225 protein-coding genes, 1 tRNA gene, 1 riboswitch and 7 other annotated features (2 of these 234 cut by a window edge) are annotated in these 230,686 nt (G+C 39.1%); of the genes, 193 read left to right on the plus strand and 33 right to left on the minus strand.

Features of this window, described 5'->3' with window-relative positions; translation table 11 throughout:
- The 3 genes from pfkA to CEQ21_RS17815 all read left to right on the plus strand — a co-directional run.
- A protein-coding gene (gene pfkA / locus CEQ21_RS17805; RefSeq protein WP_127737897.1) for a 6-phosphofructokinase crosses the window boundary here: on the plus strand, positions 1-425 show its 3' end. 535 nt of this gene lie to the left of the window's left edge; the window shows 425 of its 960 coding nt (coding positions 536-960); its start codon lies off the left edge, out of view; its stop codon occupies positions 423-425.
- 103 nt (positions 426-528) lie between these two features.
- A complete protein-coding gene (gene pyk, locus CEQ21_RS17810; RefSeq protein ID WP_185765672.1) occupies positions 529-2,289 on the plus strand; it encodes a pyruvate kinase in 1,761 nt (586 codons plus the stop codon).
- A gap of 161 nt (positions 2,290-2,450) precedes the next feature.
- Positions 2,451-2,840 carry an FxsA family protein gene (locus tag CEQ21_RS17815; protein WP_185765673.1) on the plus strand — a complete coding sequence of 130 codons (390 nt, stop codon included), beginning with the start codon at positions 2,451-2,453 and terminating at the stop codon, positions 2,838-2,840.
- 51 nt (positions 2,841-2,891) lie between these two features.
- Here the strand turns inward: CEQ21_RS17815 and ytvI are convergent, their stop codons facing one another.
- Positions 2,892-4,001, minus strand: a complete 1,110-nt coding sequence (gene ytvI, locus CEQ21_RS17820; RefSeq protein ID WP_419181623.1) for a sporulation integral membrane protein YtvI — start codon at positions 3,999-4,001, stop codon at positions 2,892-2,894.
- A 206-nt stretch (positions 4,002-4,207) separates the two neighbouring features.
- On the opposite strand from ytvI, the gene CEQ21_RS17825 reads away from it, so the two are divergent.
- From CEQ21_RS17825 to ggt, 3 genes are all read left to right on the plus strand, one after another.
- Positions 4,208-4,669: a DUF441 domain-containing protein gene (locus CEQ21_RS17825; RefSeq protein ID WP_185765675.1), complete on the plus strand. Its 462-nt coding sequence runs from the start codon at positions 4,208-4,210 to the stop codon at positions 4,667-4,669.
- Positions 4,670-4,960: 291 nt separating this feature from the next.
- Positions 4,961-6,199 (plus strand): MFS transporter, encoded by a 1,239-nt coding sequence (locus tag CEQ21_RS17830; RefSeq protein WP_185765676.1) that lies wholly within the window; start codon positions 4,961-4,963, stop codon positions 6,197-6,199.
- A complete protein-coding gene (gene ggt, locus CEQ21_RS17835; RefSeq protein ID WP_185765677.1) occupies positions 6,196-7,776 on the plus strand; it encodes a gamma-glutamyltransferase in 1,581 nt (526 codons plus the stop codon). The genes CEQ21_RS17830 and ggt overlap by 4 nt, the downstream gene beginning before the upstream one ends.
- A gap of 123 nt (positions 7,777-7,899) precedes the next feature.
- Here the strand turns inward: ggt and CEQ21_RS17840 are convergent, their stop codons facing one another.
- Positions 7,900-8,841 (minus strand): IS3 family transposase, encoded by a 942-nt coding sequence (locus CEQ21_RS17840; protein WP_185767319.1) that lies wholly within the window; start codon positions 8,839-8,841, stop codon positions 7,900-7,902.
- Positions 8,727-9,290: a transposase gene (locus CEQ21_RS17845; protein WP_185765678.1), complete on the minus strand. Its 564-nt coding sequence runs from the start codon at positions 9,288-9,290 to the stop codon at positions 8,727-8,729. The genes CEQ21_RS17840 and CEQ21_RS17845 overlap by 115 nt, the downstream gene beginning before the upstream one ends.
- Positions 9,291-9,947: 657 nt before the next feature.
- Between CEQ21_RS17845 and citZ the strand changes: the two genes are divergently transcribed.
- From citZ to CEQ21_RS17940, 19 genes are all read left to right on the plus strand, one after another.
- Positions 9,948-11,063: a citrate synthase gene (gene citZ / locus CEQ21_RS17850; protein WP_185765679.1), complete on the plus strand. Its 1,116-nt coding sequence runs from the start codon at positions 9,948-9,950 to the stop codon at positions 11,061-11,063.
- 205 nt (positions 11,064-11,268) lie between these two features.
- The gene (gene icd / locus CEQ21_RS17855; protein WP_185765680.1) at positions 11,269-12,537 is read left to right on the plus strand and encodes an NADP-dependent isocitrate dehydrogenase; all 1,269 of its coding nucleotides are present in this window, start codon (positions 11,269-11,271) and stop codon (positions 12,535-12,537) included.
- 146 nt (positions 12,538-12,683) lie between these two features.
- Positions 12,684-13,619, plus strand: a complete 936-nt coding sequence (mdh, locus tag CEQ21_RS17860; protein ID WP_185765681.1) for a malate dehydrogenase — start codon at positions 12,684-12,686, stop codon at positions 13,617-13,619.
- Positions 13,620-13,810: 191 nt separating this feature from the next.
- Positions 13,811-14,521: a response regulator transcription factor gene (locus tag CEQ21_RS17865; protein ID WP_185765682.1), complete on the plus strand. Its 711-nt coding sequence runs from the start codon at positions 13,811-13,813 to the stop codon at positions 14,519-14,521.
- The gene (pnpS, locus tag CEQ21_RS17870; RefSeq protein WP_185765683.1) at positions 14,522-16,279 is read left to right on the plus strand and encodes a two-component system histidine kinase PnpS; all 1,758 of its coding nucleotides are present in this window, start codon (positions 14,522-14,524) and stop codon (positions 16,277-16,279) included.
- 614 nt (positions 16,280-16,893) lie between these two features.
- Positions 16,894-19,518 (plus strand): DNA polymerase I, encoded by a 2,625-nt coding sequence (gene polA / locus CEQ21_RS17875; RefSeq protein WP_185765684.1) that lies wholly within the window; start codon positions 16,894-16,896, stop codon positions 19,516-19,518.
- Positions 19,519-19,536: 18 nt separating this feature from the next.
- Complete coding sequence (gene mutM / locus CEQ21_RS17880) at positions 19,537-20,361, plus strand: DNA-formamidopyrimidine glycosylase (RefSeq protein ID WP_185765685.1); 825 nt, start codon at positions 19,537-19,539, stop codon at positions 20,359-20,361.
- A 79-nt stretch (positions 20,362-20,440) separates the two neighbouring features.
- Positions 20,441-21,076: a sporulation membrane protein YtaF gene (gene ytaF / locus CEQ21_RS17885; protein ID WP_185765686.1), complete on the plus strand. Its 636-nt coding sequence runs from the start codon at positions 20,441-20,443 to the stop codon at positions 21,074-21,076.
- Positions 21,077-21,120: 44 nt separating this feature from the next.
- Positions 21,121-21,720 (plus strand): dephospho-CoA kinase, encoded by a 600-nt coding sequence (coaE, locus tag CEQ21_RS17890; RefSeq protein WP_185765687.1) that lies wholly within the window; start codon positions 21,121-21,123, stop codon positions 21,718-21,720.
- 202 nt (positions 21,721-21,922) lie between these two features.
- Complete coding sequence (gene nrdR, locus CEQ21_RS17895; RefSeq protein ID WP_127737077.1) at positions 21,923-22,378, plus strand: transcriptional regulator NrdR; 456 nt, start codon at positions 21,923-21,925, stop codon at positions 22,376-22,378.
- Between the two features lie 165 nt (positions 22,379-22,543).
- Complete coding sequence (locus tag CEQ21_RS17900; protein ID WP_185765688.1) at positions 22,544-23,956, plus strand: replication initiation and membrane attachment family protein; 1,413 nt, start codon at positions 22,544-22,546, stop codon at positions 23,954-23,956.
- 12 nt (positions 23,957-23,968) lie between these two features.
- On the plus strand, positions 23,969-24,898 hold the full coding sequence (gene dnaI / locus CEQ21_RS17905) for a primosomal protein DnaI (RefSeq protein ID WP_185765689.1): 930 nt from the start codon (positions 23,969-23,971) through the stop codon (positions 24,896-24,898).
- A 128-nt stretch (positions 24,899-25,026) separates the two neighbouring features.
- A complete protein-coding gene (locus CEQ21_RS17910) occupies positions 25,027-25,881 on the plus strand; it encodes a putative sporulation protein YtxC (protein ID WP_185765690.1) in 855 nt (284 codons plus the stop codon).
- 414 nt (positions 25,882-26,295) lie between these two features.
- Complete coding sequence (thrS, locus tag CEQ21_RS17915) at positions 26,296-28,227, plus strand: threonine--tRNA ligase (RefSeq protein WP_185765691.1); 1,932 nt, start codon at positions 26,296-26,298, stop codon at positions 28,225-28,227.
- 168 nt (positions 28,228-28,395) lie between these two features.
- Positions 28,396-28,536: a sequence feature (ribosomal protein L20 leader region), on the plus strand.
- Between the two features lie 153 nt (positions 28,537-28,689).
- Positions 28,690-29,193 (plus strand): translation initiation factor IF-3, encoded by a 504-nt coding sequence (gene infC, locus CEQ21_RS17920; RefSeq protein WP_127737087.1) that lies wholly within the window; start codon positions 28,690-28,692, stop codon positions 29,191-29,193.
- A 17-nt stretch (positions 29,194-29,210) separates the two neighbouring features.
- Entirely contained in the window at positions 29,211-29,411 is a 201-nt protein-coding gene (rpmI, locus tag CEQ21_RS17925; protein WP_127737089.1) for a 50S ribosomal protein L35, read from the plus strand.
- Between the two features lie 25 nt (positions 29,412-29,436).
- Positions 29,437-29,793 carry a 50S ribosomal protein L20 gene (gene rplT / locus CEQ21_RS17930; RefSeq protein WP_185765692.1) on the plus strand — a complete coding sequence of 119 codons (357 nt, stop codon included), beginning with the start codon at positions 29,437-29,439 and terminating at the stop codon, positions 29,791-29,793.
- A gap of 77 nt (positions 29,794-29,870) precedes the next feature.
- Positions 29,871-30,146, plus strand: a complete 276-nt coding sequence (locus CEQ21_RS17935) for a DUF1294 domain-containing protein (protein ID WP_185765693.1) — start codon at positions 29,871-29,873, stop codon at positions 30,144-30,146.
- Between the two features lie 62 nt (positions 30,147-30,208).
- Complete coding sequence (locus CEQ21_RS17940; protein WP_185765694.1) at positions 30,209-30,808, plus strand: TVP38/TMEM64 family protein; 600 nt, start codon at positions 30,209-30,211, stop codon at positions 30,806-30,808.
- A gap of 14 nt (positions 30,809-30,822) precedes the next feature.
- Here the strand turns inward: CEQ21_RS17940 and CEQ21_RS17945 are convergent, their stop codons facing one another.
- Complete coding sequence (locus tag CEQ21_RS17945; RefSeq protein ID WP_185765695.1) at positions 30,823-31,176, minus strand: sigma-w pathway protein ysdB; 354 nt, start codon at positions 31,174-31,176, stop codon at positions 30,823-30,825.
- Positions 31,177-31,416: 240 nt separating this feature from the next.
- Between CEQ21_RS17945 and CEQ21_RS17950 the strand changes: the two genes are divergently transcribed.
- The gene (locus CEQ21_RS17950) at positions 31,417-32,499 is read left to right on the plus strand and encodes a M42 family metallopeptidase (protein ID WP_185765696.1); all 1,083 of its coding nucleotides are present in this window, start codon (positions 31,417-31,419) and stop codon (positions 32,497-32,499) included.
- Between the two features lie 103 nt (positions 32,500-32,602).
- Here the strand turns inward: CEQ21_RS17950 and CEQ21_RS17955 are convergent, their stop codons facing one another.
- Positions 32,603-33,730 carry an AI-2E family transporter gene (locus tag CEQ21_RS17955; protein ID WP_185765697.1) on the minus strand — a complete coding sequence of 376 codons (1,128 nt, stop codon included), beginning with the start codon at positions 33,728-33,730 and terminating at the stop codon, positions 32,603-32,605.
- A gap of 330 nt (positions 33,731-34,060) precedes the next feature.
- Entirely contained in the window at positions 34,061-34,267 is a 207-nt protein-coding gene (gene sspI, locus CEQ21_RS17960) for a small acid-soluble spore protein SspI (protein WP_127737103.1), read from the minus strand.
- Between the two features lie 135 nt (positions 34,268-34,402).
- Here sspI and CEQ21_RS17965 point away from each other — a divergent pair, with 135 nt between their 5' ends.
- From CEQ21_RS17965 to CEQ21_RS18030, 14 genes are all read left to right on the plus strand, one after another.
- The gene (locus CEQ21_RS17965; protein WP_185765698.1) at positions 34,403-35,149 is read left to right on the plus strand and encodes a TrmH family RNA methyltransferase; all 747 of its coding nucleotides are present in this window, start codon (positions 34,403-34,405) and stop codon (positions 35,147-35,149) included.
- A gap of 71 nt (positions 35,150-35,220) precedes the next feature.
- Positions 35,221-35,469 (plus strand) — a binding site (T-box leader).
- A 90-nt stretch (positions 35,470-35,559) separates the two neighbouring features.
- Entirely contained in the window at positions 35,560-36,600 is a 1,041-nt protein-coding gene (pheS, locus tag CEQ21_RS17970; RefSeq protein WP_185765699.1) for a phenylalanine--tRNA ligase subunit alpha, read from the plus strand.
- A gap of 18 nt (positions 36,601-36,618) precedes the next feature.
- Positions 36,619-39,033 (plus strand): phenylalanine--tRNA ligase subunit beta, encoded by a 2,415-nt coding sequence (pheT, locus tag CEQ21_RS17975; protein ID WP_185765700.1) that lies wholly within the window; start codon positions 36,619-36,621, stop codon positions 39,031-39,033.
- A gap of 209 nt (positions 39,034-39,242) precedes the next feature.
- Positions 39,243-39,503 (plus strand): cell division protein ZapA, encoded by a 261-nt coding sequence (gene zapA / locus CEQ21_RS17980; RefSeq protein WP_127737111.1) that lies wholly within the window; start codon positions 39,243-39,245, stop codon positions 39,501-39,503.
- A 9-nt stretch (positions 39,504-39,512) separates the two neighbouring features.
- On the plus strand, positions 39,513-40,055 hold the full coding sequence (locus tag CEQ21_RS17985) for a CvpA family protein (RefSeq protein ID WP_185765701.1): 543 nt from the start codon (positions 39,513-39,515) through the stop codon (positions 40,053-40,055).
- Between the two features lie 164 nt (positions 40,056-40,219).
- Positions 40,220-41,938 (plus strand): DNA polymerase/3'-5' exonuclease PolX, encoded by a 1,719-nt coding sequence (gene polX / locus CEQ21_RS17990; RefSeq protein ID WP_419181597.1) that lies wholly within the window; start codon positions 40,220-40,222, stop codon positions 41,936-41,938.
- Between the two features lie 63 nt (positions 41,939-42,001).
- Positions 42,002-44,350 carry an endonuclease MutS2 gene (locus CEQ21_RS17995; RefSeq protein ID WP_185765702.1) on the plus strand — a complete coding sequence of 783 codons (2,349 nt, stop codon included), beginning with the start codon at positions 42,002-42,004 and terminating at the stop codon, positions 44,348-44,350.
- A gap of 31 nt (positions 44,351-44,381) precedes the next feature.
- Positions 44,382-44,789, plus strand: a complete 408-nt coding sequence (locus CEQ21_RS18000) for a DUF350 domain-containing protein (RefSeq protein WP_144456522.1) — start codon at positions 44,382-44,384, stop codon at positions 44,787-44,789.
- Positions 44,790-44,942: 153 nt separating this feature from the next.
- Positions 44,943-46,607 carry a long-chain-fatty-acid--CoA ligase gene (locus tag CEQ21_RS18005; protein WP_185765703.1) on the plus strand — a complete coding sequence of 555 codons (1,665 nt, stop codon included), beginning with the start codon at positions 44,943-44,945 and terminating at the stop codon, positions 46,605-46,607.
- 34 nt (positions 46,608-46,641) lie between these two features.
- A complete protein-coding gene (locus CEQ21_RS18010; RefSeq protein WP_185765704.1) occupies positions 46,642-47,382 on the plus strand; it encodes an electron transfer flavoprotein subunit beta/FixA family protein in 741 nt (246 codons plus the stop codon).
- 16 nt (positions 47,383-47,398) lie between these two features.
- Positions 47,399-48,361, plus strand: a complete 963-nt coding sequence (locus tag CEQ21_RS18015; RefSeq protein ID WP_185765705.1) for an electron transfer flavoprotein subunit alpha/FixB family protein — start codon at positions 47,399-47,401, stop codon at positions 48,359-48,361.
- A 149-nt stretch (positions 48,362-48,510) separates the two neighbouring features.
- On the plus strand, positions 48,511-48,825 hold the full coding sequence (gene trxA, locus CEQ21_RS18020; RefSeq protein WP_127737126.1) for a thioredoxin: 315 nt from the start codon (positions 48,511-48,513) through the stop codon (positions 48,823-48,825).
- Positions 48,826-49,011: 186 nt separating this feature from the next.
- Positions 49,012-50,784: an excinuclease ABC subunit UvrC gene (gene uvrC / locus CEQ21_RS18025; RefSeq protein WP_185765706.1), complete on the plus strand. Its 1,773-nt coding sequence runs from the start codon at positions 49,012-49,014 to the stop codon at positions 50,782-50,784.
- A gap of 84 nt (positions 50,785-50,868) precedes the next feature.
- Positions 50,869-51,049: riboswitch (Lysine riboswitch) on the plus strand.
- A gap of 122 nt (positions 51,050-51,171) precedes the next feature.
- Positions 51,172-52,404, plus strand: coding sequence for an aspartate kinase (locus tag CEQ21_RS18030; protein WP_185765707.1), 1,233 nt, complete (start codon positions 51,172-51,174; stop codon positions 52,402-52,404).
- Positions 52,405-52,787: 383 nt separating this feature from the next.
- Here CEQ21_RS18030 and CEQ21_RS18035 read toward each other — a convergent pair whose 3' ends face one another.
- Together CEQ21_RS18035 and CEQ21_RS18040 are read right to left on the minus strand one after the other, a co-directional pair.
- Complete coding sequence (locus CEQ21_RS18035) at positions 52,788-53,150, minus strand: DUF4288 domain-containing protein (protein WP_185765708.1); 363 nt, start codon at positions 53,148-53,150, stop codon at positions 52,788-52,790.
- Positions 53,151-53,309: 159 nt separating this feature from the next.
- Positions 53,310-53,765 (minus strand): YslB family protein, encoded by a 456-nt coding sequence (locus CEQ21_RS18040; protein WP_185765709.1) that lies wholly within the window; start codon positions 53,763-53,765, stop codon positions 53,310-53,312.
- A 502-nt stretch (positions 53,766-54,267) separates the two neighbouring features.
- Here CEQ21_RS18040 and CEQ21_RS18045 point away from each other — a divergent pair.
- Genes CEQ21_RS18045 through sdhB form a run of 3 tightly spaced genes read left to right on the plus strand, consistent with a single transcriptional unit; the run spans position 54,268 to position 57,446 of the window.
- Positions 54,268-54,876: a succinate dehydrogenase cytochrome b558 subunit gene (locus CEQ21_RS18045; RefSeq protein WP_185765710.1), complete on the plus strand. Its 609-nt coding sequence runs from the start codon at positions 54,268-54,270 to the stop codon at positions 54,874-54,876.
- Between the two features lie 43 nt (positions 54,877-54,919).
- Complete coding sequence (gene sdhA, locus CEQ21_RS18050; protein WP_185765711.1) at positions 54,920-56,683, plus strand: succinate dehydrogenase flavoprotein subunit; 1,764 nt, start codon at positions 54,920-54,922, stop codon at positions 56,681-56,683.
- Position 56,684: 1 nt separating this feature from the next.
- Complete coding sequence (sdhB, locus tag CEQ21_RS18055) at positions 56,685-57,446, plus strand: succinate dehydrogenase iron-sulfur subunit (RefSeq protein ID WP_185765712.1); 762 nt, start codon at positions 56,685-56,687, stop codon at positions 57,444-57,446.
- A gap of 51 nt (positions 57,447-57,497) precedes the next feature.
- Here the strand turns inward: sdhB and CEQ21_RS18060 are convergent, their stop codons facing one another.
- Positions 57,498-58,097 carry a hypothetical protein gene (locus CEQ21_RS18060; protein ID WP_185765713.1) on the minus strand — a complete coding sequence of 200 codons (600 nt, stop codon included), beginning with the start codon at positions 58,095-58,097 and terminating at the stop codon, positions 57,498-57,500.
- Positions 58,098-58,484: 387 nt separating this feature from the next.
- On the opposite strand from CEQ21_RS18060, the gene CEQ21_RS18065 reads away from it, so the two are divergent.
- The 11 genes from CEQ21_RS18065 to CEQ21_RS18115 all read left to right on the plus strand — a co-directional run bounded on the left by CEQ21_RS18065 (position 58,485) and on the right by CEQ21_RS18115 (position 66,489).
- Positions 58,485-59,117: a cupin domain-containing protein gene (locus CEQ21_RS18065; RefSeq protein ID WP_185765714.1), complete on the plus strand. Its 633-nt coding sequence runs from the start codon at positions 58,485-58,487 to the stop codon at positions 59,115-59,117.
- A gap of 210 nt (positions 59,118-59,327) precedes the next feature.
- Positions 59,328-59,552 carry a spore germination transcription factor GerE gene (gene gerE / locus CEQ21_RS18070; RefSeq protein ID WP_016201768.1) on the plus strand — a complete coding sequence of 75 codons (225 nt, stop codon included), beginning with the start codon at positions 59,328-59,330 and terminating at the stop codon, positions 59,550-59,552.
- Between the two features lie 273 nt (positions 59,553-59,825).
- The gene (locus CEQ21_RS18075; protein WP_127737155.1) at positions 59,826-60,284 is read left to right on the plus strand and encodes a MarR family winged helix-turn-helix transcriptional regulator; all 459 of its coding nucleotides are present in this window, start codon (positions 59,826-59,828) and stop codon (positions 60,282-60,284) included.
- Between the two features lie 10 nt (positions 60,285-60,294).
- Entirely contained in the window at positions 60,295-61,092 is a 798-nt protein-coding gene (gene racE / locus CEQ21_RS18080) for a glutamate racemase (protein WP_185765715.1), read from the plus strand.
- A gap of 132 nt (positions 61,093-61,224) precedes the next feature.
- Positions 61,225-62,280 (plus strand): GerMN domain-containing protein, encoded by a 1,056-nt coding sequence (locus CEQ21_RS18085; protein WP_185767321.1) that lies wholly within the window; start codon positions 61,225-61,227, stop codon positions 62,278-62,280.
- 152 nt (positions 62,281-62,432) lie between these two features.
- The gene (locus CEQ21_RS18090) at positions 62,433-63,026 is read left to right on the plus strand and encodes an XTP/dITP diphosphatase (RefSeq protein ID WP_185765716.1); all 594 of its coding nucleotides are present in this window, start codon (positions 62,433-62,435) and stop codon (positions 63,024-63,026) included.
- A 15-nt stretch (positions 63,027-63,041) separates the two neighbouring features.
- A complete protein-coding gene (locus CEQ21_RS18095; RefSeq protein ID WP_185765717.1) occupies positions 63,042-63,551 on the plus strand; it encodes a metallophosphoesterase family protein in 510 nt (169 codons plus the stop codon).
- Between the two features lie 131 nt (positions 63,552-63,682).
- A tRNA-Arg gene (locus tag CEQ21_RS18100) sits at positions 63,683-63,756 on the plus strand.
- Between the two features lie 1,196 nt (positions 63,757-64,952).
- Positions 64,953-65,276 carry a DUF4879 domain-containing protein gene (locus tag CEQ21_RS27490; RefSeq protein WP_185765718.1) on the plus strand — a complete coding sequence of 108 codons (324 nt, stop codon included), beginning with the start codon at positions 64,953-64,955 and terminating at the stop codon, positions 65,274-65,276.
- The gene (locus CEQ21_RS18110) at positions 65,273-65,698 is read left to right on the plus strand and encodes a hypothetical protein (protein ID WP_185765719.1); all 426 of its coding nucleotides are present in this window, start codon (positions 65,273-65,275) and stop codon (positions 65,696-65,698) included. The genes CEQ21_RS27490 and CEQ21_RS18110 overlap by 4 nt, the downstream gene beginning before the upstream one ends.
- A gap of 593 nt (positions 65,699-66,291) precedes the next feature.
- Positions 66,292-66,489, plus strand: a complete 198-nt coding sequence (locus CEQ21_RS18115) for a hypothetical protein (protein ID WP_185765720.1) — start codon at positions 66,292-66,294, stop codon at positions 66,487-66,489.
- A gap of 124 nt (positions 66,490-66,613) precedes the next feature.
- Here the strand turns inward: CEQ21_RS18115 and CEQ21_RS18120 are convergent, their stop codons facing one another.
- Both CEQ21_RS18120 and CEQ21_RS18125 read right to left on the minus strand, forming a co-directional pair.
- Positions 66,614-67,045, minus strand: a complete 432-nt coding sequence (locus tag CEQ21_RS18120) for a ferritin family protein (RefSeq protein WP_185765721.1) — start codon at positions 67,043-67,045, stop codon at positions 66,614-66,616.
- 119 nt (positions 67,046-67,164) lie between these two features.
- Complete coding sequence (locus tag CEQ21_RS18125; RefSeq protein ID WP_185765722.1) at positions 67,165-67,407, minus strand: hypothetical protein; 243 nt, start codon at positions 67,405-67,407, stop codon at positions 67,165-67,167.
- Positions 67,408-67,608: 201 nt separating this feature from the next.
- On the opposite strand from CEQ21_RS18125, the gene CEQ21_RS18130 reads away from it, so the two are divergent.
- Positions 67,609-68,130, plus strand: coding sequence for a GNAT family N-acetyltransferase (locus CEQ21_RS18130; protein ID WP_185765723.1), 522 nt, complete (start codon positions 67,609-67,611; stop codon positions 68,128-68,130).
- Between the two features lie 88 nt (positions 68,131-68,218).
- Here CEQ21_RS18130 and CEQ21_RS18135 read toward each other — a convergent pair whose 3' ends face one another.
- Together CEQ21_RS18135 and CEQ21_RS18140 are read right to left on the minus strand one after the other, a co-directional pair.
- Positions 68,219-68,578 (minus strand): YhjD family protein, encoded by a 360-nt coding sequence (locus CEQ21_RS18135; RefSeq protein ID WP_185765724.1) that lies wholly within the window; start codon positions 68,576-68,578, stop codon positions 68,219-68,221.
- 13 nt (positions 68,579-68,591) lie between these two features.
- Complete coding sequence (locus CEQ21_RS18140; protein ID WP_185765725.1) at positions 68,592-68,900, minus strand: YolD-like family protein; 309 nt, start codon at positions 68,898-68,900, stop codon at positions 68,592-68,594.
- 112 nt (positions 68,901-69,012) lie between these two features.
- Between CEQ21_RS18140 and CEQ21_RS18145 the strand changes: the two genes are divergently transcribed.
- Positions 69,013-69,231: a WYL domain-containing protein gene (locus CEQ21_RS18145; protein ID WP_185765726.1), complete on the plus strand. Its 219-nt coding sequence runs from the start codon at positions 69,013-69,015 to the stop codon at positions 69,229-69,231.
- A 15-nt stretch (positions 69,232-69,246) separates the two neighbouring features.
- On the opposite strand, the gene CEQ21_RS18150 is transcribed toward CEQ21_RS18145, so the two are convergent.
- Positions 69,247-69,657 (minus strand): GNAT family N-acetyltransferase, encoded by a 411-nt coding sequence (locus CEQ21_RS18150; protein WP_185765727.1) that lies wholly within the window; start codon positions 69,655-69,657, stop codon positions 69,247-69,249.
- Between the two features lie 412 nt (positions 69,658-70,069).
- On the opposite strand from CEQ21_RS18150, the gene CEQ21_RS18155 reads away from it, so the two are divergent.
- The 14 genes from CEQ21_RS18155 (at position 70,070) to CEQ21_RS18220 (ending at position 89,110) form a co-directional block, all read left to right on the plus strand.
- The gene (locus CEQ21_RS18155) at positions 70,070-70,303 is read left to right on the plus strand and encodes a YolD-like family protein (protein ID WP_268878995.1); all 234 of its coding nucleotides are present in this window, start codon (positions 70,070-70,072) and stop codon (positions 70,301-70,303) included.
- 432 nt (positions 70,304-70,735) lie between these two features.
- Positions 70,736-70,998: a binding site (T-box leader), on the plus strand.
- A gap of 118 nt (positions 70,999-71,116) precedes the next feature.
- A complete protein-coding gene (ilvB, locus tag CEQ21_RS18160; RefSeq protein WP_185765728.1) occupies positions 71,117-72,832 on the plus strand; it encodes an acetolactate synthase large subunit in 1,716 nt (571 codons plus the stop codon).
- Positions 72,829-73,347: an acetolactate synthase small subunit gene (ilvN, locus tag CEQ21_RS18165; protein WP_185765729.1), complete on the plus strand. Its 519-nt coding sequence runs from the start codon at positions 72,829-72,831 to the stop codon at positions 73,345-73,347. Before ilvB ends, ilvN begins: the two co-directional genes overlap by 4 nt.
- Positions 73,348-73,393: 46 nt before the next feature.
- Positions 73,394-74,416 carry a ketol-acid reductoisomerase gene (gene ilvC, locus CEQ21_RS18170; RefSeq protein ID WP_127737187.1) on the plus strand — a complete coding sequence of 341 codons (1,023 nt, stop codon included), beginning with the start codon at positions 73,394-73,396 and terminating at the stop codon, positions 74,414-74,416.
- A gap of 127 nt (positions 74,417-74,543) precedes the next feature.
- Positions 74,544-75,641, plus strand: coding sequence for a 3-isopropylmalate dehydrogenase (leuB, locus tag CEQ21_RS18175; RefSeq protein WP_185765730.1), 1,098 nt, complete (start codon positions 74,544-74,546; stop codon positions 75,639-75,641).
- A gap of 89 nt (positions 75,642-75,730) precedes the next feature.
- Entirely contained in the window at positions 75,731-77,137 is a 1,407-nt protein-coding gene (gene leuC / locus CEQ21_RS18180) for a 3-isopropylmalate dehydratase large subunit (protein ID WP_185765731.1), read from the plus strand.
- Positions 77,138-77,154: 17 nt separating this feature from the next.
- On the plus strand, positions 77,155-77,757 hold the full coding sequence (leuD, locus tag CEQ21_RS18185) for a 3-isopropylmalate dehydratase small subunit (RefSeq protein ID WP_185765732.1): 603 nt from the start codon (positions 77,155-77,157) through the stop codon (positions 77,755-77,757).
- Positions 77,758-77,932: 175 nt separating this feature from the next.
- Positions 77,933-78,958, plus strand: coding sequence for a tetratricopeptide repeat protein (locus CEQ21_RS18190; protein WP_185765733.1), 1,026 nt, complete (start codon positions 77,933-77,935; stop codon positions 78,956-78,958).
- A gap of 225 nt (positions 78,959-79,183) precedes the next feature.
- Positions 79,184-80,470, plus strand: coding sequence for a trigger factor (gene tig, locus CEQ21_RS18195; RefSeq protein ID WP_185765734.1), 1,287 nt, complete (start codon positions 79,184-79,186; stop codon positions 80,468-80,470).
- Positions 80,471-80,838: 368 nt separating this feature from the next.
- Complete coding sequence (clpX, locus tag CEQ21_RS18200; RefSeq protein ID WP_185765735.1) at positions 80,839-82,104, plus strand: ATP-dependent protease ATP-binding subunit ClpX; 1,266 nt, start codon at positions 80,839-80,841, stop codon at positions 82,102-82,104.
- 187 nt (positions 82,105-82,291) lie between these two features.
- On the plus strand, positions 82,292-83,965 hold the full coding sequence (gene lonB, locus CEQ21_RS18205) for an ATP-dependent protease LonB (protein ID WP_185765736.1): 1,674 nt from the start codon (positions 82,292-82,294) through the stop codon (positions 83,963-83,965).
- A gap of 441 nt (positions 83,966-84,406) precedes the next feature.
- A complete protein-coding gene (lon, locus tag CEQ21_RS18210) occupies positions 84,407-86,734 on the plus strand; it encodes an endopeptidase La (RefSeq protein ID WP_185765737.1) in 2,328 nt (775 codons plus the stop codon).
- The gene (gene yihA, locus CEQ21_RS18215) at positions 86,731-87,318 is read left to right on the plus strand and encodes a ribosome biogenesis GTP-binding protein YihA/YsxC (protein ID WP_185765738.1); all 588 of its coding nucleotides are present in this window, start codon (positions 86,731-86,733) and stop codon (positions 87,316-87,318) included. Before lon ends, yihA begins: the two co-directional genes overlap by 4 nt.
- Positions 87,319-87,502: 184 nt before the next feature.
- Positions 87,503-89,110, plus strand: coding sequence for a ribonuclease J (locus CEQ21_RS18220; protein WP_235907398.1), 1,608 nt, complete (start codon positions 87,503-87,505; stop codon positions 89,108-89,110).
- Positions 89,111-89,175: 65 nt separating this feature from the next.
- On the opposite strand, the gene CEQ21_RS18225 is transcribed toward CEQ21_RS18220, so the two are convergent.
- Positions 89,176-89,661, minus strand: coding sequence for a LiaI-LiaF-like domain-containing protein (locus tag CEQ21_RS18225; protein ID WP_185765740.1), 486 nt, complete (start codon positions 89,659-89,661; stop codon positions 89,176-89,178).
- A 365-nt stretch (positions 89,662-90,026) separates the two neighbouring features.
- Here CEQ21_RS18225 and hemA point away from each other — a divergent pair, with 365 nt between their 5' ends.
- The 8 genes from hemA to ysxE all read left to right on the plus strand — a co-directional run bounded on the left by hemA (position 90,027) and on the right by ysxE (position 99,027).
- Positions 90,027-91,367 (plus strand): glutamyl-tRNA reductase, encoded by a 1,341-nt coding sequence (gene hemA, locus CEQ21_RS18230; protein ID WP_185765741.1) that lies wholly within the window; start codon positions 90,027-90,029, stop codon positions 91,365-91,367.
- Between the two features lie 103 nt (positions 91,368-91,470).
- Positions 91,471-92,295, plus strand: coding sequence for a cytochrome C assembly family protein (locus CEQ21_RS18235; protein WP_185765742.1), 825 nt, complete (start codon positions 91,471-91,473; stop codon positions 92,293-92,295).
- Between the two features lie 53 nt (positions 92,296-92,348).
- On the plus strand, positions 92,349-93,287 hold the full coding sequence (hemC, locus tag CEQ21_RS18240) for a hydroxymethylbilane synthase (RefSeq protein WP_185765743.1): 939 nt from the start codon (positions 92,349-92,351) through the stop codon (positions 93,285-93,287).
- Positions 93,280-94,041 (plus strand): uroporphyrinogen-III synthase, encoded by a 762-nt coding sequence (locus CEQ21_RS18245; RefSeq protein WP_235907400.1) that lies wholly within the window; start codon positions 93,280-93,282, stop codon positions 94,039-94,041. The genes hemC and CEQ21_RS18245 overlap by 8 nt, the downstream gene beginning before the upstream one ends.
- Before the next feature lie 11 nt (positions 94,042-94,052).
- Positions 94,053-95,030 carry a porphobilinogen synthase gene (gene hemB, locus CEQ21_RS18250; protein WP_185765745.1) on the plus strand — a complete coding sequence of 326 codons (978 nt, stop codon included), beginning with the start codon at positions 94,053-94,055 and terminating at the stop codon, positions 95,028-95,030.
- 15 nt (positions 95,031-95,045) lie between these two features.
- Positions 95,046-96,332, plus strand: a complete 1,287-nt coding sequence (gene hemL / locus CEQ21_RS18255; protein ID WP_185765746.1) for a glutamate-1-semialdehyde 2,1-aminomutase — start codon at positions 95,046-95,048, stop codon at positions 96,330-96,332.
- Between the two features lie 175 nt (positions 96,333-96,507).
- Positions 96,508-97,878, plus strand: coding sequence for a LysM peptidoglycan-binding domain-containing protein (locus tag CEQ21_RS18260; protein ID WP_185765747.1), 1,371 nt, complete (start codon positions 96,508-96,510; stop codon positions 97,876-97,878).
- 102 nt (positions 97,879-97,980) lie between these two features.
- Positions 97,981-99,027 (plus strand): spore coat protein YsxE, encoded by a 1,047-nt coding sequence (ysxE, locus tag CEQ21_RS18265; RefSeq protein WP_185765748.1) that lies wholly within the window; start codon positions 97,981-97,983, stop codon positions 99,025-99,027.
- A gap of 11 nt (positions 99,028-99,038) precedes the next feature.
- Here the strand turns inward: ysxE and CEQ21_RS18270 are convergent, their stop codons facing one another.
- Complete coding sequence (locus tag CEQ21_RS18270) at positions 99,039-99,230, minus strand: hypothetical protein (RefSeq protein ID WP_127737227.1); 192 nt, start codon at positions 99,228-99,230, stop codon at positions 99,039-99,041.
- Positions 99,231-99,429: 199 nt separating this feature from the next.
- Positions 99,430-99,659: a binding site (T-box leader), on the plus strand.
- Between the two features lie 72 nt (positions 99,660-99,731).
- On the opposite strand from CEQ21_RS18270, the gene CEQ21_RS18275 reads away from it, so the two are divergent.
- The 4 genes from CEQ21_RS18275 (at position 99,732) to CEQ21_RS18290 (ending at position 108,700) form a co-directional block, all read left to right on the plus strand.
- The gene (locus tag CEQ21_RS18275; RefSeq protein WP_185765749.1) at positions 99,732-102,383 is read left to right on the plus strand and encodes a valine--tRNA ligase; all 2,652 of its coding nucleotides are present in this window, start codon (positions 99,732-99,734) and stop codon (positions 102,381-102,383) included.
- A gap of 83 nt (positions 102,384-102,466) precedes the next feature.
- A complete protein-coding gene (locus CEQ21_RS18280; RefSeq protein WP_185765750.1) occupies positions 102,467-103,774 on the plus strand; it encodes a bifunctional folylpolyglutamate synthase/dihydrofolate synthase in 1,308 nt (435 codons plus the stop codon).
- 140 nt (positions 103,775-103,914) lie between these two features.
- Positions 103,915-105,639 (plus strand): sensor domain-containing diguanylate cyclase, encoded by a 1,725-nt coding sequence (locus tag CEQ21_RS18285; RefSeq protein ID WP_235907282.1) that lies wholly within the window; start codon positions 103,915-103,917, stop codon positions 105,637-105,639.
- Between the two features lie 220 nt (positions 105,640-105,859).
- Positions 105,860-108,700 carry a vWA domain-containing protein gene (locus CEQ21_RS18290; RefSeq protein ID WP_185765751.1) on the plus strand — a complete coding sequence of 947 codons (2,841 nt, stop codon included), beginning with the start codon at positions 105,860-105,862 and terminating at the stop codon, positions 108,698-108,700.
- A gap of 372 nt (positions 108,701-109,072) precedes the next feature.
- Here CEQ21_RS18290 and CEQ21_RS18295 read toward each other — a convergent pair.
- The 4 genes from CEQ21_RS18295 to CEQ21_RS18310 form a co-directional block, all read right to left on the minus strand.
- Positions 109,073-110,631, minus strand: a protein-coding gene (locus tag CEQ21_RS18295) for an IS3 family transposase (RefSeq protein WP_235907135.1) whose coding sequence is annotated in 2 segments (ribosomal slippage) — positions 109,073-109,980 and positions 109,980-110,631 — 1,560 coding nt in all. Because the reading frame shifts where the segments join, the coding sequence is not laid out codon by codon here.
- 130 nt (positions 110,632-110,761) lie between these two features.
- Positions 110,762-112,810: a hypothetical protein gene (locus CEQ21_RS18300; protein WP_185765752.1), complete on the minus strand. Its 2,049-nt coding sequence runs from the start codon at positions 112,808-112,810 to the stop codon at positions 110,762-110,764.
- Positions 112,811-112,821: 11 nt separating this feature from the next.
- The gene (locus CEQ21_RS18305) at positions 112,822-113,394 is read right to left on the minus strand and encodes a PulJ/GspJ family protein (RefSeq protein WP_127737237.1); all 573 of its coding nucleotides are present in this window, start codon (positions 113,392-113,394) and stop codon (positions 112,822-112,824) included.
- A complete protein-coding gene (locus CEQ21_RS18310; protein ID WP_127737239.1) occupies positions 113,378-113,875 on the minus strand; it encodes a type IV pilus modification PilV family protein in 498 nt (165 codons plus the stop codon). The genes CEQ21_RS18305 and CEQ21_RS18310 overlap by 17 nt, the downstream gene beginning before the upstream one ends.
- 155 nt (positions 113,876-114,030) lie before the next feature.
- Here CEQ21_RS18310 and CEQ21_RS18315 point away from each other — a divergent pair, with 155 nt between their 5' ends.
- The 20 genes from CEQ21_RS18315 (at position 114,031) to minD (ending at position 132,743) form a co-directional block, all read left to right on the plus strand.
- A complete protein-coding gene (locus CEQ21_RS18315; RefSeq protein WP_185765753.1) occupies positions 114,031-115,377 on the plus strand; it encodes a hypothetical protein in 1,347 nt (448 codons plus the stop codon).
- 24 nt (positions 115,378-115,401) lie between these two features.
- On the plus strand, positions 115,402-116,178 hold the full coding sequence (locus CEQ21_RS18320) for a PRC-barrel domain-containing protein (protein ID WP_185765754.1): 777 nt from the start codon (positions 115,402-115,404) through the stop codon (positions 116,176-116,178).
- A 21-nt stretch (positions 116,179-116,199) separates the two neighbouring features.
- Positions 116,200-117,573, plus strand: a complete 1,374-nt coding sequence (locus tag CEQ21_RS18325; protein WP_185765755.1) for a G5 domain-containing protein — start codon at positions 116,200-116,202, stop codon at positions 117,571-117,573.
- Between the two features lie 20 nt (positions 117,574-117,593).
- Complete coding sequence (locus CEQ21_RS18330) at positions 117,594-119,255, plus strand: GspE/PulE family protein (protein WP_185765756.1); 1,662 nt, start codon at positions 117,594-117,596, stop codon at positions 119,253-119,255.
- A gap of 11 nt (positions 119,256-119,266) precedes the next feature.
- Positions 119,267-120,319, plus strand: a complete 1,053-nt coding sequence (locus CEQ21_RS18335; protein ID WP_185765757.1) for a type IV pilus twitching motility protein PilT — start codon at positions 119,267-119,269, stop codon at positions 120,317-120,319.
- Positions 120,306-121,511: a type II secretion system F family protein gene (locus CEQ21_RS18340; protein ID WP_185765758.1), complete on the plus strand. Its 1,206-nt coding sequence runs from the start codon at positions 120,306-120,308 to the stop codon at positions 121,509-121,511. Before CEQ21_RS18335 ends, CEQ21_RS18340 begins: the two co-directional genes overlap by 14 nt.
- A gap of 115 nt (positions 121,512-121,626) precedes the next feature.
- A complete protein-coding gene (locus tag CEQ21_RS18345; protein ID WP_185765759.1) occupies positions 121,627-122,049 on the plus strand; it encodes a prepilin-type N-terminal cleavage/methylation domain-containing protein in 423 nt (140 codons plus the stop codon).
- A 14-nt stretch (positions 122,050-122,063) separates the two neighbouring features.
- Positions 122,064-122,816 carry a prepilin peptidase gene (locus CEQ21_RS18350; protein WP_185765760.1) on the plus strand — a complete coding sequence of 251 codons (753 nt, stop codon included), beginning with the start codon at positions 122,064-122,066 and terminating at the stop codon, positions 122,814-122,816.
- A gap of 12 nt (positions 122,817-122,828) precedes the next feature.
- On the plus strand, positions 122,829-123,809 hold the full coding sequence (pilM, locus tag CEQ21_RS18355; RefSeq protein ID WP_185765761.1) for a type IV pilus biogenesis protein PilM: 981 nt from the start codon (positions 122,829-122,831) through the stop codon (positions 123,807-123,809).
- A gap of 2 nt (positions 123,810-123,811) precedes the next feature.
- Positions 123,812-124,447, plus strand: a complete 636-nt coding sequence (locus CEQ21_RS18360) for a fimbrial assembly protein (RefSeq protein WP_185765762.1) — start codon at positions 123,812-123,814, stop codon at positions 124,445-124,447.
- Positions 124,444-125,205, plus strand: a complete 762-nt coding sequence (locus CEQ21_RS18365) for a kinetochore Spc7 family protein (RefSeq protein WP_185765763.1) — start codon at positions 124,444-124,446, stop codon at positions 125,203-125,205. The genes CEQ21_RS18360 and CEQ21_RS18365 overlap by 4 nt, the downstream gene beginning before the upstream one ends.
- On the plus strand, positions 125,195-125,653 hold the full coding sequence (locus CEQ21_RS18370; protein ID WP_185765764.1) for a prepilin-type N-terminal cleavage/methylation domain-containing protein: 459 nt from the start codon (positions 125,195-125,197) through the stop codon (positions 125,651-125,653). Before CEQ21_RS18365 ends, CEQ21_RS18370 begins: the two co-directional genes overlap by 11 nt.
- 105 nt (positions 125,654-125,758) lie before the next feature.
- Positions 125,759-126,850 carry a hypothetical protein gene (locus tag CEQ21_RS18375; protein ID WP_185765765.1) on the plus strand — a complete coding sequence of 364 codons (1,092 nt, stop codon included), beginning with the start codon at positions 125,759-125,761 and terminating at the stop codon, positions 126,848-126,850.
- 278 nt (positions 126,851-127,128) lie between these two features.
- Positions 127,129-127,710: a Maf family protein gene (locus tag CEQ21_RS18380; RefSeq protein ID WP_185765766.1), complete on the plus strand. Its 582-nt coding sequence runs from the start codon at positions 127,129-127,131 to the stop codon at positions 127,708-127,710.
- Positions 127,711-127,770: 60 nt separating this feature from the next.
- A complete protein-coding gene (radC, locus tag CEQ21_RS18385; protein WP_185765767.1) occupies positions 127,771-128,454 on the plus strand; it encodes a RadC family protein in 684 nt (227 codons plus the stop codon).
- Positions 128,455-128,608: 154 nt separating this feature from the next.
- A complete protein-coding gene (locus CEQ21_RS18390) occupies positions 128,609-129,631 on the plus strand; it encodes a rod shape-determining protein (protein WP_127737271.1) in 1,023 nt (340 codons plus the stop codon).
- Between the two features lie 21 nt (positions 129,632-129,652).
- Complete coding sequence (gene mreC / locus CEQ21_RS18395) at positions 129,653-130,531, plus strand: rod shape-determining protein MreC (protein ID WP_185765768.1); 879 nt, start codon at positions 129,653-129,655, stop codon at positions 130,529-130,531.
- On the plus strand, positions 130,528-131,040 hold the full coding sequence (gene mreD, locus CEQ21_RS18400; RefSeq protein ID WP_185765769.1) for a rod shape-determining protein MreD: 513 nt from the start codon (positions 130,528-130,530) through the stop codon (positions 131,038-131,040). Before mreC ends, mreD begins: the two co-directional genes overlap by 4 nt.
- 220 nt (positions 131,041-131,260) lie before the next feature.
- Positions 131,261-131,947, plus strand: a complete 687-nt coding sequence (gene minC, locus CEQ21_RS18405) for a septum site-determining protein MinC (protein ID WP_185765770.1) — start codon at positions 131,261-131,263, stop codon at positions 131,945-131,947.
- Positions 131,940-132,743, plus strand: a complete 804-nt coding sequence (gene minD / locus CEQ21_RS18410; RefSeq protein ID WP_127737279.1) for a septum site-determining protein MinD — start codon at positions 131,940-131,942, stop codon at positions 132,741-132,743. The genes minC and minD overlap by 8 nt, the downstream gene beginning before the upstream one ends.
- 39 nt (positions 132,744-132,782) lie before the next feature.
- On the opposite strand, the gene CEQ21_RS18415 is transcribed toward minD, so the two are convergent.
- A complete protein-coding gene (locus tag CEQ21_RS18415; RefSeq protein WP_185765771.1) occupies positions 132,783-133,154 on the minus strand; it encodes an iron chaperone in 372 nt (123 codons plus the stop codon).
- A 66-nt stretch (positions 133,155-133,220) separates the two neighbouring features.
- Positions 133,221-133,832, minus strand: a complete 612-nt coding sequence (locus CEQ21_RS18420) for a DedA family protein (protein ID WP_185765772.1) — start codon at positions 133,830-133,832, stop codon at positions 133,221-133,223.
- A gap of 225 nt (positions 133,833-134,057) precedes the next feature.
- Between CEQ21_RS18420 and CEQ21_RS18425 the strand changes: the two genes are divergently transcribed.
- The 10 genes from CEQ21_RS18425 to pheA all read left to right on the plus strand — a co-directional run bounded on the left by CEQ21_RS18425 (position 134,058) and on the right by pheA (position 141,984).
- A complete protein-coding gene (locus tag CEQ21_RS18425) occupies positions 134,058-134,834 on the plus strand; it encodes a M23 family metallopeptidase (protein ID WP_185765773.1) in 777 nt (258 codons plus the stop codon).
- Positions 134,827-135,687, plus strand: coding sequence for a M50 family metallopeptidase (locus CEQ21_RS18430; RefSeq protein WP_185765774.1), 861 nt, complete (start codon positions 134,827-134,829; stop codon positions 135,685-135,687). The genes CEQ21_RS18425 and CEQ21_RS18430 overlap by 8 nt, the downstream gene beginning before the upstream one ends.
- Before the next feature lie 115 nt (positions 135,688-135,802).
- A complete protein-coding gene (locus CEQ21_RS18435) occupies positions 135,803-137,239 on the plus strand; it encodes an Rne/Rng family ribonuclease (protein WP_235907401.1) in 1,437 nt (478 codons plus the stop codon).
- 75 nt (positions 137,240-137,314) lie between these two features.
- Positions 137,315-137,394: a sequence feature (ribosomal protein L21 leader region), on the plus strand.
- A gap of 15 nt (positions 137,395-137,409) precedes the next feature.
- On the plus strand, positions 137,410-137,718 hold the full coding sequence (gene rplU / locus CEQ21_RS18440) for a 50S ribosomal protein L21 (protein WP_127737291.1): 309 nt from the start codon (positions 137,410-137,412) through the stop codon (positions 137,716-137,718).
- 9 nt (positions 137,719-137,727) lie between these two features.
- Complete coding sequence (locus CEQ21_RS18445; protein ID WP_185765776.1) at positions 137,728-138,063, plus strand: ribosomal-processing cysteine protease Prp; 336 nt, start codon at positions 137,728-137,730, stop codon at positions 138,061-138,063.
- 16 nt (positions 138,064-138,079) lie between these two features.
- Positions 138,080-138,370 carry a 50S ribosomal protein L27 gene (gene rpmA, locus CEQ21_RS18450; RefSeq protein ID WP_016201696.1) on the plus strand — a complete coding sequence of 97 codons (291 nt, stop codon included), beginning with the start codon at positions 138,080-138,082 and terminating at the stop codon, positions 138,368-138,370.
- A gap of 211 nt (positions 138,371-138,581) precedes the next feature.
- Positions 138,582-139,133 (plus strand): Spo0B C-terminal domain-containing protein, encoded by a 552-nt coding sequence (locus CEQ21_RS18455; protein ID WP_185765777.1) that lies wholly within the window; start codon positions 138,582-138,584, stop codon positions 139,131-139,133.
- A 55-nt stretch (positions 139,134-139,188) separates the two neighbouring features.
- On the plus strand, positions 139,189-140,478 hold the full coding sequence (gene obgE / locus CEQ21_RS18460) for a GTPase ObgE (protein WP_185765778.1): 1,290 nt from the start codon (positions 139,189-139,191) through the stop codon (positions 140,476-140,478).
- 123 nt (positions 140,479-140,601) lie between these two features.
- Positions 140,602-141,057: an ACT domain-containing protein gene (locus tag CEQ21_RS18465; RefSeq protein WP_127737300.1), complete on the plus strand. Its 456-nt coding sequence runs from the start codon at positions 140,602-140,604 to the stop codon at positions 141,055-141,057.
- A gap of 72 nt (positions 141,058-141,129) precedes the next feature.
- Complete coding sequence (pheA, locus tag CEQ21_RS18470; RefSeq protein ID WP_185765779.1) at positions 141,130-141,984, plus strand: prephenate dehydratase; 855 nt, start codon at positions 141,130-141,132, stop codon at positions 141,982-141,984.
- A gap of 63 nt (positions 141,985-142,047) precedes the next feature.
- On the opposite strand, the gene CEQ21_RS18475 is transcribed toward pheA, so the two are convergent.
- Positions 142,048-142,587, minus strand: coding sequence for a transcription repressor NadR (locus CEQ21_RS18475; RefSeq protein ID WP_185765780.1), 540 nt, complete (start codon positions 142,585-142,587; stop codon positions 142,048-142,050).
- A gap of 291 nt (positions 142,588-142,878) precedes the next feature.
- On the opposite strand from CEQ21_RS18475, the gene safA reads away from it, so the two are divergent.
- The 10 genes from safA (at position 142,879) to yajC (ending at position 152,763) form a co-directional block, all read left to right on the plus strand.
- Positions 142,879-144,669: a SafA/ExsA family spore coat assembly protein gene (safA, locus tag CEQ21_RS18480; RefSeq protein WP_185765781.1), complete on the plus strand. Its 1,791-nt coding sequence runs from the start codon at positions 142,879-142,881 to the stop codon at positions 144,667-144,669.
- Positions 144,659-145,630: a phosphotransferase gene (locus tag CEQ21_RS18485; protein ID WP_185765782.1), complete on the plus strand. Its 972-nt coding sequence runs from the start codon at positions 144,659-144,661 to the stop codon at positions 145,628-145,630. Before safA ends, CEQ21_RS18485 begins: the two co-directional genes overlap by 11 nt.
- 111 nt (positions 145,631-145,741) lie before the next feature.
- The gene (locus CEQ21_RS18490) at positions 145,742-146,374 is read left to right on the plus strand and encodes a YhcN/YlaJ family sporulation lipoprotein (protein WP_185765783.1); all 633 of its coding nucleotides are present in this window, start codon (positions 145,742-145,744) and stop codon (positions 146,372-146,374) included.
- Between the two features lie 405 nt (positions 146,375-146,779).
- Positions 146,780-147,688, plus strand: a complete 909-nt coding sequence (locus CEQ21_RS18495; RefSeq protein ID WP_185765784.1) for an NAD-dependent epimerase/dehydratase family protein — start codon at positions 146,780-146,782, stop codon at positions 147,686-147,688.
- Between the two features lie 102 nt (positions 147,689-147,790).
- On the plus strand, positions 147,791-148,297 hold the full coding sequence (locus CEQ21_RS18500) for an intercompartmental signaling factor BofC (protein WP_185765785.1): 507 nt from the start codon (positions 147,791-147,793) through the stop codon (positions 148,295-148,297).
- Positions 148,298-148,506: 209 nt separating this feature from the next.
- Positions 148,507-149,115: a Holliday junction branch migration protein RuvA gene (gene ruvA, locus CEQ21_RS18505; protein ID WP_185765786.1), complete on the plus strand. Its 609-nt coding sequence runs from the start codon at positions 148,507-148,509 to the stop codon at positions 149,113-149,115.
- Positions 149,116-149,150: 35 nt separating this feature from the next.
- Positions 149,151-150,149 carry a Holliday junction branch migration DNA helicase RuvB gene (ruvB, locus tag CEQ21_RS18510; protein WP_185767323.1) on the plus strand — a complete coding sequence of 333 codons (999 nt, stop codon included), beginning with the start codon at positions 149,151-149,153 and terminating at the stop codon, positions 150,147-150,149.
- 81 nt (positions 150,150-150,230) lie between these two features.
- Positions 150,231-151,259, plus strand: coding sequence for a tRNA preQ1(34) S-adenosylmethionine ribosyltransferase-isomerase QueA (gene queA, locus CEQ21_RS18515; protein WP_185765787.1), 1,029 nt, complete (start codon positions 150,231-150,233; stop codon positions 151,257-151,259).
- A 47-nt stretch (positions 151,260-151,306) separates the two neighbouring features.
- Complete coding sequence (gene tgt / locus CEQ21_RS18520; protein WP_150908595.1) at positions 151,307-152,446, plus strand: tRNA guanosine(34) transglycosylase Tgt; 1,140 nt, start codon at positions 151,307-151,309, stop codon at positions 152,444-152,446.
- A 29-nt stretch (positions 152,447-152,475) separates the two neighbouring features.
- Positions 152,476-152,763: a preprotein translocase subunit YajC gene (yajC, locus tag CEQ21_RS18525; RefSeq protein ID WP_144456350.1), complete on the plus strand. Its 288-nt coding sequence runs from the start codon at positions 152,476-152,478 to the stop codon at positions 152,761-152,763.
- 50 nt (positions 152,764-152,813) lie between these two features.
- Here the strand turns inward: yajC and CEQ21_RS18530 are convergent, their stop codons facing one another.
- Positions 152,814-153,149, minus strand: coding sequence for a TIGR04086 family membrane protein (locus tag CEQ21_RS18530; RefSeq protein WP_235907402.1), 336 nt, complete (start codon positions 153,147-153,149; stop codon positions 152,814-152,816).
- Here CEQ21_RS18530 and CEQ21_RS27285 point away from each other — a divergent pair.
- On the plus strand, positions 153,100-153,234 hold the full coding sequence (locus CEQ21_RS27285) for a hypothetical protein (protein WP_268878996.1): 135 nt from the start codon (positions 153,100-153,102) through the stop codon (positions 153,232-153,234). The genes CEQ21_RS18530 and CEQ21_RS27285 overlap by 50 nt on opposite strands.
- Positions 153,235-153,375: 141 nt before the next feature.
- Positions 153,376-154,020 carry a DUF421 domain-containing protein gene (locus CEQ21_RS18535; RefSeq protein ID WP_185765788.1) on the plus strand — a complete coding sequence of 215 codons (645 nt, stop codon included), beginning with the start codon at positions 153,376-153,378 and terminating at the stop codon, positions 154,018-154,020.
- 20 nt (positions 154,021-154,040) lie between these two features.
- Here CEQ21_RS18535 and spoVB read toward each other — a convergent pair whose 3' ends face one another.
- Positions 154,041-155,591: a stage V sporulation protein B gene (gene spoVB, locus CEQ21_RS18540; RefSeq protein ID WP_185765789.1), complete on the minus strand. Its 1,551-nt coding sequence runs from the start codon at positions 155,589-155,591 to the stop codon at positions 154,041-154,043.
- 208 nt (positions 155,592-155,799) lie between these two features.
- On the opposite strand from spoVB, the gene CEQ21_RS18545 reads away from it, so the two are divergent.
- The 7 genes from CEQ21_RS18545 (at position 155,800) to dtd (ending at position 165,015) form a co-directional block, all read left to right on the plus strand.
- Positions 155,800-156,099, plus strand: a complete 300-nt coding sequence (locus CEQ21_RS18545) for a post-transcriptional regulator (protein WP_185765790.1) — start codon at positions 155,800-155,802, stop codon at positions 156,097-156,099.
- 258 nt (positions 156,100-156,357) lie between these two features.
- Entirely contained in the window at positions 156,358-158,610 is a 2,253-nt protein-coding gene (gene secDF / locus CEQ21_RS18550) for a protein translocase subunit SecDF (RefSeq protein ID WP_185765791.1), read from the plus strand.
- A 127-nt stretch (positions 158,611-158,737) separates the two neighbouring features.
- A complete protein-coding gene (locus tag CEQ21_RS18555; RefSeq protein ID WP_185765792.1) occupies positions 158,738-159,061 on the plus strand; it encodes a LapA family protein in 324 nt (107 codons plus the stop codon).
- Between the two features lie 139 nt (positions 159,062-159,200).
- A complete protein-coding gene (gene recJ / locus CEQ21_RS18560; protein ID WP_185767325.1) occupies positions 159,201-161,564 on the plus strand; it encodes a single-stranded-DNA-specific exonuclease RecJ in 2,364 nt (787 codons plus the stop codon).
- Complete coding sequence (locus tag CEQ21_RS18565) at positions 161,555-162,067, plus strand: adenine phosphoribosyltransferase (protein WP_127737330.1); 513 nt, start codon at positions 161,555-161,557, stop codon at positions 162,065-162,067. The genes recJ and CEQ21_RS18565 overlap by 10 nt, the downstream gene beginning before the upstream one ends.
- A 300-nt stretch (positions 162,068-162,367) precedes the next feature.
- On the plus strand, positions 162,368-164,563 hold the full coding sequence (locus CEQ21_RS18570; RefSeq protein ID WP_144456338.1) for a RelA/SpoT family protein: 2,196 nt from the start codon (positions 162,368-162,370) through the stop codon (positions 164,561-164,563).
- Between the two features lie 11 nt (positions 164,564-164,574).
- Positions 164,575-165,015 carry a D-aminoacyl-tRNA deacylase gene (dtd, locus tag CEQ21_RS18575; RefSeq protein ID WP_185765793.1) on the plus strand — a complete coding sequence of 147 codons (441 nt, stop codon included), beginning with the start codon at positions 164,575-164,577 and terminating at the stop codon, positions 165,013-165,015.
- 35 nt (positions 165,016-165,050) lie between these two features.
- Here the strand turns inward: dtd and CEQ21_RS18580 are convergent, their stop codons facing one another.
- Positions 165,051-166,589: an N-acetylmuramoyl-L-alanine amidase gene (locus CEQ21_RS18580; protein WP_185765794.1), complete on the minus strand. Its 1,539-nt coding sequence runs from the start codon at positions 166,587-166,589 to the stop codon at positions 165,051-165,053.
- Between the two features lie 198 nt (positions 166,590-166,787).
- Here CEQ21_RS18580 and CEQ21_RS18585 point away from each other — a divergent pair, with 198 nt between their 5' ends.
- The 32 genes from CEQ21_RS18585 to CEQ21_RS18740 all read left to right on the plus strand — a co-directional run bounded on the left by CEQ21_RS18585 (position 166,788) and on the right by CEQ21_RS18740 (position 200,580).
- Entirely contained in the window at positions 166,788-166,964 is a 177-nt protein-coding gene (locus CEQ21_RS18585) for a hypothetical protein (RefSeq protein WP_185765795.1), read from the plus strand.
- Between the two features lie 76 nt (positions 166,965-167,040).
- Positions 167,041-167,293: a binding site (T-box leader), on the plus strand.
- 102 nt (positions 167,294-167,395) lie between these two features.
- Positions 167,396-168,670, plus strand: a complete 1,275-nt coding sequence (gene hisS, locus CEQ21_RS18590) for a histidine--tRNA ligase (RefSeq protein WP_185765796.1) — start codon at positions 167,396-167,398, stop codon at positions 168,668-168,670.
- A gap of 30 nt (positions 168,671-168,700) precedes the next feature.
- Positions 168,701-170,479, plus strand: coding sequence for an aspartate--tRNA ligase (gene aspS / locus CEQ21_RS18595; protein WP_185765797.1), 1,779 nt, complete (start codon positions 168,701-168,703; stop codon positions 170,477-170,479).
- Between the two features lie 406 nt (positions 170,480-170,885).
- Positions 170,886-171,647, plus strand: a complete 762-nt coding sequence (locus tag CEQ21_RS18600) for a tRNA threonylcarbamoyladenosine dehydratase (protein WP_185765798.1) — start codon at positions 170,886-170,888, stop codon at positions 171,645-171,647.
- Between the two features lie 145 nt (positions 171,648-171,792).
- Positions 171,793-172,557 carry a hypothetical protein gene (locus CEQ21_RS18605; RefSeq protein WP_185765799.1) on the plus strand — a complete coding sequence of 255 codons (765 nt, stop codon included), beginning with the start codon at positions 171,793-171,795 and terminating at the stop codon, positions 172,555-172,557.
- 5 nt (positions 172,558-172,562) lie between these two features.
- Positions 172,563-172,943 (plus strand): GntR family transcriptional regulator, encoded by a 381-nt coding sequence (locus CEQ21_RS18610; RefSeq protein ID WP_185765800.1) that lies wholly within the window; start codon positions 172,563-172,565, stop codon positions 172,941-172,943.
- A complete protein-coding gene (locus tag CEQ21_RS18615) occupies positions 172,940-173,635 on the plus strand; it encodes an ABC transporter ATP-binding protein (RefSeq protein ID WP_185765801.1) in 696 nt (231 codons plus the stop codon). The genes CEQ21_RS18610 and CEQ21_RS18615 overlap by 4 nt, the downstream gene beginning before the upstream one ends.
- 14 nt (positions 173,636-173,649) lie before the next feature.
- Positions 173,650-174,567, plus strand: a complete 918-nt coding sequence (locus CEQ21_RS18620) for an ABC transporter ATP-binding protein (RefSeq protein ID WP_185765802.1) — start codon at positions 173,650-173,652, stop codon at positions 174,565-174,567.
- Positions 174,567-175,520 (plus strand): ABC transporter permease, encoded by a 954-nt coding sequence (locus tag CEQ21_RS18625; RefSeq protein WP_185765803.1) that lies wholly within the window; start codon positions 174,567-174,569, stop codon positions 175,518-175,520. Before CEQ21_RS18620 ends, CEQ21_RS18625 begins: the two co-directional genes overlap by 1 nt.
- A 123-nt stretch (positions 175,521-175,643) precedes the next feature.
- Complete coding sequence (locus CEQ21_RS18630; protein ID WP_185765804.1) at positions 175,644-176,939, plus strand: replication-associated recombination protein A; 1,296 nt, start codon at positions 175,644-175,646, stop codon at positions 176,937-176,939.
- Between the two features lie 16 nt (positions 176,940-176,955).
- Entirely contained in the window at positions 176,956-178,074 is a 1,119-nt protein-coding gene (gene menC / locus CEQ21_RS18635; RefSeq protein WP_185765805.1) for an o-succinylbenzoate synthase, read from the plus strand.
- Positions 178,075-178,188: 114 nt separating this feature from the next.
- On the plus strand, positions 178,189-179,331 hold the full coding sequence (locus CEQ21_RS18640; RefSeq protein WP_185765806.1) for a M20 peptidase aminoacylase family protein: 1,143 nt from the start codon (positions 178,189-178,191) through the stop codon (positions 179,329-179,331).
- 256 nt (positions 179,332-179,587) lie between these two features.
- Positions 179,588-180,274 carry a YczE/YyaS/YitT family protein gene (locus tag CEQ21_RS18645; protein WP_185765807.1) on the plus strand — a complete coding sequence of 229 codons (687 nt, stop codon included), beginning with the start codon at positions 179,588-179,590 and terminating at the stop codon, positions 180,272-180,274.
- Positions 180,271-180,690: a cysteine metabolism transcriptional regulator CymR gene (gene cymR, locus CEQ21_RS18650; protein WP_185765808.1), complete on the plus strand. Its 420-nt coding sequence runs from the start codon at positions 180,271-180,273 to the stop codon at positions 180,688-180,690. Before CEQ21_RS18645 ends, cymR begins: the two co-directional genes overlap by 4 nt.
- A gap of 97 nt (positions 180,691-180,787) precedes the next feature.
- Complete coding sequence (locus CEQ21_RS18655; RefSeq protein WP_185767326.1) at positions 180,788-181,933, plus strand: cysteine desulfurase family protein; 1,146 nt, start codon at positions 180,788-180,790, stop codon at positions 181,931-181,933.
- Between the two features lie 62 nt (positions 181,934-181,995).
- Positions 181,996-183,111 carry a tRNA 2-thiouridine(34) synthase MnmA gene (gene mnmA / locus CEQ21_RS18660; protein WP_185765809.1) on the plus strand — a complete coding sequence of 372 codons (1,116 nt, stop codon included), beginning with the start codon at positions 181,996-181,998 and terminating at the stop codon, positions 183,109-183,111.
- A 156-nt stretch (positions 183,112-183,267) separates the two neighbouring features.
- A complete protein-coding gene (locus CEQ21_RS18665; RefSeq protein WP_419181598.1) occupies positions 183,268-183,918 on the plus strand; it encodes a tetratricopeptide repeat protein in 651 nt (216 codons plus the stop codon).
- A 33-nt stretch (positions 183,919-183,951) separates the two neighbouring features.
- Positions 183,952-186,369 carry an SF1B family DNA helicase RecD2 gene (locus CEQ21_RS18670; protein WP_185765810.1) on the plus strand — a complete coding sequence of 806 codons (2,418 nt, stop codon included), beginning with the start codon at positions 183,952-183,954 and terminating at the stop codon, positions 186,367-186,369.
- 223 nt (positions 186,370-186,592) lie between these two features.
- A complete protein-coding gene (locus tag CEQ21_RS18675) occupies positions 186,593-186,781 on the plus strand; it encodes a hypothetical protein (RefSeq protein ID WP_127737350.1) in 189 nt (62 codons plus the stop codon).
- 98 nt (positions 186,782-186,879) lie between these two features.
- Positions 186,880-187,959: an AI-2E family transporter gene (locus tag CEQ21_RS18680; protein ID WP_185765811.1), complete on the plus strand. Its 1,080-nt coding sequence runs from the start codon at positions 186,880-186,882 to the stop codon at positions 187,957-187,959.
- 55 nt (positions 187,960-188,014) lie between these two features.
- Positions 188,015-188,236: a binding site (T-box leader), on the plus strand.
- Between the two features lie 82 nt (positions 188,237-188,318).
- The gene (gene alaS, locus CEQ21_RS18685) at positions 188,319-190,952 is read left to right on the plus strand and encodes an alanine--tRNA ligase (protein ID WP_185765812.1); all 2,634 of its coding nucleotides are present in this window, start codon (positions 188,319-188,321) and stop codon (positions 190,950-190,952) included.
- Between the two features lie 70 nt (positions 190,953-191,022).
- Positions 191,023-191,289 carry an IreB family regulatory phosphoprotein gene (locus tag CEQ21_RS18690; protein WP_127737353.1) on the plus strand — a complete coding sequence of 89 codons (267 nt, stop codon included), beginning with the start codon at positions 191,023-191,025 and terminating at the stop codon, positions 191,287-191,289.
- Between the two features lie 5 nt (positions 191,290-191,294).
- The gene (ruvX, locus tag CEQ21_RS18695) at positions 191,295-191,711 is read left to right on the plus strand and encodes a Holliday junction resolvase RuvX (RefSeq protein WP_185765813.1); all 417 of its coding nucleotides are present in this window, start codon (positions 191,295-191,297) and stop codon (positions 191,709-191,711) included.
- Positions 191,712-191,724: 13 nt separating this feature from the next.
- Positions 191,725-192,018, plus strand: a complete 294-nt coding sequence (locus tag CEQ21_RS18700; RefSeq protein WP_127737355.1) for a DUF1292 domain-containing protein — start codon at positions 191,725-191,727, stop codon at positions 192,016-192,018.
- A gap of 347 nt (positions 192,019-192,365) precedes the next feature.
- Positions 192,366-193,451 carry an endolytic transglycosylase MltG gene (gene mltG / locus CEQ21_RS18705; RefSeq protein WP_185767328.1) on the plus strand — a complete coding sequence of 362 codons (1,086 nt, stop codon included), beginning with the start codon at positions 192,366-192,368 and terminating at the stop codon, positions 193,449-193,451.
- 237 nt (positions 193,452-193,688) lie between these two features.
- A complete protein-coding gene (locus CEQ21_RS18710; RefSeq protein ID WP_328593485.1) occupies positions 193,689-194,333 on the plus strand; it encodes an O-methyltransferase in 645 nt (214 codons plus the stop codon).
- A gap of 3 nt (positions 194,334-194,336) precedes the next feature.
- Positions 194,337-195,266, plus strand: a complete 930-nt coding sequence (locus CEQ21_RS18715) for a peptidase U32 family protein (protein WP_185765814.1) — start codon at positions 194,337-194,339, stop codon at positions 195,264-195,266.
- A 21-nt stretch (positions 195,267-195,287) separates the two neighbouring features.
- Positions 195,288-196,556: a peptidase U32 family protein gene (locus CEQ21_RS18720; protein WP_185765815.1), complete on the plus strand. Its 1,269-nt coding sequence runs from the start codon at positions 195,288-195,290 to the stop codon at positions 196,554-196,556.
- A gap of 3 nt (positions 196,557-196,559) precedes the next feature.
- Positions 196,560-197,195, plus strand: coding sequence for a uridine kinase (gene udk, locus CEQ21_RS18725; protein WP_185765816.1), 636 nt, complete (start codon positions 196,560-196,562; stop codon positions 197,193-197,195).
- 301 nt (positions 197,196-197,496) lie between these two features.
- Positions 197,497-197,973: a transcription elongation factor GreA gene (gene greA / locus CEQ21_RS18730; RefSeq protein ID WP_185765817.1), complete on the plus strand. Its 477-nt coding sequence runs from the start codon at positions 197,497-197,499 to the stop codon at positions 197,971-197,973.
- Positions 197,974-198,037: 64 nt separating this feature from the next.
- Positions 198,038-199,807: a peptidoglycan D,D-transpeptidase FtsI family protein gene (locus tag CEQ21_RS18735; protein ID WP_185765818.1), complete on the plus strand. Its 1,770-nt coding sequence runs from the start codon at positions 198,038-198,040 to the stop codon at positions 199,805-199,807.
- 131 nt (positions 199,808-199,938) lie between these two features.
- Positions 199,939-200,580, plus strand: a complete 642-nt coding sequence (locus CEQ21_RS18740) for a YrrS family protein (RefSeq protein ID WP_185765819.1) — start codon at positions 199,939-199,941, stop codon at positions 200,578-200,580.
- Positions 200,581-200,629: 49 nt separating this feature from the next.
- Here CEQ21_RS18740 and CEQ21_RS18745 read toward each other — a convergent pair whose 3' ends face one another.
- Positions 200,630-200,836, minus strand: coding sequence for a DUF2536 family protein (locus CEQ21_RS18745; protein ID WP_127737363.1), 207 nt, complete (start codon positions 200,834-200,836; stop codon positions 200,630-200,632).
- A 183-nt stretch (positions 200,837-201,019) separates the two neighbouring features.
- Between CEQ21_RS18745 and CEQ21_RS18750 the strand changes: the two genes are divergently transcribed.
- From CEQ21_RS18750 to CEQ21_RS18780, 7 genes are all read left to right on the plus strand, one after another.
- The gene (locus tag CEQ21_RS18750; RefSeq protein WP_185765820.1) at positions 201,020-201,658 is read left to right on the plus strand and encodes a class I SAM-dependent DNA methyltransferase; all 639 of its coding nucleotides are present in this window, start codon (positions 201,020-201,022) and stop codon (positions 201,656-201,658) included.
- Between the two features lie 16 nt (positions 201,659-201,674).
- Entirely contained in the window at positions 201,675-202,370 is a 696-nt protein-coding gene (gene mtnN, locus CEQ21_RS18755) for a 5'-methylthioadenosine/S-adenosylhomocysteine nucleosidase (RefSeq protein WP_185765821.1), read from the plus strand.
- A gap of 154 nt (positions 202,371-202,524) precedes the next feature.
- On the plus strand, positions 202,525-203,448 hold the full coding sequence (locus tag CEQ21_RS18760; protein WP_185767330.1) for a PLP-dependent cysteine synthase family protein: 924 nt from the start codon (positions 202,525-202,527) through the stop codon (positions 203,446-203,448).
- Positions 203,449-204,582: a bifunctional cystathionine gamma-lyase/homocysteine desulfhydrase gene (locus tag CEQ21_RS18765; protein WP_185765822.1), complete on the plus strand. Its 1,134-nt coding sequence runs from the start codon at positions 203,449-203,451 to the stop codon at positions 204,580-204,582.
- Between the two features lie 340 nt (positions 204,583-204,922).
- Positions 204,923-205,168 (plus strand): YrhC family protein, encoded by a 246-nt coding sequence (locus CEQ21_RS18770; protein ID WP_185765823.1) that lies wholly within the window; start codon positions 204,923-204,925, stop codon positions 205,166-205,168.
- 457 nt (positions 205,169-205,625) lie between these two features.
- Positions 205,626-205,778: a YrzI family small protein gene (locus CEQ21_RS18775; protein ID WP_185765824.1), complete on the plus strand. Its 153-nt coding sequence runs from the start codon at positions 205,626-205,628 to the stop codon at positions 205,776-205,778.
- A 37-nt stretch (positions 205,779-205,815) separates the two neighbouring features.
- The gene (locus CEQ21_RS18780) at positions 205,816-205,956 is read left to right on the plus strand and encodes a YrzI family small protein (RefSeq protein ID WP_185765825.1); all 141 of its coding nucleotides are present in this window, start codon (positions 205,816-205,818) and stop codon (positions 205,954-205,956) included.
- A gap of 242 nt (positions 205,957-206,198) precedes the next feature.
- Here CEQ21_RS18780 and CEQ21_RS18785 read toward each other — a convergent pair whose 3' ends face one another.
- Positions 206,199-208,136 (minus strand): fructose-1,6-bisphosphatase, encoded by a 1,938-nt coding sequence (locus CEQ21_RS18785; RefSeq protein WP_185765826.1) that lies wholly within the window; start codon positions 208,134-208,136, stop codon positions 206,199-206,201.
- A 297-nt stretch (positions 208,137-208,433) separates the two neighbouring features.
- Between CEQ21_RS18785 and sigK the strand changes: the two genes are divergently transcribed.
- Positions 208,434-209,156 (plus strand): RNA polymerase sporulation sigma factor SigK, encoded by a 723-nt coding sequence (gene sigK / locus CEQ21_RS18790; RefSeq protein ID WP_185765827.1) that lies wholly within the window; start codon positions 208,434-208,436, stop codon positions 209,154-209,156.
- A gap of 58 nt (positions 209,157-209,214) precedes the next feature.
- Here sigK and CEQ21_RS18795 read toward each other — a convergent pair whose 3' ends face one another.
- Positions 209,215-209,526 (minus strand): hypothetical protein, encoded by a 312-nt coding sequence (locus CEQ21_RS18795; protein ID WP_150908672.1) that lies wholly within the window; start codon positions 209,524-209,526, stop codon positions 209,215-209,217.
- A 277-nt stretch (positions 209,527-209,803) separates the two neighbouring features.
- Here CEQ21_RS18795 and CEQ21_RS18800 point away from each other — a divergent pair, with 277 nt between their 5' ends.
- The 4 genes from CEQ21_RS18800 to CEQ21_RS18815 all read left to right on the plus strand — a co-directional run bounded on the left by CEQ21_RS18800 (position 209,804) and on the right by CEQ21_RS18815 (position 213,427).
- Positions 209,804-210,262: a hypothetical protein gene (locus tag CEQ21_RS18800; RefSeq protein ID WP_185765828.1), complete on the plus strand. Its 459-nt coding sequence runs from the start codon at positions 209,804-209,806 to the stop codon at positions 210,260-210,262.
- A gap of 75 nt (positions 210,263-210,337) precedes the next feature.
- Positions 210,338-211,114, plus strand: coding sequence for an N-acetylmuramoyl-L-alanine amidase (locus tag CEQ21_RS18805; RefSeq protein ID WP_185765829.1), 777 nt, complete (start codon positions 210,338-210,340; stop codon positions 211,112-211,114).
- 168 nt (positions 211,115-211,282) lie between these two features.
- Entirely contained in the window at positions 211,283-211,477 is a 195-nt protein-coding gene (locus CEQ21_RS18810; protein ID WP_185765830.1) for a hypothetical protein, read from the plus strand.
- 156 nt (positions 211,478-211,633) lie between these two features.
- The gene (locus tag CEQ21_RS18815) at positions 211,634-213,427 is read left to right on the plus strand and encodes a M3 family oligoendopeptidase (RefSeq protein WP_185765831.1); all 1,794 of its coding nucleotides are present in this window, start codon (positions 211,634-211,636) and stop codon (positions 213,425-213,427) included.
- A gap of 38 nt (positions 213,428-213,465) precedes the next feature.
- On the opposite strand, the gene pssA is transcribed toward CEQ21_RS18815, so the two are convergent.
- Positions 213,466-214,005, minus strand: coding sequence for a CDP-diacylglycerol--serine O-phosphatidyltransferase (gene pssA, locus CEQ21_RS18820; protein WP_185765832.1), 540 nt, complete (start codon positions 214,003-214,005; stop codon positions 213,466-213,468).
- Positions 214,006-214,128: 123 nt separating this feature from the next.
- On the opposite strand from pssA, the gene CEQ21_RS18825 reads away from it, so the two are divergent.
- Entirely contained in the window at positions 214,129-214,914 is a 786-nt protein-coding gene (locus CEQ21_RS18825) for a phosphatidylserine decarboxylase (RefSeq protein WP_185765833.1), read from the plus strand.
- Positions 214,915-214,954: 40 nt separating this feature from the next.
- On the opposite strand, the gene CEQ21_RS18830 is transcribed toward CEQ21_RS18825, so the two are convergent.
- Positions 214,955-215,095, minus strand: coding sequence for a sporulation histidine kinase inhibitor Sda (locus CEQ21_RS18830; RefSeq protein WP_127737378.1), 141 nt, complete (start codon positions 215,093-215,095; stop codon positions 214,955-214,957).
- 424 nt (positions 215,096-215,519) lie between these two features.
- Between CEQ21_RS18830 and CEQ21_RS18835 the strand changes: the two genes are divergently transcribed.
- The 8 genes from CEQ21_RS18835 to CEQ21_RS18870 are packed head-to-tail and all read left to right on the plus strand — an operon-like array spanning position 215,520 to position 220,551.
- On the plus strand, positions 215,520-216,035 hold the full coding sequence (locus CEQ21_RS18835; protein ID WP_144452582.1) for a YqeG family HAD IIIA-type phosphatase: 516 nt from the start codon (positions 215,520-215,522) through the stop codon (positions 216,033-216,035).
- A 3-nt stretch (positions 216,036-216,038) separates the two neighbouring features.
- Positions 216,039-217,142 (plus strand): ribosome biogenesis GTPase YqeH, encoded by a 1,104-nt coding sequence (gene yqeH, locus CEQ21_RS18840; RefSeq protein WP_185765834.1) that lies wholly within the window; start codon positions 216,039-216,041, stop codon positions 217,140-217,142.
- 28 nt (positions 217,143-217,170) lie between these two features.
- Positions 217,171-218,001 (plus strand): shikimate dehydrogenase, encoded by an 831-nt coding sequence (aroE, locus tag CEQ21_RS18845; RefSeq protein WP_185765835.1) that lies wholly within the window; start codon positions 217,171-217,173, stop codon positions 217,999-218,001.
- Positions 218,002-218,295 carry a ribosome assembly RNA-binding protein YhbY gene (yhbY, locus tag CEQ21_RS18850; protein WP_127737382.1) on the plus strand — a complete coding sequence of 98 codons (294 nt, stop codon included), beginning with the start codon at positions 218,002-218,004 and terminating at the stop codon, positions 218,293-218,295.
- A 27-nt stretch (positions 218,296-218,322) separates the two neighbouring features.
- Positions 218,323-218,895: a nicotinate-nucleotide adenylyltransferase gene (locus CEQ21_RS18855; protein ID WP_185765836.1), complete on the plus strand. Its 573-nt coding sequence runs from the start codon at positions 218,323-218,325 to the stop codon at positions 218,893-218,895.
- Positions 218,885-219,454, plus strand: a complete 570-nt coding sequence (gene yqeK / locus CEQ21_RS18860; RefSeq protein ID WP_185765837.1) for a bis(5'-nucleosyl)-tetraphosphatase (symmetrical) YqeK — start codon at positions 218,885-218,887, stop codon at positions 219,452-219,454. Before CEQ21_RS18855 ends, yqeK begins: the two co-directional genes overlap by 11 nt.
- Positions 219,455-219,811: a ribosome silencing factor gene (rsfS, locus tag CEQ21_RS18865; RefSeq protein ID WP_144452587.1), complete on the plus strand. Its 357-nt coding sequence runs from the start codon at positions 219,455-219,457 to the stop codon at positions 219,809-219,811.
- Positions 219,808-220,551 carry a class I SAM-dependent DNA methyltransferase gene (locus CEQ21_RS18870; RefSeq protein ID WP_185765838.1) on the plus strand — a complete coding sequence of 248 codons (744 nt, stop codon included), beginning with the start codon at positions 219,808-219,810 and terminating at the stop codon, positions 220,549-220,551. Before rsfS ends, CEQ21_RS18870 begins: the two co-directional genes overlap by 4 nt.
- Positions 220,552-220,685: 134 nt before the next feature.
- Here the strand turns inward: CEQ21_RS18870 and comER are convergent, their stop codons facing one another.
- Positions 220,686-221,519: a late competence protein ComER gene (gene comER / locus CEQ21_RS18875; RefSeq protein WP_185765839.1), complete on the minus strand. Its 834-nt coding sequence runs from the start codon at positions 221,517-221,519 to the stop codon at positions 220,686-220,688.
- A gap of 88 nt (positions 221,520-221,607) precedes the next feature.
- Here comER and CEQ21_RS18880 point away from each other — a divergent pair, with 88 nt between their 5' ends.
- From CEQ21_RS18880 to holA, 5 genes are all read left to right on the plus strand, one after another.
- Complete coding sequence (locus tag CEQ21_RS18880; RefSeq protein ID WP_185765840.1) at positions 221,608-222,198, plus strand: helix-hairpin-helix domain-containing protein; 591 nt, start codon at positions 221,608-221,610, stop codon at positions 222,196-222,198.
- Positions 222,199-222,287: 89 nt separating this feature from the next.
- Positions 222,288-222,875: a ComE operon protein 2 gene (locus CEQ21_RS18885; protein ID WP_185765841.1), complete on the plus strand. Its 588-nt coding sequence runs from the start codon at positions 222,288-222,290 to the stop codon at positions 222,873-222,875.
- 24 nt (positions 222,876-222,899) lie between these two features.
- Positions 222,900-223,301, plus strand: a complete 402-nt coding sequence (locus CEQ21_RS18890; protein WP_185765842.1) for a hypothetical protein — start codon at positions 222,900-222,902, stop codon at positions 223,299-223,301.
- Positions 223,302-223,325: 24 nt separating this feature from the next.
- Positions 223,326-225,233, plus strand: a complete 1,908-nt coding sequence (locus CEQ21_RS18895) for a DNA internalization-related competence protein ComEC/Rec2 (protein ID WP_268879006.1) — start codon at positions 223,326-223,328, stop codon at positions 225,231-225,233.
- 431 nt (positions 225,234-225,664) lie between these two features.
- Complete coding sequence (holA, locus tag CEQ21_RS18900; RefSeq protein ID WP_185765844.1) at positions 225,665-226,696, plus strand: DNA polymerase III subunit delta; 1,032 nt, start codon at positions 225,665-225,667, stop codon at positions 226,694-226,696.
- An 85-nt stretch (positions 226,697-226,781) separates the two neighbouring features.
- Here holA and rpsT read toward each other — a convergent pair whose 3' ends face one another.
- Positions 226,782-227,048, minus strand: coding sequence for a 30S ribosomal protein S20 (rpsT, locus tag CEQ21_RS18905; protein ID WP_185765845.1), 267 nt, complete (start codon positions 227,046-227,048; stop codon positions 226,782-226,784).
- 263 nt (positions 227,049-227,311) lie between these two features.
- On the opposite strand from rpsT, the gene gpr reads away from it, so the two are divergent.
- The 4 genes from gpr to lepA all read left to right on the plus strand — a co-directional run.
- Positions 227,312-228,433 carry a GPR endopeptidase gene (gene gpr, locus CEQ21_RS18910; protein ID WP_185765846.1) on the plus strand — a complete coding sequence of 374 codons (1,122 nt, stop codon included), beginning with the start codon at positions 227,312-227,314 and terminating at the stop codon, positions 228,431-228,433.
- A gap of 104 nt (positions 228,434-228,537) precedes the next feature.
- A complete protein-coding gene (gene spoIIP, locus CEQ21_RS18915) occupies positions 228,538-229,719 on the plus strand; it encodes a stage II sporulation protein P (RefSeq protein ID WP_185765847.1) in 1,182 nt (393 codons plus the stop codon).
- A gap of 33 nt (positions 229,720-229,752) precedes the next feature.
- Positions 229,753-230,115, plus strand: a complete 363-nt coding sequence (locus tag CEQ21_RS18920; RefSeq protein ID WP_185765848.1) for a DUF3679 domain-containing protein — start codon at positions 229,753-229,755, stop codon at positions 230,113-230,115.
- 142 nt (positions 230,116-230,257) lie between these two features.
- Positions 230,258-230,686 carry the beginning of a translation elongation factor 4 gene (gene lepA, locus CEQ21_RS18925; RefSeq protein WP_185765849.1) on the plus strand. The gene runs 1,410 nt beyond the window's last position, so the window shows 429 of its 1,839 coding nt (coding positions 1-429); it begins with the start codon at positions 230,258-230,260; its stop codon lies off the right edge, out of view.

Here is a 230,686-nt window from a genome sequence, read left to right on the forward strand (position 1 = left end):
GGTCAGGTTTAGCTGGCGGTGCGGAAACAATCCTAATTCCAGAAGAAGGCTTCCATATTGATGAAGTAGTGGACCGTCTGAAAAAAGGAAGCGAGCGCGGCAAAAAACACAGTATTATCATTGTTGCTGAAGGTGTATGCTCAGGCGTCGAAATCGGCAGACAAATCGAAGAACACACTGGCTTTGACACTCGTGTATCTGTATTAGGACATATGCAGCGCGGAGGATCTCCAACTGCAGCAGACCGTGTGCTTGCAAGCAGACTTGGGGCTTACGCTGTTGAGCTTCTTGTTGAAGGAAAAGGCGGACGAGCAGTCGGTATCGAAAAGAACCAATTAGTAGATTATGATATAATTGAGGCTTTATCACGCAAACATACAATTGACAAGAACTTATATCGCCTATCAAAAGAACTATCCATCTGATGATAGAAAAGGAGACTCGAATTAGATTTATTCTACTTGGAGTCTCTGCCATGAATATAAAGAGATAATTAGTAAAAAAATTATTATAACGGAGGCATATATAATGCGTAAGACAAAAATAGTATGTACAATCGGTCCTGCTAGTGAAAGTATTGAAAAGCTTACACAACTTATGGAAGCTGGTATGAACGTTGCAAGATTAAACTTCTCACATGGTGACTTTGACGAGCATGGCGCACGTATCAAGAACATTCGTGAAGCGTCTGAAATCACAGGTAAAAACGTTGCTATTTTACTTGATACTAAAGGCCCTGAAATCCGTACAAACAACATGAAAGACGGAGCAGTTGAGCTTGTAGCAGGAAATAACATTATCGTGTCTATGACAGAAGTAGAAGGAAATGCTGATAAGTTTTCCATCACTTACGAAGGACTTATCGATGATGTGGAAGAAGGAAGCAAAATCCTTTTAGATGACGGTCTTATCGGACTTGAAGTAACAAGCATTGACAAAGCAGCTGGAGAAATACATACAAAAATCCTAAACACAGGCACACTTAAAAACAAAAAAGGTGTTAACGTGCCAGGAGTTTCTGTTAAGCTTCCAGGTATCACAGAAAAAGATACGAACGACATTCTTTTCGGTGTGGAGCAAGGCGTTGATTTCATCGCAGCATCTTTCGTGCGTCGTGCATCTGATGTACTTGAAATCAAGCAGTTGTTAAAAGACAATAACGCTTCTCATGTTCATATCATTCCTAAAATCGAAAACCAAGAAGGTGTTGATAACATCGATGAAATCTTGGAAGTTTCTGATGGCTTAATGGTTGCTCGTGGTGACTTAGGTGTGGAAATACCTGCAGAAGAAGTGCCATTGGTACAAAAATTATTGATCAAAAAATGTAATATTCTTGGGAAACCAGTTATCACTGCTACGCAAATGCTTGACAGCATGCAACGCAACCCACGCCCAACAAGAGCAGAAGCAAGTGACGTTGCAAACGCGATTTTCGATGGTACAGATGCTATCATGCTTTCAGGTGAAACTGCTGCTGGAACATACCCAATTGAAGCTGTTCAAACAATGAACAACATTGCTTCAAGAGCAGAAACTGCACTTAACTATAAAGAGATTCTTTCGAAGAGAAGCAGAGATGTTGAACCTAATATCACTGATTCAATCGGACAATCAGTTGCTCACACTGCGTTGAACCTTGATGTAAAAGCAGTTATCACACCAACAGCAAGCGGACAAACAGCAAGAATGATTTCTAAATATCGTCCAGAAGCTCCAATTGTAGCTGTAACATATGATGCACCTATTTTGAGACAGCTTGCATTAGTATGGGGTGTATACCCGCGTCTAAGCACAAGAAGTGAGTCTACAGATGAAATGCTTGATGTTGCAATCCAAGAAAGTGTTAACAGCTCTATCGTTACACATGGTGATACTGTTGTTATTACTGCTGGCTTGCCTGTTGGCGAAACAGGAACAACAAACATTATGAAAATCCATGTTGTTGGTGATATTTTGGCAAAAGGTCAAGGAATCGGCCGTAAAACAGCTTATGGTAAAGCAATCATTGCTACAAACGCAAAGGATGCTCTTGATAAAGTAACGCAAGGATCTGTTTTGGTTACAACAGGAACAGATCGTGACATGGTCCCTGCACTTGAAAAATGCAGTGCATTAATAACAGAAGAGGGCGGTTTAACAAGCCATGCTGCTGTTGTTGGACTTAACCTTGGTATACCTGTTATTGTTGGAGTGGAAAATGCAACTGAGATCTTCACTGATGGTCAAGAAATCACAGTTGATTCTCGCATTGGAACAATCTACAGCGGACATGCAAGCGTACTTTAATATTTAAGTAAACGCCGAAAAAAGCTCACCTTGTTTTTTAGAAACAAGGATGTGCCTTTCGGTGTTTTTTTTTCTGGGAATAAATGCTTGGTACTAATATTTTTATAATTGTAAAGAAAAAGCTATAATGGAGAAAAGAAGTATTAAAGGAGGAGCGTCATTTGCGTAATCTCTTTATTGCATTATTGATTCTGCCGCTTGTCGAATTAGCTGCATTCCTGTTATCAGGGAAGTTAATCGGCATTCCGGAGACGTTAATATTAGTAGTAGTAACTAGCTTGCTGGGAGCTTTTATTTTGAAGAAGGAAGGCGTTAAAGCAATCAGAAATGTTCAGGAACAGCTTAGTCTTGGAATTCTGCCTGGTGACGCCATTTTGAATGGCTTTTGCGTATTAATTGGTGGAATCTTTATGCTGTTGCCAGGATTTCTGTCTGATATTGTTGGTGCTTTGCTGCTGCTTCCGCCAACTAGAAAGCTCTGCAAAAAGCTGTTGCTTCATTATATGCAGAAAAAACTGCTGCAAAAGAACAGGATTATTATCCAGCAATAGACGGTTTAAAAAAAACAGCGGCATGGATTTTCCAAGCCGCTGTTTTTTTTGTTATTTTTCTGCTCCTTTAATAAAGCTCCATAGATCGGCGAAAACACCTGCCTTATTTAACGTGCTAATGATTACAAGTGTTACTGGACCGACAATTAATCCTAGAAATCCAATGAGCTTAAAGCCGACAAATAAGGCGACTAAGGTTGCAAGGGGATCAAGCCCGATGCTGGATGATAGTATTTTTGGCTCCATAATTTGCCTTTGGACAAGAACTACTATATACAATACAGTCAGTCCAATAGCTAGAGGCATTTGACCTATGATCACTTCGTAAATAATCCAAGGAACAAATACGAGACCTGTCCCTAAATACGGAATGATATCAACAATTCCAGTGACTAACGCTATCGTAATGGCATAATCAACACGGAGGATGATTAACCCGATAAGAATGATAACAGTTGTTATGGATACTAATGTAAGCTGTGCTTTTAAAAAGCCGAGCAAAGCTCTTTTTAAATCGACAAACACTGACTTTCCGCTTTTGCTGAAGCGGGGAGGCAGCAGGTTTGTTAATTTCCGAATTAGACGGTTCCAATCTTTGCTTATAAAGAAAGTTGCCAATAAAGAAAAAATAATCACTGTAGCAGCATTGGGAAACCAAGATAAGATAATGGGGATGTTCTGAAAGAATGTTTGGATAAACGTTCCGACACTTGACCCAATTTGTTCGCCAACATTTTTAATATTAGTAATAATCGTATTTTGCTGGCTTGTGCCTAAATTATTAAATGTGCTTGCAAGTTGGTTATATAACGGAATAATTTGCGCTGTAAAAAAGTCTTCGATGTATTCAATAAGAAGATTAATATGCTCTGGTACCACATTCGCTAAATAAGCGGCACCTGTTACAATCTCTGCAACCAGCAAGGTGATAAGTCCTGCAAATAAAGATAAGATAATAATAATGCTTAAGATTACTGCAAAAGCTCTAGGTAATTTGCACTTGAATTGTAGAAAGTTAACAAGGGGGTTCATAAGAAAAGCAATCAAAAAGCCTATAATAAAGGGATAGGTTATTTTTGATAAATAAAAAAATCCAACAAATACTAGTATCGTCACTGCAATGACAAACAGCAGACGAAGTGAACGGTGAATCAAAGTCATATTCAAACAATTGTCCTCCCATTCTCGCTTAAAAATACATATTAGTTTGTTTAATCTTTGTTATTCATATGTATACTAATCAAAAATAACCATATAAAATAATGTGAATCACTATGGCTCATCCATGTTATATCATTGATTATAGAGGAAAAGAAATGGATGGGTCAATTAATGGTCAATTAGTTTTCGCAAAGGAGTAATCAACTATGTTCAGTCAATCTTATCTATTTTTGTATTTACTAATTGCTATAGCCCTTATTGCAAAAAATACGTCTCTATTAATTGCAGTTGGAGCCTTATTACTTTTGAAGGTGATTGGGCTTGATGCTAAATCCTTCTCCTTCATTCAGTCGAAGGGTATTAATTGGGGAGTGACCATCATTACAATTGCAGTACTTGCACCAATTGCAACAGGTGAAATCGGCTTCCGGGACTTATCAGCCGCTTTTAAATCACCATTTGCATGGATTGCACTATTATCTGGTATAGCAGTTGCATTGCTGGCAAAAGGCGGTGTTAATTTATTGTCATCAGATCCACAAATCACCACTGCTCTTGTGCTAGGGACAATATTAGCAGTTTCTTTGTTTAAAGGAGTTGCAGTTGGTCCGCTTATAGGTGCAGGCATTGCTTATATGGCAATGCGTGCAATGGAATGGTTTAAATAACTTTTGGGAATCAGCAGCGCTGATTCCCTTTTTTTATTCCACTATTATAAGCTTTGTCCTTTTTTTATTTAATTTCGGGTACTTCTACATAGTGTAAGAAAATCTTTCGTGAAAATGCTACCAACATTCGTTTTGGAATTAAAAAAGCTATAATAATTACATTTTGAAATTATATAAAGATAATTGTTTTCTAAACGAAAAAACCATGTCAGAAAATCTGACAGAATACAATCCCTTTTGTTTTTATCATGATACTATTATGTCAACATTTTAGTTAAAGGAGACATGTACATGAAAAAAACACGTCCTGCACTCACTATCTTTTTATTCTTTTTAGGCTGGGTATTTATGTATGCTGACAGGAATATTTTATCACCTGTTATGGGAAGTATCGGGGAGGAATGGAGTTTAAATCAAACACAGCTAGGCTTAATGTCGACTGTTTTCTTTGCTGCATATGCACTCATGCAAATCCCAACAGGAATTTTGGCTGATAAATTCGGCCGTGTGAAAGTTCTTGTAATCGGCTTTATCGTTTTTGGTATCGGAACATATTTGAGCGGTGCATCTGCAACATTCGGCATATTTTTAATGATGCGTGCACTAACGGGATTAGGAGAAGGCACCTATTACGGGTCCCAATACGGAATTTCCTCCACAATAACACCGAAAAAGTATCGAGGACTTGTTTCTGCCATCATAAATAGCGGTATGGCGTTTGGTATCTCGCTAGGATTTATGTCATCAAGCTATTTTACTTATACATTGAACAAAGGATGGCAATTCCCCTTTTATGTATTTGCGATTCCAACCATTATCGTTGGTATCTTAATTGCTGTTTTTGTTCGTGACAACTCGCATAAAGAGAAAAAACAGAATGTTCAAGCAACAGAAAAAGTGGAGTGGAAAAAAATCTTCACAAAAAACCATATATTCGTTTATATTTTGATTTTCTGCTCTTTATATGGATTTTTCGGAATGCTTACATGGCTTCCATATTACTTGCAAACAGCTAGAGATATTGAAGCATCACAAACTGGAATTATTTCTTCTTTAGTACCATGGGCTTCCATCCCTGGAGCAATTCTTTTCGGTTTCTTATCTGATCGAATTAAAAGCAGAAAACCGCTTATTATCGGCCTTGCATTAGCAGGTGCATTATGTCAATTTATTATCCCGTATACAGAAAATTATTCCTTTTTGATTGTCGGCTTATGCTTGTACGGTTTACTTGGAAAATTGGCGTTAGATCCAGTTTTGATTTCCTATATGGCTGACATCACTCCACAGTCGATGTATTCAAGAGTGTATGGGTTCTTTAACTTCAGCGGAATGCTTTCCTCTATTTTCGCACCATATATTACAGGGTATTTTGCTGACAAAACAGGAAGTCTTGAATTTGGGTTTTATTTAGCAGGAGGGTTGTTAATAATCGGTGCTGTGTTATTTTTATTCACGACTGATAAAAATCAAGCTAGTTCCAGTTCCATTCAACCTGTCAGCTTAAAAAGGGAGGAGAAGCTAGTTTGAATAAAGTGATTGTTGGTACAAAAACGATGGTTGTAAGTCCACATTATTTAGCATCACAGGCTGGTGAAAGGATACTGGATAATGGTGGTAACGCCTTTGACGCAGCTGTGGCTGTCAGTGCTTGCCTTGCTGTCGTTTATCCTCATATGACAGGGCTCGGCGGGGATTCTTTTTGGCTTACTTATGAGGCAAAGGACAAGAAAATTCGCTCCTATAATGGCAGCGGCAAATCCGGCGCTGCAGCAACAAGGGATAAATATAAAGGAAAAGATTCCATCCCTTTTAGAGGCATTGAAAGTGTTATAACAGTGCCGGGGATGGTGGACAGCTGGGATGCCATATTGAATGAATATGGAAGTATGTCGCTTCAAGATGTACTAGCGCCTGCGATTGAATATGCAAAGTATGGCTTCCCCTTATCGAATGATCAATATGAAAATACAGTAAAGAATGTGGAGCTGCTTAAGAAAGATAAAGATACGGAAGCTATCTTCCTGCCGGACGGGGAAACTCCTCGTGCTTTTCAAAAGTTTGTGCAAACGAATCTGGGACACTCATTATCCCAATTGGCAGAAAAGGGAAGAGATGATTTTTATAAAGGTGATTTGGCAAACAAAATCATAACGAGTCTACAGAAAAAAGGTAGCTTTTTAACAGAAGCTGATTTTGCAGATCATCAGGGAGAGTGGGGAGACCCGCTTTCGAGTACTTATCGTGACTATACTATATTTCAAGTACCACCTAATTCACAAGGATTTGTGGGCTTGATGATCCTTAATATTTTGGAAAATTTCGATCTATCTAAGATACCTCATGGTTCTTATCAATATTATCACTTATTGGTGGAGTCAATAAAAGCAAGCTTCTATGACCGAAACAAGCACTTAACAGATCCGAATTGGCATGATATTCCTTTAGATAGGCTCTTAAGCAAGGAATACGCTAAGGAGCTTGCAAATTCCATATCAATTGAAGAAACAAGTAATATATCAACACAGCCTGTTGGCAGCGATACAGCACATGCTGCAGTTGTAGATAGTGATGGCAATGCAGTTTCCTTTATTCAAAGTCTTTATTTCGAGTTTGGCTCTGGAATTGTTGCTGGAGATACAGGGATAACTATGCAAAATAGAGGCTCCTTCTTTTCATTAGATGAACAACATATTAATGCATTGGAACCACAAAAAAGAACTTTTCATACATTGATGCCTGCAATGGCTTTTAAAAACGATAAACCATATGTATTATATGGAACGCAAGGAGGCGAGGGACAGCCGCAAACGCAAACTGTCATGATTACGAGAATGTTTGATTATGGCATGAATCCACAAGAAGCTATCAGTGGACCAAGATTTGTATGGGGCAGAACATGGGGGGAAAAGACTGAGGAATTGAAGATGGAAAGTCGTGTTTCAACAGACGTATTAGAAAAGCTGCAAAAGGCCGGTCACTTGGTAAACAGGGTAGAAGCTTTTGACGGAATAATGGGCCATGCTAATGCAATCCTTATTGATGATCAAGGATATCTTTATGGTGGAGTCGATCCAAGAAGTGATGGGGCCGCAATTGGAAAATAATAAGAGAATTCGGCACAGCCTCAATGAAGCTGTGCCCACTTTGGATGCAATATTATTGTGCCATATTCATTTTTATAAAAAAGTTTACTACTCGGTAGTGACCCCTTAAAGTTAGAGTTTTTATTATGCAGCTAATTGGCTGGCATGAGTTCGGAATTTTACCGGACTCATGCCGGCCAGTTTTTGTTTAATTCGATCGTTGTTATAGTAATGGATGTACTTCTCAATCTTCATATTCAATGTTTCGTAAGAAATTAATTGTTCTCCGTAATACATTTCCTGCTTCAGTAAGCCAAAGAAGTTCTCCATTGCTGCATTGTCTGCACATGTTGCTTTGCGAGACATGCTTTGGTACATCTTATTTTCTTTCAATGTTTGTACCCATTTGTAGTGCTGATAGTGCCAGCCTTGATCGGAGTGAATGGTTGTTCGATATTTGGCACGCTCTTGAATAATAGGAAGCACCTGTTTTAATGAATCCATCACAAATTCCAGCGTTGGACTTTTAGACATACTAAACCCAATAATTTCCCCGTTATATAAATCCATGATAGGGCTTAAATACAACTTCTCATCATTTGTACATTTGAATTCCGTTACGTCGGTCACAACTTTTTGAAGGGTATGTGGTGTGTGGAAACGACGGTTCAAACGATTTTTCGCCACTTTCCCAACCGTACCTTTATACGATTTGTAGCGTGATTTACGCACGAATTTTTCGCATTTCAAACCTAGCTTCTTCATGATACGTTGTACTTTCTTATGGTTAACGGGGTAACCTTGCATTTTCAATTCCGCATGAATACGACGGTAACCATATCTGCCTTTATGCTTCTCAAACGTCTCTAAAATCAACGTTTCCCACGTTTCATTTGGATCCTTTTGTTTCATCTGTTTGATTTGATAATGATACGTTGCCTCTGGAATTTCCACTTGTGTTAAGACATCTTTTAATCGGAATCCTTCTTCTTTAAGTTCGAAGGCGATGGCTGCTTGTGCTTTTCGAGGAAGGCATCCGGATTCTCTCGAAAAGCCTTCAACTTTTTTAAATAGGCAACCTCTAATCGAAGCATTTCATTTTCACGTTCTAACTGTTCCTCACGTGACATTGGTTTATTCTGTTTATTCGCTGTTGTTTTTGGTTTTTTAGACATAGACGGGCGCCCCTTTGCTTTTTGTTGCAGGCCCTCTATTCCTTCTTTTTCTAATTTACTGTTCCATTTGGCGATTAAACTCGGATTATTTATCCTAAATTGAATCGCTGTCTCTTGAAAAGAAGCACCTGTTTGTTTCCTAAAGTGTAATACATCCAATTTGAATTGAACAGGGTATTCCTCATTAGCTATTTTCCGTTGTAACCCTTTTTCGCCAAAAGCTTTATAAGCACTTACCCAATTCTTAATTGGTGAAGAAGATGGAATACTGTATTTTTGCGCCAATCGGTCATAACTTAAAGCACTTTTCAAATACTCTTGAACAATTTTTAGTTTGAAATTCCCACTATATTTAGCCATAAAAAAACCCCCCAAAAGTTAGATTTCAACTCTAACTTTTGGGGTGCAGCACCCTCCCCATTTGTTCTGTCAGGTTCTTTCATGAAAATTCCGGAATATAAGTGCTGTGAAAAGAATATATTTTACAAGCGAGATAGTAACTATGTAATATTTTTTACTATATTGATAGTTTATAGGTGTAAAATATGAGACATTTTGATAATTATTAGGTATAATAAAAATGTAGTTACGGAAAACCCGTATTTTCAAAAAGGAATCACTTATTTTTTTTGATGAAAAATGTAAGCATTTACAAATCCTTATTATGACAAAAATGGCAAAGTGACTTACAATTAAAAAGTTAAAAAAAGTCCCTCAATATCTGACCTTAAAAATCCGCACTATAATTTTTTATTGATTTTTAGGTACATAATCAGTTAATCTTACAAAATAGTGAACTTTTTTCACGGCAGTTTTCTAGCCCGTCACTAAAACTTTATTAAATGGCTCCAACCAAGCTTAATTAACTTCATTCAGAATAATCGAAAAATTCAATGTAGAGGCAAGATTCATTTAAAAAATTTTTAAATATATTCGTAACTACATTCATGAATAATATGGGTATTTAATTTATTGCGATGTATTGGAGAGAAGTAAGGAGAAAAGGAGAGATAGTTTATGGCAGTAACAAGAGGTCTTGAAGGAATAATTGCAACAACTTCTTCTATTAGCTCTATCATTGATGATTCATTATCCTATGTTGGTTATGATATTGATGTGTTGGCAGAGAACTCCAGTTTTGAAGAAGTAGTTTTTTTGCTGTGGAACAGAAGGTTGCCGACAGAAGCAGAATTGAATGAGTTAAAGCAAGAATTAGCAGACAATGCAGAGCTGCCTGCGCCGCTGCTTGAACAGCTGAAGCTAATGCCGCTTAATAACGTGCATCCAATGGCTGTTCTTCGTTCTGCAGTATCCCTTCTTGGTGTGTATGACAAGGATGCTGACTTTATGGATGAAAGCACAAACTACCAAAAGGCATTGCGATTACAAGCCAAAATCCCTACTATCGTTACAGCCTTTTCTAGATTAAGAAAAGGGCTTGATCCGATTGCACCTAGGAAAAATTTAAGCTTTGCAGCTAATTTTTTATATATGCTGACAGGGGAAGAACCTGAGAGCATTGCGGTAGAGGCATTTAATAAAGCATTAGTGCTTCATGCAGACCATGAGCTGAACGCCTCCACTTTTACAGCAAGGGTATGTGTGGCAACATTGTCTGATGTTTATTCAGGCATTACATCTGCTATAGGTGCATTAAAGGGACCATTGCACGGCGGTGCTAACGAAGCTGTTATGAAAATGCTGACAGAAATCGGCGGTGTCGATAATGTTGATGCATATATTTCTGGGAAAATGGAAAAGAAAGAGAAAATCATGGGCTTCGGTCACCGTGTTTACCGTAAAGGTGACCCTCGCGCTAAGCACTTGAAGGAAATGGCAAGCAAGCTGACAGAATTGACTGGACAATCAGAGCTTTTTGATATGAGCATAAAAATCGAAGAGCTGTTAAAGGAGAAGAAGAATCTTGTTCCTAATGTGGATTTCTTTTCTGCTTCTGTTTATCACAGCTTGGAAATCGATCATGATTTGTTCACGCCAATCTTTGCAGTTAGCAGGGTTTCCGGCTGGCTTGCCCATATTTTGGAGCAATACGAAAACAATCGCTTAATCAGACCAAGAGCTGATTATACAGGACCTGAAAGAGCGGTTTATATTCCTGTTCATGAACGCTAAGTTAAAGCGTCTATGATATACTAAATCTAGCATAGAACAAGCAGAGTCCAACCTTCCTTTTTTAAGGAATGGTGGGAAGACCGGCATACTTTGCCAAACACCCTTCTTAGACGAAGCCAATATGCTCGAGAACTTACTTTAGCCATTTCTGCAAAAGGAGGAAAGTTCCTTTTGCAGGAAATACTTTTTTAACGGAGGGATACATATGAAAGGTGAAAAAATTTCAGTAGTTGATGGTGTATTAAATGTACCAGCTAATCCAATCGTACCATTTATCGAAGGTGACGGAATCGGTCCTGACATCTGGGCTTCTGCTTCAAGAGTGCTTGATGCTGCCGTAGAAAAAGCATATAGCGGCGAGCGTAAGATTGTGTGGAAAGAAGTGTTAGCTGGAGAAAAAGCATTCAACGAAACAGGAGAATGGCTGCCATCTGAGACATTGGAAGAAATAAGAGAATACTTGATTGCTATAAAAGGTCCATTGACAACTCCTGTTGGCGGCGGTATTCGTTCATTGAACGTTGCACTTCGTCAAGAGCTTGATCTTTATGTATGTTTACGTCCTGTCAGATGGTTTGAAGGCGTGCCTTCTCCTATAAAACGTCCACAGGATACTGACATGGTTATCTTCCGTGAAAATACAGAGGATATTTATGCAGGAATCGAGTATGAAAAAGGTTCTGAAGGCGTGGCGAAATTATTGAAATTCCTTCAAGATGAAATGGGTGTTAACAAAATCAGATTCCCTGAAACTTCCGGTTTAGGAATCAAGCCAGTTTCTGAAGAAGGAACAAGCCGTTTAGTGCGAGCAGCCATCAATTATGCTATTAAAGAAGGCAGAAAGTCTGTGACTCTTGTACATAAAGGCAATATCATGAAATTCACTGAAGGTGCCTTCAAAAACTGGGGTTATGAATTAGCCGAGAAGGAATTCGGGGACAAGGTGTTCACATGGGCACAATATGACCGCATTCAAGAAGAGCAAGGCTCTGATGCTGCAAATAAAGCACAGGCAGAAGCTGAAGCTGCTGGGAAAATCATTGTGAAAGATTCTATTGCTGATATCTTCTTGCAACAAATTTTAACTCGCCCAACAGAGTTCGATGTAGTTGCTACAATGAACTTGAATGGAGACTATATTTCCGATGCACTTGCGGCTCAAGTAGGCGGAATCGGGATTGCTCCAGGAGCGAATATCAACTATGAAACAGGGCACGCTATTTTCGAAGCGACACATGGTACTGCACCGAAATATGCTGGTCAGGATAAAGTGAATCCTTCTTCCGTTCTTTTGTCAGGCGTCTTATTGCTTGAGCATTTAGGCTGGAATGAAGCGGCACAGTTAATCGTTGCTTCTGTTGAAAAGACAATCGCTTCAAAAGTGGTCACTTACGATTTCGCACGCCTAATGGACGGAGCGACAGAAGTGAAATGCTCTGAATTCGGTGATGAATTAATTAAAAATATGGACTAAAGATTTTTGTTTGTATGAGTTTGACTGGTGTTCCTTAGCAAGGAATCCTTGTTAATATTGTGCGGCTTAGTCTGTTTGAGGGAAGAGTGTGAGGGGCCTCTTCCCTCTTTTATTGGAGTTAATTAATGAAAAAGGAGGAAAAGCAAATGGGTTTACGTAAAAAAATTTCCATTATTGGCAGCGGGTTTACTGGAGCTACAACAGCATTTCTATTAGCGCAAAAGGAGCTTAGCGATATTGTGCTGCTTGATATTCCACAGATGGAGAATCCAACTAAGGGGAAAGCACTTGATATGTTTGAGGCAAGCCCTATTCAAGGATTTGATGCTAATATTAAAGGCACATCTGATTATAAGGATACAGAAGGATCTAATATTGTAGTTATCACTGCCGGAATTGCAAGAAAGCCGGGAATGAGCAGAGATGATTTAGTTCAGACAAATCAAAGTATCATGAAGTCGGTCACGAAGGAAGTAGTCAAATACTCTCCTGATTGCATTATTATTGTTCTTTCAAACCCAGTCGATGCTATGACTTACACTGTGTTCAAGGAATCAGGCTTTGCAAAAACAAGAGTAATTGGTCAATCAGGCGTGCTAGATACTGCTCGATTTAGAAGCTTTGTGGCAATGGAATTAAACCTTTCTGTTAAGGATATTACCGGTTTTGTTCTCGGTGGCCATGGCGATGATATGGTGCCTTTAATCCGCTACTCCTATGCTGGAGGTATACCGCTTGAGACATTAATACCGAAGCACCGCTTGGAAGAAATTATTGAAAGAACAAGAAATGGTGGTGCTGAAATTGTTAATCTTCTTGGAAATGGAAGCGCTTATTATGCACCTGCTGCTTCACTTGCTGACATGTGTGAAGCGATTATTAAAGACCAAAGAAGAGTATTGCCGGCGGTTGCTTATCTTGATGGGGAATATGGTTATTCGGATATTTACCTGGGTGTTCCGACGATTCTCGGGGGAAATGGCATTGAACAAGTGATTGAGCTTGAATTGACGGAGGCAGAAAAAACGGCATTAGACAAATCTGTACGTTCTGTGAAAAATGTACTAAAGGTTCTTACATAATATGTTGAAACTATGACCCATCGTTATGATGGGTCTTTTTTCGTATAAAAAGTACAGTTGTTATAATATATGTAGAAAGTAGGATGGATAGGAGAAGCTTAGCTTGTTGTTCATCACGTGCTGATTTATACTATAATAGATATGTAATATTTGGGGGACTTAGGGGAAACTTTTAAACTTGGAGGCACATAATGAAGAAGAAAGTTCTTGTAGTTGATGATGAGCAGTCTATCGTAACACTGCTAAAATATAACCTGCAGCAGGCGGGCTATGATGTAATTACGGCAATGGATGGAGAGGAAGGGCTTAACCTAGCCGTAACGTCGAATCCTGATGTCATCCTTCTTGATTTGATGCTTCCGAAAATGGATGGAATGGATGTATGTAAGAATCTACGGCAGCAAAGAATATTTACGCCGATTCTTATGCTGACAGCAAAGGACGATGAGTTTGATAAGGTGCTTGGGTTAGAGCTTGGTGCAGACGATTATATGACAAAACCATTCAGCCCAAGGGAAGTCATTGCCCGTATTAAAGCTGTTCTGAGAAGATCACAGCTGCAGTCGGAATCCTCTGAGCAAGAAAAGGAAGAGAAAGACACATTAAAAATCGGGGATCTTAAAGTCATGCCTAATCACTATGAAGCATATTTTAAGGACGAGCTTCTGGAACTGACTCCAAAAGAGTTCGAACTGCTTCTTTATTTGGCTAGAAACAAAGGTCGTGTGCTTACAAGAGATCAGCTCTTAAGTGCTGTTTGGAACTATGATTTTGTTGGGGATACAAGAATAGTAGATGTTCATATAAGCCATTTGCGCGAAAAGATGGAGCATAACACGAAAAAACCGATTTATATTAAAACAATCCGTGGATTAGGATATAAGCTAGAGGAACCAAAATAAATGATAACATTTAAATCCAGGCTGCTTGCCAGTTTGCTTTTGATCGTCGCCATTGTTTTTTTGGTGCTTGGTCTGTTTATTTATCAGCTTAATAAGTCTTCTTACATAAACTCATCTAACATCAGGCTGGAGAGGGAAAGCACCTTGCTTGCAGCAAAGATGGCCGAGCTTAACAGCATGGATGAAATAGATACAAATGAGATCAAGGAATACAGCGAGCTGCTTGATTTGCAAATAACGATAACTGATACAAAAGGAAAAATTCTCATTGATGAGGGCGATAAATCACATGAAGAATTTTTGGAAAGCATAAGTACTGTTGTCAGTAAAGTATCGAGCCAGCCACAAAACGAGTATACAGGTGGAGATACAGATTTCCATTATTACTGGAAAGAGTTGAACTTTAATGGTGAGAAGCAAGGCTATTTGTTTTTAGGTATTGATTTATCCTCACAAGAAGATGCCTATCAAAAGATGAATACATATGTCCTTGCAGCATTGCTTATCGCTTTTGTGCTAATTTTTGTAATTGGTTTGACACTAGTATTCCGTTATATGAGACCAATTGAATCAGCAGCAAAGGTGGCTGTCGATCTCGCAAAAGGAAATTATCATGCACGTACATATGAAGATAATATGGATGAAACAGGAATTCTGAGTTCCTCCTTAAATAAGCTGGCGAAAAACCTGCAGGAGATGGTCAAGGCTCAGGAAATTCAACAGGACCGTCTTGGTACGCTTATTGAGAACATTGGCAGTGGATTACTGTTAATAGACAGTAGAGGCTATATCAATCTTGTAAATAGAGCTTACAAGGATTTATTTATGGTTAATTCATCTGAATATTTGTACAAGCTTTATTATCACGTTATTGAGCATAGGGAAATATCTGATTTGGTCGAGGAAATTTTCATGACAGAGCATAAGGTCGTTAAGCAATTGCAGCTTAATATCCACTTTGAGAAAAAAAGTTTTCAAGTGTATGGTGTGCCGATTATCGGTACAAATGATATGTGGATGGGAATTTTGCTTGTATTTCATGACATTACAGAGCTAAAAAAACTCGAACAAATCAGGAAGGACTTTGTTGCAAATGTGTCCCATGAACTGAAGACACCTATTACCTCTATAAAAGGGTTTTCGGAAACGCTGTTAGATGGAGCAATGGATAATAAAGAGGCGTTGGTTGAGTTTCTACAAATTATCTTAAAAGAAAGTGACAGACTGCAATCGCTCATTCAGGATTTGCTTGATTTGACAAAGCTGGAGCAGCACAATTTTTCATTGGTGAAAGAACCTATTAATATTGTGGATATCTTAGAAGAGGTCCGCAAGCTGCTTTCGAATAAAGCAGAGGCTAAAGGAATACAGCTTGAATTTGAACGGCTTGGTAACGAGGTTTGGATGGAAGGGGACAGAGCCCGACTTATTCAGGTGTTTATGAATTTAATATCAAACGCCATTTCTTACACAGTAAACGGAGGTACAGTTACGGTTTCTGTTGAGGAAAAAGAAAAAAATATTTCCGTGTCAGTTGCAGATACTGGTATAGGGATTGAAAGAGGAGAAATTCCAAGGATTTTTGAGCGTTTTTACAGGGTGGATAAGGCGCGAAGCAGAAATTCTGGTGGAACTGGCCTTGGACTTGCCATCGTGAAGCATCTTGTGGAACTCCATAAAGGAGTTATAAAGGTAGACAGCGAGGTAGGTAAAGGAACAGTTTTTACCATTTTATTGCATAAAAGATTCCCATATTAATTGTACAAGTTTACATTACTTTTACATAGGGTTTGCAAAGCGTTTACAAGGGTTTGCTACAATACTAGTGAAGACCCCCCTTATCCATTAGGTTAAGAGTGAAGCCGAAAGCCACCCCGCTTTCGGCTTCTTACATTTATATGAGAAAAGATAGAGATTAATTTGAAGAAAACGATTATTGAAGATTGTCCTAATATATACATAGTAAAATTTAATATGACTTTCGTCCTCGCGCTTTTTAGCGGGCAGGTATGGATTAGCCTTCTCGGTTGCGCCTGTTTGGTCCATTCCCCTTAGTATTCAAGGAGCCTTCGCTCTATTCCACTAAAATGTTTAATTATCGTAATTAATTAAACCGAAAGACACCACAACAAGAAAAAAACGAACGATATACTATTCGCCCTTAAGGATGGTATAAATTTTGTCTTATTCCTTTTTTGTTTTTTTTTAAGTCCCAAACCCATTTCTTTCAGCTCTTTAACAAGGGCAATTTCTTACATTCTATAATTACTCATGGTAAAATATAAAGGATTAGACCATAATAGTACTACTTATTTTGCTGTTAAAGCCACAAGGCTGATATAGAGGGAAATTATGAATGGAGGAAATAAAATTTGAAGAAAAAACTGATCCTAATTGACGGGAACAGCATCGCATACAGAGCATTTTTTGCCTTGCCGCTGCTGAACAATGACAAAGGTGTACATACAAATGCTGTTTACGGATTTACAATGATGCTCATGAAAATATTAGAAGACGAAAAGCCGACACATTTGCTCGTTGCTTTTGATGCAGGCAAAACAACGTTCCGCCATAAAACATTCAGTGAGTATAAGGGTGGCCGGCAGAAGACACCGCCTGAACTATCAGAACAATTTCCATATATAAGAGAATTATTGCAGTCATATGGAATTAAACATTATGAGCTTGAAAACTATGAAGCGGATGATATTATCGGAACACTTTCTCTGCAAGGAGAAAAAGATGGGTATGAGGTTATTGTCATTTCAGGAGACAAGGACTTGACACAGCTTAGCTCGGATAAAACGACTGTTTACATTACAAGAAAAGGGATTACAGATATCGAATCATATACACCGGAGCATATTCAAGAGAAATACGGCTTGACTCCTGATCGAATCATCGACATGAAAGGGCTTATGGGAGATGCATCTGATAATATCCCAGGAGTTCCGGGAGTCGGAGAAAAAACGGCCATTAAGCTTCTGAAGGAATTCGAAACACTAGAAAACCTGTTGGTATCCATCGACAAGGTCAGTGGGAAGAAGCTAAAAGAAAAGCTGGAAGAATTTAAGGACCAAGCATTAATGAGCAAGGAGCTTGCCACCATAACAAGAGAGGCACCGCTAACTGTTGGTTTGGGTGAATTAGAATTTCCAGGTATGAACGAAGAAAAGCTGCGCCCATTTTTCAAAGAGCTTGGCTTTAATTCTCTTTTGGACAAGCTCGGAGATGCACCTGTTGAAGAAGAAGAAGAACTCGAAGCGATTGAATATGAGCCAGTGAAGGAAATTACGAAGGAGATTTTTGCAGATAAAAATACCCTTTATGTTGAAGTGCTTGAGGACAATTACCACTATGCACCTATAATCGGTATCTCGTTAGTTAATGAGAACGGCGCATTTTATTTGCCTATTGAAGCAGCTCTCGAATCCGAAGCATTTAAGGAATGGGCAGAAGATGAAACAAAGCAGAAGACTGTATATGATGCGAAAAGGTCAGAGGTTGCCCTCCGTCATAAAGGAATCCATTTGAAGGGAATCACATTTGATTGTTTGATTGCAGCATATCTTGCAGATCCGTCCGCATCGATTGACGACGTAGCATCTGTTGCAAAAAAATACGGCTTTACGAACATTCAATCAGACGAAGTATTTTATGGAAAAGGAGCAAAACGCAAGGTGCCTGAGGAGGAAATGCTAGCAGATCATCTTGTTCGCAAAACGTTTGCTCTTGCGGCTATTCAGGAAAAAATGGAGGAAGAGCTTAAAGCAAATGGACAAGAGGAGCTGTTCCATCAACTTGAAATGCCGCTTAGCCTTGTGCTTGCAGATATGGAATCAACAGGAGTTCAGGTTGATGTGGAGCGCCTGCAAAAAATGGGTGCAGAAATCAATGATAGGCTAAAGAGTATTGAAAATCGCATCTACGATTTGGCAGGAGAAACATTTAACATTAATTCACCTAAGCAATTAGGCGTTATTTTGTTTGAAAAGCTTGGACTGCCTGTAGTTAAAAAAACGAAGACTGGTTACTCCACTTCTGCTGATGTATTAGAGCAGTTGGCAAGCTCCCATGATGTTATTAAGGAGATTCTTGAATTCAGACAGCTTGGCAAGCTTCAATCAACTTATATTGAAGGTCTTCAAAAAGTAGTTCACGATAACAAGATTCATACACGCTTTAATCAGGTGCTGACACAAACAGGACGTTTGAGCTCCATTGATCCTAACTTGCAAAACATTCCAATCAGATTAGAGGAAGGCAGAAAAATTAGACAAGCTTTTGTTCCTTCTGAAAAGGATTGGATCATATTCGCGGCAGATTACAGTCAAATTGAGCTTCGTGTGCTTGCACATATTGCAAATGATGAAAAGCTAATTGAAGCATTCAGAGAAGATCATGATATTCATACGGAAACGGCCATGTCTGTATTCCATGTCGAAGCAGATGAAGTTACATCCAATATGAGAAGACATGCTAAAGCGGTCAACTTCGGAATTGTTTACGGTATAAGCGATTACGGCTTATCCCAAAGCTTGAATATAACGAGGAAGGAAGCTGGGAAATTTATTGAAAGATATTTGGAAAGCTATCCTGGCGTTAAGACATATATGGACGAAATAGTGGCAGATGCTAAACAGCAAGGCTATGTCTCCACATTGCTTCATAGAAGAAGATATTTGCCTGATATTACAAGCAGAAACTTTAACTTACGCAGTTTCGCTGAGCGGACAGCAATGAACACTCCGATACAAGGAAGTGCGGCAGACATCATTAAAAAAGCAATGATTGAAATGGCGAACCGCCTTGAAACAGAAGGCTTACAAGCGAAGCTGCTTCTTCAAGTGCATGATGAATTGATTTTTGAAGCTCCAAAAGATGAAATTGAAAAGCTGAAGGAAATTGTGCCTGATGTGATGGAAAACGCCGTGGAATTAAGTGTACCGCTGAAGGTAGATTATTCGTATGGCGATACATGGTTTGATGCTAAGTAATAGAAAAGAGGAAATAAAGTGCCTGAATTACCAGAAGTAGAAACGGTCAGACGTACTCTTAAAGAGCTCACACACAAAAAGGTCATTAAAGAAGTAGTTGTTTCGTGGGCGAAGATGATAAAAAGACCGGAAAATGTCGAAGAATTTTCTGATGCTCTTGTTGGTCAAAGAATAGAAGATATTAAGCGGAGAGGTAAGTTTCTTCTTATTGAAACGAGTGATTTTACAATCGTTTCCCATTTGCGGATGGAAGGAAGATATGGTTTATTTTCCAAGGATGATCCTGTAGATAAACATACCCATGTGATTTTTTATTTTGAAGACGGCACAGAGCTGCGTTATAAGGATGTCCGGAAATTTGGAACGATGCATCTGTTTAAAAAAGGGGAGGAGCATCAAACATTGCCTCTTTCCCAGCTTGGACCAGAGCCTTTCGATTCGTCCTTTACAATTGGAAACTTCAAGGAAAGATTGGCGAAAACGACAAGAAGTATTAAAACCGCTTTGCTGGATCAAAAGATTGTCGTTGGATTAGGTAATATTTATGTTGACGAAGCATTGTTTCGCAGCGGTATCCATCCTGAAAGAATCGCAAATACGATTAATGAAAATGAAGCTGACACGCTATATAGAGAAATTATTGCGACACTTTCAGAGGCTGTTGAAAAAGGTGGAAGCACTATACGCTCTTATGTCAATACACAAGGACAGATCGGAATGTTCCAGCTTGAATTATTCGTGTATGGGCGGAAAGGCGAAGCCTGCAAAAACTGCGGGACCGAATTAGAAAGAATTATTGTTGGAGGCAGAGGGACTGTATTTTGTCCACACTGCCAGAAATAAGCTTTATATATTGGATTAACATTGGATGGGCTCCTTCCATATAGTATATTACTATCCGTTAGGAAGGAGCTTTTTTACGATGTCACAAATACTTTCTCTTTTCCTCTTAGCCTTGGCTGTCAGCATTGATAATTTTAGTGTCGGATTCACTTATGGCTTGCGAAAGATGAAGATTCCCTTTAAATCGATCTTCATCATCGCCTGCTGCTCAGGACTGACACTTTTAGTTTCCATGCTGGTGGGGCATGTGATTGCACAAGTATTCTCTTCTGATTTTGCCGAAAGTATTGGCGGCGGTATTCTCATTATTTTAGGATTATGGATATTGTATCAATTTTTTCAGCCGGATAAAGAAAAAGAGATTATCACAAAAGAAAAAAATTTGGTGAATTTCGAAATAAAATCGTTGGGAATCGTTATTAATATTTTAAAGAAACCAATGTCAGCGGATTTTGACAATTCTGGAACGATTACAGGAGTTGAAGCGATTGTCCTTGGCTTTGCCCTTTCATTAGATGCGTTTGGGGCAGGAATTGGGGCTTCCATGCTTGGGTACTCCCCGCTCTTTTTGACGATTGCAGTCATTGTTATGAGCACGTCCTTTGTATCGTTAGGTATGGTTGGAGGCGTGCTCCTTTCTAAAAAAAGCTATATGGAGAAATTTTCGTTTATTCCAGGTATCATCTTAATCATCATAGGCATATTTAAGCTTTAGACATAGTTTTAAAGAAACCATTGACCAAAGGCAGGAAAAAGCAAATGACTTTAATTATAGGCTTAACAGGCGGCATTGCAAGCGGGAAAAGCACCATTTCTAATTATTTGAGATCTCTCGGCTTAACGATTATAGATGCAGACGTGGAAGCGCGTTTGGCTGTTGAAAAAGGGGAGCCTGGGTACAGTAAAATTGTGGAGCATTTTGGCACTATGATTTTGCTGGAGGATGGAGGCCTGAATCGAGCAAAGCTTGGCGAAATAGTGTTTCGCGATGAAAAGCAAAGAGCTGTGCTGAATGGTATCGTCCATCCAGAGGTGAGAAACAGGATGAACAAAAAGCAAAATGAAGCCATCGCAAAAGGGCATATGGCAGTCATTTTGGATATCCCTTTACTGTTTGAAAACAAGCTGGACAGCACTGTCGACAAGACAATCCTTGTCTATGTTGATACAGAGACTCAAATAAACCGTTTGATGGGCAGGAACAAATTGTCTCTTGAGCAAGCGAAATTAAGAATCGAAGCACAAATGCCTTTGCAGGAGAAAAAAGCGCTGGCAGACAAGATAATCGACAATAATGGAACAGTCGAAGCCTCTAAAGACCAGGCGCTTAAGATACTTCAGGACTGGAAGGTCCTTTAAAATGTGCTGCCTCATCGATTCGATGGGGCAGTTTTTTAGGAAGAAATTTTTGCGTTTTTCATTGTTTCATCAAGAAATGGACATAATAAGGCTACATAAGTGAATTAATTTATTCTATCACTTGTACAAACTAGCACTTTTCTATAAGATATTATTAATGGGAATCAATACATTGCGAACAATGAATTCGGAGCTGATATAGATGAGATGTCCTTCATGTCAACATAATAATAACCGTGTTCTTGATTCACGACCTGTTGATGACAGCCGCTCTATTCGCAGGAGAAGAGAATGCGAGGAGTGCGGTTACCGCTTTACTACTTTCGAAAAAGTAGAAGAAATACCGTTGATCGTTGTGAAAAAGGAAGGTACCCGTGAAGAATTCAGTCGTGATAAAATCCTGCGTGGTCTTATAAGGGCTTGTGAAAAAAGACCAGTTGCCTTAAAGCAACTCGAGGAAATAACGGCTGAAATCGAAAAGGAACTTAGAAGCAACGCCGTTTCGGAGATTAATAGTGAAGATATCGGTGAAATGGTCATGGATCGATTGGCGAAAGTAGACGAGGTGGCATATGTCCGCTTTGCATCTGTTTATCGTCAATTTAAAGATATAAATGTTTTTATAGAAGAACTGAAAGAGCTGATTAAAAAGGGGTAAAACAGCGGTGTTTTTGTGCTGTTATTAGAAATGCAGATGCATTCAACAAATGTTAAAATAAAAGGAGCTGAAGGATTCTTTGGCTCTTTTTTGACTTGTATAATCGCTAAAAAATCATGCATTACAGCTAAGTCGAGCAATAATAGCAAAGGAGTGACTTAGTTTATGTCACAGCATTGGCAGGACTTGCTTCCAATAGATAGATATCAAGTTTCGACAAACGGACTGATAAGTGAGTATGATCGCAAGGTAATTACCTTTTTATATCAGCCGCTTATCGGTTCCGCCTGTTTTGGATTATATATGACGTTATGGGGTGAGGTGGAGGAAAACAGACTTTGGTCTGCTGACCATTCGCATCACAGCCTGATGAATTTTATGGATTGTGGCTTAAAAGAAATTTATCAGGCACGATGTAAGCTTGAGGGAATCGGGCTGCTTAAAACGTATATGAAAAAAGAAGGGGAAAACCGCTCGTTCATCTATGAATTACAGCCGCCATTGACACCAGAGCAATTCTTTCTTGACGGCATACTTAATGTTTACCTTTACCGAAAAATAGGAAAAGCACAATATAATCGGCTGAAGAAATTCTTTGCTGAAGAGCGCAAAGCAGATGTGAAAGAGTTTAGACAAGTTACGAAGGCGTTCCAGGATGTGTTTATGTCAGATCATTCAAGTGTTGTCCGCTCCACCTATGAGTTAGAAGGCGAAGAAGCACTTGAACAAGATGTTGTGTTGATTGGCAAAAAAGAACAGACGAACATGAAAATTGAAAATGCCGATTTTGATTTTGACCTGCTTCTTGCAGGACTGAACGAATCATTCCTGTCTAAAAAGGCGTTGACAACCAAAGTGAAAGAAGCCATTCAGACATTATCTTTCTTGTATGGAATTAATCCGATTGAAATGAAAAATATTGTGATGAGTGCGATAAATCCTAACGAGGAAATTGATCTGGAGGAGCTGCGCATAGCGGCAAGAGACTGGTATCAATTCCAACATGCCGGCAAGCTGCCGTTATTAGTAGACAGGACACAGCCACTACAGCTTCAGTCACAAATAGAGACACCGAAAACAAAAGAAGAGGAGCTTCTTTATTATTTAGACACTACTTCACCAAGGCAGCTATTAAGAGATATAGGAGGCGGAGCAGAGCCGTCGAAGGCTGATCTCCAAATAATAGAAGAAGTTATGTTTGCCCAGAAGCTCCCTTCTGGCGTTATTAATGTACTAATTCAATATGTTATGCTTAAGACAGATATGAAGCTGACGAAGGGCTATGTGGAGAAAATTGCAGGACAATGGGTAAGAAAAAGGATTCAAACAGTCAAGGATGCCATGGATTTAGCTAAAAAGGAACATCAGCAGTATCTTGATTGGGCAAATGGCAAAAATACGCCGAGCTCTAATAAAGGTTCGAAAAAAGTCATCCGTAAGGAGAAAATTCCAGAATGGTTTGGACAGGACAAGCCGTCTAATACTGGTGAAAGTAAGCTAGATGAGGCAAATGCCGATGATGTGAATAATGACTTCCTTAAAGAGTTAGAAGAGGAAATAAAAAACTTAAGAAAATAGGTGGTGAGTAGTATGGAAAGCATTAACGATACACTTCGCAAGCTTGGCGCAAACGGTGGATTTCAAGAACGGTATAAAGCGATGAAGGAACAGGTGCTTAACCATCCAGATGTGAAAACCTTCCTTCGAGAAAATGAGGAGGAAATCAATCCGCGTATGCTAGAAACAGGCATGATGAAGCTGTATGAATACGCAAACCAGAGTAAAGAGTGTCAAAAATGTCCGAGCCTTGGTCAGTGCATCAATATGATGCAAGGATATCATCCGAAATTGGTGATCAACAGGGGAGCGATTGACATTCAATACGATGTCTGCCCTCGCAAAATGATGGATGACAGCCAAAAGAAAAAGGAAAAACTTATACGGAGCCTGCATGTGCCGAAGGATATCCTGAAGGCTTCCTTCAATACTTTGGACATTGGCCAGGACCGTGCGCAAGCGGTGAGAGCAGCGATAAATTTCGTGAAGCAATACGAGCCAGGTCAAAGGCAAAAGGGCTTGTATTTCTTTGGTGAATTTGGTGTGGGAAAATCATATATGCTTGGAGCGATTGCAAATGAGCTGTCGCAAATGCAGGTTTCCTCGATGATTGTTTATGTGCCGGAATTATTCAGGGAAATGAAAAGCTCTATTGCCGACAATACATTGAATGACAAGATTGAGAGTATTAAAAGAGAGCCTGTTCTTATGCTTGATGATATTGGTGCTGAAACCATGTCAAGCTGGATAAGGGATGAAGTTCTTGGACCGATTCTTCAATTCAGAATGCTGGAAAATTTACCGACATTGTTCAGCTCCAACTTTGATTTTAATGGTTTAGAATACCATCTCACATACTCGCAGCGTGGCGAAGAGGAAAAAATGAAGGCGATGCGGGTAATGGAAAGAATTAGATATTTGGCAGAGCCAATTCATATAAAAGGTGAAAATAAAAGAAAATGATGTTATCTAGGGCAGCCCTATTATTGGGCTGTCTTTTTATTTGCGAAGATTCCTGTCGTGACTTCTATTTTTTGGTGTATCCCCATATACATGCTAACAAGGATTTTTTTCATAAAGGGGGGTTACGATTGATTGAAGTCATTTTTCAGAAAAAAGGCGATGGCGAAAAATTGCTAAGACTAATCAATCTTAAATATAAACATACAGACTGGGCTATTAGCTCCATTCAAGAAGAGCATGAGTTTCGCTTAAAGTTCAGTTGGGAAACTGGGCAAAACAGTTTGTTTATGCAAACTTTGAAAATGGTATTAGCAGAGTTTATTCTTCATTACAAATCAGAAGAATGGGCAAGGCAAGTATTGCTTGACAGGTATTACTATGAAGATGAAGCAGAGCAGCGCCTTATACTTGAAATCTTGCACAGCCTGCTTGAGAAGGAAAGAAGAGACCTTGCAAGCCTTCTTGGCAAAATCCATTTGCATGAATGTCTTGATAAGGCGCTTGGTGATTTGTTAAAGGATAATTTCTCTTTCTCCTTCGACAGCTTTGTTACCTTTAGGTTGCAGAATTACACACAAAAGCTGAACAGCTATGTCGAAATTTCTATTGATGAATATAAAATGGAACAGGAATATCAAGTCTTTATTCATACTTTACGGGACTTCTTGGGAAATCGCAGCCCAAAAATCCAGGCGATACATGTGCTTGTAGATTTAGAAATTCAGTTCTACGATTCGGAATACAGGGAATTGTCTCAACAAGACTTAATGAAAATACTGGACAGAAAGATGTTCACATACCAATCTGTTTATATAGATCCATTTTCAATTGGACCGCTGCTTTCTCTCGCCCCGAAAAATATTTATTTGTATACAGAAGACAGAGAGCAGCCAATCGTTCGCACAATCATGAATATTTTTGAAGAGCGGGTCAATATTATGGAGAAAGATGCGTTCTTCCATGGGACACCACATACTTTCTAATTGCTTTTTTAAAAATATTGTTGGCTACTTGCTTTTATGGTCCATAAAGCATATAATAACGTACATAAAATACCTATATCGAATACATGTTATGATAAGGACAATAGTTTTCTTATACGGTTTTAAGAGAGGGAAGCAAATGCTGGGAGCTTCCTAACACGATGAGGAATGCTTACCACCTTTAAACTTTAGCCAGGAACAGGGCATGCCCCTTACTATTGACTAACGGAGGCAGCCGTTATCTGTTTTTCTAAAGCCGTTTTTTACCTTACCTTTGAAAGGGAAAAAGCGGGAATTAGGGTGGAACCACGTGATTATTTCATATAAACTCGTCCCTTTCTACAGGGACGGGTTTTTTTGCGTTTTGGTCCTTTAGCATGAAGAGATAAACAAGCATTTAAGGAGGAAATAGTTATGTCAGAAATGATAAAAATTACATTTCCGGATGGAGCGGTTAAGGAGTTTTCTGCAGGTACAACTACAGAAGAAATTGCCGGATCAATTAGTCCTGGATTAAAGAAAAAAGCCCTTGCAGGTAAAGTAAATGGTGAATTATTTGACTTAAGAAGACCTATTGATGAAGATGCTTCTTTTGAAATCATTACACCTGAAAGAGAAGAGGCATTGGAAATTCTTCGCCACAGTACTGCTCACTTAATGGCACAAGCTATTAAAAGGCTGCATGGAAATGTAAAGCTTGGAGTAGGTCCTGTTATTGAAGGCGGTTTTTACTATGATATTGATTTGGAGAAATCACTTACTCCAGAAGATCTGCCAATAATTGAAAAGGAAATGGCAAAAATCATCAATGAAAACTTGGAAATCATTCGTAAAGAAGTAAGCCGTGATGATGCGGTTAAGCTATTTACGGAGATGGATGATGAATACAAGCTTGAGCTGATTGAAGCAATTCCGGCAAATGAGACAGTAACATTATATGAGCAAGGCGAATTTATTGACCTGTGCCGCGGTGTGCATGTGCCTTCTACAGGTAAATTGAAGGAATTCAAACTATTGAATATTGCAGGAGCATACTGGAGAGGTAATAGTGACAATAAAATGCTGCAGCGTATTTATGGAACTGCCTTCTTCAAAAAAGCAGATCTTAATGAGCATCTTCGTTTATTGGAAGAAGCAAAAGAAAGAGATCACCGTAAAATCGGTAAAGAGCTTGATTTGTTTATGACATCTCAAAAAGTCGGACAAGGTCTTCCATTGTGGCTGCCAAAAGGTGCAACAGTCAGACGAATTTTGGAAAGATACATTGTTGATAAAGAAGAAAGATTAGGCTATCAGCATGTATACACACCAATCATGGGTAGTGTTGATCTTTACAAGACTTCTGGTCACTGGGATCATTACCAAGAGGATATGTTCCCTGTAATGGACATGGACAATGAGCAGCTTGTTCTTCGTCCGATGAACTGTCCGCACCATATGGTTGTGTACAAAAATGACATTCATAGCTACAGAGAGCTTCCAATTCGTATTGCAGAGCTTGGAACAATGCACCGCTACGAAATGTCTGGTGCCCTATCTGGACTTCAGCGTGTTCGCGGGATGACTTTAAATGACGCTCATATCTTTGTTCGTCCTGATCAAATTAAGGATGAGTTCAAACGTGTTGTTAACCTTGTGCTGGATGTTTACAAGGACTTTAACCTGACAGATTATTCATTCCGTTTGTCTTACCGTGATCCGCAAGATACAGAGAAATATTTCGATGATGATGACATGTGGAACAAAGCACAAAGCATGCTGAAAGAGGCAATGGATGACCTTGGCTTAGATTACTACGAAGCTGAAGGAGAAGCAGCATTCTATGGTCCAAAGCTTGATGTTCAAGTTAAAACTGCCCTTGGCAAAGATGAAACTTTGTCTACTGTTCAGCTTGACTTCTTATTGCCGGAGCGCTTTGATCTGACATATGTTGGCGAAGACGGCAAGCAACACCGTCCTGTTGTTATCCACAGAGGTGTTGTATCAACAATGGAAAGATTCATCGCCTTCTTGATTGAAGAATATAAAGGTGCGTTCCCAACATGGCTGGCACCTGTTCAAGTCCAAGTGATTCCGGTATCACCATCTGTTCATTTTGATTATGCGAAAAAGGTACAAGAGCAGCTTCAAAATCAAGGGTTCCGTGTAGAGCTTGATGAGCGGGACGAGAAAATAGGCTACAAAATTAGAGAAGCACAAATGCAAAAAATCCCTTACATGCTTGTTGTGGGTGATAAAGAAGTGGAAGAGAATGCTGTCAATGTGCGTAAATACGGAGAGCAAAAGTCCGAAACAATTCCTTTCGACGCCTTCCTTCAAGGCCTTTTGGCTGAAGTAAAAAGATAAAAACTCCTTCCAAAATACGGAGTTAGATCGAAAAAACAGGAAATTATGCAAAAGGTATTGCAATAACGTAAGAATTTTGATAAAATTTTTTTCGTAGTGATAATTCTTTCGTTGACTTATCCATTTCGACTGTGATATAGTTACTAAGGTAAATTGAATATAAAGTTTGAGGAAAAGAAGAAGCACCCGCTTCTCACCTGATTGACGCGAATTCCAAGTAGTTAACAGGTATTACGTAAACAATTTAGGTCTTACTATGGTTATCGTAAGTGTGGGTGATTTTTGAATCATCCACACTTTTTATTTTGGATGCAAATCCAAATGTGCGATTTCAACTGGGGAGTCAAGTGTCAATTGGTACTTAGCACTGAAAAAGGATCGCGAAGCTTTTCTTGTTAAGTTCTTGACCCGAACGTTGTATTCGTCAATTAACCTTGGAGGTGTTTAACTATTAGCAAAGATATGATTTTAAATGAAGGTATTCGTGCTAGAGAAGTTCGTCTTATTGACCAAAACGGTGAACAGCTTGGCATTAAAACGAAGTTTGAAGCTCTAGAAATTGCAACACGTGTAAATCTTGATGTAGTTCTTGTTGCTCCAAACGCTAAACCACCAGTAGCTCGTATCATGGACTACGGTAAATATAAGTTTGAACAGCAAAAGAAAGATAAAGAAGCACGTAAAAATCAAAAAATCATTAATATCAAAGAGGTTCGCCTTAGTCCGACTATTGATGAGCATGACTTTAATACAAAGCTTCGCAATGCAATCAAGTTCTTGGAAAAAGGCGATAAAGTTAAGGCATCCATCCGTTTTAAAGGACGTGCCATTACACATAAAGAAATTGGTCAACGTGTACTAGTTCGCTTTGCAGAAGCTTGTACAGAAGTTGCCACAGTGGAATCACACCCGAAAATGGACGGCCGAAGCATGTTCATGACTTTAGCGCCTAAAAACGACAAGTAAACGAGGAGGAATACGAAATGCCAAAAATGAAAACTCACCGTGGAGCAGCTAAGCGTTTCAAAAAGACTGGCTCTGGTAAACTAAAACGTTCACATGCTTACACAAGCCATTTATTCGCTAACAAATCTACAAAACAAAAACGTAAGCTTCGTAAAGGTGCTATTGTATCTTCAGGAGATTACAAACGCATCCGTAATTTATTAGTAAACATTAAGTAATTTTTCCAAATAGGAGGGAAATAATATGCCACGTGTTAAAGGCGGTACAGTTACACGCAAACGTCGTAAAAAAGTTCTTAAATTAGCTAAAGGTTATTTCGGTTCAAAACATACATTATACAAAGTTGCTAACCAACAAGTTATGAAATCCCTAATGTATGCATACCGCGATCGTCGTCAGAAAAAACGCGACTTCCGCAAACTTTGGATTGCTCGTATCAACGCAGCTGCACGCATCAACGGTCTTTCTTACAGCCGTTTAATGCACGGTTTGAAAGTTGCTGGTATCGAAGTAAACCGCAAAATGCTTGCTGAGCTTGCTGTAAGCGACGAAAAAGCATTTGCTGAATTAGCAACTGTAGCAAAACAAAACATTAAATAAGCTTTTTAAGCTTAAAACAAGAAGGCATATATAATGCCTTCTTTTTGTTTTATAGAAAAAAGATTAGGAGGAAGAAAATGACTATCCCAATCATTTGTATATATTGGCTTCTTATTAATCTGCTCGGATATTTTGTTATGAAAATAGATAAGGATCGGGCTAGAAGGCATGCTTATCGGATCAGCGAAAACCAATTATGGACTGTCGCCTTTTTGTTCGGAGCTTTAGGCATGACGCTTGGAATGAAGCAATTTCGCCATAAAACGAAGCATACAGCCTTTAAAGTTGGCCTTCCAATGCTAGCAATAGTGGAGACGATTGCACTTCTATATATATTAAATGAATTAGCATAAATTCGAAGGTTTGGCTATACACTTAAGTAACAGCATGATTCTCACAAACTGAAGGTGATAGAATGGAAGATCAATTATCCATGCTTTTTGTTATGGTAGAAATAGGCGGGGTCCTTGCACCGATAGCGTTTATTCTCTTCCATACATTAAGGCAAGTATTGTTCATCCCGCCAATGCTAGTTTGTATAGCCGGTGGAGTGCTTTTTGGTGTAACATTCGGAACCATCTATTCGGTCATAGGTCTGACAATAAACTGTCTATTTTTCTATATTGTCATTCATCGAATGCCTAAAACTCATCAAAAGCTAAGTGTTTTGAAGAAAAGGTGGTTCGGTGAATACCGCAATCTTACAACAGGCCAAGTAGCTGTTTTGAGGCTAATCCCTTTTATCCATTATCATCTCTTAAACTTTTGCCTTCTGGAGCGGACAAAAACTTTTAAAAATTATTTAAAATCCTCTTTTGTCACAAATATACCGCTCGCCTTTTTTTATACTATTTTTGGGCAGTTTATCAGCCAATTTTCACCGACGATGATTATTGTTATTCTATTTGCATTAGCTGTATTAGTGTATATTTTGCGAGAAAAAATGACCATTATTAAATGGCATGAGTTTTTTAAAGAGGATAAGCAAGAAAAAAAAGCTAAACACTCCGTTTAGCTTTTTGTTTTTTATTAGGATTTTTTCCAGTCTATTTTTGAATTAGGATAAACAGCTTTTAACGATTCCTCCAAAAAGCGGACATCAGCATCCATAAGCTTCGTGTCATAAGGTTCAGTCGGCCATAATAAAATCCTGCTTACCGTTTTATTGTCGATTGGGTGTACATATTTCTCCCCTTCAAATAAAAAGCCTTTATATGTGACAAGGAGATTCATTCGGACATTTTTCCGGTCATCAATCAGATAAAACCTATTGCCTCTTTTAGCAAATTCAAGCCTTCGTACAGGGCTTGCAGCAAATGAAATGATACGATAAACAATAAAGATGATAAGAGCCAATAACAGCAAACGCAAGAGCAACATCATAAATAAAGCCTCCAAATTTTTTGATAAAACTTTAGCTAATTCTATACGTGTAAAAACAAATAAGGTTTCAACTTTTAGAAAATATTTTTTTAAAAATACAAAAGAGACTTTTAAATCAGCGAATTTAAAGCATAATATTAATGATTACATCACTATCTCAGCATAATACTAGGAAGATTTTTAATTTATTAGTATAATAAGAATGATTTGAATGATTAATATTAAGGGAGTCGAAGTAAAATGAAGCTAGATGAAACATTATCAATGCTGAAAGATTTAACAGACGCTAAAGGCATACCAGGCAATGAAAGAGAACCAAGAGAAGTTATGAAAAAATACATATCACCATATGCGGATGAAGTGACGACAGATAATTTAGGCAGTCTTATTGCCAAAAAAACAGGTAAAGAAGACGGTCCGAAAATCATGGTGGCTGGCCACTTAGATGAAGTGGGCTTTATGATCACAAGAATTGACGATAAAGGATTTCTATACTTTCAGACAGTTGGAGGCTGGTGGTCACAAGTAATGCTGGCACAGCGTGTTACGATTGTAACAAGCAAGGGAGATATCACTGGTGTTATCGGTTCAAAACCGCCGCATATTCTGTCTCCAGAAGCCCGTAAAAAGCCAGTTGAAATTAAAGATATGTTTATCGATATCGGTGCTGCTTCAAAAGAAGAAGCAAATGAATGGGGAGTTAAGCCTGGAGATATGGTCGTACCATATTTTGAGTTCACTGTTATGAACAACGAAAAAATGCTGCTTGCTAAAGCATGGGATAACCGTATTGGCTGTGCGATTGCCATTGATGTCCTTAAAGGCTTAAAGGGCACTGAACATCCTAATACTGTTTATGGTGTCGGAACAGTTCAGGAAGAGGTCGGCTTGCGTGGTGCAAGAACAGCTGCTCAGAAAATTCAGCCTGACATTGCATTCGGCGTGGATGTAGGTATCGCTGGTGATACACCTGGCGTCACAGAAAAAGAAGCGTTAAGTAAAATGGGTAAAGGCCCGCAAATTATTTTGTATGATGCTAGCATGGTTTCTCATAAAGGCTTAAGAGACTTAGTGACAGATACAGCAGATGCTCAAAATATACCGTATCAATTCGACAGTGTACCTGGCGGCGGAACAGATTCTGGTGCCATCCACTTAACACATAACGGTGTACCAGCATTGTCCATTACAATTGCAACACGCTATATCCACTCACATGCAGCAATGCTTCATCGTGATGATTACGAAAATGCAGTTAAGCTTATTATCGAGGTTATTAAAAAGCTCGACAGTGAGACAGTGAAAGAACTGACATTTAAATAATTGATAAAGAGACCAGAAAAAGTAAACTGGTCTCTTTTTTTATTTAGTGAATGATAAGCAAAAACAAAAACGGTTTGCCCAATGACAGGACAAACCGTTTATTTTAACTTAAATCAATTGGCGGCGGTGGTGGCGGAGTATTGTTTAATATTGCCGCTTTTCGTGCCTTTAGGAATCGATTGATGTTCAAAACAATTGTTTTTGCTACAGCATATGTTGGAACTGCTAGTATCATTCCAAGTATACCTGCTAAGTTCCCTGCGACAAGCAACAGAACAATAATAGTAGCAGGATGGGTATCTAGCCTTTTACCTAAAATAAGTGGTGAAAGGATATTACCTTCGATTTGCTGAGCAATCGTAATGACGAGAATTACTAAAAGTGCCTGTGTCGGTGAAGTGAATAATGCGATAATAACAGCAGGCGCTCCGCCGATAAGTGGTCCAACATATGGGATAATGTTAGTAACAGCAACAATCAGTGCCATTACTAAAGCATAATCGAGACCAATAATCCAGTAACCAATTAAAGCAAGTGTACCAACAAATAGGGCAACCATAACTTGTCCCTGAATATAAGCAGCTAAAGTTTCGCCAGTATCTTTTAGAATTTTTGTAGCTTCCTTGCGATAAGAAACAGGGAAAAACTTCGATAATGCAGAAGGAAACTTACTGCCGTCCTTGAAGCTGTAAAAGAGCAAGAAAGGAACAGTAACAATTGTTATCGTAATGTTTGTCATTGTACTGATAATGGCACTGATGCTGTTTGTTATGCTGCTTGGAATTGTTTGAGCATAGTCATTCAGCTTCTCGGTAATGTCGCCCATTGTGACATATTCCTGATTAAGGAGCCATTTGTATTGCTTTGTATCATTTAAAGTATTAAAGAATTTAATAGCTTGATCCGCATAGTTTGGAATATTGCTGAAAAGCTCTGTGATCTGCTTGCTGATTAGCGGAATGACACTGCCGACCGCTAAAATAATTAATCCTATTACTACTACATAAATAATAATAATAGCTAATGTTTTCGGCACTTTATATTTTTGCAAAAAAGTTACGATCGGGTTGAGCAGGAAATACAAAAAGCCTGTGATGATTATGGGGAAAAACAAAGTAGTGAACAATACAGCTACAGGCTGGAATAAAAAAGATATTTTTGTGCAAACATAGATGATTGCTACAATCAACAATACTTGCAAAAGCCAATAATGGAACTTCTTTTTCGTCAAGTTATCTTCACCTTTTTTCTTTAATTATTACATTGCATCTATGTAAAAATATATGTAACGTAGTATAGCATAAAAATCTATTAGAATTATACCCTGATATACCAAGATTATAACATTACAAATGGATGCTAATAAGGAAATACGATTGACTAATAAATAAGTTTCATAATTAAGTAAGAAAAATTTTCAAAAAAAATAGGAGGAATACCTTCTCCTCCTAAACGGTCATAACAGTTAATACGTTTTAAGTGTAGAAATCCTTGTTTTGGCTGAAAAGCCAAGTTGCTAAATATCTTTATCTTAAGTGTGGGAGAACTAAATCCCCCAGATTTATTTTAATCCAGTTTCTAGTGTCTGCAGCATTTCTGTTTTATCTTGATCGGAAGAATTTTGCCAGATTACTTCAAACAGCACACCAAGACCTGGCAGCATTTTCTCTTCGCCATTTTGGATAGCGTCAACAATTGTTGCTTTTAACTCGTCCTGTGAATTACCTGATACGTTATGGATAATCGCGTTTCGTAAGTTTAAACTCATGGATAGCACTCCTTTTTCCTATTATAAGAAAGCCCACACTATATCATTTCTCATTTGACGTTTATTATGTATATTCTTTACGCTATAATAAAAAAATAGGAAACAATGGTTAGTTTAAGTGAGGAGACATGCAATTTGAAACATATACTTTCTGCGAAAAACCCTCAAGTGAAAGAGTGGAAAAAATGCCTGACTAAAAAAGAAAGAGACAAAACAGGGACCTTTCTTGTCGAAGGATTTCATTTAGTGGAAGAGGCTCTTAAAGCAAATGCGATAAAGCAATTGATTATTTCTGAGGAAATAGAAATGCCTGCTTGGGATTACAGCGATATTCCCGTTACAATCGTAACCCAAGAAATTATTTTACAGCTAACTGACACAGAAACACCGCAAGGGATTGTGGCTCTGTGTGAACAATATAAAGATGAACAAGCACTACTAACAGGTAGGTCCTTTATTGCCCTCGATCAGGTGCAGGATCCAGGGAATCTTGGGACAATAATTCGAACAGCAGATGCTGCAGGAATTGATGCAGTAATCGTTGGGGACGGCACTGTCGATATATACAATCCAAAAGTAGTCCGCTCTGCACAAGGAAGCCATTTTCACCTGCCAATCATTAAGCAGAACCTGCCGCAATTCATAGAAGGCTTGAAGGAAAAGGGAGTTTCTGTTTATGGAACAAGCTTGGAAAACGGCGTTAATTACCGCGAAGTATCCCCTGCAGCATCCTTTTGCTTGATTGTCGGCAATGAAGGTAACGGGGTAAGTAAAGAGGTGCTGTCAGCAACCGATAAAAATTTATATATTCCGATTCATGGTAAAAGTGAATCATTGAATGTGGCCGTTGCTGCAGGAATTTTAATGTATCATTTCGTTTGAGTCTTGACTAAATATAAAATGGGTTTGAAATGCGCTTTAAAATATACTATAATAATGGCAAATTGCATGATGAATAAACGTTGATGGAGAAAAGTAGTTTATAGCCCTGCTGATAAAGGGAGAAAATGCCTTGACTGAAAGCATTTTTATCTGGCAGCATGAATGAAGTTCACCTCCTGAGTTGGCATCGGGACCAATTTCTTTAGGGAAATTGTAAAGATGTTCCGGCATTTATGCCGTTATCTAAATGAAGTGAACTTGAATGCTGAAATTCAGGTTAATTAGGGTGGTACCGCGAATACATAAACCTCGTCCCTTTTATAGGGATGGGGTTTTTTTGTGTTCTAATTCAAAGTAAAGCGAATCAAAGCTTATGCAATTCATGCAAAATTACAAGGAGGAAACGAACAGTGGAAGCGAAATTAAAGGAACTGCAAGAAGAAGCTTTAAAAGCAATAGCAGCCAGTGAAAGCGTAAAAGAGTTAAATGACATAAGAGTAGCTTATCTTGGCAAAAAAGGTCCCATTACAGAAGTATTAAAAGGAATGGGAAAATTATCTGCAGAAGAACGTCCGAAAATGGGTGCTTTAGTCAATGTCATTCGTGATGAGATTACAAGCCATATTGAAAAGAAGCAAACGATGTTAGAAGAAGCAGAGGTTCAAAAGAAAATCGCTTCGGAAACAATCGACATTACACTTCCAGGGCGTCCAGTTGCTGTTGGGAATCACCATTCTTTAACAAGAGTGATTGAGGAAGTAGAGGATTTATTTATTGGAATGGGCTATACGGTAGAAGAAGGTCCAGAGGTTGAAGTCGATTACTATAATTTCGAAGCATTGAACCTGCCGAAAAACCACCCAGCAAGAGATATGCAGGATTCCTTCTATATCACAGAAGAACTGCTTTTAAGAACACATACTTCACCAGTTCAAGCACGTACAATGGAGAAGCATAAAGGAAAAGGACCTGTTAAAATTATCTGTCCAGGTAAAGTGTATCGCCGTGATAATGATGACGCGACACATTCCCATCAATTTATGCAAATTGAAGGACTTGTTATTGATGAAAATATTCGTATGAGCGACCTTAAAGGTACGCTTGAAGTATTCGCGAAAAAAATGTTCGGAAATGACAGAGAAATCCGTCTGCGTCCAAGCTTCTTCCCATTCACAGAGCCTTCTGTTGAAGTCGATATTTCTTGCAGTATTTGTAAGGGAGCAGGCTGCAGTGTATGTAAAGGCACTGGCTGGATTGAAGTACTTGGAGCAGGGATGGTTCATCCGAATGTACTGGAAATGGCAGGATTTGACTCGAAGAAATATTCTGGGTTTGCCTTTGGAATCGGTGCAGAACGTATCGCAATGCTGAAGTATGGAGTTGACGATATTCGCCACTTCTATACAAATGATATCCGTTTCTTAAAACAATTTTCAGTGCCAGAATATTAAGGTTGGAGGAGAAAGCAAATGTTAGTTTCTTATAAATGGTTGCAGGAATATATAGATCTAAATGATATAACACCAGAAGAATTAGCCGATCGCATCACAAGAAGCGGTATCGAGGTTGAAGGTGTTGAAGTATTGAATGAAGGCATGAAAAATATCGTCATCGGACATGTGCTTGAGCGTGAGCAGCATCCAAATGCAGATAAATTAAATAAATGTTTAGTGGATGTCGGTGATGGTGAGCCAGTACAAATCGTTTGTGGCGCACCAAATGTCGATGCTGGTCAAAAAGTGGCTGTCGCTAAAGTTGGAGCAGTCCTGCCAGGCAACTTCAAAATTAAAAAGGCGAAGCTGCGCGGTGAGGAATCAAATGGAATGATTTGTTCCCTTACTGAGCTTGGCATTGAATCAAAGCTTGTTGCAAAGGATTTCTCAGAAGGTATTTTCGTGTTCCCAAGTGATGTGGAAGTAGGAAGAGATGCACTTGAGTATTTGCAGCGTGATGATGCAGTTCTTGAATTAGGACTGACACCAAACCGTTCTGATTGCTTAAGCATGATTGGAGTTGCCTATGAAGTTGCAGCAGTGTTAAGCAAGGATGTTAAGCTTCCTGCTGTTGAATATCCGCAAGCAGCAGAAAAAGCATCTGATTATATTAGTGTTAGAGTGGAAAACAGTGAAGATGCTCCATTATACACTGCTAAAATTATTAAAAACGTTAAGGTTGCGCCATCGCCACTATGGATGCAAGGAAGACTGATGGCTGCTGGTATCCGTCCGCATAATAATGTTGTCGATATCACGAACTATATTCTGCTTGAATACGGTCAGCCTCTTCATGCATTTGATTATGATCGTCTTGGCTCAAAGGAGATTCTTGTGAGAAGAGCAAAAGCAGGCGAAACAATTACTACTTTGGATGATGCAAAGAGAACATTATCTGAGGATAATCTGCTGATTACAAATGGTGAAACTGGTGTGGCTGTCGCTGGTGTTATGGGTGGAGCAAACTCAGAGGTTCAAAATGATACAACGACTGTTCTTCTTGAATCTGCTTATTTTGAAGCTGGAGTTATCCGTAAATCTTCCAAAACATTAGGATTAAGAAGTGAAGCAAGTGCAAGATATGAAAAAGGGATTGATCCAAATCGTGTCCGTCAAGCTGCAGACAGAGCAGCACAATTGCTACAGCTTTATGCTGGCGGTGATGTGTTGGAAGGTGAGGCAACAGTTGATGCACTTAAAGCTGAGCCGAAGGTTGTATCCATCACACTTGAGAAGCTGAACAATGTTTTAGGAACTTCTTTAACTGACAATGAAGTTACTGATATATTCAAAAGACTGCAATTCGAGACGTCTGTGGAAAACGGCAGCTTTACAGTGACAGTTCCGACAAGAAGAAATGACATTACTATTCCAGAAGACTTAACAGAAGAAGTGGCAAGACTTTTCGGCTATGATGAAATTCCGACAACTCTGCCAATTGGTGCTTCTATCCCTGGAGCATTAACAGAGTATCAGAAGAAACGTCGTTCTGTTCGCAAATACTTAGAAGGTGCTGGCTTGTATCAAGCTATCACATATGCATTAACAAGTGACAAGAAGGTACAGCAGTTTGCACTTGAAAAAAGAAACCCAGTTCGTTTGGCAATGCCAATGAGTGAAGAAAGAGCGTTGTTAAGACAAAGCATTATTCCGCAACTGCTTGAGGTAGTTAAGTATAATGCAGCACGTCAAAATGACAGTCTTGCCGTGTATGAAACTGGTGTAGTGTTCTTAGAAACCGAACAAAATCAGCTTCCAGAGGAAAGAGAGCATGTTGCCGGAGCAATCACTGGTTCTTGGGTAAATCATGTTTGGCAAGGCGAGAAAAAGCCAGTCGATTTCTTCGTTTTAAAAGGTGTGCTTGAAGGATTGTTCCAAAAACTTGGCGTATCTAAGTCAATCGAGTTTACGCGCGGTACAATGGATGGAATGCATCCTGGAAGAACAGCTGACATTTTGTTCAACGGTGAGTCAATCGGCTTCGCAGGCCAAGTGCATCCACAAGTTCAAAATGAGCTTGATTTGAAGGAAACGTATGTCTTCGAATTAGACTTAAGCAAACTGCTGGCATCAGAAGTAAACGAGCTGCAATATACAACAATTCCAAGATTCCCAAGCGTAACAAGAGATATTGCACTTGTTGTCGACACAACAATTCTAGCTGGCGACATTCAAAACATTATCGTCGAAGCAGGCGGTTCTCTACTGAAAGAAGTGCAAGTATTTGACTTGTACGAAGGCGATAAAATGGAAGAGGGCAAAAAATCAATTGCATACTCTCTGAAATACTTCGATCCAGAACAGACTTTAACAGATGAAATGATAACAAAATCACATGACAAAGTGCTAGAGGCTGTTAAAGAAAAAGCCGGAGCAGTGTTAAGAGGTTAACACAATGAAGAAATAAGATTATTGATTAACGATGCAAGGGGAGACTTTTACTTGTAGCGAAAAAAGCTGGCCATTACGGCCAGCTTTTTTGTGCGATTAAATAGTTAGAAGCTGTAAAACTTGCTCCATTTAACATGCAATGACTTCCCACCTAAAGTCACTTCATGGTATGATATAGATTAGGATTCTGTAGAATTGGAGGCAATATAGTGTCAGATGTACAAAAAAACCGTACGAATGTGAAAATATATGGAACGGAATATGTAATAGTTGGCCAAGAATCTTCTAATCATGTTCGATTGGTTGCCTCTATCGTAGACAAAAAGATGCGCGAGATAAACGGGAAGAATACATCCCTTGATTTAAATAAATTAGCAGTGTTGACAGCTGTGAATATTGTAAATGACTATATTAAGTTAATAGATCGCGTCGAAGAATTGGAGAATGAATTAAATAGAGAAAAGGGCTGAATAAAGTTCATGTTAGATATAATCGTCATTATCCTGCTGATTTTTGGTCTATTGAGAGGACTAAAACGAGGCTTCATCCTGCAAATCATTCATTTGACAGGGTTTATCGTTGCTTTTATTGTGGCAACGAAATATTATATACCATTCTCAAGTAAATTAAATTTGTGGATACCTTATACGAATACAAGTGAGAACAGTTTCGTTCAAGGCCTTTTTGGCAGCATGAATTTAGAAGAGGTATTTTATCGCGCAATTGCCTTTGCGGTGATTTTTTTTGCTGTGAAAATAATTTGGCAAATTATCGGAAGCATGGTCGATTTTGTTGCAAGTCTTCCCATTCTTAAACAGCTTAATACTTGGGCAGGTGCCGTGCTAGGCTTTGTTGAGACATATTTAGTGCTGTTTATTTTGCTGTATATTGCCGCACTGCTGCCTGTCGAATTTATCCAGACACATTTAAACACTTCCTTCATTGCAGCAGGCATTATCGAGAACACCCCGTATTTCTCGGAAAAGATTAAAGAAATATGGTTCGAATATGTTGGCTCCTAATGGGCAGTTAAACTCTTCCGGCAAAATGAGGCTGGGGGAGTTTTTCTGTTGTAATTTAAGCATCAACATATTATAGAAAAGCAGCAGAACATGTTATGATATTATTGTTTGACAAAATTAGGGGAAACATACTAATCAATAACAGGATTATGTAGGTGATTATAATGACAACAAAAAAAGAAGTAGTACGGCAATTAGAACAAATTGCGATATATATGGAATTAAAAGGAGAAAACTCCTTTAAAATAAGTGCATTTAGAAAAGCAGCACAAGCGTTAGAGACAAATGAACATACGCTTGAGGAAATAGCGGACTATACTGCATTGCCTGGTATAGGCAAGGGAACGGCTGCTGTAATCGAGGAATTTATCGCAACAGGAGAGTCTTCCGTTTTAAAGGAGCTGAAGGAAGAAGTACCAAAAGGGTTAATTCCTTTATTGCAGCTTCCAGGTCTTGGCGGCAAAAAAATCGCGAAGCTCTACAAGGAATTAGGAATTGAAAATGCAGAGGACTTAAAGCTTGCTTGCCAAAACAAAAAAGTGCAAGCACTTAGTGGTTTCGGCAAAAAAACAGAAGACAAAATCATAGAAGCGCTCGACAGCTTTGGTTCAAGACCAGACCGTCTGCCGCTTGCCTATATGCTCAGGGTAGCATTTTCGATTGAATCTGAATTGGAAAAAATGGCGGAAATCGACAGGTTTTCTCGTGCAGGAAGCATAAGAAGAATGCGGGAGACTATCAAGGATTTAGACTTTATTATTGCCACAAATTCACCGTCTGAGGTGAAGGAGAGATTGCTTTCATTAGACGGAATAAAGGAAGTCATAGGTGCAGGCAAAACGAAGGTAAGTATTGTCCTTGAGTTAGAATTTGACGTCTCTATTGATTTCCGTCTTGTGAAGCCAGAGGAATTTGCAACAACACTTCATCATTTTACAGGAAGTAAGGATCATAATGTAAGGATGAGGCAGCTTGCCAAGGAGCGCGGCAAAAAAATCAGTGAGTATGGTGTGGAGGATACAGAAACAGGGGAAGTGGAAACATTCACGACAGAAGCTGAATTTTACAACTATTTTGGTTTACCATTCATTCCTCCAGAAATGCGCGAGGACGGAAAAGAGGTCGAGGATTACAAAGAAGATTTGCAGATTGTTTCTCTTGAAGATATCAAAGGTGACTTACATATGCATACAACTTGGAGTGATGGCGCATTTTCAATCGAAGAAATGATTGAGGCAAATAGACAGCGCGGCTACAATTATATGGCGATCACTGATCACTCTTTTTATTTGAAGGTAGCAAACGGCTTATCCCCTGAGCGTTTGAAAGAGCAGCTAGGTAAAATTAAAGCACTCAATGAGAAGTATGATGATATTACCATTCTTGCAGGTATTGAAATGGATATTCTGCCAGACGGTTCACTCGACTATGACGATGAGCTTCTTGAACAAATGGACATTGTTATTGCATCCATTCATTCGTCCTTTTCACAGCCTAAAAAGAAAATAATGGAACGTTTGGGAACTGCTCTTCGTAATAAACATGTCGATATTATTGCACATCCGACAGGCAGGAAAATCGGCAAAAGGGACGGCTATGAAGTCGATATGGAGGAGTTAATTAAGCTTGCGAAAGAGACAAATACAGTGCTTGAGCTTAACAGCAATCCGAATCGCCTTGATTTGAATGCAGAATATGTCAAGATGGCGCAAGAGGCGGGAGTTCATCTCGTCATTAATACAGATGCCCATCATACGAAGGAGCTTGCCTATATGGGCATTGGTGTTTCAACAGCAAAAAAGGGCTGGATAAAAAGAGATACGGTGATAAATACATGGGATACAGATAAACTGTTGGATTTCTTAAAGAATCGCCATCAATAATAGCTAATAAAAAAAGATAATGATAACTATGGGATTGCTAAAAAAGGTAAAGGAGAAAACTCCATGCAAGAAAGAGCATTAAAGACATTAGAATTTGATAAGATTAAAAGTCAGTTGCTAGAGCATGTCTCTTCCTCACTAGGAATGGCAAAAGCAACTGAGTTAATGCCTTCCACAAATTATGAAGAAGTCGTGCAATGGCAGGAAGAAACAGATGAAGCAGCAAAGGTTGTCCGAATGAGAGGGAATATCCCGTTAAGCGGCATCCATGATATTCGTCCACATGTTAAACGCTCAACCATCGGGGGGATGCTTAGCCCTGTTGAATTAAATCAAATAGCAAGCACAGTTCATGTGAGCAGGCAAATAAAAAGATTCACAGAGGAATTTCATCAAGATGAGCCAATACCGATTTTGTTCGGGCTCGCTGAGCAAATTATAGTCCTTGCAGAGGTAGAAGAAGAAATTAAGATGGCAATTGATGAACAAGGAAGCGTTGTGGATAGCGCTAGTGAAGCACTGCGTGCCCTTCGCAATCAGCTAAGAAGGAATGAATCAAAGGTCAGAGAAAAGCTTGAAGGTATGATACGTTCATCAAGTGCTGCTAAGATGCTGTCAGATACCATCATTACTATCCGGAATGACCGTTATGTTATTCCAGTAAAACAAGAATACAGAGGCCATTATGGAGGGATAATCCATGATCAAAGTGCGTCTGGCCAAACATTGTTTATAGAGCCCCAATCTGTTGTTACCCTTAATAATGAGCTTTCAGGAATTCGTGTAAAGGAACAACAGGAAATTGACAGGATTTTGGCACAGCTGACGGTCCTTGTAGCAGAGCATCGGGAAGAACTTCTGTCCATTGTTGAAATCCTGAAGGATATTGACTTTATGTTTGCAAAAGCAAAATACGGTCAACGGATTAAAGGCACGAAACCAAAGATTAATAATGAAAGAAGAATTAATCTTTTTAAAGCAAGACATCCGTTAATTCCAATCGATCAGGTCGTTGCAAATGATGTTGCCTTAGGAGATACGTATTCCGCTATTGTTATAACAGGACCGAACACTGGTGGTAAAACAGTAACACTGAAAACAGTTGGACTTTGCACACTAATGGCACAAGCAGGCTTACAAATACCTGCACTTGATGAATCCGAAATGGGTGTGTTTGAGGCAGTTTATGCAGATATTGGCGATGAACAGTCCATCGAGCAATCATTAAGTACATTCTCCTCCCATATGGTTAATATCGTAAGCATCTTAGAAGACGTTAACAGCAATAGTCTTGTGCTGTTTGATGAGCTTGGTGCAGGAACAGATCCACAGGAAGGAGCGGCACTTGCTATTTCCATCCTAGATGAAGTGAACAAACAGGGAGCAAGAGTAATAGCGACTACCCATTATCCAGAGCTGAAGGCTTATGGATATAACAGAGAAGGGGTAGTGAATGCCAGCGTTGAATTTGATGTGGAGACATTAAGTCCAACTTACAGGCTGTTAATCGGTGTTCCTGGCCGAAGCAATGCCTTTGAAATTTCGAAGCGTCTTGGCTTAAAAGAGGATGTTATCGAAACAGCCAGATCTCACGTGAGTGATGAAACAAACAAAATCGAAAATATGATTGCATCACTTGAAGAAAGCCGCAGAGCAGCAGAAATCGAGCATAAAGAAGCAGCAGAATTGCTGAAGCAGGCAGATATACTGCACCGTGACTTGCAAAAGCAGGTTATGGAGTATTATGAGAAAAAAGAAGCGCTTGAAGAAAAGGCAAAGAAAAAAGCGGCAGATATCGTAGAAAATGCGCGGGCAGAAGCAGAAACGGTTATTTCTGATTTGCGGAAGATGCAGTTGGAAAAACGAGCGGAAATTAAAGAGCATGAACTGATTGATGCTAGAAAACGCCTTGAGGATGCTGCTCCAAAGACTGCTATTAAACGAAAAGAAGCAGCAAAAACGAGTCATGAACTCCAGCCTGGTGATGAAGTCAAGGTGCTGACATTCGATCAAAAGGGTCAACTAATTGAAAGGGTTTCTGCTAAAGAGTGGCAAGTTCAAATCGGTATTATGAAGATGAAAGTAAAAGAGCGTGACTTGGAATTTATTAAAGCACCTAAAGTGGTTGAAACAAAACCGCTGGCAACAATCAGAGGTAAAGACTTCCATGTAAGCCTTGAGCTCGATTTGCGCGGGGAAAGATATGAAAATGCGTTGGCGCGTGTGGAGAAATATATTGATGACAGTCTGCTTGCAGGCTATCCGAGAGTCTCTATCATACATGGTAAGGGAACCGGCGCATTACGTACAGGTGTGCAAGAATACTTGAAAAACCACCGTTCTGTCAAAAGTATCCGCTTCGGTGAGGCAGGAGAAGGCGGCAGCGGCGTTACGGTTGTTGAGCTTAGATAAGAGTTTATAGAAATAGGAGAGGGGATGCCAGATGAATTCCTTTTGGAGTAATGAATATGTGAACACCGCTGGCGATTATAGTGTTGTCATCCTTAGCATTGTTGTGTTTTTAGCCGTGTTTGAACTGGTAACAAAATACAATAACTGGGAGGAAATAAAAAAAGGGAATGTCGCCGTTGCGATGGCCACAGGCGGAAAGATATTCGGGATTGCGAACGTGTTCAGGCATTCTATCATGCAAAATGACTCATTGCTGACAATGATTGTCTGGGGAATATTCGGTTTCTTCCTATTGCTAATCGGCTATTTCATCTTTGAGTTTTTAACACCAAAATTCAAAATCGATGAGGAAATAAAAAATGATAACAGGGCGGTTGGCCTCATTTCCATGATTATTTCCATCGGCTTATCTTATATTATAGGTGCCGGAATATCCTAAGCATAAAAAAAAGATTCGTTCCATTTGGAACGGGTCTTTTTTTTGTACACAGAAACTGCCCTTTTTAATTTTGGGCTTATTTTAAATATCCATTGGTATCTCCCCGCCATATAATAAGCTAGTACTATTTATTATATGTTAGGAGGAGTCGGTTTGGAAACGGAAAAACCATGGCTGTCGCTTTATCCAGGCGAAACAGCCAAAAATGTCTATTATAAAGCAGAAACCTTGCCACAGCTGCTGCGTAACGCAGCAAAGGAATATCCGAAGCATAAAGCCATTCACTTTATGGGGAAGGAATTAACCTTTAAGCAAACATTTGAAAGGGCGAGTATTCTTGCAGCATATCTGCAAGAAACAGGAATTACAAAAGGAGAAAGGGTTGCAGTCATGCTTCCTAATATCCCGCAAACCGTTATTAGTTTTTATGCTATCATGCTTGCAGGCGCCATTGTAGTCCCAGTTAATCCGCTCTATAAAGAAAGAGAAATAGAATTCATTCTCAACGACTCAGGCGCAAAAGCAATTATTACCCTCGATATCCTGTATAACCGCGTGAAAAGTGTACAAGAAATGACAAGTGTTGAGCATATCCTTGTTACCTCCATCAGTGAATTTCTTCCATTCCCTAAAAATCTATTTTACCCATTTATTCAAAAGAAAGAGTATGGTTATATCCCTTCTGTTAAGCACGAGGGTAATACCCATTTACTGAAAAAAATCTGGAGCTTGCCAATAGCAGACTTGAAAGATGTCAGCATCAACTTTGAAGAAGACTTGGCAATCATTCAGTACACTGGGGGGACAACCGGCTTTCCAAAAGGTGTTATGCTGACACACCAAAATCTTGTCGCAAATACGTCTATGTGCCGTCAATGGCTGCATAAGCTCGAAAAAGGCAAGGAAAAGCTGTTAGCGATTATGCCTCTCTTCCATGTTTATGGCATGATGACAGTTCTTGTCCTTTCTGTAATGGAAATTTATCAGATGATCTTACTGCCGAAATTTGATGCCACAACTGCTTTAAAGACGATTGAAAAACAAAAGCCGACTGTTTTTCCAGGGGCGCCGACAATCTATATTGGCCTCTTAAACCATCCGGACATCAATAAATATGATTTATCCTCAATTGTTGCGGCAATAAGTGGTTCTGCCCCACTGCCTAAGGAGATTATTGACCGCTTTGAAGAAAAGACTGGTGGAAAGCTTGTCGAAGGGTATGGGCTAACGGAAGCATCGCCAGTAACACATGTTAATTTTGTCTGGGATCATGAAATTGTTAAAGGAAGCATTGGAGTGCCATGGCCTGGTACAGATGCTGCTGTTATCTCTCCAGAAACTGGGGAAGAGCTGCCTTACGGTGAAATCGGCGAATTGGCAGTGAAGGGACCACAAGTTATGAAAGGCTATTGGAATAATCCAGCCGAAACAGAGCTTGTCTTAAAGGATGGCTGGCTATATACGGGCGACCTGTGTTACATGGATGAACGAGGCTATTTCTATATTGTAGACCGGAAAAAGGACACGATTATCGCAAGTGGCTTTAATATCTATCCACGCGAAGTGGAGGAGGTATTATACGAGCACCCTGCGGTTCAGGAAGCGGCGGTTGTTGGGGTGAAGGATTCCTATCGTGGGGAAACAGTGAAGGCCTTTATCGTATTAAAAGAAGGAGCACAAACATCTGAAGATGAGTTGAATAAATATATGAGGGAGAGAATCGCTTCATTTAAAGTACCGAGAATATATGAGTTCCGTAAAGAATTGCCAAAATCAGCAATTGGCAAAATTTTAAGAAGAGAATTGAAAGAGAATTGAAAGAGAATGGAACAGAAGAAGGGAGATAGTGGGGATGAACATCATCGTCTTGCTTTCCATCGTTGTGGAGGCAAATCAGCCAATCACGATTGAAAACGGGCAGATTTTGGACAAAAACATAAAAGAAGTAATTAATCCGCCAGATGAGGCTGCACTTGAAGAAGCACTGCTGTTGAAAGAGCTTTATGGAGGAAGTATTACCGTTGTAGCAGTACACCATCAGGATGCAGAGAAGCATCTAAGAAGGGCACTCGCAATGGGTGCAGACAGCGCACTTCTTATTCAGACAGAAGCAAGCTTGGAGCCGTCTTCCATTGCCAAAATCATTGCGCAGAATATGAAGGACCTATCATTTGACCTAATCCTTGCAGGCGATTTTTCCACAAATGGCGGGTCGGGACAAGTGGGACCAAGAGTCGCAACCATTTTGGAGCTGCCTATCATCACAAAGGCAGAAAGAATCGAATTAGAGAAAGGCGCTGTATTTGTCACAAAGGAAAGCAATGGTGATTTAGAGACATATAAAGGCTCATTCCCTGTTTTGCTAACAATTCCACAAGGACTGCATAAACCGCGTTTGCCTATTCTCGCAAACATAATGAAAGCGAAACAAAAGCCATTTGAAAAAAGAACCGCTTCATTAGAACAAACTGATATCCAGACACACAGCTTCCATTTTCCTGTTGCTGACAGGAAAAGGATCATGCTGCAAGGAGAGCTTCATGAACAGGTAAGTGAATTGGCGCAACTGATTAAAGAGCATATACAAGAGTGACGGGAGGGGAAGAATAATGGATGGAAAAATTGTCATTATCGCAGAAAAAAGACGGGAAAAACTTCATCCTGTCACATTGGAATGTATAGAAGCAGCCAAAGGAATTTCAGGTACTGGCGAAATCATTGTCCTCGTTTTTGGGGATGAGGAAGAGGAGGAATTGGCTGAAAATCTTTTATATCACGATGCAGACAGAATAATCTTTATGAAAAACAGTCGCCTATCACGATTAGAGCCGGAAAGCCTGCTTCCATTAATCCAGCAAACAGCTGAAGCGGAACAGCCTTCCTTACTAATGTTTGGCCAAACAGATTTGGGTAAAACACTTGCAGCAGCTTTATCAGAAAAAATCAATCTCCCTCTTGTTTCAAATATAGTGGAAATCGAAAAAGCCAACACATTACTAGTCACTAGACAAATTCTTTCAGGTAATGTTTTGGAAAAGGTACAAACGAACTCTCCTTGCATTCTCAGCTTAAAACAAAAGGCTTGGAAAGCAAATACCAGGCTTCAGGAGAAAAAGGGGAAGCTAGAAACAATCCATCCGACTGTTAAGGAACCTTCCTTTTCCTTAGTCAGGCTTGAGAAAAAACATACTGGCAAGGAAGAGCTGGCAAATGCTAAAGTAATTGCAGCTGCAGGAAGAGGCGTACAAAATGAGAAAGGCTACCGCCTTGTTCAGGAGCTTGCCAAAACTTTAAAAGGAACAGTTGGAGTGTCCCGCGGAGCTGTTGAAATTGGAGTCTGTGATGCCGCAAATCAAATTGGGCAAACAGGAGAGACTGTTGCACCAAAAATGTATATTGCTTGTGGCATATCTGGAGCCATCCAGCATCTAGTTGGTGTAACAGCTGCTGAAATGATTATAGCTATTAATAATGATGCTGAGGCACCGATTTTTCAAAACGCTGATTATGGATTAATTGGGGATGTTTTTGAAGTTCTGCCGTTATTGAAGAAGGAGCTAGATTTACTATAGAGAAGGATGCAAGCGCTGGTTAGAAGGTCTGAATAGATGCTGATGCAGATGGGAAAAATGAAGGACGAAACAAATTATTAGCATCATCATGCAAACGGTGGTATACTTTGGTTTATTATCAGGTATAACACTACTTAGGAGGCATATAAATGGCTATATCACATGCAACAGATCAAAACTTTTCAGAAGAAACAGGTTCAGGCGTAGTCCTTGCAGACTTTTGGGCACCTTGGTGCGGACCATGTAAAATGATTGCACCAGTATTAGAAGAATTGGATACAGAAATTGGCGATAAAGTTAAAATCGTAAAAATCGATGTTGACGAAAACCAAGAATCTGCTTCTAAATTCGGCGTAATGAGCATCCCAACATTGTTGGTATTCAAAGACGGAGAAGTTGTCGATAAAGTTGTCGGCTTCCAACCTAAAGAAGCTCTTTCTGAACTATTGGCAAAACACGTTTAATGCAAAAACAACCCCTGGGACCTTCCTTGGGGTTCTTTTTTTTAATCAGCACTTCTTTTTGGAAAAATCCTCATTGCCTTCCTTCAAATTACAAACACTCATAGTTGCCGAAATCAAACTTCTGCCCTATCATATATAATAGTACTTATGTTCTGTATTAACAGGTGCGTTCAGGGAGGGACTGCAATGAACGATACGATAAAAAACAAACTGATGCTTTTGCCTGATCAGCCAGGATGCTATTTGATGAAGGATAGACAAGGGACGATCATTTATGTAGGAAAAGCAAAGGTGCTAAAAAACCGCGTCCGCTCGTATTTCACTGGCTCTCATGACGGGAAAACTTTAAGGCTAGTCAATGAAATTGAAGACTTTGAATATATTATCACCTCTTCTAATATAGAGGCACTTATCCTTGAAATTAACTTAATTAAAAAGCATGACCCCAAATACAACATTATGCTTAAGGATGATAAGACCTATCCTTTTATTAAGCTGACTGCGGAAAGACATCCACGCTTAATTACGACACGAAATGTGAAAAAGGATAAAGGCAAGTACTTTGGACCATATCCGAATGTACAGGCAGCAAATGAAACGAAAAAGCTGCTAGACCGCATTTATCCGCTGCGCAAGTGCACTACACTGCCTGACAGGGTATGTCTTTATTATCATTTAGGACAATGTCTTGCACCTTGTGTAAATGAAGTGCCGAAGGAAGAATACCGCAGAATGGTTGATGAAATTACGAAGTTCCTTAATGGCGGATATAAAGACATAAAAAAAGAGCTCACAGAAAAAATGACCGCAGCAGCAGAGGAGCTTGATTTCGAACGGGCAAAGGAATTCAGAGATCAGATTGCTAATATTGAAGCTACAATGGAAAAACAAAAAATGATGATGACAGATCTTGTGGATAGAGATGTTTTCGGATATTCAGTAGACAAAGGCTGGATGTGTGTTCAAGTCTTTTTCATTAGACAAGGAAAGCTGATTGAGCGTGATGTAAGCATGTTCCCTATTTATCAAGAGCCGGAAGAGGAAATGCTCACATACTTCGGACAGTTTTATTCTAAGGCTAATCATTTCAAGCCGAAGGAAATTCTTATTCCGGATTCCATTCAAGGAGAATTAGTCGAAGAACTGCTTGATGTGAAGGTCATCAAACCACAGAGAGGACAAAAAAAGGATCTTGTTCTCTTAGCTAACAAAAATGCAAAAAATGCCCTGCATGAGAAATTTGCCCTGATTGACAGGGATGAGGACCGCACAATAAAGGCAGTCGAAAATTTAGGCAGGCAAATGGGGATTTACACACCACATCGCATTGAAGCATTTGACAACAGTAATATTCAAGGGACTAATCCAGTATCTGCCATGATTGTTTTTGTAGATGGAAAAGCGGCGAAAAAGGACTATCGAAAATATAAGATTAAGACTGTTCAAGGCCCAGATGATTATGAATCAATGCGCGAGGTTGTCCGACGAAGATATGCGCGTGTATTGAAAGATGGACTGCCGATGCCAGATCTTATTTTAGTTGATGGAGGAAAAGGTCATATTGAAGCGGTAAAAGAAATTCTCCTTGATGAGCTGGCACTCGATATCCCAGTTGCAGGCTTGGCTAAGGATGATAAGCATAGAACTTCCCAGCTTCTTTACGGTAATCCGCTTGAAATCATCCCATTGGGAAGAAACAGTCAGGAATTTTATTTACTGCAACGCATACAGGATGAAGTCCATCGCTTTGCGATCAGCTTTCACCGGCAAATCCGTTCCAAAAATGCTTTCCAATCAATGCTTGATGATATTTCAGGCATTGGCGAAAAACGACGAAAGCTGCTGTTAAAAACGTTTGGATCTGTTAAAAAAATGAAAGAGGCAACCATTGCTGAATTCACAGCCATTGGAATTCCTGCTGCTGTTGCCGAGGAGCTAAAGGAAAAATTAAAAGATTGATTGTATTTTTATGCAAAAAAATAAAAATCATTATTGTTAACTTAAAAACGGTATGCTATAATGATGGCAACTTATAACTTAATAAGTGAAGGTAGAGGTGCGAGCTTCAATAGTAATAATTCGGAGAAGAATGAGCTTCCGTGAAGAATTATGAAAGGGAAAATCGCCGAAGTGAAGGGATAACTCATCATTCCTTTGCTGGTTTTGCATTGAATAAATGTAAGACTGTCAAAACAAGGAACTGTTTTGGAGAGCTATCTCGCTGTTTGTGCACTTTTTATGTATTTACCTGCACGGCAATGAGATGTTCTCATTGCCTTTTTTGTTGTTTTTTTTTAAAGAATAAGGCAATAGAACAAAACTTCTAAGAGGAAAAGGGGAATAGCTGTGGGATTAGTAGTACAAAAATTTGGCGGAACATCTGTAGGCAGTGCTGAAAGAATCAAGCATGTTGCGGAAAGAGTAATGGAAGAAAAAAATCGTGGAAATGATGTCGTTGTTGTCGTTTCGGCAATGGGAAAAACAACAGACTCATTAGTGAAACTTGCTGGTGAAATAACAGATAAGCCGAGCAAACGTGAAATGGACGTGCTTTTGACAACAGGCGAACAAATCACAATCAGCTTATTGGCGATGGCTTTAAACGAAAAAAATGTTGAGGCAATTTCATTCACAGGCTGGCAAGCAGGAATGGAAACAGAAGCAGTCCATGGAAATGCCCGCATTTTAAATATAAAAACAGAGCGAATTGAAGAGCATTTAATGGATGGCAAGGTTGTTATTGTCGCAGGCTTCCAAGGTATTACAGAAGGCGGAGACATCACAACACTTGGCCGCGGCGGCTCAGATACAACAGCGGTTGCACTTGCTGCAGCGCTTAAAGCAGATAAATGTGACATTTATACAGATGTTACTGGTGTATATACGACAGATCCACGCTATGTGAAAGAAGCACGTAAGCTGCTTTCGATCTCATATGACGAAATGCTTGAGTTGGCAAACTTGGGTGCAGGGGTGCTTCATCCTCGTGCAGTAGAATATGCGAAAAACTACCAAATGCCGCTTGTCGTTCGTTCAAGCATGGAACAAGAAGAAGGAACTATCATCGAGGAGGAAGTATCAATGGAACAAAATTTAGTAGTGCGCGGAGTAGCATTTGAAGATAATATTACGAGTGTAACGGTGTTTGGCTTGAAAAACTCATTAACAAGCCTTTCAACAATCTTCTCAACACTGGCATCCAATCAAATCAATGTCGATATTATCATTCAAAGCTTGACAGAAAGCCAAGCAACAAACCTTTCTTTCTCTATTAAAGACAGTGATTTGGATGAGACAGTTAAGGTGCTTGAGGAAAATAAAGCAGTACTTGGCTATGATAAAGTCGCTTCAGAGCAAGGTCTTGCAAAAGTTTCCATCGTTGGATCTGGCATGATTTCAAACCCAGGTGTAGCAGCAGACATGTTTAAAGTGCTAGCAGAACAAGACATCGTTATTAAAATGGTCAGCACATCAGAAATCAAAGTTTCTACAGTTATTGAAAAAGGCAATATGGTTAAAGCTGTTGAAACACTTCATGATGCATTTGACTTGAGCAACCTGCCTGTTATAAATGCATAATAATAAAACAGATTATATGTAAGACGGTGGTTATCATTCTTCATGCACAAAAGAGGCTGAGACAAACCAAAATATAAATTATCTAAACACGGAATAATAAATTATCTAACTTTAAAAATATTGGGCTTGAGTATCAATAGAGTGTGGCTTTAGAATTAGTTCGTTTCATTATGCTGACCCACTCGCCTTCCGCGGGGAGGAGGATGGGCCTCCTGTTGGGTCTAAATCTTCACTATTTCCCGCAGGAGTCGAGTGCCTCCGCTCCATAAGATTTTAAGAAATGTATTAAAACTAAAACACCAAGTAAAAAACTGAACTATTAATCGATAAAATAGTTCAGTTTTACCCAACACTTAAATACTTTTGTCCCAGTCACTTTTACATTATTCTTGGAAGAATCTCTTTAATACATCCTGCGTTCCACTTTCTCTTGGAACCAAAATATAGCGAGAATATACCTCGGTTCCCGTCTTTAATTCCTCATCCATTAATTCAAACACATCAAGAACCTTTACTAGCTTCCAGCATACTGTTTCTTCATACTGATTTTTATAATTGAGTTCTGCTTCTCGTCCGATTTTTTCACCAAGTATACCAGCTTCTTCAGGCGATTCTGCTTTAACTAATCTATGACTTTCCTCATACGTTTTTGTTGAGTTGTCATAATTCTCATCAACGTGTTTTGGGTTCCCCGCGTGAACAGATTCATACAGAAGTGCCACGACAAACCACTTTTTGGCAGACATTTTTGGACCTCCTTTAAGTCACAAGTAATTTTATCTTTATTTTACATGGAATTCATCGCAGTACAACAGGTATTACTAAAAGCGGATAATTGGAAAATCGCCCAATAAAAAAGCGTGAATCCAATGAAGAATTCACGCAGAAACCTGTATCGTAATTTTTTATGCAGGGTCTTTACTATCCCAGCGGACAGTAATCGTAATTTTTTTACCGCGGCGTTTTGGATCTTCAAACGCTTCTGCAACTACTTCTCGTATTTGCTCATGCTGCTGTGCTAAATAGCCTGCTTCGAGCTGAAACGTGCATTTCCCTTTTTCCTTGAGCCTTCTTTCAATTAACGGGCTTGAGAGAGCATATTCCATTTCGTTTTTATTTGCTTTCACAATTTCGAGATGACCCCAGCCTGCTTTTTCAAAAAAAGCAGCAGCCTCTTCCAAGTGATCCAGTGGAAATGTTCGGGCAATTCTTTTTCCGGCCCAATATAAGATATCAGGAGTGTCTCTCCCAAGCAAGTCAGGTATGAGGATTTCACGCAGCAGTTCGTATCCATATGCAGGTACGGTAAGAGAGTCTTCCTCCACTTTCGTTATTTGTTCTTCCGTTGTAATCTCGCTCAATTGTCTCTCTCCTCTTTCTACAATTCTATAAATATATGTTAATAAATTCTGTATATGCTTCGTAATTTCGACAAAAAATATATCGCTTTAATAGTATACTGTAAAATCGGGAAAAAAACATAGCAATAAGGGAATAATAACAGGAAAATCAGGTCTATTTTATTAGTTCCGTATGGCAAAATAACACATGATAGATAGCTTCTCGTTTCTTAGAAAAATTCAAGTGAAGAAAAAGCTAAGGTCCTACTGGCATCTGGTCTATTAGCTTCTTTTATTTTTCCTGTACGCACTTGTTTCTATGCTAGAAAATAAAGTAGAAATTTTTCCAAGAGCAAAATCATATAATAAAAAAGGATAAATAAATCTAGAATAAATGTATCCGTTTTCTTGACCGAGATTTTTATTGGGGGTACAATGAAATTGTCACAGAATTGTAAGTTTTCTATCTTGTAATCGCTTTTATGAGTAAAAAGAACTATTTCATCATTTGGGGGGGAAAAGTATGGCAAAAAATCGAGAGTTTCTGTTCAGAAGATTACATTCATTACTGGGGGTCATTCCAGTAGGTGTATTTTTGATACAGCACTTGGTAGTTAACCACTTTGCTACAAAGGGACCGGAATCATTTAATAAGGCAGCTGGCTTTATGGAGCAATTGCCGTTTCGTTACTTTTTGGAAATTTTCGTAATTTTTTTACCAATCATTTATCATGCTGTATACGGTATTTATATTGCTTTTACAGCCAAGAACAATACAAAAAACTATGGGTATTTCCGAAATTGGATGTTTTATATCCAAAGGATCACAGGCATTGTGACATTAGTATTCATTGTATGGCATGTTTGGGAAACACGGGTACAGGCTCAACTGGGGAAAGAAGTCGATTATAACATGATGGAGGAAATCTTAGGAAATCCTTGGATGTTTGCCTTCTATTTAGTTGGTGTTGTCTCTACTATCTTCCATTTCTCTAACGGTTTATGGTCATTCTGTGTCAGCTGGGGTATAACTGTTACACCTAAATCTCAAAGAATCAGTACATATGTTACGATTGGAATATTTATTGTGTTAACAACAATTGGCGTTAGGGCACTTTTAGCTTTTGTATAAGTATATAGATTAATAGAGCACTAGATTAAGGGAGTTGGAATAAATGAGTAAAGGGAAAGTAATCATTGTAGGCGGCGGTTTAGCAGGATTAATGGCCACAATTAAAGTAGCAGAAACTGGGACACCTGTTGAATTGTTTTCCCTTGTGCCTGTTAAGCGTTCCCATTCTGTTTGCGCACAAGGCGGCATAAATGGTGCGGTAAACACGAAAGGAGAAGGAGATTCTCCTTGGGAGCATTTTGATGACACAGTGTATGGCGGAGATTTCTTAGCAAACCAGCCTCCAGTTAAAGCAATGGCAGAAGCTGCACCTGGAATTATCCATTTGCTTGACCGTATGGGCGTTATGTTCAACAGAACACCGGAAGGCCTGCTGGATTTCCGCCGTTTTGGAGGAACGCAATACCACCGAACAGCATTTGCTGGGGCAACAACAGGCCAGCAGCTTTTGTATGCATTAGATGAACAGGTACGCAGATACGAGGTAGATGGACTAGTAGTCAAGTACGAAGGCTGGGAATTTCTTGGGGCAGTTCTTGATGATGAAGGTGTTTGCCGAGGTATTAAAGCACAGGATTTAAAAACAATGGAAATTAAAGCTTTCCCTGGTGATGCTGTCGTCATGGCAACAGGCGGGCCTGGTATTATCTTTGGAAAGTCCACGAACTCTGTTATTAATACAGGTTCAGCAGCCGCAATTACTTATCAGCAGGGCGCATATTATGCAAATGGCGAGTTTATTCAAATCCACCCGACAGCTATTCCTGGAGATGACAAGCTGCGCTTAATGAGTGAATCAGCTCGTGGTGAAGGCGGAAGGGTTTGGACATATAAAGATGGAAAACCATGGTACTTCCTTGAAGAAAAATACCCTGCCTACGGCAATCTAGTGCCAAGGGATATTGCAACGAGAGAAATTTTCCATGTGTGTGTGGATCAAAAGCTTGGTATTAATGGAGAAAATATGGTGTATTTGGACTTGTCTCACAAGAATCCAAAGGAGCTTGACATTAAACTTGGCGGTATCATTGAAATTTATGAAAAGTTTATGGGAGACGACCCACGCAAAGTGCCGATGAAGATTTTCCCTGCCGTTCATTATTCAATGGGCGGATTATGGGTCGACTATGACCAGATGACAAATATTCCTGGATTGTTTGCGGCAGGAGAATGTGATTATTCACAGCATGGTGCAAACCGTTTAGGTGCAAACAGCTTGCTGTCTGCTATTTATGGCGGTATGGTAGTTGGTCCGAATGCAGTTAAGTACATCAATGGTTTAAGCAAAAGCGCTGATGACTTATCATCCGCTCTTTATGATAAAGCAGTTCAGGAAGAGCAAGGAAAATGGACTGACATCATGAAGCTTGATGGAACAGAAAATGCTTATGTACTGCACAAGGAATTAGGAGAATGGATGACAGATAACGTCACAGTTGTTCGCTATAATGACAAACTGCAGGATACGGACAACAAAATTCAGGAATTACTGGAACGCTATCAAAACATCAACATTAATGATACAGCGAAATGGAGCAACCAAGGTGCTGTCTTTACCCGTCAGCTTCAAAATATGCTGCAACTTGCAAGAGTTATAACAATTGGAGCATATAATCGTAATGAAAGCCGTGGCGCTCATTATAAACCTGATTTTCCAGACAGAAATGATGAAGACTTCTTGAAAACAACAATGGCCAAGTTCGTATCAGAGAAGGAAGCGCCAAGCTTCCATTATGATGAGGTTGATACATCACTTATCAAGCCTAGAAAGCGGGATTATTCGAAACAAAAAGAAGGAGTGAAATAAAATGGGGGAAGCAAGTACGGTTACATTTCTGATTACAAGACAAGATGATCCAGATACAGCACCATATGCAGAAGAGTTTAAATTGCCTTATAGACCAAATATGAATGTCATTTCTGCCTTAATGGAAATACGAAGAAACCCGGTTAACAGCAAAGGTGAAAAAACAACTCCTATCTCTTGGGATATGAACTGCTTAGAGGAAGTATGCGGTGCTTGCTCAATGGTCATTAATGGCAAACCAAGGCAGTCATGCACAGCCTTAGTAGATCAGCTGGAGCAGCCGATCCGCTTGGAGCCAATGCGTACATTCCCAGTTGTAAGAGACTTACAGGTTGATAGAACCCGTATGTTTGACAGCTTGAAAAAGGTAAAGGCTTGGATACCAATCGATGGCACTTATGATCTTGGACCAGGACCAAGAATGCCAGAGAAGAAAAGACAATGGGCATACGAATTATCTAAATGCATGACATGCGGTGTGTGCCTAGAAGCTTGCCCTAATGTTAACAGCAAATCAGACTTTATGGGACCAGCCCCATTATCTCAAGTACGACTCTTTAATGCACATCCAACAGGAGCAATGAACAAGTCAGACAGACTTGAGAAAATTATGGGGGATGGCGGTCTTGCCAATTGCGGTAACTCGCAAAACTGTGTTCAATCATGTCCGAAAGGAATACCATTGACAACATCGATTGCAGCCCTAAACAGAGATACTACCTTTGAAGCATTCAAAAGCTTTTTTGGCAGTGACAGTGTTTAATTCAAAAACAAAAGGCACCTCTATTTATAGAGGTGCCTTTCTTCATTGTTATTAAAGCTTTTTTTCCAGCTCTTTCTTTTCTTGAACTGCACTTAGCAATTTTAACCCTTTTAATGAAGGGATTTTCTCATCAAGCTTTTTTATGGCAGCATGTACTTGTCCCTTTTTGGCTAGCATCTCCACCTCAAGGAAAAACAGAAGTAAATCATCGTGGATTTGCTGTTTATTTTGTTCGTAGACTTTGTAATCGTCAAATTCAAGTGCGATTGCAGCTGAATAGTATGCTTTTTGTTTGCGATTATTTAAGGACGGAAGAAGCTCCTGCGCTTCCGTAAACCGTTCTTGCTTAGAAAGAAGAAGGAACCGCAAACCAACAGCCGCTTGAGGAGAGCGGATTTTTTGCAGCTGTTCCTCTGCCTTGTTTAAATCATCCTGAAACAGATAATAGAGAAATTGATGCTGCGGATTTCTGGCATTGTTTAAGGTTTGTAATATTTTATCCACTCTTTTTTCAAACAGAAACGGATACATAGCACGATATAGAAACAAAAAAATAAAGATTATATAGGTGATACCTACATATACAGCCGGTACATTAAACCAGCCTGCAGCAAAGGAAATAAGCAATAATAGAATAAATAAAAGAATCAATGTAGAACCTCCATTTCATAGGTAAATTCTACCGTTTCCCTCTGTTTTTGTATAGATATTCCTGCATATTTTAATAGGAAGTCATCCCATAAAAATATCTGGATTAAACATCCTATTCTCCCTTGATATTATTTGCGGATTTAAGATACAAAGGTACTGGCATAAAGTAAGCAATGGCGCTTTAAAGTTAGGACACCAGAGAAGTCACTGCTTCCCTTTTTTTCAGTGCGATTTCATCGTTAAGCTTTGCTTTGAATAGTCCCCTGCTAATTGGCATCCTTTTTCCTTGTTTGTTTTTAAAATTGTATTTAGGGTGAGTGTCACGCTTTTAGTTAATTCTCATACAATACGTTGTAGTACTTTATAAAGAAATGGGGACTGTATGCGATGCCAACTTCCTATATGGACTATACGAAACCAGATGTCAGCTATTTTTCAGACGTGAACAAAAACCGTCTAAATACTCGCAATGCTGATAACTACATCAACCGATTAGGCAGGGATGTCTTAAACACTCTCGGTGAGGTTTCTTTATTAGATATTTATTTAAGCAATGGAAGGGTAGTCGAACCACATTATCATCAAAACGCGGCAGAGCTTGTTTACTGCATCTCTGGGTCTGCAGTCGTTTCATTGATTAATCCTTTCACTAACAAAGTATCCAATATTCCCATAAGGCCAGGCCAAGTGGCCAACATCCCTCAAGGATGGTGGCACTGGGAAATAGCCTCGGAAGATAAAACCCATTTGCTTGCCATTTTTGATGCCCCGTACCCTGAGTATATATTTGGTTCTGATATTCTTACTAAAACACCAGTCGAAGTGCTCGCACACACATATTGTCTTGACCCCGTCCAACTGAAAAAAACCCTTGCTCCGCTGAAAAATGACACCATTGTGATAGGACCTACAGATGAATGTTTGCAAAAGCAAAGGCATCAATCTACTTCTGACTATCATTATGGCCGAAATAATCCATACAGCATGCAGCAGCCATTCTATCCATATGGCTACTATTGAGCAAATCTACAAATAAGAAAAGTAATGTCTTACCTGCATTGGAAAGGGATACACGGCACAGAAAATACAGCAGTTATTTCAAGAAAAAAACGCAGTCCATTTTCAGATAATACAGTCACTACAATGCTTTATCTCACATAATATATTCAGACTATAATATATACCCATCCCATAGTTCATAGCTGGCAAAGGCAAGGAGGGTTACACTACTTGAAGGAGAATGAATTTACTCACAAGCCATTATTAACAAAAAGGGAAAGAGAAGTATTTGAACTCTTGGTTCAAGACAAAACGACCAAGGAAATCGCGAGTGATTTGTTCATCAGCGAAAAAACAGTTCGCAACCATATTTCTAATGCGATGCAAAAGCTGGGCGTAAAGGGGCGTTCACAGGCTGTTGTAGAACTCCTAAGAATGGGAGAACTAGAGCTATAATTTACGGAAGGTGACTTTAAAAAAGCTTTAAGAATCCTGTCTATGGGAGGGATGATTGCAGCTTTTAGAGTCACCTTTTCTGATTTATATAAGTTGACTATATGGCATGCATTTTAGACTGGGTGACAGCAGATAGTGCTGTCATTTTTTTGTTGGATGCTTCCAGTAAAGGCATTTTAGCCTATACGTTTACGATTTGCTCAATCTAGACTATAATTATTATTAAGTAGTGTGGATGATAGATAAATTGGACAGATAATAGGAGATGTAGCAATGAATGTAGAAGAAAAGAACTCTAAAGAGTATTCAGATATGATAGCAATCATTGAGAAAGATATGAGATACATTTCTGGCATCATCAAACAGAAGGGCCGAGAAATTTTAAGCAATTATACAATTACACCGCCTCAATTTGTTGCATTGCAATGGCTTTTTGAAGATGGAGACATGACAATCGGTGAATTATCGAATAAAATGTATCTAGCCTTCAGTACGACAACTGATTTGGTTGACAGAATGGAAAAGAATGAATTGGTTCAGCGAGTGAAGGACCCTAATGACCGTCGAGTTGTACGTATTCATTTACTGGATGAAGGCAAAAGGCTGATCGATGAAGTAATCAAAAAAAGACAAATGTATTTACAGGAAGTTTTGGGTAATTACTCACTGGAAGAAGTTGCACATTTAAAAGACAACTTCATTAGATTGCATCAAGAAATGCGGGAAAAATGAGGCGGTAAGTTTGGAAAGACCAATAGGAGTTATAGATTCAGGTGTTGGCGGATTAACTGTCGCAAAAGAAATTATGAGACAGCTGCCAAACGAAAAGATCATTTATTTGGGAGATACGGCAAGATGTCCGTATGGGCCAAGATCTGGGGAAGAAGTAAAAGCATTTACATGGGAATTGACGCGGTTTTTGCTGCTGAAAAATATTAAAATGCTTGTCATCGCCTGCAACACAGCGACTGCTGTCGCCCTTGAAGAAATAAGGGAGCAGCTATCCATCCCAGTCATCGGTGTAATTGTTCCTGGTGCAAGAACGGCGATAAAAGTGACGAGAAACAACTATATTGGCATGATTGGTACGATCGGAACAGTTAAAAGTAATGCGTACGAAAAGGCGCTAAAGCAGATTAACAAAAAGGTGCGCACTGAAAGCCTCGCATGTCCAAAATTTGTTCCTCTTGTGGAGAGTGGAGAATACGATGGGCCTGTCGCAAAACGCATCGTAAAGCAAACTCTTGCTCCATTAAAAGGAATTGGTATTGATACACTTATATTAGGATGTACACATTACCCTCTTTTGGAAAAGGTTATCCGAGAGGAAATGGGGGACAAGGTTAAAGTGATCAGCTCTGGAGCAGAAACAGCGCGAGAAGTAAGCACAATCCTTGCACATAATAATCAGCTTGCCTTGCCACATGATAGCAATGAGCACGAGTTTTATACAACAGGATCAAGCGATATTTTCGCCAGAATTGCTTCAGATTGGCTCCATGAAAAGGTGGAAGCGGTTGAGACAATTAAGCTGATATAAAAGACTAAGCATAAAGTGCTTAGTCTTTTTTCTTTGAATTTAAAAATTAAAAAAATATTTTGAAGAGCTCGGTCTAATTTTTGAAATAGCTCGTATATATATTAGTACAAACTGTCTTAGGAGTGATCAATGATGTCTAAGAATAAAAAGCTTACCATTTTATCTGCTGCACTCGTATCAACTGTTATGCTATCTGGCTGTGGCTTATTTGGAGGTAAAGATGGCAAAGAAAACGTCGACCCACCGCAATCAACTACATATAGTGATAATGCGGCAGAGGAAACAGCGGCAAAGGCTGGGGAAGAGACAGCAGAATCCATGCCAATTGAATTATATTTAGTGGATAAAGATGGATTTGTTGTTCCACAAACATTAAATATCCCGAAAACAAACAGTGTTGCTAAAGAAAGCCTTCAGTATTTAGTGAAAGATGGTCCTGTCACAGACATGCTGCCGAACGGCTTCCAGGGAGTATTGCCTGCAGGTACAGAAGTTACTGTCAATATTAAGGATAAAGTAGCTACAGTCGATTTTTCGAAGGAGTTTAACGACTATGATGCAAGTGACGAGTCTAAAATCATGCAGTCAGTTACATGGACATTAACACAGTTTGATTCCATTGATTCCGTTAAACTGCAAGTTAATGGCAAGGAGCTTGCACAAATGCCTGTCAATAAAACGCCAATCCAAAGCTCCTTAACAAGAGACATGGGTATTAACTTGGATACAAAGGATGTTGCTGATATTACTAATACTAAGCCGCTAACTGTTTATTATGTGGGCGGAGAGGCTGGCGAATATTATTATGTGCCAGTAACAAAACGTGTCAGCAACGCGAGTGATAATAATATTGCAGCAGCAGTTGGCGAACTCGCAGAAGGACCAGGAACTGGGTCTGCCTTGGCAACCTTCATGGAACAAGACGTGAAGCTGTTGGATGATCCTGTTGTGGCAGACGGAAAGGTAACATTAAACTTCAATGAGTCCATCTATAATAGCGCAGACGGAGAGGAAAAAACCGTTTCTGATGATCTGTTGAACTCTCTTGTGCTGTCTTTGACAGAGCAGGAAGGCATTGAAAGTGTTGCCATTACAGTGAATGGCGAACAGGACCTTGTGAATGAGGAAGGCAAAAGTCTTACTGAGCCAGTATCACGTCCTGAAAAAGTTAATACTGGAAGCTTCTAATATTAAAAAGGCTGCTTTATGCAGCCTTTTTTGTGCGTGAAGGCTGAGATTTTATATATGATTGGACTGTCCAATTTTTTGATAGTAAAATGTAAGCAGAAGTAAATATGTCTACATAATTAAAAATGCACGCAGCAGGAAGTGGGAGCAAAATGAAAGAAATCATTATCGCAACGAAAAACCGAGGAAAAGCGAAAGAGTTTGTGGAGATGTTTGAGCCGCTTGGATATGCTGTCAAAACATTGCTTGATTACCCAGAAATTGAGGATGTCGAAGAAACTGGCACAACATTCGCAGAAAATGCAGTCTTAAAGGCTGAAACAGTGGCAAAGCTGTTAGGAAAGGTTGTTATTTCCGATGATTCCGGCTTAATGGTCGATGCACTTGAAGGCAGACCAGGCGTCTATTCAGCACGATATGCAGGAGAACAGAAGAATGATCAGGCAAACATGGATAAAGTGCTTGAAGAATTAAAGGGAGTTCCTGCAGAAAAACGAACAGCACGCTTCTGCTGCACATTAGCAATCGCCAACCCTGCAAGCGGGACACAAACGTTTACAGGCACTTGTGAAGGTGTAATATTAGAGGAGAGAAGAGGAGAATATGGCTTCGGCTATGATCCAATTTTCTTTGTGGTGGAAGAGGACAAGGCAATGGCAGAATTGCCGCCAGAAAAGAAGAACAGTATCAGTCACAGAGCGAATGCACTAAAAAAATTAAAGGAACAGCTTCCGCAAGTTCTGTAAGGAGAGTGTTGGGCAATGAAGGTTCTAATTGTCAGTGATAGCCATGGCCTTGTAGATGAGCTGCAGGTGTTGAAGGAAAGGCATAAAGAAGAAGCAGACCTGTTCCTTCATTGTGGAGACTCGGAGCTCCCTATCGATGACAAAGCCATTTCAGGATATGTCGTAGTTCAAGGGAATTGTGATTATTTCGCAAAATATCCAGAAGAAACAATCCAAGAAGTGAACGGAAAGAAACTGCTGATGGTGCATGGCCATCTATATGGCGTCAAATCATCTGTCAGCAGGCTGTTATACAGGGCAAAAGAGGTCGGCGCACAAATTGTCTGCTTTGGACACAGCCATTACCTTGGTATGGAAATGATTGAAGATGTATTATTCATCAACCCAGGCAGCCTGCGTTTGCCAAGAGGAAGAATGGAAAAGACATATGTCATTCTATCCGTAGAAGACAAAACCTTAAAAACAGAAGTGTACGATTTTGACAAAGGACTGCTTCCAGAACTAACAACAGAGTTCCCTATGTAATAACTTTCTTGAAGAGAAAATAAATTAATTTTCTCTTCAAGAAAAAAACTTTGAAAAAGATGTTGACTTTATATTGTCTAACACATATAATAAATATTGTCCTGATGAGGACGTTAAAAAAACAAAAACATGTCCCAGTAGCTCAGCCGGATAGAGCATACGCCTTCTAAGCGTACGGTCGGGAGTTCGAATCTCTCCTGGGACGTCTTAAAGACGAAAGCACTTATGAATGTTGATTTATCAATGTTTATGAGTGCTTTTTTGTTTTTTTAATGTGTTTTTTTATCATATTCGTGAATGTTTCTACTGTACTTCTTTCATCTTTGGTTCGCAGCTCCATAATTGAATACTTTTGCAAAGTCCTTTACATAGCTTAATATATAAATGGAAAAGCCCTTCTCCTTAGGAGAAGGGCTAAATGTTTAGTAACTATGGTCTTTTTTTTTGCCTTCAAATAGTCTCATTATAAATAAGATACTAACTATGAGTAATAGAATACCAATGATAAGATTCGGTGCATTTTTAGGCATTATTAAACTGTATGTATATAGAAATAATACAGCCCATACTAAAACAGTAAGATATTTAATAGTACTTTTCAAAGTCCTTCACCACCTTTTAATATATATCCATCCATTCTTTGGCTTTTTATCTTTTTTGTAAAGATACTTAGCGATTGCTGTGCCTATATCCAAATAATTCATAGCAAACGTCACAGCAGCACCTACACATACAGCTAGTTTTTTTGCACCCCAAGCTTTTAATCTGCTAGTAACTGTTTTAGTGAAGATTCTTGCTTCCTTTTTTGATTATGTAGGGCTGGATTGCACCAACACCAATTGCAATATTTATTGCAGCACCGGCAAATTTAACTCCTATTTTTAACTTTACCTTTTACTGAAACTGCAGAGGCAGACTCTACTCCAACAACATTACTTAGGGCACTCTCAACGAAAACTGATATTGGTGTTAAAAAAGTCTAACTTTATTATTAAAGTAGCCATGCTACAATTTAATTGTAGTTAGTGGAACTGACTATACAGGTTCAGTTTATTCAATAATGTGTACTCGAAAAATACAATACAGTAGGTTCTACCAAAGAATCAAGATTGAACCTTCACAATTTCCACTGAAGGTTTATCTATTGCATGAAACTTTTTTTCTTGGAAGATATTTTGTTAGTAATTACGCAACCTCTACTTTGGTAATCTACAAATTGAATTACCTGATTTTACTTTGGCTCATGCCAAATTAAAATAAAATATAGTAAATGGAGGCAATGCAAAGTGAAAAAATGACTAAGTATTTTGACACTTATTTTATTAATAGGAGTAACTTACAGCAGTACCATTGTTAAAGCTGGTACAATTCCAGCTCCAGAATTGACTAGCGTACAAGTTGTTGGAATCTCTTAGTCCAACTCAACTGAAAGCAAATATATCTTTAAAAGGAGATACACTTCTTCTAAGAGTTAAATTCACTGGATATGATAAAGGAAAATTAGCTAACAATGTAGGCGTTAATGTTAGAACTTATGTCACTTTGAATAATAGTGAATTAATAATTGGGGCAGATAATATCGTTGTTGGTTGGATTTATTATTTTCAAGTTTCGATGGATTCCTTACCATCTAATTCCATTCAAATACAGGGTATTAATCATTTGCTTGGAAACATAGTATCTAGCAATCCTATTAGCTTGGAAAGAGAAAGTGTTCTGCGATGATTACTTCCGTTAACACTTCAGCTATGCCTAACCCTATGTATACGACTTCTAAGGGTACTTCGATTAAGGGTCCTAATGATGATTTTTCTAAGGATCCACGCTTTCTAGCTTTTTGCAGCTTAGCTTGTAATAATTGGGATGGAACACGCGTTTTAACAGACGAGACTCGTCTATCAATGAGCTTTCCAGACTTCTGTGATATGTTGGATAAGGGAGAATTAGTGGATGCCCATTATGCTCAAAATAACACGTTTGAAAATTCTACAACTAAATGGGAATTAGTTTATAAGTTTTCGCCTGGTGATCCGAAGTCAAAAGCTGAACAGTTAGAGATAATTAAAAAAGCATATAGCCTTGGAATGATGACTAATGATGATTGGATATTAAGAAAGAATGAATCATTAAATATAATGAATCTTTAAATATAATGAATGGCTTGAGCAACCCACATAGCTAAGTCTGTTAATTCGGGATTAGGACTTATTGATTCATCTATCAGTAAACTACATTCAAAATTAAGGGAGCAATTATTAGAAGGAATGAAAAAAACGTATGAAGAGCGTATCGTAAACAAGGATAATAAGTTTTTCAGAAATCATGTTTTGAAAGCCTATTCTTTTGGAAAGCTGTTAAGGAAACCACAAATTTTACACCAAAAATTAAATTATCGAATTCATAAAAACTTCTATTGTTTGTATAAAACATTTTTCTAGCCTTCTTTAATACAATATAGAAGGATGTTCTAACATTAACGGAGCAGGTCATTTTGTGGGTGCTTTTCTTGAAAAAATAAATCTTTTAAGAGTGTATAAATAAAAAGATAAATGGTTACAATAAAATAGTAACAGTTTTTTGCACAACACTGTTAAATGCCTTACTCTTCGGAGTAGGGCTTTTTTTTGTAACTGCACCCATATCCCAAACCTTACATAGTTGCTTTTCCCTGTTTAGATATACTTTTCCCAACTCCTAAAACATGGTAACCTTAAATTACCACAAAAAGGAGAATAACCACATGAAGCATATAACAGCAGCTATCTATCTTTCCATAGGCTTTTTATTAATATCCTTTAACAGCTTTGGCGAATTTTATCCTGGAGTAGGCTATTACTTTATTGTATTTCTTATTTTCCTTTTAGGAATCATTTATCTTGTTTCTGCTATTAAAGATTATTTGAGAAAGCATTATTCAACAGAAGAAAGAAAAGGATAGTATAGCGACGCTAGAGTAGTAGAGTCCTATTATTAATGTCGAGCGCTAGTTTTATATTCACCAGTCTATGTATGGCTGGTTTACACCTCTTTAAACGAAAAAAAGCATCCGCTGGGTGCTTTTTTTATCTTTGCGTCTGCAAAAAATATAAAAACCAAACCGCATGATTTTGTTCGTCCATTGCCGCTCTTTTGAATGATTCTTTAATTAAGTCATTGCTTGTGCTGTCAGCGATTGTTAAATAGAAATCAACGGTCTCCTGCTCGTCATGAAAAGCAAAATCAATACCTGATGGATAGTTATTAGGGCAAGTTTCTGTAATCACTGCCGAATGCTTTTGACCTGTTAGCTGGCTGTAAAGGGAGGAGAATGTATTATAATGGTTGATTTCATCCTTGCGTATCTCGTTGATAATTTTCCTTCCTCGTTTTGTCGGTGCTAATGTTTCCAGTTTTTTATAACAGTGGATTGCAGCATATTCCCCATCAATTGCCTTTGCAATTTGTGCAGCAAGCTGCTTTGCGCGCTGTTGATATAATTCATAATAGTGCTTCAAATTTTTCAGCTCCTTGCAGTTGTTATAGCTTACATTATGAAATTTATAACGATAAGGAACTTGTCTTATGTAATAAGAGGAGCTCGTGAAACGAGGAGTATTGATGAGGATTTTCTTATTTACTTTGCCATTTTTAATGTGCGAACAAACTTAATGTCAGAACCTTTCACCTGCTTTTGAACTTTTTTAATCCCTTCTGTACCGACAACACTGCCAAGCATACTGATGATAATGCTTGAGCAAATCCACTGCAAAGCATAATAAATGCCAGAACCAACTAGTATATCAAGAATCATTATGCGCTTGATAACAGTACCCTCAACTACCACAATAAGAAATGTCTTTTCGGTCTTTCTTGCCAAATAAATCACATCCTTCCTGTTAAGCTTATGTGCCTGTATGCTTGGTCTATTCAATAATAAATGATCACTGTTTATGAAGAGTCATAATCTGGATTAATGCTTTTAAATTAAGGTAAATATATAACAGGAATTGAAAGATAAAGACGGAAATATAAAGAGAGAAGATTTTTTCGAAATTTTAGAAAATGGGTGGGATCTGTTATGGAAATAAGGACATCAAGGCTGTTGATCCGTGAATTCACCAAAAGTGATTGGCCAAAAGTATATGAGTATACCTCAAACAGTAATGTCATGCATTACATTCCAGAAGGTGTAATGACTGTGGAGCAAACACAGCAATTGATACGTGATAATCAAGGTGAAAATGCGGAATACTTTGCCGTGATACTTGCAGCTGAAAAGAAGCTAATAGGACATATTGCGTTTTTTAAATATTTTGGAGTGCATACATATGAAATTGGTTGGGTGTTTCATCCTAATTTTTTTAATAAAGGCTATGCAACAGAAGCGGCAAAAGCAGTTTTAGCATACGGGTTTGAAAGTATGAAGCTTCACCGGATTATCGCTACATGTCAGCCTGAAAATGTTCCTTCTTACAGAGTAATGGAGAAAATTGGCATGAGAAAAGAAGGTTTTTTCAAAAAATGTATTCCAGCAGGAGATGGTTGGTGGGATGAATATTATTACGCAATATTAAAAGAGGAATGGGATGGCATCCGTTAAGGCTGAACGTTTAAAGGGGCTGCATAAACAAGCTAAAAGCTTAACGTGCATGTAACCCCTAGATTCACCAGTTACATTGGAAAGCTAATTACTCTCTGTTGCGCATTAAATAGTAAATGAGCAGCTTTTGAGTATTGCTTTTCAAGCTTGTATTGTCAAAACGGTGAGGCTCATGTGCTCCTCTATAATAAAAGTTATACTCTGTAGAAATCCCATCATTATGGCCTCGCTGTACATGAAGCTGGTTCACTCTCATGTCATTCTTGATTTTCTTTAAGTCTAATTGCACTTTCTGCATGGTATGTTCGATGAGATTTATATAGACATTTTTAATTTTGAAGGATGTATCTTCAATCTTTCTGCGGTCATATTCGAGTACTGCTAATACAAGTGCTAGATACACGGATTGACTGATAATTTTGCGGTCGGACTCTAAAATTGCGTGCATCGCTCAAACGCTCCTATTCCGCTTTTTTCGCTGAAATAAGATTTTGGAATGGCACAAAGTGAATAGAGTGCTCGATTCCCTTTACTCGCAGTTCTCTTTTGACATAATCGATGAAAATAGTCGTTCCATATAGCGAATAGATTGATTCCTCAAGCTTAACTCTGTATTCAAGTGACCAGTTGTACTCCATTGCTTCATGTATAAGCATGTCAGTATCAGTTGAGAAAGCCTTAGTTGATTCCGCATTTTTTTCGACTACCCCTTGTTTTGGCTGTTGCGGAAATAACATTGCAGTCCATTTTAATTTATTTTCTTTAATCATAACATCCATCTCCTTTTGTCTTTTTAATATATCAGAACAAATGTTCTTAATCAAGATTGATTTGGAACGTTTGTTCGTATATGATATATGCAAGAAAGGAGTGAAATATTAGATGAATCGTCAGTTAGAAAGAGCACTACAGGAAAATCGGGCAATCGAAATCATTTATATGAGCGGAAATGAATGTTTCACGAAGAGGACTATTCTTATGCGGGAGATGAAGGGAAGCTATATTAAGGCATATTGCCTGCAGAGAAAACAGCCAAGAATATTTAAGCTGGATTCTATCCTCGCTGTTTCCTTTGCAGTTGCAGGCAGAAAAAAGGCCTGAAAAAATGTGTGGCAGTTATTTTTTTCTTGCGATGCGAAAGCCATTGTCGATTTTATCAAAGCCAACGTGAGGATAATAGGACATCGCATCAGGAGCCGAAAGAAGAATAAGGGCGACTTCCTCTCCGATATGCTCTTTTAATAGTTGTAGCAAAGTTTTGCCAATGCCTTCCTTTTGATAGCTTTTATCGACTGCTAAATCAGATAGATAGCAGCAGTAGCTAAAATCCGTTACTGCCCTTGCCACCCCTACTAATTGATCCCCATTCCATGCCGTAAAAAGTATATCTGCATGATTAATCATTTTCTGTAGCCGCGGATAGTCGTCTGTTGGACGAATAAGTTCAGAAGCAAGGAATAAAAGGGAAAGCTGTTCTGGTGTTATCTTTTCATTGTATTTGTATTCAATTACTGTTAGTGAATTCATATAGTGCCTCCTGCAGCTTTTTCTTTATTATAAAGTGAAAAGACTAGTTATCGGCAAAAAAATGATAAAATTTGTTAAATTGTCTGAAAAATCTATTTCAGTATAACAATCGCTTTCTTCTTAAAGGTGAATTGTATAAAAACATGTCTTGTCCCTTATATACTGAAAACTCTTTAAACATCATTTGTCAGCTTTTCTAATAAGTATTTTCAGATAGTAACGACAAAATAGGAAAAAAGGTTGGTGTAAACGGTTAAGAAATCGGTAAATGGTTATATTGTAGATAACATCCCTATCGGTTTTGTAAAAAAGTTCACAAATTGTACACAAAAATGTTGGAAACGCTTACTGATAATAGTGTATACTATACATATAGTAAATTCTAACTATAAACAATTGCAGTGAAATATAGATGAAACAGATAGGAGACTATGTAAAGGAGAAGGAAAACATGATTTTAAAAGAGTTAGCAAGAAACCGGAAATTAGTCATTAATTACTATAAAAATGGACTTTTACAAACATGCAAGGGCAGTGTTGAGTTATTGAACCTCCATGAGCAAACATTAAACCTGAAGGATGAGAAAGAGAATATCCTCCAAATTAAACTATCATGGATTCATGATATCGCACCAACAGCTGGTTAAGTATAATTAAAAATGGAACCGCTTTCCTAACAAGGAAGCGGTTTTTTGTAAAAAGGCTGTCAGGAAATCTGACAAGTTCGTATACGCAGCTCACATTATCGTATTATAATGAATTCTCCATAAAGAATCGTTTTTGTTTGTACCATCAAAAAACAGGACTTAAAGATTAAAAAAATTAGTAAAAAAAATTTTTTAGAATTTTACAAAGTACAGGCGTTATTTATTTATCAATATTGTAAGCGGTTACTGCAATCTTGATTTTGTTTGAATTATCGAACAATTCTTAAAAAGGGTGTTGACTCTTGTTTCAAATCGGCGTAAGATAACCTCAACAAAAGCAAAACAGAAAATAAAAAACACAGCTTAGAAAGCTATTGAAACCATTTGAAATACCGTCGTTAAGTAAGCCTATTACCTAAATAAAAGATAATGAAAAATACGATGATGAGGATAAGTAGTTCCTGATTTGGGATTCCACAGAGAGCCGGTGGGTTGCTGAGAACCGGTGAAGCCGATCAAGAATGAACTCACCTCTGAGTGTTGGCTTGAAACACATTTGTGCAGTAGAGCTAACCGAGTGACACGCCACTCGTTACCAAAAAAGGAACGAACTGTTCATTGAGTGCATACACGCTTTAGTGTATGAATGAGGGTGGTACCGTGGAAAAGCTAAAAAAAGCCTTTTCACCCCTTTTGTCTACTTAGTAAAGTAAACATTGGGGGTGTGGAGGCTTTTTTTATGATATAAATCAACTGGTGTTGCTGGCGAAATCATTGTAAAAATTAAATCACCTTAATAAGGAGGTTATATTGATGATACAGAAAACCGCCTTTGAAGAGACGAAGGCTAAGACAAAGCCATTAACTGGGGCAGATCTATTGCTGAAAGCTTTAGAAAAGGAAAATGTGGAGTATATTTTCGGCTATCCGGGAGGTGCAGTTCTTCCGATTTACGATAAAATATACGATTCAAAAATATTCCATGTCCTTCCGAGACATGAACAAGGCGGAATACATGCTGCTGAAGGCTATGCTCGCATATCTGGAAAACCAGGAGTAGTTATTGCCACATCAGGTCCTGGTGCAACAAATATTGTGACAGGGCTTGCGGACGCGATGATGGATTCCTTGCCACTTGTTGTTTTCACTGGACAGGTAGCGACAGGCGTTATTGGGACAGATGCCTTTCAAGAGGCAGATATTCTTGGCATTACAACACCAATCACAAAATATAATTGTCAAATCAGAAGCTTGGAAGACATTCCGAGAATTGTTAAGGAAGCTTTCTTTATTGCTACAAGCGGAAGACCTGGCCCAGTTTTAATTGACGTGCCGAAGGATATCGCTGCAACTGTGACTGAGGTGCCTCAGGAGCAAGAAGTGGACTTGCCGGGCTATCAGCCAACTACAAAGCCAAATTATTTGCAAATCCGTAAGCTGACAGAGGCTGTCAGTGCTGCTAAAAAACCAGTCATTCTGGCAGGAGCAGGGGTTATTTTCTCAAAGGCATCAGCTGAGTTGAAGGAATACGCAGAACAGCAGCAAATTCCCGTTGTACACACATTGCTTGGCTTAGGTGGACTTTCTGAGGATAACAGTTTGTTCGTCGGAATGGGCGGAATGCATGGCAGTTATGCGGCTAATATGGCATTGTACGAATGTGATTTACTTGTAAATGTTGGAGCGAGATTTGATGACCGCTTGACAGGTAATTTGCAGCATTTTGCTCCAAATGCAATTAAGGCACATATCGATATCGATCCAGCTGAAATTGGCAAGATTATTCCAACAAAAATCCCAGTCGTAGCAGATGCGAAAGAAGCATTGACAGAGTTAATCAATCAAAATGGAAAACGTTCAGAGCATGACGAATGGTTAAAAAAGATTGAAAATTGGGAAAACGAATACCCTTATTATTACGAAGATTCCGACAAGTTGAAGCCACAGCAAATACTTGAGCTTCTTCATACAAAGACAAATGGGGAAGCAATTGTAACAACAGATGTAGGACAGCATCAAATGTGGACAGCACAATACTACCGCTTTAAGGACCCTAATAAATGGGTAACTTCAGGTGGATTAGGAACGATGGGATTCGGCTTGCCATCAAGCATCGGTGCACAAATTGCCGACAAGGATGCAACCGTTCTATCCATCAGTGGTGATGGCGGTTTCCAAATGTGCAGCCAAGAATTAGCTCTTATCAGGGAGTTGAACTTGCCGATCAAAATCATCATTTTCAATAACCAAGCATTAGGAATGGTAAGGCAATGGCAGGAATTCTTTTACGAGTCGCGCTTCTCTCACAGTAAGGAATCTGTGCAGCCGTCCTTTGTCAAGCTTGCAGAAGCATATGGCATTAAAGGCTATCAAATTTCGAATCTTGAGGATGCTGACAAAATATTGGATGAAGTCCTTCATAACAGGGAGCCAGTTGTCTTAGACTTCCGTATTGATCCTAATGAAAATGTTTATCCGATGATTGCACCAGGCAAAGGTTTACACGAAATGGTGGGGATGAAACCATGAAAAGAATAATCAGTTTAACAGTCATGAATAAATCTGGTGTTTTGAACCGGATTACCAATTTGTTTTCAAAAAGAAACTATAATATTGAAAGCATTTCGGTTGGTCATACGGAGCAAGAAGGTATATCCAGAATTACATGTGTTGTTCATGTAGAGAGTGAGGGTGTCATCGAGCAGGTGACAAAGCAGCTTAATAAACAAGTCGACATATTAAAAGTTGTGGATATTACTGACCAGGCAATTGTTGAAAGGGAGCTTGCCTTAATTAAGGTACTGGCAACACCAGCCACTAGAAATGAGCTGTACTCCTTAATTGAGCCTTTCCGGGCATCTGTAATCGATGTGAGCAAAGAAAGCTTAGTCATTCAGATAACTGGTGAAGCTTCAAAGATAGAAGCATTTATTGAGCTGATAAGACCATACGGAATCAAAGAGATTGCAAGAACTGGCACCACTGCATTCCCGCGTGGGTCTCAGAAAAACACTAGTCAAAGAAACCATTACTCTATTGTTTAATTAAATTTATATAAAAACAAATCTACTAAAAAGGGAGAAATTTAAAATGGCGAAAATGTACTATAACGGAGATGCAAGCTTAGGATACTTTGAAGGAAAAACGGTTGCTGTAATTGGATACGGATCACAAGGCCATGCACATGCACTAAATATGAAGGACAGCGGAGTTAATGTAATCATTGGCTTAAGACAAGGGAAATCATGGGATAAAGCAGCTGAAGACGGCTTTGATGTTTATTCAGTTGGAGAAGCAACAGCGAAAGCTGATGTTGTTATGATTTTGCTTCCAGATGAGCAGCAAACAAAGGTTTATAATGAAGAAATCAAGCCGAACTTAACTAGCCAAGCATTAATGTTTGCGCACGGCTTTAATATTCACTTCAGCCAAATCGTACCACCAAGCTCAAGTGATGTATTGTTGGTAGCTCCAAAAGGTCCTGGTCACTTAGTAAGAAGAACATTTGAACAAGAGGCTGGCGTGCCTGCGTTATTCGCAATCTACCAAGATGTTACGGGAGAAGCAAGAGAGCTTGCGTTAGCATACGCAAAAGCAATCGGCGCATTGCGTGCAGGAGCTTTGGAAACAACATTTAAAGAAGAAACAGAAACAGATTTGTTCGGTGAGCAAGCAGTATTATGCGGCGGCTTGACTGCACTTGTAAAAGCTGGCTTTGAAACATTGGTGGAAGCTGGTTACCAGCCTGAATTGGCATATTTCGAGTGTTTGCACGAGCTGAAATTAATCGTTGACTTGATGTATGAAGATGGAATGGCTGGCATGAGATACTCAATCTCTGATACTGCACAATGGGGCGATTTTGTAACAGGACCAAGAATCGTAACAGAAGATGTGAAGAAGGAAATGAAAGCAGTATTAACAGACATCCAAGAAGGCAAGTTCGCAAAAGGCTGGATTTTGGAAAACCAAGCGAACAGACCTGTCTTTAATGCAATCAACGCAAGAGAAAGTGAGCATTTAATCGAAACAGTCGGCAAAGAGCTTCGTTCTATGATGCCATTTGTAAAAAGTTCAAGGAAAAAAGAAGTTGTAGGCAGTGGCCAAAAATAAGACCTGCTATATATAAACTACTATCTTATAAGCAGTAAAAAGGACGGTGCAGGAGTTAAATCCTGGGCCGTTCTCTAAAAAAAAAGCAATCACTGACTTTACAGATGAGCATGGAGGTCATTAGCAAATGGAGAAAAAAATTGCCGTATTGCCTGGAGATGGCATCGGTCCAGAAATCATTAAAGGTGCAATCGATGTATTGCAGGTAATTGAAGCAAAATTTGGCCACTCTTTTGAATATAATTATGCAAATATCGGCGGATCTGCCTTTGATAAGGAAGGAACACCTTTATCAGACAAAACGATTGCATTATGCAAATCGAGTGACGCGATTATGCTTGGCGCAGTTGGTGGACCGAAATGGGATACTCTGCCTGTTTCATCAAGACCTGAACAAGGGCTGCTTCGCATCAGGAAAGAGCTTAACCTTTTTGCAAACTTAAGGCCAACTAAATATTTTCCAAGCTTGGCACCTGCGTCTCCGTTGCGCCAAGAAGTTATTGAAAATGTTGATTTAATGATGGTTAGAGAGCTGACAGGCGGCATTTACTTCGGCACACCAAGTGAAAGAACGACAATTGGCGGAAAGGCTGGAGCTGTTGATACACTTCTATATACAAAAGAAGAAATCAACATCGTTTTGAAAAAAGCATTTGAAATCGCCAAAACTAGATCAAAGAAAGTAACTTCTGTCGATAAGGCGAATGTATTGGAATCAAGCAGACTGTGGAGAGAATGTGCTACGGAGATGGCTGTGCAATATCCGGAAGTTAAACTCGAGCATATGCTTGTCGATAATGCGGCAATGCAGCTTATCAGCAATCCAAGACAGTTTGATGTGGTTGTAACTGAAAACATGTTTGGTGATATCTTAAGTGATGAGGCAAGTGTGTTGACAGGATCGCTTGGGATGCTCGCTTCAGCAAGTATTTCTGAAGACGGTCCATCGCTTTATGAACCAATACACGGTTCAGCTCCAGATATTGCTGGACAAAATATTGCCAATCCGCTGGCAACTATTCTGTCTGCAGCAATGATGCTTCGTCTATCCTTTGAGATGGAACAGGAAGCTCAATTAATAGAAAATGCAGTTGATGCAGTTTTAAATAAAGGCTATCGAACAAAGGATATCCTGTCTGCGGATACTACATTGCTTACTACTTCACAAATGGTCGAGCAAGTTAAAGCTGAAATGATGACGGTACTTGAAACAGTAGAAGCATGATAAATAGAGAGAAAACGAAAGAAAATTGGATGGATAAATAGGATAGATAAGAATAGAAGAAAAAAGACAAAAGAAAGGGGAGGACCATAATGGGGAAATCCATTATTGAAAAAATCTGGGAAAAGCATATTGTTCATCGCGAAGAGGGAAAGCCGGATCTCCTGTACATCGATCTTCATCTAGTGCATGAAGTGACATCCCCACAAGCATTTTCTGGGCTAAGAATGAAAAATCGTAAGGTCCGCCGTCCAGATCGTACCTTTGCAACAATGGATCATAATGTCCCGACAATCAATCGCTTTCAAGTGGATGATGAAGTAGCTTTAAATCAAATGACAACATTAGAAAAAAACTGTCTTGAGTTTAATGTCCCATTGGCAAATTTGGAAAGCCCAGAACAAGGGATTGTCCATGTCATTGGTCCGGAATTGGGATTAACACAGCCTGGAAAAACAATCGTTTGCGGTGACAGCCATACATCGACACATGGTGCTTTTGGTGCATTGGCGTTTGGAATTGGCACAAGTGAGGTTGAGCATGTATTAGCAACACAAACTTTGTGGCAAACAAAACCAAAAACATTAAAAATAGAAGTGAACGGTAAGTTAGCAATGGGTGTTAACGCTAAGGATGTTATCTTGTATGTGCTTTCCAAGTATGGTGTCAATTTTGGAACAGGTCATGTTATTGAATACACTGGCGACGTCATCAAACAATTGAGCATGGAAGAGAGAATGACAATCTGCAATATGTCCATTGAAGGTGGCGCTAGAGCCGGGCTTGTCTGTCCAGATGAAACGACGTTCAGCTATATGCGCGGCAGAAAATATGCTCCTGAAAACTTTGAGGAAGCTGTTAAAGCATGGGAAGAAATTGTATCAGATGAGGATGCTGTCTATGATAAAGTAATCGAAATAGACGGCAATGACATTGCACCAATGGTCAGCTGGGGAACAAATCCATCCATGACAGCCAAGGTGGATGACAGTATTCCAACTGAAGGTGATTTTGCGGACGAAACAGATCGTCGTGCCTTAAAGAGTGCCCTGCAATATATGGGTCTTAAGGAAGGACAGCAAATTAAAGATATCGCCATTCAGCATGTCTTTATAGGTTCTTGTACAAATTCTAGAATAGAAGATTTGCGACAGGCTGCAAGTGTTATTAGCGGGCAAAGGGTGCATCCAGGTGTACGTGCATTAGTTGTTCCAGGGTCCCAGCAGGTGAAAATGAAAGCAGAAGAAGAAGGGCTTGATAAATTATTTACCGAAGCAGGCTTCGAGTGGAGAGATGCGGGCTGCAGCATGTGCCTGAGCATGAATAATGATGTTGTTCCAAGCGGAGAACATTGTGCATCCACTTCAAACCGCAACTTTGAAGGCAGACAAGGGGCAGGTGCCAGAACACACTTAGTCAGCCCGGCAATGGCAGCAGCAGCGGCGCTTAATGGTCACTTTGTTGATATACGAAAAGGAAATGTAGCAGAGCTTGTATAAAAAGGAGGGAACGTCCCATGGGCGGTTTTAAGAAATTGGCCGGAAAGGCTGTGGCGATGGATCGTGTAAATGTGGACACAGATCAGATCATCCCTAAACAATTTTTGAAAAGAATTGAAAAAACAGGATTTGGACGCTTTGCATTTTATGATTGGCGATATAAAGAAAATGGTGAGCTTAATCCGGAGTTTGAATTGAATTTTCCAGAAAATCAAGGTGCGAATATTTTGATTGCAAACAAGAACTTCGGCTGTGGTTCATCAAGAGAGCACGCTCCTTGGGCCTTAAATGACTATGGTTTTCAAGCTGTTATAGCACCATCCTTCGCTGATATCTTTTATCAAAATTGCTTAAAAAATGGCATGCTTCCGATTGTTCTCGAGGCTAATGATGTTGAATATTTGTTAAAGGCAGCTAAAGCACAGCCTTATCAACTTCATATTAATTTAGAGGAAGAAAAGGTAGAGGATGAAAGTGGCTTTTCTGTAAATTTTACAATCCATCCATATTGGAAAAAAATGCTTGTGAACGGATGGGATGAAATCCAAATTACTATGCAATATGAGGATAGTATTCAAGAATTTGAAAATAATATCAATACATTTGCATTAGTGAAATAATAAAGAAGAGGGTTTTCGAACCGTGAAATGCTTGGAATGTGCAGGGAAAAGCTGGACCACAAAGCATGATACGGAAGGAAGCTCCTTTTTCTTTTTTAGGAATATTTAGCAATGTTGCAATAAAAACACCAACCGTGCTAAACTAGCAAAAAATAGAATAATTAGGGTGTATGACATGAAAAAACGGGATTTGACCAAAAAGGGCAATATCATCCTTTTCCCTGACTTAGACCAAAGATACTTAGAAAAGGGCTTGGAGGCCGTCCAGGCTAAAAATTTTCAGGAGGCAGTTTCCTGCTTTGAGAAAGCAATAGAAGTTAATCCTGATAACAGTGAGATTAAAACAGGGCTCGTCCTAAGCTATTATGAGCTTGGAATGCTCCAGGAATCAAAAAAAATGGCCAAAAGCATGCTGGAGGAAGGTCAAGGAGATTATCTTCAAGTTCTTGATTTGTATATGATGATTCTTGTTCAACTCCATGAATATGAGGAGATTGCGACAACGATCGAAGTACTCCTTGAGGACAAGCATATTCCAGCAGGGAAAATAGAGCATTTTTCTAAGCTGCTTGAATTCAGCAGGAAAATGGCTGCATTAAGTGGCGCGTCAGAAGAGGAGTATGCTGCTGAAGACTTTGGAGAAAGTGGTCTTGATTTGGCTTCCATTCAAGATCAAAATGAAATGCTGCTGCTTGCTGCAAAGCTAGAAAAGGCAAATGTGCGGCAATACATAGATGAAATAAAGGAATACATAGGAAATCCGCAGGCAAACCCGTTTTTCCAGTCAATGCTTTTAAATATTTTAAAAGAGCAAGAGTATGAACAACAAATACTCGTCAGGAAAATGGACAGGGAGATGACCGTTGTTCCCCATACCTTAAAGGATGTACGGCTTCAGGAGCAATCGGTTGAAATTACAGCTATTTTGAAAGAAAAGCTGGAGCACCAGAACCCTGTCTTGCTCGAGAACATTGTAGCCCTTTTGGAACGCCATTTCTTTCTGCTTTATCCATTTACATTGGATGGGAAGAACAGTGGTATTTGGGCTGCTGCCTACCATTCTATTGTACAGGATTACTATGGTATGTATGATCAAATGGGCGAGGGATTAGGTGAGCTTTATCACCTTTCTGATAGCGAAATAGAGACAGCAAAGGCGATTATTGCTAGTCTAGAGGAAATTTCTTATCCTAATATGTAGCTTGGATGTTGAAACAACTTGAACGTATGATATAATGTAATGGTTGCATTCGTAAAATGCGAGCGTGTATAACATTAGTAGATACCTGCTTTTAGTTATATAGAGCTGACATCTGCCGTAATTGGTGATGTCACTATCAATATTCTCTATTAAAATAAAAGTACTATCTAAACAACTGTTAGAAGTATTGAAAAGTAGAATAGATTGTTGGAGGGAAATATAGTTATGTCAGCAAAATGGGAAGCATTAGAAGGGAACCGTGGTGTTCTTACAATTGAATTGGATGCTGAAAAGTTAAACGAAGGTTTAGACCTTGCATTCAAAAAAGTAGTTAAGCAAGTTAATATTCCTGGATTCCGTAAAGGGAAAATTCCTCGTGGAATGTTCGAACAACGCTTTGGTATCGAATCTTTATACCAAGATGCAATCGATATTCTATTGCCAGAAGCATATGCTAACGCAATCGACGAAGCAGGCATTGAGCCAGTTGATCGTCCTGAAATCGATGTTGAGCAAATCGAAAAAGGAAAACCAGTTATCTTTAAAGCAACTGTAACTGTTAAACCAGAAGTTACTTTAGGCGATTACAAAGGCCTTGAAGTAGAAGCTGTTGACACAAATGTTACAGACGAAGATGTAGATGCAGAAATTAAAGCATTGCAAGAAAAACAAGCTGAATTAGTTGTTAAAGAAGAAGGTAAAGCTGAATTAGGCGATACAGTTGTTATCGACTTCGAAGGTTTCCAAGATGGAGTTGCTTTTGAAGGCGGAACTGCTGAAAACTTCTCTCTTGAACTTGGTTCAGGACAATTCATTCCAGGATTCGAAGAGCAATTAGTTGGTCTTGCTACTGGAGAAAACAAAGAAGTAGAAGTATCATTCCCAGAGGAATACCATGCTGCTGAGCTAGCTGGAAAGCCTGCTACATTCAAAGTTACAGTTCAAGAAATTAAAGGGAAAGAACTTCCTGAATTAGATGATGAATTTGCTAAAGATGTTGATGCTGAAGCAGAAACATTGGCAGATCTTAAAGAAAAAATCAAAACTCGTCTTGAAGCAGACAGAAAACACCAAGCAGAACATGCTGTTCGTGACACAGTAGTAGAAAAAGCTGCTGCTAACGCTACAATCGATGTTCCATCTGCAATGGTTGACACAGAAATCGATCGTATGATGAACGAATTCGAACAACGCTTGCAAATGCAAGGTATGAACCTTGAGCTTTACTTCCAGTTCTCTGGTCAAGATGAAGCAGCTCTTAAAGAGCAAATGCAAGAAGATGCAGCACAACGTGTTCGCGTTAACTTGACTCTTGAAGCAATCGTAAATGCAGAAAACATCACAGTTTCTGAAGAAGAAGTTACTGCTGAGCTAGACAAAATGGCAGAAATGTACAACATGGGCATAGATGCTATTAAACAAGCACTTGGTGGCGTTGAAAACCTACAAATGGATCTTAAAATCAGAAAAGCAATCGATTTCCTTGTAGAAAACAGCAAAACTGTTGCATAATAGAAGTAAGCAAAATAACTAAGGCGCGAAGTATCGTGCCTTAGTTTTATATTAGCGATTACCAACATATAATAAGATTTAAAGAGCTAGATGTCCCTTTTTTTCTTGTACAGGAATTCATACATATAAAAAGAGTGGCATAACCAGACTTAAAGCAGGCAAAACTGGTTATGCTTAATAGAAGCACTTACGTTTTACCGCGATAGGATTATTCGGAAATAGTTTTCCAAGTTGTATCATTTCCTGTACAAACACCAATATGGTACAATGCAATACATAACTGTTGTAAAAAAAAAAGATAAATAGATGATTAACTTTTTAATCCGTGCGGTAAAACATATATATAAGAGTACTTAAGGGGTGAACATATGTTTAAATTTAATGATGAAAAAGGTCAATTAAAATGCTCCTTCTGTGGTAAAACTCAAGATCAAGTCCGCAAGCTTGTTGCAGGACCTGGCGTGTACATATGTGATGAATGTATTGAATTATGTACAGAGATAGTCGAAGAGGAGCTTGGCACAGAAGAAGAAGTGGAATTCAAGGATGTTCCAAAGCCGGCAGAAATCCGCGATATACTTAATGAATATGTTATCGGGCAGGAGCAAGCAAAAAAATCCTTGTCTGTAGCCGTTTATAATCACTATAAACGCATCAATTCAAACAGTAAGATCGATGATGTAGAATTGTCGAAGAGTAATATTGCCATGATTGGACCAACAGGAAGCGGTAAAACGCTATTGGCACAAACACTTGCTAGAATACTGAATGTTCCTTTCGCAATTGCTGATGCTACTTCATTGACTGAAGCAGGTTATGTTGGTGAGGATGTAGAGAACATTCTCTTGAAGTTAATTCAATCTGCTGACTATGATGTGGAAAAAGCGGAAAAAGGTATCATTTATATCGATGAAATCGATAAAGTGGCACGTAAATCAGAAAATCCGTCTATCACAAGAGATGTATCTGGTGAAGGTGTACAGCAAGCATTGCTGAAAATCCTTGAAGGGACTGTTGCAAGTGTTCCGCCACAAGGAGGAAGAAAACACCCGCATCAGGAATTTATCCAAATTGATACAACAAATATTCTCTTCATTTGCGGTGGTGCTTTTGACGGAATTGAACCGATTATCAAAAGACGTCTTGGTCAAAAGGTAATTGGATTTGGCGGAGAAACAAAAGTAGAAGAAGTGGAAGATAAAGACTTGCTTGCAAAAGTCCTTCCAGAAGACTTGCTTCGTTTTGGACTAATCCCAGAATTCATCGGTCGTCTTCCAGTTATTTCAAGCTTAGGACAGCTTGATGAAGAAGCGCTGATTGAAATTTTGACAAAGCCGAAAAATGCTTTAGCCAAACAGTACAAAAAAATGCTTGAGCTTGATAATGTGGAATTGGAATTTGAAGACGATGCATTAAGGGAAATTGCTAAAAAAGCAATTGAAAGAAAAACAGGTGCTCGTGGACTTCGTTCTATCATTGAGGGCATTATGCTTGATGTAATGTTTGATCTTCCTTCACGTGAAGATATCGTTAAATGCATTATCACAAAAGAAACAGTCGCGGATAACGCTGCTCCAAAGCTTGTTTTAGAAGATGGGACAGTTGTCGATAAAGAAACGAAAACATCTGCATAACAACAGTTAGCTTCATAATTAGGGCTGGAATCATATTGATTCCAGCCCTTTGTTTTTGTCCCTTAAGTTAAAGGTAAATACAAAATCCTAAAACATTCCATGATTTTTCCATGAAATATTGTTTATTCCAACTCTAGGAAGGAGATACTACTTTCTATCAGCAAGATATAATTCAGGAGGTAATAATATGAGTTGGACAGAGATTGCTTTATTTGTACAACTATTCTTTGGCATTATAATTGGCCTGTATTTTTGGAACCTTTTAAAAAGTCAAAGAACGCAAAAAGTATCAATTGATCGGGAATCAAAAAAAGAAATGGATCAACTGAAAAAAATGCGTTCTATCTCTTTGACTGCACCACTATCCGAAAAGGTCAGACCAACAAGCTTTGAAGATATAGTTGGACAAGAGGATGGCATAAAGGCATTAAAGGCAGCCCTTTGTGGTCCTAATCCTCAGCACGTCATCATATACGGGCCGCCTGGAGTTGGAAAGACAGCTGCAGCGAGACTAGTATTGGAAGAGTCAAAAAGGAATTCAAAATCACCCTTCAAAAAAACTTCAGTATTTGTGGAGCTTGATGCAACAACAGCGAGATTTGATGAAAGAGGTATTGCTGATCCTCTGATTGGCTCCGTTCATGACCCAATTTACCAAGGTGCAGGTGCAATGGGACAGGCAGGTATTCCACAGCCTAAACAAGGCGCTGTCACAAATGCACACGGTGGAGTACTTTTTATTGATGAAATTGGTGAACTTCACCCAACACAAATGAACAAGCTGCTTAAGGTCTTGGAGGATAGGAAGGTATTTCTCGAAAGTGCTTATTATAATGAGGAAAACACGCAAATTCCAACACATATCCACGACATATTCCAGAACGGACTGCCAGCAGATTTCAGGCTAATTGGTGCTACAACTAGGACACCAAACGAAATTCCGCCAGCCATTCGTTCAAGATGTATGGAGGTCTTTTTCCGTGAATTAACAGCAGATGAAGTAGTGAAAATAGGGAAAAAGGCTGCTGATAAGGTTCGCTTGGATATTAGTGAACAAAGCTTAAACACGCTTGCTGAATATGCACGCAACGGACGAGAAGCTGTTAATATCGTACAAATATCAGCAGGGCTGGCCATAAGCGAAGACCGTACATATATAAAAAATGATGAATTAGAATGGGTTATTCATTCAAGCCAGCTCTCTCCAAGGATGGAACGGAAAATTAATGATGAATCGCAAGTGGGAATAGTGAATGGACTTGCCGTGCATGGTCCGAATATGGGCGCACTTCTTGAAATTGAAGTTACTGCCATTCCTGCTGAAAAGGATAAAGGCTCTATCAATATTACCGGAATTGTGGAAGAAGAAAGTATTGGTGGTCAAGGAAAGTCAATCAGAAGAAAAAGTATGGCAAAGGGTTCAATCGAAAATGTCATTACAGTGCTTCGGTCTATGGGTGTTCCAGCAGATCAATTTGACATCCATGTCAATTTTCCTGGCGGTGTACCAATTGATGGACCTTCTGCAGGTATCTCCATGGCCTCAGGCATTTATTCGGCCATTTACAATCAACCGATTGACAGAAAGGTAGCTATGACTGGTGAAATAAGTATTCATGGCAAGGTGAAACCTGTCGGCGGCGTGTTTGCAAAGGTGAAAGCAGCTCAAAAGGCTGGAGTAGAGAGAGTGATTATTCCAGAGGAAAATATGCAGTCTGTTTTACAAGAAATCACTGGAATCACTATTATTCCAGTATCATCCTTCCAGCAAGTATTAGACCTTGCTTTGTTGAAGGAAGGACAAGCAAATGGAGAAGCAATACCAGCCTCCATCGAAATATCTAAAAAAGAAAGTGTATAAAAAACAACGAAGCAAGCCCTGCACGCAGATGCTGGCATATAAATGCCAGCTATTCTGCTGTAGAGCTTTTTTCATTATAAAAAAGAAAATGTATATCCTTGAATGTCAATTCATTTATAAGATGGCTAAGATGATTTATAATGTAGGCTAGAACAGGATGTTAATTCTTTTGCAGAAAGAGGACATAATACAGGCCATTTGTTAAAATAATAACATTATGGGATAAAAGAAAGAATATAAGCAAAACAACTCGAATAAATACATGGTCTCAATAAGAATAAAGGAACATCGTATAAATGCTTGCAATTCATAAGTGAATAATTAGGGAGTCAATTAGTTCTAATTCCTTTTTCTCTATAATAACCCTAGTTAATAGACACTTTTTCCTAAATAGGATAGAATTGTACAAAGTATGAAATGCGATGCTGGAGGTGCAACGTCATGGAGGAAAAAAAGAATACATTAGTACCCCTCCTGCCGCTACGAGGATTACTTGTTTATCCAACAATGGTATTACACTTGGATGTTGGTAGAGAAAAATCGGTGCAGGCACTTGAAAAAGCAATGGTTGATGACCATCTGATTTTTCTAACAATGCAAAAAGATATTGATATTGATGATCCTGCTGAGGAAGAATTGTACAAAATCGGGACTTTGACTAAAGTTAAGCAGATGCTGAAGCTTCCGAACGGCACGATCCGCGTATTGGTGGAAGGGCTGAAAAGAGCCAAATTTATTGAATTGACAGAAGAAGAAGGCTATTATGCCGCAACACTTGAAGTAATGGAAGAGGATACTTCAAAGGATGTTGAAGATGAAGCTTTAATGAGAACTATGCTTCAATATTTTGAGCAATACATAAAGATCTCCAAAAAAATCTCTAATGAAACGTATGCTACAGTTTCTGATATGGAAGAGCCAGGACGCATGGCGGATATTATTGCATCACATCTGCCGATAAAGCTAAAGGAAAAGCAGAAAATTCTGGAAACTTTAGATAACAAGCAACGTATGAATCAAGTGATTGACATTATTCATAATGAAAAAGAAGTCTTAAGCTTAGAGAAAAAGATTGGGCAGCGTGTTAAAAAGTCGATGGAAAGAACGCAAAAGGAATATTACTTGCGTGAACAAATGAAAGCAATCCAAAAAGAGCTTGGTGATAAAGACGGTAAAAGCGGAGAAATAAGCACGCTTGCTGAAAAAATCGAACAAGCAGGAATGCCGGAGCATGTTAAAACCACTGCCTTAAAGGAGCTGGATCGTTACGAGAAGATTCCTACCACATCTGCAGAGAGCTCTGTTATCCGCAATTATATTGATTGGCTGCTGGCATTACCATGGAGCAATGCTACAGAGGATGACTTGAATATCAAAAAGGCCGAAAAAATATTGGATCAGGACCATTATGGTCTTGAAAAGGTTAAGGAGCGCGTGTTAGAGTATTTAGCAGTGCAAAGCTTAACTAATTCGCTTAAAGGGCCAATTCTTTGTCTTGCAGGACCTCCAGGCGTAGGTAAAACAAGCTTAGCACGTTCTATTGCGAAGTCACTTAACCGTAACTTTGTGCGTATTTCCCTTGGCGGAGTCAGAGATGAATCCGAAATAAGAGGACATAGAAGAACATATGTAGGAGCGATGCCTGGGCGCATCATTCAAGGGATGAAAAAGGCAGGTACAATCAATCCTGTATTCCTATTGGATGAAATCGACAAAATGTCCAATGACTTTAGAGGTGACCCATCTTCAGCGATGCTTGAGGTTTTGGACCCAGAACAAAACAGCAACTTCAGTGATCATTATATTGAAGAAACTTATGATCTTTCCAATGTTATGTTTATTGCAACAGCCAATAACTTGGCAACAATTCCGGGACCGCTTCGTGATCGGATGGAGATTATCTCTATATCAGGCTATACAGAGCTGGAGAAAATCCATATTGCCAAGGACCACCTGTTGCTTAAGCAAATTAAAGACCACGGCTTAACTAAGGGGCAGCTGCAAATAAGAGAAGATGCCATCCAAAGCATTGTGCGCCATTATACACGTGAAGCAGGAGTTAGAAGCTTGGAACGTCAAATTGCCACGATTTGCCGTAAAACGGCAAAAATGATTGTATCAGAAGAAAAGAAAAAAGTAATTCTGACAAGCAAAAATGTAGAGGAATTCCTTGGTAAGCGCATCTTCCGCTATGGTCAGGCTGAGCTGGAGGATCAAGTCGGTGTTGCAACAGGGCTTGCTTACACTACTGTTGGCGGGGATACATTGCAAATAGAAGTATCGTTGGCACCAGGAAAAGGGAAGCTTGTATTAACAGGGAAATTGGGAGATGTAATGAAGGAATCAGCACAGGCTGCTTTCAGTTATATCCGCTCCAAGGCAGAGGAGCTTGAAATTGACCCGAAATTCCATGAAAAATTTGATATTCATATTCATGTACCAGAAGGAGCAGTTCCAAAGGATGGTCCGTCAGCAGGTATTACAATGGTGACAGCACTTGTATCTGCATTGTCTGGCAAGCCGATTAAAAGAGAAGTTGGCATGACAGGCGAAGTTACCTTGCGCGGCAGGGTTCTTCCAATCGGAGGTCTGAAGGAAAAATCGCTGAGCGCACATCGTGCAGGCTTGACAACGATTATTGCACCAAAGGATAATGAAAAAGATTTAGATGATATACCAGAAAGTGTTCGCGAGGAACTGAACTTTATTCTTGTTTCTCATGTGGACGAAGTATTAAAACATGCTCTGAACGGAAGTGTAAATTCTTGAAAGTAAATAGTGCAGAAATAGTAATAAGTGCCGTAAAGCCACATCAATATCCGGAGACAGATTTACCGGAATTCGCGTTAGCAGGAAGATCAAATGTTGGGAAGTCTTCGTTCATCAATAAGATGCTTGGAAGAAAGGCTCTTGCCCGCATTTCCTCCAAGCCTGGTAAAACGCAGACATTGAATTTTTATTTAATAAATGAAATCCTGCATTTTGTTGACGTTCCTGGTTACGGATATGCAAAAGTGTCAAAAAAAGAGCGAGAAGCATGGGGCAGAATGATTGAAACGTATTTTACATCAAGAGAACAGCTTAAAGCTGTCGTCTTGATTACAGATATACGCCATGCACCTACTAAAGACGATGTTATGATGTATGGATTTTTAAAGCATTATGGCATACCAGCAGTAATTATTGCCACAAAGGCGGACAAGATTTCAAAATCTCAATGGCAAAAGCATTTAAAGGTCACAAGGGAAACGTTAGAGCTTAGTAAGGACGACCACCTTATTCTTTTCTCAAGTGAAACAGGTGAGGGAAAAGACAAGGTTTGGTCCTTGCTACAGTATCTTGCGAAAAACTAAAGTAAAAAAAGCTGAATCACTGTTGATTCAGCTTTTTTTTGTTTATCGAGAAAAGACAGCAATAATAAAGCCTTCCTCCGGGTAAGCTAACAGTAAAACATGCAGTAGGAGGAATTTTCTTGTGACGAATGGAAATCCGATATCCATATTTGCACTCGGTGGTTTAAATGAGATAGGAAAAAACATGTATGTAATAGAATATAACGATACAATATTAGCAATTGACTGCGGTAATAAATTTCCTGATGAAAGCTTGCATGGAATTGATTTGATTATCCCTGATATCAGTTATTTAGTAGAGAATAAAGACAAGGTAAAGGCATTAATTGTCACACATGGACATGAAGACCATATCGGCGGTATTCCGTACCTACTCAAACAATTGAATGTCCCTGTTTATGGAACTAGATTTACGCTTGGGTTGATTGAGCTGAAGCTAAAGGAGCATGGTCTTGTTCGGGATACGGAAATGATTGAAATTAACAATACGTCACAATTGCAATTTGGTGAGATTAAAGCCGAGTTTTTTAAGGTGAATCACAGTATTCCTGATTGCGTTGGTATTGTGTTCCGCACGCCACAAGGTAATATTGTGCATACAGGAGATTTTAAATTTGATTTAACACCTGCTAATAAGGAAAACTCTGATATTCATAAAATGGCACAAATTGGGTCAGATGGTGTACTGCTGCTTATATCTGAAAGCACAAATGCAGAACGGCCTGGTCTTTCTCCTTCTGAGCAGTTAGTTGGAAACCATATCCTCGAAGCATTTCAAAAAGCCGATAGGAAAGTGATTTTGTCAACGTTTGCATCGAATATTAACAGGGTACAGCAAGTAGTCGATGCAGCAATGAAAACGAATCGCAAGCTGGCGCTTCTTGGCAGAAGTATGCTTAATGTGGTGGAGGTAGCAATGGATAAGGGGTATTTACAGGTACCTGAGGGATTACTTATTGATCAGGACGAAATTGAGCTTTTCCCTCCTGAAAAAGTAGCGATACTTTGTACAGGCAGCCAAGGCGAACCATTAGCAGCACTTGCCAGATTATCGACTGGGAATTTTCGTGGAGCTGAAGTTCTGCGCGGTGATACTGTCATTTTTGCGGCTGGTCCAATTCCGGGAAATGAGCGATATGTATCTCGTGTTGTTGATAATTTCTTTGCAATCGGTGCGAAGGTAATTTACGGATCTGGTAGTACGTCAGGCATGCACGTATCTGGACATGGCTATCAAGAGGATCTAAAATTAATGCTCACACTAATGAAGCCGAAATATTTTATTCCGATTCACGGTGAGTACAGGATGCTCAATCAGCACCGCAATCTTGCCGAATCAGTCGGTGTAGAAACAGGTAATACCTTTATCATCGGCAATGGCGATGTTGTCGACATTCAATCGGAAAAGGCTAGATTTACAAGAAAAGTTCATGCAGGCAACACCTACATCGACGGAATCGGAGTAGGAGATGTAGGTGAAATTGTATTGAGAGACCGTAAACAGCTTTCAGAGGATGGCATGCTTGTTATTGTGCTGACAATGAGTAAGCAAGAAAAGAAACTAATAGCAGAACCAGATACCATCTCAAGAGGCTTCGTTTACGTTAGAGACGCAGAAGACCTGATTCGCTCCGTAAACCGCGTAATTAAAGAAGCAGTCTCCACTGTTGATGCAAGAGGCAGAAATCAGTGGGGAGCAATTAAGCAAGAAGTCAGAAAAGCAGCAGGTCAGTATATATTTCATCAAACAAAACGAAAACCGATGATTTTACCGATTATTATAGAAGTATAAAAAAAAGGAGACTCCTACAGCGATAGGCTATAGAAGTCTCTCTTTTTTATCCAGTAAGCCATTCTTCACTTCCGCTTAGAAAGCAAAAAATACCCCCCGATAAGCAGAAACAACAGAGGTGTAAGAAACTTAAGTGTTTCCTGCCCTACTTGTATAAAAGTAATCGAGTCGATAATATCTTCATAAAACAGCAGAAACCCCGCCAAAAGCAGAAACAGTACACCATTCATCAGCCCTGATCCTGCCTTTTGGTGGAAGAGAATAAATCCTAAGGCGATAATCAGCAAAAAAGTTCCTGTATCATTTGGCCAAATGGCTAATTTATTGACAAGATGAAAATGAAGGCCAAAACCAGTCAAAATCACGCCAGGCAATATCGAGCTATAATCCTTGCCTAAAAACCCCTGAAACAGAAATGCTAATCCAACGATGATAAGCAAGGTCGGCCAGGAATAAAAAGACTCAAAAGGAGTTATCTTCAGCACTTTAAGCAAAAAGTAAATTCCAAACCCTACTAGTGCAACACCAGTAAATAATTTATGAGATTTCATATTTCCTCCGTTTCCAGTAATACAAACTTGAATCCAAATGATATCTTTGTTAATGTACTTGAGTGGATAGCATTGCATATGCTATTTAGAACTGTACATTTAACAAAATAAATTCCAAAAAAACAGCTGTTTTCATAGATAATTTTGGCATGTATGTATACACTATTACTAGTAACTAAAGATAGTATAAAACTGAGTTTGCCAATAATACTATATGTTAACATATCAATTCACAATTTGTTCACAATTATAGTCATATTTGTTGCACATTTGCGCTTGTTTTTTGTTATAATAAATACATGTTTAGAATAATTATAAATAAAGAATCGGATTTTTATTGAAATCTTTGGGGGTGTCAATTACTTATGCATATAGTTGTCGTTGGACTAAATTATAAAACGGCCCCAGTAGAAATTAGAGAACGTTTAACATTTGACTCTTCTGCACTCGGGGAAGCAATGAGTCAATTACAAAAGAAAAAAAGCATTCTGGAAAATATCATCATTTCTACTTGTAATCGTACAGAAATTTATGCTGTTGTCGACCAATTGCACACTGGTCGTTATTATATAAAAGAGTTTCTATCTGAATGGTTTGCGATTGACCAAGCAGAATTCAGTCCATATATATTTATTTACGAACAGGATGGAGCAATGAACCATCTTTTTCAAGTTGCATGCGGTTTAAATTCTATGGTCGTAGGAGAAACTCAAATTCTTGGTCAGGTTCGTACGAGTTTCCTTGAGGCTCAAGCCATTGAATCTTCAGGAACAGTATTTAATCAATTATTTAAGCAAGCTGTTACACTTGCTAAAAAAGCCCATACAGAAACAGACATTGGAGCAAACGCAGTTTCTGTCAGCTATGCTGCTGTAGAATTAGCAAAAAAAATATTCGGTACATTAGACAATAAAAATGTGCTGATATTAGGTGCAGGGAAAATGGGCGAGCTTGCTATTCAAAATCTGTACAGCAATGGAGCGAAAAATGTAACGGTAATAAACCGGACATTTGAAAAGGCACAAAGCTTGGCAGAACGTTTTGAAGGTCAAGCGAAATCCCTGAGCGAGCTGCAATGCGCATTAATTGATGCTGACATTCTTATCAGCTCAACTGGTGCTAGTTCTTTTGTAATTACAAAAAGCATGATGAATACAGTGGAAAAGATTCGCAAAGGAAAACCGTTATTTATGGTTGATATTGCTGTACCACGAGATTTAGATCCTGCACTTGCAGAATTAGATAGTGTGTTCTTATATGATATTGACGATTTAGAAGGCATAGTAGAAGCAAACCTGCAAGAGCGTCAAAGAGAAGCAGCGAAAATTATGCTCATGATCGAACAGGAAATAGTCGAATTTAACGAATGGCTTCATTTGTTAGGAATCGTACCAGTCATTTCAGCTCTTCGTGACAAAGCATTAGCGATTCAAGGTGAAACGATGAAAAGCATTGAACGAAAGCTGCCGCATTTAAGTGACCGTGATAAGAAAGTCTTAAACAAACATACGAAAAGCATCATTAACCAAATGCTGAAGGATCCGATTCTTCATGCGAAAGAGCTTGCTTCTTCAGAGAATCGCGAACAGGCAATGGAGCTATTCGTGCAAATATTCAACTTGGAGCAGGATGTCCAAACTCAAACAACAGTTGTGAAGGAAGAGAAAAAAGTCGTGTCTTCTTTACAGCCCAACTTTCAAGGCTGAAAAAATAGACCTTAAAGCTAGATTGTTTAAAAGAGTTTTGGCATTATAGTATATGAAGCAACATTTTTTTCTCAAGGTTTTAACTGTTAAAGGGGAAACATATATGACAGATGCTTATTTAACTAGACTTCATGAATTTACGATTATTCTTTATGCAATATCTGTGCTCTTATACTTTTTTGATTTTATGCATAATAACCAGAAAGCCAATAGAGCAGCTTTCTGGTTACTTTCATTTGTTTGGCTCTTGCAAACCTCCTTTCTGCTTATTTATATGGTGGATACGAAGAGGTTTCCTGTGTTGACAATTATGGAGGGGCTGTACTTTTACACGTGGGTGCTTGTTTCCTTCTCGCTTTTAATCAACAAGCTTTTGAAAATAGACTTTATCGTCTTTTTTACAAATGTGCTCGGTTTTATCATAATGGCCATACATACATTTGCGCCAATGCGAGAGGGGACGGAGATTGCCACACAGGTAATTTCTGAGCTGCTCCTCATTCATATTACGGCAGCATTGCTTGCATACGGCGGTTTTTCGCTGTCGTTTATTTTTTCTCTATTATACTGTGTTCAATTTAATCTGTTGAAAAAGAAAATTTGGGGGAAAAGGCTGAGGCGGATTCCTGATTTAACAAAATTGGAGAATATAGCTTACCTTTTTAACGTATTCAGCGTTCCTTTATTGCTGATAGCTCTCATTCTCGGCATTCAATGGGCCAGTGTTCAGGCACCGGGTTTTGTCTGGTATGACCCAAAAATACTTGGTTCCTTTCTTGTCCTTTTTATTTACGGGTGCTGTTTATATGCAAGGGTAACGCATAAACTAGTAGGGAAAGGAATTGCTTACTTCAATATTGCATGTTTTTTAATACTGCTGATTAATTTCTTTTTGGCAGGGAATTTTTCAACGTTTCACTATAAGTAATTATGCTACATAAAGCCGAAATGCGGCTAAAAGTTTAAGCAGGAGGCATACTGATGCGAAAAATTATTGTCGGTTCAAGACGAAGTAAATTAGCTATTACACAAACAACATGGGTTATTAATCAATTGAAAAAATTAGACCCATCCTATGAATTTGAAATTAAGGAAATGGTTACAAAGGGTGATGTTGTGTTAGATGTGACATTATCTAAGGTTGGCGGAAAAGGACTATTTGTGAAAGAGATTGAACAAGCGATGCTTGATAAGGAAATTGATATTGCTGTACACAGTATGAAGGACATGCCTGCTGTACTTCCATCAGGTTTGATTATCGGGTGTATTCCACAAAGGGAGGATCACCGTGATGCGTTAATCAGCAAGGGTCATATCCCATTGAAGGATTTAAAGGAAGGTGCTGTTATTGGGACAAGCAGTCTCAGACGCGGTGCACAGCTATTAGCAGTAAGACCTGATTTGGAAATTAAATGGATTCGTGGCAATATTGATACGAGATTAAAGAAGTTAGAAACAGAAGATTATGATGCAATAATTCTCGCTGCAGCAGGACTTGCAAGAATGGGCTGGACAAGTGATGTTGTTACAGAATTCCTAGATCCTGAAACTTGTTTGCCGGCAGTTGGTCAAGGGGCATTATCCATTGAGTGCAGAGAAGATGATAAGGAAGTACTGGAGTTATTAAGCAAGCTGTCGTCAGAGGAAACGACGAAGACTGTTTTTGCGGAAAGAGCCTTCTTAAACAAAATGGATGGCGGCTGCCAAGTTCCAATTGCAGGGTTTGCCCAAATGGTGAGTGAGCAAGAGCTTACGTTGACAGCACTTGTAACCTCCCCTGATGGCAAAACAGTTTATAAAGAGGTGCTAACAGGCACAAACCCAGTAGAGCTTGGTGAACAGGCTGCTGAACTGCTCACAGAGCAAGGAGCAAAGAAATTGATAGACAGCTTGAAAGATGAGAACATTATTGATGCATAACCCACTGCAAGGAAAAAGCATTCTGATACCGCGGGCGAGGAAACAAGCAGCAGCCCTTTCTGACAGGATTAAGCTTTTAGGAGGAAAGCCTGTCGAAATTCCGCTGCTTGCCTTTCGCAGCCTGCCTTTGACTGAAAAAACCAAGGAAAAGCTTCTTGAAGGCGGATTTGCTTGGCTTTTGTTTACGAGCAGTAACGGAGTGAATGCTTTTTTTCAAGCTTGGGAGTTTAAAGCGCCAGAGCATCTTAAAATAGCTGTCATTGGGGACAAAACTGCTGAAACGTTGGCACACTATGGTTATAATGCAGTATTCATTCCATCTTCCTTTGTTGCCGAAACGTTTGCTGAAGAGTTTTCGCAGGAAGTGGCAAACCAGGAGGAAGTGCTTATAGTCAAGGGAAGCTTGGCGAGAAATGTACTGTACAGTTCGTTATTGGAAGCTGGAATTGCCGCAGAGGAAGCAATCATCTATGAAACCTATTTTCCTGAACAGAGCGAAGCACTGTTAGTCAAAGCGTTAAGAGAGCAGCAATTGGATGTGCTTCTGTTTACAAGCTCGTCTACAGTGGAATATTTTATGGATGTGGTTCGTACATATAAGCTTCAACAATCAGTTAAGACCTGTACAATCGCATGTATTGGGCCAATAACGAAGGAAAAGCTAAACGATTATGGTATAAATGTTGATATTTATCCCGACAATTTTACAGTAGATAGTATGCTGGATCGATTAGTTGAATTTTTACAAGAATAGGGGAGAACGAAATGTCATTACAATTTAACCGTCACCGCAGACTGCGTCAATCTGCTAGCATGAGAGCATTGGTAAGGGAAACACATGTGCATGTGGACGATTTGATTTATCCTATTTTCATTGCAGAAGGTGAGAACATTAAACGGGAAATCTCATCAATGCCTGGAATCTATAATCTGTCCATTGACCGTCTGAAGGAAGAAATGGACGAAGTACAAAGCCTTGGCATTAAATCAGTCCTATTATTCGGTATCCCTCTTGAAAAGGATGAATGCGGGACACAGGCATTTCATGATCACGGCATTGTCCAAGAAGGAATTCGCTTCATCAAAAAGAATTATCCGGAGATTGTCATTATTGCTGATACATGTCTTTGCGAATATACAAGCCATGGACATTGCGGTATCGTGGAGGACGGTCGTGTCTTAAATGACGAATCATTGGAATTACTTGTTAAAACAGCTGTAAGTCAAGCAGAAGCTGGTGCAGATATCATTGCTCCATCTAATATGATGGACGGCTTTGTTGCGGCTATCCGTAAAGGTCTTGATGAAGCAGGCTACTTAGATACACCAATTATGTCATACGGAGTGAAGTATTCTTCCGCATTTTACGGACCATTCCGTGAAGCAGCTGACAGCACACCGCAATTTGGAGACCGTAAAGCATATCAAATGGACCCTGCAAACCGTCTTGAAGCATTGCGAGAAGCAGAATCAGATGCAGAAGAAGGGGCAGACTTTATGATTGTCAAACCTGGTATGCCGTATTTGGATATTGTTCGTGATATGAAAAATACCTTGAAGATGCCAATCGTTATTTACAATGTGAGCGGGGAATACAGCATGGTAAAAGCTGCTGCACAAAATGGCTGGATTGATGAAGAGCGTATTGTAATGGAAATGATGGTCAGCATGAAACGTGCCGGAGCAGATTTGATTATGACTTACTTTGCGAAAGATGTTGCACGCTGGTTGAAAGAACAATAAGAAAAGAGGGATAGCATGCGTTCATATGAAAAGTCAGAAAAAGCATTTAAGGAAGCAGTTGAATTAATGCCAGGCGGGGTTAACAGCCCTGTTCGCGCCTTTAAATCAGTGAAGCGGAATCCGGTGTTTATGGATTCAGGCAAAGGCTCTAAAATTTACGATATTGATGGCAATGAATACATTGATTATGTACTTTCATGGGGTCCTCTTATTTTAGGACATGCCAATGATCAAGTTGTGGAAGCAATTAAAAAAGTCGCAGAACAAGGGACAAGCTTTGGTGCTCCGACTCTAATAGAAAACGAACTGGCAAGGCTTGTAAAAGAAAGAGTGCCAAGCATTGAGATTATTCGTATGGTATCCTCTGGAACAGAAGCTACGATGAGTGCAATCAGGCTTGCGAGAGGCTATACAGGCAGAAATAAAATTATTAAGTTTGAAGGCTGCTACCACGGCCATGGTGATTCTCTGTTGATTAAAGCAGGTTCAGGTGTTGCAACACTTGGCTTGCCAGATAGCCCAGGCGTTCCAGAAGGAGTTGCTGCCAACACTATCACGGTTGCCTATAATGATCTTGAAAGCATTAAATATGCTTTCGAAAACTTTGGTGATGATATTGCTGGAATCATCGTTGAGCCAGTTGCTGGCAATATGGGTGTTGTACCACCTAAAGATGGCTTCCTGCAAGGGCTGCGTGAGATTACAGACCAATACGGAGCATTGCTTATCTTTGATGAGGTTATGACAGGCTTCCGCGTTGATTATGGCTGTGCACAAGGCTATTTCGGCATTACTCCTGATCTTACATGTCTTGGCAAGGTAATTGGCGGAGGACTTCCAGTCGGCGCATATGGCGGAAAAGCTGAGATCATGAATCAAATTGCTCCAAGTGGACCAATTTATCAAGCAGGAACATTATCAGGTAATCCGTTAGCGATGACAGCGGGCTTTCAGACATTGTCTCAACTGACACCTGATAGCTATCAGCAATTTATTCAAAAAGCAGACAAGCTTGAAGCAGGCTTAAAAGCAGCGGCTGAAAAATATGAGATTCCATTCACTATTAACAGAGCAGGCTCTATGATTGGCTTCTTCTTCACAAATGAAGAGGTTGTTGATTATGACAGTGCGAAAACCTCTAACCTGGACTATTTCGCTGCCTTTTATAATGAAATGCTAGAGCAAGGTGTGTTCTTGCCGCCATCCCAGTTTGAAGGCTTGTTCTTATCAACTGCTTTAAGTGATGATGATATTGTACATACAATTAAAGCAGCAGAAATCGCTTTTTCAAAATTAAAATAATCATGATAAAAATCCAAAGTACCTGATTAAGGCTTTGGATTTTTTTTGTTTTTTGCTCAACTTTTTAAATTCATCAACCTTCATGGTAAAGAAGTATTCATAAAAGCGAAAGGAAGTTCATAAATTGTAATTGACATAGTGATTAAACGTGAAAGGAATGAAGGGAGGAGTCGCTTTGTCTCAAGAAAATTCGTCTATTTTACGGTTTTCATTGGAAGAGTCAGTTTGGTTTCAAAAAGGACAGGAAGTAGATGATCTGCTTTCCATTTCACTGGACCCGAATATAACCATCCAAGAAAACGATCAGTATATTACCATTCAAGGTTCATTAGAATTGACAGGTGAATACAATCGCACACAAAACATCCAGTCTGAAGAAGAGGAATTTAAGGCTCCGAAACTAGTTCATTCTGTTTTGGAAAGGGAAGAAGGGGTTTATGAGTTTCTACATCATTTCCCTATCGATATTACCATTCCGTTCTCACGCGTCCAAAGCGTCGATGATATCGAGGTGGAAATTGAAACATTTGATTATGTATTTCCAGAAAGAAGCTGCTTGAATCTTACTGCTGAATTATCGATTGCAGGCTTAACAAACGAAGAGCAAGTAAGTGTTGAAGAAGATAATGATGACCAATGGCCTGCATTTTATTCTGAAAGGGATGAAGAAGCGGAACGGGCAGATGTAACTAATACTCAATCGGTATATGAGTTTGTTGAACAAGAAGATGAGCTTGAGGCGTTAACGCGAGGCTATGGTCACAGGCAGCCAGATGAAGAGGAAGAAATAGAGATTACGGCTAGTTCTAGCACGGAGGAAGTGTCTTTTGGAGATCCAGACGAAGAAATAGAGGCAGCTTCATACAGAGAAACAACAGATGAAGAGGCTGAGCGTGTTGAAATTGAGGTGCAGCCATTTCAAAGAATCAGCCCATTGATGGAGGAAGACGAGCGAGTTTCTGCTGATTCAGGGTTAGAAGAGTATGAGCCGTTCGAATTAGAAGTGCGTAAAGCACCTCCTGAAAAAGAAGATGACTGGGAAGAGGATGACATTTCACAGGTGCCGTTGTTTACAGAAGCAGATGTACAGGAGGAGCCGCCTCCATTTCAGGCTGCACCTGTTGCGGACACCAGGCAGGAATTGAAGGTTTCCTTATTCAGAGCAGAGGAAGAAACGTTCCCGGCAGAGGATGTTTTTGATAAGCCAGTCCCGGAATCCTCTGAGCTTAAGCTCGATGAATCAACAGCAGAATATGCAGAAAAGGAAGAATCTTCCTCGGAGAATGACCATGGGACGAAGAAGAAAAAAGGCCTTTTTGCTAAAAAGAAATCATTAACCTTCACTGAATTTTTTGCCCGAAAAGAAGAAGAAACACATACGAAGGTTAAGGTTTGCATCGTTCAGCAGGGAGATACGATTGAGAAATTAAGTGAACGCTATAATGTCAATGTTCACACACTGTTGAAGGAAAACCATTTGGAAGTCAATCAGGATGTTGCAGAAGGGCAAGTGCTATATATTCCTATTAAATTGGCAGAAAAATAAGTTTTGCAAAAGTGTTTGAAAAAGGGTAAAGCGAAGCCCCGTTATCATCATGTTTGGAGATGAAGCCAATCTCTTTTTCGTAATAAGAAAGTGTGGGCGCATATGAGTGAAAAAAACACGATTAAAAAGTATACCCCCATTTTAGAACCGTATGGAGTCGAGCCTAATTTTGTGGAGGAGTTCGGCAGAATCGTAAAGATATACTGCAGTAAGGGCACATTTGCCCTTAAATCGATAGATCCACATAAAGGCTCTGACTTTATCCGTCATGTCAGGACATTGTACCAAAAGGGATATAATCGAATTGTGCCGATATATCCAACGGTCGATGGAAGATATGCAGTCTTGCATGATCATAAGCTGTATTATTTAATGCCGTGGCTCCCAAATGAAGATCGGGAAAGCTATTTCAAAAAGCATCAGCAGATGTTCAGGGAGCTGGCAAGGCTGCATATACTTTCCTCGAAAGAAGTAAAGGTTGAAAAGGAAGATAGAGAAGAGCATTATGAAAATACTCTTTTGGAACTGGAAAAGGAACAGGAGTTTCTGGATGGTTATATTGAGGAGTGTGAAAACACTGAATATATGTCCCCATTCCAATGGATGTTTTGTATGTATTATCACGACGTAAGGCAAGCGTTGAAATATTCCGAAACAAAGCTGAAGGAATGGTATGAAGAAACAAAGGACGATGAGAAGGCGAGGGTTTCGATCATCCATGGGAAAATCTCACCAGAGCATTTTCTATATGATGAAAAAGGGTACGGTTATTTCACCAATTTTGAGAATGCCAAGTTTGGCTCCCCAAGCCATGACCTGCTTCCGTTTATTGCCAGATCCTTAAAAACAGCTCCAAAGCAGAATAACGATTGCTTAGAATGGATTTATACTTACTTCAATTATTATCCGCTTCGGTCAGATGAAATGCTGCTTTTTTTAAGCTATCTGGCACATCCTGGACCTGTTATTCGGATATGTGAGAAATATCATAAAAGCGATAAAAAAAAGAACGAGCGCAAATATGCGCAAAGCTTGTTAAAACAATATTGGCTCCTGAAGAATACCGAATATATCGTCATGCGGATTGACGAAATGGAACGGGAAAAAAAGGCACAGCAGGAAGCGCAAAAAGAGACCCAAGATTCATAAAATCTTGGGTCTTAAATTATTTCCAAGTATATGGACAAGGCCAAAACAATTAACAGGGATAAAAAGAGGACATCGAAGGTAGTCGGCAATAGCATCGTTCGCACTCCTTGAAAAATGCAAAACGGAAGGATAAACCGCGCACATGCATTGCGAACCCCTTTAAGCCAAGGTGGATATGTGTATGGATTGAATTTTTTCTTCATAAGAATAAACCTCCTTTCAATCCTTCTCCTAAATATATGGTGGCTTGAGCCTATTAAGTACTGTTAAATAGCTCCACTTTTTTGGTCCATTAAAAAAAGTGCGCTTCAATTTGCTGGGCAAATGTATAAATTGAAAAAAATAAGGTTAACCTTATTGACGAAAATAACTTTTATTCGGTATTATCTATATAAATAAATAAAAAAGGCAATGACAGGGAGTAGTACAATGCTTAGTTGTTTTGTAGAGAGGAAATCACATGCTGAAAGATTTCCATTCAACTTTCATTGGAAGGTAGCCCTCGAGCTTCTTTTGCGAACGGTATAGCTCATTAGTGAAAGACGGACAGTATCCGATATCATCTTTGAAAGAGCCAATATTTTTATGTTGGAAAAAAGGTGGTACCGCGAAAAACTCCCTTCGTCCTTTTATGACGAAGGGAGTTTTTTATTTGCCAAAAAAATTCAAGAATTGAAATAATTTCTTTTAGGAGGTTTATGGATATGGAAACAAATGAACTATCAATGCCAACAAAATATGATCCCCAATCCATTGAAAAAGGACGCTATGATTGGTGGCTGCAAGGTAAATTTTTTGAAGCAAAGTCAGATGAGGAGAAACAGCCTTACACAATCGTTATTCCTCCGCCGAACGTAACAGGAAAGCTTCATTTAGGTCATGCATGGGATACTACTTTGCAAGATATATTGACAAGAATGAAAAGGATGCAAGGCTATGATGTTCTTTGGCTGCCGGGAATGGACCATGCAGGAATCGCTACACAGGCAAAGGTAGAAGAAAAGCTTCGTGCCAACAACATCAGCAGATATGACTTAGGCAGAGAAAAATTTGTTGAAGAGACTTGGAAATGGAAGGAAGAATATGCAAGCCATATTCGTGAGCAATGGTCAAAGCTTGGACTTGGGCTAGACTATTCAAGAGAGCGATTCACTCTTGATGAAGGGCTGTCAAAGGCAGTTCGTGAGGTATTTGTTTCTCTTTATAACAAGGGCTTAATCTACCGCGGTGAATATATCATCAACTGGGATCCTGCTACAAAAACAGCTCTTTCTGATATCGAGGTTATTTATAAAGATGTTCAAGGTGCTTTCTATCATATGAAATACCCGCTTGCAGATGGTTCTGGCTATATTGAGGTTGCTACGACTCGTCCAGAAACAATGCTTGGAGATTCTGGTGTTGCTGTTCATCCAAAGGATGAAAGATATCAGCATTTAATCGGAAAAACAGTTATCCTGCCAATCGTTGGAAGAGAAATACCGATTGTAGCAGATGACTATGTGGAAATGGACTTTGGTTCTGGTGCAGTTAAAATGACACCTGCACATGACCCGAACGACTTTGAGGTAGGTAATCGTCATAATCTTGAACGCATTCTTGTTATGAACGAAGATGGCACAATGAACGAACGTGCTGGCAAGTATGAAGGCATGGACCGCTTCGAATGCCGCAAGCAAATTGTCAAAGACCTTCAAGAGGCAGGCGTTCTATTCAAAATTGAAGAGCATATGCATTCTGTTGGACATTCAGAGCGCAGCGGTGCAGTTGTTGAGCCATACCTTTCTACACAATGGTTCGTTAAAATGCAGCCATTGGCAGATGCAGCTATTGAATTGCAAAATAATGAAGAAGAGAAAGTTCAATTCGTTCCAAACCGTTTTGAGAATACGTATTTGCACTGGATGGAAAACATCCGTGACTGGTGTATTTCTCGTCAGCTTTGGTGGGGACATCGCATACCAGCTTGGTATCATAAAGAAACAGGTGAAGTATATGTTAGCGACAAGGCTCCTAGCGATATCGAAAATTGGGAGCAAGATACAGATGTATTGGATACATGGTTCAGCTCCGCTTTATGGCCGTTTTCAACATTGGATTGGCCAGATACAGAAGCTGCTGACTTTAAACGTTATTATCCAACAGCAGCACTTGTAACAGGCTATGATATTATTTTCTTCTGGGTTTCTCGCATGATTTTCCAAGGCTTGGAGTTTACAGGTCAAAGACCGTTTAACGATGTATTGATTCATGGACTTGTTCGTGATGAGCAAGGCAGAAAAATGAGTAAATCATTAGGTAACGGTGTTGATCCGATGGATGTTATCGCACAATATGGTGCTGACTCCTTACGCTACTTCTTGTCAACTGGAAGCTCACCAGGTCAAGATTTACGCTTCAGCATGGAGAAGGTTGAGTCCACTTGGAACTTTGCTAATAAAATTTGGAACGCATCTCGATTCGCACTAATGAACATGAACGGATTAACTTTCGAAGAAATCGACTTGTCTGGAGAGAAATCTGTTGCAGATAAATGGATTCTGACACGTTTGAATGAAACAATTGAAACAGTAACACGTCTGTCTGACCGTTATGAGTTCGGTGAAGTTGGCCGTATTCTTTATAACTTCATTTGGGATGATTTCTGTGACTGGTATATTGAAATGGCGAAGCTGCCTTTATATGGAGAGGACGAAGCTGCAAAGCTGACAACACGTTCGATTCTTGCTTATGTATTAGACAATACAATGAGATTGCTGCATCCATTCATGCCATTCATCACAGAAGAAATCTGGCAAAACCTGCCGCATGAAGGTGAATCAATCACAACTGCAGCATGGCCAGAGGTTAATACTAGCTTTACTGATAACAAGGCTGCTAATGATATGAAGCTGCTTGTGGAAATCATACGTTCTGTAAGAAACAGCCGTGCAGAAGTTAACACACCGATGAGCAAGAAAATCAAAATTCTTCTTAAGGCACAGGATGAGACAATTAAAGCAACATTAGCAGAAAATAAAGCATATATTGAGCGCTTCTGTAACCCAGAAGAATTGGAGATTGCAACAGATATCGCAATCCCTGATAAGGCAATGACTTCTGTTATTACTGGTGTAGAGATCATCCTTCCACTTGAAGGACTTATCAATATGGAAGAAGAAATTGCCCGTCTCACAAAAGAGCTTGATAAATGGACGAAAGAAGTAGACAGGGTTCAAAAGAAATTAAGCAATGAAGGCTTTGTAAAAAAGGCTCCGGAAAAAGTCATTGCAGAAGAAAAAGCAAAAGAACAGGACTATCTGCAAAAGAAAGCAACTGTTGAAGCACGAATCAAAGAATTAAAGGGCGATGCATAATTTCCCTAAAACTAGACGAACCCTTTATTTACTGAGGGTTCGTCTTCCCTATTTAACGATAAATCAAAAAAGAGGTGTATGAAATGTTTCAGACGTATGAAGAGGCATTGCAGTGGATACATGGCAGACTGCGCCTTGGCATCAAGCCTGGATTGACAAGAATGCATATGATGATGGAAAAGCTTGGTTTTCCTGAGAAAAAAATCAAGACTATTCATATTGGCGGTACAAATGGGAAAGGATCAACTGTTACCTACTTAAGAAGTATATTGGAAAGTGCTGGTTTAACGGTAGGAACCTTTACATCTCCTTACATTGAGCAATTTAATGAAAGAATCAGCATTAATGGTGTTCCAATAACAGATGAGGAAATTATGAAGCTGGCTAATGTCCTCTTCCCGATTGTTGTGGAAATGGACAAGGAGGAATTAGGTGGACCGACAGAATTCGAAATTATTACTGCCATGTCGTTTTACTATTTCGCAAATGTTCAAACACCAGATATAGTCTTATACGAAGTCGGTCTTGGCGGACGTTTTGATTCAACTAATATTATCCATCCATTACTATCTATTATTACAAGTATTGGTCTTGACCATACTGCTATTTTAGGAGAAACATATGGTGAAATAGCCTTTGAAAAAGCAGGTATCATCAAGGCAAACACACCAATTATTGCAGCAGTTAAGCAAGCGGAAGCAAAGGATGTAATTGTGAGACGGGCGCAGGAGGAAGCTGCTCCATATTATTTATTAGGAAAGCATTTTGCAGTGGAGAACTACCAATCAAATGAAGATGGTGAAAGCTTTACATTCAAAACAGCGGCAGCTAAACTTACTAATTTGCAGATTGGCATGCTTGGGGAGCACCAGGTAGAGAATGCATCTTTAGCTGTTATGGCAGCAATGCAGCTAAAAGAAGAGCTGTGTTTAAGTGAAGACCATATTCAAAAAGGATTGCTTCATGCGAGGTGGACAGGCAGACTGGATGTATTATCAAAGCATCCGTATGTACTTGTTGATGGAGCCCATAATCAGGAAGGGATAGAAGCATTAGTTGAAGTACTAGAATCAAGATATAAGGAGAAGAGGAAAAGCATTTTATTTGCTGCATTGTCAGACAAAAAAACGGATAAAATGATAGGGAAGCTTGATAATGCGGCAGATGATATAACATTCACAAGCTTTGATTTCCCAAGGGCAGCAACAGGGGAGGCTTTGTATTCCGAAAGTCATCATTCAAATAAATTCTTTACGAATGATTGGAAAAAAGCAATCACAGACAAGCTAGAAGTAATGAACGAAAATGAAATGCTTGTAATAACAGGTTCCCTTTATTTCTTAGCAAATGTACTTGCGTACTTTAAGGAGCAAAATTTAGGAGAAAAGTAACAGATTTTTTTACAAATTTTTATATATTATTACGCAAAAAAAATATAGTATAATACTAATAGGCAAAAAGTTTGAAATTTCGTAATAGGAAATAAATTAACAGCATGAGCTACATGCATCTTTTATAGAGGAGAAATTAGGTGAAACACTTGGTTAAATCATCTACTAAAAAAATAATATGGGCAATTTGGATTGTGCTTATCCCTGTTGGGCTATGGCTGACATATCATCTTTTTCCACCAGACATAGCAGGGGAGTATGGTGATTTGCTGGCGTTTTTAATCTTTATGGCTATTGTTGCAAGCATGCCGATGGTCATTAATGGTGTCCCTGTTTTTTTCCTGCAGTGGGCAACCATTTCTGTTTTTTTAATATTCGGTTTATTTGTCGAGATGGTGCTTGTGCAAATAGCTCTGCTCACCTTGATGCTGCAAATGCGTCTTGATAAAAAGTCCCTATTTCGATTGCCGATGAACTCTGCTATGTTTTTAATTGTGTCATTTCTGAGCGGTGTTTTGTATTATAGTCTCGGCGGAAGTCATGGAACAGATCTGCTGTTTCATGTTGATACCTTTTTACTTATTCTTTTTTACCCGCTTATTTATTTTATATTAAACGCGTTTATCCTTTATTGTATTGACCGGTTAGTATATAAGAGGAAAACAAGCTTCTTTACGAAAGACAGTATGTGGGAATTTTTTACGACACTTATCACCTATCCTGTAGGCTTTGCGCTGTACATTATGTATTTGGATATTGGCTTAATGGCACTTATTCTTATTGGAATTCCGTTTATATGCCTATCTGTTGTGCTGAAACAGTATCATTCTAGCCAAACAATTAACAGCTACTTAAAGAAAATAGCTGAAATCGGTCATCAATTGTCACAAACTTTGTTTGTGAAGGAAACAATTAATTTGTTTATTGATAATATATTTGAGCTGATTAAGGTTGATGTTGTCTATGTAGACCAGGTTAACAGCAAAAATGAACTAGAGTCGATTGCAAGAGTGGAAAAACAAAAGCGGCTTCCGATTTTCTCTGATGTGTTAAAGGAAAATGAAGGAATTATTGGCAGAGTGCTCGCCGCTAAAAAGCCGGCTGTCTTCCATAAACGGGAGGACTGGGAAGAATTGAATAAAGGGTTTATGCCAGATTATATTGAAAGTGTATTGTGCATGCCAATCATAAAAAACAATTCAGTTATCGGCATTCTCCTGTTAGGAAGCGTTCAGAAAAAGGCGTTTGCCCATATGAAGCTGATGATACTAGACTTGCTATGCACTCAATTTGCAGTTGCGCTTGATAATGCAAGATACTTCGAGAAAACAAAGGAAAACAGTGAACGCTGTGCACTGACAAAGCTTTATAATTACCGATACTTTGAGCAGCATTTAACAGCTAAGTTTGCGGAGATGGATCAAAACCTTATTAAAGACTTAACTGTCATCATGCTTGATATTGATCATTTTAAATCCATTAATGACACGTATGGCCATCAGGCAGGTAATGAAATTTTAATGGAATTTGCGGACAGAGTAGAGAGATTAATTGGCAAGCATGGCGTTGTAGCAAGATATGGGGGCGAGGAATTCGTGATTCTTCTTGAAAATACGCCAATGGAGGAAGCCCAAGAAATTGCCGAATTTTTAAGGAAAATGATTGAAACTCGATCTTTTTCAATTAAACAGAATATGGATGAAAAGCAAAGCGAATTGCAAGTTAACATAACAGCATCATTAGGGCTTGCAAGTGCTCCTATGCATGCCGATGAAGCGATGGCATTAATCAGGCATGCAGACAGAGCGCTTTATGTTGGAGCAAAACGAGCAGGCCGAAACCGAGTCGCATGTTATATGAAATAGAACTTCTATTAATTTATATAGTTGTTCTTTTTTTTTTGTTTTTTGCTGATATCGATCCGGCCTACTAAAGGATTGGGAGGAAGGACCGATAACACTATGGAATATACGGAATAACAGCCAGTAAATATTCCTGCAGAAAAGACTACCCTAGTAAAAAAGTCCCTGATATAATAAAGGTACTATTTTAATAGATTATTAGAAGCAAGAACGGAGTGAAAAAATGAGGAGAGCTTCACGTTTCAGCAAGTTTTTTATATTAACCATGCTGTCATTGCTGTTAATTCCATTAAATGCAAATGCGGCATCATCAGCTCCAACAGTTAACTTTACAGTGACACCGTCACAGAGTGTAATTGTTAAACCGGCAAACAGTCCGGCACAAGGCAGCTTGGATATACGTTTATCTCCGGAAGGAAAAGCGACAAATGCGAACCGTTCTCCAATTGATGTTGCTTTTATTTTCGATAAATCAGGTTCAATGGATGAGCTTGGAAAAAACCCGTATAAATTTTTAAGTGCAAAAAATGCTATGTCGGAAGCAGCAGCATATTTCAGTCAGGATCCGAATAAAAATGACCGATTTGCTCTAATCCCTTTTTCTTCAGATGTTGAAACAGATAAGGTTGTTACATTTCCTGTAGTGGCTACGCCAACTACAGATAATGTTAAAGCAAACCTGCAGACAATCAAAAGCAAGGCAAAGGACCTAACTGCTGTTGGCGGAACAAACTATACGCAATCCATCCAAAAGGCAATGAGTATGTTAACAACTGGGAATAACACTTCCAAGAAGTACATCATTTTTATGACGGATGGAGAACCAACGTCTTCCAAAAACGTGGAAACATTTACGGACAGAGTATGCCAATATAAATATTTTTGCTATGACAAAAAAGTTCAGGATACAGTCACGTACACTATTTACACAAACAATACAGCAACTGCCGTTCGTTCTAACGGAGATGTTGTTTCTAACAGCTTAAATACAGTGCAAACAGCAATTAAATCGCAAGTAAATGAACAGGTTGATGCACTTGCTGATAATAATATTAAGATGTATTCCATCGGCTTTGGGACAAATAGTGAAGTAGATATGAGTTATTTAAGAAACTTATCGGAAAAAACTGGTGTAACAGCACAGCAGGCTTCAACAGATACGATTGCGAAAATCTTTGAAGACATTTCACAAAAGGTTTCGACACCAACAATAACGACTACAGTTAAAATCAATATTTCTAAATATGCCAATACAGTTAAGTTGGCAGACAATGCAAATGCTACATTGGACAGCTCGGGTAATGTTGTCATTAAAAAGGATATCCTTTTCCCAATCAATCAAAATGTTAATGAACCGATAGATGTATCCCTTCCTTTGACATTTAGTGAGAAGGGGACATATACCTTTGATAATATAACGCTCGAATATACCGATTTAGACGGGAAAATGCAGCAAAAAACAACTTCTGCCACGATAACAGTAAAAGATGATGCACCTGCAGGCTTCCAGTCAAGTATGACATTATCTAAAGTCGTTAATGACTTAAACAGTTTAGTCAAAACAAGTAATGCAAATGATAAGACGAATTATTTCAATGTCAATTATTCCTTAAAACCAACAAACCTTGTGAATAGCACGGTTACCGGGAAATTAAAGGATTTAGTCATTGAACAGCCATTGCCTGCCGGTGTCACCATTATCCCTAAAGATAATGTGAAGCAAGAAACAAGAAACGGGCAGAATTACGCGATTATGACACTAAGTGATGTGTCCAATTATGCAAAAGGCAGCTTCTCACCATCAGAAATTACGGCTTCCATGCAGCTGAAGGTTGATTGGGCGGTCACCAATATGACAATGCCGCTTGCAACCTTGAATTATACAGATTCCCGTTTTTCATACGGTAGTAAAACAACCATCCCAGCTGCCAAAGATATGATTAACATGAAGGTGCAGCTAAAGGAAAACACTGCGAATGTGTACACGGGTGATGCAGCCGGAACCATTGAAAAAAGAGATCAAGCGACAAATACGAAAAAAGCAAGTACACAAGATTTTAAGGAAGATTACGGTCTGCAAAAAATACCAGTAAAAGATATGGTTTATAAAGCAGGCACAAACAATCAAGCAATTGAAATCACTTATAATGATGACAGTAAATCGTATTTGTACTTCACACCAGATTATGATTTGACAGGAACATCATCAGGCACAAAATATTCAAGTGGAGCCAAAGTTTCAGAAGCTGTGGAAGCGAAGCTTATCCAAAAAGTAGCCGGTGATGATGTTGTATATTCTTATAAGATTGATAATGGCAAAGACACGACAGGCTGGATTAAGTTTGATCCAAGTAAAGCCATCACAATAGACAAAACAGGTGAAAATAAGATTTATGTGAAGGCAGAAGGCGGATTTGCTAACAGCCAAGAAATCACTAAAACTATTACGATTGAGCATAAAGTTCAATCCATCACGGTAACTCCAAATCCGATTAACATTACAAGGGGCAGCACGGCAGATTTCTCTATTGCTATCAATCCAAATAATGCGACAAACAAGAACTTAGATATTAGTATTGGAGATACATCGATAGCTAGTATTCTTAATGGCAAGTACAGCATATATGGCGAGAAGCAAGGTGAAACAGAGCTTATTGTCAAAACAAAGGACGGTTCAAACCTTGTGGTGAGAATACCAGTTTCTGTGACAGATCCGTATATTGCTCTTGATGAAATTAAATTCACGAAACCAGCCTATCAAGTTAAGGTTGGCGAAGAGCTGCCAGTAACAGACAATCTGATATTTAATCCAAGCAACGCGACAGATAAAGATATCATTAGTGTTGTGGCAGAGAAAGAAGGTAAAGTGGACGTCATTGAAAAAGGCGGCGAGTATTACCTTGTAGGTAAAGATGTAGGCTATACAAATGTGACAGCAACAGCAGAAGAACAAAGAGATAAGAAAACGCCAAGTGCAACCACATTAATTGAAGTTGTTAAAACTAAAGATACAGATGACGGCAATAATGGCGGGTCTGGAAACAGCACGGATGGTAAATGGTAATAGGAAAGGGATGCTTATAAGCATCCCTTTTTTATATGGATAAAAAAGAGACTGGGACAAATCAAAAGATAACCTTTCTAAACGCGAATAATAAAATTACATCTAAATTTGAAAATGAAGGTTGTGACTAAATAGTTAGTTCGTTTCATTGCGCCGCACCCAATCGCTTTTCGCGGGGAAAGCTTGAGATTCATCGTCTTGGCCTGCGGGGTCTAAAGCGTCCTCTATTTCCCGCAGGAGTCGAGTGACCTCCGCTCCATGCCACCAAGATTTCTAATTATTGTATTAAAACTGAAAAACAAAAAAACCGAACCATTTAATCAATAGTGAAATGCCCCCTGTCAAGTAGACAGTTGAAATAATAAAAAAGATTTAAACAGCTTGAGCTCTATATTCCATAGGGCTTAAGCCGTTTAATCGTTTTTGATATCTTTCATAATTATAAAAATGAATATACTCCTCTATCGCATGTTCAAGTTCCTCAAATGTCTTATATTTATGTATATAATACTTCTCACATTTCAGTGTTCCCCAAAAAGATTCCATCGGTCCATTATCAATACACCGACCAACTCTTGACATACTCTGCGTCATTTTCGCCGCATCTATCCTTTGCTTAAATCCTTTGGAGGTATATTGATACCCACGATCACTATGGATAAGTGGATGTTCCTCCTCTAATAATAGTGCAGTTGCTTGGTCTAGCGTCTTAAATACAAGTCTATTATTATTGGAATGTCCTATAACAAAACTTACAATGGAGCCATCATAAAGGTCACGAATTGCACTTAAATAAGCCTTCCTTGATTGGCCATACTTAAATTCCGTTACATCTGTAACCCATTTTTCATTTGGTTTCTCCGCAGTAAATTCTCGATTTAGTCTATTTTCCGCCACCTGTTTAGGAGTAAAGTGTTTATAACGTTTCTTCTTGATGCGGATAATCGAGCGTAAGCCCGCCACTTTCATTAGTCGATAGATTCTTTTATGATTAAGTTTCTCTTTAAACTGTCTATTCATGTGAAGCGTCATTTGACGATAACCGAAGGTACTATCCACTTTTTCATGAAGAATCTTCATTTCTTTTATGATTTTTTCATTCAGTAAATCCTGGGAAGTAGGGAGACGATTCAGCCATTTATAATAGGCGGATCGTGCTATTTTGACTATTTCACAAAGTAAAGAAATACTTATGTTTTCTTCCCTATGAAGCTCCTGGATAGCGATATATTTATCCTCGAATCGGATAGGCTTTATTTTCTCCTCCTTTCTATCTCCTCCAACTTTTTTAAATACAAATTCTCCGCACGCAACCGTTCATTTTCTCTTTCTAGCTTTTTCATTTGAAGCTTGAATTTTTCTTCTGGAGTTAGCTTTGATTCCTCTTTCCTTTTACCACGTCTATCTTTCAACGCTTCTTCTCCGCCATCTTCATACTTCTTTACCCAGTGATAAACTTGTTGATAAGAAACTTGATACGTATCCGCTGCTTCTTGATAATTTTTTCCGTTCCCCAAGCAATCAAGTACAATATGTAATCGTTCTTCCCAAGTTAGTTTGCTTTCATTAGTCATAGAGCCCGTCCTTTCTTGTGACGCATCTTTTAATTCACTATGACTATTATACTTCCTAATCCAACTTCTGAGGACAGAGGGATGGGATATTTCATACATTCTAGAAACCTCACGAATCGAAGAACCACCGGACAAATACTCTTTTATGGCGGATAACTTTAGTTCTTCCGAATATTTTTTCCATGCGGAAGACTCCTTTAATCCTTCTAAGCCAAAGGTATCAAACTTATATTTCCATTCCAAAACGGTGGCATGATGTACTTTATAAATGGATGCCACTTTAAGTGAAGAAAGTGATTCATCAAACGCCTTCACTATTTCATATTTTTCTTCTGCAGAGTAAAACTTTCGAGACATAAAAAATACTCCCCTATAGTATCCAGATTTTATTTTTTAACCTGTCTACCTATAGGGGAGCTTATCATAGTTGATTAAGTAGTTCGGTCTTTACGATGGTTCACATACTTATGTCCCAGCCTCCAAAGGATTACTGTATAACAAAATCATCTGGTATAATCTGCAAGCGATCAACGATTGGCAGTGCATCAATCCCCTTCAACAATACGTCCTGGTCATAATCGACAATAAATCTAGACATTTTATTCTCACTTGACGTAGGAACATTTTCAATGCTATTAACTGCTCTATTTGCTCTTATAGCATTAATCTCCAGTGAATTTTTCGCGAAAATCCCGCCCTTAATATAAAACAATGAACCTACACCATATAATTCAGCATCCTTTTCTGTATAGAAGAAGGCTTTTAATGGCTGAATGTTCTTTTCTTCTATCGGCAAGTACGGAATGCTTGGTTCGTTCATGTCAGAATAATTATTGAATTCATTCATTCGCGTTATTGTCAGTCTGTCTTTAGATATTAAAATCAACTGACCTTCTTCCGACTTGTTAGATTTGTTTGTGTACGGTAATCCAATAATATTAACGTTAGAAATAAAGCTTTCGGCATTAGAGTAAACGACAGAATTGAAACGGACGATGTCATTTTCTCCATCTGCTTCACCTTTCTCATCGCCCTTGACAGTAAAGTCATCAAGGCTAATGATATTGCTGTTCAGATCCATATTGGTATTCAATGGTCTGATGCTGAGTGTTTTACCTGCGAAAATATCACCATTCAGCTTAACTCCATTCGATGCCAAGCTTGTGGTTGTGTCTGCATCTGATTCAATGACAACCTTGCCTGCAGCGACCAAATCGGCCCAAGCAGTAACATTGCCTCCGAAGTTAATGAGATGAAGATCACCTGCTGTTTGAACATTTTGAAGGGAGATATCCTTATTGCTGACAATATACAGATTACCGTTAACGATTAAGTCCTTCTCAAATGTGATGGGATAGTTGCTGCTGTTAATAACAACATCACCATTAATTTGCACATTGTCAGTAAAGGTAATAGGACCGGTTTTGCTGTCTATCGTGAATCCATTTTCCAACTTATCTAAGGAATCTCCTATCACTGATTGTGGAACTTGTTGTGTATCGGTTTTGACAATATCAGTTTGTGCAGCTTTCGCAGTTACTTTAGTGCTGATTTCATTCTTGAGAACTGCTGAAAGATTAGCAACATCAGTCGTTGTTGAAACAGTCGTTGTTAAAGCATTTTTACTAAGCATCGTATTAATACGGTCCATCAGTGTTTGATCATACTTAATGTTAATGAATTGACTGTCATGCTTTAAGTCAGGAACGTCTTCTTTGTAGAAATTATCTTTTTTTAACTTTTCAAGGATAGCTGCTCCTGTACTGTAGAAGTCTCCGTTAACGGAAGGAGGGAGAGAAGCGACTGTTCTTGAATTACCTGCACGATCTTGGTACTTAGCATCGTTTGAAATGGATAAATAGTTGGCAAATGCATTACCATTTATATTAGAAGAACCATTTAGGAAAAGTCCGCTGTTCTTGTCCTCTGAAGCTGACCCAGCAGCATATTTTAGAAAGCTTGGCAATGGTGATAAAATGATTTTTTTCTTTAAAGTACGCGTGACATCCCCTTCATTTTCATTTGGGTTATTTGTTACAAGGACTATTTCCAGCACTCTTGTATAGTCGTAATTTCGGTTAATGGAATAGGAGCTAGTCTTTTTCTCGGTTGATTCATCACATGCAGTTTCTGCATTATTTGGTTTTAAGTAAACGACCTCGTTGTTACTTACGTCCTCTATGCTTAAGCATTGGATCGAAGCATTATAGTCTGCATTATTAACAATATCATTCAGGCTTGGGATGAGCACATTGTTTTGCAGTTCTCCTTGAAAGGAGGAATTTACGCGGTATGTGCCGTCTGAATTTTTTACCATATTCAGATTAAGTGTATTAAGCCTTGTGGCAATCGTAGATGTTATTTCATCTAGTACCTTTTTACTCTCGAAGGTGATGGTAATATCTGACTCTCGCGTTTCAACTCGTTTTGCCCCGCTGATCGAAGAAGCGACAATGGCGAGACCAATCGTTGTAAATACAATCGACACAAGCAGAACAGTAAGCAACGCATTACCTTGTTCATTTAGTTTGTTCATATTATTTCTCCTTAAAAGCCAAACTGGCTTTTTAGTGTTAGTGGCTTGTTAAGTTTTTCGTTATTGATAACAAAGTCGACATATATGACGCCATGAAGGCATGTGTCACTATTTGTTTTATCGGTTTCGCTGCATTGCAGCTTTATCTCCGAATTGCTGAAATCTCCGTTGCTTTCCAATGCTTTGCCATCAATGGAAACAGAAGTAATGGTTTTACCATCCACTGTAGTTGGGACAAACTCAATTGATCTTGTTGTGGTTTTGTCTGTTTTCGCTTTGCTGTAAGAATAGAAAGTAGAGTTATCCTTTTGATTTTCTGTAATTGCAGTCTGTTCGGAATCAACGAGTTGAACACTTTTTCCCTGCATTTGTACATAATCAAAAGGGGTGCTGTTAAAGGAATTCATCATCATTGACACGGCATAGTCTGCATCATCACGAATCTGACCTTCAATTTGGATTTTATTAAAAAGATTTATTCCGGTATGGAAAACTCCATAAATAACTGGCAATACGATTGCTGTTATGGCAAGAACCGCAAGTACCTCCATCAAGGTAAGCCCTTTTTCATCTAAGATCTTCACTTTTAATTGCCCCCTCAACAGAAGTTGTATATTCTCGCTTATTGACTTTCCAATCAACTTTAACCGTTAAAGGGATGAAATAGTCTGTATACTTTTTGTCCAGCGTTGGAACAATAGAAACATGATAGGGAATATTATTAATCGTTACCGGGCTGCAGTCTGTAGGTGTAGCATCGCCCTTCCATATTAGCTTGTATTCGTTATTGCATATTTGTAAAGTTCCAGAGGATTTTTCATTTTTCTCTAACCGTTCTCTTATCGCTATAAATGAATTCGTTCCTGTAGACTGTTCCATAAACGTTAAAGCATTTCTGGCGACGTTTACTGCTGCAGTCTTTTTTTGATTAGAATTTGTATACGAATAGGCTTGATTAAAAAAGTTCATTATACCTAATAAAATAATGCTCAATATAGTTAGGGAAACAAGTACTTCAATTAAAGTTAATCCTTTTGAACTAGATAATATCTTAAAAAATTTCATATATTCCCCTGCTTTCAAAATTACTAATCTTATTATACAATATTTATTAGTCGCAAAATGACTAAAAAAGTCGAAAATAAGTGCTAAAGTATTGGAAAAATAGAAAAAACTGTAGATTTTTTAGGATTTAGGATATTGGTCTAAGGAGGTTTGTCATGATATCATATGTTCTAGCCCTTTTTTCCCTTATATTAATTGTGCCGATTGTGTATTTTCTGCCATTAGGGTTTACGAAAAAGGGAAAATGGTGGATTATTGGCGCGGCATTGTTTACATCTGTTTGTGGCTTGTTGACACAGAAAATTTTCGAATGGTGGCAAACGGTGCTTTTCATGCTGTTATTTTTAATTATATTTACTTATCTTTTCATTAAAAAATCCTCAGAGATGATGTTTGATTCCCAAGAAGACGAAGAAGAATGGGAAGATGAAATGGATTGGGAGCTGGCAACAGCAGACCAGGCAGTTCCACAAAAGAATCGCTGGGAAATGGAAAGTAAAAATGACTCCTTTTTAGTAGAGGAAATGGAAGTGGAGCCAGTACTTGCTGTCCAAAGTAATACGATTGTAGAGGAAGAGGAAATCATTCCTGCTATTTCAGTTGAGGAAGAATTTATGAAATCCGATTTTTCTGCTAAAGAAGATGTTAATATTTTTGCAGAAGTGGACGAAATAATACTAGAGGAAAAAAGTGAGCATGAGGAGATTTCTGAAATAGATGTTCTCCCAATACAAACAGAAAGTACACCTGATGAAGATAAACAGTCAGAAAGCTATTCGTATATGGAAGAGCTTGAAAGGCTGATGTCTTCAAAAGAAACAGAGGACCTGCAAAAGACCAAGCCGAAAGAGTTGGAGGCAGGGCTTGCTGAATACGATATTTCCTTACTTGAAAATATCGAGGAAGCAGCAGTAAGTCTTGAGGAAGATCAAGCAGACAATCTTGAAGAGGAAAAGCTTGTCGACGAAGATTGGACTGTTGCTGACAAGATACAAGAACAGGAAGCAGCCAATCTGGTGGAAGAGATGGAATATTTGGAGCTGGAAGATGTGGAGGCTATGGCAGATGACATCGTGTCAGAGCCAGTCAAAACACCAGAGCCAATGATGGAATTAATGGATGGAATTTTAGAAGACAACACAGAAGAAATAAGCAATGAACATCTTGAAGTTCATGAATCAGACAGTGTGCCAGAGGAAGCGGAAGCTCCGCTTAATGTTATCTCACATCAAGTGATTAACAATACGCTTATGCAATTGAAGCTGATGAAAAATAGGCTTGATAAGGAAGAGTACGAATCCATTTTGGTGAAATGCCTAACTGATACATTGCCATTACACGAATACTTCACAATATCTAATTTATTGATTGAACATTTCGTACAACAAAACGAGCACTCTAAGCTGGAGTCATTTTTTGCCCAGTTGCAAACGAAATACGAACGAGAGCCTATCATCTTAGAACAGCTTAACTTTATGGAAAAGAACTATTTAAATAAATAATTATGTGAATAAGGTGAGGATATTATGAAAAACAGTGCACAAATTAAAGGATTGCCAATTATCAGCATTTCAAACGGACAACAAGAAGGAAAGGTTCATTCTCTTATTGTTAACCCGGAAAAAGGATCTGTTGATTTCTTGACTATTGAACAGGAAGAATGGCAAGAGAGTGTTGATGCTATTCCTTTCAAAAAGGTAGTTGGTGTCGGTGAGTATGCAGTAACGATAGAAAGTGCTCATGCCATTATGGATTTAAACGAGATTCCCATTGCCAGTGAGCTAGTGAATAAACAGATTACAATAATTGGCGCGAATGTCATCACTAGAAAAGGGGAGCTTATCGGCAAGGTAACCGAATTTTTGGTGGATGACGACAACGGCGGTGAAATTAAAGCGTTGCTGGCAGATGTGAAGAATGAGGAAGTGTTGATTGAGGCTGAGCTTGTTTTGACATACGGTAAAGACATCATCGTTGTAAAAGAAGAAGCATCTGCGAGCATTAAAGTGGCTGCTCCTAAAGAAGAAGCGTACGCACAAGAAACAGCTGTAGAAGCAGAGGAACTAATAGAGGAGATTTCCGCTTCCTCCCTTAAGGATATGGAAGAGGCAGAACGTCTTCAAGCATTAAAGGAAAAACAAGTAGAGCTATTGCTTAACAAGAAAGTAGTTAATGATATATACACAAATGAAGGCCAATTATTACTTGCTAAAGGTACTGTCCTGTCACTAGAGGATATTGAAAATGCTCAACTAGCAGGACCAAGCGTAGTAATTGAACTTTCAATGAATGTGGAAGCTTAATAACAAAGGAGCAAACACTGCATGAAAAACATCCAAGCTGCAAAGCTATTTGCCGCAATTTTGTTCGCCACTTCCTTTATTTTTAGTTTTTCCCAGTTCGGGACAAAGGCTTACAGTAATCTTTTTCAGAGTAATGACGGATATGAAGAGCATACAACAATTGCTGGCATCGATGTTTCTGGGATGAACCAACAGGAAGCCTTAAGTGCTTTAAGTGAAAAGCAGTCAGAATGGGAGAAAAACACGACGATTCAATTGAAATACAAGGAAAAGACCGTAGACTTTGATTTAAGTCAATTTGCTTTTCAATTAAAGGATTCTGTTGCCTCCATCAAACAAGGGGTTGACAATAATGTCATCGTCTCCCTTGACTTGCAAGAGATGGAGAGCTTTCTTACATCTGTATCTGCCGAACTGACAACTGATAATGCTTTTTATTTGTCTCGCTTAAACGATAGTTTAGTAGGAATGGCGGCAAGCTTGCAATCTGGCAATCAATTGATCGACTTAAATGAATACAGAATCAGCAAGGATGAAAAGACTGCCAAATTATCGGAGGCTACAGTGGACACTGATGACCAGAAAAACAGTTTGAAAAAATGGGTCAAGCAGTTTCCTACAATAACGATAAAACCGCAAACAACGATTTCCTTGCTCGAGTGGATGAAGGAAAACAATGGTGACGCCTATTCTGATAAAGTGCTGAGTATCGTGGCTACTGCGGTTCACACTAGCATTTTGCCAACGAATTTCACCATTTCAGAAAGGTATTTAAGCAACACCCTGCCTGCATTTGCTGAGCTAGGCTATGAAGCAAAAGTGAATAAAAAACAAAATATGGATTATCGTTTCTATAATCCAAATGAAGAAACATATACACTTTCGTTTGAGATGGTCAATAACAAGCTGTATGTAAGCTTAAATGGGGCAAAATTCTTGTATGACTATAAAGTGCTTTTATCTGACAAAGAGACATTTACGCCAAAAACGGTCCTTCAGTTTGACCCTAGCTTAAGTTTGAATGAAACAAGGGTCGTAGAAGAGGGCGCCGATGGACTTTATATAAAGGTATATCGAGAGTCTAAGAACGAAAATGGGGAAATTGTCAAAAAAGAATTAATTAGTGAAGATTTTTATGCTCCAGTTAATAAGGCGATTGCACATAGTCTCCTTGTTGAAGAGGACGTGACAATTGATTCTGATGAAACCAGTACAGAAGAAGAGTCAGCTAGTAATGCAACGACAGATTCCGACTCAGAAGCATCAGAAACGGATGAAAGCGCAGCGGACACAGAAGAGAGTACTGACAAATCGACTGACACTACAGATGCTGACAAGACTACAACTACAACAAATAATACGGAAGAAACTGCGGACAGCGGAACGACAAAATAATTTAAAGGGAGGGATTTAGGATGAAACAAATTCGAAAACGACTTGGAGACTTGTTAGTGGAAGCTGGTTTGCTGACAGAGGAACAGCTTCAGCAGGCACTTACAGACAAGCATCCAGATCAAAGGCTTGGTGACAGTTTGCTTCAAAAGGGATTCATCACAGAGCAGCAGCTTATTGAAGTATTGGAATTACAATTAGGCATTCCACACGTTAGCTTGTACCGATATCCTTTTGACCCTAAATTATTTACGATTGTTTCAAAGGAAACAGCGAAAAGACAGCTGATTATCCCTCTGAAAAAGGATGGAGAAAAACTGTATGTAGCAATGGCTGATCCGATGGACTTCTACACAATCGATGATTTGCGTCTGTCCACTGGCTTTCAAATAGAAACAGCGATTGCCTCAAAGGACGATATTTTGCGGGCGATAAACAAATACTACGATATGGATGAAGGCTTTGAGGAATTGCTGTCAGATCCAAATGACATTGGTGAAAGCCAAACAGACGGCATGATGGAGCAGGATTCGCCAATCGTAAGACTTGTTAACCAAATCCTGACGAATGCAGCAACATTAAAAGCAAGTGACATTCATATAGATCCACAGGAAACAAAGGTTGTTATCCGCTATCGTGTTGATGGGGTGCTTCGTGTAGAACGAGTACTTCCAAAGCATATGCAAAGTGTATTGATCGCAAGACTTAAAATCATGGCGAATTTGGATATAACCGAGCACCGAATTCCTCAGGATGGTAGAATCAAAATCAATTTGGACTTCCATCCAATTGATTTGCGTGTCTCGACATTGCCAACAGTTTATGGAGAAAAGGTTGTTATGCGTCTTCTTGATTTAGGAAGTGCCTTGAATGACTTGAATAAGCTTGGGTTTAATAAAGTTAATTTTGGGCGTTTTGTTGAAATGATTGAAAAGCCGACAGGAATCGTGTTAATAACTGGGCCAACAGGTTCCGGGAAATCGTCGACATTGTATGCGGCGCTTAATCGCTTAAACAGTGAGGAAGTCAATATTATTACGGTCGAGGACCCTGTTGAATATCAGTTGGAAGGCATTAACCAAATACAAGTTAACAGCAATGTCGGGATGACATTTGCCGCAGGTCTGCGTGCAATTCTTAGGCAGGACCCGAATGTCATTATGGTTGGGGAAATACGGGATAAAGAAACAGCAGAAGTTTCTGTAAGAGCTTCATTGACAGGACATCTTGTATTAAGCACCCTTCATACTAATGATTCTTTAGGATCTATAACTCGTTTGCTGGATATGGGAGTCGAGCCGTTTTTGGTCGCATCCTCGCTAAGTGGCATTGTCGCACAGCGCCTTGTTAGAAAGGTATGCAGAGACTGTGGTGAGGTTCATCCGGCTTCAATAAGAGAAAAGGAAATCTTCGCCAAACGAGGATTATCTATTGATAAGGTTGCAAGAGGCCGAGGCTGTGCATCCTGCAATATGACAGGCTACAAAGGCCGTGTTGCTATTCATGAGGTGCTAGTTATAAATGATGACATGAAAAGTGTCATCATGAATGGAGAGTCCTTTATAAAGCTTCGTGAGCTTGCGATTAAAGCAAAAACAATCTTTTTGATTGATGATGGCTTATTAAAAGTAAAACAAGGAATTACTACAACTGAAGAAGTGCTTCGTGTAGCTATCCCTGACTAGGAGGGACTAACGTGTATAACAATATCGACCATTTGCTTCGGGTCGGCTTCGAGCTGAAAGCTTCAGACATCCATTTGACGGTCGGAGTTCCTCCTGTCATGCGGATAAATGGTGAGCTAAGAAGATACGGGAAAGAAAGTCTAACCCCTGCAGATACAGAGAAAATGGCAAAAGAAATGATTCCAGAGGATTTATGGGATGCGTTTAAGGAAAAAGGTGAGCTTGATTTTTCCTATAGTTTAACAGGTGTTTCCAGATTTCGGGTCAACACATATAAGCAGAGAGCCTGCGTTGCCTTGGCAATAAGGGTAGTGCCGACATCGATTCCTAACTTGGAGGAATTGCGGCTGCCGCAAATTTTGAAGAAAATCAGCGAAAAGCCGCAAGGACTCATTCTAGTAACAGGACCGACCGGAAGCGGTAAATCAACAACACTTGCAGCGATGATTGCTTATATGAACGATACGATGAGAAAGCATATTATCACACTAGAAGACCCAATTGAGTATTTGCATAAGCATGGCAAATGCATCATTGACCAGCGTGAAGTCGGGTTTGACACGAACAATTTCGCAAATGGTTTGCGCGCATCCTTAAGACAGGACCCGGACGTTATTCTGGTTGGAGAGATGCGTGACTTAGAAACGATTCAAACAGCAATAACCGCAGCAGAAACTGGCCATTTGGTGCTTGGTACTCTTCATACATCAAGTGCACCGGCAACAATTAACCGTATTATTGATGTATTTCCGCCATCCCAGCAGGATCAAATTCGTATCCAGCTAGCATCTGTTCTTGTCAGTATTGTGTCACAACGGCTGTTTCCAACACCTGATAAATCAGGAAGGGTTTCGGCAACAGAAATTCTCATTAATAATGCAGCCGTCGCCAACTTGATTCGCAATGAAAAGATTCACCAAATCTTGAATATCATGCAGACATCAAGAGCCGCGGGCATGCACACATTAGAAAGCAATGTGAAGGAGCTTGTCCAAAAAGGTGCGATATTAAAAGAAGCAGCACTGCCATATTTACAGGAGGAGCAAAGCAATGGCTCGTTATAAATATGAGGGAAGAGACCGTAGAGGTAAGAAAACAGGCATCGTTACGGCACAGTCCAAACGTGATGCGATGCTGCAGCTGAAGGAAAAAGGAATAAGAGTCATGGAAATGAACGAAATTCCTGAGACTTTGCTCACAAAGGAGCTAACCCTTGGCAGTCCTGTGAAGCTGCAAGACTTTGTTATATATTTACGCCAATTTGCGACATTGCTGAAAGCTGGTATTTCTGTTGTTGAATCGACTGCTATTTTGGCGCAGCAAACGGAAAGCAAAGGGCTTCGAAAAGCATTGCTTGCAGTTGAGCAGGATTTGCGTGATGGAAATCCGTTGTCTCAAGCAGCGAGCAAGCATCGTAAAGTGTTTTCAAGCATGTTTGTCAACATGATCCGTGCAGGAGAAGCAAGTGGAAGCATGGACGAAACATTAGAAAGACTTGCCGTTCACTATGAAAGACAGCATTTTACAAAGCAGAAGATTGTTTCAGCACTAACGTATCCGATAGCAATAGCCATCATAGCCATTGTCGTTGTTATCTTTTTGCTTGTCAGCATTGTGCCGACATTTGTGGATATGTTCAAGGATTTTGGCGGTGAATTACCGGCAATCACCCAATTCGTCTTAAATGCAAGTGAATTTATGCAAGTATTTTGGTGGCTAATTGTTCTATTGATGATTGGATTTGTCGTCGGCATTCTTGTCGTTCGAAATAATAAAGCATCAAAATACTATTTGGACTACTTCCTTTTACGGATACCAATATTCGGGAAAATTCTGCAAAAGGCAGCATTGGCAAGAATGACAAGAACGTTAAGCTCCCTGTTTTCAAGCTCTGTGCCGATATTACAGGCAATTGCCATTGTTGAAAGTGTTATTGAAAATGAAGTGATGTCAAAGGTGCTTATCAAGTCAAGAAGCGCATTGGAGCAAGGACAATCTCTGACAACTCCAATGAAGGCACACTGGGTCTTCCCGCCGCTCGTCACGCAAATGATAGCCATCGGGGAAGAAACAGGTTCTCTTGATGCAATGCTTTCAAAGGTCGCCGATTTCTACGAAAGAGAAGTCGAAAGCGCAACAGACAGACTAAAGTCCTTAATCGAACCAATCATGATCGTCCTGCTTGCAGGCATCGTTGGAACTATTGTCACATCCATCATGGTACCGATGTTTGAGATATTCAACCACGTTCAATAAAAAATAGGACTTTTTCCTTAAAATAACTATATGCATAAATCTGCTTATCTAGTATAATAGCAATAGGTTGTACACAACCAAACAAAAATACCTTTCTAAAGAGGAGACAAATATAATGGGTCAATTATTAAAAAAACATATTAAAAATGAAAAGGGACTAACGCTTATCGAGCTATTAGCAGTTATCGTTATCCTTGGTATCATCGCAGCAATCGCTATTCCTAGCATTGCGAATATTATTAAGAATTCTAGATTTGATGCAGTTAAAGCAGATGCGGTTCAAATCTTGAACGGTGCACAGACTTATGTTTCATCAAATGATTACACTACAGGAACATTAACAGAAGAGCAATTAGACCAATATGTTGAAAATGTTACAACATTTGATGAAGGTTATGACGTAATTGTTGGAACAAATGGATTAACATTTACTGGTAATGGAGAAAAAGGAAACATAACTATAGAATTCAAAAACGCTACTTTAGCAGGTATTAATGCTGCTGAAAGAGATGGCGATGACAATACAATAGACGAATAATCGAGGTAAACATAATGTATAAGATCTACCTACTAATCTTCCTATACGGAATAACACTAGGCTCCTTTTACAACGTCGTTGGGCTCAGGGTTCCATTGAAGAAATCGATTGTTAGGCCAAGATCGCATTGTTCGAATTGCGGGCATACATTAACACCGCTAGAATTAATACCTGTTTTAAGCTATATGTTGGTAAGGGGGAAATGCAGATGCTGCAAGGCATCGATTTCCCCCTTATATCCTATATTTGAGCTTTTAACAGGTGTTCTTTTTGTTTTATGCCCTATTTTTCTTGGCTGGGAAGCAGAGCTTTTTGTAGCATGGACGTTCATCTCTTTATTGATGATCATCACTGTTTCCGATATAACCTATATGATTATTCCAGATAAGGTGCTGTTGTTTTTCGGTACCTTGCTTTTGGCAGAAAGAGTGTTTATTCAGCTTGACCCATGGTGGGACAGCTTATTGGGAGCAGCTGTCGGCTTTGTCCTTTTATATGTGATTGCTGTCGTCAGCAAAGGCGGCATGGGTGGCGGAGATATTAAGTTGTTTGCAGTGCTTGGCCTCGTCCTTGGCGTTAAGCTGGTCCTGCTTACTTTCTTCCTTTCCACCTTGTTTGGCACGGCAGGCGGCCTTATTGGCATGTATACAGGCAAAGTAAAAAAAAGCAAACCGATTCCGTTCGGACCATTTATTGTGATCGGCGCGCTTGTCAGCTACTTTTATGGTAATGACCTAATTAATTGGTATATGAATGTATTTCTTTAAGGAGCAGGGATAATGGCTATTCGATTTAACCTAGGAAAAAGTAAATTTGTCAATATAACAGTAAAAGATCATGTCATCCGTTATGCAGAGTTAAAGAACGGCCATGAAACCTCTGTCCAAAGCTGGGGCGAACGCTACTTGCCGGCAGGTCTGATTCATGATGGTGCGATCCAGGATGTAGAGACCTTTTCGATGATAATGGAAGAGTGCATACAAGAATGGAAAATTGCCAAAAAACAAGTCCGCTTCCTTGTTCCTGATTCATCTGTCGTTATTCGGAAGATTTCGATTCCAGAAGATGTGACACCTGATGAAATTAAAGGCTACTTATATATGGAATTAGGGACATCCATTCATTTGCCATTTGAGAATCCTGTTTTTGACTATCATTTATTAAAAGAAAAAGACAAAAATAAAAAACAAATTATTTTATTTGCGGCACCGGAAAATAATATCGCTGATTTAGCGGAAATTCTTGATGAAGTGAAGCTAAAGCCTGCCGCTGCTGATATTTCCGCGCTGGCTCTTTATCGCTACTATCACCATACAAACAAGACACCAGAAAACGATGGGGTCATGATTATCGAAGTTGACTTAAAAACAGTTAATATCAGTATTTTCGAAGATCATCATCCACTCTTCATGCGCCACTTAAACATTGAAGCAGACAATGATAAATGGGTGCAGGCAAGTAACGGCCCAGGTCTTGTTTACAATGGTGACAATGTAGATGTTTGGAATGGATTAGATGATATATATAAAGAGCTGGAAAAAGTAATGAGCTTCTACCGCTATACTCTCAACAAGGGAGATAAGCAAGTGAAAAAACTGGTGATTACAGGAGACCACCCTTGGCTTTCTGGCATTATAGACCAATTAAAGGAAAGGTTTGATAATGCAGAGCAGATGAAGGGGTTCGGCCCGAGTTTGAATGATGAGCCTATACCAACAAGTATACATGTCAACATTGGTTTAGGATTAAAAGAGGTGTAACCATGCTTGTAGAAATTAACCTCCTACCTAAAAAAGAGCCTAAGAAATCAGCCATGCTCGCATGGGTCCTCGCAGCAGCAGGACTTGCAGCATTGCTTGCAGGCTTGTTTTTTTGGCAGTACACCAATGACAAGAAAAAGTTGGATTCGGTCGAGGAAAGCCTTGTTCTTAACAATAAAATTGCAGAATCTTCACAGGCAAGCTTAAAAAATTATGAAGAATCCGACTCTGCTAAAGATTTGAAAACGGCGATTACTTGGGCGGAGGAGCAAAAGGTCGATAATGTCTTTATACTAAAACAGCTTACGGCAATTTTACCTGATAGAGGCTTCATTCAAGAGCTGGAAGTGAGCGAAAAGGAAAAAGTCACGCTTAATGTCCAGTTCGACACAAAAAGTGCTGCAGCATACTATTTAAACTCTCTCCTTCAATATAGCTGGGTTGATGAGGCTGTTCTTGTTGACAGCAAATCGACAGATATTTTGGAAGGTAAAGTGAGTGACCAGATAGACGAGGCAATTGAAAGTCTTAAGGAAGGCGATATTGAGCCAAGATACTATGCTACCTATGAAATAATGTTTAGTGCTGCAGGAATAAAAGCAGCCCAAAAGACAGATGAAGGGGAGGATTCCCCATGAGATTTAGCGAAAACAGATCGCTTTTTTTGTTCCTGCTAAGTGCAGTAATTATATTAGGTGCAGGTGCTTATACGTATTATGCATACTTGCAGCCACTTTCTACCAATGTAAATACGAAGGAAACGGAGCTGCAGCTTGTTAAACAGCAGGTTTCCATTCTTGATTCGAAAATTAAAGCGGCAAAAGAAAGCACAAAAACTAGCACTGTTCAGCTTCAGCAGCAGGTGCCTGTGAAACGATTGCTTGAACAAGCCCTTTTGCAAATAGAAAAAGCAGAAATTATTTCAGACACAAATCTAATCGAAATAAAGCTGAATGGCACAGACTCGGATGAAACAGTTACGGAGGAAGATTTGACAACAGCTGATAAAGCGATAGATGATGCCAATAAGTCAGACAGCGAAGCAAGTGATGAAAAGGCAGCAGACGCTGAAACAACGTTGCCAAACGGCATCAAAAAAACAACCATCAATATTTTAGGAGAGGCAAACACCTATTTCGACCTGGAGAAACTGTTAGAGCAGCTTCAGTCCTCTAAACGGATTATGGATATTGATTCGTTGAAAATCACTGGAACGAAGGAAGTTATGGAAGTAGAAGATAACGATCAGAAAATTGAGTTCGAGATGACATTATCCATATACTATTATCCAGAGTTGGAAGACTTGATCAATGACTTGCCATCAATGGAAAGCCCTGCTTCAGCAGACAGGAAGAACCCATTTGCAGGGGTGTCTACAGAGGAAAATGACAATTAAGAAATTAATTCCTAGATTAAATGATAAAGGTTTAACCCTTGTCGAGCTGCTTGCAGTCATTGTCATTATAGGTATTATTGCCGCAATTGCTGTTCCTTCTGTCATTAAGGTGATCCATGACATGAGAGACAAATCCTTTGTTGCAAATGCATGGAATATGAAGGAAGCTGCCGATTTTTATATTAAAGAGGCAACAACAAGTGGAAATGGAGCCAATGAGCGCATTACTTATAAAGAGCTTGTTGATAATGGATATATGAGTAAATTCAATGATCCTGATACAGATAACATCATGCCTCCTTCTGATGACAGCTATGTGACAATTTATAGTAACGAGACAATTGCTGTTTGTATAAAAGGCGAAAAACGAAATCTTTGCACAAATGAAGGCGAAGAACAAGCGATTCAGTATAAGGATTTAAAAACAAGTCTAATACTGTCTAATTAAAACTGAATTTGACGAAATCATTCTATAACAAGACGACAAAAGTCTTGTTATTTTTTTTTGCTAGTATGATAGGATGAACAAAACTAGTAAATGGAGGTAGGACGAGTGACTGAAAAGCCGGAGAGCCGCAAAACGATTACTATAAAAATCAACGGAAAAGACCGTCCGTTCCAAAATAAGGAATCAAAGATGCAGTCTGCTGAACAAAAGGACAGTAAAAAAAGTGAGACTGCAAATCCTCTGCCTGACAGATCTGTGGAGGAGGTTGCGGCAGGAAGTGAAGCGATTGAAGACGAAAGCTTTGACTGGATTCTTCCAAATGAAGATGAGTCCGACGACATAAAGGAATTTCAATTGCAGCAAGCCCCAAATAAAAAGCAAGGCAAGCTTCCAAAAAAAATGCAGAAAGGCAGCAAAAGAAATCTATCAAAGGGAATGGTTGCATCGATTTTTTTTGCTGTGTTTTTTGCGATTGTATTAGGGACAGGCTTCGGTTTTGTGCTGCTGAAAATGGTCGATACAGATAAGACAGCGAATGCCGTCAATAATTCTGCAGCCCCAACACAAGCCGCTGGGACTGACAGCAAGGAACAAGCCGCTTCTGGAACCATTGCCGCTACTAAAGGGGAAATTAGTACGTTTGTCGTTCAGTATGGTGTTTATACGACAAAGGCGTCTGCAGATAGCGAATTTAACAAGCTTTCAGATAAAGGAATCATTGCACAAAAAGTGCCAGTAGACGGGAAAACAGCAATCTACTTAGGGGTAGCTGCTGATTTGGACAGTGCCAAAACCCTAAAAACAGATAAAGAAGCAGACGGAGTCGCTCCTTCCCCTTATGCAAAGGAAATGATCTTTGCTGGCGGAGATGCAGGAAAGGTCAGTGAGGCAGAAAAGCAGTTTTTAGATGCTGCACCTGAAATTTACAGTGCCGCAAGCAGTGCATTAACGAGTGCATATGCTGACGGTTCTATTTCAGCCGATACTGTAAAAAAACTAGAAGAGCAGCAAAGTGCGCTAGATAAATTAAAAATTAGTGATTTTAAAGACGGAGCAGTTAAGAATGCAGCCGAAAATCTTGCAGGCAGTGTCTCAGGGGCTGCAGCGCTTTCCAAAGACGGTGGTGCAGCCAAGCAGGAAGCAGTTCAAAAGGCACTTTTAGCTTTTTTGGCAAACTATGTCGAAATTGGCTCATAAACTTTATATTACCTGGGAAATAATAAAGGAAGCGTTTGCTTCCTTTATTTTTATTTTTATTGAGGATTTTGTAACTATTTGAAACTAAATACATGGTGTTTACGTCAGATTAAGTAAGGAGAAGTCAAAGGGAATTTTCGATATATTTCTACAAATTACATACTGTTACATTTCATTTACTATTTGTTAAAAAATTATCAATCAAAATTGTAACTGCCTGTATTCTTTGATAGGATAAGTTTGTATCTCCCATTATGAAATGTTAGGTTGGTGGAATTATGTCTAAGAAAAAAAACCTCATATTAGCCTCATCTTCTCCTCGACGAAAAGCGCTCCTTGAAGATCTTCATATATCTTTTGAAGTTTCCAGTAGTGATGCGGATGAAAGTTTTGACAAGTCCCTTGCACCTGAAGAGATAGTGATCGAGTTGGCCCGAAGAAAGGCAGATGCCGTATCAAAGGCGAACCCTGAAAGCTATTGTTTAGGTGCGGATACAATTGTATACCATAATGGAAATGTCCTTGGGAAACCCGCTTCCCGAGAAGAGGCATTCCAAACATTAAAGGGACTGTCCGGGGTTTGGCATGCTGTTTACACAGGTGTATCCATCTCGGCAAATGGAAAACATACCGTTTTTTATGAAAAAACTAATGTTCTGTTCTGGGAATTGACAGATGAAGAAATAAACGCATATCTCGACACCGGGGAACCGTTTGATAAGGCTGGTGCCTATGGCATTCAAGGAGTTGGCAGACTTTTGGTGAAAGAAATCAAAGGAGATTATTTTACGGTGGTTGGACTGCCGATATCCAGGACTATCCGTGAATTACGGGCACTTGGATTTGATATGCCTCATTAAATAGGTGAACTCCCCCATCTCCATTCTTCATAGAATAGGTGATAGGAGGATAATATAAGCATGGACTCTATTTTAATTAAGGATTTCCCGAAAGAGGAGCGTCCCAGAGAACGTTTTATGCAAATGGGTGCTGAAAGCTTAACAAATCAGGAGCTGATTGCTATTTTGATCCAAACAGGTTCAAAAGATGAATCGGCTTTGGATGTTGCAAACAGACTGCTACATCACTTCAATGGGCTGAGAACCTTGAAGGATGCAACATTAGATGAGCTAAAGGCAATCAAGGGTATTGGAACGGCGAAAGGACTTCAGCTTTTGGCAGCATTAGAGCTTGGCGGACGTGTTACAAAGCTTGCCTTTAAGGACAGGTATGCCATTCGTTCCCCTGAGGATGCGGCCAAATACTTAATGGATGAAATGAGATTCCTGTCACAGGAGCATTTTATCTGCTTGTACCTCAATACAAAAAATATCGTCATGCATAAGCAGACAATCTTTATTGGCAGCTTGAATGCCAGTATCGTTCATCCGAGGGAAGTATATAAGGAAGCGATAAAGCGCTCAGCAGCTTCCATTATCTGCCTGCACAACCATCCTTCCGGTGATCCCTCGCCAAGCAGGGAGGATGTGGAAGTAACAAAAAGGCTGGCAGACAGCGGCAAGATCATCGGGATAGATTTACTCGATCATATCATTATTGGGGAAAATAAATTTGTAAGTTTAAAGGAGAAAGGATATATATGATACTGTTCTTTTATCCATATTTAAGATATAATAATGTTTATGATTTTTTTGCCTAAATATGTCTGAATATGACAAAAAATATATGATTATGATAACAAGGAGAAAATCTACCTGCTTAAAAATTAGCACATAGTTTCAGAAAGGGAGATACATTATGTTTGGAATTGGAACAAGAGACCTTGGAATTGATTTAGGAACAGCAAACACACTAGTTTATGTGAAAGGGAAGGGCATTGTCGTAAGAGAACCATCTGTTGTTGCCCTGCAGACAGATACAAAAAGCATTGTTGCAGTCGGTAATGATGCGAAAAACATGATCGGTAGAACACCTGGAAATGTCGTTGCACTTCGACCAATGAAGGATGGGGTTATTGCTGATTACGAAACAACAGCTACTATGATGAAATATTACATTAAGCAAGCTACTAAGAACAAAGGTTATTTCTCTGGTAAGCCTTATGTAATGGTTTGTGTGCCTTCTGGTATCACTGCAGTTGAAGAAAGAGCTGTAATTGACGCAACACGCCAGGCTGGTGCTCGTGATGCGTACACGATTGAAGAGCCGTTCGCTGCGGCAATTGGAGCTAACCTTCCTGTTTGGGAACCAACAGGTAGCATGGTTGTTGACATTGGTGGAGGTACAACCGAAGTGGCAATCATTTCATTGGGCGGTATTGTTACAAGCCAATCAATCCGCATCGCTGGGGATGAAATGGATGATGCAATCGTAAACTATATTCGCAAGACGTATAACCTGATGATCGGGGAAAGAACTTCTGAAAGCATCAAAGTCGAAATTGGCAGTGCTGGAAGCCCTGGTGAAATAGAAAACATGGATATCCGCGGTAGAGACTTGTTAACTGGTCTTCCGAAAACAATCAAAATCACGGCGGAAGAAATAGCAATCGCTTTGAAAGATACAGTTGCGGCTATCGTTGATGCAGTGAAGGTTACGTTGGAGAAAACTCCTCCTGAGCTTGCTGCAGATATCATGGACAGAGGTATCGTTCTTACGGGAGGCGGTGCACTTCTTCGCAATTTAGACAAGATTATCAGTGAAGAGACTAAAATGCCTGTCGTAATTGCAGAGGATCCTTTAGACTGTGTGGCAACTGGAACTGGGAAAGCCCTTGACCATATCCACCTGTTTAAAAACAAAGCAAAAGATTCACGATAATTCCTTTAGAGGTGTTTTGTCATGCCACAGTTTTTCATGAATAAACGATTAATTATTTTGCTTGTTAGCATTATTATTCTCGTGGCATTGATAGGGTTTTCCTTAAGCCGTTCAAAGCTTACCTGGCCGGAGCAGTTCATCAAAGACACGACCGGCTGGGTGCAAACCCTAGTTTCAAGGCCTGTCCATTATGTGGCAGGTGTCATTGATAATGTAAAAGACTTGCAAGATACATATCAAGAAAATAAAGAATTAAAAGCCAAAATTGAAGAATACGGACTTTTGAAAGCACAGGTTCAAGGCTTGCAAAAGGATAATGAAGAGTTGCAGAAAATTGTTGATGAGTATCCTTCTTTAAATGATAAGAAGCTACTTAAGGCAACGATTGTCAGCAGAGACCCTAATCAATGGAATGAATTGATTACAATCAACAGAGGCAAAAACGATGGTGTGGAAAAAGACATGGCAGTTATCACTTCAGCTGGGCTAATCGGTAAGATTAAATCCGTTAGCACAGGAACTGCAACTGTCCAGCTGTTGAGTTCAGAAGATCCAACAAACAGAATTTCCGCTTATATTCAAAAGGATGAAAACAACAAAGAAAAAACCAAAAAGACTTCTGTTTTTGGTCTAATTGAAGATTATGATAAGGAATCAAAAAACCTAATTATGACATGGGAGGAAGTTCCTGACGGCCTTGAGGTGAAAAAGGGACAAATTGTCTCAACATCAGGCTTAGGAGGAGTTTTCCCGCCAGATTTGGCTATTGGTAAAGTAGTTAAGGTAGAGTCGGATGAATATGGCTTAGCGAAGAAAGCTTATATTGAGCCAGCAGCAGATTTTTATGATATAGAGCATGTTCTTATTGTAAAAAGAGAAAGCAGCGAGGACGACGAATGAGAAAGTTTCTTATCGGCTGTCTGATTGCTTTCATGTTCATTCTCGAAAGCATATTTGTAGAACTGCTGCCTGGAGATTTGTTTTCGAATCATATTTTAGTGCCGCACTTTTTGATTATTACTATTTTCTTTTTCTCCATTTATGCAAATCGTAATGCTGCGATAATTTATGCCTTTGTTTTTGGGTTGCTCGTTGACGTTGTATATACGGAAGTGCTTGGGATATATTTCTTTGTGTTCCCCTTCACTATCTACATATGCAGTAAAATAATGAAGGTGCTGCATGCAAATTTGCTGGTGGTTTCCGTCATATCATTACTAGGTATTACTATTTTAGAGATGATCGTGTATGAAATTAACTTTCTTATTCATTTGACAAGTATGGAATTTATTTATTTTCTCCAACTACGTCTTGTCCCAACATTGATATTGAACGCGATTTTTCTTGTGATTGCTGCATACCCTTATAAGCGTATTTTTGAAAAGTATGCTGTAGAAAGCAAGGATTGAGAACTGTATGCGAATGTTAATGAAATAACCCTTTTCCATAAAGTGTTTTTTTTGCTTTATGGGAAGGGATTTTTCTAGTATTGTCATCATTTTTCAATTCTTTGCATTGTTTTAAAGAGGATTTTTATTTACTTTTGTCGAATATATAGCAGGAACAAGACTTTTTTTAGATAGACAGATAAGGATTATTCCTTTTTCTAGCAGAGGTGAACATCTTGAAATGAAAAGAAAGCAGTTAGTAACCATTAAGGGGACAAAAAGTGGCTTAAGCCTTCATCTCCATGATAACTGTTCCTATGAAGACATGATGAGGGAGCTTGAGGACAAGCTTCGTGAAAGCTCAAGCATGCACGGGGAGAAACAGAATATTACAGTTAATGTTGAGCTTGGCAATAGATACATAACAGAGAATCAGAAAGAAGAGCTTATCGAGGCGATTCAATCTAAAAAGAATCTCTCTGTCCAAGATATAAACAGCAATATTATTACAAAGTCAGAAGCGGAACAAATTGCGCAGGAAAACGAGATTGTATCCGTTGCTAGTATCGTTCGTTCTGGTCAGGTATTGGAGGTTCCAGGCGATTTATTGCTGATTGGTGATGTCAATCCTGGTGGTAAGGTAGTCGCAGGAGGCAATATCTATATAATGGGCAGCTTAAAAGGTGTGGCACATGCAGGTGTGAATGGAAATGAGAAGGCGATTGTCGCTGCATCTGTTATGAGGCCGACACAGCTTCGCATCAATACATTGATAACGAGAGCGCCTGATGAGTATCCTGAAAAAGACAAACGGGATATGGAATGCGCATATGTGGATAACAGTGAAATTATGATTGATAGATTACAAGTGTTAACACATCTAAGACCGAATTTGACAAAATTGGAAGGGGGACAAAATAATGGGTGAAGCTATTGTTGTAACATCTGGAAAAGGTGGTGTCGGGAAAACCACCACGAGTGCTAATATCGGAACTGCTCTTGCATTGCAAGGGAAAAAAGTATGTTTAATAGATACAGATATAGGTCTGCGTAACCTTGATGTTGTTATGGGACTTGAAAATAGAATTATCTATGATTTAGTGGATGTTGTGGAGGAAAGATGCAAAATTCATCAAGCGCTTGTTAAGGATAAAAGATTTGATGATTTATTATACTTGCTGCCTGCTGCACAAACAAGCGATAAAACGGCAGTGCATCCGAAGCAGATGAAGGAGCTTGTCCTTAAGCTTAAACAGGATTACGATTATATTATTATTGATTGCCCGGCAGGAATCGAACAAGGCTATAAAAATGCTGTTGCTGGTGCAGATAAAGCAATTGTCGTAACAACACCTGAAGTATCATCTGTCAGGGACGCAGACAGAGTTATTGGCCTACTTGAAAAAGAAGATCATATCGAATCTCCGATGTTAGTTATTAACCGTATTAGAAATCATATGATGAAAAACGGTGACATGCTTGATATTGATGAAGTAACATCCCATCTATCCATTGGCTTGCTTGGAATAGTTGCAGATGATGATGAAGTAATAAAAGCATCTAACAGCGGTGAACCGATTGCGCTTAATCCAAACAGCAAATCATCACTTGCATACCGAAACATTGCCAGAAGAATTCTAGGTGAAACAGTTCCGCTTCAACATTTAGAAGAAGAATCAAAAGGCATGTTTGCCCGTATAAAAATGTTCTTCGGAGCGAAATAAAAAAAACTGCCGACAACTGGAAAGGTTGTCGGCAGTTTTTTATTTTCGCCAGAAAGTAGTACAGTCTGCCTTATCGGCAATATTAAATTCAATCATTTTTGCCAACAGAGAAAAATCTACTGGTTTTTCCCACTTGATGCGCACTAATTCTTTCGTGTGATCATAACCGGATTCTTTAATATCATTGGAAAAACGTTCAATGACGATTTTTTCAGGAGCAACTGCTAAATGGTGTTTAGCAATGCTGAATCCGATAATAAATGTTTCGTGGTCTGTAAACATTGGCTGCTTCCATGCTATTTTTGCGCCTAGATTTGGATAGTTCTCTGCAACCCAACTTAAAACCGCTTCTGTCCGTTCCCGATGCAGCGGGTTATCAATTTTCTCTAAATATTCTGCGAATGCTTCCATTAGTTCCTCCTGCTAGAAATTAGCTTTTTTTACAGCACCCTCCTTAAAACAGAGGGATAGCCTTTATTATGATTTTGTAAGGCGTTTGCGAATATACAAGAAAAGGATAACAATGATAGCAAGTGCAATCACTACATAAATAATATTGGAGTAAATATCCATATATTCAACGATCGATTCCCATGATGAACCAACAGCAGCGCCGATTCGAATCAGTACATAGTTCCAAATAAGCGTACCAAGTGTTGTTAATACAAGGAAGATACCGAAATTCATTTTTGCCATTCCAGCAGGCAGAGAAATTAAGCTTCTAATAAGCGGAATAAAACGACAGAAAAAAACAGTCCAGTAACCGTATTTGTCAAACCAGCCGTTTGCTTTATGTACATCTTCTTTAGTCAATCTTATAATATGTCCCCATCTATCTACTATACTCTCTATCTTTTCCATGTTTAAAAGTGTTCCGATCCAATAAAGGATGACTGCACCCAAAATAGATCCAACTGTCGACACAGCAACAACACCAAAAACAGTCATATCTGTATAGGTTGTCATGAAACCGCCGAATGTTAGGATGATTTCTGATGGGATGGGAGGAAAGATATTTTCAATTGTTATCAATAATAATATCCCGATATAACCGAATTCCTCCATCGTGTTTGTAATCCAATTTTCCATAAAGACCTCCTTTTGGTTTAACGATTATGTGAATTGCCCTTTCTCATAAGGACAAATATTATCCATAAACAGTATTACTTTAATAATAGCAAAAGTAGTGACGAAATTGCCAATATTAACATGAGAATAATAGAAGTACATAAATTTACACGCTGTTGTCATACTTGTTTTAAATGATTCATAGAATAAGACTATTAGGACAAGGTATTGGGGGAGGAGAGACTTTTGAGTTCACGGGCAGATGAAATCAGGAGAAGAATTGAAAAAAGAAAAAGAGAGCGCGAAAGAATGCAGAAAAATGTGGAGAGACGGATTCTTTGGAATGATGAAGAAGAATCTAACGACCACAATACCTTCCATTATGATAATGAAAATAAGGATGATTTTCATCCACTATTCCGCAAGGATTTATTCCTATTAAAAATACTAGGTGCAGCTGTTTTGTTTTTAGCAGTGGCGATTATTGTGAGAAATCAATCTCCTACCCTCCAAACAGCGGAATCATCAATTAGACAAGCAATGAATCAAGAATTCAATTTTGCCTTTGTGTCTGATTGGTATGAGGACCAGTTTGGCAAGCCGCTTGCCTTCTTACCAACAAAGGCTGGTGAGGAAGAACCTGCAGATGACAGTCCTTTACAGCAATATGCCCTTTCTGCTTCTGGGAAAATTTTAGAAGATTTTGCTGATACAGGACAACGGGTTGCAATTGAGACAGGCATTGATACGACAGTGCAGGCATTGAATGAAGGGACGGTTACATTCATAGGGGAGAAAGAGGGGTTTGGAAACACCGTGGTAATACAGCATAGTGATAAAAGCGAATCTTGGTATGGCAATTTGGAAGAGGTTGATGTAAGAATTTACGAAGCTGTCAAAAAAGGCACCAAGGTCGGTTTAGCTTCAGGCTATGGAACAAATGAAACACTTGGCTTATTCTATTTTGCTATAAAAAAAGATGATGATTTTATCGATCCCATTCAGGTGATCGAGTTTGAATAAGTATCTTCGTGTATTTCAATCCATTTATATTCATCCATTCTTATGGGCTGTTATTGGCATAGGCGTAATAACCGCCCATTTTTATGAATTATGCTTGCTTTTGCTTATCATCCTTGTGCATGAATTAGGGCATGCACTCGCTGCGGCTCACTTTTCATGGAGAATTAAACGAATTGCTTTGCTTCCTTTCGGTGGTGTGGCGGAAATGGATGAGCATGGTAATAGACCGTTAAAAGAGGAAGCAATTGTAACGATTGCTGGACCACTGCAGCATATATGGATGGTTGCATTAGGCTATATCGCCTATGAACAAGGGTTGATGTCCGAATACCTTTTTCAGTCTTTTTTAGAATTTAATCTGATGATTTTTTGTTTTAATTTACTTCCTATTTGGCCGTTGGATGGGGGAAAGATTCTGTTTTTGTTTTTATCCTTAAAAAAGTCCTTTCCGGCTGCCCATAAAATAACACTGCTTTTGTCCTTAACTGGTACCCTTTTGTTTTTAGGTGCCATCCTTTTATATATGCCAACAAATCTTAATGCATGGATTATTTTGCTGTTTTTATGGTTCTCGCTTTTTTATGAGTGGAAGCAAAGGCGCTATATATTCCTCCGGTTTTTACTGGAAAGATATTATGGGAAAACAAATGAACTCAGAAAGCTGATGCCGATAGAGGTCAAAGAAGAAGAGCTTTTGGTTCATGTGCTTGAACGGTTTCAGCGTGGCTGCAAGCATCCAATCGTGTTAAAGAAGGGGAAAGTGAATCACTCTTTAGATGAGAATGAAGTGCTTCACGCCTATTTTGCTGAAAAGCTTGTGACAGCTAAAGTTAGTGATTTACTGTACCGGTGAGTGTGGGAGATGTCTGCATTCCAGACATCTCTTTTATGCTGTCTTTCTTTCCTGATTAAAAATCGGGTACAATAGAAGAATCATGGAACAAAAGGGATGAATGTGTTTGGAAAAGGTGTTAGTAAATATTAAATCCAGAGAGAAGCGGTTTGCTTATCTCTTCAATAATAAGTTAGAAAGACTATATATTGAGCAGCCCCAGCAGAAGTCTGCTGTTGGCAATATATATGTGGGAATTGTAACAAAGGTGGCACCTGGTATGAATGCAGCCTTTGTCGATATTGGCGAGGACAAAAACTGTTATTTGCCAAAGGATAAGCTAGCTTCCTATTCAGCTGATGCTAATCCTTTAGATGAAAAGAAAAACACAAGTATATCGACATATGTTAGGCAAGGGGAAAAGCTGCTTGTTCAGGTTGTCAAGGATGCGACAGGGACAAAGGGTCCAAAGCTGACAGGAATTGTTGAGCTGCAAAAGGAAAACCTTGTCTATATGCCTTATGGGAGGTATATTGCTGTCTCGAAAAAGCTGGCTGACCAAAAAATGCAAAAGCAATTGCGTTCCATTGGGAAAAAACTGACAGCTCAATCAGAAGGACTGATCTTTCGGACAAGTGCTGCAAATGCCAGTGAAGCAGAACTTACAGCAGAAGTAGACGGTTTGCGAAAGAAGCATACCGAATTATCAAGACTTGCTGCCACTGCCAAAAAACCAGCATTGCTTTTAGCCAATAATGATTACGAACGAGAGCTGTTTCGCGTGTTTGAAAAGCTGGAATCAGGCGAGGTTTTTGTTGATACACAGACAGAAGCAACAGGCTGGAGCAGTATCTTTCCGAAGCTAACCTTTCATTATTATGCTGATCATAAAAATCTTTTTTCCTTCTTTTCTATCGAGAAGGACATTCAGGATGCCTTAAAAAGAATCGTTTGGCTTGAAAAGGGAGCGTATTTGATTGTTGATGAAACGGAAGCGGCGACGATTATTGATGTGAATACAGGTAAGTATGAGGGTAGGCATAATTTAGAGCAAACAGCCTTTGATACGAATCGGTATGCTGCACTTGAAGCAGCCAGACAACTGAAAATAAGAGATTTATCGGGAATTATTTTAATTGATTTTATCGACATGCCAAAGGAGCATGAAAAGAAAATCGAAGAAATAATCATTAAAGAGCTGCAGAAGGACAGCAGGCAAACAAAGGTCATTGGCTTTACTGCACTCGGTATTCTCCAAATTACCCGCAAAAAAACGGTCGTGCCGCTCTCACAAGCTGTTAAAACAAAATGTCCTGTTTGTGCCGGCACTGGTACTGTAATGAGCGCTGAAAGTATGGCCTTTAAGCTTGAGCGGGAATTATGGGAATTTGAAAGAAGTGATCACGATTTAATAGAAGTAGAGGCGGAGCGTGAGGTTATTAAAGTTTTCGCAGGGAAAGACAAGCAGCATATAAAGCGTCTCGAAGAAATACTTGGCCTCCAAATCAACATGATTGAAAGAGACTTTGTTATTCCAGATTATCATATAAAGTACATTGGCCAAAAAAAATAATAGCTAAGAGAAACCAAAACGATTGATTGACAGTATCCTGAATTCGTGTTAGTATTTTAATGTTGTTTGTAGCACCCGCTACTACAACCGCACAGAACAGGTTACATAAGTCTTTGGTAACAAAGCGCCTGTGATTGGCGAGTCTTAGTATAACAAGGAGGTGCATTTTAATGTACGCAATTATTGAAACAGGCGGAAAGCAAATCAAAGTTGAAGAAGGTCAAGCTATCTACATTGAGAAATTAAACAGTGAAGCTGGTGAGACAGTTACTTTCGACCGCGTTCTTTTCGTTGGCGGAGAAAATGTAAAAGTAGGAAGCCCAGTTGTTGAAGGAGCTACTGTTACAGCTAAAGTTGAAAAACAAGGCCGTCAAAAGAAAATCATCGTTTTCAAATACAAAGCGAAGAAAAACTATCATAAAAAGCAAGGTCATCGTCAACCGTACACAAAAGTTGTTATTGAAAAAATCAACGCGTAAGGTGTTTGTATGATCGACATAACGATTAACAAAACAGATTCAGGCGTTATTGAATCATTTACAATAAGCGGTCATGCCTTGTTTGCTAATTATGGGAATGATATTGTCTGTGCTGGTGTTTCGGCTGTCTCCATCGGAGCGATTAACGCGGTTATATCCATTACAGGCATTACACCTGATATAGAGCAAGGCGAGGATGGCGGATTTTTGAGCTGCGGCATACCTGCGAATATTCCTGCTGAAACCCGTGAAAGAATTCAACTTCTTTTAGAGGGTATGATTGTTTCCTTGGAGACGATTGAACGGGACTATGGCAAGCATGTTGCAATCAAGTATAATAATTAAATAGGAGGTGGAACGAATGTTAAGATTAGATCTTCAGTTTTTTGCATCGAAAAAAGGGGTAGGTTCTACAAAGAACGGACGTGACTCCATTTCTAAACGTTTAGGAGCTAAACGTGCAGATGGTCAATTAGTAACTGGTGGAAGCATTCTTTACCGTCAACGCGGTACAAAAATCTATCCAGGAGTTAACGTTGGTCGTGGTGGCGATGATACACTATTCGCAAAAGTTGACGGAATCGTTAAATTTGAGCGTCTAGGCCGTGATCGCAAACAAGTTAGCGTATACCCAGTAGCACAAGAAGCATAAGTTTCTTATGAAAAGGCTGGCTCTTTTGGAGTCAGTCTTTTATTTTATTTAGCTTTTCAGCACTTAGACAGACAGCATGTATGCTTTCTGTCTAAGTGCTGAAAGAAAAGATTTGCATTTTTTTGCTATATTTTTACGTGTCGTTTCATTTTTTGTTATACTTACATACGAGAAGTCTTCTGACACTTAATAACCGTGTAGGAGTACGATAATGAACAGAGACTGGGATACAATTGAATTTTTGAGACATGTACGCCATGATTGGCTAAATAAAATCCAACTTATCAAAGGGAATATGGCATTAAACAAAAAAGAGCGCGTCGAAGAAATCATTGATGACATCATTTTGGAAGCTCAGCAGGAGGCGAAGCTTTCTAATTTGGAGCTTCCGGCGTTTGCAGCTAAAATATTGACGTCCAATTGGGAAAGCTATTCATTTCGTTTGGAATATGAAGTGCTTAATGAACAAAAGTGTCATGGTATAGAAGACTTTGCACTGACTGACTGGACGAGCCGATTTTTTTCTGTATTGGATAAAAGCATTAAAAAATACCATGATAATAATCTTTCCGTGTCAATCGAGCCACAATTAGCGGAAACTCGATTGTTTTTTGATTTTAGCGGAATAATAGAAGAGAAAAGGCTGCTTATCGATTTTCTGCAGGAGGAGCTGAAAGATGGTTTTCTTGTCGAAAAAAGTGATATTTCTGATGAGGAATTAACGGTAGAGTTACTAATAAAGCAGCATAAGGATAAGAATTAATTATATTTCGAGTCATAGGCTTAGTTAAAAGCCTATTTTAGGAGGAAGTTGTAATATGTTTGTTGATCAGGTCAAGATTTACGTGAAAGGCGGCGACGGCGGCAATGGAATGGTTGCCTTTCGCAGAGAGAAATATGTTCCAAAAGGCGGACCAGCTGGCGGAGATGGCGGTAATGGAGCAGATGTAGTATTTGAAGTAGAAGAAGGCTTGCGCACATTAATGGATTTCCGCTACAAGCGCCACTTTAAGGCACCGCGCGGAGAGCACGGAATGTCTAAGAACCAGCACGGCAGGAATTCAAAGGACATGATTGTCAAGGTTCCTCCAGGCACTGTTGTGACAGATGCGGTAACAGGAGAAACGATTGCAGATTTAACACAGCATGGTCAGCAGGCAGTCATTGCTAAAGCTGGTCGCGGAGGACGTGGAAATTCCCGTTTTGCTAGTCCATCGAATCCTGCTCCAGAGCTTTCTGAAAACGGTGAGCCTGGCCAAGAGCGCGAAGTAACACTAGAGCTTAAAGTATTGGCAGATGTCGGTCTTGTTGGCTTTCCAAGTGTAGGTAAATCAACACTTCTTTCTGTCGTGTCTGCAGCGAAACCTAAAATTGCTGATTATCATTTCACGACTATCGTTCCAAACTTAGGAATGGTAGAAACAGAGGATAGCAGAAGCTTTGTAATGGCAGATTTGCCAGGACTAATTGAAGGTGCGCACTCTGGTGTCGGATTAGGTCATCAGTTCCTGCGTCATATTGAACGTACAAGAGTTATCGTCCATGTTATTGATATGGCTGCAATCGAGGGCAGAGATCCTTTTGAAGATTATATTACGATCAATAAGGAGCTACAAGAGTACAACATGCGCCTTCTTGAAAGACCGCAAATCATCGTTGCCAATAAAATGGACATGCCTGATGCTGAGGAGAACTTGAAGGTCTTCAAAGAAAAACTGGAAGAAGATTATCCTATTTTCCCTGTCTCTGCAATTACGAGAACAGGCTTAAGAGATTTGCTGTTTGCCATAGCAGATAAATTGGAAACAACACCTGAGTTCCCGCTTGAGGAAGTGCAAGAAGAGGCTGGAGTTCACCGTGTGCTATACAAGCATGAGGCGGATGAGCGTCAATTCTTTATCTCAAGAGACTCTGACGGAAGCTTTGTTCTGACAGGTGAAGGAATTGAAAAACTGTTCAAGATGACTGACTTCTCAAGAGATGAGTCTGTGAAACGATTTGCTCGTCAAATGAGGGGTATGGGAATAGATGAAGAGTTAAGACAACGTGGTGCAAAAGATGGGGACATCGTAAAATTAATGGAATATGAATTTGAGTTCATTGATTAATCTTGCTTAATGATGTTTCTCTCTCCTTTTATGGCAAGTCTAAGCCATAAACTAAATTTGCTAAACTTTCATGGAGGTATCTCCATGGAAGTTTCACTTTAGCCTTAAAAAGAGGGTGAGCGAATGAAACAGAATAAATTGGATCAGCGTTTTTTTCTAGTCCGTGAGGATGTTCTTTCAGAGGCAATGAAAAAAACATTGGAAGCAAAGGAATTGCTGGAACGAGGAAAAGCAGAATCTGTTTTTGATGCGGTCCAAAAGGTTGATTTAAGCAGAAGTGCTTTTTATAAATACAGAGATACGATATTTCCATTTCATACTGTTGTGAAGGAACGCCTGATTACTTTATTCTTTTATATTGAGGATAGGTCTGGCACGCTTTCTAAATTGCTGAATGTCGTGGCATCAGGTGGCTGTAATGTTTTGACCATTCACCAAACGATTCCATTGCAGGGGCGGGCGAACGTAACCCTTTCCTTAAATACAGCGGAAATGGAAATTTCGATTGATGCATTGCTTGAAAGGCTGCGCATGCTTGAGTTTGTCGAGAAGGTAGAAGTTTTAAGCTCAGGAGCATAATCTGCTCCCTTTTCTTTTCGGAGAGAATTCAGAATTATACATAAACAGTGTTTTAGTTGGAGGAGAAGGACAGTGAAAGTAGGGTATCTTGGACCAAAAGCAACATTTACAAATATTGCAGTAAATAAACTGTTTCCCGATGCGGAGAAACTTCCGTTTATGACAATTCCGAATTGCATGGATGCTGTCATGCAAGGAGAAGTGGAGGCTGCACTTGTGCCTGTTGAAAATACATTAGAGGGTTCTGTTAACATTACGCTAGATTATTTGATTCATGAGGTGGACCTGCCAATCAAAGGGGAGATAACTGTTCCGATCAAACAACATTTGATGGTGCATCCAAATTTTAAAGATAGCTGGAAAGAAGCAGAGACTGTATACAGTCATTCCCATGCTATTGCTCAGTGTCACCGATTCCTGCACGCCGAATGGAATGGTATTAACTGTGAAAATACGACTTCAACAGCAAGAGCTGCCCAGTTTATTAAGGAAAATCCGGAACTTAAGGCGGCATCTATTGGAAATGAACTAACTGCAAATGAATATGGTCTGGAAATTGTTAAAAGGAATATCCATGATTTTGATAATAACCATACGCGTTTTATTATTATTTCCAAAGACAACATTGCCTTTCAGCCGAATGAATGTAAGCTTGTCGGTCACAAAACCAGCTTAATGGTAACACTTCCCGCCGATGAATCTGGAGCACTTCATCAAGTATTGTCGGCATTTGCGTGGAGGAAGCTTAACCTCGTTAAAATAGAATCAAGACCAACAAAAACTGGTCTTGGCAATTATTTCTTCATTATTGATATCGATCGTGAGCTTGATGATGTATTAATTCCAGGTGCGATGTCAGAGCTTGAAGCAATTGGCTGTGAAGTAAAGCTGCTAGGATCATACCCTTTTTATACGGATGCGCAATAAATCTAAAGGAGCCCAATTAATTTGGGCTCCTTTAGTGTATAGGTTTGTTAATAAAGCATACACTCAGTCATCCAACCCTATCAAAAACCCCGCATTTCTTAGAGCAGCTTCTGCTTCTGTCAGGGCAGCTTGGGAGCTTGCAGTTAATGTATGTAAATGGATGCCTGATGTTAGCTGTGATAAATAAACTGCATTTGTGCTTTTGATTTTTTTCATAAACTGCTGTACTTCTTTACGATTGGACACAAGAATAGATGCCGTCAAATCACCGTAAACAGGATGCTCAATTTTAACATCCTTGACAGTTACTCCGTAATCGACAATTAATAGAAGCTCTTCTTCTGTCTTTTCTGGAGCATGGTTACAGGCGATTATTTTTTCAAAAAGCTCAGGCTTTGATTGCTGTAAATATAAATATCCTTGACTTGTGGCAATAATCGGTTCATTTTTCGCTTTCAGCAAGGTAATGTCTCCAACAATTATTTGCCTGCTGACATTTGTCAGCTTTGACAGCTCACTGCCTGTATATGGTCGGCTATTTTCCTTCAGCAAGGATAATATATAGCTCCTTCTGTCTTCACCGAGCATTTTTTTTTCTTCCATAAAACTCCTCCTTAACAATTCCATTCAAGGATGCCCTGTTCTCTTGTATTGTTTAGAGCTTGTTATCCTGTCTTCATACCTTGTCCTATTTTACCAAACTAATCGCTTTAGTCGCCAATAATTTCGATTTTACAGATGAGTTCATCCTGATAAAAGGGAGTTACTATATAAGAACATTTAGCGAGCAGTACATAAATCTTGTGAAAACAGCATAAATTTTTCTGAAGAACGATAACACTTTTTCCACGACAACATAGACTATATGGACATATGCATAGGAGGGAATCTATAGTGAAAATCCATATCGTACAAAAGGGGGATACTCTTTGGGAAATCGCCAAAAAATATGGCGTTAATTTCGAAGAGTTAAAGATGTTAAATTCCCAGCTAAGTAATCCAGATATGATTATGCCCGGTATGAAAGTTAAAGTTCCTACTGCAGGCGGCAGTATAAAAAAAGAAGCGCCAATGGCAGGAATTAAAAAAGAACAACCAATTTATAAAGAGCAACCAATCATCAAAGAACAACCGATTGTAAAAGAACAGCCGATCTTGAAAGAAAAGCCAAAAAAAGAGATGCCTAAGAAGGAAATGCCGAAAAAAGAAAAGCCGCATACTCCAAAAATGCCTAAACCAATCATTCCAGAAATTGATATCCACAATTACTATTCCATGAACATGACAAATGTAGATATAGATGTTGAGGTTGAAGAAAAGCCAGTGCCGCAAAAGCCTATTAATATTGTCCCTATCGTAAAGGAAGAGCCAAAGCAAGAGGTTTGTCCACCGATTATTCCGTATCAGCCATATTGTTATGAGGTATCACCGATGATGCCAGGCTCTGGTTTCCCGCCAGGCGTATGCATTCCAGAAGGTGTGCCAATGGAAACATATCCGATGGATCCATGTCTAACAGACTATCAGGCTCCAATGGTTATGCCTGCACATGGGCATGGAGTAAAGCATAAATGGGAAGAATCTTCCTCATCGTACAATACTCCATTTACACCAAGCACACAGCCATTCCAGCATGCCCAAGTAAGCCCAATGCATGGTCATAAGGAGATGCCTGTTCAGCAGCAGCCATACCAGCATTATGGTCATATGCCAATGCATACTTCTTATGATATGAATGAATCGTCTGATTACACAAATGTTTCTCCAGCAGCATATACGGCTCCAGCACAAATGCAAATGCCTCAGCTTCCGTTCAAAGAAGATTGCGGTTGTGGCGGGCCTGCTATGCCATTTCCAAGTCATGGTCATTCAGCACCAATGGGAATGCAGCAAGGCTTCGACCCAGGAATGGGAGGCCAAATGCCGTTTGGAGGCAATCCGGGAGCAATGGGAATGCAGCAAGGCTTCGACCCAGGAATGGGAGGTCAAATGCCGTTTGGAGGCAATCCGGGAGCAATGGGAATGCAGCAAGGCTTCGACCCAGGAATGGGAGGTCAAATGCCGTTTGGAGGCAATCCGGGAGCAATGGGAATGCAGCAAGGCTTCGACCCAGGAATGGGAGGCCAGATGCCGTTTGGAGGCAATCCGGGAGCAATGGGAATGCAGCAAGGCTTTAACCCAGGAATGGGAGGCCAGATGCCATTCGGTCCGGGAGCAATGGGAATGCAGCAGGGCTTCGACCCAGGAATGGGAGGTCAAATGCCATTCACATATCCAGGTGGAGAACCATTCGGTCCGGGAGCAATGGGAATGCAGCAGGGCTTTAATCCAGAAATGGGTATGCCAATGACTGGTGGCCCAGGATATCCAGCAGGTGGTGGAATGCCTTATATGCAGGAACCTCCATATCCACAAGGAGCAGCAGGAAATGTGCCAATGCAATTTTCGATGGATGACATGGGTGGAATGCAAGGAATGCCTTTTGATGGATTGATGGGCGGCAGTCCTGGTGCACGTGATTTTCATGCGCCACCAATTATGGGTCCAGGAGGAAATGCTCCGATTTTTGCACCTCCATTCCATGGAAACGGGCAGCCTCCATTAGTGCACCCATATGGAATTAATGAAGTGACGCCATTTGGAATGCCTCGTTATATTGACGAAAGCAGTGACTATGAAATTTAACAACAGAGGAGACGATAATTCAGTCTATCGTCTCCTCTCTTTATTACAAACGAGGCTCCCATATCAAGTTAAAGAGCTAAAGCGTATCCGTAAGCAAGTATATTTAGTGATAACAGACTATAATTGGCTAATATTAAAGGAGTTCCCGAGCTATAAAAAACTAAAAATCCAAGAGGCATTTACAAATTCCCTTCATTATGAAGGATTCCAAGCCACCTACCGCTTTTTTTCATTTGATCAGGACCCAATTATTATAGATAATCGCATCTATGGATGCATTGAGTACATACCTGGAAGCCTTAAACCTTTCTCATATGGGGAAAAGGAAAGCAGGCAGGCAGCCTTAGCCTTGTTAGAGCAATATTATGAATGCACGGAAAAGCTCGTTGACGCTTATCGATATGTTTTGCCTCATTTTAATATTTATGAGAAGTGGACGGAAAGAAGTAAGCAGTTTAAGGCAAATTTACCTGTTGCAGCTCCATTTATAAAAAAAGAGTTGCTGCAGGAATTAACCAGCTGGATTGATTGGACACTTTACCAATTAGAAAAAGAAAAAGCTAATTTGGCAAATGAAAAAAAGGTAATATTACATGGGGATGTTGCACATCATAATTTTATCCGAGGAATAAATGGACATTTATATTTAATTGATTTTGATCTTATTAGTATTGGCCCAAGAAGTATGGATTATTTACAATTTGCCAATCGTATTTTACCTATTATTGGCTGGTCCCATTCTCAGCTTCAAAAAATGAATTTGCTGCAGCCATTTTTGCACGAAAGGTCTTTTTTAATTGGATTAGCCTTTCCGACAGATATACTGCGTGAATGGAATCGGCTTATAAGGCAGAATAAGATGGAAAATGACTTGGCCAGAGAGCATGTTGTGGAGTTAACAGAGCAACAATTTTCTAAAAGAAGAAAATTTGTTTATAAAATGATGAAATTAACCGATTAGAGATTGTTAACATGTATGCCTATACTTTCTTAGCATGAAAGGCAGCCCCTTTGAAAAAAATAATGGAGAGCATATTTGCTCAAAACGAAAGATAAAGGGGAGTTTGCATTGATGAAGTGGAATAAGGCGGCAGCTCCATTAACGCTAACTTTCATGCTGTTGGCGGGCTGTGGCAATACAGATCAAGATTTAGACAATGACGGTAAAGCAGAATCTATGCCACTCGGTTATTATTCAAATGAGCGCCATGAACAAGAAAGTACAGGGAATGCAAGGATATTAGGAAATCAAGATAATGATGGACCCTTAACAGAGGCGCTCGACCACACATTTGGAAGTGAAGGCAAACAAAATCGTGCTAATACGAGTAATAATCTAAACTCCCGTACTGAAAATATCGGAAATCGTGTAGATGTGTATGATACAGAGCTGGCAGATAAAATTAACAAGGCTGTATTAGAAGTAAATAATGTAAAAGACGTGCGTACATTAGTATATGAAAACAATGTATTAGTTGCATTGGAAGTGGATAACAGGGCAACCAGCAATAACACAAAATCTGCTGTTCGGAAGGAAATAGATGGCTATATAAATGGGAAAGAAGCATCTATTGTAACAGATAAAGGGATTTTCCTTAATATAGACAGTATCAATAAAGGAATCCGAAAACGTCTTCCAGAAAAAACAATTGATATAAATAAGCGGGACATTATTAGCAAAGCAAATCGGTCCAATAATTTCTAAAAAAATATTGGCATGCATGCAAAACCCAAATTATTATGCAGAATTTTTAGTAGGAAATTCGCGTAATAGTTTGGGTTCTTTATTTTGCTGATTTTTAAATCTATTTACGATAGAAAATCTTTGGGGATATGTCTGGTATCCGCATAAGTAAACGAACTTTGATAACCAAAATGAACAAATTTGTCTGATGAAAATGGATTGTTCTATCCATGTGTAATGATAGTTAACTCCTTAAATTGTTCTTAATTAATAACGATTTAATCGTTTTAAAGAGTTTTTTATAGAAATTCGTTCGATATAATGAAAAAATACAAAGATTTTCCTTTCATTAATGATGATGTTGCTTTATAATGAAGTAAATATTCGTTATAAAGAACGTGTGGAACATACATAGTGGAGGGGAAAATGGTGAAGGTACTTGTGACTGGGGGAGCCAGTAATAGCATGGCAGTTAAGCTAGTAGAAAAGCTAACAGCGAATGGAATGAAGGTAGTGCTGGCAGATAATTGTGAATGGGATTTCGATATAAATCTTAAAGGAATGGCTAGCTATTATAAAACGGATCTGGACAAAAGAGAGCTTGCTACCATTTTTAAACAGGAAGACATAGATATTGTTTTGCATCTAAAACAGGAGCTTATTACCTCTAATGCTATGAAGGATTCATTTGATCAGTCAGAAGTGAATATTGCTACAACGATAAATGTACTGGAGGCATGTGCCGACGCTAAAGTAAAAAAGGTGATTTTTCCAAGTGCTATATCTGTTTATGGAAATCAAACCGAAGAGGCAGTTGAAGATACCTTTTTAGATCCAGCCCTTTTTGAAGGCTTATCGAAAAAGATGGAAGAGAAGTATGTCATGCACTATCATAAGCTATATTCTTTACCATATACCATTTTAAGATTTGCAGATATATATGGCATCCAAAATAAAGGATTCATTACAGCCAATTTGGAAAGAGCGTTAGATGGACAGGCTCCTGTTATTTATGGCGATGGAAAACAGCTTCGGAACTTTATTTATATTGATGATGCCGTTGATGCTATTTTAGCTTCCTTGACAAAGGGAGATAATGAAATAATCAATATTGCCTCACAGCGTATGTACAGTTTCCAAGAAGCAGCAGAAATGATTGGAGAGCAGGTAAATCTGCATCCGATTTATAAGGATTCACAAGACGAATCTGCTTCCTCTTGTTCTGTATCTGTTGCAAAGGCAAAGAATTTTTTAGGTTGGAAAGCAAATATATCATTGCGTGAGGGGCTTGCAAAGGCAATGCAGCAATTAAGCGTCAAAAAGCTTTCTAACTAGTTTATTTTTCTATTTTGGAATTTTGCAAGCATGATTTTAGAGATTATGGTGAGACTAATAGGGAATTTAAGTTTTTCTAGTAAGCTGAAGAGGTGGTTCATAATGAAAACCAGATTCCTTTTATTGTTCTCTATTCTTCTTATCATTCTATTATCTGCGTCCCCGGCCTGGGAGAATGAAGTCAATGCACAATCTCCGAAGAAGTTCGCTGTTCTGCTCCAAAGAGTATATTTAGATGGAGAAGTAAGTGAAGAGTGTATAGAGGAAACGATATGGTCGATGGAAGATTTCTGGTCCAAATATGAGAACTGGCAACTGGTGAATATGGATAGTCACCAATTTGTCTTTAAGCAGGAAATGGATGATATTTCGCCATTACTTAAAGCAAATGGCTATTTCGGAGTCTCAGATGAAGGCATTTTAGGTGTTTACAACGGTAAACCGAATAAGTCGAACATAATCCAATCCTTTTTCCAAATCGACTTAGAGAAGCTGGAATCCACGCAGCAAAAAAGTTTGCAAAACGGTATTCCAATCAAAAACAAGAATCGTTATGTCGAAGTTCTCGAGACATTTAAAAGTCTCGATACCAATAATCTAGCGAATTGATGCCTCAAGTCACTTTTCAGGCAATTGAAAAGAATAGCGATTTTTCAATTGCCTGAGCCAAATATCCTTGTTGTTAAAACCATTGAAGTCGAAAATGGTTTTTTATTATGTTCTTTTTTCTTAATTTTTAGAAAATATCTTATATGGTAGTTTTTCTTTATTATATGCTAAAATAGTCTTTATAGCTTTTATAAGGGAGCGAACAGGATTTGTACGAATATATTAAAGGGAAAATAGAATATATTGGACCTGAATACATAGTGGTTGAAAATAATGACATCGGTTATCAGATAAAAACACCGAATCCTTTCTCTTTCTCATCAATGGCAAAGCAGAATATTATTGTTTATACGTATCATTATGTAAGAGAAGATATGATAAGCTTATACGGTTTCCGCTCACAGGATGAAAAGACTTTATTTACAAAGCTGCTTAATGTATCGGGAATTGGGCCGAAGGGAGCGCTTGCTATTTTGGCTTCAGGTGAGCCGGATCAAGTGATTTCTGCCATTGAAAATGAGGATGAAGCATTTTTAGTGAAATTCCCTGGCGTCGGCAAAAAGACTGCAAGGCAAATGATTCTCGACTTGAAAGGAAAGCTGTCAGACATTATGCCAGATTTCTTTCCCGATTTATTCAATGTGGATGAAGTGGAACAGAAAAAAGCTGGTGCCACACAATTGGATGAAGCACTTCTAGCATTAACTGCACTTGGTTACTCGGATAGAGAGGTAAAGAAGGTCGTGCCGCAGCTGAAGAAGGAACAGCTTACGACAGACGAGTACATAAAGCTTGCGTTAAAGCTGCTTCTCAAATAAAAAAAGGTATCTTTTAAGGAGAGGAGTGGATTATGTTGGATGACCGCATCGTATCTGGAGAAGCCGACTCATTGGAAGTTTCCTTCGAGCAGAGTTTGCGTCCCCTTCGATTAAAAGAGTATATCGGCCAGGATAAAGTGAAAGATAATCTGGAAGTGTTCATAGAAGCGGCAAAATTTAGGGAAGAAGCCCTTGACCATGTCCTGTTGTATGGACCTCCAGGATTAGGGAAAACAACCTTGGCGACGATTATTGCAAATGAAATGGGCGTTAATATCAGGACGACTGCCGGGCCGGCAATTGAAAGGCCAGGTGATTTGGCTGCCATCCTCACTGCATTGGAGCCTGGAGATGTTCTTTTTATTGATGAGATCCACAGACTTCCCCGTTCTATTGAGGAAGTACTTTACCCTGCAATGGAAGACTATTGCTTGGATATTGTGATTGGCAAGGGTCCAAGTGCAAGGTCTGTCCGTCTTGATTTGCCGCCATTTACATTAGTTGGAGCGACAACAAGAGCCGGTTCTGTGTCTGCACCGCTTAGAGACCGATTCGGTGTCTTGAGCAGGCTGGAGTATTATAATGAAAACCAGTTAACAAATATTGTGGTCCGCACGGCCCAAGTACTTAACGTCGATATCGAGGACGGCGCAGCGTTGGAAATTGCCAGAAGATCAAGAGGGACACCAAGGATTGCGAACCGTTTGCTGAGAAGGGTAAGGGATTTTGCCCAAGTTAAAGGGAATGGTAGCATCACGGATAAACTCGCACATGATTCTCTCGAGCTTTTGCAAGTTGACCGTTTAGGTTTAGACCATATTGACCATAAATTATTAATAGGCATGATTCATAAATTTAGAGGCGGACCTGTTGGATTAGAGACAATTGCTGCAACCATTGGTGAGGAGGCTCATACGATTGAGGATGTTTATGAGCCATATTTACTGCAGATAGGCTTTTTGCAGCGAACACCGCGTGGAAGGATTGTCACTGATTTAGGCTACGAGCATTTAAATATAGAAAAAGAGTTTTAAGGATGCATTAAGGGCAAATTGTTCTGTTATGCTTCCAACTAGAGTATATGAGTTCTTAAAAGAGAGATAAGGTGAATTAAAGTGAAAGTAGATTTATTTGATTTTCATCTGCCTGAAGAGTTGATTGCCCAAGTTCCTTTAAAGGACAGAACAAGCAGCCGGCTTATGGTAGTTGATAAGGAAACAGGCAGTTTGGAGCATCGTACATTCAAGGATATCATTGAATACATTAACCCTGGTGACTGCCTTGTTCTTAATGATACGAGAGTTCTTCCTGCAAGACTGCATGGTGAAAAGGAAGATACTGGTGCACATATTGAGGTGCTTCTGCTTAAGCAGCAGGAAGGCGAGCAATGGGAAACTTTAGTAAAGCCTGCAAAGCGTGTGAAGAAGGGAACAATTATTTCCTTTGGAGCTGGTAAACTGAAGGCAGTATGTAAAGAAGAGCTGGAGCATGGAGGAAGAGTTCTGGAATTCCTGTATGACGGAATTTTTTATGAAATCCTCGATGAGCTTGGCGAAATGCCTCTGCCGCCATACATAAAGGAAACATTGGATGATCAGGACAGATATCAAACTGTTTATGCAAAGGAAAGAGGTTCTGCTGCTGCTCCGACTGCTGGTCTTCATTTTACAGAGGAGCTGCTTGAGGAATTAAAGGCAAAAGGCGTTCATATTGCTTTTATCACATTACATGTTGGCCTTGGTACTTTCCGCCCAGTAAATGTCGATGATATTGATAAGCATGAGATGCATGCTGAATTTTATCAGCTAACTGCTGGCACTGCCAAGTTATTGAACAAGGTGAGAGAAGAAGGCGGCCGTATTTTGTCTGTCGGCACTACATCGACTCGCACATTAGAGACAATTGCCAGTGCAAATGATGGCAAGTTTGTGGAAAGTAACGGCTGGACGAGCATATTTATATATCCTGGTTATGAATTCAAAGGAATTGATGGAATGATAACGAATTTTCATTTGCCGAAATCAACACTTATTATGCTTGTAAGTGCCCTTTCAAGCAGAGAGAACATTCTTCATGCCTATGAAACTGCCGTGCAAGAACGTTACCGGTTCTTTAGCTTTGGAGATGCTATGTTCATCAGATAATACTTTTTCAAAGGCTATTGCATTTTTTTAATAAAGGAGATTTTACATTGACTGCAATACGTTATGAATTAATTAAGACGTGTAAACAAACAGGAGCAAGGCTGGGTATCGTACATACTCCACATGGTTCCTTTGAAACACCTGCGTTTATGCCTGTTGGAACTTTGGCGACAGTGAAAACGATGGCGCCAGAGGATTTAAAAACAATGGGTGCCAATATCATTTTAAGCAACACATATCATTTATGGCTGCGTCCAGGACATGAAATTGTGAAAGAAGCAGGCGGCCTGCATAAGTTCATGAACTGGGATAAGGCTATTTTAACAGATTCAGGCGGCTTCCAAGTCTTCTCATTGAGCGATTTCCGCAAAATTCAAGAAGAAGGTGTGCATTTTAGAAATCACTTGAATGGCGATAAGCTGTTCCTTTCTCCTGAGAAAGCGATGGAAATCCAAAATGCACTTGGTTCAGACATCATGATGGCATTTGATGAATGTCCGCCATATCCGGCAGAATATGACTATATGAAAGCATCTGTTGAGCGTACGTCCAGATGGGCTGAGCGTTGTCTGAAAGCACATGGCAGACCAGAAGATCAAGGTTTGTTTGGTATCATTCAAGGTGGAGAGTACGAAGAGCTTCGTAAGCAAAGTGCAAGAGATCTTGTTTCATTGGATTTCCCAGGCTACGCAGTCGGTGGTCTTTCTGTTGGAGAACCGAAGGATGTTATGAATAGAGTGCTTGAGTTTACAACACCATTAATGCCTGATAATAAGCCTCGTTATTTAATGGGAGTAGGTTCACCGGATTCCCTAATAGATGGTGCTATTAGAGGGATTGATATGTTTGACTGTGTGCTTCCAACACGTATTGCCCGCAATGGTACATGCATGACGAGCGAAGGCAGACTTGTTGTGAAAAACGCGAAATATGCAAGAGATTTCGGACCGCTTGATCCGGAGTGTGATTGCTATACATGTAAAAACTACAGCCGTGCATACATCCGTCATTTAATTAAATGTGATGAAACGTTCGGAATTAGACTTACATCTTACCATAATCTCTATTTTCTGTTAAACTTAATGGAGAACGTCAGACAAGCGATTCGCGAAGATCGATTGGGGGACTTCAAAGAAGAGTTTTTCGAGCGCTACGGTTTTAATAAGCCAAATGCTAAAAACTTTTAAATAGAGGATTTTGAAAGGAGGGGAAATTTATGCAAAACATTATGGGGTTATTACCATTTATTTTAATGTTTGTTCTGTTTTACTTTTTGCTTATCCGTCCGCAGCAAAAGCGTCAAAAAGCGGTTAGGCAAATGCAGAGTGATCTGAAAAAAGGGGACAAGATTGTCACGATTGGCGGACTTCACGCTACTGTCGATGCAATCGACGAAGGCACTATTGTTCTTAAGTCGCCAGACGGCAGCCGTCTGACTTTTGACCGCAATGCTGTTCGTGAAGTTGTTGAATCTTCTTCCAGCACTATTCTGGATAAAGCATAATATAAAAAAGCTGGGAGCAAAATCTGCTGCCAGCTTTTTTGTTTGCGTAATTATGATTTTGATAAGTTAACTCCTAAAATACCGCCCATCATGGCAATCAGAGTATAGCATACATGATAAATGAATTGCTCGAAAGTGAAAACTTGATCCAATCCTAAAAAGCTGAACAAGAACACAATTAAGAAGTAAATCAGACCAGTCAATCCACCAAGAAACCAGCCCTTCTGCTTACCTTTTCCTCCAGAGATGAACCCTCCTGCAAACAAGGCGATAAAGGAAACAGCGGTAATTATGTACTGCAGGGATCCTTCCTGGAGGGAGGTGAATCTTAGCAACATGGAAAAGACAATACTGCTTGTAATAAATAGGGTAAAGATCGCAATCAGGCCGTATAATACGGCACTGCCGACGTTTTTGCTCTCTTCGATCTTAAACCTCTCCTTTCAACCATTTTCTTTAGTAGATCCATAAATAGTTTCATACTAGTACAAGCATATTCGTCAACCTGCCTAAATAGAATCAAGAATTTGTGAATATCCGAATAAAAACATTTTAGATGAGGAAACTAAAATAGTTGTATTATCATGTAAATGCTGTTTGGGAGGGAAGATAATGGAGGAATATATCATCATTTTGCTGAGGACCTTATTGCTTTATGCTATCATTGTTCTCGTTTTTCGGATGATGGGCAAACGGGAGATAGGGGAATTAAGCATTCTTGATCTTGTTGTATATATTATGATTGCAGAAATTGCCGTTGCTGCGATTGAGGATATTAAAACAGAGCTTGTTCCGACTATTTTGCCGATATTTATCCTGCTGCTGATTCAAATTGGTCTGGCAGCCCTGTCCCTAAAAAGTAAAAAAATCCGTGATTTAATTGACGGAAAGCCTACCATCATTATCAACAAAGGCAAAATCGACGAAAAGGCAATGAAAGGCCAGCGCTACAATATGGACGATTTAATGCTGCAGCTTCGGGAAAAGGATGTGCGCAATATTGCCGATGTTGAATTTGCGATATTAGAAACATCAGGTAAGCTGTCTGTGTTTGAAAAGGAACCAGGTAAATCAGGAATTACAATTCCGTTAATAATTGATGGCATCATTCAGGAGACAAGTTTGAAAGAGGTAGAAAAAACGGAAGCATGGTTAAGGCAGGAGCTAAGAAAACAAGGGCATGCGAGACTTGAGAATATCTCCTTTTGCAGCTTTCAAGATGGTAAGTTCTATATTGATTATATAGACGGAAAATGAGGTAGAGCATCACTCTTACCTCATTTTCCTGTTAATATTGGTCCTATCCACGGAATACGCCTTATATCTTCTTTTTTGAGGAGCTTAAATACAAAAAGCAAGATCAAATACAACAGGCTAATAATGATGGTATCAGTGGTTACCATTAATACAAGGCTGTCTGTCCACGCCCATTTTGCTAAAACAGTTCCCGTGTAGCCGACAACAAATATAACGGCAATCATTTTGGCATAGTCTTTCACATAGATAGAAAAGCCAATTGATTTGGTAATTGTCGCGAAGTGGAGCATTGTCACAAGTACAAATCCAACGATTAAAGCAATCGCCACACCATAAATCCCAAACTCTGGTCTGCTCGCAAGAAGCAGGATTACGCCTGTCTTCACAGCAGCGCCAATAAAGCTGTTAATCATAGCAGCTCTTGCTAAATTTAATGCTTGCAGGGCTGCTTGGAGAGGACCTTGGTAGTAATTTAAGATAAAAAAAGGTGCCATTAATAATATGAAGGTAGTTCCTTTCGTGCTTCCATACATGACTGTCATTAACGGTTCAGCTAATACATAAATCACAATGACAGCTAGTCCTCCTGTCATAAAGGTAAATCTTAAAGCCTGTTGCAGTAAATAGTCGATTTTATGCTTCTGTCCACTCGCATTTGCTTCACTTATAGCAGGTACAAGTGAAGTGGAAAGTGATTGTGTAAAAAACGAAGGTAGCATAAGCAATGGCAAGGCGAATCCTGTTAATACCCCATATTGCTTTGTTGCATTAATTGCAGTCAGGCCGGCTAAAGCAAGACTTTGGGCTACAACGATAGGCTCTAGAAACCATGCCACACTTCCAATCATTCTGCTGCCTGTTGTCGGCAAGGCAATTTGCATAAGCTCTTGAAATGTGGTTTTTCCCTTCACCATATACTGCAAAAACTTGTTCCGCAGCGAAAAGCCTTTTTTCCATTTGAAGGAAGTTAGCAAGTAGAGCAGGGAGGCCAATTCTCCAATAACACCAGCAAGCATCGCTCCTGCTGCTGCATATTCAATTCCCATCGGCAAAAATGCCTTTGTGAGGACTGCAATTAAAGTAATGCGGATAACTTGTTCAATTACCTGCGAAACAGCTGCAGGCTTCATTGTTTGCTTCCCTTGAAAATAGCCCCTTAATACAGATGAGACAGCAATGATAGGAATAATTGGTGCAATCGCCATCATCGGTATTAATGTTCTGCTGTCATTAAATAATGTTTCTGCCAAAAACGGAGCAAGCACATATAAAAGCGGTGTAAAAACCAATGCTAGTCCAAGTGTTGTCGACAAAGCCACGACAAGAATGGATTTGACTTTGCGATGGTTTCCTTCCGCATATGCTTCTGCTACATTTTTTGAAATGGCTACAGGCAGTCCAAGCTGCGTGATGGTCACAACTAGAATTAATGTGGGATATACCATCATGTAAAGCCCGACTCCATCCTCCCCGATAAACCGGGCAATAACGATGCGATTGATGAAACCTAAGACTCTTGTGATGAGCCCTGCTGCTAGCAGTATTATGGTGCCTTGTAAAAACTTAGACATTCTATTTCCCTGCCTTCTCAAATAACGAATAATGCTATACAATTAACTATATGCATCCATGTGGACAAAGCATGACAAGTATATAAATGAATTTTAAAAGAATAGCAGGCTTGAAAATAAGGGGGAACGCTGCCATTACATTAATGGTATACAAGGTGTTTATGATTCGAGATAAAGGACCATCATGTTAAAGGAGCTGTTATGAAAGATGCCATCAGAGCATTTATATGATCATTTTCGCCATCAAGTAAAGCCAGCGCTAAAGAGCAAGCTGGAGGAATTCCATCTGTTAGGCTATGATACGATTGATGAGGGTGAATTATGGTTTTTCTTAACAAAGAAGAAGTGGAAGAAGCCGTCAAGTGATTACAGAATTGCAGAAATTGTCCAGGATGTGATGAATGTTAAGGTCGTTGATTTTATGAATTTTGCGACATTGGAAGCTTATAAGGCAGAGGACTATTTTGCAACACTAACAAGTGAGGAGAAAAAGGAGCTGCTTAAGTAGATTCTTACCTGCTAATTGTGAAGTTTTTGTGAAGACAATCGATAATTTTTAGTACAAATTGACAGCAATCATAAACTGTTTCATAATGTTTTATTATAGAAGAAGAATATTTCACCATCTCTATCTATTAAGGATTTTTAGAATATTGCTTGCCGTCCTGCTAGCTGTAAGGATGGCTTAAGCTTGTCAAGGTGTGTTTCATAATGCTTGCAGAAAGATTAGTATACACCTTTAAGAACCAAGGAGGAAAAATACATAATGGTAAAGCGGAGCAGAATAGTTGCCTTCCTATTAATCGTAGTTGTGTTTGCAGGGTTAATGGGAGGAACAACAAATAATATTTTAAAGAATATTAAACTTGGTCTCGATCTTCAAGGGGGCTTTGAGGTTCTTTATCAAGTGGAACCAATTGACAAAAGCCAGAAGATTAATGAGGAGATACTTAACAGTACTGCTAAAGCACTGGATAAAAGGATTAACGTTCTTGGTGTAAGTGAACCAATTATCCAAATCGAAGGAAAGGACCGCGTCCGCGTCCAGCTTGCAGGTGTAACAGACCAGAATAAGGCACGGGAGCTTTTGTCAACAGAAGCAAACCTGTCATTCCGTGATATTAATGATAAAGAGCTGATGGATGGTTCTGATTTAGTCGAAGGCGGTGCTGCCCAGGCTTTTGATGAAAACGGAAAACCGAGTGTTACCCTTAAGCTTAAAAGTGCAGAAAAATTTAAAGATGTAACAACAGAAGTGCTTGGAAATCCACTCGTCATTTGGCTTGATTTTGAAGATGGCGATTCCTATGCAGACGAAGCAGCAAAAGCAGATCCAAAATACTTGTCTAATCCGATGGTTAGCAATGTATTAAATACAGATACTGTCTCTATCACAGGAAACTTCACAGTGCAGGAAGCTAAAACATTGGCTGACTTGCTGAATGCAGGTGCACTTCCTGTTAAATTGACAGAAGTATATTCTACAAGTGTTGGAGCACAGTTTGGTGACGAAGCACTGAAAGATACCGTATTTGCAGGTATAGTCGGTGTGGGACTTGTCTTCTTGTTCATGCTGTTCTATTACCGTTTACCAGGTTTAATTGCGGTTATTACTCTTTCTGTTTTTGTGTACTTGAACCTGCTCGTTCTTGACTTGATGAACGGGGTGCTGACACTGCCGGGAATCGCCGCGGTTATACTCGGTGTTGGGATGGCGGTCGATGCCAACATCATCACATATGAACGGATTAAGGATGAGCTTAAAGTTGGAAAAACCCTGAAATCGGCCTACCAAGCTGGTAACAAAAACTCGATTTCAACTATTATTGACGCTAACCTGACAACCATTCTTGCAAGTGTTATATTGTTCGCATATGGTACAAGCTCTGTTAGAGGATTTGCGACATTGCTGATTGTCAGCATCCTTGTAAGCTTCATCACGGCTGTTTATGGAACAAGATTGTTGCTTGGACTTATCGTTAACAGCAAAGCGTTCAATAAAAAGCCGTCATGGTTTGGTGTAAATAAAAAGGATATTAAACATATCGGCGAAAACTATGACACACTTACATTGCCGACAAAGTTTGATCGTCTTGATTTTGTTAAATACAAAAACATCTTCTTTACTGTTTCAAGTGTGCTCGTTGTTGCGGGTATCATTGTAATTGCTGTCTTCAGGCTTAACCTTGGTATTGACTTCTCAGCAGGTTCAAGGATTGAAATTTCCTCAGATAAACCATTAACAACTGAAGCGGTGCAAGCTGATTTGGATGCACTGAATATACATGCTGAGGATATTACCCTTTCAGGTGATAATAATGAAAAAGCGGCAATACGCATAAAAGGCGATGATTTAAGCCAAAAGAAAGTGGCTGAATTAAAAACGGCTATGCATGATAAATACGGTACCGATCCGAATATCAGCACTGTTTCGCCAACAGTCGGAAAAGAATTAGCCAAAAACGCTTTTATTGCCATCATCTTGGCATCATTAGGTATCATTCTTTATGTAACGATACGTTTTGAAATATATATGGCAATGGCTGCTATCATTGCATTGCTTCATGATGCATTCTTTATTATTGTAATCTTCAGCTTCACACGTCTTGAAGTAGATATAACCTTTATCGCGGCAGTGCTGACAATTGTCGGTTATTCTATCAATGACACGATTGTTACGTTTGACCGTATCCGTGAAAATCTTGTGAAGAAGAAAAGAATCAAAACAGCACAGGAAATTAAGGATATTATTAACACAAGTATCCGCCAGACGTTCACACGCTCACTCAATACGGTTCTTACAGTTGTTATTTGTGTAATTGCCCTGTTGATTTTTGGAAGCGAGTCTATCAGAAACTTCTCAATAGCATTATTGATTGGATTAATCGGCGGAGCATATTCTTCTATCTTCATTGCCTCCCAATTATGGTATGTATGGAAGAAGAAAGAGCTTAAGAAAAAAGGCGTTCTGATTACAATGAAGGAAAAACGCAAAAATTCAGATGAGCCACAAGTATAATGAAGGAACAGGACCTTGTAAGAGGTCCTGTTTTTTGTTGTTTCTGCATTTTAAAAAAAACATGTTTTGAAGGATTGCTATTAAGGGAAAGTTATCAAGAAGACCTATATTTTTTTTGGAGGTAATTATGAAAATTCAGTGGAATTTATTATTTGGAATTATTTTTGCCGTTATTGTGGCAGTATTTGCAGTAATTAATGTCGATTCTGTTACGGTCAACTATTTGTTGGGAACAGGACAATGGCCGCTTATCCTTGTTATTCTGATTTCTGTTTTGCTGGGCGGCTTGATGATCGGTTCTGCCGGCTTAATTAAAATTTATTCCCTGCAAAGAAAGTGGAAGGCTGCTGTTAAGGAAAAAGATGCCCTGCAATTACGAGTACAGGAGCTTGAACCATTAGAGCCTGGCAGCACAGAATCTGTTGATCCAATCTCTGTCCCATCGAAATAATATTTCTGTTAAAAAGCTTATGCCTTCACGCATAAGCTTTTTTTCTGTGTCAGCTAGTTCTGTGAACGCCTCCTTCTTCCACTAACAAACATTGAAAGGAACACCTCTAACTTGTATAATGATAGATTGAGGTGATATGATGCTGCATTCAAAAACTAGATGGATTGTAGAAGACAAAGATAAGAAAGATGCTGCAATACTTGCAGACCAGTTAAAAATCACACCTCTTGTAGCAAGTTTACTAGTAAACAGAGGATATGATAACCGCGAAAAAGCGGAGAATTTTTTATACAGCAGAGACAATTTTCATGACCCATTCCTAATGAAGGGGATGGATATAGCAGTCAAACGAATAAAGGAAGCAATAGAAAAAGGGGAACCAATCCTCATCTTTGGCGATTACGATGCAGATGGTGTAACAAGCACTACAGTCATGATGAAAACGTTGGAGGATATGGGAGCAGATGTGCAATTTTATATTCCCAACCGTTTCACAGAAGGCTATGGCCCTAATGAAGGGGCATTTCGGTATGCCGCAAGTATTGGCATTAAATTGATTATCACAGTGGATACTGGCATTGCAGCAGTTAAGGAAGCAGATGTTGCTAAAGAGCTAGGAATTGACTATATCGTAACAGATCATCATGAACCAGGCCCAGTGCTGCCTGATGCAATGGCCATTATTCATCCAAGACTTGAAGGAAGTGATTATCCGTTTCATGAGCTTGCGGGGGTTGGCGTAGCTTTAAAAGTTGCTCATGCCCTGTACGGAGAGCTTCCTGAACAGCTTCTGCAATTTGCAGCTATTGGAACGATTGCCGATCTTGTTTCTCTGACAGGGGAAAACAGAGTTATTGCTAAGCTTGGAATTAAGAAGTTGAAGCAAACAACTAATACTGGCTTGAAGGCATTGCTGAAACAGATGAATACAGAAGCAAGTGGGATAGATGAAGAAACAATCGGCTTTATGATTGCGCCGCGCATTAATGCAGTCGGCAGATTAGACAGTGCAGATCCTGCAGTTGAGCTGTTGTTAACAGATGACCCTGACATTGCTGCATCTCTTGCAGAAGAGATGGAAGCAACAAACAAGGAAAGACAAGCAATTGTTAACCAAATTACAGAAGAAGCGATGGAACAGGTAGAATCCTTATATCCGCTAGAAGATAACAGGGTGCTTATCGTTGGAAAAGAGGGATGGAATCCGGGCGTAGTTGGTATCGTTGCGTCAAGACTTGTCGAGAAGTACTACAGGCCTACAATCGTGCTGGGGTTTGACCAGGAAAAAGGAATTGCAAAAGGATCTGCCCGAAGTATTGCTGGTTTTGATTTGTATCAGAATCTGTCAACATGCAGGGAGCTTCTGCCTCATTTCGGAGGACATCCAATGGCTGCGGGTATGACGTTAGCGATTGAGGATGTGCAGGAGCTCAGAGAACGTCTCAATAGTCTTGCATTTGAACAGCTAAAGCCTACGGATTTAATTCCATTAACAGCTGTTGATATGAAAATTGACTTGAAGGATGCCCATTTAAGTGCAATTGAAGAAATGCAGCTCCTTGCGCCATTTGGAGTTGATAATGCGAAGCCGCGTATTGTGATTGAGCAGGTTGAAATTGGCACGATAAGAAAAATAGGTGCAAATCAAAATCATCTTAAGCTGCAATTTGTCCAGAATGAAAGCAATCTGGATGGAATTGGTTTTGGCATCGGTGAACTATATGACCATATATCACCAAGCGCAAAGCTTTCTGTATTAGGACAGCTTTCCATTAACGAATGGAATAATATTAAAAAACCGCAAATATTTATTCAGGATATTGCTGTGAATCATTGGCAGCTTTTTGATTATCGAGGTATTCGTAATATGGAGAAGCTTGAAGCGGCCATTCCAGCAGATAGTGCAACATGGATTTTCTTTAATAAAGAGTCCGTAACAGAGGAATTGGTTAAGCTAATCAAGGATTACAAAATAATTGAAAATCATGATGATGCAGCATCCTTTCAAACAGATAATCGCATACTAGTATTAGCAGATTTTCCTAGCAATAAAGAGATTGTCCAGCAATTATTATCAAGTTCCGCTCCAGAGAGGATTTATGCAAGCTTTTTTAAGCAGGATAGCGACTTTTTCAGCACAATGCCGACAAGGGATCATTTCAAATGGTATTACTCCTTTCTTGCCAAGCAGGATGGGTTTGACCTTAAAAAGTTTGGTGGAGAACTGGCAAAACGCCAAGGTTGGAGTAAAGAAACAATTGTTTTTATGTCAAAGGTGTTTTTTGAGCTGAATTTTGTTACAATGAAGGATGGGTTTATTTCGCTGAATAAGAATAGCAATAGAAGGGATTTAACAGAGTCTCCTTCTTTTCAACAGAAACAAGCACAATTTTCGCTCGAAAATGAATTAATATACTCGTCTTATGAGCAATTAAAGAATTGGTTTGATCTTATTCTTCAGAAATCCGTTAAGAATGAGGAGGAAGTGCAAGAATGGATTTAAAACAGTACGTAACAATTGTGGAAGATTGGCCAAAACCAGGCATTCGTTTCAAAGATATCACTACGCTTATGGATAATGGTGAAGCATATAGATACGCAACAAACCAGATTGTAGAATATGCGAAAGAAAAGGAAATCGATATTGTTGTCGGACCAGAAGCTCGCGGCTTTATTATCGGCTGTCCTGTTGCTTATTCACTTGGTGTTGGTTTTGCACCAGTTCGTAAGGAAGGAAAGCTGCCAAGAGAAACAATCAAAGTTTCTTACGGTCTTGAATACGGCAAGGATGTTTTAACAATCCATAAGGATGCAATTAAACCAGGTCAAAGAGTGCTTATTACAGATGATTTGCTAGCAACAGGCGGAACAATTGATGCTACGATTAAGCTTGTAGAGGAACTTGGCGGTGTTGTAGCGGGAATTGCTTTCTTGATTGAATTGTCTTACCTTGAAGGACGCAAGAACCTTGATGGCTACGATATTTTGACATTAATGGAATATTGATTTAACGATAAAGAGCGCTGAAAATGCGCTCTTTTTTTGTTTCTGTTTATAATAGGGTAAGAGTATAGAGCGTAATTCGACTGCTTTCGACAAAAATTCTCTCTTTTTGCAAAAAAATTACATGGATTCTCTTTACATTCTTGCGCTTTTTTTTAATAATAGAAATAATCATTCTAAAATTGTTTTAATTCTATTATAAATTGCATGATGCAATATAAGGAAAAACATATAGCGGGATAGATAAATAGTCGGAATTATGATAAATTCTAAGAATACACTCGGAATATGAAAGGTGATTACATGGCGAATGATCAAGTGTTAACCGCCGAACAAGTCATCGATAAGACAAGAGGATATTTAAACGAAGAGCATACGGAGTTCATACAAAAAGCCTATGAATTTGCCCAAAATGCTCATCGTGAACAATATAGAAAATCTGGTGAGCCATATATTATCCATCCTATTCAAGTGGCTGGAATTCTTGCTGATTTGCAAATGGATCCGGCTACTGTAGCTGCAGGTTTTCTCCATGATGTTGTTGAAGATACGGATATCACATTAGATGATATAAGTGATAGCTTCAGCAATGAAGTGGCCATGCTCGTTGACGGCGTTACAAAACTAGGGAAGATCAAATACAAATCCCACGAAGAACAGCAAGCAGAAAATCATCGCAAAATGTTTGTAGCAATGGCGCAGGATATTAGGGTCATCCTAATCAAGCTTGCGGACAGGCTTCATAACATGCGCACATTAAAGCACCTACCTGCTGAAAAGCAGCGCCGCATTTCAAATGAAACGCTTGAAATTTTCGCACCTTTAGCCCACAGACTAGGGATATCTACAATTAAATGGGAGCTCGAAGATACAGCTCTGCGTTATATGAATCCACAGCAATATTATCGAATTGTTAACTTAATGAAAAAGAAGCGCGCTGAGCGTGAACAATATTTAGAAGAAGTTGTTTCCGAAATACGCGAAGGCACAGGTGAAGTGAAGATCCAGTCAGATATCTCTGGCAGACCTAAGCATATTTACAGCATCTATCGCAAGATGGTGCTGCAGAATAAGCAATTTAATGAGATATATGATTTGCTGGCAGTACGAATTGTCGTTAACAGCATTAAGGACTGTTATGCAGTACTTGGAATCATTCATACACGCTGGAAGCCGATGCCAGGCCGTTTCAAAGACTATATAGCTATGCCTAAGGCAAATATGTACCAATCCTTGCATACAACAGTTATCGGTCCGAAAGGGGATCCCCTTGAGGTTCAAATACGTACAACAGAGATGCATCGCATTGCAGAGTTCGGGATTGCAGCTCACTGGGCATATAAAGAAGGAAAAACAGTCGATGAAGGCTCCTCCTTTGAAGAAAAGCTGTCATGGTTCAGGGAAATTCTTGATTTCCAAGAAGACAGTATTAACGCAGAGGAATTTATGGAAAGTCTGAAAATCGATTTGTTCTCTGACATGGTATTTGTGTTCACACCAAAAGGCGATGTATTTGAACTGCCTTCAGGATCTGTTCCAATTGATTTCGCATACCGAATTCACTCTGAAATCGGTAATAAAACTATTGGTGCAAAAGTGAACGGAAAGATGGTAACACTTGATTACAAGTTGAAGACTGGTGATATAGTCGAAATCCATACGAGCAAGCATTCCTATGGACCAAGCCAAGACTGGATTAAGATTGCTCAGACTTCACAAGCTAAAAATAAAATCAGACAGTTCTTCAAAAAGCAGCGTAAAGAAGAAAATGTGGAAAAGGGCAAGGAGCTAGTCGAGAAAGAAATCCGCAATATGGAATTCGATCTGAAGGAAATCCTTACACCTGAAAATATTAAAACAGTACTTGAAAAGTTTAATTTTGTTGGGGAAGAAGATATGTATGCCGCTGTTGGTTACAACGGGATCACCGCACTTCAAGTAGCGAACCGCCTCACGGAAAAATGGCGCAGAAAACGGGATGCAGAGCAATCTGCAACTATTTCAAACGCTGTTGCTGAGCTTAAATCATTCCCAAGTACGAAAAAACGTGCTTCAGGTGTTCGTGTTACTGGAATTGACAACCTGTTAATTAGGCTGTCTCGCTGTTGTAATCCTGTCCCAGGTGATGAAATCGTCGGATTTATCACAAAAGGGCGAGGTGTTTCTGTTCACCGCTCTGACTGTACGAATATTGATACAGAGGATGCCAAGGCGAGGTTAATTCCTGTTGAATGGGAAACAGCTTTAAATGACCGTAAGGAATACAATGTGGAAATTGAGATAAGTGGTTATGACAGAAGAGGACTTCTGAATGAAGTGCTTCAAGCTGTCAATGAATCGCAAACAAATATCTCTGCTGTATCAGGCAAATCGGACCGAAATAAGATGGCTACCATCACGATGTCAATTCTTATCCTTAACGTAAACCACCTGCATAAAGTGGTGGAAAGAATTAAACAAATACCTGATGTCTATTCTGTCCGAAGAATTATGAACTAAGGAGAAAAATCGTGCGTATTGTTTTGCAAAGAGTAAAAGAAGCTAAAGTGGAAGTGGAAGGAAAAACAGTTGGACAAATCGAGAAGGGCTATATGCTGCTTGTCGGTATCACCCATGATGACACACAGGAGGATGCTGCCAAGCTTGCAGATAAGATTGCCCATCTGCGCATTTTTGAGGATGCTGACGGGAAAATGAATCATAGTATCCAAGATGTCGAAGGGTCCATTTTGTCCGTTTCCCAGTTTACCCTGTATGGAGATACCCGGAAAGGGAGACGGCCAAACTTTATGAATGCTGCCAAGCCGGATTATGCAAAAGATTTATACGATCAATTTAATAGATTGCTTGGTGAGAAGGGGATGCACGTCGAAACAGGCATTTTTGGGGCAATGATGGATGTTTCCTTGATTAATGATGGTCCTGTAACCCTTATCCTTGATAATCAATAAAAAAAAATCCGTTCCAATGAGGAACGGATTTTTTTTTATTGGAAATAGTTTTCAAGTCCTTTATAAATGGCTGCAGAAACAGTTTCCTGATATTTTTGGGAGGATACAAGCTGCTCCTCGTTTTTGTTGCTTAAATATCCGAGCTCAAGAAGTGTTGCTGGCTGCTGATTTCCCCTTAAAACAAAGTAATTATTTTGCCTTACACCACGGTCTTTTAATTCTGTTGATTCGATAATACTTTCATGCAGCACATTAGCAAGCTCCTTTTGGGAAGAGCTGTAATAATAGCTTGTCATCCCTCTGACACTGCTGTCTTTAATGCTGTCATAATGGATGCTGATAAATGCATCTGCTCTGTTAAGATTGCTGATATCAACTCTGTCCTGCAGTGTGATGAAAATATCATTTTGTCTTGTGATAATCACATTACTTCCAGCAGCCCGTAACTTGTCTGCCAGAAGATTGGCAGTGCGGATTGTCAGTGTTTTTTCCAGAGTGCCGATAGCTCCGATAGTTCCGCTGTCTTTACCGCCATGACCTGGATCAATGACAATTGTTTTCCCTTTTAAGTCACCAGTTTCATCACGATTACTTTTCTGTTCTGTGGTTGATGCTTGTCCACTTGCAGCCTCCTGCACAATCCAGTTGGCTACATAGCCTGTGTCACCGCTGTCTAGCTCAATCTTATACCAATCTCCAACCTCTTCTGTTGCCTGATAAGATTGTCCTTTTGCTGCAACAAGCAGCACAGAGGCATTAGCAGAAGCATCACTGCGAATGTTTGTCCCATCGTGAAGAATGGTGACAGACGTATCAATTGTTTGGTTCGAGGTCGACGACGTGCTTTCAACCTCGCCTTCCTCCTGAAGCAAGCTTTTATAAACCCAGCCAGTATTGCCTGAGAATTGGATTTTAACCCAATCTCCATTCTCTGCCACTATATGTATGACAGTACCTTCTGCCAACTTTCCGATGACCTCTCCATTTAAGGAAGCAGTGTCCCGAACATTAATATTGTTCTCACTAACAACAGCTGTTGTGTCATCCTGTGAGACCTCATCTGGGGCTTGAGTTGTTGCTGATGATATGTATTCGCTGTTTACCCAGCCTGTTCCTGATGGTGACTGAATCTTTGTCCAATTTCCATCGTTTGAAAGGATTGTAACAGTCATTTCCTTACTAAGTGTCGTAATAACCTGATAGTCAGTGCCTGGTCCTTTACGAAGTCTGATGCCACCCTCTGTTATTGTTCCGCTACTACCTTCACTCACAGTGGAAACAGTAGCTTCCCCACTTTCAGTGGAACCATCAGATTTAGTGACTAAATAAGCTGCGACCCAACCAACTTGCCCATTTCCCATATCAATTTTTAACCAATCTCCATTGTCTGTTACAACCGTGTAGTTTGTGCCTATTTCCATTTGTCCTTTAATCGCGTCTTCAAGACTTGGGCCTTCTCTTATATTAAGGACTGTCGACGATTGAACGGTTTGACTGCTTTCTGCATGAACCTCTAATGCAGGCAGGAGCATAAGCAGCAAAATGGGAATAACCCACTGTCGTTTCTTTATCATCTGGAAGCTTATTCCTCCTTTCCAATTGAAAGAGCTATTTCATTTGCATTTTAATACATTTCTCTGTAAGTAGACAATCTCCTTTGATAACTTTTCTCTTTTTCTTTTCAATTTTAGACAATAAATATAACATATAATGAAAAAATTTTTTACTCCTGGGGATAATAATAGAAATTACGAAGAAAAAGGGTGAAAACAATGAGATTTGGTGAAAAAAGTATAAAAACACATGATGTTAACTCGAAATTACTCGGTATTGATTTTCATGATTTTATTGAAAAGGAAGCATATTCGACTGCTGTTGAGCTTGCTTCTGAATTTGGCTTATCTGTCGGAGATGCAAAAAAACTGAAGAAGCAGGTTGGCAGGTATTAAGAAAGTGCACAGCAATTGACTATTGACAATCAATTGAACTCTTATTATTATTAATTAAATAATAAGGGATAAATTAAAAAAGCCAATGAGGGAGAAAAGTAGTTAGGATCCACATGGAAAGAGAGGAAATGCCACAGGCTGGGAGCATTTCTGCATGATGACTTAATGAATGAACACTCCGTAGGTTTTCTTCTGAACATGTTTTTAATAGACATTATTAGGTATGAAACGTTAGCAGGCGTTAACTGCAAAGTGGAAGATGCATTACTTTATTGCAATGTATTTCTTCAATTAGGGTGGCACCACGGGATATAAATCTCGTCCCTTGTATATGTTTTGATATACAAGGGGCGGGATTTTTTTGTTTGTTTGTTTTTCCGGCAGTGTGCCCCGATAATCCTATACATAGGCTATAACAGGAGGGTAAAACCATGCAAATAAATATTCCAAGAGGAACGCAAGATATTTTGCCAGGCACAGTCGAAAAATGGCAATACATCGAAAATCGTATTAAAGATCTATGTGATCGATTCCAATACAACGAAATAAGAACACCTATCTTTGAACATACGGAGCTGTTTTTGCGCAGTGTTGGAGATACAACAGATATCGTAACAAAGGAAATGTACACATTTGAAGACAGAGGCGAAAGAAGCCTGACTTTAAGACCAGAAGGAACAGCTTCTGTAGTCCGCTCATTTGTAGAAAATAAAATGTTTGGTTTGCCGTCACAGCCAGTTAAGCTTTTCTATTTAGGACAAATGTTCCGTTATGAGCGTCCACAGGCAGGCAGGTTCCGCCAATTCGTTCAGTTTGGAGTAGAAGCAATCGGAAGTAAAGATCCAGCGATCGATGCAGAAGTAATGGCACTAGCCTATTCCGTTTATGAATCACTTGGGCTGTCTAAATTGAAGCTTGTTGTTAACAGTCTTGGAGACAAGGAAAGCAGGCTTGCCCACAGAGAAGCGCTTATGGGCCACTTTAGCCCAAGCATCGGCGAATTCTGTAAGGATTGCCAAAGCCGTCTTGAAAAAAACCCGATGAGAATCCTTGATTGTAAAAAGGATCATGATCATCCGTTAATGAAGTCGGCTCCGTCTATTCTTGAATACTTAAATGAAGAGTCCAAACAATACTTCGAAAAAGTACAAGCTTATTTAACAGCCTTAAATATTCCTTATGTAGTGGATTCTAATCTTGTCAGAGGACTAGATTACTATAACCACACTGCGTTTGAAATTATGAGTGAAGCAGAAGGTTTTGGAGCGATTACGACATTATGCGGAGGCGGTCGCTACAATGGACTAACAGAAGAGCTTGGCGGCCCGGAAGCTCCTGGTATCGGCTTTGCGATGAGCTTAGAAAGATTGCTTGCTGCACTACAGGCAGAAGGAATTGAATTGCCAATCGAAAAGAAAATTGACTGTTATCTTGTAACATTAGGTGAGGAAGCGAAGGATTATAGTGTCGGACTTCTATATGAATTGCGCAAAGCTGGTTTTTCTGCTGAAAGAGATTACTTGGACAGAAAAGTAAAAGGGCAATTTAAAGCAGCAGATCGCCTGCAGGCTAAGTTTGTCGCAATATTAGGGGAAGATGAGCTGAAAGAAAACAAAATCAATGTGAAGAGCCAGGAAACTGGTGAACAGAAACAAGTAAATCTGGATCATTTAGCGGCGGCGTTAAAGGATTTTCAAAGCTATTAATAGATTAGAGACATTTAAAGGAGGATAAATATGTTTGGTAGAACGTATTATTGTGGTGAAGTACCAGAAAAGGCTATTGGCGAAAAAGTTAATTTAAAGGGCTGGGTTCAAAAGAGACGTGATTTAGGCGGGTTGATTTTCATTGACTTACGTGACCGTACAGGCGTCGTGCAAATTGTGTTTAACCCTGAAATAAATAAAGAAGCGCTTGAAGTCGCAGAAAAAGTAAGAAACGAATTTGTTTTAGATATTAAAGGAACTGTTGTTGCAAGGCAGGAAGGAACGATTAATGAAAACCTGTCAACAGGAAAAGTAGAAATCGTAGTGGATGAAATTTCGATTCTAAATGAAGCAAAAACACCGCCATTCTCTATTTCTGACAAAACTGATGTAGCAGAGGAAGTTCGCTTAAAGTATCGTTACTTGGATTTCAGAAGACCAGTTATGTTTGAAACATTGAAAATGCGTCATCAAGTAACAAAAATCATGAGAGACTTTTTAGATAGCGAAGGATTCTTGGACATTGAAACACCAATTCTGACGAAAAGTACGCCAGAGGGAGCAAGAGATTATCTTGTGCCAAGCCGTGTGCATCCAAATGAATTTTACGCATTACCGCAATCGCCGCAGCTTTTCAAGCAGCTGTTGATGGTTGGCGGAATTGAGCGCTATTACCAAATTGCCCGCTGCTTCCGTGACGAGGATTTACGTGCAGATCGTCAGCCTGAATTCACACAGCTGGACATTGAAACTAGCTTCGTAAGTCAGGAAGACATTATGAATATGATGGAAAGCATGATGGTAAAAATTATGCGTGAGGTAAAAGGAATTGATGTTCCTGCACCATTCAAAAGAATGCCTTATGATGAAGCAATGGCAAGATACGGATCTGATAAGCCTGACACAAGATTTGACATGGAGCTAACAGACCTTTCTGAAATCGTAAAAGACTCTAGCTTTAAAGTATTTGCAGCAGCTGTTGAATCAGGCGGCCAAGTGAAAGCAATCAATGTTAAACAAGCAAGTGATAAATACTCACGTAAAGACATTGATGCTTTAACAGAATTCGTGAAGGTTTATGGTGCAAAAGGATTAGCTTGGTTGAAGGCAGAGGAAGATGGTTTGAAAGGGCCAATCTCTAAATTCATTTCAGAGGAAGAGCAAAAAGCATTTGAAGCAGCACTTTCCATTGAAAGTGGAGATTTATTGCTGTTTGTTGCAGATAAAGCAAATGTTGTCGCAGATTCATTAGGTGCACTTCGTCAAAAATTGGCGAAAGAACTGAACCTGATTGACCCAGACAAGTTTAATTTCCTTTGGGTGACAGATTGGCCGTTGTTTGAATATGACGAACAAGAAAACCGTTTCTATGCGGCACACCATCCATTTACAATGCCAAAAAGAGAAGATATCGAACTGCTTGATTCTAATCCTAAGGCTGTTAAAGCACAGGCATATGATATCGTATTGAATGGTTATGAACTTGGTGGCGGATCACTTCGTATTTTCGAAAAGGATATTCAAGAAAAAATGTTCAGTATGCTTGGTTTCTCACAAGAAGAGGCGTATGAGCAATTTGGTTTCTTGTTAGAAGCATTCGAATACGGTACACCTCCACATGGCGGCATTGCAATCGGCTTAGACAGATTGATCATGCTGTTGTCTGGCAGAACGAATCTTCGTGACACAATTGCATTCCCGAAAACAGCAAGCGCAAGCTGCTTACTGACAGATGCACCTGGCGAAGTTTCTCAAAGCCAGCTTGATGATTTGCATCTTGCTCTTAAAGCACCGAAACAAAACGACTGATTGGAAGAGGCTGGGACATAAGCATGTGAACCAGCGTAAAGACCGAACTACTTAATCAACTAATGATTAAATGGTTCGGTTTTTTGTTTTTAGTTACAAAAAATTAGAAATTTTAGTGCAGCGGAATGGAACGAACTTATTTTGAAACTATATTCTATTTAGACACAAGCTGTATTTTTTAAAAATTAGATGTAATTTTATTATTCGTGTTTAGAAAGATTATCTTTTGTTTTGTCCCTGCATCTTTTCCCTTGTGCTAAAACCCACAAGGGCTAGAACCTGTCCACATTTTATGTTATAGTACAAAAAGGTTTAAGAGTTAATAATACTAGAAATTATAAATAGATATAAAGGAATGGCCAATTCCTGTTTGACTGTAAATCTTATAATGGAGTTGAAATAATAGATGTTGCACCAATTTTCAAGAAATGAATTAGCAATTGGAACAGAAGGATTAGAAAAGTTAAAAAACAGCACAGTTGCAGTACTAGGCATAGGAGGAGTAGGCTCCTTTTCTGCAGAGGCTTTAGCGCGTTCTGGTGTCGGCAAATTGATTTTGATTGATAAGGATGATGTTGATATCACGAATGTCAATCGCCAAGTAATTGCACTATTATCAACTGTAGGCCGCCCGAAAGTAGATATAATGAAGGAACGTATTGCTGATATTAATCCAGAGTGCGAAGTTATTGCGTTGAAAATGTTTTATACAGAAGAAACGTATGAAGAAATTTTTGCATATGGTTTAGACTATGTTGTCGATGCGTCTGATACGATTTCCTATAAAATTCATTTGATGAAGGAATGCTTAACAAGAAATATTCCCATCATTTCCAGCATGGGTGCAGCAAATAAAATGGACCCAACTCGTTTCCAGATTGCTGACATCAGCAAAACACATACAGATCCAATTGCTAAAGTAGTTCGCCTTCGTTTGCGAAAAGAAGGCATCCGCAAAGGAATTAAAGTGGTATTCTCTGATGAGAGCCCAATTGTTATTCGGGAAGATGTCCGCAAAGTGGTCGGCAAAGATAATGCACCAATTCGCAAGGCAAAAATGCCTCCATCCTCGAATGCATTTGTTCCTTCTGTTGCTGGCTTGATCATGGCAAGTGATGTTATAAAAGAATTGTTAGGCGATATTAAAATAGTGCGTGTTAACGACTAATAAGGGAAAAGCCCAGACTGGGAGCAGTCTGGGCTTTTTGTATGTTAAACAGTTGGTTTAAATTGACAAATTACCTCTTGATTACATAAATGTATTAGTGTACTATTTTGATAGTACACTAATACATTTTATCAGGGAGAGATATATGAATGCTTTTAAAGGCTTATTAAAAAAAGATATAAAAATTTCCATCGGTTATTTTTACACGATTTTAATTTTTATGGCGATAGCTTTTGCTGCGGGTTGGATATTTTCTAATTATTATGATGCCCGCATGCTTGTTGGAGTGATTTCATTTGCTTTAATTATTGCACATGTTATTTATTTGCCTGGATCGCTGTTGACATCTCTTAATCTGGAAGGGAAAACACAATTATGGCTTCATAATCCGCAAAGCAGTGTGAAGTTACTGCTGTCAAAGCTGACAGCCTGTTCCTTGCTGTCTTTGTGCTCGACTGTCCTCATCACAATTATTACGATTATCTTTATTACTTCTTTAAATGAGATGAACGAGATGTTTTCTACTGGTGATATTGTCATGATTGCTGTTGCGATTTGGGCGATATCGTTTTATATCAGTATTTGGGTCATTTTTTATTGGACTGTTTATCACAGTATCGCAAGAATTCAAGCTTTAAAAAAATTCCGCTGGCTTGTTCTCATCGCAATTTGGTATATATGGAAAATGCTAACTGGGCTATTTGGGAAAATTAGTTTTGTTCAAGCCTTAAAAGAAAAATGGATGTTGAATTTAGGCAACGTATTTCAGATGGAAACAGGATCAAATTCCTTCCAGGCTAGCTTTGAAATGATGGACATATCCATTTTTGTTCTAGCTGGCTATTGTTTGACAGCAATTCTTATCTTCTGGCTTTCTTCTTGGGCTTTAGACAAGAAAGTGGAGGTGTAAGGTGAATGTCTGATGACTTTAAAGCATCGAGGCCAATATATATGCAAATTGTTGATAAAATCATGCAGCAAATTGCGAGACAGGAGTTAAAAGAGGGGCAAAAGCTTCCTTCTGTTAGAGAAATGGCCATCGAGTCAGGAGTGAATCCAAATACAATCCAAAGAACCTACAGTGAGTTGGAGAGGATGAATATTGTGGAGACGAAAAGAGGACAGGGGACATTCATCACGGATAAGAGGGAAGTGTTGGAGGAAGTGAAGAAAAAACTGCAGTTTGATATTGTCAATCAATTTATCGCAAATATGAAAGAGCTTGGCATGTCTGAGGAAGAACTAATAACAGAGCTGACGCAGCATCTGAACAGAAGAAAGGAGGAAAAGTCTTGATTTCATTTCAACAAGTCACAAAAAAATACGGGAAAGAAACAGCCTTACAAGACATTGATTTTACCTTCGAAAAAGGCAAGATTTACGGACTGGTCGGTGCAAACGGGAGTGGGAAATCAACTACCTTGAAATTGATCGCAGGACTTGTCCAGCCAACCTCAGGAAATGTGAGTGTAAACGGCAAAAAAGCCAATAGGAAAATCGCTGCTGACGTTTCTTATTTAACCGAATTAGATATGTTTTACGAAGGTTTTACCGTATTAGATATGCTGAATTTTTCTGCCTCGCAATTTCAGGATTTAAATATGGAAACAGCTTATGAACTAATAAGCTTTATGGCGCTTGATAAAGGTAAAAAAATCAGAGAACTGTCTAAAGGAAACAGAGGAAGATTAAAGCTTGTTATCAGCTTAAGCAGGAAGGTTCCTGTTGTTTTGCTTGATGAACCATTTTCAGGGTTAGACCCAATGGTGAGAGAGTCCATTGTTAAGGGCTTGCTTCACTATATTGATTTTGACAGACAAACTGTCATTATTGCCACACATGAAATTGCTGAGATTGAACCGATCTTGGATGATGTGGTTGTCATAAATCATGGTAAGTTCGCAGCTCATTTTCATGTGGAAACACTTAGGGAAGAATATGGACTTTCTGTTGTTGAGTGGATGAGGGAAAATATAAATCAGTTATAGAAAGGAGAGCTAGTATGGCAAGTGTTGTAGAACTGAAAGCTGTTTCGAAAATCATTAAAGGCAGGAAAATCATCGACAGCTTAAGCTTCAATGTCGAAGAGGGGGAAGTGTTTGGCTTTCTTGGCCCAAATGGAGCAGGGAAAACAACAACAATCCGTATGATTGTTGGACTTATCAGCATGTCTGACGGAGATATTTTTATCTGTGGCAATAGTGTCAAAAAGGATTTTGAAAAGGCAGTCCAGCATGTAGGTGCAATCGTGGAGAATCCGGAAATGTATAAATTTATGTCTGGCTATGATAATTTGGTGCACTATGGACGAATGATTAAAGGAGTTAGCAAAGCGAAGATAGCAGAGGTTGTGGAGCTTGTTGGCCTTACCGACAGAATCAATGACAAGGTCAAAACGTATTCACTTGGCATGAGGCAAAGGCTAGGGCTTGCCCAAAGCCTATTGCATGATCCTAAAGTCCTTATCCTTGATGAGCCGACGAACGGCCTTGATCCTGCAGGAATACGAGAGATTCGTGATCATTTAAGAATGCTTGCAAGAGACAGAGGAATGGCTGTTATTGTCTCCAGTCATCTGTTATCGGAAATGGAAATGATGTGTGACAGAATCGGTATTATTCAGCAAGGCAAGCTTGTGGATGTTCAACTTGTGAAGGATTTTGTCAGCAATGCAGAAAAGCTTTATGAGCTGGAATTGGACCGTTTGGATGATGCGATGACCTTAATTGCCGAGCATTTGCCTGGTATAAGGCTTACAAAAAATGCATCTTGCCTGGAGGTACCTGTTAAAAAAGAGCAAATTCCTGAACTGGTCAAACTACTTGCGAAACATGATATTTCTATATTTGGAATAAGAGAGATATCGAAAACACTCGAAGATAGATTCTTAGAAGTGACCAATGATAAGGGGGAATTATAATGCTGCAGCTGCTTCAGAATGAATGGCTGAAAATATGGAAGCGCTCTGCCACACATGTAATGGTCGTATTATTGCTGCTGAGTTCCATCGCGATCGGTGCTATAACTAAATATCAGGAGTATGGCTTGTCAGTCCCTGATAATGAAAATTGGAAGCAGGGCCTTGAGCTTGAAATTAAGGAATATCAAAAACAGCTTGATGACGGAACAGTTGACCCAACTTCCATTGACTACACTAGACAACAGATTGCGATTAATAAATACAGGATAGAGCATAATATCTCAACGAATGTAGATTATTCGGCATGGGACTTTGTGTCAGATACTACAGAGCTTATTTCCTTTGCGGGGTTGTTTACGATCATCATTGCTGCAGGAATTGTCGCAAATGAGTTTACATGGGGTACAGTGAAACTGCTGCTTATTCGACCGATTAGCAGAGCAAAAATATTGCTGTCTAAATATTTGACAGTATTGCTGTTTGGAATTTTCCTGCTGTTAATTCTGTTTGCCTTCTCGCTACTACTTGGAGGAATATTATTCGGTTTCCCTGACACAAGTACTCCGTATTTGAATTATCATGAGGGAACTGTTAAAGAACAAAACATGGTTGTGCATTTATTAATATCATACGGACTTAACTCCATCAGTTTATTAATGATAACGACAATGGCATTCATGATTTCAAGTGTATTCCGAAACAGCTCCCTTGCTGTTGGAATTTCGATTTTCCTTATGTTTATGGGCGGTACGGTCACATTTATGCTTGCAACAAAGTTTGAATGGGCAAAGTATATCTTATTTGCTAATACAGATCTTAGCCAATATTTTGAAGGTACACCAATAGTTCAAGGGATGACAATGACATTCTCCATTATTATGCTATGCGTGTATTTTTTGATTTTCCATCTTCTTGCATTTTTAGTGTTCAAGAAACGAGATGTAGCTGCATAAATGTTTTAGGAGCGGATGGTTGCTGCCATTCCGCTTTTTTGTATTAAGGTCTTAACTTTACGTTTCCGCATGAATTTGCGATATAATAGTTAACAAAGAAGTGTGATAAAAGGTGTGAGTACAGTGAATGGAGAACCATTAGCATATCGAATGAGACCAACGACAATTGATGAGGTGGTCGGACAACAGGATATAATCGGTAAACAAACAAGTTTATATAAAATGATTAAAAACGGCTATGTACCCTCCATGCTTTTGTATGGTGAGCCTGGTATAGGAAAGACCTCCATTGCCTTTGCGGTTGCTGGGACGACAAGCTTGCCCTTTATTGCTTTAAATGCAACGACCGCAGGCAAAAAAGATGTGGAAGCAGTTGTGGATGAAGCAAGGCTAACAGGCAAGGTGCTGCTTTTTCTCGATGAGATTCATCGTTTTAATAAAGCGCAGCAGGACTATTTGCTTCCACATGTTGAAAGAGGAGATATTGTCTTGATTGGGGCAACAACGGAAAACCCTTATCACGATGTTAATCCCGCCATTAGAAGCCGCTGCGGCCAGATCAAGCAGCTAAAAAGATTGACAGATACAGATATTGAGGAGCTCCTCACACGAGCAATCAAGGAAGAACGCGGTCTTGGCGGTCTTGCAATTGAGATTACGGATGAACAAATAAAAAAAATTGCGCAAGGAACAAATGGAGATGCAAGAAAATCGCTCACCCTTTTAGAATCAATTGTGTACTCTTCTGACAAGGAAGATGGCAGATTTATCATAAAAGACGATATGGTGGAGGCGATGATTGAAAAGGTCGGAGTGTATGGAGATAAGAAGGGCTCCCATTTCTACAATTTGCTGTCAAGCTTGCAAAAAAGCATCCGTGGCAGCGATGTTGATGCTGCTCTTTATTATTTGGCCCATTTGCTCGAAACAGGTGATCTTGTCGCAGTCAACAGAAGGCTGCTTGTTATTGCCTACGAGGATATTGGACTTGCTAAACCGTCTGTCGGCAATAATGTACTTGCTGCTGTTACAGCCAGCGAACGGCTCGGCCTTCCTGAAGCAAGAATTCCATTAGCTGCTGCGGTTGTGGAAATGTGCTTATCCTCTAAGTCAAATGCCGCATACAAAGCACTTGATGCAGCAATAGCTGATGTAAGAAGCGGCAATGTTGGTGATATTCCGATGCATCTGCGCGACGGGCACTATGCAGGAAGCAAGGTGCTTGGACATGTCGGATATGTTTATCCGCATGATTATCCAATCGGTACTTTCGGCGGTTGGGTTAATCAGGATTACTTACCTGATAAGCTTAAGGGCACTAAGTACTATGAGCCGACAGAGGCAGGAGAAGAGAAAAAGCTTAAGGCTATTTATGAACGGTTAGCAGGATTCCGGACAGATAGCGCGAAAAAAAAATAAGGGAAGTGCAGCAGTATTGAAGATGGACAGAATTGAGCTTCTTCACTTAAAGATGCCTTTGCTTCATCCATTTGAGACGAGCTTCGGCAGACTGACAGAAAAGGATTTCTATCTTATTAAAATGTTCAGTGGCGAGCATATTGGTTATGGAGAGTCTGTTGCTATGCCTAATCCAGGTTATACAGAAGAAACTACAGGGACTTCCGCCTATATGATGAAGGAATTTTTAATTCCGCTCCTGTTTAACAGCAAGATAAATCATCCAGACGACGTTTCAGCCATTTTTTCGCCAATCAGAAGAAATAATATGGCAAAAGCTGCATTAGAAGGTGCAGTTTGGGATCTTTATAGCAAGAAAAGAGATATATCCCTTGCACATGCTCTTGGGGGAACAAGGGAAAGTATTGATGTTGGTGTGAGCATCGGTATCGAAAAGTCGATTGATGAACTTCTTTTCAAAATAGAAAGATACTTATCGGAAGGCTATAAAAAAATCAAAGTGAAGATTAAGCCAGGCTATGATTTGGAGCCATTGACTAGAATCAGAGAAAAATTCGGTTATAATATTCCACTTATGGCGGATGCGAACTCGGCTTATTCTCTTGATGATTTAGAGCATTTAAAGAAATTTGATCCCTTAAAGCTGCTGATGATCGAACAGCCCTTGGCATTTGATGATATGATTGATCACGCAGTCTTGCAAAAACAGCTGAACACACCAATCTGCTTGGATGAAAGCATCTGCTCAGCAGAAGATGCCCGTAAAGCGATTGAGCTTGATAGCTGCAGAATCATTAATTTAAAAATTGGCCGTGTCGGTGGTTTGACAGAAGCAAAAAGAATTCATGATTTATGCCAAAAAAACAATATTCCTGTTTGGTGCGGGGGCATGCTTGAAGCAGGTGTTGGCAGAGCGCATAATATCGCCATAACCGCTCTTTCAAACTTTACGATTGCGGGCGATACATCGGCATCGGACCGTTATTGGCAGGAGGATATTATCCAGCCTGAGGTGAAAATGTCTGCACCAGGAAAAATTGCTGTTCCGACAACTGCCGGAATCGGGTATGAATTAAACGAGCAAGTAATAAACAAGTACTTGATTGGGAAAAAGACATATACTAATGATATATAATGCTTTTATGCTAGTTGGAAATAACACAATCTCTCTTTTTGATTGAAGATTGTGCAAGGTTAAAATACAGAATATTCGGTATGCAGCATCGAACAAGGAGATGGAGGATATATAGTGAAAGAGAAAGTACAAGATTGGGTCGACAAAAAAGCAGCAGAAATGAAAGAAATGTATCATTATTTGCATGAGCATGCAGAAATCAGCTGGGAGGAGACAGAAACAACTAAATTTATTTGTAAGCAGCTTGATGCACTCGACATACCGTATAAGATATTTTCTGACCAGACAGGAGCAGTTGGTTTATGGGGAAATGGCAACGGTCCGACAATTGGTGTGCGTACAGATATGGATGCGCTATGGCAAAATGTGGATGGTACATGGAAAGCGAACCATTCCTGTGGACATGATGCACATATGACAATTGTGCTTTTTACCCTTAAATGCTTAAAGGAATTAGGCGTTGAACCAAAGGGAATGATTAAAAGCTTCTTCCAGCCTGCAGAGGAAAAAGGGGCTGGAGCACTTTCATTCGTACATAAAAACCTTTTGGATGATGTTGATTATTTACTGGGACTTCACCTGCGACCAATTCAAGAAATGAGCTTTAATGAAGCGTCACCTGCCATTTATCACGGAGCAGCTGCTTCATTTAAAGGACGGATTTACGGATTGCAGGCACATGCTGCACGTTATCATTTAGGAATAAATGTTATTGACAGTCTTACTGCCATTAATATGGCAATACGTTCTATTCCGCTAAATCCAATCATCCCTGCCTCTGCAAAAATGACGTTTGTTCAAGGTGGAGGGAAAAGCTTTAATATTATCCCTGATTATGCAGAGTTCGGGATTGATGTGCGTGCGCAGACGAATGAAGCAATGGATCAGCTTATCGATCAATTAAAGCGAAGCATTTATCATGCAGGAGAAGCGAATGGTGCAAAGGTGGAGCTTGAGCTTCTGTCAGAAATGCCTGCTGCAAGTAATAATGCGCTGATGGAAGAAGTAGTGTCTGCAAGCATTAAAGAAGTACTTGGTGAAAAAGGGTTAGTTTCTCCTCCTGTTACACCAGGTGGTGAGGATTTTCATTTCTATCCGAAAAGCATGAAGCACCTTCATGCAACAATGATTGGATTAGGAACAGACCTTAAGCCAGGACTGCATCATCCTAACATGTCATTTGAGCTAGACAGCTTACTCAATGGGGTGAAAATAATGGCATTAAGCATATTGAGGTTGAATGGAGATATAAAATAATATAAAGGCAGCTTACAATGAGAAGCTGCCTATTTGCTATACAGGACAAAAAATTCTAAAAGAAAATCACAAAAGCTGTGTAAAATCGAAAAAAATTGCAGAAATATGATATCCTATTGAATAGATAGGATATAACATAATTATAATGGAAAGTAACTAGCTTATGGTGCAAGCAGCATACAGACGAAAATATGTTATAATGCATAATGTTCGAATTGCTGCGGAGTAACGTAAATATGTAAAGGTGGATATTAATATGGATGCCGTATTGAAGGCAAGACAGCTCACATGGCGAACGGTAATATTTATTGTCGGCCTGCTTATCATGTCGTTTGGCATTGTCCTATTAATTAAAGCAGATTTAGGATCTGCACCATGGGACGTACTAAACATCGGCTTATTTTACCAACTTGGATTAACGATCGGAAGCTGGACGATAATAGTCGGCTTTTTTGTCCTTTTTGTCAGTGCTGTTCTGTCAAGAACTATCCCGAAAGTCGGCGCATTTCTTAATATGCTGCTAGTGGGGATTTTTATTGATTTGTTTTTGCTTATGCCGTTTATGAAGACACCAGAAGCACTGCTTGGCAGAGGTGTAATGTTTTTACTGGGCTTAGTCATTATGGCGTATGGCATGGGCTTATATATTTCCGCTAAACTCGGAGCTGGTCCAAGGGACAGTCTTATGCTTGTTTTATCACAAAGGCTTAGCTTGAGTATTTCCACGACAAGATTCATTATGGAAGCAATTGTGCTTTTTTCAGGCTGGCTGATGGGCGGACCTGTTTTTTGGGGCACGGTGGCGTATGCCGCTATCATTGGAAAAATTGCTGGCGTAAGTATCCCGCAATGCCAAAGCTGGACAGATATGCTTTTGGCGAAAGTTCAAAAATCACATCAATTAAATAAAAAAATGGTGAATAATAGGAGTGCAGATATATGAAAATCTCAACAAAAGGCCGTTACGGCTTAACAATTATGATGGAATTAGCAAAGAAGCATGGAGAAGGCCCGATTTCTTTAAAGTCAATTGCCCAGACAAATGATTTGTCAGAGCATTATTTGGAGCAGCTTGTTGCGCCTCTTCGCAACGCAGGCTATGTTCGCAGCATAAGAGGAGCATATGGAGGATATGTGCTTGGCGATGATCCAAAAAACATCACTGCTGGAGATATCATTCGGACATTAGAAGGCCCAATTAGCCCTGTTGAAGGAATCGAGGATGAGGAGCCTGCTAAAAAAGCTCTTTGGATGAAAATCCGTGATGCGGTCAAGGACGTGCTTGATTCAACAACAATTGAGGATTTAGCGAACCATAAAGAAGAAGGCGATTCAGATTCCTACATGTTCTATATTTAAGTTGTGCTAAAAAGCAGATAGTTGGCAAGTATTTGACTATCCTATTACTATAAGGTAGTTGGATTTTTAGAATAATAAATTTCAGTAGGTGAAGATGTTGGAACATATATATGTGGATCATGCGGCAACATCGCCGATGCATCCAAAAGTTATTGAAAAAATGCATGAAGTAATGCAGCAAGCTTATGGTAACCCTTCAAGTATCCATACTTTTGGAAGACAAGCCCGCAAAATTATTGATAATGCGAGAAATAGTCTTGCTGCGAGCATTGGGGCACAAGAAACGGAAATTATTATCACAAGCGGTGGGACAGAAGCAGACAATCATGCAATATTCGGTGTAGCAGACAGCTACTCGCATAAGGGCAAGCATATTATTACAACTGAAATAGAGCATCATGCTGTACTTATTGCCTGTCAGGAGTTGGAGAAGAAGGGCTTTGATGTCACATATCTTCCAGTTAATGAATTTGGTGTTATTGATCTTGATGTGTTGAAAAGGGAATTAAGAGACGATACTATTCTTGTAACCATCATGTATGGAAACAACGAGGTCGGAGCAATCCAGCCTATCACGGAAATAGGGCAGTTGTTAAAAAATCATCAAGCACTTTTCCATACAGATGCCGTCCAAACATATGGTGTAGAGGATATTAATGTGAAAAAGCAGCATATTAATCTGCTGTCCGTTTCCTCTCATAAAATCAACGGACCAAAAGGGATTGGCTTCCTTTATTTAGAGAATGGCATTCAGCTTTCACCACGTTTATTTGGCGGTGAACAGGAAAGAAAACGCAGAGCAGGAACGGAAAATGTTCCAGCATTAGCAGGCTTCCAGCTCGCAGCAGAGATTGCTATTTCTGAGAGACTGGAAAAAAGGCAAAAGTACGAAGTATATAAAAATATACTCCTTCAAACCTTGAAAGAACATAAAATTGAGTTCCAGCAAAACGGATTAGTTGAAAATACACTGCCACATGTTTTAAACTTAAGCTTTCCTGGAACAAATGTAGAGGCCTTGCTCGTCAATCTTGACTTGGCTGGCATTGCCGCATCAAGCGGTTCTGCTTGTACAGCAGGCTCCATCGATCCTTCTCATGTGCTTGTTAGCATGTATGGGGAGAATTCGGAAAGGACGAAAAACTCTATTCGATTTAGCTTCGGGTTATACAATACAGAAGAACAGATCAAGCATGTCGGAAGCGAGCTGTCAAAAATCGTGCAAAGATTGACAGCCAAATAATCCGTTTATTTGAACTGGACTCTTCTTAGATAGATGGACTTAGGAATACTGGGGGGAATGAAATGGAAAAAGCACCAAAAGATACACGCGTTGTTGTCGGCATGTCAGGGGGAGTCGATTCCTCTGTTGCTGCATTGCTTCTTAAAGAGCAAGGCTATGACGTTATCGGAATATTTATGAAGAACTGGGATGATACGGACGAATTCGGTGTTTGTACAGCGACAGAGGATTATGAAGATGTTATTCGTGTCTGCAATCAGTTGGGCATCCCTTATTATGCCGTTAACTTTGAAAAGCAGTATTGGGATAAAGTTTTCACGTATTTCCTTGATGAATATAAGGCTGGCAGAACACCAAATCCAGACGTAATGTGCAATAAAGAAATTAAGTTTAAGGCATTTCTAGAGCATGCCATGAATCTTGGCGCAGACTATTTGGCTACAGGTCATTATGCACAAGTTGTGCGCGAGGATGGTAAAGTTCGCATGTTAAGAGGTAAGGATGATAATAAGGACCAAACTTATTTTCTTAACCAATTAACAGAAGAGCAGTTGGTTAAGGTAATGTTCCCAATTGGCGGCATGGAAAAGTCAAAAGTACGTGAGCTTGCTGCAGCAGCAAACTTGGCAACTGCAACGAAAAAGGATAGTACAGGTATTTGCTTTATCGGCGAACGTAACTTCAAAGAATTTTTAAGCGGATATTTGCCCGCACAAAAAGGCAATATGGAAACATTCGACGGCAAGGTTGTCGGCAAACATGATGGGTTAATGTACTATACAATCGGGCAAAGACATGGACTAGGTATCGGCGGAAGCGGAGACCCTTGGTTTGTTATTGGCAAGGACTTAGCAAGAAACGTATTATATGTTGGTCAAGGCTTCCATCATGAAATGCTTTATTCAGACAGCATTATCGCTGACAATGTAAGCTGGGTTTCAACAGATGCAACTTCAAAAACATTTGAATGTACAGCTAAATTCCGTTATCGTCAACCTGATAACAAAGTGACAGTCGAAATATTAGACGGTTCCAAAGTGAAAGTAACCTTCCATGAGCCGATTCGTGCGGTGACTCCAGGACAAGCTGTCGTCTTCTACCAAGGAGAAGAATGCCTTGGCGGAGGAACAATTGACAAAGTGTTCCGTAACAACGAACAATTGACATATGTAGGTTAAAGAAACAGAGAAACTACATAACGCCCTGCTTTCGTTAAAAGGTGGTGCGTTGCGTTAGTTTCTCTTTTTTTTTTGGAAAGAATGAGACCTGTGGATTGGAAGATTTCTATATGGTCAAAATATGCTATACTTTTAGGGAAGAAACGGAGTGTGTTAATGGTGGAGACAAATCAATTAGGTATTAAATATATGCAAGAGGGTAAATGGGAAGAAGCAGCAAAAATCTTCATGGAAGAAATCGAGAAGGATCCAAGCAATGCTGTATCCTATGTTAATTTTGGCAATGTGCTGTCCGCATTAGGCGATTTAGATAGAGCGATAACATTTTATAAAAAGGCAATGGAAATAGATCCTGAAATGGCTGCTGCTTACTATAGTGCAGGAACTGTATATTTTGAACAAGACGAGCTTGAGTCTGCTAAAGCAATGTTTGAGGAAGCATTAGCGAAAGGACTTGAATCGAGCGACAATTATTTCATGCTTGGCATGGTACATATCGGGATGGAAAAACCGATGCTTGCCATCCCATTTTTGCAGCGCGCTGTTGAATTGAACGGTGAAGATGCAGAGGCTTTGTTCCAGCTTGGCTTATGTCTTGCGCAAGGTCAGTATATAGACGAAGCAACAGAAAAGTTTTTAAGCTGTATTGAGCTGGACCCAGAGCATGCGGATGCCTATTACAATCTCGGTGTTGCATACGGGTTTAAGGAACAGGTGGAAAAAGCGTTGGAGATGTTTAATAAAGCATTAGAAATCCAGCCTGACCACCAGCTTGCACTTATGGGTAAGCAAATTATCGGAGGCTAGAAAATACGAAGATCTAGGAAGGGGGGAAAATAATTGGAAGAGCAAAATTCACTGGATCTGTTCGCAGAACAAGGCAAATACGTAAAAGGACGCCATCTTGTTACTATATTTCATAATGAAGAAAACCTTTATACTGTGCTGAGAATAAGGGTGGATGAAACAAATGATACTTATGAAGATAAGGAAGCGGTTGTCACAGGGTATTTGCCAAAGATGCATGAGAATGATACATACACATTCTTTGGTGAATTTAAAGACCATCCTCGATTTGGACTGCAGTTCCAGGTTTCCTCTTTCCGTAAAGAGATGCCACAGACAAAACAAGGTGTTATTACTTATTTGTCCAGTGAGCTGTTTAAAGGAATCGGCCAAAAAACAGCAGAAAATATTGTCGAGTCTTTAGGAGAAAATGCGATTGCAAAAATCTTAAATGAACCATCCCTGTTAGACTCTGTTCCAAAGCTTCCTCCAGACAAGGCAAAAGCACTTTATGATACGCTTATGCAAAATCAAGGGCTAGAGCAAGCAATGATTTCATTAAACCAATATGGTTTTGGGCCGCAGCTTTCCATGAAGATTTATCAGACATATAAGGATAATACGCTGGAAATTATTCAGTCTAATCCATATAAATTGGTCGAGGATGTGGAAGGGATTGGTTTTGGCAGAGCAGATGATTTAGGGTCACAGATCGGGCTTGTCGGGGGCCATCCTGACAGGATTAAGGCAGGGTGTTTATACGTATTGGAGCTTGGCAGCAGCCAGGAAGGTCATGTTTATCTGGAAGCAGAATATGTGCTAAACAGGGTGAAGGATCTTTTAGAGGAAAATAAGCAAGAGCAAATAGACTTCTCCGCTATTGCCGATCAGATTGTTCTGCTGGAGGAAGAAAAGAAAATTATTGTCGAGGACAAGAAAATATTCCTGCCATCCCTTTATTATTCGGAAAAAGGTGTCGTTCGCCATATAAAAAGAATTATGGAGCAAAAGGAATATGAAGACCAATTTCCGGAATCTGAATTTTTGCTTGCTCTAGGAAATTTAGAGGACAGGCTTGGCGTTCAATATGCTCCCTCGCAAAGACAAGCAATTCAGACTGCTCTCATGGCGCCGATGCTTATGCTGACTGGAGGACCAGGGACAGGAAAAACAACCGTTATTAAAGGGATTGTTGAGCTTTACGGTGAGCTGCATGGCTGCAGTCTTGATCCGAAAGAGTATAAGAAGGAGGAGCCGTTTCCTTTTATCCTCGCGGCACCAACGGGAAGAGCTGCTAAACGGATGGCAGAATCGACAGGTCTTCCTGCTGTCACGATTCACCGTCTATTAGGCTGGAATGGCAGTGGCGGCTTTGATAAGGATGAGGAAAATCCACTTGAAGGCAAGATAATCATTGTCGATGAAACATCAATGGTAGACATTTGGCTAGCCTTTCAGCTTTTTAAAGCATTGCCATCTAATATACAAGTAATCCTTGTTGGAGATGAGGATCAGCTTCCGTCAGTTGGTCCTGGACAAGTTTTGAAGGACTTGCTTGCATCAGCCTGTATCCCGACAGTTCGACTTTCGGATATATACAGACAAAGTGAAGGCTCCTCTATCATTGAACTTGCTCATGAAATAAAAGGCGGCAGACTGCCTGCAAATTTAATGCAGCAGCAAAAAGACAGATCCTTTATTAAGTGTGCTTCAGGACAAATAGCTCAAGCAATTGAAAAGGTCGTCCTAAATGCAAAAAACAAGGGTTATGCGCCAATGGATATTCAAGTTCTTGCTCCTATGTACAGAGGACCTGCTGGAATTGACCGTCTTAATGTGATTCTTCAGGAAATATTGAACCCGAATCCAGACGGAAAAAGGAAGGAACTGAAATTCGGCGAAGTTAAATACCGAATTGGCGATAAAGTGCTTCAGCTTGTCAATCAGCCTGAAAACAATGTTTATAATGGGGACATGGGAGAAATTGTCTCGATTTTTTATGCAAAGGAAAACACTGAAAAACAGGACATGGTTATCGTCTCTTTTGATGGTATTGAAGCAACGTACACAAGGCAGGATTTGAACCAAATAACCCATGCTTACTGCTGTTCTGTTCATAAGTCACAAGGAAGCGAATTTCCGATTGTAATCATGCCGATTGTTAAAAGCTACTATAGAATGCTGCGCAGGAATTTAATCTATACAGGCATAACAAGAAGTAAACAGTTTTTGATTTTGCTTGGCGAAGTGGACGCTATGGAAATTGGTGTTGGCCGTAATGATGAGTTAAACAGGCAGACCTCCTTGCAAGAAAAACTGCAAGAGACTTTTTCAACGGATAAGGAAATAATCGAGCAAGATGGTGAAGTTTCCATATTCTACAGTGAGCGAATTACAGAAATTGACCCGCTTATCGGCATGGAAAATATATCTCCTTATGATTTTATGGAGCACACAGACACAAAACAATAGAGGAAAAGTTTGTAATACATTGTTCTGTTTTTGTAGCATAACCTATAGATGTCATCCATAATGGCTTTGGATGACATCTGTTTTTTTATCAAAATTATGCCGACTCCTATAAAAAACAATGTTTATTTTTTGTGTAAGTTGGACAGAATGGAAACACCAGTGACATTATCTTCCGTTCGTTTTTTAGATATTGTCGTAAACTAAATTTTTGAGGTGTTTTCAGATGTTAATCTGTCCTAATTGCCAAAGCAAAGATATCGGAAAAATTGGAATCAGTCAGTATTATTGCTGGAGCTGTTTTATTGAGCTTTCGTTAGTTAAAGGCATCATTCATACACATCAGGTGGAAGAGGATGGAAGCCTTAGCTCCTTAGATGATTTGTTTGAGGAAGATAATCGCAGATATAGCTGATAAAATAATCATGAATGAACAGAGGAGGCGTAATTCGCCTCCTCTGTTTCGTATAAATAATCTCCTTTTCACACAAATTATGGGTGGAGGGGTTTTGTATGGAAATAAGGGTCAAATGGTATTATCGGTTAGCTTTTACACTATTACTATTTATCGTATTGTTTATATTCTTTAAATTATCTCCTATTTGGACTCCGATTGTGCAACTTGTGATGAAGGTGATTTTTCCCTTTATTCTTGGTGCATTCATTACGTATTTGCTTCATCCAGTTGTTGAAAAAATCCATGAAAAAGGCTTGCATCGCGGTCTTGCGGTGGCATTGATATACATCCTCTTTTTTGGAGGTGTCGGATATGGTCTATACAAATGTATTCCGATTTTCATTGATCAAATGAGAGAGTTAACAGAAAGTGCACCAGAGCTTGCTAACCAGTATAGAAGCTGGATTGACTTCATTCAAGAAAGAACAAAAGCGTGGCCAGAAAACATGCAGACTAAAGTAGATAATGGGATAGAATCGTTTGAAGTAAAAATGGACGGGTTGCTGACAAAGCTTTTAAAGGGTGCAATGAACTTCGTTAATTCCTTTGTTATTATTATGCTGATTCCATTCATTACCTTTTATATGTTGAAGGATTTCGAAGCAGTAAAAAGGGCGGCATGGCAATTGACTCCAAGCAAATGGCGGGAAAGCAGTGTCCTGTTTTTGAAGGATGTGAACCTTTCATTAGGAAGCTACATAAGGGGACAGCTGCTTGTTTGCTTAATCATTGGCGGTATATCGTCCATCTCCTTTTATTTCTTTGGCATGAAATATCCACTTGTGTTAGGAATCGTTATTGGTATTACGAATGTTATCCCGTACTTTGGACCAATCATTGGAGCCGTTCCTGCCGTGATTATTGCCAGTACAATGTCTGTGAAAATGCTCCTTATTGTCATCATAATCATTGTTGTGCTTCAGTTTTTAGAAGGAAATGTTCTATCACCCTTCATTGTTGGGAAAAGCCTGCATATGCATCCCCTTTTTATTATGTTTGCCTTATTGCTTGGCGGGGAGATTGGCGGAATTGTCGGAATGGTCATAGCTGTTCCCCTTTTGTCTATTTTGAAAGTAGCTATTATCCACTTGCGTGTTCATTTTGGCAAAAGCAATAAACTAGACGCTATGAAGTGAATGCATGTTGACAATAGCAACGAAAAATCAGTATAATTCGAGAGAAGAACATATTGGAAAAATGACGATAGAATCAAGTAGATTATAGCCCACTTTAAGCGAATGCTGCAGAGAGGAATTCCCATGGCTGAGAGGAATCCAAAGTGAAGGATAATTGAAAGCTAGTTCTTGAATGCAGCTAATACCTGCCGTTCATCCGCGTTAAGGATATTGAGAGATGGCGGCATTATGCTGCCATAAATCAGGGTGGTACCACGAGCATACTTTCGTCCCTGTCCAGGGATGGGAGTTTTTTTTATGCTGAAAAACATACTTCTCCATTTTGAGAGGTCATACATAGAAGGAGGCAAAACCTAATCATGAAAGTATTAACAGGAGCAGAAATCAGAAGAAAGTTTCTCGATTTTTTCCAGGAAAAAGGCCATAATGTTGAGCCGAGTGCATCATTAGTTCCCCATGAGGATCCATCATTGCTGTGGATTAACAGCGGTGTTGCAACATTAAAGAAATATTTTGACGGTCGTGTTATTCCGGAAAATCCAAGAATTACAAATGCACAAAAATCAATTCGTACAAACGATATTGAAAATGTCGGAAAAACAGCAAGACACCAAACATTTTTTGAAATGCTAGGTAACTTCTCCATTGGCGATTATTTCAAAGAAGAAGCTATTGACTGGGCTTGGGAGTTTTTGACGGACGAAAAATGGATTGGTTTTGATAAAGAGAAACTATCTGTAACAGTTCACCCAGAGGATGAAGAGGCTTACGTATTATGGCGAGACAAAATCGGAATTCCAGAAAGCCGCATTATTCGTCTTGAAGGAAACTTCTGGGATATCGGTGAAGGACCAAGTGGACCAAACACAGAGATTTTCTATGATCGTGGCCAAGAATACGGCAATGATTTAAATGATCCTGAATTATATCCAGGCGGCGAAAATGACCGTTACTTAGAAGTATGGAACCTTGTATTCTCTGAATTTAACCACAATCCAGACGGCACATACACTCCGCTTCCGAAGAAAAACATTGATACAGGAATGGGACTTGAGCGTATGGCTTCTGTTATCCAAAATGTTCCTACTAATTTTGACACAGATCTGTTCACGCCAATTATAAAGGCAACAGAACAAATTGCTGATGTGAAATATGGTGCAGCTAAGGATACAGATGAAGCGTTCAAAGTAATTGCGGATCATATTCGTACAGTAGCATTTGCGATAGGTGACGGGGCATTACCTTCCAATGAAGGAAGAGGATATGTTCTAAGACGTTTGCTGCGCAGAGCTGTCCGCTATGCGAAAAAAATCAATATTAACCGTCCGTTTATGTTTGAGCTTGTTCCTGTTGTGGGAGAAATCATGGTTGATTATTACCCAACAGTTAAAGAAAAATCAGCGTTTATCCAAAAAGTAATGAAGAGTGAGGAAGAACGTTTCCATGAAACGCTAAATGAAGGCTTGTCTATTCTTGGTGATGTAATGGAAAAGGAAAAAGCGTCTGGAAATCTGCTTATTTCAGGTGAAGACGTATTCCGCCTTTATGACACTTATGGATTCCCTGTTGAATTAACAGAGGAATATGCAGAAGAGCAAGGCATGAAAATCGACCATGAAGGCTTTGAGAAGGAAATGGAAAGCCAGCGTGAAAGAGCTCGCAAAGCGCGCCAAAAAGTGGGAAGCATGCAAGTTCAATCAAGTGTTCTTGGTGAAATCAAAGTGGAAAGCGAATTTGTCGGCTACCAAGCATTGTCAACAACAGCAACTGTTACTGCGCTTTTAGTTGATGGTGAAATCGTAGAGACAGCAGAAGAAGGACAGGAAATCCAGTTTGTTTTGGACAAGACACCTTTTTATGCGGAAAGCGGCGGTCAAATCGCAGATGCAGGAACAGTTTCATCAGATTCAGTTGTCATCTTAGTTCAAGATGTACAAAAAGCGCCAAACGGACAAAACCTGCATCGAGGCGTTGTTCAATCAGGTGTGGTAACAGTTAATGATAAAGTGGAAGCTGCTGTTGACAGAAGCAACCGTTCGAAAATAATTAAAAACCATACGGCAACACATTTGCTTCACCAAGCACTGAAGGATGTACTTGGAACGCATGTAAACCAAGCTGGTTCGCTTGTACAGACAGATCGTTTACGCTTTGACTTCTCTCATTTTGGTCAAATTACAGCAGAAGAGCTGGAGAAAATTGAAAAAATCGTCAATGAAAAAATTTGGGATAGCATTCCTGTCCAAATTGACTATAAAGATATCGAAGAAGCGAAAGCAATGGGTGCAATGGCATTGTTTGGCGAAAAGTATGGGAAAGTGGTTCGTGTTGTTCAAGTGGGCGATTACAGCCTTGAGCTTTGCGGCGGTATTCATGTTGATAATACTTCTACTATCGGCCTATTTAAAATCGTTACAGAAGCTGGTATTGGTGCTGGCACAAGAAGGATTGAAGCAGTTACAGGACAAGCAGCATATCAGCAGCTGACTGAGCAGCTTAATATTCTGAAAGACGCAGCAGGCAAGCTTAAAACGAATCCAAAAGATGTGGGTACAAGAATTGATACGATCCAAGCAGAATTAAAACAGCTGCAGCGTGAAAACGAATCTCTTGCAGCGAAACTAAGCAATATCGAGGCAGGCAATTTAGTTGACCAAGTAAAAGATGTTGATGGCATCAACGTACTTGCAGCAAATATTAAAGGTGTTGATATGAACAACCTGCGCACAATGGCAGATGACTTGAAGCAAAAGCTAGAGTCTGGCATTATTGTTCTTGGTAGTGCAAATGATGATAAAGTCAATTTAATTGCAGCAGTTACAAAAGACTTGATGGATAAAGGCTATCATGCTGGTAAGATCATCAAAGAAGTGGCAACTCGCTGTGGTGGAGGCGGCGGTGGCCGTCCAGATATGGCTCAAGCTGGCGGTAAAGACCCATCTAAACTGCAAGATGCATTAAATCATGTCGAAGAATATATCAAATCCATTTGATAATGTGGCCAAGTAGTGTAAAATGTAGGTATCAATTAACAGAATCTGTCTGAAAATAGAGGTGTTGTATATGAGCTCATTTGACAAAACAATGAGATTCAATTTTCCTGAAGAACCATATGAACATGACGTAAAAGAAGTACTGAACCAAGTGTATGATGCTCTTCAAGAAAAAGGCTATAACCCAATTAACCAAATTGTCGGCTATCTACTTTCAGGAGACCCTGCATATATACCGCGCCATATGGATGCACGAAATATAATGCGCAAACTAGAGCGTGATGAGATCATAGAAGAGCTTGTCAAGTTCTATTTAAAACAGCAACGAGAGGATTAACCAAAATGCGGACAATGGGCTTGGATGTTGGCTCAAAAACGGTAGGCGTTGCCATAAGTGATGCTTTGGGCTGGACAGCCCAAGGCATTGAAACAGTAAAAATCGATGAAGAGAAAGAAGAATTCGGTTTTGACCGTTTAGGAGTATTGATTGTTGAGCATGATGTAAGTAAAATAGTGGTTGGCCTCCCAAAAAACATGAATGGCAGTATTGGCTTTCGCGGAGAAGCGAGTCAGCATTACGGTAAGCTTCTCGAGGAAAGATTCGGTCTTCCAGTTGCGTTTTGGGATGAGCGGCTGACAACGATGGCTGCTGAAAGAGTGCTGCTTGAAGCAGATGTTAGCAGAAAAAAAAGAAAAAAAGTAATTGATAAGATGGCAGCATCTATGATATTGCAAGGCTATATGGATAGCCAGAAATGATGAGGTGGAAATAATGGAACACGGAGAAACAAATACAATTACAGTAGTAGACGAGCAAGGAAACGAACAATTATGCGAAATTTTGTTCACATTTGAATCAGATGAATTCGGCAAATCATATGTCCTTTATTACCCAATTGGTGAAGATGACAGTGAAGATGACGAAATCGACATTCATGCATCTTCTTTCATTCCAAACGAAGAAACTGGCGATGGTGAGCTTTCACCAATCGAAACAGATGAAGAGTGGGATTTAGTTGAGGAAATGCTTAACACTTTCCTTGCTAAAGAAGAGGAAGAAGAATAAGAAAACGTTAGGGGACAGCGAATCGCTGTCCCCTTTGTTTTGCCTCCTGCAAAAGATGTTTGGACATGTGTTTAAGATATAACGGAAACTTATGTATCGATTATCGATTAAGCGTTCGATTTTATTTTTAATATGCAATGTATATTTGCGATACACTATTCTTGAATAATAACAAAAATGCCGTGTTTCGCTATTTTTTGCACTTTCTTTGTTAGAATATAGTATAATTAGTCGAGATATGGTTTAGATAGATAATACATACCCGGATTTTAGGAGGGAAAAAATAATTGTCAACAACAGAGGGGAATAATGATAGAAAAGATAAGAAGGAATTGTTTTTAGAAAAGATGGCTGAAAGGCGAAATGAAGCAAAAACAATAAGAAGAATTGTCGGCATGACTATCCTTGTACTGGCAGTTTTAATAGTTGCAGTATCACTTACAAGCTATTTTTACATTAAGTCAAGTTTGAAACCTGTCGATGCTGACAGCAAAAAAGAAATAGTTGTCGATATACCTATTGGCTCCAGTGTAACGTATATCGCTCAAACGTTACAGGACAACGGACTCGTCAAAAATGCCAGGGTGTTTAAATATTATGTAAAGTTTAAAAATGAGTCCGAGTTCATGGCAGGAGAGTATCACATGAATCCTTCCATGACAATTCAAGAAATCATTGACAGCTTAAAGACAGGTAAAATTATGCAAGAGCCAATTTTCTCGATGACGATACCTGAAGGCAAACAGCTTGATGAAATTGCCGCAATCATAGCGGACAAAACAAAACAACCAAAAGATAAAGTGTTCAAAAGTCTTAATGATGAGAAATTTATTCAGTCATTAATGAGCAAGTATCCAACGATTCTTACGACAGAAGTATGGGCGAAGGATATTAAATATCCGTTAGAAGGGTATCTTTTCCCTGCGACATACGCCTTTTATAAAGAATCTCCAAGCCTTGAAGAAATTGTATCTGTAATGCTCGACAAAACCCAAAGTGTTGTTGAGAAATACAGGCAGGATATTGAACGAGAGGATTTAACTGTCCACCAATTTCTGACGATGTCCTCACTTATTGAGGAGGAAGCAACAGAAAAGGCTGACCGAGATAAAATTGCAAGCGTATTTTATAACCGTATCAAGGAAGGAATGCCACTGCAGACAGATCCAACTGTGTTGTACTCACAAGGAAAACATAAGGAAAGAGTCACATATAAGGATTTAGAAGTGGATTCACCGTACAACACGTACAAGAATAAGGGACTTACACCAGGTCCGATTTCTAATGCTGGAACTATGTCAATGGAAGCTGCTCTTCATCCAGCGAAAACAGATTATCTGTATTTCTTAGCAGCTGGTGATGGTACTGTTTATTTTTCTAGTACTTTAGAAGAACATAATTCCTTAAAGGCTAAATATATTACCAATAAATAAAGCAATGGGGGAAGCAGTATTAATTAGCATTCCCCCGCGTTTTATGTTAAAATGGTACAAGTGTTTTTGAACAGGTACTTATTATGGCAATAACTAATTTGGCATATATACAAAAGTTAGGTTCTTTATAAAAGAAGCTAACATTTTTCAGGTGGAGGGGGAACTTCCCCTGAAAAAAACAGATAAACAAAAGATCATTATTTATTGTCTGGCAAATGTAAATAGAGGTGAATTCTGTTGCAGAATGAAGAGCAAGTGCTGAAATATATCGAGAATTTAATTCCAGATAGAAGTGAAGCCTTTAAAGAGATTGAACAATATGCAATTGAGCACGATGTGCCGATTATGGAGCTTGTGGGAATTGAAACATTGCTTCAGCTGCTAAGGATGCACCAACCGAAAAAAATCCTTGAAATTGGGACAGCAATTGGCTATTCTGCACTGCGTATGGCTGAAGCTTTGCCTGAATGTAAGGTAGTTTCGGTTGAGCGGGATGAGCAACGTCACAATAAGGCTTTATCAAATGTAGAGACAATGAACATGAGCTCACAAGTTTTCTTAATAAAAGGTGATGCATTAGAAGTAGAGCATCTAGTGAGCGAGCATGGCCCTTTTGATGTATTATTTATTGACGCTGCCAAAAGCCAATATCGGAAATTCTTTGATATATATTCGAAAATGCTTTCTCCTAACGGTGTGATATTTACGGATAATATATTATTCCATGGGCTTGTTGCCGAAGAGAAATTAGAAAGCCGGAATTTAAGACAGCTTATCCGAAAGATAAAAGAATTTAATATTTGGCTAATGGAACACCCAGATTACCATACAGCGATCATGCCTGTTGGTGACGGGTTAGCGATTAGTAAAAAGAGGGGATAAAAGATGAAAAAACCTGAATTGCTTGTTACACCAATTACAGTTGAAGACATTATTCCATTGATTGATTGCGGAGCAGATGCCTTTGTGGTCGGTGAACAGAAATTTGGATTGCGTTTAGCAGGAGAATTTAAACGCGATGATGTAAAAAAAGCGATTGAGCTTGCACATTCACAGGATAAAAAGGTTTACGTGGCAATCAACGGCGTTTTTCACAATGACAAGATTGATGAGCTTTATGACTATATTGCATTCTTAAAGGATGTATCAGCAGACGGCATTATATTTGGTGACCCGGCTGTGCTTATGGTGGCTCGTGAAGTTGCTCCTGACATGAAATTGCATTGGAATACGGAAACGACTGGAACTAACTGGTATACATGTAATTACTGGGGCAGAAAAGGCGCTAAGCGTGCAGTGCTAGCAAGGGAATTAAGCATGGATGCTATCATTGAAATGAAGGAAAATGCAGAAGTTGAAATAGAAGTGCAAGTGCATGGAATGACAACGATGTTCCAATCAAAACGAACTCTGTTAGGACATTACTTCCAACATCAAGGAAAAGACGAAGAAATGGCTGATAGACAGCGCGATAAAGATTACTTCCTTCATGATAAAGAAAGAGAAAACAAATATCCTATTTTTGAAGACGAGAACGGAACACATATTATGAGTCCTAATGATATTTGTATCGTGGATGAGCTTCAGGAATTAATGGATGCAGGAATTGACTCCTTCAAGATTGATGGAATTTTAAAAGATTCTGCTTATATTCAAAAGGTGACAAGCATTTATCATCGTGCCATTATGATGTATATAAATGACCCGGACCAATATGAGGAAGAGAAAGACAGCCTTTTAGCGGAAATTGAACAAATACAGCCGGCAAACAGACAATTGGACACAGGATTTTTCTTTAAGGAAACAGTGTATTAACGATTAGGAGGAGTTTAGACGATGACAGCAGTGAAAACACCTATCTCTGAAATACGAGATGGTAAAAGAATCATTGTCAAAAAACCGGAGCTTTTAGCACCTGCAGGTAATCTTGAAAAGCTGAAGATAGCTGTTGCTTATGGTGCTGATGCGGTTTTTATCGGGGGACAGGAATACGGACTCCGCTCAAACGCTGGAAACTTCACTTTTGAAGAAATGAAAGAGGGAGTGGAATTCGCAAAAGGCTATAATGCAAAAATTTATGTAACAACAAATATTTTTGCTCATAATGAAAATATCGATGGATTGGAAGACTACCTGCTTGGACTTAAGGAAGCAGGAATTCATGGCATTATCGTGGCTGATCCATTGATTATTGAAACATGCCGCAGAGTTGCACCTGAAATAGAGGTTCACTTAAGCACACAGCAATCTCTGTCTAACTGGAAAGCAGTACAGTATTGGAAAGAGGAGGGCTTAGAACGAGTTGTTCTTGCCCGTGAAACTAGTGCTGAAGAAATTGAGGAAATGAAAGAAAAAGTCGATATTGAAATTGAGACATTTATACATGGCGCAATGTGTATCGCGTATTCTGGAAGATGTACTTTAAGCAATCATATGACTGCAAGGGATTCTAACAGAGGTGGTTGCTGCCAATCATGCCGCTGGGATTATGATCTATACAGACTGGAGGGCGAGCAAGAAAACCCGCTTTTCTCTGAAGAAGATGCACCTTTTGCTATGAGTCCGAAAGATTTAAAGCTGATTGAATCGATTCCTCGCATGATTGAAATAGGCATTGACAGCTTGAAGGTTGAAGGACGAATGAAATCCATTCACTACGTGGCAACTGTTGTCAGCGTATACCGTAAAGTGATAGATGCATATTGTGCTGATCCTGATAATTTCGTAATTGACCCAGAATGGTTAAAGGAACTTGATAAATGTGCAAACAGAGAGACAGCTCCAGCCTTTTTTGAAGGACAGCCAGGGTATAAAGAGCAAATGTTTGGTAATCATAGCAAAAAGACAAGCTTTGATTTCGCTGGTCTTGTTCTTGACTATGACAAGGAAGAAAAGATAGTGACGCTTCAGCAGCGTAACTTCTTTAAACCAGGACAGGAAGTAGAGTTCTTCGGTCCAGAAATAACTAATTTTACGACAGTTGTTGAGACAATATGGGATGAAAAAGGCAATGTGCTTGAAGCAGCTCGCCATCCGCTACAAATAGTTAAATTTAAAGTGGATCACCCTGTATTTCCAAATAACATGATGAGAAAGGAGCTCTAAAGCATGCAGCGCAAACCAGTTGTAATTGGTGTCGCAGGTGGCTCCGGATCAGGAAAAACAAGCGTGACCAAGGCTATTTTTGAGCATTTTCAAGGACATTCCATCCTGATGATAGAACAGGATTATTATTATAAAGATCAATCACATCTTCCATTCGAAGAAAGATTAGAAACAAATTATGACCACCCGCTTGCATTCGACACAGACTTATTAATCGAACATATTCAAACATTGCTTCAATATGAAAAAATCGAAAAGCCTGTCTATAATTATGCAATGCATACTAGATCAGATGAGACGATTGTTGTCGAACCAAGAGATGTTATTATTGTCGAAGGTATTTTGATTCTTGAGGATGAAAGATTACGCAATTTAATGGATATGAAGCTGTATGTTGATACGGATGCTGATCTACGCATTATTAGAAGACTAGTAAGAGATATTCAAGACAGAGGCAGAACAATGGACTCTGTTATTGATCAGTATGTTAGTGTTGTCAGACCAATGCATAATCAATTCATTGAACCGACAAAACGCTATGCAGATATCATCATCCCTGAAGGCGGGCAAAATCATGTTGCCATTGATTTAATGGTAACGAAAATACAGACAATCCTTGAACAGAAGTCTTTGTTATAAATAAATTCAAAGAATAAACTGGAAAAAAAGAATAAAAAGCAGCTTGTATTCAAAAACTTGGATATAACCTTTTAAACCCTTTTGTAATGGGATTTTTAAAAGAATTATTTCCCTAAAATAATTCATTTTAGGGAATAATTATTCTTTTTCTGAAAGAAAATGCTTTCTTTTTTTCGGATTACGTATTAAACTCATCCTATTAGTAATTAAGCTTGAGTTTACAAACTGCAATATTTAATACATATAAAACCAACAATCAACTTATATAGATTGTGCTGGATACTTTAAGGAGTGAACATTTTTGGCTATCGAAAAAGAATTTCCAATGACAGTTGCTGGTAAAGAGAAGTTAGAACAAGAACTTGAACAATTAAAGACGGTAAAACGTAAAGAAGTAGTTGAACGTATAAAAATAGCTCGTAGCTTTGGAGACTTATCAGAGAATTCAGAGTATGATTCAGCGAAGGAAGAACAAGCTTTTGTGGAAGGGCGCATCACAACGCTTGAAAACATGATCCGCAATGCAAAAATCATTTCTGAGGATGAGCTTGATCGTGACACTGTTTCACTTGGCAGCTCTGTTACATTCATCGAGCTTCCAGATGGTGACGAAGAAACGTACACAATCGTAGGTAGCGCTGAGGCAGACCCGTTTGAAGGGAAAATCTCCAATGATTCACCGATTGCAAAGAGCCTTATTGGCAAGAAGGTCGGCGATAAAGTGGTTGTTCAAACACCAGGCGGAGAAATGAACGTAGAAATCGTTACAATTAAATAACAAATTCAAACAGATTGTTTGAAATTCTTACACCTCGTCAACACTTTTGATGAGGTGTTTATTTATGTGGAGAAACAGGGCAATTTTTATCGGAGTGTTTTTTATATGCATGCTTGGCGTGCTGCTGGCAAGACTAGTTCAAATTCAGCTTATTGAAACAGAACATTTTACAAAGCATAATATTAACCTAGTTGAAGCAAGTGTCAAGCAACGATCACAAGAAATGGTATTGGATAACGGCAGAGGCGGTTTTTTAGACAGAGATGGGGAGTCGCTAACACAACAAACAAAAACTGTTTTGATTCTATTTCCGTTCCTAAAAAACATGGAGTGGGATAGCAAAAAAATTGCGGATATTATTGGCACAACAGAATATACTTTAACGAAAACAATCGCAGAGGCAAAAGAGCCGGTTGTGCTTGGGGGAAGCAAGCCTCTTGAATTGTCTGCAGAACAAATGACGGACATTAATAGTCTTAAAATTCCCGGTGTGTTTGCCGTAAATAAAAAATACAGGGTCCAAAACGATTTAGCAGAACAGCTCATAGGGATTACAGGACAAAATGAGGAACAGCTTGCCGCCAGATATCCTGATAAAAAGCTGTCCTACGATACATTAATGGGTCTGACTGGACTAGAGAAAAGCTTCGATGAATTTCTCCTCCCAGATGGTGAATCAAAGCTTGTTTATCATGTTGATGCAACAGGTGGTCCTTTGTTTGGCATAAATGTCAAATATGTGGAGCCGGGAAATCCTTTTTATCCAGTGAATATTAAAACAACCATTGATAAAGAGCTACAAGAAAATGCAGAACAATTAGCGGACAAGCATGGAATTAAAAAAGGCGGACTTGTGCTCTTAGATATGGAGACAAATACCGTCGCTGCCATGGTATCACGTCCAAATATAAACTCAAGCAGTCCTTATGAAACAGACGGAATTAATAACTTTATGCTAAAGCAGCAAATTGTCGGCTCTGTATTTAAGACAGTTGTTGCTGCAGCGGCAATTGATAATAAATTGGATAATAATGATGCTGTTTACAATTGCAGTCAGAAAATAAACGGAGATCCAGATCCAGTTTATCAGCATGGCATGCTTAACTTTACAGATAGCTTTGCTGTCAGCTGTAATAATACATTTGCGACGATTGCAAAGGATCTGCAAATCATCGATGAGCATATGCTGGAGGATTATGCCGATAAACTATCTTTAACGGCAACTGTTGGCTGGCAAGGATCTATTTTTCATTCGAGCGATTTCAAGCAAATACAGGATGAGGAAAAGGGCCGAGTGTTTTTATCAGAAGAAGCAAGAAAGGATAAGAATTATGTTGCATTAACAGGCATCGGTCAAAACGAAGTGAGAGTTACCCCTCTCGCTGTTGCGAATATGATGGCGACAATCGCGAGAGGCGGGGAAAAGCAGGCAGTTAGAGTCGCTTCAGAAATAGAATATAAAAATGGCAGCACATTGCTTACATTTGAGCAAAAACAACTGGCTGGGGACACGATTAAACCATATACAGCAGAGCGGCTTCAAAAGCTTCTAAGAGAAGTTGTCGAGAATAAAGAAGGCACTGGCAGATGGTTTCAGAACTTGCCATATGAAGTGGCTGGAAAATCTGGAACAGCAGAAACTGGCATATACAAAGGAAAAGAGCAGCTTCATAATAAGTGGTTTGCAGGTTATTTTCCGTATGATAATCCGAAGTATGCCCTTGTAGCCGTTAATCTTGAAGTATTTGCTGATGAAGGAGGAGTCAATCCGCTGTTTGCAGATATGGTTAAAATGGTGTATGACCATGATCATAATGAAAACAAGCAGGAGTAGTGAAATACCCATTTTCCTTTTCACTCAGCAAAAGTCATGATAGAATATGTACAGCCTTAACTGGTTAAAAAATAATGGTGATAATAAAGAAACATAATACAAATGTTTGGATATAGGGAGGAGAAACAGTTTTGAGCACAGACACTAACGATAATGTTCGAAGCAGATCGGAAAATCGATCAAAGAGGAAAAAGACGAATATTATTCTTAATGGCTTGATCATTCTTGTCATAGCATTAATTGTTTTTGTCTCATATTCTATTTTCAAGACAAAAGATGACAACAATGCAGAACAGCAAAATAACACAAACGCAGCTAAAACGGAAGAGACTGCTGCGAGTGAGGATAATGCTGCAAAAACGGACGATGACAAAGCCTCTGACACGGACAGCACAGATGAAGATTCGACAGAGCAAAAAGACGGGGATGAAGTCATTACAGATGGAGGCAGTGATTCAAACGTTATTAAAACGATTGAAAATTCATCATGGGAGTCTGTTGGCACAGCGCAAACTGGTGAACATACTGCTACCTACTCAGAAGGCGTTGATTGGAATGAGCAGGTAAAAGCACTTGCATATGGAACAGGAATTGACGAAAGCAATATGACTGTCTGGTTCTTAGGCAATAACAATCACGACCCTAATAAATCAATCGGCACTGTATCAACAAAAGATAAAAGTCAAAAATATCGTGTATATATTGAATGGGTAGACGGCAGCGGCTGGAAGCCAACTAAGGTAGAAGAAATTAAAGACTTGAATATCCGTTAAATCAATCGAGGCGGTATATGATTATTCATATGCCGCCCTCATTGTGTTCTTATTTTTTTATTTTAAAATGGACCATAACCGTATGGTACGGTCTGCCGTTTTCTTGAAGTGTTGTCTGATGATTGACAGAATGCACAGAAAGCAGAATACCTTTGTTTATTTCGATTTGCTCAGAAATTCTTTTTTCAATCGTTTTTAGGCTTTCTCCTTCAAAAAACTCGACTTTGTCTTGGATAATATCAAGCTGAAAATTCATATGGTACTTCCTCTCTTAGGATCTCTGTATGTATTTTAGCATAAATAGTGTAAAACAAGGAGAACGCTGATAAAAGCATATTTACATAAAAGTGCGTGGAGTCTTTGGTAAATGATGAACCTGACTCTCGTCCAATTCATAGTATATTTATGGGAATTGTTTGCTATGAAAGGGGAATGAGAAATGGGAAAGGAATTCATTGAAATTTTTGAAAAATGGGCGGACACTTACGATGTTAGCTTAACAAATGATATTGAATACAAAGAAGTGTTTCGCGGCTATGAGCAAATATTAGAAAGTGTTGCAAATAGAGCTTTCGGTGAAGTTGTTGAATTTGGACCAGGAACAGGAAATCTTACTGCAAAGCTGTTAGAGCAAGGATTGTCTGTGACAGGAATAGAACCTTCCCCTGCGATGCGAAAATTAGCGGACGAAAAGCTCAACGGGAAAGCAGTCGTGAAGGATGGGGACTTTCTTTCCTTTACTATAGAGAAAAAACCAGATGTTTTTGTCAGTACGTATGCTTTTCATCATTTAACAGATAAAGAAAAAGCAGAAGCCATTACTCTTTATAGTAATTTACTGTCGTCATCTGGTAAAATAGTTTTTGCGGATACAATGTTTCGTTCCGAAGAAGAATATGAAAAAGCAAAAGCAGCCGCTTCACAAAGCGGATTTCATAACCTTGCAGCAGACTTAGCACGTGAATATTATTCCACCATCCCGAAGCTTAAGGGGATGTTAGAGGAAAATGACTTCACGGCCACATTTACTCGTTTAAATGAGTTTGTCTGGATCATGGAAGGAATAAAAGTGCAGTAAGAAAGAGGGAAGTAAATTGAGAATAGCAATTATCGGAGCAATGGAAGAAGAAGTTTCTATACTAAGGGAACAAATGGAGAATAAAAAGGAGCAGACAATCGCTGGTTTTCAATTTATTGAAGGTAGTTTGGCTGGCAAGGAAGTAGTTCTGCTGCGTTCAGGCATTGGCAAGGTCAATGCTGCAATGAGCACAACGATTCTAATGCAGGCTTACAAACCGGATTATCTAATTAATACAGGATCAGCAGGTGGATTAAATCCTGACTTGAATGTTGGCGATGTTGTCATTTCAAGTGAAGTAAGACATCATGATGTAGATGCTACTATCTTCGGCTATGAATATGGTCAAGTGCCACAAATGCCTGCAAGCTTTGCAGCAGATAGTAGTTTAATTCATATAGCAGAGGAAAGCGCCAAGGAAATTGGCGAATATGCCGTTGTTAGAGGGCTTATCACAACAGGAGATTCCTTTATTAACGACCCTGCGAGAGCGGACTTTATTAAATCAAAATTCACTGGGCTTCAAGCAGTTGAAATGGAAGCTGCCGCAATAGCACAAGTTGCATATAAGCATGAAATTCCATTTGTGATTATCCGTTCCTTGTCTGATATTGCGGGCAAAGAGTCGCATCTATCTTTTGATCAATACTTGGAGAAGGCAGCAGTTCATTCAGCGAACTTAGTAGTTGGAATTGTTAAGAAAATGAAGTAAATAGGTGGGGGAAGACTTTTTAAAGACTTCCCTCTTTGTTAATAATTAAATCTGACTATTCAAATGGGGATATTGGTAATATAGTAATCGGCATATTTTGCAAACGGAATTAAGTGTAAAACAGGCAATGATAAATAGAAGGAGGGAAATGATGATGAGAGTTTACAACAATGTGCATCAACTTATTGGCAATACGCCAATGGTTGAAATAACCCATTTTCTTTTGCCGAATCATGTTCGTATATTTGCGAAGCTAGAGTTTTATAATCCGGGCGGAAGCATAAAAGATAGACTTGGGCTTGAATTAATCAAGGATGCTATTGAGAGTGGAAAGCTGACAAAAGGTGGAACAATCATTGAACCTACTGCAGGAAACACAGGAATAGGTCTGGCTCTCGCTGCATTAAATCAAGATGTGAACGTAATTGTGTGTGTGCCCGAAAAGTTCAGCATCGAGAAACAGCAAATTATGAAGGCTTTAGGTGCGGAAATTATTCATACGCCAACGCTTAAGGGCATGGCTGGAGCAATTGCAAAGGCAAAAGAACTGCAAAAAAGCATTCCAGGCTCCTTCCTGCCAGGTCAATTTGAAAATCCAGCAAATCCAGATACTTATTACAAAACACTAGGACCGGAAATTTGGGAGCAGCTTGATGGAGAGATAGATATTTTTGTTGCTGGTGCTGGTACTGGTGGTACCTTTATGGGAACAGCCAGATACTTAAAAGACCAAAAAAGCACAATAAAAACAGTTATCGTAGAGCCAGAAGGATCTATCCTGAATGGCGGAGATGCTGGGTCACATAAAACAGAGGGTATTGGAATGGAATTTCTGCCTAGCTATATGGACACTGCATATTTTGATGCAGTTCATACAGTAAGTGATGCAGATGCCTTTCAAAAGGTAAAGGATGCGGCTATAAAAGAAGGCTTGTTAGTGGGCAGTTCCTCAGGGGCCGCCTTGCATGCTGCCTTATTGGAGGCAGAAGCTGCTACACCAGGAACAAATATTGTCGTTGTGTTTCCAGACAGCAGCGACCGGTATATAAGCAAGAAGATATTTGAAGGAGGAATATAAATGAAACGTAAAACGAGACTTATCCATGGTGGAATACCTGGAGACCCACATACAGGTGCTGTCAATGTCCCAATTTATCAGGTTAGTACTTATAAACAGGATGGAATTGGAAATCATCAAGGCTTTGAATATTCTCGAACAGGAAACCCTACTCGTCACGCACTAGAGGAGCTTATAAAGGATTTAGAGCATGGCACAAGAGGATTTGCCTTTAGCTCTGGAATGGCAGCCATTACAGCTGTTATCATGCTGTTTAAACAAGGTGATCACCTGTTAATAACAGATGATGTTTACGGAGGAACATTCCGTGTCATAACAAAGGTGCTTAATAAATTTGGAATTGAAGCAACTTTTATAGATACAAGCGATATTGACAATATAAAAGAAGCAGTTCAGGAAAATACGGTTGCCCTTTATATTGAAACACCGACAAACCCGCTGTTGAAAATTACAGATATTTCAGCAGCATCCTTTGCAGCCAAGGAACTAGGCCTGTTAACGATTGTGGACAATACGTTCTCCACACCATATTGGCAAACGCCATTAACACTCGGTGCTGATATTGTCCTGCATAGTGCCACAAAATATTTAGGCGGACATAGTGATGTCGTATCAGGGCTTGTAGCAGTGAAAAATGAAAAATTAGGCGAAGATCTGCATTTTATCCAAAACTCAACAGGAGGAGTGCTTGGACCGCAAGATTCTTGGTTGTTGATTCGTGGAATGAAGACTTTAGGAATCAGAATGGAAGAGCACGAAAAAAGCGCAAAAGAGATTGTTGCTTTTTTAGAAAAGCACCCAGCAGTATCAAAGGTTTATTATCCTGGGCTTGAATCACATCCAAATCATGAAATCAGCAAAAAGCAAGCACTTGGATTCGGCGGCATGATCAGCTTTGATGTCGGCAGTGAAGCAAATGCTGATAAGCTTCTCAGCAAATTGAAGTATTTTACTTTAGCAGAAAGTCTTGGCGCAGTCGAAAGCTTAATATCCGTACCTGCAAAAATGACACATGCATCCATACCACAGGAAAGAAGAGCAGAGCTTGGTATTACCGACGGCCTTGTCCGCATTTCCGTTGGACTTGAAGATATCGAGGACTTATTGGAGGACTTAGAACAGGCGTTAACATAAGACAAAGATAAACCCCTGACTACCACGAAAGCATAATTTTGTGGTAGTCAGGGGTCTTTTTTTCTGGTTACCAAATCAATTGTGATAAAAAACCTTAGTGAAATGGCTAAGTGCGCTCAATACAAGTGCAGAGAAGAAAGAGCTGCAAAGCCTAAGAAGTTATTCTAACTCAAGAAGCGAGATTGAGAAGCAGCCATTTATTGCTTATTAACAAAACTGTTTAAGATGTTTTAGGTTATATTGTTTCTAGTATTTTCCTGACATGCTATCAATTGCTAAAGAAAAGTTAGCTAAGCTTATGGTAAAGTAGAGTTATAGAAAAGTAGAAAGCAGGGATAGCTTGGAAAAGACGTTGAAGGACTTGTCGGGGAGATTAGCGGATTACAAACGATTTGCGATTGTTTTGTTGGCTGTTGGGGTCTTTTTTTATTTAGGAGTCATTATACCAGCTGTGCATCAAGTTAAATGGCATGATGAAGCTATGACAATTACATCAGCAGTTACTTTATCAGCATCCATTTTCTTTTTTGCAAAAGTGAAGAAGTTCAGAAAAATGATCAGCGACATGACAGATGACGATATGTAAATTCATATATTGATAAATTAAAGAGAATGAATTATTCATTCTCTTTTTTTATGCCCTTTTCTTACTTAACGTAAACCACATTTTAAAAAAATAAGTAAAATATCTATTTTGAAAAAAAGTGGTTTACAAAAATGGAAATGGAGGATATAATTGCCAATGTAAAAACTAATTCTAAAGGAGGTTGAATGTTATGAAAAACGTATTAATGCAATCAGTGAGCAATATGACAACATTATATGGATTATGCACGAATTCAACCGCTGAGGAATGGAAATTCTAGTTTTTCTAAAATTACCTATTCAACCGCAGGCGAGTCGTGTCCTGCGGTTTTTATATGTCTTCTTTTAGAAGAAATATATCGCAGGGGCTTTCGACCTGCGGTTTTTTTGTGCCTTTTTAATTAAAATATCCCATTTTAGTTAATAATTGGTAATAGATGATGAAAGGAGGTGATATAATGACGCTTAATATTCTATTTATGACCATAACGATTAAAAGGAAGCAACAAACGTATGAGCAATTCATGCATGATCAGCTTACGGAACAAATAATCGAAGAAAGTAAACATAAGCAAGTAAGCTTAGGAGACTTTACAAGAAATACGTTTTAAGAGGAGTATGTTTTTACGAAAAAAGGGGGTGAAATATATGACACTGAATCTACTGTTCTTTACAGTTATTATCCGTAAACGAAAAACCAGCACAAAAGAATATTTACATCAGCAAAGAATTGAAAAATTAATGGATGAGCATAAAAACAGGCAAATCACGCATCAGCGTTTACTGTAATCTGCCAGTAAAAAATAAAAAGAAAGGTGTGAAGAATCATGATTATCATTTTGCAAAGACGTCAATCAATCCTGTGGGTGGAGAAGGATTCCACCTAACGAAATGAAGGGCTAGTGAGAATGCTATGCATATGTTTATATTGCTGCTGTCAGTTGAATGCAAATGGTGGGTGGAGACAATTAGGAAAACAATGTCTCGGTAATGAAAAAAGCTCATGCATCGTTTGATGCATGAGCTCCTAATTATCTCACTTTATATTTGTATTCAAGAAGATGCTGCAAATCATCTCTTTGTTCTAGCAATTTTTCGCCGATGTTTGTTTCCATTACTCTTTTTCGTTGCAGTTCACGATCAACGACTCTTTTGACAGATAAGACATCTGTTCCTGTTTGAAGAACATCCTCTTTGCTAATAAAGCGTTTATGGGCTACAAGCTGCATTCCGTATGAGTTATAGAGAAGCGTATAGCCCGCAATGCCAGTTTTCGACTGATAAGCCTTTGAGAAGCCACCGTCAATAACAATCATTTTGCCGTTCGCCTTAATCGGATTTTCTCCATTAATTTCTTCTACAGGCGTGTGTCCGTTGATAATATGACCGTGATCAGGATTCATATCAAATTCCTGTAGGATTGATCGACAAGTTTCTTCTTCTTCCCTTAATTTATAATAAGGATTTTTGTGCTCCTTATGTATTGCTTTGTCCTTAATAAAATAACGTTCAAATGTAGTCATGTCCTTTTTGCCAAATAGAGAAGAGTTCTCTCCAGTCCATAAATACCAAATCATATCTGTTGCAAGGTCATCGGTTATTTCTGGACGAGAAAAACTTTCCCGTAAATATTGCTCAAAAACGTCAAGCAGCTTTTTGCCACTGTAGTTCTTGCCGTTCAGCTCCATTGTTTTCATACTGCCATCCTGGTTTAATGGAATACATCCGTGGATAAGCAAATTGCCATTGTATTTTAAATAAAGATTGCCTTTTTTCATTAAAAAGGTCATATGTCGTGCCAGCTTTTCTGAATGCTGGATAGAGAAAAGCAGCTTTTCCAAAACTTGTTCCTCTTCAGGCAAAAGCTTCGCTGGATCATTTGGATCAAGCGTTGAGAAGCAGGTATTTTCAAGCTGATAGGTGTTTCCGTGCAAGAGAATAGTATTAGAATCAAAATCAATTTTATCGAGAATAAGGCGATGCTCCATGTTGAAATCAGGTCTTCTTTTAATAATAGGCTGTTCAAGCTTGAATTGAATCATGCTGATTGCCTGATGGATTTTAGTGATTTGCAGGATGTTCTCCTCACCAATTTCCTCTCTTTTAGCATTTAGCTTTGGGCGAAATGCAGAGTTATCATCATAGTATTTTTCTGCTAGATTCAATAATGGCCGTAAATTAATTCCATATGCATCTTCAATGATGTCGAGGTTATCGTAACGGGCGCAAATACGGATGATATTTGCAAGGCACACCTTAGAGCCAGCGTATGCACCAATCCACAATACATCATGATTTCCCCATTGAATGTCGACAGAATGGTAGTCCATCAATGTTTCCATGATTTTATCAGGATGTGGCCCCCTGTCATAAATATCGCCGACTACATGTAAATGGTCGACGACAAGTCTTTGAATCGTGTAAGCCAACCCGGTAATTAGTTTGCTTGCTTGACCAAGGGAAATGATTCGTTGCAGGATTTTTGAATAGTAATCTTTTTTGTTGTCTAGCTCGTCCTTTTTATACAGCAGCTCTTCAATAATATAGACAAATTGTTTAGGCAGTTCCTTACGCACTTTTGAGCGAGTATATTTGGAGGAAGCATAGGAAACTAACCGGATCATTTTCTCGATTGTATTCGCATACCATTTATACAATAATTGGTCATTTTCGAATGTGTTGATCACAAGCTGCAGCTTTTCTTCTGGGTAATAAACAAGTGTTGCAAACTCGTCCATCTCTTTTTTGGAAAGCTCCTCATGGAACAGCTCTTTGATCTTTTCCTTAACATTCCCAGATCCATTTCGAAGAACATGCTGAAAGGCATGGAATTCCCCGTGTAAATCACTGACAAAATGCTCCGTTCCTTTTGGCAGGTTTAAAATGGCATCTAAGTTAATTATTTCGGTTACAACCTTTTCTTCACTTGTGTATTTTTCTGTTAGCAGGTCTAAATATTTTGTGTCCATCTGTACCTCTCCTATCGAAAAATTGTCCAATTATTGCTAATGATGTGGCATAAGCCCATTTTATTCCTATTTTACATACAAGGGAAGGAAAAACCTTTCTTAATATGTCTTTTTTCATAAAGGAGAATACTGTTATTCCTGTTTTCTCCGTTTTAACCGCGTGTCCCCTATACCCATTGAATTTTAACTGTAAACGTAATTAAACGATATTTTCCTATTATTATTCGAGAAAGGACATGCAAGACATCCTACACCTTCACATAGTAATGAAGTATAGGCTAAAGTGGAGGTGGAACAATGTCTGGGATTATTTATTCACTCGGGCTTTTAGTAAAAGAACTGTTGTTTCTTGTTTCTTATGTAAAAAATAATGCGTTTCCCCAGCCGTTATCTGCATCAGATGAAAAAAAGTATTTAAGGCTGATGGCAGAAGGAGATTCACATGCGCGAAATATGCTGATAGAACATAATTTACGCCTTGTTGCACATATTGTGAAGAAATTCGAAAACACTGGCGAGGACTCGGAGGATTTAATATCTATCGGAACAATTGGTTTGATTAAAGGAATAGAAAGCTTCTCAGAAGGTAAAGGAACGAAGCTTGCCACATACGCCGCAAGATGTATTGAGAATGAAATACTTATGCATTTAAGGGCATTGAAAAAAACCAAAAAAGATGTCTCCCTACATGACCCTATCGGGCAGGATAAAGAAGGTAATGAAATCAGCCTTATTGATGTCCTGAAGTCAGAATCAGAGGATGTAGTCAATACGATTCAGTTAAATATGGAGCTGGAAAAAGTGAAGGAATATATCGATGTATTAGATGAACGAGAAAAGGAAGTTATTGTCGGCAGGTTTGGGCTTGATTTGAAAAAAGAGAAGACTCAAAGAGAAATCGCAAAAGAACTTGGCATTTCAAGAAGCTATGTTTCTCGTATTGAAAAAAGAGCACTGATGAAAATGTTTCATGAATTTTACAGAGCAGAAAAGGAAAAACGGAAAAAGGGGCAGGATTAGCTTTAACAAGGAAAAGGGCTGTGTTGTGCAGCCCTCTTTGTCATAACAGCAGTTTTTATTATTGTTTATATCGTAAATATTCCCGGTTAGAGGTAGGAACATTTTTGACGACTTCGCCTGCGCGATTTTTGTATATTTCATATTCTCTGTAAGTTTCCAATACGAATCCATCCTCAACCGTCGTATCTTCTAATTTATATTCTAATTCTGGCGCTCCGTACACTTCCTCAGATGTGCTTGCCGGCTCGCTTTCCGTTGTTTCACCATAATAATAAACATAGTCTTCATTTATTTTCGCAGTTGGTGTCTCCACATAGGCAATAAATGCTAGCAAAACAATCACGAATAGTAAAGCAAGGCGTTTCTTCATTCTCTCTCCTCCTTCCCTACATAATATGCATGTCCAGCCTACTTATTCGGCAATCTTAAAGGAATAGTTGGATAGAATGATAAAAAGGAAAATATTATCATTTTATGCTTGGAAGTAACATATTCATAAAAAAGTACATGCCCTCATTTACGGTTCCGCACATAATAAAAAAAGTTCGCTATTTGTAAATAAAATATAATATTAGTAATGTGAATGAAATATATATAACGATATAGAGTGAATATGCATGATAAGCCGGTAGGAGGATGAAAGTCAAATGCTATTGAAACAGCTGCTTTTTTTATCCGTGTTCGTTACTGCTCTTGTTTGGCCTTCACATCAGGAATATGACCGAGCACGAGCAAATGATGACAAAACATGTGAACGAAGTGATTCAGAATGGAAGGCGGCAATAAAAAGCCTCAAGGATAAAGAGGAAGTGGATGCAGTGCTTGGAACGAAGCATAAGGAAATAACGGACGAGATGAGCGGCACAAAAGTGTGGCGCTTTGACATATGCACGGTTGCCAATTACAGCTTTTTTGAACAATCTGACGCTGTTGATATAAGCAGCATTAGCGATGATTTAGTGGAGAGAATTATCTTTATTAGCTTTTCGAATGATGGCAGCATCATACAAAGAAAATCCATGTATTATAAAGGAAACGATGGCAATATAAGAGAGGCCGTCTATTTTCCGGATGGACAAGAAAAAGAACATATATTAGAGCTTTAAATATCTTCAAATTGAGATATTCGTACAAGCGCTTTTTCACCACCTTACTATAATATTAGCAAGGTGGTGAAAATAATGGCAAAAATATTTATTGATCCAGGCCATGGCGGCTCTGATCCAGGAGCAGTCGGGAATGGGATTCGAGAGAAGGATATTACATTACGCATTGGGACAATGGTCAGGGATATGCTTGTCAGTGAATATGAAGGTGTAACAGTTAGGATGAGCAGAACCTCTGATGAAACAGTAAGCCTTTCACAAAGGTCAAATGCTGCAAACAGCTGGGGAGCAGACTATTTTGTATCAATCCACGTTAATGCAGGTGGTGGAACAGGGTTTGAAAGCTATGTGTACACTGGAACAGGCGCACCAACAACAACCTATCAAACAGCGGTTCATAATCGAGTAATCAATCTTACTAATTGGGGCGACCGTGGTAAAAAACAGGCGAACTTCCATGTTGTAAGAGAAACGACTATGCCAGCTATTTTGACTGAAAACGGATTTATTGATACCGCATCTGATGCAAATAAACTAAAAAACGCTTCTTTCCTTTCCACATTAGCTAGAGGACATGCAGAAGGCATAGCAGATGCTTTCAATTTGAAAAAAAGAGAAACAACTGAAAATGATACACTTTATAAAGTGCAAATAGGTGCTTTTAGAAATAAAGCAAATGCAGACAGTCTTGCAGCACAGGCAAGACGTGATGGTCTTGATGCAGCAGTGTTGTTAAGAGATAACCTCTATAAAGTCCAAATCGGCGCATTTGCAAACCGCACAAATGCAGAAGCAATGGAAGACAGAGCTAAAGAAGAAGGTTACTCTACAATTGTATTGTCAGAATCCTAACGTTCAAGAGAAATAGGATAATTTAAGTTAAACCCGAACTTATTTTCGAATAGAGTTCGGGTTATTTTTAGTAAATGGATGTCAAAAGAAAATCACCTATAAGCAGGACCCCTGCCTAACCAACTATGGCAATTGCAGAATAGGTTATAAGGGAGGGGAGGTTTTGTTATGACGGCATTTGGTTATCCATACCAATCGGTGCCAGGAAATCCTTTTTTAGCAGGAGGATATCCGCAAGGTTATGGATATGGCTATGGGCAACAGCAAGGCTACGGGGCGTGGTATGCTTTATTGATTGTTCTTTTCATCATTATCATCCTGTTTTGGGGTATTTGGGCATTCAGCAACTGTTTTTATTATTAACATATATCGTAATCATTTGCCTATCACTTTTGGCAAATGATTTTTTTTAGGTTTAGAGGCAGATTGTCATTTTTATATCCTTTTATTTTGATAAATAGAAATTTTTCCACAATAAAACTATAATAATATAAGAAACAAAAAAGGAGTGGTATCATTTTGACAAACAAAATGTATGCAGATGTTTGGGATTTAGATGTTTTTTTCCCTGGAGGAAGCAGTTCACCAGAATTCACCAAGCATCTTGAGGAGACAGGAACTAAAATTGAAGAGTTCACCAACACGGTTAAGGAGTATGCTCCTGCAGACGGCATCTCTGACCGGAAAACAGTTCGACATTTAATCGATATGTTTGAAGGCACTGTGCAAAAAATCCGCCAGGCAGGTGCATTTGTCAGCTGTTTACAGGCACAAAACATGGATGATAAGGAGGCAGATGCTCTAAGAGGGAAAGTAACAGAGTTGAGTGCAGGCTTTCAAAATGGATTGACGATCTTTGATGGGAAATTATCTCAATATGAAAATGACCAATGGAAGCTGCTTCTTGAGGATGAAAAGCTTCATGAACTATCGTTTGTTCTGACAGAGAGACGAACGAATGCAGTTCAAAGGCTGTCTGAAAAAGAAGAAATGCTGATTAACAAGCTGAGTGTTGACGGGTATCATGGCTGGGGCCAAATGTACGATACAATTGTTGGCAGCATGCAAATTCCGTTTGAGGAAAATGGTCATGTGAGCTATTTGTCTGTTGGGCAAGCTGCCAATAAGTTCTCACATCCAAATCGTGAAGTTCGCCAAAAGGTCTTTGTGGAATGGGAAAAGGCATGGAATGAAAAGGGTGCATTATTATCTAAGACGTTAAATCATCTTGCTGGTTTTCGGTTAAATACATATGAGATGAGAAATTGGGATAATGTGCTGAAAGAGCCGCTTGAATACAATAGGATGGACGAAAAGACACTTACGGCGATGTGGCGGGTAATCAGTAATAATAAAAAGCCGCTTGTGGAGTTCTTGAACAGAAAAGCAAAATTACTTGGGGTAGATAAGCTGAGCTGGTTTGATGTTGATGCGCCAATTGGGAAAACTGAAACAAAAATGACTTATCAGGAGGGCGCAGAATTCATTCTTGATCATTTTGCGAAATTCGGGGAGGAAATGACGTCCTTTGCTAAAACGGCATTTGAAAACAACTGGATTGAGGCTGAAGATAGACATGGGAAAAGACCAGGAGGCTTTCACACTTATTTTCCTGAAAGTGCTCAATCAAGGATTTTTATGACCTATTCAGGAACGCCGTCCAATGTATCGACATTGGCACATGAGCTTGGTCACGGCTTCCATACTTATGCAATGAAAGACATGCATACACTTAACCGTAATTATGCGATGAATGTCGCTGAAACAGCTTCCACACTTGCAGAGATGATTGTTGCAGATGCTGCAGTGAAAAACGCTTCCTCTGAGGAAGAGAAACTCGTTTTGTTAGAGGATAAAATTCAGCGTTCAGTTGCTCTGTTAATGAATATTCATGCCCGGTTTATTTTTGAAACAAGCTTCTATGAGGAAAGACGCAAAGGTCTTGTTAGTAAAGAGAGATTGAATGAGCTGATGGTTGCAGCTCAACAAGAGGCTTTTGGTGATGCGTTAGCAGAATATCATCCGTCCTTCTGGGGATCAAAGCTGCATTTTTATATTACAGGTGTGCCTTTTTATAATTTTCCATATACATTTGGATACTTATTTTCTCTTGGCATTTATGCAAAGGCCATTCAAGAAGGCCAAGGTTATGAAGACAAATATATTTCCCTCTTAAAAGACACTGCCAGCATGTCTGTTGAAGAGCTGGCGAAAAAACATCTTGATGTAGATTTGACAGATGACGCCTTCTGGGAAAGTGCTATTAAGGTATGTATAGATGATGTAGAAGAGTTTTTAGCATTAACAAAGTAATTAAACGAAGAAATGGATGCCTTTTAGGCATCCATTTCTTATATTTTTTTCCACTTGAAATTGCCTATCATCAGGACAGATAGGATTAAAAGAAGAAACAAGTACAGATGTGGCGCAATAAAGCTGGCTCCTAATGTGCAGAAAGTAATAATACACCCTGCTGCAGTTATAGGAAGGCCAGTGAAAAAGCCGCTGTTTTCTGTAATGTTAAATCTCGCCAGACGAAATGCCCCGCAGCAAATATATAAGACGGTAAAGAAAGAGCCTACTGTACTGAATTCAAATAAAACTGCCTGGTAAAGCAACAGGGCCGGAGCCACTCCAAAGGATATAATGTCGCTCATAGAGTCCAGTTGTTTGCCTAACTCTGATTCAATGTTGAACTTGCGTGCTGCCATCCCGTCCAACCTATCAGCAAGTGCAGCAATAAATATTAATAAAAGGCTGAGCTGAATGTGGCCCTTAAGGCTATAAATAATGGAAAATCCTCCAAGGCCTAAATTGGTCAGTGTAAGGAAGTTGGCAATTTGAGCTTTTAGCTTTTTAGCGGTTTGTTCTAGCACTTCATGTAGAAACATCCCATTCACTCCCCGTATGAAATTTCTTCATACAAACTTTTTTATTATATAATAATATATAATTTTAATGTAATATATGATTGTTCGTAAAGAAAAATTTACAATTTACTGGAGGATTCTTAGTTGAAACAATTTTTTTACCGTTTTTTGATAGAACTGACTAACAGCAAGTGGAGTTCTTTACTAATAAAAAAATTTGCTAATTCAAATTTCAGTACTATGATTATTCCCTCCTTTTCCAAGGTGTATGAAATTAATTTAGAGGAAGCAGAAAAAAAGGCGGGCAATTTTTCCAGCCTGCATGATTTTTTTGTCAGAAAGCTAAAATCTGGAGCAAGAGAAATACAGCATACAAGCAATGGTGTGATTAGTCCTGTTGATGCTGTTATAGAAGATATCGGCACAATTAAAAAAGACAAAACGATAATAGTCAAAGGGAAAACTTACTCTATTGAGGAGATGTTGGGAACTCAGGATACGATAGGGCAATATGAGGGTGGTACATACTTGATATTCTACTTGAGTCCAAAGGATTACCATCGCATTCATAGTCCTATTGCCGGAGAAATAAGGAAGCAGTGGACACTTGGTGGAAAATCTTATCCAGTCAATAAATATGGTTTAAAGTACGGGAAAAGCCCGCTTTCCAAAAACTACCGGACGATTTCTGAAGTAAGAACAGCAAGTGGGCAGCATGTAGCGGTTGTTAAGGTAGGTGCCATGTTCATCAATTCTATTATTTTAAGTCACGACCATGAAATGGTAAGTGCGGGAGAGGAAATTGCTTATTTTTCCTTCGGATCAACTGTCGTTCTTCTTTTTGAAAAGGATGCTTTAAAAATGAAAGAAAACATAACAGCACCTTATCATGTTAAAATGGGAGAGCTAATTGGAGAATTCATGGATTAATAATTATATGTATGAAAAAAAACCCGCTGATCAGCGGGTTTTAAGAGGATACTTTCATTTTAATACTTAATGAACGTCGGTGAATTTCTGTTTCAATGAGACGTATAAATTCGGGGCTTAAATCCAGCTCCCTCGCTTTATGATATGACTCAATCAACAATTCATCTGACAGTTTGCGCATGTCAGAACCCACCTCCAATCCATTTTTTGTAAACTTTGTTAAACGTTAGTTAATATATTATCTAGTAACCTAACTTTAACAAAAATAAACATTTAGAACAACTGTTCTCTTATCCACAATCTTCCGTGGATAACCTGTGGTTAAGTTGTTTGTAAGTATAAAGATGTTTATTATAACAAAGGGTATAATGTGTATAAGGTTATCCACATACGCGGATATTTGCGTTTTTTGTCGAAAAATATTTTTAGAATATAAAAAAAAATAGTCATTAACTTCTTTTCATGGGTAGAAAAAGGTATAATATTACTTTCATTAAATTTGTTTTGCGGATATAAATTAATATAGTGTGACGTACATACAAACGGCAATGAACATAGAGTCAAAATTCTTCTGATCAACTAGTAGATAAAAGAGGTGTCCATCATTGTTAAATAATTTTTTGCCTGATCAGTTTGTTAAAAATATATTCGAAATTACACCAGAGCTTCTGAAAGAAAAAGGAGTAAAGGGAATTATAACGGATCTTGACAATACACTTGTTGAATGGGACCGTCCGTTGGCAACGCCACAGATATTGGAATGGTTCGAAGATATGAAGAAAAACAATATAAAAGTTACAATCGTTTCAAATAATAAGGAAGGAAGAGTAAAGTCCTTTTCTGATCCTTTAAACATCCCATTTATCTTTGCAGCAAGAAAACCAATGGGCAGAGCTTTTCGAAGAGCGCTTAAGGAAATGGAGCTCTCAAAAACGGAAGCAGTCGTTATTGGCGATCAGCTGCTTACAGATGTTCTTGGCGGAAACCGCAGCGGATTTCACACAATCCTCGTTGTGCCTGTAGCTCAAACAGATGGATTTGCGACAAGGTTGAACAGAAAAATTGAAAGAAGAATTTTAAATTGGTTCCGGAAAAAAGGAAAATTGACTTGGGAGGATTAATAAGTGACAGAAAGAATACATTGCTTTGGATGCGGAGTTGCCATTCAGACTGAAAATAAAGATGAGCTTGGTTATGCACCTGCTTCTTCTTTAGAGAAGGAGACGATAATTTGCCAGCGCTGCTTCCGCTTGAAGCACTATAATGAAGTACAGGATGTATCATTGACAGATGATGATTTCTTAAAGATTCTGAATGAAATCGGCAGAAGTGACAGCCTTATTGTTAAGATTGTTGATATATTTGATTTTAATGGCAGCTGGCTTCCTGGGCTGCATCGCTTTACAGGCAAAAACAAAGTGTTGTTGATAGGAAATAAGGTTGACTTGCTTCCAAAGTCAGTTAACAAACATAAAGTCATCAATTGGATGAAAAAAGAAGCAAAGGATCTTGGTTTAAGACCTGCTGATGTCTTTTTAGTAAGCGCACAAAAGGGTCAAAGCATTAAAGAAGTGCTTGAGGCTATTGAGTATCACCGCGAAGGAAAAGACGTCTATGTAGTTGGATGTACGAATGTAGGGAAATCGACATTCATTAACTCTGTCCTTAAAGAGGTTTCTGGAGAGGAAAATATCATTACAACATCTCATTTTCCAGGAACAACGCTTGATATTATAGAAATTCCATTATCAGACGGCAAGGCATTAGTAGATACACCAGGAATTATTAACCATCACCAAATGGCTCATTTTGTTGATAAACGTGATTTAAAGGTTATCACTCCGAAAAAAGAAATAAAATCGAAAGTGTTTCAGCTTAATGAAGGACAAACATTGTTCTTTGGAGGTTTAGCTCGCTTTGATTTTACAAGTGGTGACCGTCACTCATTTGTTTGTTATTTCTCTAATGAACTGGATATCCACCGCACTAAAACGGAGAATGCTGATGCACTTTATGAAAAGCATGCCGGGGAAATGCTGACACCTCCAAAACGAGATGAAATGGAGCAATTTCCTAAGCTTATTAAGCATGAATTCACGATAAAAGAACCGAAAACAGATATTGTTTTTTCAGGGCTTGGTTGGATTACAGTGAATGAGCCAAATATTAAAGTTTCTGTGTATGTTCCACAAGGTGTTCATGCTATGATCAGAAAGTCGCTAATCTAAAGAGAGAGAATTAACAGGGAGAGTGGATATGAAAAGGTTTGCGGTTATTGGGGATCCTATTAAACATTCTATGTCACCATATATGCATAATGATTTGTTTCAGCACTATCAAATCGACGCTCGATATGATAGGGTTCATATTGAAAAGGGAATGCTAGAAACGGGACTGGAACTCTTGAAAAAAGACGGTTTGGCCGGATTTAACGTAACCGTTCCTCATAAGACGGATATCCTCCCTTTTTTAGATGATCTTGATCCTCTTTGCAAAGAGATTGGTGCTGTTAACACTGTTGTTAATGAAAATGGAAAATGGATTGGCTATAATACAGATGGGGCCGGTTATCTGGCAGGTATCCTTAAAGTGATGCCTGAATTAACGGATAAAAAAACGTTAATGATTGGTGCTGGCGGTGCTGCTAGAGCTATTTATTTCACTTTAGCTCATCATGGTGTAGAAACGATTGATATAGTCAATCGCACAAAAGTGAGAGCAGAACAATTAAAGGCAGCTTGTCCTTATCCGGTTCAAACGGCAATACTGTCTGCTGAAGCAGCAGAACAGCAGCTCGGAGAATATGACTTAATCATCCAAACAACATCAATCGGAATGTCGCCAGATATAGATGATTCTCCATTAGATGTAACGAATATAAAAGAAAATGCGCTTATAAGCGATATTATTTATAATCCACTTGAGCCAAAAATCCTCCAAGAAGGTAAAAGCCGTGGAGCAATTGTTCAAAATGGGATTGAGATGTTTGTATATCAAGGGGCATTAGCGTTTGAAAAGTGGACTGGCCTGATGCCGGACACGGATAGAATGAGAAAAAATGTAAGGAAACAACTAGGAGGCAACTAAATGCTAAAGGGTAAACAAAAAAGATACTTGCGTGCAATGGCACATCATTTGAATCCGATTTTCCAAGTGGGAAAAGGCGGAGTGAATGAAAACATGATTAAGCAAATTGGTGAGGCACTTGAAGTAAGAGAGCTTTTAAAAGTGAGTGTGCTTCAAAACTGTGAAGAGGACAAAAGTGTTGTGGCAAGAGAGCTTGCAGAAGGAACTAAAGCAGAGCTTGTACAGTTAATTGGTTCAACAATTGTTCTATACAAGGAATCAAAAGAGAACAAAAGCATTAACTTGCCATCATAATCATAATCGTTAGAAGAGGCGATATCTTTGAGAAAAAAGATTGGAATATTGGGAGGAACATTCGACCCTCCTCATATCGGTCATCTGATTATTGCAAATGAGGTCATGCACCATGAAAATTTGGATGAGATTTGGTTTATGCCAAATCAGGAGCCTCCGCATAAAATAATATCAGGGAGTGCATCCAACGAAGACCGTTTAGCGATGCTACATCTAGCTATTAAGGGGAAGGAAGAATTCCAGGTTCAGACAATTGAGCTGGACAGGGAAGGCAAATCCTATACTTTTGATACAATGACTATCTTAAAAGAAATGCATCCGGAGTTTGAATTTCATTTCATCATTGGTGCCGATATGGTCGAGTACTTACCAAAATGGTACATGATTGATGAATTGCTTCAACTAGTCCGTTTTATAAGCGTTAATAGGCCGAACTACAGCAGTGATACAAGCTATCCCGTGCAATTTGTTGCAGTACCGGATATCAACATCTCCTCAAAGCTGATAAGAGGCAGGCTTATAAAGGGAGAAACTATATCGTTTCTTGTTAAGGAAGAAGTGGAACGATATATTAAGGAGAAGAGATTATATGAATCGTGAACAAGCGCTTCTCATCGTAAAAAAACAATTGACAGAACAGCGATATGTTCACACAATTGGTGTCATGGGAACAGCCATTGAACTGGCGAAGCGATATGATGAAGATGCGGAAAAAGCAGAATTGGCTGCTATTTTTCATGACTATGCAAAATTTCGTCCAAAAGAAGAAATGAAACAAATCATTCTTGATCAAAAAATGGATAAAACATTGTTGGCCTTTCATTCTGAACTTTGGCATGCTCCTGTTGGGGCCTACTTAGTCGAAAAGGAAGCAGGCATAAATGATCAAGAGGTACTTAATGCAATTAAATATCATACTTCTGGAAGATCCGGAATGAGCAAACTAGAAAAAATCATCTACTTAGCAGATTATATCGAGCCAGGAAGAACTTTTCCTGGTGTCGATGAGGTTAGAGAATTAGCGATGATCAGTTTAGATGATGCTTTTATAAAATCAGTTAAAAATACAATTTCATTTTTAATGAGCCGCAACCAAGCGGTCTTTCCTACGACATTTGAAATGTATAACAGCTTTGTAACGAAAACGGAGGTAGAATAAATGGAAGAACGTAATTTACTTTTGACTGCTGTTAAAGCAGCAGATGATAAACGAGCAGAAAATATAGTAGCATTAAACATGAAAGGAATCTCTTTAGTCTCAGATTATTTCGTAATTTGTCACGGTAATTCCGATAAACAAGTGCAGGCAATTGCAAATGAGATTAAAGATAAATGTGGAGAAATCGGTGTAACAGTTAAGCGCTTGGAAGGATTCCAAGAGGCAAAATGGATTCTTGTTGACCTTGGGGACATCGTTGTACATGTCTTCCACCGAGATGAAAGAACGTATTACAATTTGGAAAGACTTTGGGGAGATGCACCTGTTGAAAATATCCAAAGTGTGATTGAGCAATGAGTTATCAGCAGTTCGCTTATCTATATGACAGATTGATGGATGACGTTCCATATGATAAGTGGGTTGAGCTCCTATTAGCAGCTAAGCAGGAGTACAACATAAAAAGCAGTAATCTCCTTGATTTAGCCTGCGGTACTGGTGAGCTGTCTGTTAGGCTGGCCCAAAAGGGCTTTACTGTAACAGGTGCAGATATTTCTTCTGATATGCTGAGTGTTGCGCAAAACAAAGCGGAAGAACATAATCTTTCCCTGTTTTTTATGGAGCAGGACATGTCAGAGCTTGAGGATTTGCCATTATTTGATTTCATCGGTATTTTTTGTGATTCACTAAACTACCTGCAGACAGAAGAACAGGTTGTGAACACATTTAAGGGCGTATATGAGCACTTAGATGATGGCGGGTTATTTATGTTTGACGTTCATTCCTTGTATAAGATGAACCATCTTTTCCATAATCAGACGTATGCACTGAATGATGAAGATGTCAGTCTTATTTGGCTTTGCTACGAAGGAGAACATCCAAACAGTGTCGAGCATGATTTATCGTTTTTCCATTTGGACGAGTCTACACAGCAATATATGCGTTATGATGAATTGCATTTTCAACGGACTTTTTCGATTGAGCAATACAGCAAATGGATTAAATCCGCCGGTTTTTCCATTCAAAAAGTTACCGCGGATTTTCAGAATGGTGAAATACAAGAGAACGCAGAGAGAATCTTTTTTTACTGCCTGAAATAACTAAAGAAACACACCTTTTTTGAGGTGTGTTTTTTATGTACAATTTTTGTGGAAAAGTTAGTTAGAACTTAAAAAAACAAACTAAAAAGCAGGAATTTTCTTTTACGTCTCGAATGGTATAATAGCAGAAATTCCTAAATGTTTTTATGGATAACTAGGGAATTTTTGACTGACTGTAAATCCTCTTCAAATTTATGCTGTGTTGCCTGAAACAGTTGATTGAACGTATCGCCAATGTTCTTTTCCAATACGGTAATTCCTTCTCCTGTGACCCCGCCTTTTACACTAACCTTTTCTTGCAGTGTCGGTAATGTGTAATAACCCTTTTCTAAGAGCTGCCCAAGCCCTATCAGCATCTCACTTGCCAGCTTTGTGGCCGTTTCGGCATCAATTTCCGTTTCCTCAACAGCTCCATCAATAAAGCGCTGTGTTAAATAGCTGAAAAATGCAGGTCCGCAGCTGACGATATCTGACGCCACTCTCGTAATGTTATCAGCAATCTCAGTTGGTGTAGAGAAATTGTTAAACAGCGTATTCAGTGCATGCTTCCATTCTTGAGTGCAGTTGCTTCCATAAGAAAATAATGCTACCCCGCATAATGCTCTATTTGTTATGCTCGGGATAATTCGAGCAACAGAGCATGATAATGCACTCTCTAGCTGCTCAGTATTAATGGGGCTTGTGATGGACACAACACATTTGTCCGACGACAGATATGGAGCAATGTCTGAAGCTACACTAAATACATCATGCGGCTTTACACACAAAAAAATAAGATCAGCATTTTGCGCAACCTTCTTGGCTGTTTTTAAAACAGTAACTTGCGGATATATCTCCTTAATTTGAATTGCTTTTGCCAGCGTACGATTTTGAATCAGTAAGTCAGCAGGAGAAATAGCCTTACTGTCGAGCAATGCCTCTATTAGAATCTTCCCCATATTGCCTGTTCCAATCATTCCTATTTTCACGGTTTATTTCCCCCCTATAATGAGCGGTTTCTCATATAACGATATGAGTGTTTAACATGGATTATACCTAGAAAGGAAGAATACTGTCATGAAATGGCTTTCAGAAAAAAGACTAATAATATTGCTTTGTGCGGCACTTGCTGTGTTTATTGGGTATCATTTTGTTTCTAAGCAGAAAGAGGCTGCAGCAGGAGTAGAGCTAGGAGAGCTTTCTGGGGCTGGCGTGACAGAAGCGGAAGAAAAACAGGAGCCAGATATCTATGTCGATGTGAAAGGAGCTGTTAAGGCTCCTGGCTTGTATGAAGCGAAACAAGGAGAACGGGTCATGGATATAATTGAAAGGGCGAATGGATTCACAAGCGAAGCTGACGAAAATGCAATCAATCTTGCCGAAAGGGTGGAAGATGAGATGGTTGTTTATATTCCAGAGTTTGGTGAGGAGCCCAAAGGTGCTAATGGTGATGCAAAAGAGGATGGTGTTGCAGATCTTGTAAACATTAATGAAGCGGACAGCAGTCAGTTGCTTACATTGCCTGGAATAGGAGAAGCAAAAGCATCTGCGATTATAGATTACAGGGAACAAAATGGAGGATTTAAGGACGTAGCTGAATTAAAGGAAATAAGTGGGATTGGCGAGAAAACTTTTGAAAAGCTAAAAGAGCTCGTCACAGTAAAGTAGCGTTTCAAATGGCAAATTGACGTAGAGATTTCTTGCATATAAACTAAGGATAGTTTTTTAAGATCATTTTTTAGGAGTGACTATATATAATGGAAAGATTATCTTGGAATGAATATTTTATGGCACAAAGTGAATTGCTAGCATTGCGGAGTACATGTACTAGGCTTGCTGTCGGTGCAACAATTGTCAGGGATAAAAGAATCATAGCGGGAGGCTACAATGGCAGTATTGCAGGAGGGGTGCACTGTATAGATGAAGGCTGTTACGTAATTGATCATCATTGTGTCCGCACGATTCATGCGGAAATGAATGCAATCTTGCAATGTGCTAAGTTTGGTGTTGCAACAGCCTCAGCAGATATTTATGTTACTCATTTTCCATGCCTGCAATGCTGTAAGGCGATTGTACAGGCCGGTATTAAGACAGTATATTATGAACATGATTATAAAAACCACCCATATGCGCTTGAGCTTTTTAAACAGGCCGGTGTACAGGTTGAAAAGGTAGAAAAACAACAGGTTATTTTTGATAATAACAAGGCGGAAAAGAAGCTATTTGTAGAAAGCTTATTAAACACTCTGAAAGAGAGCAGAGAGGACATGGAAGGGATAGATGAATTAGAAAAGCAAGCAGAAGAGCTGTTTTCGATTATCCCTACAGAAACTTCTTCCGTATAAAGAAGAAGTTTCTCTTTAAATTTTATGAGCAGACAATATAATAACCTCCTCTATTATGCAATAGCTTCGCTTCTGGCAACCCTCTCTGCCTTAACATTTCTCCTTCCAATTGCTGCAACTTTTATCATGCTGGTCATTTGGCTCATTACTGTAAAAAGATGGTCGTATCCAGCTGTTTTATTGCTGATATCCCTTTTTATAGTCTTTTTTTTGAGAGTCCAATTAGATCAAAAAAACAATATCACTCATTTAAATGAAACTCAATCAACATTTGCGTTGACCATACAGGAAGTACCGAAAATAGATGGAGATAAGTGGACAGTGCTTGCTGAAGATACTGTAACTGATGAAAAACTTCTGCTTCAATATAAATTACGTACACCTTCAGAAAAGCAGCATCTTGCCAGACAGCCCTTTCTTGGGTAAACATGTACAATTACAGGAAAACTGATAAAGCCTTCTCCAGCTGCCAATGAAGGGATGTTTGACTATAATAGCTATTTGACAGGAAAGTCGATCCATTGGCTGCTGGAAGTAGAAAGGAAGGGCTTTTCCTCGTGCGAGCAAACAAATTTTCATCCACTATACTTCATTCTCATGCTCAGAGAGAAAGGAATCAGCTGGATTAACACTGTATTTACCGAACAAACTGCGCCAGTGGCAATTGCGTTATTGTTTGGAGACAGAGATTATATGGCTGGTGATATTCAAACAGCGTACCAAAAAATAGGGATAGTCCATTTGCTGGCCATTTCTGGGTCACATGTCATCCTTTTAATAGGGATGTCCTATTACGGCTTATTGCGAATAGGTGTCACGAGACAAAGGAGCATAACGATATTAATGTTTTTTTTGCCTGCATACACCATCCTGACAGGATTAAGTCCGTCTGTCATCAGAGCTGTGTCGACAGCCATGCTAGTGCTTATCCAAAAAAAGTGGCAGCGAACTAGTTATTCCTCGATTGATTTATTAAGCATCGCTTTTGTTATCTATTTGTTTTTGTTTCCAAGAATTGTCCATGATATTGGTTTTCAGCTGTCCTTCGTTGTCAGTCTGTTCTTATTGCTTAGCACCACTATCCTTAAACAAAAAGAAAAACAGCGATGGAAAATGTATATACTCACTGCCTATTTTTGTGAGCTGTCAGTACTGCCCTTTCTGTTAATTTATTTTCACGAATTGCCAGTGTTGTCCCTTTTGGCAAACCTTGTTTATATCCCCTTTTATTCTGTACTTCTACCATACTGCATAATAGTGTTCCTTCTATCGATGCTTTTTGTAAAAATGACCACACTGTTTCTTTATCCACTCGATCAGCTTTCCATGCTGTCTGACTGGCTTGCTTTAACAGCTGCAAAGCTGCCTCATGTTACAATGATTTTTGGCAAACCAGACAAGCTGGAACTGCTTCTGTATATCCTGCTTATTCCGCTATTTTTCTACCTGTACGAAGCCTTTCCTGACAAAAGGAAAAGCATATTTCTTATCCCGTTAAGCCTGCTTCTGTTTCAGCATGCGAACAACGTATGGAGCCCGTATGGAGAGGTTGCTTTTATTAATGTTGGGCAAGGCGACAGTGTATTGATTCACGAACCTTATAACCAAGGAACATATCTTATTGATACAGGAGGTACAGTTACCTTTCAACAAGAAAAATGGGCGGAGCGAGAGGATCGCTATGAGGTTGGTGAAGACACACTAGTTCCTTACTTGAAAAGCAAAGGAATTTCGAAAATTGATAAGCTTATTCTTACACATGGGGATTTGGATCATATTGGCGGCAGTACTGCTGTTATTGAAAATCTGCACGTTGAGCAAATTCTTATGGCTAAAACTAATTGGAATCTAACTGATGGGGAACTGGGAATATGTAAGCTTGCAAAACAGAAAAATATTCCTGTTTTGTTTGTAGAATCAGGGAAGCGCTGGTTGAGCCGAGATGCAGGTTTTCAGATTCTTGCCCCAATAGCAGGCGCTGAATATAGCGAAGGTGAAAATGATGGATCACTTGTCATTTCAGCGAGAATTGGCGGCATAACATGGCTGTTTACTGGTGATATTGAAGAGATAGGAGAAGGTATGCTTCTTAATAAAAACACAGAATTAAAGGCTGATATCCTGAAGGTTGCTCATCATGGAAGCAAAACCTCTACAACAGAAGCCTTTCTGCACGCAGTAGATCCAACCGTTGCCATCATTTCAGCAGGCAAAAACAACAGCTACGGTCACCCGAATAAAGACGTACTTGAAAGATTGCATGCAAAAAACATAACGGTGTGGAGAACAGATTTAAATGGAACCATTTCTTTTAAATATTCACAAAAAAAAGGCACCTTTTTTTTGCAGATGCCATAAACTATATCAAAACCACAGGGAAAACTTATCTGCATACTAGAGAATTACTTATTGTAATATCATACTTACATGCCATAAATGATCTGCTGGTATTTCCTGATTTGGTTTTAGTTTTCACCGTTGTTCTGTGTGAAAACACTAATAACAGTGTACCGCAGCGTATTAAGTATCCTAGGCCTTAATATGCTGCGTTCATTATAGATTGAAAGCGGGTTACCTAATAATGAATTGTAAATGCCTTCTTTGAAAAGCTACCACCAACGTTTTTCAAAGAGGGCTGGAGCTTTTCTATAAAATGGTTGCCCGCTTTCTAGTTTTATCACTTGTCAAAATGGAAATGCTTCTTTACGATATAAGATAGACGAAAAATAGTTGCTTGGCTAGTAGCCTTGCTCCCCAACCCGAGGGAAATGAACGGAGAGAATAAAGTTATGATGCAAGAAATTTGGAAAAAAATAAAAAGGCAGGAATTTGCGCCTGTTTATTTAATGTATGGGCAAGAGTCCTTTTTAATAAATGAAACAAAACAGCTATTAATTCAAACAGCATTAAATCCGGAAGAAGAGGACTTTAACCTATCGACGTATGATCTGGAGGAGGTCAGTATTGAGCTGGCAATTGAGGATGCGGAAACGATTCCGTTTTTCGGTGATAGAAAGGTTGTCGTCCTGCAAAATCCATTTTTCCTGACAAGTGAGAAAACAAAATCAAAAGTGGAACATGATGTAAAGAGACTGGAGGCATACTTAAACGAACCTTCTCCCTATACGATTATTGTTTTTACAGGAAGCTATGAAAAGCTGGATGAACGGAAAAAAATCACAAAAGAAATGAAAAAGACTGCTGAAATTCTCGAAGCAAAGAAATTAAATGAACAGGAATTAAAAAATTGGATGAAGCAAAGAGCTTCCTACAATAAAGTGGAATTAGACAATGATGCTCTCGATTCCCTTCTAAGTATTGCTGGGACAAATTTGTTTCTTCTGACAAGTGAAGTGGATAAAATGGCTCTTTATGTACAGGACTCAAAACTAATTACGAAGGAAATTGTCGAGGAGCTTGCAGCTAAGTCGCTGGAACAGAATATTTTCGCTCTTGTTGAGAAAATAATGAATAAAAGAATTGATGAGGCATTAAGGATATATTACGATCTATTAAAGCAAAATGAAGAGCCGTTAAAAATGCTTGCAATCATCACAAACCAATTCCGCCTTATTTATCAAGTGAAGGCACTAGCCAAAACAGGCTATGGACAGCAGCAAATCGCTTCTGTGTTAAAGGTTCATCCATTTCGAGTGAAGCTAGCAGCCGGCCAGGCAAACCGGTTTACTGATGAAGAATTGACAAGGTGTATCAGCATGTTTGCTGAGGCTGACTACCAGATGAAGACGAGCGGGATGAACAAGACAATGATTATTGAAATGATTCTGTTTAAATTAGGACAAGCTAATAGAAACGCATAGAAAAAAACGCTGCCTTTTGGCAGCGTTTTTTTTATGTACCAATTAAAAAGGCCACCAAATGAATGGATAGCCTATTTTAATTTAATTATGCATTGATCGCGTTTTTTCTCTTAGCTAGACGAGATTTTTTACGAGCAGCAGCATTTTTATGGATAAGACCTTTTGAAGCAGCCTTGTCTAAGTTGCTAGCAGCTACTACAAAGCTTTCGTTCGCAGCATTAGTATCTTCAGAAGCGATAGCAGCTTCTGCTTTTTTAACAGCAGTACGCATTGTTGATTTTACTGTAGTGTTTTGAGCGTTACGAGCGTTGCTAGTTTTTACGCGTTTAATAGCAGATTTAATGTTTGGCATTTACGTTCACCTCCTAAAAAGAAGCATCGAGAATTATATTTAAACTCGATTTTTACATTCCTAAAAAACTTAAAGAACAAATGATATTTTATCAAACGGTTTGTAATAATGCAATACTCTCCACTTAATTTGCCCCGCATATAAGCATTTTTTTATTTAAATATGTAAAAAAGCTGATTAAACTCTTTCTATTACAGTGAATTTTTTTTTCTTAGCAAGGAAAAGATAGAATATAGTAACTATTCGTGGGAGGGGAATATAAGATGAGTGAACAGCTAGATTTAAGTATGTATGCCGTTAGAACTGACTTGGCAATCGAAGCAAATGAATTGGCACTTAGCCAAAGAGCACATATTCAAACAGAACCGAACCAATCTCAGCTCGATGGAGTAATCATAAAGGAAAAAGAAGAAAATGGTATTAAAGTGTCTTATGTCGAAGTAACAGATAAAGGTGAAGAACTTATCGGCAAGAAAAAAGGCAAATATTTAACACTCGAAGTAATGGGTATTCGCCAGCAGGACAGCAAGCTGCAGGCGGAGGTTGAAAAATTATTTGCCAAGGAATTCTCTCAATTTCTAGCATCTAATAATATTTCTGCAGATGCCTCCTGCCTTGTAGTAGGTTTAGGTAACTGGAATGTAACTCCAGATGCACTTGGCCCACAAGTATGTGAAAATATTCTTGTGACAAGACATTTGTTTGAATTGCAGCCGCAAAACGTGGACAAAGGCTACAGACCAGTCAGCGCATTATCTCCTGGTGTTATGGGACTGACAGGAATTGAGACGAGTGACATTATTAAAGGCGTTGTGGAAAAAACGAACCCGGATTTTGTCATTGTAATTGATGCACTAGCATCAAGAAGCATCGATAGAGTTAATTCCACCATTCAAATTTCTGATACAGGTATTCATCCAGGTTCTGGTGTCGGCAATAAACGGAAAGAGTTAAGTAAGGAAACGTTAGGAAGACCAGTCATTGCAATTGGTGTTCCGACAGTTGTTGATGCTGTGTCGATTACGAGCGATACGATTGATTATATTTTGAAGCATTTTGGAAAAGAATTGAAGGAAGGGAACAGGCCTTCAAGGGCTCTAGCTCCTGCTGGGTTAAGCTTTGGAGAAAAAAGAGTGCTGACAGAAGAGGATTTACCTGAAGAGCATCAACGCAAAACATTTTTAGGTATTATTGGGACACTGCCTGAGGAAGAAAAGCGCAAGCTTATTTATGAGGTACTGTCTCCTATTGGCCACAATTTAATGGTAACTCCAAAGGAAGTGGATGTTTTCATTGAGGATATGTCCAACCTGCTCGCTAATGGTCTCAATGCATCACTGCATACTGCTATTAATCAGGATAATGTCGGTTTTAATACACACTAATTTAAAAAACGTCAGAAAACAATCTAGCATTTTTGAAAAAATTAATAGTTCTATCTCTCCTAGCATTTACATAATAATTAATAGACTTGCTAGGAGAGGTGAACATGAAACCATTACGAAAAAAACCAGAAGTTTACATATTGAATGCCAATGTAATGAATATCCTGCCCGTGTTGTTTATGCTGTTTATTGTAATGTTTATTCTAGTGATAGCTGTTACGTCGGTGAAGCAGGAAATAGACATGGGTGCAACTATCTTAAAGGAATCACCTAGCGAGATAGAAGGTAGCTTCTTTTACTCTTTGCTCGGTTCTGAAAATCATTACTTTTTGTCTGCTCTATCAGAAGAACAGCAAGATTTAGATATAAGTCAATTGTTTATAAAGCTAGCAACGAATATTAATTTAGATGACCCAAGAAGCCTGCTTGGAAGAGAGCTTCCTGCCTTTTCTTTATTTGACAGTGAAATACTTGTAGCAGGCGATGGAACAAACTATACGAATTTGCCTCTAGAATCAGCACCTCCACAGCCATTTATTGAGGCTGGAAAAGAAGCGGCGCTGCAGCGTACGGATGAAATAAAAAGACTGGAAGTAAAAGAGAAGAAACAAACTGCAGCCGCTCCCACAACAGGCGATAAAAAAATTGTCTATTTGTATTTTTCCCATAATCGAGAATCCTTCCTGCCATACCTAAAAGGTGTTAAGGACCCAAATCTTGCTCAACACTCCAAAATAAACATCACGAACTTAGGCGATGTCATGAAAGAGGAGCTGGAAATGAAGGGGATCGGCACAACGGTTGAAAAGAAGGATATTCAAAATCTGCTCAATAAAAAAGGATGGAGCTACACCCAATCCTATCAAGGGTCAAGAGAAGTGGTAACAGCAGCAATGTCGGACAACAGAGACTTAAGTTACTTTATTGATATCCATCGTGATTCTCAAAGACGAAAAAACACAACGACTACGATTGATGGCAAGGACTATGCGAAAATTGCCTTTGTAATTGGCGGAAATAACAAGAATTTTGAAAAGAATCAGCAGCTTGCAGAAGAATTGCATGGCATCCTTAAGAAGAAATACAAGTCCTTATCAAGAGGAGTAATCTTGAAAAAAGGGGCGTATACGAATGGGAAATTTAATCAGGACTTGTCAGAAAACAGTATATTAGTTGAAATTGGCGGTGTCGACAATACGTTTGAAGAGCTGAACAGGACTTCAAAAGCTTTGGCAGATGCTTTTAGTGAGTATTATTGGAAAGCAGAGAGTGTGAACGGTAATTAACAGAAATGAACAAGTAAGGAGGTGCTTAACAGAATGAAGATGTTTACCTTGAAAGCACTTGGTATTGCCTTTTTAATGTTTGCTTGTGTGTTATTCGGTATGCAGCAGGCAAATGGAGGCATTTTAAAGATGAAGGGCTATGAAGACGAAAACTTCAGCAGTGCTTTAGCAATTAATAATGAGCAAGGCGGTTTGGAAGCATCTATATTAGGAAGTGATGTTACAAGCCATGATTTGCAAAAAAAGAAAGAGCAGATGGAGGAAATGAAAACCTTTAATCTTCTTTCCGGTATTGGGAAGGGCGTCGCTGATGGCGTCTCTTCTCTTGCTCAAAAGGGTGTCGATTTAGTCAGCGGTGTCATGAACAAGGATAAAGATACAGGTAACCAGCCATGATTTAGGTTCACCTCTCCTTGATGGAATGGAAAGGAATCAGATGTGCGTACTTTTTCTTTCCGATAATTTCATTGAATCTTATCCATCACACTGCTATAATCAAAAATAGTGTATATGTGCGATTATTGTAGGAGTGAACTAGATGAACAGAGAAGAAATGCTTAATAGACAATCAAAAATCCGTAATTTTTCCATCATCGCTCATATCGATCATGGAAAATCTACATTAGCAGATAGAATATTAGAAAAGACAAATGCGTTGACAGCGCGCGAAATGAAAGACCAGCTTTTAGATTCAATGGATCTTGAAAGAGAACGTGGAATTACAATCAAGCTGAATTCCGTTCAGCTTAAATATAAAGCAAAAGATGGCGAAATTTATACACTGCATTTGATTGATACACCGGGACATGTCGACTTTACATATGAAGTTTCCCGAAGCCTGGCTGCTTGTGAAGGGGCTGTGCTTGTTGTGGATGCCGCTCAAGGGATTGAAGCGCAAACACTTGCGAATGTGTATTTGGCAATTGATAATGACTTGGAAATAGTTCCGGTTATTAATAAAATTGAC

Source organism: Niallia circulans (assembly GCF_007273535.1).
Classification (GTDB): Bacteria; Bacillota; Bacilli; order Bacillales; family Cytobacillaceae; genus Niallia; species Niallia circulans_B.

What these genes read in the sequence shown, in the direction of transcription:
- pyk (WP_185765672.1), top strand. Translation starts at nt 529, where the DNA reads ATGCGTAAGACAAAAATAGTATGTACAATCGGTCCTGCTAGTGAAAGT.
- ytvI (WP_419181623.1), bottom strand. Translation starts at nt 4,001, where the DNA reads ATGACTTTGATTCACCGTTCACTTCGTCTGCTGTTTGTCATTGCAGTG.
- CEQ21_RS17825 (WP_185765675.1), top strand. Translation starts at nt 4,208, where the DNA reads ATGTTCAGTCAATCTTATCTATTTTTGTATTTACTAATTGCTATAGCC.
- CEQ21_RS17830 (WP_185765676.1), top strand. Translation starts at nt 4,961, where the DNA reads ATGAAAAAAACACGTCCTGCACTCACTATCTTTTTATTCTTTTTAGGC.
- CEQ21_RS17845 (WP_185765678.1), bottom strand. Translation starts at nt 9,290, where the DNA reads ATGGCTAAATATAGTGGGAATTTCAAACTAAAAATTGTTCAAGAGTAT.
- citZ (WP_185765679.1), top strand. Translation starts at nt 9,948, where the DNA reads ATGGCAGTAACAAGAGGTCTTGAAGGAATAATTGCAACAACTTCTTCT.
- icd (WP_185765680.1), top strand. Translation starts at nt 11,269, where the DNA reads ATGAAAGGTGAAAAAATTTCAGTAGTTGATGGTGTATTAAATGTACCA.
- mdh (WP_185765681.1), top strand. Translation starts at nt 12,684, where the DNA reads ATGGGTTTACGTAAAAAAATTTCCATTATTGGCAGCGGGTTTACTGGA.
- CEQ21_RS17865 (WP_185765682.1), top strand. Translation starts at nt 13,811, where the DNA reads ATGAAGAAGAAAGTTCTTGTAGTTGATGATGAGCAGTCTATCGTAACA.
- pnpS (WP_185765683.1), top strand. Translation starts at nt 14,522, where the DNA reads ATGATAACATTTAAATCCAGGCTGCTTGCCAGTTTGCTTTTGATCGTC.
- ytaF (WP_185765686.1), top strand. Translation starts at nt 20,441, where the DNA reads ATGTCACAAATACTTTCTCTTTTCCTCTTAGCCTTGGCTGTCAGCATT.
- coaE (WP_185765687.1), top strand. Translation starts at nt 21,121, where the DNA reads ATGACTTTAATTATAGGCTTAACAGGCGGCATTGCAAGCGGGAAAAGC.
- nrdR (WP_127737077.1), top strand. Translation starts at nt 21,923, where the DNA reads ATGAGATGTCCTTCATGTCAACATAATAATAACCGTGTTCTTGATTCA.
- CEQ21_RS17900 (WP_185765688.1), top strand. Translation starts at nt 22,544, where the DNA reads ATGTCACAGCATTGGCAGGACTTGCTTCCAATAGATAGATATCAAGTT.
- dnaI (WP_185765689.1), top strand. Translation starts at nt 23,969, where the DNA reads ATGGAAAGCATTAACGATACACTTCGCAAGCTTGGCGCAAACGGTGGA.
- thrS (WP_185765691.1), top strand. Translation starts at nt 26,296, where the DNA reads ATGTCAGAAATGATAAAAATTACATTTCCGGATGGAGCGGTTAAGGAG.
- infC (WP_127737087.1), top strand. Translation starts at nt 28,690, where the DNA reads ATGATTTTAAATGAAGGTATTCGTGCTAGAGAAGTTCGTCTTATTGAC.
- rpmI (WP_127737089.1), top strand. Translation starts at nt 29,211, where the DNA reads ATGCCAAAAATGAAAACTCACCGTGGAGCAGCTAAGCGTTTCAAAAAG.
- rplT (WP_185765692.1), top strand. Translation starts at nt 29,437, where the DNA reads ATGCCACGTGTTAAAGGCGGTACAGTTACACGCAAACGTCGTAAAAAA.
- CEQ21_RS17935 (WP_185765693.1), top strand. Translation starts at nt 29,871, where the DNA reads ATGACTATCCCAATCATTTGTATATATTGGCTTCTTATTAATCTGCTC.
- CEQ21_RS17940 (WP_185765694.1), top strand. Translation starts at nt 30,209, where the DNA reads ATGGAAGATCAATTATCCATGCTTTTTGTTATGGTAGAAATAGGCGGG.
- CEQ21_RS17945 (WP_185765695.1), bottom strand. Translation starts at nt 31,176, where the DNA reads ATGATGTTGCTCTTGCGTTTGCTGTTATTGGCTCTTATCATCTTTATT.
- CEQ21_RS17950 (WP_185765696.1), top strand. Translation starts at nt 31,417, where the DNA reads ATGAAGCTAGATGAAACATTATCAATGCTGAAAGATTTAACAGACGCT.
- sspI (WP_127737103.1), bottom strand. Translation starts at nt 34,267, where the DNA reads ATGAGTTTAAACTTACGAAACGCGATTATCCATAACGTATCAGGTAAT.
- pheT (WP_185765700.1), top strand. Translation starts at nt 36,619, where the DNA reads ATGTTAGTTTCTTATAAATGGTTGCAGGAATATATAGATCTAAATGAT.
- CEQ21_RS17985 (WP_185765701.1), top strand. Translation starts at nt 39,513, where the DNA reads ATGTTAGATATAATCGTCATTATCCTGCTGATTTTTGGTCTATTGAGA.
- polX (WP_419181597.1), top strand. Translation starts at nt 40,220, where the DNA reads ATGACAACAAAAAAAGAAGTAGTACGGCAATTAGAACAAATTGCGATA.
- CEQ21_RS17995 (WP_185765702.1), top strand. Translation starts at nt 42,002, where the DNA reads ATGCAAGAAAGAGCATTAAAGACATTAGAATTTGATAAGATTAAAAGT.
- CEQ21_RS18000 (WP_144456522.1), top strand. Translation starts at nt 44,382, where the DNA reads ATGAATTCCTTTTGGAGTAATGAATATGTGAACACCGCTGGCGATTAT.
- CEQ21_RS18010 (WP_185765704.1), top strand. Translation starts at nt 46,642, where the DNA reads ATGAACATCATCGTCTTGCTTTCCATCGTTGTGGAGGCAAATCAGCCA.
- CEQ21_RS18015 (WP_185765705.1), top strand. Translation starts at nt 47,399, where the DNA reads ATGGATGGAAAAATTGTCATTATCGCAGAAAAAAGACGGGAAAAACTT.
- trxA (WP_127737126.1), top strand. Translation starts at nt 48,511, where the DNA reads ATGGCTATATCACATGCAACAGATCAAAACTTTTCAGAAGAAACAGGT.
- uvrC (WP_185765706.1), top strand. Translation starts at nt 49,012, where the DNA reads ATGAACGATACGATAAAAAACAAACTGATGCTTTTGCCTGATCAGCCA.
- CEQ21_RS18035 (WP_185765708.1), bottom strand. Translation starts at nt 53,150, where the DNA reads ATGTCTGCCAAAAAGTGGTTTGTCGTGGCACTTCTGTATGAATCTGTT.
- CEQ21_RS18045 (WP_185765710.1), top strand. Translation starts at nt 54,268, where the DNA reads ATGGCAAAAAATCGAGAGTTTCTGTTCAGAAGATTACATTCATTACTG.
- sdhA (WP_185765711.1), top strand. Translation starts at nt 54,920, where the DNA reads ATGAGTAAAGGGAAAGTAATCATTGTAGGCGGCGGTTTAGCAGGATTA.
- sdhB (WP_185765712.1), top strand. Translation starts at nt 56,685, where the DNA reads ATGGGGGAAGCAAGTACGGTTACATTTCTGATTACAAGACAAGATGAT.
- CEQ21_RS18065 (WP_185765714.1), top strand. Translation starts at nt 58,485, where the DNA reads ATGCCAACTTCCTATATGGACTATACGAAACCAGATGTCAGCTATTTT.
- CEQ21_RS18075 (WP_127737155.1), top strand. Translation starts at nt 59,826, where the DNA reads ATGAATGTAGAAGAAAAGAACTCTAAAGAGTATTCAGATATGATAGCA.
- CEQ21_RS18085 (WP_185767321.1), top strand. Translation starts at nt 61,225, where the DNA reads ATGTCTAAGAATAAAAAGCTTACCATTTTATCTGCTGCACTCGTATCA.
- CEQ21_RS18090 (WP_185765716.1), top strand. Translation starts at nt 62,433, where the DNA reads ATGAAAGAAATCATTATCGCAACGAAAAACCGAGGAAAAGCGAAAGAG.
- CEQ21_RS18095 (WP_185765717.1), top strand. Translation starts at nt 63,042, where the DNA reads ATGAAGGTTCTAATTGTCAGTGATAGCCATGGCCTTGTAGATGAGCTG.
- CEQ21_RS18110 (WP_185765719.1), top strand. Translation starts at nt 65,273, where the DNA reads ATGATTACTTCCGTTAACACTTCAGCTATGCCTAACCCTATGTATACG.
- CEQ21_RS18115 (WP_185765720.1), top strand. Translation starts at nt 66,292, where the DNA reads ATGAAGCATATAACAGCAGCTATCTATCTTTCCATAGGCTTTTTATTA.
- CEQ21_RS18130 (WP_185765723.1), top strand. Translation starts at nt 67,609, where the DNA reads ATGGAAATAAGGACATCAAGGCTGTTGATCCGTGAATTCACCAAAAGT.
- CEQ21_RS18135 (WP_185765724.1), bottom strand. Translation starts at nt 68,578, where the DNA reads ATGCACGCAATTTTAGAGTCCGACCGCAAAATTATCAGTCAATCCGTG.
- CEQ21_RS18140 (WP_185765725.1), bottom strand. Translation starts at nt 68,900, where the DNA reads ATGATTAAAGAAAATAAATTAAAATGGACTGCAATGTTATTTCCGCAA.
- CEQ21_RS18145 (WP_185765726.1), top strand. Translation starts at nt 69,013, where the DNA reads ATGAATCGTCAGTTAGAAAGAGCACTACAGGAAAATCGGGCAATCGAA.
- CEQ21_RS18150 (WP_185765727.1), bottom strand. Translation starts at nt 69,657, where the DNA reads ATGAATTCACTAACAGTAATTGAATACAAATACAATGAAAAGATAACA.
- CEQ21_RS18155 (WP_268878995.1), top strand. Translation starts at nt 70,070, where the DNA reads ATGAAACAGATAGGAGACTATGTAAAGGAGAAGGAAAACATGATTTTA.
- ilvB (WP_185765728.1), top strand. Translation starts at nt 71,117, where the DNA reads ATGATACAGAAAACCGCCTTTGAAGAGACGAAGGCTAAGACAAAGCCA.
- ilvN (WP_185765729.1), top strand. Translation starts at nt 72,829, where the DNA reads ATGAAAAGAATAATCAGTTTAACAGTCATGAATAAATCTGGTGTTTTG.
- ilvC (WP_127737187.1), top strand. Translation starts at nt 73,394, where the DNA reads ATGGCGAAAATGTACTATAACGGAGATGCAAGCTTAGGATACTTTGAA.
- leuB (WP_185765730.1), top strand. Translation starts at nt 74,544, where the DNA reads ATGGAGAAAAAAATTGCCGTATTGCCTGGAGATGGCATCGGTCCAGAA.
- leuC (WP_185765731.1), top strand. Translation starts at nt 75,731, where the DNA reads ATGGGGAAATCCATTATTGAAAAAATCTGGGAAAAGCATATTGTTCAT.
- leuD (WP_185765732.1), top strand. Translation starts at nt 77,155, where the DNA reads ATGGGCGGTTTTAAGAAATTGGCCGGAAAGGCTGTGGCGATGGATCGT.
- CEQ21_RS18190 (WP_185765733.1), top strand. Translation starts at nt 77,933, where the DNA reads ATGAAAAAACGGGATTTGACCAAAAAGGGCAATATCATCCTTTTCCCT.
- tig (WP_185765734.1), top strand. Translation starts at nt 79,184, where the DNA reads ATGTCAGCAAAATGGGAAGCATTAGAAGGGAACCGTGGTGTTCTTACA.
- clpX (WP_185765735.1), top strand. Translation starts at nt 80,839, where the DNA reads ATGTTTAAATTTAATGATGAAAAAGGTCAATTAAAATGCTCCTTCTGT.
- lonB (WP_185765736.1), top strand. Translation starts at nt 82,292, where the DNA reads ATGAGTTGGACAGAGATTGCTTTATTTGTACAACTATTCTTTGGCATT.
- lon (WP_185765737.1), top strand. Translation starts at nt 84,407, where the DNA reads ATGGAGGAAAAAAAGAATACATTAGTACCCCTCCTGCCGCTACGAGGA.
- CEQ21_RS18220 (WP_235907398.1), top strand. Translation starts at nt 87,503, where the DNA reads ATGTATGTAATAGAATATAACGATACAATATTAGCAATTGACTGCGGT.
- CEQ21_RS18225 (WP_185765740.1), bottom strand. Translation starts at nt 89,661, where the DNA reads ATGAAATCTCATAAATTATTTACTGGTGTTGCACTAGTAGGGTTTGGA.
- hemA (WP_185765741.1), top strand. Translation starts at nt 90,027, where the DNA reads ATGCATATAGTTGTCGTTGGACTAAATTATAAAACGGCCCCAGTAGAA.
- CEQ21_RS18235 (WP_185765742.1), top strand. Translation starts at nt 91,471, where the DNA reads ATGACAGATGCTTATTTAACTAGACTTCATGAATTTACGATTATTCTT.
- hemC (WP_185765743.1), top strand. Translation starts at nt 92,349, where the DNA reads ATGCGAAAAATTATTGTCGGTTCAAGACGAAGTAAATTAGCTATTACA.
- CEQ21_RS18245 (WP_235907400.1), top strand. Translation starts at nt 93,280, where the DNA reads ATGCATAACCCACTGCAAGGAAAAAGCATTCTGATACCGCGGGCGAGG.
- hemB (WP_185765745.1), top strand. Translation starts at nt 94,053, where the DNA reads ATGTCATTACAATTTAACCGTCACCGCAGACTGCGTCAATCTGCTAGC.
- hemL (WP_185765746.1), top strand. Translation starts at nt 95,046, where the DNA reads ATGCGTTCATATGAAAAGTCAGAAAAAGCATTTAAGGAAGCAGTTGAA.
- ysxE (WP_185765748.1), top strand. Translation starts at nt 97,981, where the DNA reads ATGAGTGAAAAAAACACGATTAAAAAGTATACCCCCATTTTAGAACCG.
- CEQ21_RS18270 (WP_127737227.1), bottom strand. Translation starts at nt 99,230, where the DNA reads ATGAAGAAAAAATTCAATCCATACACATATCCACCTTGGCTTAAAGGG.
- CEQ21_RS18275 (WP_185765749.1), top strand. Translation starts at nt 99,732, where the DNA reads ATGGAAACAAATGAACTATCAATGCCAACAAAATATGATCCCCAATCC.
- CEQ21_RS18280 (WP_185765750.1), top strand. Translation starts at nt 102,467, where the DNA reads ATGTTTCAGACGTATGAAGAGGCATTGCAGTGGATACATGGCAGACTG.
- CEQ21_RS18290 (WP_185765751.1), top strand. Translation starts at nt 105,860, where the DNA reads ATGAGGAGAGCTTCACGTTTCAGCAAGTTTTTTATATTAACCATGCTG.
- CEQ21_RS18300 (WP_185765752.1), bottom strand. Translation starts at nt 112,810, where the DNA reads ATGAACAAACTAAATGAACAAGGTAATGCGTTGCTTACTGTTCTGCTT.
- CEQ21_RS18310 (WP_127737239.1), bottom strand. Translation starts at nt 113,875, where the DNA reads ATGAAATTTTTTAAGATATTATCTAGTTCAAAAGGATTAACTTTAATT.
- CEQ21_RS18315 (WP_185765753.1), top strand. Translation starts at nt 114,031, where the DNA reads ATGATATCATATGTTCTAGCCCTTTTTTCCCTTATATTAATTGTGCCG.
- CEQ21_RS18320 (WP_185765754.1), top strand. Translation starts at nt 115,402, where the DNA reads ATGAAAAACAGTGCACAAATTAAAGGATTGCCAATTATCAGCATTTCA.
- CEQ21_RS18325 (WP_185765755.1), top strand. Translation starts at nt 116,200, where the DNA reads ATGAAAAACATCCAAGCTGCAAAGCTATTTGCCGCAATTTTGTTCGCC.
- CEQ21_RS18330 (WP_185765756.1), top strand. Translation starts at nt 117,594, where the DNA reads ATGAAACAAATTCGAAAACGACTTGGAGACTTGTTAGTGGAAGCTGGT.
- CEQ21_RS18340 (WP_185765758.1), top strand. Translation starts at nt 120,306, where the DNA reads ATGGCTCGTTATAAATATGAGGGAAGAGACCGTAGAGGTAAGAAAACA.
- CEQ21_RS18345 (WP_185765759.1), top strand. Translation starts at nt 121,627, where the DNA reads ATGGGTCAATTATTAAAAAAACATATTAAAAATGAAAAGGGACTAACG.
- CEQ21_RS18350 (WP_185765760.1), top strand. Translation starts at nt 122,064, where the DNA reads ATGTATAAGATCTACCTACTAATCTTCCTATACGGAATAACACTAGGC.
- pilM (WP_185765761.1), top strand. Translation starts at nt 122,829, where the DNA reads ATGGCTATTCGATTTAACCTAGGAAAAAGTAAATTTGTCAATATAACA.
- CEQ21_RS18360 (WP_185765762.1), top strand. Translation starts at nt 123,812, where the DNA reads ATGCTTGTAGAAATTAACCTCCTACCTAAAAAAGAGCCTAAGAAATCA.
- CEQ21_RS18365 (WP_185765763.1), top strand. Translation starts at nt 124,444, where the DNA reads ATGAGATTTAGCGAAAACAGATCGCTTTTTTTGTTCCTGCTAAGTGCA.
- CEQ21_RS18370 (WP_185765764.1), top strand. Translation starts at nt 125,195, where the DNA reads ATGACAATTAAGAAATTAATTCCTAGATTAAATGATAAAGGTTTAACC.
- CEQ21_RS18380 (WP_185765766.1), top strand. Translation starts at nt 127,129, where the DNA reads ATGTCTAAGAAAAAAAACCTCATATTAGCCTCATCTTCTCCTCGACGA.
- radC (WP_185765767.1), top strand. Translation starts at nt 127,771, where the DNA reads ATGGACTCTATTTTAATTAAGGATTTCCCGAAAGAGGAGCGTCCCAGA.
- CEQ21_RS18390 (WP_127737271.1), top strand. Translation starts at nt 128,609, where the DNA reads ATGTTTGGAATTGGAACAAGAGACCTTGGAATTGATTTAGGAACAGCA.
- mreC (WP_185765768.1), top strand. Translation starts at nt 129,653, where the DNA reads ATGCCACAGTTTTTCATGAATAAACGATTAATTATTTTGCTTGTTAGC.
- mreD (WP_185765769.1), top strand. Translation starts at nt 130,528, where the DNA reads ATGAGAAAGTTTCTTATCGGCTGTCTGATTGCTTTCATGTTCATTCTC.
- minC (WP_185765770.1), top strand. Translation starts at nt 131,261, where the DNA reads ATGAAAAGAAAGCAGTTAGTAACCATTAAGGGGACAAAAAGTGGCTTA.
- minD (WP_127737279.1), top strand. Translation starts at nt 131,940, where the DNA reads ATGGGTGAAGCTATTGTTGTAACATCTGGAAAAGGTGGTGTCGGGAAA.
- CEQ21_RS18415 (WP_185765771.1), bottom strand. Translation starts at nt 133,154, where the DNA reads ATGGAAGCATTCGCAGAATATTTAGAGAAAATTGATAACCCGCTGCAT.
- CEQ21_RS18420 (WP_185765772.1), bottom strand. Translation starts at nt 133,832, where the DNA reads ATGGAAAATTGGATTACAAACACGATGGAGGAATTCGGTTATATCGGG.
- rplU (WP_127737291.1), top strand. Translation starts at nt 137,410, where the DNA reads ATGTACGCAATTATTGAAACAGGCGGAAAGCAAATCAAAGTTGAAGAA.
- CEQ21_RS18445 (WP_185765776.1), top strand. Translation starts at nt 137,728, where the DNA reads ATGATCGACATAACGATTAACAAAACAGATTCAGGCGTTATTGAATCA.
- rpmA (WP_016201696.1), top strand. Translation starts at nt 138,080, where the DNA reads ATGTTAAGATTAGATCTTCAGTTTTTTGCATCGAAAAAAGGGGTAGGT.
- CEQ21_RS18455 (WP_185765777.1), top strand. Translation starts at nt 138,582, where the DNA reads ATGAACAGAGACTGGGATACAATTGAATTTTTGAGACATGTACGCCAT.
- obgE (WP_185765778.1), top strand. Translation starts at nt 139,189, where the DNA reads ATGTTTGTTGATCAGGTCAAGATTTACGTGAAAGGCGGCGACGGCGGC.
- CEQ21_RS18465 (WP_127737300.1), top strand. Translation starts at nt 140,602, where the DNA reads ATGAAACAGAATAAATTGGATCAGCGTTTTTTTCTAGTCCGTGAGGAT.
- CEQ21_RS18475 (WP_185765780.1), bottom strand. Translation starts at nt 142,587, where the DNA reads ATGGAAGAAAAAAAAATGCTCGGTGAAGACAGAAGGAGCTATATATTA.
- CEQ21_RS18485 (WP_185765782.1), top strand. Translation starts at nt 144,659, where the DNA reads ATGAAATTTAACAACAGAGGAGACGATAATTCAGTCTATCGTCTCCTC.
- CEQ21_RS18490 (WP_185765783.1), top strand. Translation starts at nt 145,742, where the DNA reads ATGAAGTGGAATAAGGCGGCAGCTCCATTAACGCTAACTTTCATGCTG.
- CEQ21_RS18495 (WP_185765784.1), top strand. Translation starts at nt 146,780, where the DNA reads ATGGTGAAGGTACTTGTGACTGGGGGAGCCAGTAATAGCATGGCAGTT.
- CEQ21_RS18500 (WP_185765785.1), top strand. Translation starts at nt 147,791, where the DNA reads ATGAAAACCAGATTCCTTTTATTGTTCTCTATTCTTCTTATCATTCTA.
- yajC (WP_144456350.1), top strand. Translation starts at nt 152,476, where the DNA reads ATGCAAAACATTATGGGGTTATTACCATTTATTTTAATGTTTGTTCTG.
- CEQ21_RS27285 (WP_268878996.1), top strand. Translation starts at nt 153,100, where the DNA reads ATGGAAAAGACAATACTGCTTGTAATAAATAGGGTAAAGATCGCAATC.
- CEQ21_RS18535 (WP_185765788.1), top strand. Translation starts at nt 153,376, where the DNA reads ATGGAGGAATATATCATCATTTTGCTGAGGACCTTATTGCTTTATGCT.
- spoVB (WP_185765789.1), bottom strand. Translation starts at nt 155,591, where the DNA reads ATGTCTAAGTTTTTACAAGGCACCATAATACTGCTAGCAGCAGGGCTC.
- CEQ21_RS18545 (WP_185765790.1), top strand. Translation starts at nt 155,800, where the DNA reads ATGCCATCAGAGCATTTATATGATCATTTTCGCCATCAAGTAAAGCCA.
- secDF (WP_185765791.1), top strand. Translation starts at nt 156,358, where the DNA reads ATGGTAAAGCGGAGCAGAATAGTTGCCTTCCTATTAATCGTAGTTGTG.
- CEQ21_RS18555 (WP_185765792.1), top strand. Translation starts at nt 158,738, where the DNA reads ATGAAAATTCAGTGGAATTTATTATTTGGAATTATTTTTGCCGTTATT.
- recJ (WP_185767325.1), top strand. Translation starts at nt 159,201, where the DNA reads ATGCTGCATTCAAAAACTAGATGGATTGTAGAAGACAAAGATAAGAAA.
- CEQ21_RS18565 (WP_127737330.1), top strand. Translation starts at nt 161,555, where the DNA reads ATGGATTTAAAACAGTACGTAACAATTGTGGAAGATTGGCCAAAACCA.
- CEQ21_RS18570 (WP_144456338.1), top strand. Translation starts at nt 162,368, where the DNA reads ATGGCGAATGATCAAGTGTTAACCGCCGAACAAGTCATCGATAAGACA.
- CEQ21_RS18580 (WP_185765794.1), bottom strand. Translation starts at nt 166,589, where the DNA reads ATGATAAAGAAACGACAGTGGGTTATTCCCATTTTGCTGCTTATGCTC.
- CEQ21_RS18585 (WP_185765795.1), top strand. Translation starts at nt 166,788, where the DNA reads ATGAGATTTGGTGAAAAAAGTATAAAAACACATGATGTTAACTCGAAA.
- hisS (WP_185765796.1), top strand. Translation starts at nt 167,396, where the DNA reads ATGCAAATAAATATTCCAAGAGGAACGCAAGATATTTTGCCAGGCACA.
- aspS (WP_185765797.1), top strand. Translation starts at nt 168,701, where the DNA reads ATGTTTGGTAGAACGTATTATTGTGGTGAAGTACCAGAAAAGGCTATT.
- CEQ21_RS18600 (WP_185765798.1), top strand. Translation starts at nt 170,886, where the DNA reads ATGTTGCACCAATTTTCAAGAAATGAATTAGCAATTGGAACAGAAGGA.
- CEQ21_RS18605 (WP_185765799.1), top strand. Translation starts at nt 171,793, where the DNA reads ATGAATGCTTTTAAAGGCTTATTAAAAAAAGATATAAAAATTTCCATC.
- CEQ21_RS18610 (WP_185765800.1), top strand. Translation starts at nt 172,563, where the DNA reads ATGTCTGATGACTTTAAAGCATCGAGGCCAATATATATGCAAATTGTT.
- CEQ21_RS18620 (WP_185765802.1), top strand. Translation starts at nt 173,650, where the DNA reads ATGGCAAGTGTTGTAGAACTGAAAGCTGTTTCGAAAATCATTAAAGGC.
- CEQ21_RS18625 (WP_185765803.1), top strand. Translation starts at nt 174,567, where the DNA reads ATGCTGCAGCTGCTTCAGAATGAATGGCTGAAAATATGGAAGCGCTCT.
- CEQ21_RS18645 (WP_185765807.1), top strand. Translation starts at nt 179,588, where the DNA reads ATGGATGCCGTATTGAAGGCAAGACAGCTCACATGGCGAACGGTAATA.
- cymR (WP_185765808.1), top strand. Translation starts at nt 180,271, where the DNA reads ATGAAAATCTCAACAAAAGGCCGTTACGGCTTAACAATTATGATGGAA.
- mnmA (WP_185765809.1), top strand. Translation starts at nt 181,996, where the DNA reads ATGGAAAAAGCACCAAAAGATACACGCGTTGTTGTCGGCATGTCAGGG.
- CEQ21_RS18665 (WP_419181598.1), top strand. Translation starts at nt 183,268, where the DNA reads ATGGTGGAGACAAATCAATTAGGTATTAAATATATGCAAGAGGGTAAA.
- CEQ21_RS18675 (WP_127737350.1), top strand. Translation starts at nt 186,593, where the DNA reads ATGTTAATCTGTCCTAATTGCCAAAGCAAAGATATCGGAAAAATTGGA.
- CEQ21_RS18680 (WP_185765811.1), top strand. Translation starts at nt 186,880, where the DNA reads ATGGAAATAAGGGTCAAATGGTATTATCGGTTAGCTTTTACACTATTA.
- alaS (WP_185765812.1), top strand. Translation starts at nt 188,319, where the DNA reads ATGAAAGTATTAACAGGAGCAGAAATCAGAAGAAAGTTTCTCGATTTT.
- CEQ21_RS18690 (WP_127737353.1), top strand. Translation starts at nt 191,023, where the DNA reads ATGAGCTCATTTGACAAAACAATGAGATTCAATTTTCCTGAAGAACCA.
- ruvX (WP_185765813.1), top strand. Translation starts at nt 191,295, where the DNA reads ATGCGGACAATGGGCTTGGATGTTGGCTCAAAAACGGTAGGCGTTGCC.
- CEQ21_RS18700 (WP_127737355.1), top strand. Translation starts at nt 191,725, where the DNA reads ATGGAACACGGAGAAACAAATACAATTACAGTAGTAGACGAGCAAGGA.
- mltG (WP_185767328.1), top strand. Translation starts at nt 192,366, where the DNA reads ATGGCTGAAAGGCGAAATGAAGCAAAAACAATAAGAAGAATTGTCGGC.
- CEQ21_RS18715 (WP_185765814.1), top strand. Translation starts at nt 194,337, where the DNA reads ATGAAAAAACCTGAATTGCTTGTTACACCAATTACAGTTGAAGACATT.
- CEQ21_RS18720 (WP_185765815.1), top strand. Translation starts at nt 195,288, where the DNA reads ATGACAGCAGTGAAAACACCTATCTCTGAAATACGAGATGGTAAAAGA.
- udk (WP_185765816.1), top strand. Translation starts at nt 196,560, where the DNA reads ATGCAGCGCAAACCAGTTGTAATTGGTGTCGCAGGTGGCTCCGGATCA.
- CEQ21_RS18735 (WP_185765818.1), top strand. Translation starts at nt 198,038, where the DNA reads ATGTGGAGAAACAGGGCAATTTTTATCGGAGTGTTTTTTATATGCATG.
- CEQ21_RS18745 (WP_127737363.1), bottom strand. Translation starts at nt 200,836, where the DNA reads ATGAATTTTCAGCTTGATATTATCCAAGACAAAGTCGAGTTTTTTGAA.
- CEQ21_RS18750 (WP_185765820.1), top strand. Translation starts at nt 201,020, where the DNA reads ATGGGAAAGGAATTCATTGAAATTTTTGAAAAATGGGCGGACACTTAC.
- CEQ21_RS18760 (WP_185767330.1), top strand. Translation starts at nt 202,525, where the DNA reads ATGAGAGTTTACAACAATGTGCATCAACTTATTGGCAATACGCCAATG.
- CEQ21_RS18765 (WP_185765822.1), top strand. Translation starts at nt 203,449, where the DNA reads ATGAAACGTAAAACGAGACTTATCCATGGTGGAATACCTGGAGACCCA.
- CEQ21_RS18775 (WP_185765824.1), top strand. Translation starts at nt 205,626, where the DNA reads ATGACGCTTAATATTCTATTTATGACCATAACGATTAAAAGGAAGCAA.
- CEQ21_RS18780 (WP_185765825.1), top strand. Translation starts at nt 205,816, where the DNA reads ATGACACTGAATCTACTGTTCTTTACAGTTATTATCCGTAAACGAAAA.
- CEQ21_RS18785 (WP_185765826.1), bottom strand. Translation starts at nt 208,136, where the DNA reads ATGGACACAAAATATTTAGACCTGCTAACAGAAAAATACACAAGTGAA.
- sigK (WP_185765827.1), top strand. Translation starts at nt 208,434, where the DNA reads ATGTCTGGGATTATTTATTCACTCGGGCTTTTAGTAAAAGAACTGTTG.
- CEQ21_RS18795 (WP_150908672.1), bottom strand. Translation starts at nt 209,526, where the DNA reads ATGAAGAAACGCCTTGCTTTACTATTCGTGATTGTTTTGCTAGCATTT.
- CEQ21_RS18800 (WP_185765828.1), top strand. Translation starts at nt 209,804, where the DNA reads ATGCTATTGAAACAGCTGCTTTTTTTATCCGTGTTCGTTACTGCTCTT.
- CEQ21_RS18805 (WP_185765829.1), top strand. Translation starts at nt 210,338, where the DNA reads ATGGCAAAAATATTTATTGATCCAGGCCATGGCGGCTCTGATCCAGGA.
- CEQ21_RS18810 (WP_185765830.1), top strand. Translation starts at nt 211,283, where the DNA reads ATGACGGCATTTGGTTATCCATACCAATCGGTGCCAGGAAATCCTTTT.
- pssA (WP_185765832.1), bottom strand. Translation starts at nt 214,005, where the DNA reads ATGTTTCTACATGAAGTGCTAGAACAAACCGCTAAAAAGCTAAAAGCT.
- CEQ21_RS18830 (WP_127737378.1), bottom strand. Translation starts at nt 215,095, where the DNA reads ATGCGCAAACTGTCAGATGAATTGTTGATTGAGTCATATCATAAAGCG.
- aroE (WP_185765835.1), top strand. Translation starts at nt 217,171, where the DNA reads ATGAAAAGGTTTGCGGTTATTGGGGATCCTATTAAACATTCTATGTCA.
- yhbY (WP_127737382.1), top strand. Translation starts at nt 218,002, where the DNA reads ATGCTAAAGGGTAAACAAAAAAGATACTTGCGTGCAATGGCACATCAT.
- yqeK (WP_185765837.1), top strand. Translation starts at nt 218,885, where the DNA reads ATGAATCGTGAACAAGCGCTTCTCATCGTAAAAAAACAATTGACAGAA.
- rsfS (WP_144452587.1), top strand. Translation starts at nt 219,455, where the DNA reads ATGGAAGAACGTAATTTACTTTTGACTGCTGTTAAAGCAGCAGATGAT.
- CEQ21_RS18870 (WP_185765838.1), top strand. Translation starts at nt 219,808, where the DNA reads ATGAGTTATCAGCAGTTCGCTTATCTATATGACAGATTGATGGATGAC.
- CEQ21_RS18880 (WP_185765840.1), top strand. Translation starts at nt 221,608, where the DNA reads ATGAAATGGCTTTCAGAAAAAAGACTAATAATATTGCTTTGTGCGGCA.
- CEQ21_RS18885 (WP_185765841.1), top strand. Translation starts at nt 222,288, where the DNA reads ATGGAAAGATTATCTTGGAATGAATATTTTATGGCACAAAGTGAATTG.
- CEQ21_RS18890 (WP_185765842.1), top strand. Translation starts at nt 222,900, where the DNA reads ATGAGCAGACAATATAATAACCTCCTCTATTATGCAATAGCTTCGCTT.
- holA (WP_185765844.1), top strand. Translation starts at nt 225,665, where the DNA reads ATGATGCAAGAAATTTGGAAAAAAATAAAAAGGCAGGAATTTGCGCCT.
- rpsT (WP_185765845.1), bottom strand. Translation starts at nt 227,048, where the DNA reads ATGCCAAACATTAAATCTGCTATTAAACGCGTAAAAACTAGCAACGCT.
- gpr (WP_185765846.1), top strand. Translation starts at nt 227,312, where the DNA reads ATGAGTGAACAGCTAGATTTAAGTATGTATGCCGTTAGAACTGACTTG.
- spoIIP (WP_185765847.1), top strand. Translation starts at nt 228,538, where the DNA reads ATGAAACCATTACGAAAAAAACCAGAAGTTTACATATTGAATGCCAAT.
- CEQ21_RS18920 (WP_185765848.1), top strand. Translation starts at nt 229,753, where the DNA reads ATGAAGATGTTTACCTTGAAAGCACTTGGTATTGCCTTTTTAATGTTT.